Origin of the sequence: Streptomyces sp. NPDC088254 (assembly GCF_044740925.1) — a bacterium.
Classification (GTDB): Bacteria; Actinomycetota; Actinomycetes; order Streptomycetales; family Streptomycetaceae; genus Streptomyces.
Map to the genome: position 1 here is coordinate 1,032,674 of NZ_JBIURQ010000001.1, position 228,196 is coordinate 1,260,869.

The following is a 228,196-nucleotide window of genomic DNA, read 5'->3' on the forward strand; positions in this document are numbered from 1 at the left end:
CCGGCAGGCCGGCTACGACGGCGTGGAGATCATGGGCTCCGAGGGCTACCTGATCAACGAGTTCATCGCCGCGCAGACCAACCGGCGCACCGACCGCTGGGGCGGCTCGTACGAGAACCGGATGCGATTCCCCGTCGAGATCGTCCGCCGGGTCCGCGAGGCGGTCGGCGAGGACTTCATCGTCGTCTACCGGCTGTCCATGCTGGACCTCGTCCCCGGCGGGTCCACCCTGGAGGAGGTCGTCACCCTCGCCAAGGCCGTCGAGGCCGCCGGCGCGACGATCATCAACACCGGCATCGGCTGGCACGAGGCCCGCATCCCCACCATCGCCACCTCCGTGCCCCGCGGCGCCTACACCTGGGTGACCAAGCGGCTCATGGGCGAGGTGACGGTCCCCCTCGTCACCACCAACCGCATCAACACCCCCGAACTCGCCGAGCAGTTGCTCGCCGAGGGCTGCGCGGACATGGTGTCGATGGCCCGCCCGATGCTCGCCGACCCCGACTTCGTCAACAAGGCCGCCGCCGGCACGCCCGAGGCCATCAACACCTGCATCGGCTGCAACCAGGCGTGCCTGGACCACACGTTCAGCGGCCGGATCACCTCCTGCCTGGTCAACCCGCGCGCCTGCCACGAGACGGAGCTGACCCTCGCCCCGACCCGCCTGCGCAAGCGTGTCGCGGTCGTGGGCGCGGGGCCGGCCGGCCTGGCGTGCGCGGTCTCCGCGGCCGAACGCGGCCACCAGGTCACGCTGTTCGACGCCGCGAGCGAGATCGGCGGCCAGCTCAACGTCGCCCGGAAGGTCCCCGGCAAGCAGGAGTTCGACGAGACCCTGCGCTACTTCCGCCACCAGCTCGACGCCCACGGGGTCGACGTACGCTTGAACACCCCCGTCGCCGCACGTGACCTGACCGACTATCAGGAAGTCGTCGTGGCCACCGGCGTCAGCCCCCGCATCCCCGACATCCCCGGCGTCGACCATCCCAGCGTCGTCGGATACCTGGACGTCCTGCGCGAGGGCGCGCCCGTCGGCGACCGCGTCGCCATCCTCGGCGCCGGCGGCATCGGCTTCGACGTCGCCGAGTTCCTCACCGACGGAGGCGACAAGGCGAGCGAGGACCCGGCGACGTACTTCCGGCACTGGGGCGTCGACACGGACTACGCCGCGCCCGGCGGCCTCGCCGCCCCCGAACGGCCCGCCCCCACACGCACCGTCCACCTCCTCCAGCGCAAGACCGGCAAGGTCGGCGCCGGCCTGGGCAAGACCACCGGCTGGATCCACCGCACCGAACTCAAGCACCGCGGCGTCACCATGGTCCCCGGCGTCCGCTACGACCGCATCGACGACGCCGGGCTCCACATCACCGTCGGCGAGGAGTCCACCGTCCTCGACGTCGACACCATCGTGCTGTGCACCGGCCAGGACCCGCGCCGCGACCTGTACGAGGAGCTGCTCGCCGCGGGCGTGAACGCGCATCTCGTCGGCGGCGCGGACGTGGCCGCGGAACTCGACGCCAAACGCGCGATCAAGCAGGGCACCGAGCTGGCGGCGGCGCTGTAGGCGGCCCGCCGCCTCCCTAGGATGACCTCCATGTCACTCCCGCACGCGATCCTCACCGCCCTGCTCGAGAAGCCGTCGTCGGGGCTGGATCTGACCCGCCGGTTCGACAAGTCGATCGGCTACTTCTGGTCGGCGACGCACCAGCAGATCTACCGTGAGCTGGGGAGACTGGAGTCCGAGGGCCACATCCGCGCCCTCCCGGCGCGGCAGCCGGCCCGCGGGCAGCGCAAGAGCTACGAGGTCCTGCCCGCGGGCCGCGCCGAACTCGCCCGGTGGACCGCCGCCGCGCAGGACCCCAAGCCGCACCGCGACGCCCTGCTGCTGCGCCTGCGCGCCGCCGCCGTCGTCGGAACCGCCGGCCTCGAAGCCGACCTGCGACGCCATCTCGACCTGCACCGGCGGCAGTTGGCCGAGTACGAGGAGATCGAGCAGCGCGACTTCCCGCCCGGACGCGACAGCGCGCAGGCCAGGCTTCAGCACCTGGTCCTGCGCGCGGGCATCGAACTGGAGACCTTCTGGACCCGGTGGCTCGCCCAGGCCGTGGAACAACTCCCGCAGCTGCCGGAGCCGGAGGAGGGCGGAGCGTAGAGCCGCGTGAGCGGCGTGATCAGTAGCGGTACGGCTTCGAGCGGCTGCGCAGGAACCAGGCCGCGCCGATGACCCCGGAGCCCGCCAGCGCGCCGCCGAGCACCAGGGTCACCGGGCCGAAGTCGCGGACGGTGCCGCCCACGCCGCCCATGACGCCCCGCGACGGGGCGGCGGTGCTGGAGATCGTCGGCGTGGACGCGGTCGACACGATCACGGACTGGGTGCCCGCGGTCGAGCCGCTCGCGCACACCACGGTGACCGTGTACGTGCCCGGCACGACACCGGACCAGGCGGCGGACTGGCTGACGCTGGTGCCCGACAGCGCCACCTGGCGCCCTTGGGCGAAGCTCGACTGGCCGCCGGACAGCAGCGCCGCCGTGCCCCAGCTGCCGTTGATCTGGGCGCACGAGCTGGTCACCACGGACACCGTGGAACCGGTCGTGCTGACGGAGATGCCCGAGACCCGCGCAGCGGCGGGCGGGGCGGTCACGGCGAGCGGGAGCGCGGCGGCGGCCGCCACGGTCAGTCCGCCCTGCACGAGGAAACGGGAGATGCGCATCGGATGTCCTCCGGCGGCGGCACGGTTGGCGGTACATCCCTTGCGCCGCCGAGGGTCGGGTACGCCCGTGCTGCCTCAGGGGCAGCCAACGTGCCCCGGGCCGGGCGCGCATCCCGGCGGCCCCCGGCCAGGTGACAGGGCCCCGCGGAATCGTCCGGACGGCTCACCCGGGATGCGCGCCGCCGAAGTTCGGGGTGCTCGTTCCTGCCGTGCGGGCGGGTGCCCCGGACGGCCGCACGCAGGTGGCCGCCGGGCACGGCCGACACCACATTAGGTCGGGTGTTCGCACTGTCCCCCGAACGAAGGTCCCCATCGTGCGCCTCCCCACCCTGACGCTGGCCGCCGCCGGCCTCGCCCTGCTGGCCCCGGCCGCCGCCCTCGCCGCCCCCGCCCGACCGGCCTCCGCCCTCCCGCTGGGCCCGGCCGAGCGCTACGAGGGCACCGTGTCCGCCGCCGACCTGCTCGCCCGGGTACGCGACTGCGCCCCCGTCTCCCACGGGAACTACCGCAGCGACGCCGGGGCCGCCGCCACCATCCCGGTCTGCGGCGCCGACGGCGTCGTCTTCTGGAAGGCCGACATGGACATCGACTGCGACGGACGCGCCGGCACCCGCTGCAACAGCGCCAACGACCCGTCGTTCACCTCCGCCACGGCCTTCCAGCAGTCCGACGGCCGCTATCTGAGCGCCGAGAACCTGCCGTACGTCGTCGTGCCCGCCCCGAGCGCCGTCTGGGACTACCGCGCGCACGGCGTGTCCGGCGCTTCCGTCGTGGCCGTCGTCCACCAGGGCCGCGTGCAGTACGCGGTCGTCGGCGACGTCGGCCCCAGCGGCGTCATCGGCGAGGCGTCGTACGCCACCGCCCAGGCCCTCGGCGTCAACCCCGACCCGCGCACCGGCGGCGTGGCCTCCGGCGTGACGTACATCGTCTTCAAGAACTCCCGGGCCACCCCCATCGAAAGCCGCGCGTCCGCCGTCGCGACCGGCGAGCGACTGGCACGCGCGTTCGTCGGGACGGACGCGGAGTGAGGGACGGGGGAGCGGACGTGTGACGCGGCCGCTCCCCTCACCCTCATGCCTTGCGGTAGGTGTACGCGTCCACGGCCGCCGCCTCCACCGCGTCGAGGCCGGCTCCCGTGGCCGCCGTGACGACCGCGGCCACCGCGCCCTCCACGAACGGCGCGTCCACCAGGCGCGTCCCGTCGGGCAGTTCACCGCCCTCGGCGAGCAGCGCCTTCACCGTCAGCACGGCGCTGCCGAGGTCGGTGAGCACGGCGACCCCGGCCCCGCGGTCCACGGAGGCCGCCGCGGCCGAGATCAGCTCCGCGCTCGTGCCCAGCCCGCCGGCCTCGGTGCCGCCCGCCGGGGCGACCGGCACACCGCTCGCGCCCCCGGCCAGGCCGCGCGCCAACTCGGCCACCGATGCGGCCACTTCCGCGCTGTGCGACACCAGCACGATCCCGACCGGCTTGCCGCCGCCCACGGCCGCACGCCCGTCAGCCGCCTCGCCGCCCCTCAAGTCCCCCACCCCACTCACTCCCCGCCGGCTTCCGCGAGGCCCGCGATGAGCAGCGCCGCCGAGGTGGCCCCCGGGTCCTGGTGCCCGATGCTGCGCTCGCCCAGATAGCTGGCCCTGCCCTTGCGGGCCTGGAGGGGCGTCGTCGCCTCCGCACCCCGCTCGGCCGCGGTACGGGCGGCCTCGAAGCCCTCACCGAGCGCCTCCAGAGCGGGCACCAGCGCGTCGATCATCGTCTTGTCGCCGGGCGCGGCCCCGCCGAGCTGCATCACCGCGTCCACGCCCTCCCGCAGCGCCTGCGCGAGCTGCTCCTCGCTCACCTCCGCCACGTCGCCCAGCGCCTTGCCCGTCCGCCGCAGCAGCGTGCCGTAGAGCGGGCCCGAGGCCCCGCCGACGGTGGAGATCAGCTGCCGGCCCGCCAGCACGAGGACGGCGCCGGGAGTCGCGGGCGCCTCCTTCTCCAGCGCGGCGGCCACGGCGGTGAACCCCCGCAGGAGGTTGCTGCCGTGGTCGGCGTCCCCGATGGGCGAGTCGAGAGCCGTGAGCCGGTCCGCCTCACGTGCGACGGACGCGGCCGTCACCGCCATCCAGCGGCGGAAGAAATCGGCGTCGAGCACGGGAACTCCTTGCCTCGTAGGTACGTCAGAAGGCCATGCGCCCCGGTGCGCGCGCACGCCTCACGTGCGTATGCCCGCCGGTCACATGCCCCACCGCAACCCGGGCGTCTTCACCGGCGCGTCCCACAGCCGCAGCAGCTCCTCGTCGATCCGGCACAGGGTGACGGACGCGCCGGCCATGTCGAGGGACGTGACGTAGTTACCGACGAGCGTGCGGGCGACGGACACCCCGCGCTCGCCCAGCACCCGCTGCACCTCGGCGTTGAAGCCGTACAACTCCAGCAGCGGCGTCGCCCCCATGCCGTTGACCAGCACGAGGACCGGGTCGCGCGGCGGCATGTCCTCCAGGATCGCGTGGACGGCGAAGTCGGCGATCTCCCCGGAGGTCATCATCGGGCGCCGCTCCCGCCCCGGCTCGCCGTGAATGCCGATGCCCAGCTCCAGCTCACCCTCGGGCAGGTCGAAGGTGGGGCTGCCCTTGGCGGGCGTCGTGCACGCGCTGAGCGCCACGCCGAAGCTGCGGGAGTTCTCGTTCACCTGCCGGGCGATCGACTCCACCCGCTCCAGCGGCTGCCCCTCCTCGGCCGCGGCGCCCGCGATCTTCTCCACGAACAGCGTCGCGCCCGTGCCGCGCCGCCCCGCCGTGTAGAGGCTGTCAGTCACGGCGACGTCGTCGTCGACGAGCACTTTCGCGACCTGGATGCCCTCGTCCTCGGCGAGTTCGGCCGCCATGTCGAAGTTGAGCACGTCACCGGTGTAGTTCTTCACGACGAACAACACTCCGGCACCGCTGTCCACCGCGGCCGCAGCCCGTGCCATCTGGTCGGGCACCGGAGAGGTGAAGACCTCCCCGGGACAGGCCGCCGAGAGCATCCCGGGACCGACGAAACCCCCGTGCAACGGCTCGTGCCCCGAGCCGCCGCCCGACACCAGCGCCACCTTCCCGGACACGGGCGCGTCCCCCCGCACCACCACCCGGTTCTCCACATCGACGGCCAGCTCGGGATGAGCGGCGGCCATACCACGCAGCGCGTCCGCCACCACGCTTTCCGGGACGTTGATCAGCATCCTCATGGGTATCTCCTCGCGAGCTTGTCTTCAGGGCTCAGGCCCTGTGTCTTCGCAGGTCACCGGCGGTGAGAACAGTTGTCGATGTCGGCGCTTCGCAGCGGTCCGAGGCGGGTCGCGGCGGGTGTGACGCTGACTCGTTGCTGACTTCAGTGACGGGACGTCAGGCGCTGACGGGCACCCGGAGGACGGTCGTCCGCCCCGTCTACTGGCAGTATCGACCTTGCGGCACGGAAGGTCACCTGCAACGGCGAGGTTTCGCGGCGTAGCGGTCCTTCAACGGACTGTGATGGCCCCGGCCGCTCTTGCCCGCCACGCTGTTGGATACCTGCCGCAGTTGGATACCTGCCGCAGCAGCGCGGCCGCCTTGGCCGAGCCGGTGCCCGCCGACCGGCCGGCCTCACCGATGCCCCGCGTCCGAACACCTCGGCGCGCAACGTCAGTCGCCGTTCTCAGGGACAATCGTTCAGGCCCAGCGGTAACCGTCGACCGGGCCGCCCCACACGCCGGCAGGCCCGTCGAAGTCGATCAGGAGCGAGGAGCGGTCCGAGGACACTTCGGAGCGAGTTCGGGGTGCTCGCCTGCGCGGGCCGGCGGCGACTGAATTTCTTGGAACCTCGTACGCCGTCGAGCCCAGGTGACACCCTCTCGTGGAGAGGCCGGCGAGGCTCCCGGCCCTCACGCGGATGCGGGGGCCGGGAGCGGGTGCGGGAGGACGGTCGACGTCACGCACAGCGGCTGGGTGCCCTTGATGTAGCCGCTCCCGCCGCCCATGTACGACGGGACGTCGCTGTTCATCCTGGACGCCATCCACGCCCGCGACGGCGGGTCGAAGCCGGAGTCCGCGCTGGCCGGGCTCGGACGGGACGTCTTCGCGTCGGTAGCCGACCTGTGTGTAAGACTCTCCGGTCCCACACCCCTCCGTCCCGCGAACCGCACGCGACGGTGGCAGCACCAGGCTTACGAGCGGAATGCTGCCGAGGACGCGGCGTCGGATGGTGCTGCCGGGCCGTACCAGTGCTGTAGCGCCTGGTGGAGCCCGTCGGCGTGGCCGTGACCCGCAGTGCCGAGCCAGGCAGTGTGCCCGTCCGGCCGCAGAAGGACGGCGTGGAGTTCGGGATGGTCGGGGCATGCCGCGGTGACGAGGTCCACTCGGTCTGCCCATCCTGCGGCCGACTCGAGGATGGCGCTTCCTCCGGTCAGGTCGAGCAGCAGGCCGCGTCCCGAGGCGAGCAGCTCGGCCAGGCGAGTACAGCCGTCTCCCGTGGTCAGGGCGAGGTCGGGCGTCAGGCGGCCGAGCCAGGGGTGGTTGGCATCGGGACCCATCTGGTAACGGGTGTCCAGTCCAGTGATGGTCTCGGCGAAGGCGCGGTTTCCCGCAGGGTGGCCGGCGACCCGGGTCAGCAGGTCGGTGAGCGGTCCGAGCCGCTCGTCGGCCTCGCCGAGCAGCACCTGGGCCTGTGTGTTGGCCAGCACATGCGCACCGGCGGTGTGGCGTTCGGTGTGATAGCTGCCGAGCAGGTGCGCCGGTGCGGTGCCGCGGACGGTGGCGGCTAGTTTCCAGCCGAGGTTGAACGCGTCGTCCAGGGCGACATTGACGCCGATCGCCCCGGCCGGGGGGTGGATGTGCGCGGCGTCCCCGGCCAGGATGACCCTGCCCCGGACGTACTCGGCCGCCTGCCGGGCGGCGTTGCCGAACCGGGTCAGCCAGCGTGCGGCACGCAGCTCGATGTGGCGGCCGAGCGCGTCGTCCACAGCACTTTGGAGCAGGTTCAGGGTGACCGGAGTGTCCTTGTCCGCGGGGGGTTGCCGGTCGGAGGTGATGATCCTGACGTAGCCAGGGCGGGGTATGACGAATACAGCCCCGCCGGGGCCGGTGGTCACGCCGAACGGCAACGCCTCGGGGTCGGCGAGCTCGACGTCGCCGAGCAGGGAGAAACGGGTCGCCTCGGTGCCGGGGAAGTCGATGCCGGCCTGTTTACGGACGGTGCTGCGGCCGCCGTCGCAACCGACCAGGTACGCGGCCCGGACGCGATACTCACCGGCGCCGGTGGTGACAGCGGCTGTGACAGACTCGGAATCCTGTTCCAAGGCGAGCAGTTCGTGTCCGCGGCGGATGTCAGCTCCCCGGTCGAGAGCGTGCTCCTCTAGGATTTCCTCGACCCTGGTCTGCGGGATGCCCAGCGAGTACGGATGGGCGGTATGCGTGCCCGCGAGGGTGAGCGTCACCGGCAGGCCGGAGAACGCGGCGTAGGGCACTTGCCAGCCCTCGCCGACAAGCCTCTCAGCGAGACCGCGCCGTGCCAGCAGGTCCAGGGCGCGGGCGTTGAGGTTGAAGCCTCGGCAGAAGCCCGGCCGCTGCTCGTGGCGTTCGACAACGACGGTGTCGACGCCGGCGAGCCGCAGCTCGCCGGCGAGCAACAACCCGGCCGGACCGGCTCCCACGATCAACACGTCGGTCATCGCGTGCCTCCTTTCCCGTCTGAGGGGGCGGACCAGGTCCATCCCTGTTCAGTTCGCTCGGCCTCGGGCCAGAACAGACTGCCGTCGCGGATCTCGGCGATGGTTCGCCGCGTCCAGGCCAACTCGGCCTCCCAGGAGTGCAACGCGCACTCGACCTCGATCATGAACAACCGGGGCACCTTGCCCGAGCCGACCGTGTCGGTCAGCACCCTGTTCGTCTCATCGATCCGCTGGGCCAGATGCCCCACCCGTTCGGCAAGTGCCTCTGCCGCCCTGTCCGGACCGAGTGCGCCGAGGTAGGACACCGCGGCCATGAACTTCGGGTATTCCGCGACGGGCACGCGGAGGAGTTCGTCGATCCAGCGAACGAACTCGCTTTGGCCCAACTCGGTTGTCGCGTAGACGGTTCGCTCCGGCCGCCTGCCATCGCGCGCTGTCTCCACCGGCTGGATCCAGCCATGCCGAACCAACGCCTCGACCGTGTCGTACAGAGACCCAGAGTTGACCTTGAAACTGCTGTCCTTGTGCCGCTCCCGCAGGGTGGACGCCATCTCATACGGGTGCATCGGCTGTTCCTGCAACAGGCCCAGCACGGCCAACGCCAGGGTGTTGGAGATCTTCCGCTGCGCCATCTGCATCACCGACCTCTAATAGTCGGATCCGACTATACGAGATCGGCTGATGAAGGCAAGCCCCCGACTTCAGGCGCGGTTGTACGGCTGTACGGCGAACACGGGTCTCTCGCAAGCGATTTGCCGGCACCCGGATGCGCTACCGGCGGGGCTGGGCGCTGCGGGACTGTTCTTTCCGGCTTCCGGCTGGCAGGGTCTGCGGGTTGGTCGGCCCCAATGGGGCGGGCAAGACCACGCTGCTGAACATCGCGGCCCATGTCGTGAAGGCGACACAGGGCTCGCTCAGTCTGTTCGGCGAGGCGTCGGGGTCGATGGAGTCCGCCGCAGCCGTAACCGCCCGGCGACGTCGCGGCCAGCCCGTACACCCCTCCCGAAGGCGCGAAAAGACACCAACTCACGTACCGCCCTCTGGCGGGGGCAGCCTCGCTGAAGTCACGTCGTGGTTGTCGTCGTCGCTCTGGTCGGCGGCGCCGTTCAGTGCGTGCGCGGCGGGGGTGAAGGTGCAGGCCGGCGAGGCGGGATGTGGACGCCGACGCGGCCACCCGGTCCGCGGCGCGGGGGCGGGGGCCGGCAGACCTGAGGCGGAGTCGGTACTGCTGACGCCTGGTCAGCACGCACCTGCCTGCGCGACAGCTGTGCGCAGCGACTCGGCCATCGATCGGCCGGCCACCCGCAGCGGTTCCGGATCACGAGCAGCCCGACTGAGCATGAATGCCCCCTCAAGCATCATGATCATCGACAAGGCGAGCGATCGCGGTCCTCCGTGGGGTGCTGCCCGCGCCCCTGCGGTACGCCGACCGGCGGATGCGGTCGTGACCCCTGGCACCGAGCACTTCGGCTTCGGCTACCTCGACCGCTTCGTAATCCGCTACGTGCCCGCCAGGGCCGGAGCCTAACGGCGCGCGATGCGGGCCAGCCAGGGTGTCAGGTTGGGGTCCACGATCAGCTCTCTGTACGTCTCGTCGCCGGGCAGCGGCACGATGAGCCACTGGCCGGGCGGAAACAGCCGCCCCTTCGTGGTGGCGAGTCCGCCGTAGACGGACCTGAGGAACGCGGGGACAGAGTCGCGGGGGACGTCATGGAATTCCACACCGTCGACAGCGATCTTCGCGTCTTCCTCGGGAAAGAGCCGGACGCTCACCGCCGGCGATCCCGTCAGCTCCACGAACGCCTCGTGCGGCAATGAGCCGTCGGGATCGAACGCCGTGAACAGCTCGGCCGACGTACGGCGCGACGTCCGGTCCGCTCCGATGTCGTCGGTGACCGACATGCTCAGCTCCAACTCCGCCGCGATGTCACGGATCGCCACGACAGCGGCCTCGGTGGTCGGCAGGTGCGTTTGCTCCATGACCCGATCATGCCCGACGAGAAAGGAAGAGGTATGGACCGCGGTAGCAGCCGTGGTCCCGTACCCTCAGTCCGCGAAGATCCCCTTCGGGCGTTGACCGGACCCGGAGCCCGGGGCCCGGCCCGGGATATCGATGCCGTGATCGCCGGGGCACACCCGTGCCCGTGGCCCGGTCGCGGTGCGGGGGCGCACCGGGCCACGGCGGAACGGCATCAGTAGCCGTAAACCATCTTGTAGGCGACCTCGGGAAGGAACTGCCCGGCCGAGGTACCCGCTCCCACGCCGCAGTTGCCGTCGGACTCGCCCGGCACCTTGATCCACAAGAGCATCTCTGCGCCTCCGCCCAGCTGGGTGGGGGTGCCGATGCGACGACCTGAGGGGTTGCACCACTCGCCGTTGGACCCGTTCCCGTTGCGGCTGGTGTCCACGACGAACGGCTTGGTGTAGCCGTAGCGGGAACTCAGTTCACGGTTGACGGAGTTGCCGTAGGCGGTGTTCTCGGCCGTGGTGACGTAGTTGGAGATGTTGAGCGAGAAGCCGTGGGCCTGGCGGAGTCCGGCTTCGTGGAGGCGCCTGGCCATGGTCGCCGCGTCGGCCCAGCGCGGGTTGCCGGCGTCCATGTAGACCCAGGTGTTGGGGGCGTGGCGGCTGAACTGGGCGAGGGCGCCGGTGAGCATGCCCTTGCGTTCGTCGATCTGCGACTGTGTCATGCACCCGTAGTCGCCCAGGGAGTCCGGCTCGAGGATGACGACGGCCGGTCGGTTGGCGATCCCGGCGGCGAACTGAGCGATCCAGTCGGCGTAGGCGGACGGCGAGGCGGCTCCGCCTGCGGAGTGCCCGCCGCAGTAGTCGCGGTTGTAGACGTTGTAGGCGACCAGGACCGGCAGTTTGTCGACGCGGTCCGCCGCTCCCGCGTAAGCCCCTGTGGCGGCGCCGATCGTTCCGCTCCATGAGCCGAACCAGCGAGCCGTCGGGGTGTTGGCTATGGAGGCGTTGATCGCGGCGGCTCGGCCGTCACCGGCGTGGGCGGCCACCCACCTCTTCGCGCTGGAATCGGGGTCCGCATAGAACCCGTTGGTCATGGTGGTCGGGTCGGCCGCATGTGCCGACGGTGCGGCGGCGAGTGCCAGCGGCACAGCGGAGAGAGTCGCGGCCAAGGCGCGGAGTCTGCGGCGCATGACTGAACCTCGATTTCGTGGTGGGGGTGTATCGAGAGCGGTGATGCGGCCAGATCTGGGAGCGCTCCCATTGGAAGCGGTCCCAACAGCACTGGAACTTGTCGGGGGTGTGTTCCGTATGGTGTGACTGGGCATTTGAGCTGTCAAGAGTCGGTGCACGCACCGCACTTCACTTCCATATCGCGAGGGGGTTCTGGGCTCGACCACCGGAAGCGCTCCCACCCGGTGCTCCGGGCGGCGGGCGGCAGCGCCGTGCCGCTGGGTGAGACGTTCCCCGCCCGGTCATGGGGGAGAGAGGCGTGTCATGAGGGAGAGGGTCGTAGTCCATGGCAGGAGAAGCGCCGCGTCGGCAGCCGACGCTCGACGAGGTGGCCGCACGTGCCGGCGTCTCCCGCTCCGTGGCCTCCCGCGTCCTCAACAAGGCCCCGCATGTCAGCCCTTCCAAACGTGAGGCGGTCGAACGGGCTGTCAGGCAACTCGGCTACGTGGCCCATCCGATCGCCCGGGCTCTGGCCATGCGTCAGACAGGTGCTGCCGCCCTCGTCGTCTCGGGAGAGGATCCGTCGATCTTTGCGGATCCGTTCTTCGCCCAGGTGATCGTGGGGGCCGCACAGGCGCTGGAGGAGGCCGACCTGCATCTGATGCTGTGCCTGGCCGCTTCCGAGCGGGGCCGGAAGCGGGTGGAGGAGCTCTTGCGGTCGAGGGGCGCCGACGGGGTCATGCTGATGGCGCTGCGCGAAGGCGATCCGCTGGCCGCTGCGGCCGAGGAGGCGGAGGTGCCCGTCGTGTTCGGAGGGCGTCCCGTGGATTCGGTTCCCCGGTGGTACGTGGACGTCGACAACGTCGGCGGCGCGCGGGCGGCGACCGAGTACCTGGTCTCGCTCGGCCGGACTCGCGTGGCCGCGATCTGCGGGCGCCTGGACACCGACACCGGACGCGCCCGGCACCGCGGCTACCGGGACGCCTTGCTGTCGGCCGGCCTCGATCCACTGCCGCCCCAGGAGGGGGACTTCACCGAGCCCAGTGGAGCTGCTGCCATGGACGGCCTGCTGGCCGACGCCCCCGACCTGGACGCGGTGTTCGCTGCCAACGACAACATGGCGGCGGGTGCGCTGCGCAGGCTGCGTGCGGCCGGTCGGGCGGTCCCCGCTGATGTCGCAGTGGTGGGCTTCGACGACCTGACGGTCGCCCAGGTCGCCGATCCGCCCCTCACCACTGTCCACCAGCCCGTCACAGCTCTCGGCCGGGAGATGGCGCGCATGCTCGTCACGGTCATCAACGGGCACGACCCCACCCCGTTGATCCTGCCCACACGCCTGGTCACCCGCTCGAGCGCCTGACGGGCACGAAAGCGAAGGGGGCGGCGGACGGCGGCTTACTTCTGGCCGTCGGAGAGACGTCGCCGTGAACACGAGGCCGGCATCGCCGTGGCGGCCCCTCGACCGAGCGGCACCCGCCCCGCAACGGCGCTGACCGCGTCGTCCACCGCAGCCTGAGGCAGACACAGGACAAGGGTGTCCGCCCCGGCCGACAGGGACATTCCCAGCGTCGTCCCGGGCCCGGCGACCGAGCACGGCGTCATGCGGACGGAGCGGACGCGGCGGACGAATCCGAGCGGTCGGCAGTCGCGGTCGCCGGACCGACGGGGCCGGCGGACTCGAACAGCAATCGCCTGCCGCTGCAACTGCGGCGAGCACAATGCGGCTTGCCGGTTGATGTGGCGCTCCGGCATCAGGGGACGACCTGAGCGAGTGCGCCCGTCACGGCGGCGGCGAGGGCGAGCACCGCGGCGAAGGCGGAGGCGGCCCGCATGAGGGCGGCGGGGTACGAGGCGCCGTCCAGGCGGGCGAGTTTGGCCGCGGCAGCGGCGGCCATCAGCGCGAACACGACGACCAGCGCTGCGGTGAGCAGCACGACGGCGGGACTGGACACGGCAATCTCCTGCGGGCAGTCGGATGTCGACGTGACCGAGGGTCGTGAAAACAGTGTTCACCGCGGTGCGGGCGGGCGAAGATGAACACCGGCGAACACGACAAGCCGGAGCGGACAGGTGCACGACGATCAGATGGAACCCGAGGCCGCGCTCACCGAGCTGCGCAGGCGGCTGACCGACGGGCTGGCACGGGCCCGGCTGACCAAGACGCAGCTCTCCGTTCGAGCCGGGCGCGGCCGCACGACCGTGCAACAGGCCTTGCGGGCCGACGGACCTGTTCCGTCGGCCGAGACGGTCGCGGCGCTGTCACATGTCCTGAATGTGCCGGTCGCGCCCTTGCTGGAGCTGCGACGGATCGCCGCCGGAGAATCCGGTACCGCCGGCGGGAAGGATCAGGGCCCCGGCAGGCCGATCGGTGAGTGGGACCCTCACGACCTGGAGCTCCACCCTGCGGGGTCGACGGCCGGGGACCCGTCCGCCGGGCTGACGGCGGTGCTGCCCGGCTACGTCGCGCGGGCACACGATCAGATCCTCGGTCGAGCGGTGCTGGACGCGGCGCAGGGCCGCAGCCGGATGGTGGTCCTGGTCGGGTCGTCGTCGACCGGTAAGACGCGAGCCTGCTGGGAGGCGGTGCAGCCGCTCGCGGCACCGGGCTGGCGGTTGTGGCACCCCTTCGACCCCACCCGGGCGGACGCCGCATTGGACGGCCTCGAGCGCGTACGGCCCCGCACGGTGGTATGGCTCAACGAGGCCCAGCACTACCTCGGTGACCCCCGCGTGGGGGAGAAGATCGCGGCCGCCGTCCACACCCTCCTCACGCAACCCGGGCGGGGCCCGGTCCTCGTCCTGGGCACCCTCTGGCCGGAATACGCGGACCTGTACGCCGCGCTGCCCTCACCGCGGTCGCCGGATCCGCACAGCCGGGTGCGGGAACTGCTCGCCGGACGGACCGTCACCGTCCCGGAGACCTTCGACCAGGAGGCGCTGCACACAGCCGCCGCACTCGCGGTCAGTGGCGACCGGCTGCTGCACGCCGCCCTGACGAGGGCTCGCGGCCACGGGAGAGTGACGCAGGATCTCGCCGGAGCCCCCGAACTCCGGCGCCGCTACGACCAGGGCACGCCGGCCGCGAGAGCCGTGCTGGAAGCCGCGATGGACGCACGCCGTCTCGGCGTGGGACCACACCTTCCTCTCGCTTTCCTGATCGACGCCGCGATCGACTATCTCAGCGACCGGGACTACGACGATCTCACCGAGGACTGGGCGGAAGCAGCCCTTGCCGACCTCGCCCGTCCCGTCCACGGCAGGCAGGCGCCGCTGCGCCGGATGAGAACCCGTCCGCAACACAGCCTGCCGGGCAGTCCCCGGCCCGGACCGGCTGCGGGCCGGGCAACAGAAGGGATGATCTTCCCCGTACCCCCGACCCCGCCTGGCCCACCGTCAGGACCGGTGTTCCGGCTCGCCGACTATCTGGAACAGCACGGTCGCAACACGCGGGGGGACCTGTGTCCTCCGCCCTCGTTCTGGGATGCCTCGCTCACTCACCTCACCCATGACGACCTCTACACCATCGCCTTCGCTGCACGGGTCCACCAACCTGCCTTGGCCGACCCTCTCCTCCGGCGCGCCGCCTTGGCCGGGCACGCCGGTGCGCTGTCCGAACTGACGATGCAGCGCTTGGGCCCCCGACGGCTGGGCGTCATCAACGGAGAAGGGGCTCGTCACACGTCGGGATCGGCCGCCTTCCTCGGCCGACGAGGCGATGGGCCACGCGCTCTCCCCGTCGAGGCGCTGACCACCCTTGCGATGCTGTACGAAGACGCCGGCGACATGGATTCAGCCGAGGCTCTGCGCAAGAAGACGGAGGACCCCGCCGCCGTCCGAGCAATGGACCAGCACCTCTGGGGCGCCTTGGCCGCCGAGCTCCAAGCCATGCGTGACAGGACGGCACAGTCCGTCTTGAACAACATCCGGTGACACGACCGCCGACGCTACGACCGACCGGCCCGCCGGCAGCCGCGCCTGACACCGTACGGTGTGGCCGCCGTCGTCACTCGGTGAACGCGGCGGCGTGGTCGACGGCCCATCGGGCGAACGTGCGCGGCGCCGTCCCGAGGAGGTCGGCCACCGCACTGGTGAAGGGCCCCGGCCGGAAGCCGGCCCGGGCGGCGCGATCTCTTCCGTCGGTCAGTCTTCTTTGCCGTCGTCCTCGAAGGTGAAGTACACGCGCAAGACGTACTGGAACTGCTCATCAGCGGGGGCGATCTCCCAGGCGGTGTCACTCACCCGGACGTCGTGCGCCGCGATCCACTCAGCGGCTTCCTCGAAGGGCTCCGCCATGCGCGAACCGAAGAAGAACTTCCTGCCCACCGGGTGCACTTGTGAATCCGCGTCAGAGTCGTCGAAATCGTCGGGCACCATCAGGTGGAGATCGGGTTCACTTCTCATGCGCACACCCTCCAGCGTTCAGCCGCCAGTTCACGGCTCTTGCGGTGGAAGACCCCGCGGGCTGCTTCAAAGTTGCTTCCATGTGCCTGACGGCGGAGAGGGAGGGAGGGCGTCAACCGCCCTATCATCGAACCCCTTTGGCGCCGGTGACGGCGTAGGCGGTCGTGCCGAGGAGCAGGAGGACCAGCGCAGTCCAGGTCCCCGCCGCCGTGTCCGGTGGCAGGAGCATCCAGGTGGCCACCTGCATGGGCACGCCGGTCGCCGGAGGGGCGAAGAGCGAGAACGAGAGCCAGGCGAACGGCAACGACCAGGCGTACCGGCCGCCCAGGACGACGGTGCCCATCGCTGTCAGCCCCGTCAAGCCCGCGCAGTCGCGGACCACGAGTTCGGCAGGAATCGCGTCGCGGCTGAGGGCCAGCGCCACGGTCAGCGCCGTGCCGACGAACGTGCCGGCCAGGAGCACATGCGCCGCTCGACGGGGCATCCACCGGATCGCCGCCGTCCGGTCCAGCGAGGGGTCCTGCCCGCTCAGCCCGACGGAAACAGCCATCACGCCCGCGCCGAGAACGAGCGGAAGCATCCGTGGATCGCCGGAACTACCCTCCGTCCCCTGGGCGATGGCCCGGACGAGCACCGTGCTGATCAACACCGCCGTGAGCGAGCTGGGCACGTGACGGGAGCGTGCGTACAACGTCAGCCATCTCATCGGGACGCACCGCCGCCCAGCGTGACGAATGGATCTCCCTTGCACGCGACCGCGTCGAGGTACATCGCGGCGATGCGTGAACGCTGCTCGGCGCGCGGGAGCCGCCTGAACTCCCCGTACACCTCGCGGACTTCCTCCTGCCGCCCGCGCGAGAGGTAGGCCATGTCCTTGCCGACCGGCTCGGGCTCGCCGAGAACCCAGCTCGCGGCGACGCTCTGCGCCGAGACGTCACTGCTGCTGATCGTGTCCGCGTACGAGGAGCACTTCGGTACGAGACTCCCGGCGATGAGAGCCCTGGTGAGGTCCGTGCCCTCGGCGCCGGCGACGGCGTGATCCTCGAAGTCGAACAGAGCGATCCCGCTCGACCGGCGCGTCCCGGAGCCGTTCGGCCACACCGCAGTCTCCTCGCGAATCGATCTCGGCGCTCGCTCTCCCAGGGCGGCGCTCATCAAACGCAGCGCCTCCCGTCCGGGACCCGCTACATCGTTCAGCTGTGCCCGGTGCGTGTTGGTCACGCACACCGGGCCATCGCACACCAGCCGCGCCGCGGCCTCGTCGACGACGTACACCTGACGTGGGTCGCGGGGGAGAACGAGGAAGGCGATCACCGCGCCCGCGAGCACCGGCGTCAGCGCGACGAGCCGGCCGCGCCGGCCTGCTGCGGCGATCAGCGCGAAGCCGGTCGCGGACACGCCCGTCAGCCAGATCGTCTGACCGACGTGCACGGACACGGAGAGAGTGAGAAGCACATCGCGCGCCTCCTGCAGAGCCGGCGACAACAGCGAGAACACGCTCGGTTCCCACCTCGTGATCCCCGTCGTCGCGTCGGCCTTGACCGTCGACAACTGCGCCAGCACCCCGAAGACCAGCATGCTCACCGCCACGGCGGGAGGGGTGAGCAGGTACGGCAGCGTGCGCCCCACTCCCATGCCCAGCACCGCCCCCGAGACGACGGTCAGTGCCCCGACCAGCGATATGGGCAGCCACCCGAGGTGCGTATAGCGGGTGTTGGACAGGACTTGCACTCCGCCGACGAGAACGACCGTCGCATAGGCGAAGACCAGTGGCATCGCCATCGCGCCCGACAGCACGGCAGCGCGGTGGGAAGCGGGCCGGGGCGTGCTGGTGATCAGTTCCGATGCTTTGGAGCGACGCTCACGCAAGCCCTGAAGCGCCCCGAGCCCGCCGGCCAGCGGCCAGATGAAATAGAGCGGGCCGCGGGCCGTCAGGGCCATGGACGTCCACTGGTCGGTCCACCCGGCGACGGTCAGGCCGTCGCCGCCCGACGTGAGGCACAAGAAGGCCAGCGCCGCCGTGAGGACCACGGCTGCGGCCCACGGGGCGAGGGAGCGCTTCAGCTCGATGCGCAGGATGCGCGTGTTCACCAGGAACCTCCTTGGCCGTCAGGCCCCTGGAGCAGCGCCGAATAGCCGCGCTCCAGCGGACTGTCGCCGACGTGCTCGGGTCCGCCCGCGGCGGCCAGCTCGTCCGGGGTCCCCTTGAAGACCAGCCGCCCCTCGGCGATGAGCACCACGTCGGTGCAGGCGGCGGCCACGTCCTCCACCAGATGCGTCGAGACGACCACGCAGGTGTCCGTGCCCAGCCGCTGCAGCAGTTCACGGAAGCGCAGTCGCTGCGCCGGGTCCAGGCCGACCGTCGGCTCGTCGAGCAGCAGGATCGCCGGGTCGTTCACGATGGCCTGAGCGATCCCGACGCGACGCACCATGCCGCCCGAAAGCGCCTTCATCTTCTCGTCGGCGCGATCGGCCAGACCCACTCGCTCGACGGCGCGCTGCACCGCCGCGGGGATCTCCCCCTTGGGAACCTCCTTCAGCCAGGCCATGTACTCGACGAACTCGCGCACGGTGAAACGCTTGTAGAACCCGAATTCCTGCGGCAGGTAGCCGATGCGGCGGCGCAGCGCGCGGTGCTCGCCCAGACCGCCGACGGACTCGCCGAGCAGTTCCAGCGCGCCCCCGGCGGGGGGCAGCACGGTCGCCAGCGCCCGGATGAGGGTGGTCTTGCCCGCCCCGTTGGGCCCCAGCAGTCCGTGTACGCCGGTTCCCAGCGACAGGTCGAGCCCGTCGACGGCCATCCGTCTCCTGCCGACCCTGACCCTCAGCCCGACGGCCCGGACCTGCCAGGCGTAGGACGTCGGTGCGATGTCGGCCGCGTCGAGAGCGGGCATCGGCACTTCCCTTCTCATGGTCACTGGTGGGCTCCCAGCACGGAGTAGGCGCCTTTGCGGGCGATCACGACGCCGACGCCGAGCGTGAGAATCAGCCCCCACACGGGCAGACCACCCGTCTGCAGGGCGAAGGTCATACGATGCGTGGCCAGGGTCGGCGCCACGATCACCGCGACCCACGCGGCTGCCAGGACCACCACCGCACGGGTCACGCCCATGACACCGCCGAGCGCCAGTGCCATCGCGGTGAAGGCCAGGCAGGGCAGCAGCCACTGGGCGACGGTCACCCCTGTCGCCCACCCGCAGGCGAACAGGGCGGGCACGACCAGGGTGAGCACGGCGGCGGTCCGCCGCAGCAGCAGCGGGAGTCCGGCCCTGGGCGCCGAGGCCGTCAGCTCGTACGCCGGGTCGATGCCGCGCGACCACGACGCCGCCACGCCGAGCACGGGCAGGACAGGGGCGAGCATCAGCACCAACGACACGTGGCGGGGGTCGTCCCCCAGCCCCGTGCGGCTGTCGGCCAGGTCGAGCAGCAGCGCCAGCAGGGTCATGCTCACGGCCATGGCCAGCCACGGTGCCATCGTGGGGGTCAGCCACCTGGACCACCGTGCCGACCAGCGCCGGCGCCGCGGCATCGGGGCGGTCGCGGCGACGCGGGGCGCGAGCTCGGACCACACGCCCGCCACCAGTGCCGCGACGGCGGGCGCGGCGGCCGACAGCCGGTCCCGGCAGGTGGGACACACTTCCAGATGGGCCTCAAGGGCCCACACCCGGTCGACGGCAAGGCCGGTTTCACCGCGCGCGTAAGCGTCGATGAGCTCGTCCTCCGCGTGTTCCACGTTCATGTCAGGGCCCTCCGCATCGCGATCCGTGCCCGGCGGGCACGGGTCTTCACCGTGCCCTCGGGCACGCCGAGCAGAACCGATGTCTCCCGGACGGACAGCCCGTCGAGCACCATGGCCTGCAGAACCAGCCTGAGTTCGGGTGCCAGGCGGCGCAGCGCGTCACCGACGTCGCCGTCGACGGATGCCGCGAAAGCCTCCTCCTCTGCGGCAGGCGCCACGGGGGGCGCGGCCGCGGCGGGTGGCGGCTGCGCGTGATGGGCCCTGCGCCGGAACGCGTCGACGAGACGGCGCGCCGCGATCGTCCACAACCAGCCGACGGCACTGCCTCCGACCGCCGTTCCGGCGAAGGCGCCCGCCGCACGCCACACCGCGAGGTACGTCTCCTGCATCACCTCGGCGACGATCTGTTCGTCGGCGCAGCGCCGCCGCAGACGCACTGCCAGCCAGGGTGCGGTGCGCCGGTACAGCTCGTCGAACGCGGCACGGTCACCCCTGGCCACCAACCGGACGAGACCTTCCTCGTCCGGTTCGCCCGGTGCCTTCCTCATCGGTCTCACACCCCCCTAGACGCCGGGGGAGGACGACGGGTTTTGAAACCAGCGTGATCCGCGTCACGCCGCCATCGCCGTTCGCGGCGACTCGAACTCACCGCGCTGACGGCCGACTTACCCACACCTGTGCCGACCCGCTCGGAGCAGGACGGCAACGGCCTGCGCCAAGTCCTGCTGCTCGGAGCAGGCTTGGCAATCGATCGCATCTTGTCAGCGCCGTCAGACGGTGTGCCGGGCTCGGTGTCCGCGGGGTGACCGGCGGGGCGTGAACACCCGTCACTGCTGGTCGTACACCAGGAGGCCGTCGTCACGCAGCCGCGCACCGACCGTCGGCCGGTGTTCGGTCAGCCGTACGTCATGGGACAGGTGTAACAAAAGCCCCCGAGCGGCCAGTTGTTCCTGGGTGGCGGTGCTGTGCCCGAAAGTGAGCAGCCGTTCGCGGCTCAGGTCTGCGCGGTTCATGCGTCGGCCGGGTTTCGGCTGCGGTGCGGAGCGCCGCTGCGTCGTCGATCGCCTGAAGGGCTCGGCGTGCCCTGAGGGGGGCGACGATCCGGTCGTCGCTGCGCCCCTCCCGGGTGGGCCGTTCGAACCTCCCACGTCTCCGGGTAAGTTTGCGCACGCTGTCCAGGACCTGTCGGCGTCAGCGAGACATGGTGCCGCAATCCATCGCGGTCGCCCCCGATGCGACCCCACAGCCAGACGGGATGCGGCCGTCCCGGCAGCCCGGTCGCCGCCGCCAGTTCGCGCACGCCGACGGCGGCTGTGGCCGATTGGTGCCGGGGGGCGTGGCCCACGCCCAGGGCCCGAGCGAAGCCCGCCGGGGCGGCGACCTGGGGCACGCCCAGAAGCGCACCGGCCCAGCCGAGGCCACGTACGAGCGGATCGTGTCGCAGGCGGGAGGCAGAGGGGGTGTCTGTCTTCGTGAGTGTTCCTCACGTGCGGTGAGGTGAACGGAAGGTGCGCCGCTCCCGCAATTCCGGAGGCAGCCGAACGCCATATGCCCGGCATTGCGGGAGGTGCGGGCGGAGAGGGCGGCCTGTTCGGCCCCGACCGAAACCGGGGCCGGCCGCTCATCCCGGGTCGTCGCCCGCCCGGGTGCTGGGGCGGCTGACGGCCCTGGTCTTCTCGCTACTTGTGGCCGTTGCCGTGGCCGTTGGGATGCAGCACCACCTTCGTCCAGCCCTCGTCACGGGCGTCGAAGTGCTCGTAGGCGGTGGGGGCCTCGTCCAGGCCGAGCTCGTGGGAGACGACGAAACTCGGCGTCGCCTTCCCGCCGGCGATCAGGTCCCGCAGCGCCCGGTTGTACCTCTTCACCGGCGCCTGGCCGGTCCCCATGTGCTGGCCCTTGAACCACATCATGCCGAAGTCGATCGGCACCTTGCCCTGTGCCTCCAGCTCGCCCTGGGCCTCTTCGCCGCCGGGGTCCTGGGGCAGGAACACGCCCACCACGCCGATGTCGCCGGTGAACCTGACCGAGTCGATCAGGCCGTTGAGCGTGAGGCTGGCGTCCTCGTGTCCCTGGGGGTCGTGTGCCTGGTAGCCGACGCACTCACACCCGTTGTCGGCGCCGAGACCGAGGGTGGCTTCCTTGACGACCTCCGCCGGGTTCTGCTCGGCGGTGTTGATCGGGATGGCCCCGATCTCCTCCGCCTTGCGCAGCCGGTCGGGCTGGTAGTCGGCCACCCAGATGCGGCCGGCGCCCTTGAGCACGGCGGAATAGGCCGCCATCAGCCCGACAGGGCCGGCCCCGAAGATGATCGTCTGGTCGCCCGGTTTGACGTGGGCCATCTCGGTGGCGTGATAGCCGGTGGGGAAGATGTCGGCGAGCATCACGTAGTCGGTCTGCCGCTCGGCGGCGTCCTCGCCCAGCCGCAGCGCGTTGAAGTCGCCGTAGGGCACACGCAGCAGCTCCGCCTGGCCGCCCTGGTAGGGGCCCATGTCGGCGAATCCGTAGGCGGCTCCGGCGAGGGCCGGTTCCGGCTGCATGGTCAGGCAGTAGTTGGTCAGCCCCCGCTCACACTGCTTGCAGAACCCGCAGGCGATGTTGAAGGGCAGAACCACGTACTCGCCGACCTGGACCTTGCGTACGGCCGAGCCGACCTCCACGACCTGGCCCATGTTCTCGTGCCCCAGCGTGCGGCCGGACTCGAACGAGGTGCGGCCCTCGTACATGTGCAGGTCCGAACCGCAGATGTTGGTGGTGGTGATCTTGACGATGATGTCGCAGGGGTGTTCGATCTTCGCGTCCGGTACGTCCTTCACCGTGACCGTTCGCGGTCCTTCGTATACCGCTGCTTTCATGATGACTTCCCTCGGTGCCACGGCATGACCGCGGCACGGCGATGATGAGACGGCGCAAAGGGCCTGACGCTCGGAAGTGCTACGACGGGCTCCGTGGCTCCCGCCTCTGCGGGCCGTCCGCCCGGAGCGGGTGGAACGGTGGTTCGGGCCGTCGGCCCGCCAGGCGGGAGCTCCGGCGCCCCGACGGCATGCGGTGCGGGTCCCCGTCGGCCTCCGACCCAAACAACCCTTCACCGAACTACCAGCCGATTTTTCGTACCGGACGGCTGCCGATCAAGGACGCATCTCCGAGTTTGGTCACCGGCTAGTCATCGTCACGGAGAGGACGGTCTCGACGGGCTCTCCTTCCGCCATCATCCATAACATCTTCCGTAATGCTTCGTTCTTACAACTTTCCCCCCGGTAAAGGCAGTTCACCCGGGGGACCGTCGGCCCCCCGGGGCCGTCGGCCGGGGGCCGCTCGGCCGGGTTACGGCCGGCGGGCCGTCACGGCCCGGCGGATGCCGTAGGCGACCGCGCCGAAGGCCAGTACCGCCGCGCCCGAGAGCACCGACGAGAGGGGCAGGGCGAAGGCCAGCACCAGACAGCCCGCCAGTCCGACGGCCGGGACCAGCCGGCGCCGCCGGTGCGGCCGGCCCCGGCCGTCGGGCTCGGTGAGCGTCCAGGCGGAGGCGTTGGCGATCGCGTAGTAGGCGAGCACCCCGAAGGAGGAGAAGCCGATCGCCCCACGCAGGTCCGTTGTCGCGGCCACCACCGCCACCACCGCGCCCACCAGCAGCTCGGCCCTGTGCGGCACGTTGAACCGCGGGTGAACCGCGGCCAGCGCGTGCGGCAGGTGACGGTCCCGGGCCATGGCCAGCGTGGTGCGCGAGACACCGAGGATCAGCGCCAGCAGCGACCCGAGCGCGGCCACGGCCGCGCCGACCCGCACCACCGGGACCAGCCATTCCGCACCCGCCGCCCGGACCGCGTCCGACAACGGCGCCGCGGACCGCGCCAGCCCCTGCGGGCCGAGCACCGACAGCACGGCGACGGCGACGACGGCGTACACGGCCAGGGCGATGCCGAGCGCGAGCGGAACGGCCCTGGGGATGGTGCGTTCCGGGTCGCGCACCTCCTCGCCCAGCGTCGCGATCCGCGCGTACCCGGCGAACGCGAAGAACAGCAGGCCCGCCGCCTGGAGCACCCCGCCGGGGGTGGCGTCCGAGCCGACCTCCAGCCGGGCCGCGTCCGCCGTGCCCGAGGTCAGGGCGGCGACGGCGACCGCCGCGAGCACCGCCAGCACCACGGCCACGATCACCCGGGTGAGCAGCGCGGACTTCTGCACCCCCCGGTAGTTCACCGCGGTCAGCGCCACCACCGCGGCGACCGCGACGGCGTGCGCCTGCCCCGGCCACATGTACGAGCCGACGGTGAGCGCCGTGGCCGCGCAGGAGGCGGTCTTGCCGACGACGAACGCCCACCCGGCGAGCCAGCCCCAGAAGGCGCCGAGGCGCTCGCGGCCGTACACGTACGTGCCGCCCGAGGCCGGGTAGCGGGCGGCGAGCCGGGCGGAGGAGGTGGCGTTGCAGTACGCCACCACGGCGGCCAGCGCGAGCCCGACGAGCAGCCCGGACCCGGCGGCCCGTGCGGCCGGCCCCAGGGCCGCGAAGATCCCTGCGCCGATCATCGCCCCCAGACCGACGATCACGGCGTCGGTCACCCCGAGCCCACGACGCAACTCGCCCGGAGCGCCTGCTGTGGCCGGCCGGCTCATGCCCCACCCCCTCGACGCACGCGACGGCCCGCGTGACGGACCCCGACAGGGGCAGACGTTACGCGAGCCGCTCCCGGCTCTCGGCATCACCCGTGCCCACAGCGGCCCCGGGCTTCACGCCCCGTCCGCCGGGATGTCCAGGCTCACCGAGTAGCCGCCGTCGGCTGTGGGGCCGTGGGCGAGGGTGCCGCCCAGGAGTTCGGCTCGCTGACGCAGACCGACCAGGCCCTGGCGGGAGCCGGGCAGGGGGATGGCCGGCCTGGTGGGAGCCGTGTTGGTGACGGTGACGCGGACGGCCCCGTTCCGGAGCCCGGCGTGGACCGTGGCCGTCGCTCCCGGGGCGTGCTTGCGGACGTTGGTCAGCGCCTCCTGCACCGTGCGGTACACCGCCCGCTGGACGGTCGGCGGGAGCCCTTCGGGCAGGTCGGCCCGCAGCTCGGTCTCGATGCCGCTGCCGCTCACCAGGCGCGGCAGGTCGGCCAGGGACGGCTGGGGAGTCAGCTCGGTCGGGCGGTTGCCGGCGGCGCGCAGCACCCCGACCATGTGCCGCAGCTCGTCGAGGGTCCGCACGCTCAGGCGCCGGATCGCACCCGCCGTTTCTCTGACCTCGGCGTCCCGGGCGCCCATCTGGAGCGCCCCCGCCTGCACCGCGATCAGGCTGACCTGGTGGGACACCACGTCGTGCATCTCGCGGGCGAGCTGGGCGCGTTCCGCCGCCAGCAACGACTGGGCGGTCAGCAGCCGTTCGTTCTCCCGGGCCTCGGACACCTCGGCGAGCCGCACGGTCAGCTCCCGCCGGGTCTGGACGAGCTGGCCGAGGAACACCAGAGCCGCCGCAGTGGCCAGGGTGTACCCCAGGCTGATGAGCAGAAAGCTGTCGGAGATGGGGACCGCTTTCAGGGACGGCGGCCAGTGCCAGGGCAGGATGTCGCTGATCGTGAACGCGACCGCGCAGCCGACCAGCACCGAACGCCGGCGCGTGTGCGAGGCGACCGTGTAGAGCGCGGCCAGCGTGGCGAACACCGCGTCGGTGACCAGGGAGGCGGGCACGGTCAGCGCGAACGTGAGCAGGGGCAGCCGGCGGCGCAGCGCGAGTGCCGCGGCGGCGAGCAGCCCGCAGGCCAGGGCCAGCCGCTCCGTCGGCTCGACGTTGACCCACACGTCCAGCAGGGCGGCCACGATCAGCGCCCCGTCCAGCAGCGCGGGGACGGCGACGGCACGCGAGGGCATCACCCGTCCCCCTCCCGCGGCAGCTTCAGCAGGCCCGCGCGTTCGGCGAGCAGCGCCGCCTGGACACGGCTGTCCACCCGCAGCTTGGTGAGGATGGCGCTGACATGGTCCTTCACGGTGCCGGCGCTGAGATGCATCCGCGCGCCGATGCGGCCGTTGGACAGCCCCTCGGCCACGAGGACCAGGACGGAGCGCTCCCGATCGGTCAGCCGCGCGACGGCGCGGGCGGCGGGCTCGCTCGTCTCGTGGTCCAGGAAGCCGTCCACGACGGTCCGCGTGACCTTGGGCGACAGGACGATCCCACCCTCGGCCAGGGTGCGGACCATGGGCGCCAGCTGTTCGGGATCGGTGTCCTTGAGCAGGAAGCCCGCGGCGCCCGAGCGCAGAGCCGTCGACACGTACTCGTCCATGCCGAACGTGGTGAGCATGGCGACCGCCGGCGGGTGCGGCAGCCCGCACAGGTCGGCGAGGACGGTCAGGCCGTCGATGTCGGGCATCCTGATGTCGAGGAGCACCACGTCGGGCTGCTTCTCCTCGGCCGTCCGGACCGCCAGACCGCCGGGCACCGCCGCCACGACGGCGATGTCGCCGGCCGCGTCGAGGATGTGCGTGAACCCGGTACGGATCAGGGCCTCGTCGTCGACCACCAGCACCCGGATCACCTGCGGCTCCCTTCCTCAGGGCTCGCACGGGGCCCGCCGGGTCACCGGGGCGGCCCCCGCCGGTGGGCAGGGAATGTCAGGAAACATGAGGGTTGTGATTCAAACGAGCGGAATGCACAGTCTAAGGAGATATGACTTGCGACGTCCCCTCACCCGCACCCCGTGTCGCGGTATCAGCGCCGCCGACCGCGGAGACGGGCCGTCCCACCCGGGGCGGGGAGACCAGGCGTTCCGACCGAGGCGGGGAGGGGGATCGTCGCACCCGCCCGGTCCGCACTCAGCCGTCGGCCCGGCGGCTGATCGGCGTCGATCTGGCCCGCGGGCTGGCGATGTTCGGGATGTACGCCGCCCATGTCGGCCCGGAGCCTTCGGAGGGCGGGCCGACGGGGTTTCTGATGGAGGCGGCGCGGGGCCGGTCGTCCGCCCTGTTCGCCGTCATCGCGGGCTTCTCCCTCGTGATCCTCACGGGCCGCCCGCAGCCGATGACCGGCCGCCCGGGCCGGCAGGCCGCGGGCCGGGTCGTCCTGCGGGCGCTCGTCCTGATCCTCATCGGCTTCGCCCTGGCTGCACTGGGCACCTCGGTCGACGTGATCCTCGCCTACTACGGGCTCACCTTCCTCCTCGTTCTCCCGCTCTGCAGGCTGCGGGCGGGGACGCTGGCCGCCGTCGCGGCCGCAGGCGCGCTCGTCCTGCCCCAGGCGCTGTACGTGATCCAGCAGGCGATCGACGAGGGGAGCTGGTCCGACACTGTCATCGGATGGGACCCGCTGGCGCGGATCACCGGCACGGACGGCCTGCTCGACCTGCTGTTCACCGGCGCGTACCCGGTCCTGACCTGGGCACCGTTCATGATCGCGGGCATGGCCGTCGCCCGTCTCGACCTCACGCGAACCGCCGTCCTCAGGGGCCTGGCGTCGACGGGCGTGGCACTCGCCGTGCTCGGCTACGGGGGCTCCTGGCTCGCCCTGCGTCTCGTGCCGCACGCCACCGCCGCGATCGCCGCGGCCTCGGACGGCGGCTCGGCGTCGACGGCCTGGTGGACCGACGCCGTGGGCGATCCCGTCGAACACACCCCGTCCTGGCTGCTGGTGGCGGCGCCGCACAGCCAGACGACAGCGTCCCTGGTCGGCAACACCGGCGTCGCCCTGGCAGTCCTCGCGCTGTGCCTCGTCCTCGCCGCCCGCATGCCACGCCTGACACGGCTGACGAGGCCGGTGTGCGCGGTCGGCGCGATGTCCCTGACCGCGTACGTGCTGCACATCGTCGCCATCCGCGTCCTCGGCGTCGACGACTCGGAGCTCCCCGCGACACCGGTGCTCCTGGGTTTCGTCGCCGCCGCCATGCTCCTGGCGTTGGCCTGGAGCCGCGTCTCCCCACGCGGCCCCCTCGAACACCTCCTCAACACCGTGACCAAGCTCGCCAGGCACATCAGGTGAACCGGCCCGCCCCCGACGAGGCCACGGACACACGGGCGAGCCGCGTACGGCCGCCTCCCCCCATCGGCGGCCGTCCGCCTCAGCGGAGGACGTCGAAGACGTTCTTCTGCAGACCGTTGGCGTAGGCCTCGTGCTCGACCAGCTTCAGCCGCTGGGCGTCCTTGTCGGTGGCGCTGAACAGCCGCTTGCCGGCGCCGAGCAGGAGCGGGAAGACGAGCAGGTGATAGCGGTCGATCAGGCCCGCGTCCGAGAGCGCCCGGTTCAGTGACGCACTGCCGTGCACGATGATCGGGCCGCCCTCGGTCTCCTTCAGCGCGGCGACCTCGTCGAGCGAGCGCAGGATCGTGGTCTCACCCCAGTTCGACACGAGGTCGTCCTCGGCGAGGGTGGTGGAGACGACGTACTTCGGCATGACCTTGTAGTCCGCGAAGTCCTCCATGTCGGGCCACACCGCGCTGAACGCCTCGTAGCTGACCCGGCCCATCATCATCGCCGCGGCCTCCTTCTGCTCCCGGCCCTTGATCTCGAAGGCCTCGGGAAGGAACTCGGTGTGCTTGAACGTCCACCCCGAGTTCCGGTAACCGGGCTCGCCGCCGGGGGCCTCCACGACGCCGTCGAGCGAGATGAAGGCGGTGCTGATCAGAGTTCGCATGGGTGTTCCTCGGGGTCTCGTGACCGGTTCCCGGTCGGCTCGGTGAGTGCGCGCCTCGCCCGCGTTCGCGGCCGCGGCGCCCCAGTCGTGAACTCTGACGGAGGAACACGCGAAAACTCATCGGCCGGCACGGCGATCTCGGTGAAGAAGTTCTCAGGGACGTTCTCAGGGACTCAGGGCGTTTCCAGGAGCCGCGGGGGCTCAGGCGGGCTGCCACAGTTCGATGCGGTTGCCCTCCGGGTCGGTGACCCAGCCGAAGCGGCCGACGCCCGCCATGTCCTGCGTCTCCTCCGCCACCTCCGCTCCCGCGGCGCGCAACTGCGCGAGCATCGCGTCCAGGTCACGGACGCGGAAGTTGAGCATGGTCTGCTGGGCACGCGACCCGAAGTAGTCGGTCCCGGATTCGAAGGCAGCGAACACCGTCGGCCCGGGGTCCTGGCGCCACAGACCGTTGTCGTCGGCGTCCAGTCCGAGGCACTCGCGGTACCAGGCGGTCAGGGCGGCGGGGTCGGCGGCCCGCAGGAAGTACCCACCGATTCCGAGCACACGTTCCATGGGGCCATGGTGTCAGAGCAGAGCCGGGCGGCGGGCCGCCGGGCGTCTCGACGCCGCCTCACGCCCCCAGCGGATTGACGCGGGTCGCCGCGAGCACGTACCAGGCGGTGGCGCCCGTGTGGCGGTACGGGTAGCAGCCGAACCCGAAACCGGTGTCGAGCGGACTGCTCGCCGAGACGACTCCGCAGCCCTCGGCGACCGTCCGGCCCTCAGGGTCTGGCCGCCCGCCCAGCGGCTCCTGGGCACTCTCCACGGAGGCCAGCAGCCGCCGGGCGCGGGCCTCGTCCCCTCGGGCGCACCGGGTGCGCAGAGCCAGCGCCAGGTGCGGCTTCCCTTCGAACCACACGCCCTCGCGGTCGGGCCTGGGGTGCCCGCTCAGGAGCGCGGGCTCATCGTGCTGGCCTCCGGGGGCAGGTCAACGGCTTTGACAGGGGGGCGGGTTGAGCCGACCGGGGGAGTAACCGTGACACCGGGTGTGCTCGATGTGCGGGGTCGGGCGGTGCGGGGGAGTGTGGACACCGTGCGAGACGAGAGCGCGCGCGGGCGTGGCAGCGGCAGGCGGCCGCGCGGTGCGGGTGCGGGCGGCGCGGACCGCGAGGGCGAGGCCGAGGCCGAGGGTGCGGGCGGCGCGGACCGCGAGGGCGAGGCCGAGGCCGAGGGTGCGGGCGGCGAGCTGGAGTCCGAGCTGGACGCGCTCTACACCACGCCGCCGTCCCGCTTCGTCGCGCGTCGCGAGGAGCTGGCCCTGGCGGCCAGGTCGGCCGGTCGCACCGAGGACGCCCGGCGCGTCCGGGCCGCCCGCCGCCCCTCGCTGGCGGCCTGGGCGGCGAACCTGCTGCTGCGCTCCGAGTCCGAGGAGAGCGGGCGGTTCCTGGAGCTGGGCCGGGCGTTGCGGGAGGCGTACGGCACGCTGGACGGGGCCGGGATCAAGGAGCTGTCCGTCCAGCGCCGCCTGGTCGTCGCCGCGCTGACCCGGCAGGCGGCGCGACTCGCCCTGGAAGCGGGGGAGCGGCTGTCGGGCACGGTGCAACGGGAGATCGAGTCGACCCTGAACGCCGTGCTCGCCGATCCGCAGGCCGCCGAGCAGTGGGCCACGGGCCGGCTGGAGAGCGCGCTCACGCCGCCCTCGGAGTTCACCCCCGGTCCCTCCGCCTCAGCCGGAGCACGGCCCCGGCCCGCCCGCTCGACGGCGCCGCCCGCCGCCGAGCGGGCACGGGCGAAGGACGAGCTGGCCGAGCGCCGGCGTGAGAAGCAGCGGTTGCTCACGCAGGCCCGGAAGGCGGCCCAGGCAGCCGAACGGCGACTGCGCGAAGAGCGCCGCCGGCGAGCCGACGCCGACGCCGAACTGGAGCGGGCGCACGACCGCCACGACGAGGCCCGCCGGCAGGTCTCCGCCGTCGAGGAGCACCTGCGCCAGGCGCGCGAGGAACTCCGCCGGGCGGACCGGGAGTGCCAGGAGGCCGAACAGCGGAGCCACGAGGCCGAGGAGGCGCTCGAGCGTGCCGAGAGTGAGGCCCGACACAAGGCCGAGGAGGTCGACCGCCTGTCGACCCGCTGACCGACGGACGCCGGTTGCGGACGGCCCCCCGACCCCGCCCCGAGTCACCGAAGTCGGACTGCCGACTGACGTCGGTGCGCCGGGGCGGGTGCCGTCACCCCGCGACACGCAGGCGAGCTGACCGCCGCTCCGGTGACACCCGCCCCGGTCGACCGCCCACGGCGGCCGGCCTCGTCCCCCGTCGGCCGTGTCGGCTACTGCTGCGAGCCGGCCCGGCGTCGTACGAGGAAGACCGCGGCCGCTGCCGCCACGAGGAGTGCGGCGATGATGCCTGTCCAGGCGCCCGCCGACAGTCCGCCGTCGTCGTCCTTCTCGGCCGCCGCCTGCGGGGACGCGTCTTCGGCGGATGGCGAAGGCGACGCGGAGGGGCTCGCCGGCGCGGCCGAGGTCTCCGGCGCGCCGGGGGAGGGGGCGGCCGACTGCGCACCGGGCGCCGCCGCCTTCAGCTTCAGTACGGGGGCCTGGTTGCCGTGCCCGTGCCCCTCGCCCTCCGACTCGCCCAGCTCGATCCAGCGGTCCACCTTCCCGTCGCCGTACGTCTGGAGCGTCTTGAACACCAGCTCCTTGGCGTCCGGCAACTGGCGTACGACGACGGAGTGTTCGGCATCCTCGCCGATCTTCACGGCGGGGCCCTTCACGACGTAGCCGTCGTTGGTCGCGGTGAACGTCCAGCCCTTGGGGCCCTCGCCGTACACCACGTCGGTGGGGGCGATGCCCTTGGGCAGGATGATCCGCAGTTGTGTGATGCCGGCCGAGGCGGACTCCGACTCGGCCACGAAGGTGAGTTCGACGTTCTGGGCCAGCGCCTGAGCGGTCTTCGACGTCACCTCCACATGGGCGGCGGCCGGAACGGCGGTGAGCAGGACGGCGGTTGTCGCGGCGGCGGTGGCGACGGCGAGGCGCCGCGCGGTGTGCGACAGGGTGTTGCGGGACATGGGTGTCTCCAGGCACGGGTGACGGGGTGGGCCAGGGAAGGCGGACGGCGTGACCGAACGGCCGTCCCGGCGGGGCCAGTTGGCGAGAGCCGTCCCCGTGGGCGGAGGACCCCGCCGTACCACCGCGTGTGTGAGCACCGGTAGGGCCGACGGCCATCGGTCGTCGCGCGCCGGTACGACCGTCGGCGTTCCGTGTTCCGTCCCGGCCCGCCCCCTGGCAGCGGTCGCGAGGCCGGCGGCGGTGTGCAGATGCGCCCGTACGGCGTCGAGCGCCGCCGTGAGCCCCCGGGCCGGCGTCCAGCACGCCGTGTCCGCCCGGTGCAGCAGAAAGGCGACCAGCGCGGCGACCAGCGTGTGGGCCGCCGTCATGGCCAGGGAGTCGTGCACGCGCGCGTGCCAGGCGGCGGGGAGGTGTCCGCCATGCGCATGGCCGCCCATGGCCGAGTCGGCGCCCTGGGGCGCGGGGACGTCGTGCGGCGTCAGCCTCAGCCACAGGTGCAGCCCGGACTGCGCGGCCACGCTGGCGGCGACGACCGTGACGAGCCGCCGCGGGCGACGCACGCCGACCAGGCCCAGCGCGAACAGTGCGACGGCCGCGATCGAGCCCCGCGTCCACGGCACCCGCTCCTCGGCGAGCAGACGGTGGGCGCTCGCGCCCAGTGCCGTGCCGACGGCGGCGAACACCGCCGCCCGCGGGACGGCCAGGGGCGCCTGGCGCCCCGCTGCGCGGGAGGTGGTGACGAGTCGGTGCATGGCCCGATCATCATGAGCCATCACCCGCCCGATCGGCGGCCGGTGGGGGAAAGGGACCGATACGTCCCTCACCGGCACCGCCGCTTACCCGAGCCACGCTCATTAGGTAGACTGACCTACCTATTATCGGAGCGAACCGCGACGTAAGAACTGTGACCACCGCTACGGAGGAACCGTGACCCGCGAGACCGGAACCGCCGCGCCCCGCCCCGGCCGGCGGCGGGGCAGCGCGCGGGAGCGGCTGCTCGCCGCCGCCGCGCGCCGCTTCTACGCCGACGGTGTGTCGGCCACCGGGATCGACGCCATCACCGCCGAAGCGGGCGTGGCGAAGATGAGCCTTTACAACAACTTCTCCTCCAAGGCCGACCTGGTGCTCGCCTACCTCGACGCCCGGCACGAGGAGTGGCTGGCCCTCTACCGGCGCCGGCTGGAGGAGACCACGGACGCCCGGGGCGGCGTCCTGGCGGTCTTCGACGCGTACGCCGACCACGCGGCGTCCGCCTACGAGCGCGGCTTCCGGGGATGCGGACTGCTGAACGCGGCCGCCGAACTGCCCGCGGGCGACGCGGGGCGCGCGGTGGTGCGCCGGCACAAGGAGGAGGTCGAGGCGCTGCTCGCCGGACACCTGGCGCACGTGCTGCCCGGGCGTCCCGAGGAGGCGCGTGCGGCGGCGGAGCATCTGGCGTTCCTGCTGGAGGGCGCCATGGCCCGCGCCGGTCTGGAGGGTGCCGGAACGCGTCTGGAGCACGCCCGCACGATGGCGGCCGACCTGCTGGACCGGCTGTGAGGGGGCCTTCCGGACGGGCCTCCGCCTCGGTGGGCATCGGCTCGCTGTGCGTCCTGGCGGCGTCGGTGCTGTGGGGCACCACGGGCACCGCCGCGACCTTCGCCCCGGACGTGGGCCCGCTCGCGATCGGGGCCGTCGCCATGGGCCTCGGCGGACTGCTCCAGGCCCTCGTCGCCGCTCCTCGCATCCGCCGGGAAGCGCCCGCGCTGAGGGCGCGGCGCGCCGTCGTACTGCTCGGGGCGGGCGCGGTGGGGGCCTACCCGCTGGCGTTCTACAGCTCCATGCACCTGGCCGGGGTCGCCGCCGGAACGGTGGTGTCCATCGGCTCGGCCCCGCTCGCCTCGGCCGTCATCGAGCGGGCCGTGGACGGACGGCGGCTGACGCGCCGCTGGACGGCCGGCGCGGCCCTCGGCCTGACCGGGACGGTGCTGCTGTGCGCGGCCGAGGCGTCCCGGACGCATTCCGCCACCGGAAGCCGCTCCGTCGGGCCGACCGTGCTCGGGGTCGGGCTCGGCCTGCTGGCCGGCTTCACCTACGCCCTGTACTCGTGGGCGGCGCACCGCCTGATCAGCGGTGGGGTCACCTCCGGCGCGGCCATGGGCGCCGTCTTCGGCCTCGGCGGACTGCTGCTCCTGCCCGTGCTGCTGGCCACCGGGGCCCCGCTGCTCGACTCCCCGCAAGCCGCCTCGGTCGGCCTCTACATGGCCCTGGTGCCCATGTTCGTCGGCTACGTCCTGTTCGGCTGGGGCCTGGCCCACGTCCCGGCGAGCACCGCGACCACGCTCTCCCTGCTGGAGCCCGCCGTCGCCGCCGTCCTCGCGGTCCTGGTCGTCGGCGAACGTCTGCCCCCGCTGGGCTGGCTCGGCGTAGCCCTGGTCGTCGCCTGCCTCGCCGTCCTCACCGCCCCGTCCCGCGCCGCACGCACGCCCGCGGAACCGGAGAACCCGCCGGGCGCACCCGCCCCGGAGCCCGGGCGGGCCGCCCCGAGCCGCCCCACCGGCGCGACAGCCCACCGCTCGGCTCAGTAGGCTCCAGGCATGCGGATCTCCGTTTCCTCGGACATGGACGAACCCGTGGCCCGCGCCCTGGTCGCGGAGCTGCGCGGACGCGGGCACGACGTCGTGACGCACGGAGCGCTGCGCCCCGGCGCGGACCCCCAGTGGGCGGTGTGCTCGGAGGCGGCGGCACGGGACGTGGCCGACGGGGTGTCGGAGCAGGCGGTGGTGTGCTGCTGGACCGGCACCGGCGCGTCCATCGCCGCTAACAAGGTGCCCGGCGTGCGGGCTGCCCTGTGCACCGACGCCTACACGGCCGACGGCGCCCGCCGCTGGAACGACGCCAACGTCCTCGCCCTCGGACTGCGCCTCACCTCGGAGCCGCTCCTCAAGGAGATCCTCGACGCCTGGTTCGGCGGCGACGCCAGCGAGGACGTCGAGGACCTGCGCAACATCACCCACATCGCCCGCCTGGACGCCGGACGCGGGTAGGACCGGAGCCCCCCTTGCGTCGTTGCAGGGGCGGGCGGTCCGGAGGCGGGCCCGATCGGCTCCGTCGCAGGGGGTCGTTCGGCCCTGGCGGGTACCCGGCGGCCGGGAGAGGGTGGGGAGGTGCGCACCGGCATGCACCTCCCGCCGACCCCGCTCCGGAAGGGAACCCTAGATGTCCGTCGACACGCAGCAGGCGTCCACCCGGCTCACCGACGACGAGCTGAGGACACTGGACGCCCACTGGCGCGCCGCGAACTACCTGTCCGTCGGCCAGATCTACCTCATGGCCAACCCCCTGCTCACCGAGCCGCTGCGCCCCGAACACGTCAAACCCCGGCTGCTCGGCCACTGGGGCACCTCACCCGGCCTCAACCTCGTCCACACCCACCTCAACCGCGTCATCCGCGCCCGTGACCTGGACGCGCTGTGCGTCTGGGGCCCGGGGCACGGCGGGCCCGCCGTGGTCGCCAACTCCTGGCTGGAGGGCTCGTACACCGAGATCTACCCCGACGTCACCCGGGACGCGGCCGGCATGGCCCGCCTGTTCAAGCAGTTCTCGTTCCCCGGCGGTGTCCCGAGCCACGTCGCCCCCGAGACGCCCGGCTCGATCCACGAGGGCGGCGAACTGGGTTACTCGCTCTCCCACGCCTACGGCGCCGCCTACGACAACCCCGGCCTGCTCGTGGCCTGCGTGATCGGCGACGGAGAGGCCGAGACCGGCCCGCTGGCCGCGTCCTGGCACTCCAACAAGTTCCTCGACCCCGTCCACGACGGCGCCGTCCTGCCGATCCTCCACCTCAACGGCTACAAGATCGCCAATCCGACGGTCCTCGCCCGCCTCCCCGAGTCCGAACTCGACGAGCTGCTGCGCGGCTACGGCCACGACCCGGTCCACGTCACCGGCGACGACCCGGCCGCCGTCCACCGCGCGATGGCCCAGGCCTTCGACACCGTGCTCGACCGCATCGCCGCGATCCAGCGCGCCGCCCGCGAGGACGGGGCCGTCGAACGTCCCCGCTGGCCCGTGATCGTCCTGCGCACCCCGAAGGGATGGACCGGCCCGGCACAGGTCGACGGCCTCCCGGTGGAGGGCACCTGGCGCTCCCACCAGGTGCCGCTGGCCGCCGTCCGCGACGACCCCGGTCATCTGCGGCAACTGGAGACATGGCTGCGCTCCTACCGCCCGGAGGAACTCTTCGACGAGCGCGGCGCGCCGCGGCCCGACGTGCTGGCCTGCGTCCCCGAGGGGACCCGCCGCCTCGGCGCCACTCCGCACGCCAACGGCGGCCTGCTGCTGCGCGAACTCCCTGTGCCGGACCTGGAGCAGTATGCCGTCCCCGTCGACAAGCCCGGCGCGACCCAGCACGAACCCACCGCCGTCCTGGGCGAGTTGCTCGAAGAGGTGATGCGATCCACGGCCGACCGGCGTGACTTCCGCCTGGTCGGGCCCGACGAGACCGCGTCCAACCGCCTCCAGGCCGTCTACGGCGCCAGCGGCAAGGCGTGGCAGGCGGGGATCCTCGAGGTCGACGAACACCTCGACCGGCACGGCCGGGTGATGGAAATCCTCTCCGAACACACCTGCCAGGGATGGCTGGAGGGATACCTCCTCACCGGACGGCACGGACTGTTCTCCTGCTACGAGGCGTTCGTGCACATCGTCGACTCCATGGTCAACCAGCACATCAAGTGGCTGCGGGTCACCCGCCGGCTGCCCTGGCGCGCACCCATCGCCTCCCTCAACTACCTGCTCACCTCGCACGTCTGGCGCCAGGACCACAACGGCTTCTCCCACCAGGACCCCGGCTTCGTCGACCACGTCCTCAACAAGAGCCCGGAAGCCGTTCGGGTCTACCTGCCGCCGGACGCCAACACCCTGCTGTCCGTGGCCGACCACGTCCTGCGCAGCCGTGACTACGTCAACGTCGTCGTGGCCGGAAAGCAGCCCTGCTTCGACTGGCTGAGCCTGGAGCAGGCCCGTGTCCACTGCGCGCGCGGCGCCGGGATCTGGGACTGGGCCGGCACGGAGACCGGCACGCGCGAACCGGACGTCGTCCTCGCCTGCGCCGGCGACGTCCCGACCCAGGAGGTGCTGGCCGCCGCCCAACTGCTGCGCCGGCACCTGCCGGAGCTCGCCGTGCGGGTCGTCAACGTCGTCGACATCTCCCGGCTGATGCCCAGCAGTGAACACCCGCACGGCATGAACGACTTCGAGTTCGACGGACTGTTCACCGCCGACAAGCCGATCGTCTTCGCCTACCACGGCTACCCCTTGCTGATCCACCGCCTCGCCTACCGCCGCAACGGACACGCCAACCTGCATGTCCGCGGGTACAAGGAGTTCGGCACGACGACCACGCCGTTCGACATGGTCGTGCGCAACGACCTCGACCGCTACCGGCTCGTCATGGACGTCATCGACCGCGTGCCCGGGCTCGCCGTGCGCGCGGCGGGCGTACGCCAGCGGATGGAGGACGCGCGACTGCGTCACCACGACTGGATCCGCGTCCACGGCACCGACCTGCCCGAGGTCGCCGACTGGTCCTGGGACGGCTGACCCGTCGGCCGGGGCCGGCTGGGGCAGGGCGCACGGGTGGGGGCGGGCGGCGCAGGGTGAGGGGCAGGGCGCCGGCCCGTGTGCGCCCTGTTCCGTCTTCCCCGCGGGCGCTTACAGTGTTCGGCCGGCCCCCGACGAGGATCCGGCGGGGCCCGAGCCTCACCACCGTCGTGGCCACCGGCCGCCGGGGGCGAGGACCACCCGCGCGACAGGCACCATCCCGTGACGCCGTTCGGCCGCAGTCGGGTGCCCGCGGTCCGAACACGCGTCGTGAGCCATTGGAGGCCGCTCGTGTCCCGACCGTGCATCGCCCTGATCGCTGATCCGACATCGCCCGAAGGCTGCCGGGAGTACCTCGCCCGGGCGGTGGAACTGCTCACCGGCGCACCGCCCGTCCGGGTCGACTCCCGGCACTTCGCGACCGGCGGGGCCGGCCGCCACATCCGCGACGGAGACCTGTTACGGCTCCGAGTGCCGCACGAGGGAGTCGACTTCACGCCCGACATCGTCGTGCTCTATGAGATACCGCCGCACCGCCGCCGCGCCTACGCCCCCTTCCAGGACCTGCTGCGACGCCACGGTGTGCCGACCCTCGCCGCAGGCCCGGACGCCTGGCGCGCCGCGACCGAGAAGAACCTCACCGTCGAGCGCTTCCAGCGCGACGGCGTCGCCCAGATGGAGACCCTCGTCCTGTCCCGCCCGTCGCCCAGGGAGACGGCCGCCGCGTTCGAACGGCTCGACCGCGACGCCTGGGCCCGCCCGGTCGTCGGCACCGGCGGCAACGACACCTTCCATGTCACCACCCCCGCCGTCCTCGCCCGGGCCAGGGCCTTCTACGCCGAGCGGGGCACCGACTGGATGCTCTCCCGGGACGCCGGCAACATCACCGCCGACGGCATGCGCCACCAGTTCCGCGTCTTCGTCCTCGAAGGCCGCGTCGTGCACGCCCGCGAGCACCTCCAGCCCGACCCCGACACCCCGTGCAACACCTGCCGGGGAGCCACCGCCGTGCACATCGCCCCGCCGGACCTGCCGCCCCGCCTCGCCGACCTCGCCGTCGCCGCGACGCGGTCGGTCGGGCTGCCGTTCGCCGGGGTCGACCTCGCCGTCGAGAACGGCGGCGTGGTCTTCGAGGTGAACGTCCAACCCGCCTTCGTCGACGGTGACATCGAGGTCGACGCCGTGGCCGTGCCGTACATCCGGGCGCACTTGGAGGTCTACGCGGCGGCCCGGGGCGCCGGCCGGGCGGCCCGGCTGTCCCGCCCGGCCGGGACGGTCCTCGGCGCCCGTCCCGGAGGGTTCACAGCCTGAGCGTGAACCACGTCGTCTTGCCCTCGTCGGTCGGACGCACACCCCAGTCCTCGGCGAGGGCCCGGACCAGGATCAGACCGCGCCCGCACTCCTCGTGCTCCGCCGCCTGGCGCGGCTGCGGCAGCTGCGGGCTGCGGTCGCCGACCTCGATCGTGAGGTCGGTGGCGGTGCGGTGCAGCCGCAGACTGATCGGGCCTTCGGCGTGCAGCACGGCGTTGGTCAGCGTCTCCGACAGCAGCAGAAGCGCGTCGTCGGCGTGCTCGGCGCAGTTCCACGAGGTCAGCGCCTTGTGCAGAAAGGCTCGCCCCTCCGGCACGGAGGCCGCGACGGCGGGGAGTTCGGTCGTGACCGCCGCCAGCGGCGCGGCCGGCAGCTGCGCCAGCAGCAGGGTGACGTCGTCGTTGTGGCTGTCGGGGTCGGGCAGCAGGCCGGCCAGCACCTGGTCCGCCGCGGCCTCCAGGCAGGGCTTGCCGAGGAGTAAATCCTCCAGCAGCAGGCTGAGTTCGCCGATGCGCAGCTCGATGTCACTGCCCGGCGTCTCGATCAGGCCGTCGGTGTACAGCACCAGGGTGGCGCCCGGAGGTATCTCCGAACTGGACTGCTCGTACAGCACGTCGCCCACGCCGAGGGGCGCATTGACCGGACAGGACAGGGGCCGGATCCCGTCGTCCGCGCGTGCGACCAGGACCGGCAGATGGCCCGCCGAGCAGACGGTCACGGTGCCGGCGTCCGGCGCGATCACCAGGTAGCAGCAGGTGACCAGCTGGTCGGGTACGTCGAGGTCGGCCACACAGGTGTCCAGCGCCCGCATCAACTGCCGCGGCTGCATACCGGTCTTCGCCAACGCGTGTGCCGCCGAACGCAGTTGGCCCATCACGGCGGCGGCCTCCAGACCGCGACCCATCACGTCGCCTATCAGCACCCCCACCCGGTCGCCGCCCAGCGGGATCAGGTCGAACCAGTCGCCGCCCACGCCGGCGCCCTGGGTCGCGGGCCGGTAGCGGCTGGCTGTGGCCAGGCCCGGCAGCGCGGGCGGGGTGCCCATCAGGGAGCGCTGAAGGGTCAGCGCGATGTGCCGCTGCTGCTCGTACAGGGCGGTGAGCTCGGCCTCCGCGCGCTTGCGGTCGCTGATGTCCCGCACGATCGCGCACGCCCCGACCACCGTGCCGTGCGTGTCGCGCGTCGGCCACAGCGTCACGTCCACGTCGAGCAGCGCCTCGGTGCGGGTGACCCGCAGGGCCTCGAAGTGCTCCACCTTGCGGCCCCTCCGCAGGTGCTTGAGCAGTGCTCTGACCTCGCCGCGCAGGTCCGGCGGCGCCAGCAGCGACACGTTCAGGCCGATGACCTCCTCGGCGGTGTAGCCGTACAGGCGCTGCGCGGCGGCGTTCCAGTACGTGATGCGGCCGTCGAGGGTGTGGGCCAGGATCGCGTCCTGGGAGGACTCCACCAGCGCGGCCAGTTCGTTGATGCGGGCCTCGGCCGCTTTGCGGTCGCTGACGTCCCGAACCGCCGCCGACACCAGCAGGCCGTCCGTCGTCTCCAGCGGGCTCAGACTGATCTCGACGGGGAACTCGGTGCCGTCCTTGCGCAGTCCGTGCAGTTCCAGACCGGCGCCCATGGGGCGGACCTGGCGGTTGGCCGCGTATCCGTCACGGTGCTCGGTGTGGTTGTCGCGGAAGCGGTGCGGCATCAGCAACTCGACCGGACGGCCCAGGAGTTCCTCGCGTCCGTAGCCGAAAAGCGCCTCCGTCTGGGCGTTGACGAGCCTGATGGCGCCCGTGTCGTCGACGATGACCATCGCGTCGGGCGCGGCCTCCAGAAGCCCCCGGAACCGCTCCTCGGCCCCGGCCTCACGCACCGGGACGTGGCAGTCGCACCGTTGTCGTGCCGCCGGTGCCGCCTGCATCAAGTCGGCCATGATCCACCTCACCTTGCGCGACGATGAGGGTCATCACAGCGCTTTTCCGCCACCGCCGTCAGGTGATGTCGTTTACTGACCGCTCACGCCCGAAGCTGGCCACAGGCGTCCCGTGTGCGTCACAGGTGCGCCGCGTGGTCGGGGACGTAGGTCTGCAGATCGCGCGGGGTGCGCCGGTATCCCGTGGACGGCGGCCGCTCCGGAAGCTCCGGCACGGGCGGCAGCTCCTTGCGGTACGGCACCGAGTCCAGAAGGTGGGCGATCATGTTCAGCCGGGCCCGCCGCTTGTCGTCGCTCTCCACGATGTACCAGGGCGCCTCGGCGATGTCGGTGTGCACCATCATCTCGTCCTTGGCCCGGGAGTACTCCTCCCAGCGGGTGATCGACTCCAGGTCCATCGGCGAGAGCTTCCAGCGCCGCAGCGGGTCCTCCAGGCGGCGGCGGAACCGGTCCTGCTGCTCGGTGTCGCTGACCGAGAACCAGTACTTGCGCAGCAGGACGCCGTCCTCGACCAGCATCCGCTCGAAGATCGGGCACTGGCGCAGGAACAACCGGTGCTCCTCGTGGGTGCAGAACCCCATCACGCGCTCGACCCCCGCCCGGTTGTACCAGGACCGGTCGAACAGCGCGATCTCGCCACCGGCCGGAAGCTGCTCGGCGTACCGCTGGAAGTACCACTGGGTGCGCTCGCGTTCGGTCGGCTTCGGCAGCGCGACGATCCGGGCGACACGGGGGTTGAGGTGCTCGGCGATCCTCTTGATCGTGCCGCCCTTGCCGGCCGCGTCCCGCCCCTCGAACACGACGACCAGCCGCACCCCCTCGGCCCGCACCCACTCCTGCAGTTTGACCAACTCGGTCTGCAGCCGCAGCAGTTCCTCCTCGTACGCCTTCTTCGGCACCCTCGCCGACCGCGCCTCGCCCATGCCGCCCGTCCCCTCGCCGCCCGCGGAACGCCTACGGCTCTCACGGTACGCGGGGGGTCGGACAGGGGCGCGGCGCGCGCCCGCCGAGTCGCGAAGGGCCGCGGCGGCAGGCGTCGTAGGGTGGGGCGGATGGGTATGGCTGACGATGCTCCGGGACACGTGGCCGCCCGGTTCACGGGCGGGGTCGCCGTCCGGGAACGCGCGGTGGCCGGGAACCTCGTGGAAGTGGTCCTCGAGGACGGGCGGACCGTGCTGGTCAAGAGCGCGGGGGACCCACGCGCGGTGCGGGCCGAGGCCGCGGGGCTGCGGTGGCTGGCCGACGCCGGCGCGGTCCGGGTGCCGGCCGTGCACGGCCATGACGGGCGCCGGCTGGTGATCGACCGGGTCCTGGGCGGCCGCCCGTCCCCCGAGGCCGCCCGCCGGTTCGGGCAGGCGCTGGCCGCCCTGCACACCGCGGGCGCTCCCGCCTTCGGCGCTCCGCCGCCCGGCGGGCCGGAGGACGCCTTCATCGGCCTCGCACCCCTGCGCAACGTGACGGGCGCGGACTGGCCGGCCTGGTACGCCGAGCATCGCGTGCTGCCGTACCTGCGCCGGGCGGTCGACGACGGCACCGTGCTCCCCGCCGAGGCGGCCGCCGTCGAGCGCCTGTGCGCGCGGCTGCCCGAGCTGGCCGGCCCCGCCGAGCCGCCCGCGCGCCTCCACGGCGACCTGTGGAACGGCAACGTGCTGTGGGGCGATGACGGGAACGTCTGGCTGATCGACCCCGCCGCGCACGGCGGACATCGCGAGACCGACCTCGCGATGCTCGACCTGTTCGGCTGCCCGCACCTGGAGCGGGTGCTCGACGGCTACCGGGAGACGGCCCCGCTCGCCGACGGATGGCGTGAACGCGTCGGGCTCCACCAGCTCTTCCCGCTGCTCGTCCACGCGGTGCTCTTCGGCCGTCCGTACGCGGAGCAGGCGGCGGAGGTCGCGAAGCGGGCGCTGTGAGGGGCGGGCGACACGTCCCAGCCTCCGCGCGGGCCGCCCGCCCGCCGGCTCAGTGGCCGCCCAGACCGCCGCCGCCGAACGAGCCGCTGCTGCCCTTGCTCCAGCGCGGCCGGGACTTGGCATCGCTCGGCCGGGTCTGCAGATTGGTCAGCTCGTACGGGGTGAGCGCGCGACCACCCTTGGGGACCCGCGGTACGTCGTCCGGCTCCCGGTTCTCGCGGATCTCGTGCACCGCCCCCTCCGGCGGAAGGTGCGGCTGCTCATCGGGACGCGGCCGGGGAGGTTCGCGCCGCTTGACGCGTGCCCCCAGCCAGAAACTGCCGGCCAGCAGGGCCACGAGGACGATGGCCACCAGGAACATCGCCAGGCTGAGCAGACCGCTCGACGCGGCCAGCTGCGAGGTTGCGGTAGACATATCAGGCGAATACCCCCGCAATCGGACATGAACCCCCTGGCCGGGCTGCGGACGCCGAGTGATGGTTTGGCCCGGCCTGTCCCGGCAACCCGCGTGGTGTGACTACCACAGCATCCCAACAGGAACTCTTCCGGTTCCTGGAGGACCGCTTCGCTTGCGCCCAGGCCTGCACCGAATGTGCCCGCTCCTGTGCGCTGCGCGCGAGCCTCGTGGATCCGGACGGAACGGAACAGCAGGAACTCCTGCGACGCAAGGGCATCATGTGCGCGGAGGTCTGCGACGCGACCTGCCGCGTGCTGTCCGAGGACAACCGGATGGACGAGGCGGGCATCCGCGTCCAGCTGGAGTGGTGCCGGACCGTCTGCCTGGAGACCGCCCACGTCTTCGACAAGCAGCCGGGCGCGGAGGACGGCGCGGCCGCCTGCCGCGCCTGCGCCAAGGCCTGCACGGACTTCCTCGCCACACTGAACTGAGCGCACCTCGAGCGCGACCCCGTGAGTGCGGCCCCGCAGTGACCGCGCCCCTCCTGAGCTTCCCTGAGCTCACTCGGCAGCCCCCTGCGCCCCCGGTGCGGTGCACCCCGCGCCGCCCATTCCCAATTTCTGGAACACGTTCTACGGTGTGCGCCGTCAGGACACCGGCCTTGGGAAGCCAGGAGGCGCCGTGCACCTCGACCACACCCCCGAGCAGCTCCGGCTGCGCACCGAACTGCGCGCTTACTTCGCCGAGTTGGTGCCCCACAACGCCTACGCCCGGCACTCCGACCCGGTCGGCGCCAAACGCTTCTACCGCGCCGTCATCCGCCGCCTCGGCGCCGACGGCTGGCTCGGCGTCGGCTGGCCGAAGGAGTACGGGGGCCGCGGCCTGACCCCCATCGAGCAGTTCGTCTTCTTCGACGAGGCCGCCCAGGCCGGCGTACCGCTGCCCCTGATGGCGCTCAACACCGTCGGCCCGACGATCATGCGGTACGGCACGCAAGAGCAGAAGGCGTACTTCCTGCCGAAGATCCTCTCCGGCGAGATCGACTTCGCCATCGGCTACAGCGAGCCCGGCGCGGGCACCGACCTGGCGTCCCTCAAGACCCGCGCGGTGCGCGAGGGCGAGGAGTACGTCGTCAACGGCCAGAAGATCTGGACCACCAACGGCGACACCGCCGACTGGGTGTGGCTCGCCGTGCGCACCGACCCCGACGCCCCGCCGCACAAGGGCATCACCATGCTCCTCGTGCCGACCACCGACCCCGGCTACTCCTGCACCCTCATCCACACCCTCGCCGGACACGACACCACCGCCAGCTACTACGAGAACGTCCGCGTCCCCGTCACCCACCGCGTCGGCGCCGAGAACCAGGGCTGGCGGCTGATCACCAACCAGCTCAACCACGAACGCGTCACCCTCGCCGCCCACGGCACCATGGCGATCCGCGCGCTGCACGACGTGCAGCGCTGGGCGACGGAGACCAAGCTCGCCGACGGCCGCCGCGTCGTCGACCTGCCCTGGGTGCGGCGCCGGCTCGCCCAGACCCACGTCAGACTCGACGCGCTCAAGCTGCTCAACTGGCAGATGGTGGGGGCGCTGCAGAACGGCACGCTCACCCCGCAGGACGCCTCGGCCGTCAAGGTCTACGGCTCCGAGGCGCGGCGGGACGCCTACGCCTGGCTGATGGAGATCGTCGCAGCCCCGGGCGCCCTCCAGGAAGGCTCGGCGGGAGCCGTCCTGCACGGGGAACTGGAACGCGGCTACCGCTCCGCCGTCATCTTCACCTTCGGCGGCGGAAACAACGAGATCCAGCGGGAGATCATCTCGTGGATCGGCCTCGGGATGCCGCGCGTGAGGCGTTGACCGGCGTGTGACCACAGTCTGCAGTTGTCACGTACCGGGGACAGTCGACACCAAGATCACCGTAGGGTCATCCTGCTGTCGCAGACCGAGACGGCTGCCGGCACCGCTCAGGGACCGGGTCATTGGGCACCAAGCTCCTCGAGGTCCGCTTTCGTGTCAGCTCGCAGGCACGAGGTCAGGTCTGATCCGAGGAGCGGCCCGGAAAGCGGTCCGGCACTATGAGCGAGCAGGTTTCCCCTGGCGCGATGGTCACCGCCCGATCGGCGAGCACCACGCGGATCGGGGATTCCTCGGAGTCTGGCACGCTGATCTCCAGCTGCCCGCTCCGGCGGCGTATGCCCACGCCCCAGTGACCGCGATAGTGCACCGTGAATCCGTACTCCGAGACGGTCGGCAGAGGCACCGGATCCAGCCACAGGGCGTCCTCACGCGTCTCCAGCCCTGACAGACCGCGCTGGACCAGGTCGAGGGTCCCGGCCATGGCCCCGAGATGGATGCCTTCGCCTGTCGTGCCGCCCTGGATGTCCGCTACATCCGCCTCCAGTGCCTCGTGGACGTACTCCCATGCGTCGGCGCGTCTGGCCCGGGCGAGGACGAAGCCGTGGACGAGTTCGCTGAGGGTGGAGCCGTGGCTGGTGCGCTGAAGGTAGTAGTCCACGGTTCTGCGCCAGGTGTCGTCGTCCAGGTCGTACCCGAGACGCCGGAAAAGCCCTCCGAGTTCGGCGGGTGAGAACAGGTGACCCAGCATCAGGACGTCCGCCTGCTTGGACGCCTTGTAACGGTTGGCCGTGTCGCCCTCTGCTTCCAGAATCCGGTCCAGCCGGCGGATGGTGCCGTAGCGCGCGCGGTAGGCCTCCCAGTCCAGTTCGGCGAGGTCGTCGTAACCCTCGAACTGGCTGATGACTCCCCGATGGAACGGCACCCGCAGCCGGCGGGAGACCTCCTCCCACTCCTGCAACTCGCCGACGTCGAGCCGGAGCCGGTCGAGCAGTTCCTCGCGGCGCCAGGCGGGCAGGCCTCGCAGGAGTTGCAGGGTGCGGGTGAGGACCCAGGCCGCAGTGACGTTGGTGTAGGCGTTGTCGTCCAGCCCCGGCAAGGCGGCACCCGGATAGCCGTCGTGGTACTCGTCGGGGCCGACGACACCGCGGATTCGGTAGCGGCCGGTCTCGGGGTCGAAGGCGGCGAGGTCCGCCCAGAAGCGGGAGATCTGCAGCAGCATCTCAGCACCCCTGGTGTGGAGGTACTCCGTGTCGCCGGTGGCCTCGCAGTACTGCCAGACGTTGTAGGCGATCGCGGAACCCACGTGGTGCTGGAGGCGGGAGCGGTCGGGCAGCCAGCGGCCCGAAGCAGGGTTGAGGTGCCATTCCTGGGACTCCTCGCGGCCGTCGCTGCCGCTCTGCCATGGGTACATCGCGCCGGATCGGCCTGTCGCAGCAGCCGCTCTGCAGGCCCGCGGGAGGCGACGATAGCGGTAGTCCAACAGGGACCGGGAGACTTCCGGGAAGTGCAGGTTGAGGTACGGGAGTGCAAAGAGCTCGTCCCAGAACACATGGCCCCGGTACGCCTCGCCGTGCAGGCCCCGGGCGGGCACTCCCACGTCCAGGTCTGCGGTGTGAGGTGACAGCGTCTGCAGGACGTGGAAGAGATGGAAGCGCAGGATGCGGCCGGCTTCCCCCGGCACTTGGATGTCGGCGCACCGCCACAGCCGTTCCCATGCTGCGGCGTGGGAGGCCAGGAGGGCCGGGAAGTCCGCAGCTTCGGTCACCCGGTCGACCGCTTCTCCGAGCGGGTCGCCGATCGCAGTGTCCCGCGACGTGTGGAGCGCCACGGTCTTGTCCACGGTGACGGGTCGGCCCGGTGAGGACGGGACCACCAGACGGTGGACCGCGCGCCGGCGGGCCGGACGGAGCCCCGACGAGGCCGACGGCCCGTCGGTGGTGACCGTCGTCCGGGAGGCCAAGGCGACGGAGACGTCCGACGTGCGAGTCCGGCAGGTCAGCCAGACCGTGTGGGGCTCGTGGGCGCCGGTGCGCACATGGGTCACATGGTGGCGGTCGAGGGCGCGGTAGCGGTGCACGTTGCCGTTGATCACCTCGCCGTCGATCGAGCTTTCGATCTCGATCTCGCCCGACCAGTTCTCCGCCGTGATGACCGTGCGCAGCGCGGCCAGGTGGGGATCGCCCATGTGCACCAGGCGGGTCTGCTCGACGCTGAGCACATCCCTTTCGTTCAACCGGTGGCGGAAGGTCCGCGTGAGCGTCCCGCGGCGTAGATCCAGGGTGTGCCTGTGATCCAGGAGGGTGTGGGTGCTGGAAGAGATCCACGGGCCCCACTCTCCCTCAGCGCGGCGCAGACGCAATCGCAGAAGCAGCCAGTTGGGGAGGTTGACCAGATCTTCGTTCACCACACGCCGTCCCGCCACGGTCGACTCCAGGCGGTTGTAGCAGCCGGCCACATAGGTCGCCGGGTAGTGCACCAGGTCGGCCCGGCGTTCGGGCAGCGCGCCCCGAGTGGCGAAGTAGCCGTTGCCGAGGGTGCAGAGGGATTCGCGCAATCGCTCGGCGGCGGGACTGTACCCCGTCCACTCCCACGTCCACTCCGGCATCCGCCGCCCCTTCTCGCCTCCGGAAGTCCTGGAAGCCCAAGTACGTGCGGCGAGCCTCAGACCGGTTGCGGCACGACGGCGACCGGACAGTCCGAGTGGTGCAGGAGGGTGTGGGCGACCCTCCCGAGCTGCAGACCGAAGTGTCCGTGTCGTCGCTGGGCGCCGACGACGATCAGGTCGGCCTCGGCCGACGCCTTCAGGAGAACCTTGTGGGCGGGGCCTTCGATCGGCTGACGTCGGACATCGACCTGTGGGTGCTCCCGCATGGCTTCGCGCAGCGCGTCGTCGAGGCCGGTGGACGCCCGCTCCTCGCGCAGCCGGGCGGCGTCGTCGGCGATCAGCATGTGGTCCACGGGTTCCTGCGATGGGTTGCGCCAGGCCCGTACGGCCGTCAGGGCGCAGCCGCGTACCTCGGCCTCGCGGACGGCGAACCGTACCGCCGCCGCGCTGCCGGTCGCGTCACCGACCCCCACGACGACGCGGCCCGAGGCTCCCCGGCGGTTCGGATCCGCGCCGCGGACCACGACGACCGGACAGACGGCACGAGCCGCGACCGCGAGGCTCACGGAACCCAGGAGCATCCCGGTGATCCCGCCTCGTCCGCGTGAGCCCGTGACCAGAGCGAACGCCTCGGGGCCCGCCCGCAGCAGCGCTGATACGGCGTCCTCGGCCCTTACCTCGCCCGAGACCTTCGCCTCGGGGTTGCGGCGTCGGGCCCTTTCCACGCAGGACGCGACGATGTGCTCGGCCATGACCTCCTCGGCCGGTCGGTTGGTGCTGAAGGACGGCTGGGCTCCCTCGTATTTCTCCCACAGGGAGGCGTGGACGATGTGAAGGGGCAACCCGTGCCGTGCAGCCTCGTCGACTGCCCAGTCGACCGCCGTCAGACTGGAGTCCGATCCGTCGGCGCCCACGACCAGTGGCAGGTCCATCGCCGTCACCGCCTTTACCGTCCGGCTGCCGAGAGCCCTGTGAACAGCGTCGCACTGCCTGCTCGGCACCGCGACACGCCACCGGACGGACTCGTCGGGCACCGGCCGGTTTCCGGTGGAGGCATTCAGCGTGATGCCGGAGGCCAGTGGCCGAGCCGACCCGCAGCTCGCATGATCGCCGCCCTCTCGTCAGAATGGTGCTGTATCCACCTGCCACGCGGGCCACACCGCCGCACCGGGCGGCTGCCCCGTCTCCGCGAGGTGGGCGCACGTTCCCGGGAGGCGACATGCACCATCGAACGGTCGAGGAGCTCATGAGCCGGGACGTCGTCCGGGCGCGGCGTGACACGCCGTTCAAGGAGCTGGTCAGACTCCTGCAGGAGAACGACGTCACCGCCGTGCCCGTGGTGGACGAGCTGGACCGGCCGCTGGGTGTGGTGTCCGAGGCGGATCTGCTCCGCAAGAGCGCCGACCAGGCCGATCCGTCCGGCAGGACACCGGTCCCGCACCTGGAGGCCTGGGAACGGGCCAAGGCCGAGGGCTCTCGTGCCGAGGAACTGATGTCCGCTCCCGCGGTGTGCGCACGTCCGGAGTGGACCGTGGTCGAGGCCGCCCGCCTCATGGAGGCCCAGAACGTCAAACGACTGCCTGTGGTGGATGAGACGGATCGGCTTCTGGGCATCGTCAGCCGCGGTGATCTGCTGCGGGTCTTCCTACGCCGTGACGAGGCCATCCGCGAGGAGATCACCGGCGACCTGCTGCGCAGCACCATGCGACTCGATCCTCGGGACGTGAGCGCGCAGGTGCGCGACGGACGGGTGACGCTCGCCGGCACCGTCGAGTACAGGAGTCTGCTTCCTGTCATCGAGCAGTTGTGCCGCGGCGTCGACGGCGTGGTGTCGGTGTCCGGGAATCTCTCCTACCGGAGGGACGACTCGCGGGATGCGTCCAGCAACAGCTGAGCGGGGGGTCACCCGGGCCGTCCAGCAGCCCGAGGGGTGCCGGGAGGACGCTGCCATGCCTTGAACGTCGCGATCGGCAGTGTTCAGCAGTTGGTGGGCGAGGTCGTGGACGGCCCTTCCTGCCGCCGGTTCGTCGCCGACTGCCCACGCGTTCGTGTCCACCGGGTTGTCCCTCGGAACCGGCGACCGGCCCTGGAAGCCGGCTCGGTCCCGTTCCCTTCGTGGGGGCGGTCACATCTGGGGGACGACGGCGACGGGGCATGGTGCGTGATGCAGCAGTGCGTGATTGACCAGGCCGAGCTGCAGGCCCGGATGCCCAAGTCGTCGACGGGCGCCCACGACCAGCAGGTCCGCCGTCGACGCGGCTTCCAGCAGCGCCGGGCGCGCCGGTTTCTCGATCAGTCTCCGGCTCACCGCCGCGTCCCGACACCTCTCGGCGGAGTGGCGCAGGGCGTCGTCGAGGACCTGCGCCGGCGGGCGCCGGTGGGCTTCCAGGAACCACGACGGGGCCTGCGGGGTCGTACAAGCACCGGACGGTGCACTCCAGGCATGCACCACCACGAGCCGGCAGCCTCGCACCTCCGCCTCGCGCACGGCGAAGTCGACGGCCGTACCGCTGCCCTCCCCGTCCTCGACGCCCACGACCACGTTGCCGAAACGGGCAGCGCGATGCTCCAGGGAGCCGCGAACCACGATGACCGGACAGTCGGCGCGTGCCGACACAGCGAGGCTGACCGAGCCCAAGAGCATGCCCGCCAGGTCACCGAGTCCCCGGGACCCCAGGACCAGCGCGAACGCATTACGGCCCTTCCCGACCAGCGCTGAAGCCGCGTCCTCGTGCGAGACCTCGCTGGACAACCGGACCGCTGGAGCGCACACCTGGGCGCGTGCGGAGGCGGCGCCGATCACATGGGACGCTTCCTGCTCACCGACCGCCGCGTGCAGCAGATGGAGTGGGACCCCGTGCCGGGCCGCCTCGGCGGCGGCCCAGTCGACCGCTTCCAGGCTCGCCTCGGATCCGTCGACGCCGACCACCAAAGGAATCGTCACCGCGCCTGGCTCCTCTCATGCCGGATTCCACGGCTCCGGCCCATCCGCCGCGGCCCCGCGTGCGCGGCGGTGCGGCCCAGGGGATCCTTTGAATGGGAGATACGCCTCGTGTGAATGGGAGATACGCCTCGTGCCCGGTCATGCGAGTGACGTGCGGACCGCGTATCCGGTCGGGCTCGTCCGCCGCCCCCTCCAGCTTCTTACGAGACGGAGGCCGTCGCCATGCCACCAGTCGTCACCGTAGACCTCAACGTATGTCCTGGAGACTGCCCGCAGCCCAGGAGACGGGGACGAGACGGCTCATGGCTGCTTCCCCGTCGTCGCCGTCCTTCATGACCGGGCCCGGCCTCCGCGCGTCTCGGGCCGACGCGTCCGCACTCCGGTCGGCCGCCAGGCACGACAATGAGCCGCTCTCGCGCGCCGGGGTGTGCGAGACTCACACCGCGACTCTGCTCTTCCTCGGCGACCGGGCCTACAAGCTCAAGAAGCCGGTCGACCTGGGGTTCCTGGACTACACCACGGTCGCGGCACGCCGAGCCGCGTGCGAGCGCGAGATCACCCTCAACCGCCGGTTCGCCCCCGACGTCTACGTGGGTCTGGGTGAGTTCCGCAGCCCCGACACGGAGGTGCCTGAACCGGTCGTGGTGATGCGCCGCATGCCGGAGGACCGCCGCCTCTCCCATCTCGTACGGGCAGGTGTGGCCGTGGACGACGTACTTCGGACCGTCGCCCGGCACCTGGCGGCGTGGCACGCGACCGCGCCTCGTGGCCGCGACGTGAACGAACAGGGCACGCGAGACGCGCTCTCGGAGCGCTGGGAGGCGAGCTTCAGGCAGCTGCACGCACTGGCTGCGGAGGGAGGCGTACCAGACTGCCTGCCGGACATCGAGCGGCTGGTGCGCCGCTATCTCGCCGGCCGCAAGCGGCTGTTCGACAGCCGTATCGAGCAGGGACGGGTGGTCGACGGTCATGGCGACCTGCTCGCCGAGGACGTGTTCTGCCTCGATGACGGCCCCCGGGTCCTGGACTGCCTGGAGTTCGACGATCACCTTCGCTACGTGGACGGCCTGGACGACGCAGCCTTCCTCGCCATGGATCTGGAACAGCTCGGCGCTCCGGGGGCCGCGGCGTACTTCCTCGCCCGGTACGGCGAGTACTCAGGGGACCCCGCGCCTTCTTCCCTGTGGCACCACTACGTCGCCTACCGAGCCTTCGTCCGTGCCAAAGTCTCGGTGATCCAGGCCCGCCAGGGAGCACCCGGCGCGGACGCGGCATCGCGGCGCCTTGCCGCCACGGCACTGCGCCACCTGCGCACCTCCGCCGTCGGGCTCACCCTCGTCGGGGGACTTCCGGGCAGTGGGAAGTCCACACTCTCCGGAGCCCTCGCCGACCGGCTGGGGATCACCCTGCTCAGCAGCGACCGCATCCGCAAGGAGCTGGCCGGCATCCCGGCCGAGCAGCCCGCGGCTGCCGATTACGGCGAGGGGCTGTACACACCCGAGTGGACGGCGAGGACCTATGCCGCCCTGCTCGAGCGCGCGGTTCTGCTGCTGTCCTCCGGCGAGTCCGTCGTCCTCGACGCCACCTGGTCCGACGCCATCCAGCGTGAGGCAGCGGTGCGGGTGGCCGAGTGCACCAGCGCCGACCTGGTGGCTCTGCACTGTCATGTGCCGGGTGATGTGTCGGCGGCCCGCCTGATCACGCGCGCCCCCGGGGCCTCCGACGCAGGCCCCGAGATCGCCGACGCCATTGCCGCGAAGGAACCGCCATGGCCCGAAGCCGTCCCGGTCGACACCAGTGGCGCACTGGAATCCGCCGTCTCTCGGGCGCTGACGGCCGTACGCCCATGGGGAACCGATCAGGCCCCGGTCTTCCGCCGTCCGTACATGGAGCCGGACTGAAGCGCACGCGATCGGTGACGAGCCAGGCGTCCAGCCGGCCCTCAGGCCACTCCACCCCGCCACCGCCGTCGCACGCGTCACGACGGCGGTGGCCGCGGACGACCAGCGGACCGGCCGGCGCAAAGCGTGGCGGCACGGGCCCCCTCGCGCGGCACCTGGCGGAGCACCGGGGTGTGGACCTGACGACTCTCCACAGCACCGGGGCAGGTGGACGGATCACCCGTGCCGACGTGGAGCACGCCGTGCCGCCCACGCCGCAGCACCCCGGATCCGACGCTCGCCCGGGATCGCGGTTGTCGGCCCGTCTGAGGCCAAGGGGACCAACGGCCCACGCGGACGGGCCCGTATGGCTCTGTCGGCGTGGTGCCGAACCGGTAAGGCTGCCGTCGTGGGCCCGAGGGGACGGCAGAGACCAACGTGCTGTCCGTCGTGCTGAAGGAGGTCGGTCATGAGTGCTGACAGCGATGCGAACGCCGTCCCGGCCCTTGCGTCCGAGGGGCTCGTGATGGGCAAGGACGGCTTGGCCGCGCTCGTCGACGTCCTGGTCCGGCGCGGCTTCACCGTGATCGGCCCCACGGCCCGGGACGGCGCCATCGTGCTGGCGGAGTTGCGGTCGGCCGACGAGTTGCCGTACGGGTGGGGCGTGGAACTGGAGGCCGGGCGGTACCGGCTGCGGGAGCGGTCGGACGGCGCGGCCTTCGCGAACGCGGCGGGGCCCCAGTCGTGGAAGTCCTTCCTGCATCCGGCGCGGGTAAGGGAGTGGAGCGCCGACCGAGTGGAGGGGGAGCTGGTCCTCACGGCCGACCGAGCCGCGCCTCCTCGCTATGCCTTCCTCGGTGTGCGCTCCTGCGATCTGCGGGCCATCGCCATCCAGGACCGAGTGCTGACCGGCGGGGCATACCGCGATCCCCACTACGAGGGTCGGCGCTCCGGGGCGCTGCTGATCGTCGTCGAGTGCACGGAGCCCGGCGCCACGTGCTTCTGCGTCTCCATGGGCACCGGACCTGCTGCGGGCCCCGGCTATGACCTGGTGGTGACCGAGGTGATCGATGCGGACGGGCACCGGTTCTGGGTCCGCAGCGGCAGCGAGGAAGGAGCGGAGATCCTGGCCGAGCTGCCCGCTCGTCCGGCCGACCCCGAAACCCGGGAGATGGCCCGCGCCGGCGTAACAGCCGCCGCGGATCGAATGGGGCGGACCATGCCCGAGGCCGACCTGCGGGAGCTGATGGCCGGAACGCTCGACGCGCCCCGCTGGGACGACGTCGCCAGCCGGTGCCTGACCTGCGGCAACTGCACCATGGTGTGCCCCACCTGCTTCTGCACCACCACCGAGGACGTCACAGACCTCACCGGTGATCACGCGGAGCGGTGGCGGCTGTGGGACTCCTGCTTCGACCTGGACTTCTCCCACCTGCACGGCGGCCCGGTCCGAGCCTCCGCGCGCAGCCGCTACCGGCAGTGGATGACCCACAAACTCGGCACCTGGTACGACCAGTTCGGCTCGTCCGGCTGCGTCGGCTGCGGACGCTGCATCGTGTGGTGCCCGGTCGGCATCGACATCACCGAGGAGGCGGCCGCCCTGCACGACTGGACCCAGTCCGGCGTAACGGCAGCGGAGCCGAAGGAAGGATGACCACCGTGCCGCCTCCGCTGCCGTACCGCGTCGCCGATGCCTGGGCCGAGACCGCCGACACCCGGTCGATCGAGCTGGTACCGGCCGGGGAAGAACTCGCACCCTTCTCCCCGGGGCAGTTCGCGATGATCTACGCCTTCGGGGTCGGTGACGTGCCCATCTCGGCCAGCGCCCTGCGCGGCCGCCACGGGGGTCTTGTGCACACCGTGCGCGCGGTGGGCGCTGTCTCGACCGCGCTGTACCGGCTGCGCCCTGGCGACAGCGTCGGACTCAGCGGGCCGTACGGCACCGGTTGGGACCTCGAAGCGGCAGCCGGCCACGACGTCCTGGTGGTCGCCGGCGGCATCGGGTTGGCTCCGCTGCGGCCGGCCGTGCACACGGTCCTGGACCGGTCGGCCGAGTACGGTCGGCTCGCCGTCCTGGTGGGCGCTCGCACCCCTGCCGACCTCGTCTTCCAGGACGAGATCGAGAGCTGGCGCGGTCCGGCCCTGGTGGAGGTGACCGTCGACCGCCCAGGGCCGGGCTGGCAGGGCGCGGTGGGCGTGGTCACCACGCTCCTGGACCGTCTCGACCTGCGTCCCGAACGGACCTGCGCCCTGGTGTGCGGACCCGAGGTGATGATGCGGCACACCGCACGCGACCTCGTGACACGGGGTCTGGTCCCGCATCGGGTCCAGGTGTCCTTGGAACGCAACATGCACTGCGCTACCGGCCACTGCGGCCACTGCCAGCTCGGCCCGCTCCTTCTGTGCCGCGACGGGCCGGTCGTCGGCTACGACCGTGTGGCAGGCCTGCTCCTCGTGAGGGAGTTGTGACATGGTCACCGAACTCGGCCCGATCATTCGGACACGGCCGACGCTCGCCGTGTGGAAGTTCGCATCCTGCGACGGCTGTCAGCTGACCCTCCTCGACTGTGAGGACGAGCTTCTCGGCCTCACCGAGGCCGTACGGATCGACCACTTCCTGGAGATGACCCCGGCCGAGGGCGCCGAACGGGAGCGTGCAGGGTTGCAGGGCCGGGGGCCGTACGACCTGTCCCTGGTCGAAGGCTCGATCACCACCGCCGACGACGCCGAGCGGATCCAGCACGTCCGCCGCATTTCCCGGTATCTGGTGACCATCGGAGCCTGCGCCACCGCGGGCGGCATCCAGGCACTGCGCAACTTCGCCGAGGTCGACGACTTCCTCGCCGCCGTCTACGCCCAGCCGGAGTACATCGCCACCCTGGAGACTTCCACGCCGGTCTCGGCCCACGTTCCGGTCGACTTCGAACTGCGCGGCTGCCCCATCGACCGCCGTCAGCTCTTGGAAGTCCTCAACGCCTACTTGGCCGGACGCAAGCCCCAGATCTCCCACCACAGTGTCTGCTTCGAGTGCAAGAGGCGCGGCACCACCTGCATCACCGTGGCCCACGGCACCCCCTGCCTGGGTCCCGTCACTCACGCGGGGTGCGGCGCCATCTGCCCCGCCTACGGACGCGGCTGCTACGGCTGCTTCGGACCGTCGAGCAAGCCCAACCTGCGCTCCATGATCGAGCAGCTGCGTCGCGACGGGATGAGCGAGCGGGACATCCAGCGTGTCTTCCGCACCTTCAACGCCGCGTCGCCGGAGTATGCCCCCGTACCCGACCTCGCGGCCGAGAAGCAGCAGAGTCCTCCGGCCTGACGGACCTCGCAGGAAAGGCGCGCATGAACCATCGCGGAACCCGCGTCCTACGACTCGACGCGCTGGCCAGGGTGGAAGGCGAGGCTGCCCTCCACCTGTGCGTCGAGGGTGACACGGTCACCGAGACGCGGCTGCGGATCTACGAACCGCCGCGCTTCTTCGAGGCCTTCCTGATCGGTCGGGGCCACACCGAGCCTCCTGACATCACCGCCCGCATCTGCGGCATCTGCCCGGTCGCCTACCAGATGAGCGCCTGCCGGGCGATCGAAGAGGCCTGCGGCGTCATTGTGGACGGCCCTCTCGCAGACCTGCGCCGCCTGCTGTACTGCGGCGAATGGATCGAGAGCCATACCCTGCACATCTACCTGCTGCACGCCCCGGACTTCCTCGGGCGTGCGGACGTCGTGGAACTCGCCCGCGACCAGCGAGCCGCCGTCGAGCGAGGCCTGCGCATCAAACAGACCGGCAACGCGATCCTCGAACAGCTCGGCGGCCGACCCATCCACCCCGTGAACGTTCGGATCGGCGGTTTCTACCGGACGCCGGCCCCGGACGAACTCCGCCCGCTGGCGGAACGGCTGCGGCAAGCCCGGCAGGACGCGCTGGAAACCGTGAGCTGGGTGGCGGCGTTCGACTTTCCCGACGCCGTGTGCGACCACGACCTGCTCGCATTGCGCGACCCCGGCCGCTATGCCATCGACACCGGAACACCGGCTGTCATGGCCGCCGACGGCAACGGCGGGTCGCCGAACGAGTTCCCCCTGCCCGGGTTCGAACAGCACGTCCGGGAAGCCCAGGTGCCCCACTCCACCGCCCTGACGGCCACTCTCGACGGCCGTCGCCACCTCACCGGCCCGTTGGCCCGCTACGCGATCAACGGCCGATGGCTGCACCCGGTGGCCGCCGAGGCGGCGCGGGACGCGGGCCTGGGCGACCCGATGACCGGCGCCCTCTGCGACAACCCCTTCCGAAGCATCGTCGTACGCGCCGTCGAGGTGGTGCAGGCCATCGAGGAGGCGCTGCGGATCATCGGCGGATACGAAAGACCTCCGCGGCCGGCCGTCGAGGTACCGCCTCGCCACGGCGTGGGCTCCGGGGCCACCGAGGCGCCCAGGGGTTTGCTGTACCACCGCTACGCCCTCACCGAGGACGGCACGCTCACAGAGGCCCGCATCGTCCCGCCCACGGCACAGAACCAGACAGCCATCGAGGAGGACGTGCGCAGCGCTGTGCAGGCGCGGCTGGAAGCGGCCGGGCCCGCCGCTGACGACGAAGAGCTCACCCATCTGTGCGAACGGGTCATCCGCAACCACGACCCCTGCATCTCCTGCGCCGCCCACTTCCTCGACGTGACCGTGGAACGCCGATGAACGGCCGGGTCGTGGTGATCGGTGTGGGCAATCCGCTGCGCGGGGACGACGGGGTCGGTCCGGCAACGGTGGAAGCTTTGCGCGGTCGTGTCCCGGATGGCACCGTCCTCACAGTCAGCGACGGCGAACCCGCACACATGCTCGACCTGTGGCGCGGCGCGGACACGGTGCTCGTGGTGGAAGCCCTCCGGACACGGCCGGCCCGGCCGGGGGAACTGCACACCCTGAGCGCGGCGGACGCGGCCAACCGGACAGCAGCCACGGCGAGCACCCATGCGCTCGGCCTCGGAGACTGCCTGGCCCTGGCAGAGGCACTCGGGCAGCTGCCGCAGAGGCTTGTGGTGCACGCCATGGAGGTGGCGGACGTCCGACTCGGCGCGCCCCTGAGTGAAGCCGTGCGGTCGGCGCTCCCCGAACTGATCGACCGGGTCGCCGCCTCCGTTCGGCAGGCGCACGGACCGAACCACGAGGAGTAGGGGGCCGATGGTCCTCCAGTACGAGCCGAAGCGCCCTCGCGTCTGTCCACACAGAGTGCGACGGTGAAGTTCAGCCCCCCGTGCCGCACGCTTTCGGCGGCCCCATGAAAGGCGGTGGGGACGATGACACTCCCTCTGGTGGTGGGCGTGGACGGATCGGACTCATCCCTGCTGGCGGTCGACTGGGCCGTGGACGAAGCCGTCCGTCATGGTGTTCCGCTCAGGCTGGTGTACGCCTCCTTGTGGGCGCGCTACGAGGCGGGCCTCCCCTCGGGGGACCCGAGGCGGCCCTCCGAGCAGGTGCTGGCCGAGCACATCGTTGCCTCGGCGGCCGATCGGGCCGAACGGCGCAACCCGGATGTGAAGGTGACCACCGACATCGTTCCGGACGACGCGTCGGCCGCTCTCGTGCACGCGGGTGACGAGGCGTTCGCGCTGGTGACGGGTTCGCGTGGCCGCGGTGAGCTCAAGGGCCTGCTGCTGGGGTCGGTCGGTCTCGGCGTGTCCGCCCGAGCGCACTGTCCGGTGGTCGTGGTCCGGGGTGATCGCGCGGGCCTGGAAGGTGCGCATGAGCGGATCCTGCTCGGTCTTGGCGAATCGGACACGACTACGGAGGCTGTGCGTTTCGCCTTCCGCGAGGCTGAGGTGCGCGGATGTGTCCTCGACGTGGTGCGGGCCTGGCGCAGGCCTGCCTACGACAGGCACGGGGACCGGTTGCGGCCCGGCGTACCGGCGGACACGTACGAGGAGAGCGCCACCGCCGTGATCGCCGCTCTTCTCAAGGCGGCGAGCGCCGAGCATCCGCATGTCCGGACGCGCCCGTCGGTCGTTGAAGGACCGGCCGGCAAGATACTCGTCGACCGGTCGGCGGCCGCGGACCTCGTGATCGTCGGGGCCCACCGTAGGACGGGCCGCTTCGGATTCCAGCTCGGCCGCCTGAGCCATGCGCTGCTGCACCACGCTCAGTGTCCGGTCGCGGTCGTGCCGCAGAGGCGGTGAGTCTCCGGGAGCTGCCGAGAAGGGGCGCGGGGTTATAGGCGGATGACGACGAGAGCGATGTCGTCGGAGACGCCGCCTGCGACGTTGAGCCGGGTCAGCAGTGCGTCGGCCAGCAGGTCAGGGGGGAGGGCTCGGTCTTGGGCCAGGGCTGTGGTCAGGCGTTCCAGACCGACGTCGATGTCCTCGTCGCGGCGTTCTATGAGGCCGTCGGTGTACAGCACGAGGGTGTCTTCCGGCATGTAAGGGAGGCCGGCCTGGGGGCGGGGGACATGGTGCTCGCGCGTGCCGAGTGGCGGGTCGGTGGCCTGGTCCAGCAGGTCGCAGGTTCCGTCGGTGTGGAGCAGGATCGGCGGTGGGTGCCCGGCGTTGCTGTAGATGATCAGTCTGCTGCGGGTGTCGATGAGTATCTTGACCGCGGTGGCGGCCATGGCGCCGTCCACGGCGCGGGCGTAGAGGCCGAGGACTTCCAGGGCTTGAGCGGGGCTGGGGATGGCGCGGATGACGGCGCTCAGGGCGCTGCGGAGCATGCCCATGATGGCCGCCGCGTGCAGGCCGTGGCCGACGACGTCTCCGACCGCCACGGCGTAGCGGTCGGGCGGAAGGTCGACGATGTCGTACCAGTCGCCGCACACGTTGAGTGACGCGGTCGCGGGCAGGTAGCGCACGGCGATGTTGGTGTGCCGGTCCAGGTCGGGGACGGAGAGCATGGCTTCCTGCAGGGTGATGGCGACCTGCTGTTCGCGGGCGTGGGCCTGGCGCAGCTCCAGGTTCAGCCGGTGCAGCTCGCGGGCCCGTGCGTGCAGTTCGGCTGCCACGCTCTCGGTTCGTTCGGGCGGGCCCTCGCTGAGCCGATGTGCCCTGGGTGAGTCGACGAAGGCCGTGACGTCCATTACCTGTTGGATGATCCACTTCACGGTGCCGTCAGGTCCGCGAAGGGGGGTGTGGATCACGGACCACCATCGCTCCTCGACCCCGTCCCGCTGGTCGGGGGCGGGAACGTCGTACCGCTGGAGCACCGCGGTTTCCGGCTTCCCGGTGTGCACAAGCCGGTGCAGTGAGGCTTTCAGGCGTCGTGCCGCGTCGTCGCGGAAGCCGGGACTTTCCGGCAGGGCGTCGAAGAAGTACTTCCCGATCAACTCGTCTTTGGTCCGGCCTGCAGTCCGCAGGCATGCCGGGTTGACGTAGCGGATCACCAAGTCCGCATCCAGTACCAGGTACGGGCTTGGTGTGGAGTCGAAGAATGCCGTGAAATCGATGTCCGCTGTCATCATGCGCTCTCCGTGGCCGAGCGCGACTGCCTGGACCTCCAATCTACGGGCGATCCAGTGCTCGGGCTCGTTCGTTCGCGTTCACTCACCCGACCCCGCGACCCCCGCCCGGGTCCCAGAAGCTGCTGCCCCGCAGCTGGAGTCATGCCCAGGCTTGCCGACGCCTCCGGCGGAGACTCCCTCTGCATGGTGAGGTGCGGCATCTTGACGCGGGCGTGAATCCGGCCGGGTGCCCTGCGTCTGCTGGTGCCGAAGGACCGCTCGGGGATGCCGCCGGAGCGCCGCAATGTCCAGGTGCCCGCCCGCAGCGCGGAGTGCCGCTTCACCGCTCGTCCGTGCCTGCCCGCTCCGGCCCTGGTTGATCAGTGCTGGGGGTGCGGGCCGTGGAACAGCGGGCGCCGCTGTGTGGCAGTGCCGCCCGGAGCGAGGCGACCGACTTCGACGCGCATCCTGATGGCCTGGAACACCTCGACCACACCCAGGACCACGGCCATGACGCCCACCGCCAGGGTGAGTGCGGCGATGGAGGTGAACGGGGAGACGATCAGCACGATGCCCGCCAGAGTGCTGATGATCCCGTAGAACAGCTGCCAGCCGCGTGCCGGCGTGTCCTTCGCGGAGGCAGCCGCAGCCGTCACCATGATGCCGCGCAGCAGCCAGCTGAAGCCGATCCACAGGGCGAGCAGAAAGATCGACTGCAGAGTGCCCCGGAAGCAGATCAGCCCCAGCAGGACGGAGAGCGCACCCGTGAGGAAGTGCAGCACCCGAAGATGCCGGGGGACGTGCGTGCCGAATGCGGCGGCCAGCTGGAACACGCCGGTGGCCAGCAGGTAGACGCCGAAGAGTACGCCGACGACCCGCAGCGTCTCCTCCGGCCAGGCGAAGACCACGACGCCCAGGGCGATCGTGACCAGGCCCGTGGTGAGCAGGATCTGCCAGCCCATGTTCGCCAACGCGCCCAGGTCTTCGGTCAAGGGGGCGCCTTGTGGCTCGGTGCCGCGCGGAGGGCCAGTGCCTGAGGAATCAGAGGGATACGTCATGCCGCTGCCTCCTCCTGGAAGAGCACGGTCGGCAGGTACACCTCCATCGTCACCCACCCGGCCCTGTTTCACCTGGCGGCGGCCTTCCAAGTCGTCCGTCATGCCGCCGGCTGCTCATCTGTGGCGGTCTGGCGGTGGGTCACGCAGCGTGGAGAGCAGGGGCGGACCGGCCCCGTGGGAAAGGACACCGGAGGAGAGGTGGGAAGTATGGACACGGATGTCTCGGAGCCACGGGTGGTGGTCGGCGTCGACGGGTCGCAGTCTTCGTACGACGCCTTGCGCTGGGCCGTGCGCTACGCAAGCCGGATCGGTGGCACCGTGGAGGCAGTCGCGGTGTGGGAGCTGCCGGGCCTGTACGGCTGGTCGGGGCCCGCCGTGGACGTGGACGTCGACGAGGACGAGACCCGGCAGAAGATGACCCGGGAGCTGACCGACGTGCTCGGCGCGGAGGCCGCGGGCTCGGTGCGGACCCATGTGGTGCACGGCAACGCGGCCGATGTCCTGTTGCGTGCCGCCGAAGGAGCCGAGGTCCTGGTGGTGGGCAGCCGGGGCAGAGGCGGGTTCGCGCGTGCCCTGCTCGGCTCTGTCAGCCAGCATGTGTCTCAGCATGCGAGCTGTCCGGTCGTGATCGTACGTTCCCAGGAGCAGTGACCAGAGGGCCCCGGAGGCCGGGTGGGGCCGGCTCACTGGAATGCCGCGTGAATCTCCTGCTCCGTGGCCTCGTGTGACACGAGGCCACAGAGCTCGTCGTCGGAGAGCAATGTCACCTCAGGGTCCGGGACCGTGGGCCGGCCGTCGCGTACGACGGTGGCGACCACGGTTCCGGCGGGCAGCGCGATCTCACCCGGCTTGTGCCCCGCTGCCCGGGACTCCTCGGTGATCGCGGTCTCGATGACCTCGACGCCCGTCTTGCTCAGCCGCAGAAGCGCCACCGTGTCCGTGGCACCGCCGCCCTCAGCGAGAGCGGCCGCCCCCTGCCGTCCCGGGTCAGGGCTCATCCGCTGCTCCGGTCTGCCGACGAACCGGCCTGCGTTCAGGACCGGGCGGCGGCGGAGCCGCCCGGGAGCGGACATCGCCCTCGCCTCCTCCCTGCGCGGGGAAATGCCGCCGCAGATTCCATGGAAGTCTTCGGCACGGCCGGCCTGCCAGGGGCCGTTGGTCCCCGTGGCGGGCCTGCCGGCCCTTCGCTTGCGGGGGGCCCGGTCAGTGTGTGTGCGCTGAGAGGGGGACGGAGCGGGAAACCGCCGTGTCCGAAGGTGCGACTCGTTCCTTCAGGCGCAGTCGGGCTTCGATGTCGACGCGCACCGAAGCGGTGAGCCGCGCCAGAGCCTCGGACCATACCGGTAGCACCGGTTCGGGGTCTTCGATCCGGAGTGCCGGCCCAGGCAGAGCCGCGAGGTCCTCGCGGAATCGCTTGCGGGCGTCCTGCCAGTGGTCGGGCGACCAGGTTCGCCGCCCACCGCGCATGAACGTCCGCAACAGTGGCCGAGCGGAGTCGGGAGGCTCTTCCCCGGCCAGGGCGATCACGTCGGGCTGCCCGGGCCGGCGGAAGACCTGCTTGCGGCCCGGGGCCGTGACCTTTGCCGAGGACAGTTTCATCACGGGGTGGGCGTCGTACTCGACGAGCTTGTATGCGGCGTCCAGGTAGGGGGCGTCCGCGGCCACACCCACCTTCGTGCCCACCGCGTACACATCGATCGGCGCGCCGGCACGCACCAGACGGTCCACGCCGTACTCGTCGAGCCCGCCGCTGGCCACGATCCGCACGTCCGCCAGTCCCGCGGCGTCCAGGACGGCGCGTGATCGGCGCGAGAGTTCGTCGAGGTCACCGCTGTCCAGGCGTATGGCGCAGCCAGGTCCGCGTCGGAGTTCGGCCAGGACGCGGGCGGCGATGCGTACGCCCTTCTCGGTGTCGTAGGTGTCGACGAGGAAGGTGACGGGGCCGGGGTGGGCGTGCGCGAACGCACGGAACGCCTCCTCTTCGCCGGAGAACGCCTCGATGTAGGAATGAGCCATCGTGCCCGAGGCCGGGATGCCGAGGGCCACTGCCGCAGCCACGTTGCTCGTACCCGCGAACCCGGCCAGGGCGCCCAGCCGGGCCGCCTGCAGGCCGGCCCATGGGCCGTGCGTGCGGCGCAGGGAGAAGTCCACGACCGGCCGTCCCGCCGCGGCCACGGCACAGCGCGCTGCTTTCGAGGCGACCACCGTCTGGTGGCACAGCTGATTCAGCAGGTACGTCTCGACGAGCTGAGCCTGGGGGAGCGGGGCGGTCACCTCCAGCAGCGGCTCACCGGCGAACACCACATGGCCCTCGGGCACGGCGCGCACTTCGCCCTCGAAGGAGAGCCCGAGAAGTGGTTCGAGGTCCTGGACAGGACGCTGCAGTGCCTCAGCGAACTCCTCGATGTCTTCCCGCTCCACGCGGAAGTGGCCCAGGAAGTCCAAGGCGGACTCCAAGCCCGCGGCGACCAGGAAGCCCCGGCCGGATGGAAGGTCGCGAACGAAGAGGCTGAAGCTGGCCGGGGCCCGCATGTCCTCCCGGAGGTAGGACATGGCCATGGTCACTTCGTAGAGGTCGGTGGTGGTGACGTCGGACATGGTGATCGCCGCCGGGTGTCTTGGTTCCCAGGTTTCCAGTGTGACCCCGACCGCTCAGGACGGAAGGGACCGCAGGTCCCGAGACGTGGGCTGTTCGGCCTCAGCCCTTCGGGCCCGCCATCCGCACGGGCCCGCGCGAGAAACACTCAGGTGCCGCCATGGTGGGCGGCCCAGCGGCGCCGCACCGCTTCTTCGTGTTCCGCCTCCTCCAACGCCAGCTCCGATACGGCCAGTTCGTCCTGCAGTCGAGGTATCCAGTGCCGGCGCAGGGCACGGACCCGCTGCCGTGTCCGTACGGCCTCGGCGGCCAGAAGCTCGGCGGCTGCCTGGTGCGCCGCGAGTTCCGCCGCGGCCCGGGCCGCGCCACGGTAGGCCGTCTCGGCCTGCGCGAGGGCGGTGTTGGACGGGGTCTGTTCCCACAGGGAGCGGGCGGGCTCAGTCCAGCTGACCGCTGCCGGGTGGCGCACGCCCATCAGCGCGCCCCACAGGACGTCGACGCGCGCCCGCTCCGCCGGCGCTGCCTCGGCCAGCGCGCGTTCGCCGCCGAGCAGCACGCCTCGCACCAGCCACGTCTCCGCCTCGGCCAGCCCCTGCCGCCACGCCCGGCCCGCGTCCTCGGCGGCTTGCCGTGCCGTGTGCTCCCGGTCCAGCAGGAGCCGGAGTTTGCGTTCCAGGAGGTCCGCTCCACGAATCGCCGTGGCGAGACTGCGGCGCAGCCGCAGGCGCCCGGCGCGTCCGGCCGGGACTCGGCGTGCCTGCGGACTCATCGGGCCTCCTGGCCCTGCGGCGGAGCGTGGGCGTCGAGCAGGCCGGCCGGAAGCATGCCGAGCTGGCTGCGCGGCAGGGTCAGCAGCACCTCCCAGGCCCTGCCCAGGGAATCGTCCAGCGACCGGTTCTCGTCGGCGCCTTGCGCGAGGAACCGGTGCCGGAAGGCGTCCTCCAGGTCCAGGTGGCGCAGATCGGTCGGGCTGAGCGCCGAGCGTCCGATCAGGTCGGCGAGCTCTCGCACCTGCCGGGACCGGGCCAGCGCAGCGATCAACTGCGCCGCGACGACGGGATGGTCCGCGCGGGTCCGTCCAGTTCCCGTTCCCTTGCGCATCAGCCGCGACAGCGAGGCCAGCGGATCGACAGGCGGATACGCACCTGTCGTATGCGCCTCGGTGGACAGCACGATCTGGCCTTCCGTGATGTAGCCGGTGAGGTCCGGGACGGGGTGGGTGATGTCGCCCGCGGGCATGGTGAGAACAGGAAGGATCGTCACCGACCCCGGCCGACCGCGGATGCGGCCACAGCGTTCGTAGAGGGATGCGAGGTCGCTGTAGAGGTAACCGGGGTAGGCCCGGCGGGCCGGAATCTCGCCACGCGCGGCGGATACCTCGCGCAGTGCCTCCGCGTAGGCCGTCATGTCCGTCATGACCACCAGGACGTGACGGCCCTCGGTGAACGCGAGGTGCTCGGCGACGGTCAGGGCGAGTCGAGGGGTGAGCAGCCGTTCGATCACCGGGTCGTCGGCGGTGTTGAGGAGCAGGACCAGTTCCCTCGCCGCCGACCGGGCCGCCAGTCCTTCGCGGACGAACCCGGTGTCGGCGTGGGTGAGCCCCATGCCGGCGAACACGACGGCGAACGGCTCATCTCCGCACGCCGCCTGCGCGGCGATCTGCACGGCCAGCTCCAGATGCGGCAGCCCGGCCGCCGAGAACACCGGCAGTTTCTGGCCCCGCACCAGCGTGGTGAGCACGTCCACGGCGGTCACACCGGTGAGCACCGCCTCGTTCGGCGGTTGCCGGCGTACCGGGTTGATCGGCGCGCCGCCGACCTGCGCGTACGACCCGCCCAGCACCGGTGGCCCGCCGTCGGCCGGTTCGCCCCGGCCGTCGCACACCCGTCCCAGCCATTCGCTCCCCACCGGGATCCGCAGCGGTGTGCCCGAGAAGGCGACGCGGGTGCCCGTGCGGTTCATGCCGGCCGTGTCCTCCAGGACCTGCACCACCGCGATGTCGCGGTCCACTTCCAGGACCAGGCCGTGCCGTCGTTCACCGGAATCGAGAACGATCGTGGCGAACTCGTCCCACCCGACCCCGCCGACTCCCTCGACGAAGAGGAGCGGACCGCGCAGATCCCGCACCCCCGTGTACTCGATGCTCACGGCACCGGTCATGTCGCCTCCTCGAGCCGGGCCAGCACGGTGTCGCGGGCCGCGCTCACCGCAGCGGTCTCGGCCGGCCCCGCCGTCTCGCGCGCTCGCAGCAGCGGGGTGAAGTCGACTGCCTCGACGGCATCTGCGGGAACGCCGGTATCCACCAGTTCCAGGCAGCGGTCGATGACCGTCAGTACGGCCTCCACCAGGGCCGCCGTCTTCTCGGGTGCGCTGTAGGCGTCGGCCGGGGACAGCGCGTTCTGCTGGATCGCGGCCTCGCGCAGCAGCCGTCCGGCGAGCACACTGATCCGTTCCCGGGGCGGGAGCGCGGTGATGCCGACCAGTTCGACCAGGTCGGCCAGCCGGTCCGCCTCCGCCAGCTGCCGCGCCACACGTCCACGCCGCCCGGCCCGCTCGGCGTCACCGGCGTGCGCATGGGCGGTGGCCAGTGTGGCGGCGTCCCGGGAGAAGGACTCCGACCAGGACACGGCCGGGTAGTGGCGTGCGTATGCGAGATCTCGGTCCAGGCTCCACAGGCAGCGTACGAAACGCTCGGTGTGTGCGGTGACGGGCTCGGTGCGGTCACCGCCCGGCGGAGACACCGCGCCGATCACCGTGACCGAGCCGGTCGCGCCGCCGAGGGTGCGCACGGTGGCGGCCCGCTCGTAGAAAGCGGCCAGTTGCGAGGCCAGCCCCGCCGGATAGCCTTCCTCGGCGGGAAGTTCGCCCATACGGGAAGCGAACTCGCGCAGCGCCTCGGCCCATCGGGAGGTCGAGTCGGCGATCAGGACGACGTCGAGGCCCATGTCGCGGAAGTACTCGGCGACCGTCGCGCCTGTGTGCACGCCGGCCTCGCGGGCCATCATCGGCATGTTGGAGGTGTTCGCGATCGTCACGGTCCGTTCGGCCAGACGGCCTCCGGTACGCGGATCGGTCAGCTCCTCCAGCTCCTCGATGACGTCAGCCATCTCGTTGCCGCGCTCGCCGCAGCCGACGTAGACGATGACGTCGGCGTCGCACCACTTGGCGATCTGCTGCAGCAGCATGGTCTTGCCGGTGCCGAATCCGCCTGGCACGGCGACGCTGCTGCCACGTGCCACCGGGAAGAGCAGGTCGACCGCTCGCTGCCCGGTGTTCAGGGGCACGTCCGCCGACAACCGCCGTGTGACCGGTCGTGGTCTGCGCACCGGCCAGGACTGCGCCATCCGCACTTCCTGGCCGCCCACCACGGCGAGCACGTCGGTCGAGCGGTGATCGTCCGCCGCCGCGATCCAAGTCACCTCACCCGACAGGTCCGGGGGCACCAGGAGCCGCAGCGGCACGCCCGCGCCGATCTCCCCGAGGACGTCACCGGCCGCAACCGACGCTCCCTCAGTCACTCGCGGTGTGAACGACCAGGTGCGCCGGTCCGGTTCACCGGTCGTCGGCCCGCTCGCTGTGAGAAGGTCGCCGATGGCGACCAGCGGGCGCAGCAGCCCGTCGAACACGCCGCCGAGCAGATCCGGTGCCAGCCGCACCGACAGGGGGCGGCCCTGAGGTTCCGCGGGGTGTCCGGTGGCAAGTCCGCCGGTGTATTCGTAGGCCTCGATGGTGGCCGTGTCGCCGTGGATGGCGACCACCTCGCCCGGCAGCCGGACGGCACCCAGCACGACCAGGTCGTGCATGGCCACCGTAGGCGGGCAGGTGATCTCCACGAGGGGGCCGGCGACACGGAGGATCCGTGGGCATTCCGCATCGCTCGGAGGAGTGCCGGGCGTGATCTGCGGAAGCGTGCGCCTGTCCGACGAGTCCGACGAAGGGTTGCCGGAGGGGGTCATGCCGTGCTCCCACAAAGTCTCGGCCCGGACACCCAGCCGGTCCAGGGCCCGGTCGGCAAGGGCATCCGCCGACAGGTCGACCCGGCGGCCGGGCGCCTCGGCCGTCACCCCGCCCCCCGAGGCTGCCGTGACCCTTGCCTGCGGGCCCAACAACCTTCGTGCCTCCTCCGCGCAGCGCGACCGCAGAGACGCGTCCTCCGTGAATCCCCTTCGCACACCTGCGCAGATCGCAGCCCTGAGAGCCGCGTAGACCTCGGTTCGGGCCGCCAGTTCTGCCGCCCAGGCGTCCTGGACCGCCCGCACCCGTTCCCGGGCCGCCTCGGCGGCGCCGTCGGCTCTGCCGAGGTCCTGGGCCCGCGCGAGCACCGCCTCGGCCGTGGCGCGGGCTGAGCGCAGGGTTTCCTCTGCGTCTGACTGAGCGCGGTCCCGTAGGGTGTCGGCGGAGACCCGTGCCGCGCGCAGCAATTCGGCGCGGACGGGGCTCAGCGCGTCCGCAGGCACGGTCATCCGGGCATCACCACCGTCAGCGGCCGGGACGGGGCCGGCGCCGTCACCGCGCCGCCCAGCGCTTCGGCGGCCTCGGCCGTGAGGATCACCAGGCCCACCGTGCGGGGCAGTGTCCGCCAGGCCCGGCGGACGGCGTCCGGATCCTCGGCGACGAGTACGTCGACCCCCGCCAGCGCCAGACCGGAGACACTGGTCCGTGTGCCGATGGCGGCCACGGTAGCCATCGTCACGCCTTTCCGATCAGCAGGATCGCGACCACCAGCCCGTACACCGCGATGCCCTCCGCCAGACCGACGATCACCATCGCCCGGCCGAACATCTCCGGTCGCTCGCTCAGCGCGGCCAGCGCCGCGGCACCCGTGTAGGCGACGGCTATCGCGGCTCCTATCGACGCGCCGGCTACCGCGACGGCCGCCCCGATCAAGGCGGATCCGTTGACCCCACCGGACCCGGCGGCCTGCGCCGAGGCCTGTGCCGGACCCGCCAGCGCGGTGGCGAGGACGACGACGGCGCCGCCCAGGAGGGCGAGGTTCGTGGCGAGCAGCCAGCGCAAGGCGTGTCTGGTCCGGCGCCGCCGCAGCAGCCGGACGGCGCTGAGCACCGCGACCAGGACCGGCAGGACGATCAGCCAGGTGAGCATGGGATCACCTTCGTAGCAGGATCGGCAGGCTCCTCCGCCGGGGGAACGTGCCAGGGACGGAACGGTCGGCCCTCCGTCTCGAAGAGCCGGGAGAAGAGTTCGTAGAACTCCAGCCGCAGCGCCTGCACACCGGCCACCAGGGCTTCCAGGCCGAAGGTCACGGCCGTGCCGACGACGAACAGGAGGGCGGCGCCCACGACTCCTGCGGCGCCACGGCCGGCCAGGCCGGTGGTACCGCGCCACACCAGGTCGGCGAGTGCGGCATGGGTCAGGCCGAATGCGGCCAGTCGGGCGAAGGAGAGCGTGTTGGCGCCGGTCCGCACGACGACGTCGAACAGCCGCACCACCGTCTCGGCGAGCCCCGCACCGCCGCCCGAAGTGGCCCGGAACAGACCGAACGCCACCAGCGCCAGCCCGGTCGCGGCAAGAGCGGCTCCGGCGACTGCTGGAGCCTGCCGGTGCAGGACCGGGCCCGCTGCGGCCAGAGCGAGGCCCAGGTAGAACAGCAGCCCGGCACAGCCTGACGCCGCGTACAGCGCTGAGCCCCAGCCGCCCTCACGCACCCGGTTCACCGCCCCGGCGGCGTGTGCGAGGGCCAGCAGAACAGCACCGAAGACCACGGCGGCGGCCAGCAGACGGGCAGGACTCTCCAGCGGGCTCAGCCACACCACCGGCAGCAGACCCGTCGGCCCGAAGAACTCGCCGTAGGCAGCCCCCGCCACCATGGAAGCGGCGCCCGCGCCCGTGAGGAACAGCCACAACCGGCCCAACCCGGCCAACCGGCGCGGCCGCCCGAGGCGCAGCATGACGCCACCGAGTACCAGCAGCGCCCCGTGCCCCACGTCGCCGAACATGACCCCGAACATCGCGATGTAGGCGAGGCCCGCCGGCCACGAAGGATCGACGTCCGCGTAGGCGGGGGTCCCGTACGTCGTCACCAGCGGGGTGAAGGAGGCGGCCCGGCCCGGCCGCAGCAAGGTCGGCGGATCGATTCCGCACGGGGACGGCAGCGGAAGCAGCGCGCCTCCCGCAGCGGCCAGGCGTCCGGCGACGCGGGGTACCTCGGCGGCCGGGCACCACCCGGCCAGCGCGGCCACGTCTCCCTGCCGTACCGCGCCTTCCTCGCGCTCCTCCAATTGGGCCTCGCCCGCCAGCAGCGCGACGTTTTCACGAAGTTCCAGCAGGTCGAGGTCGGGCGGGGCGGCGGCCAGGACTGCTGTCGCGGGGCTGTCCGGCCCGGCTGTCGCGCCCCGTCCCCGCAACCGCTGCAGTCGAACGGCCGCCGCCCCGAGAGCCGCTTCCTCGGCGCGGTCCAGTTCCACGCAGCCCTCTTCGGCGATCCGCACCAGAGCGTCCCGCAGGGCCGCCTGCGGCACGACCACCGCCACGCGGCGCATCCGGACCGGCGTCACCGCCTCAGACCAGGGCATCGAACACCTCCCCGGGCCGTCCCCCGCGCGCCGCCGACTCCAGCGCCGCCCGCGCCCGCCACGCGTCCACGGACAGCAGCGCCACCGCACCGACGACCACCCGTGGCCCGTACCGGCCCTCGCGTACCAGCGCCGCACCGTCACCTTGCACCGTCCGCCACCAACGGACCTCCGCCCGCCACAGCTCACCCGGCTCGTCGATGTCCTTCAGGACCCAACCCGCGGACGACGGCAGGCGCTCGCGGAACTCCTGGTACGTGGAGGCGGACGTCGACCGTGTCCCGAGCAGCCGCGCCGCGTCGCGCAGTACGGGCTCCGGAAGAGAGCGGTGATGTACGAACAGTTCCCGAGCTGCCAGCAGGACAGCGCGTCCCTGGGCCCAGCGGCGCGCGGGCTGCACGGCGACAGCGGTGCGGCGCACAGCGGCCATCCGCATGCCGGTGACGAGGGCCCATGGCGTGTCGCCTCCCGGATCGCCCCAAGGCGAGGCCGTGAGCGAGGCCCGTATTTCGGCGGGTGTCCCGGCGTGTTCCAGCCTTCGCCAGGCGGTTTCCAGAGCCCCGAGCCTATAGGGCTCCCGAGTCTGCGCGCGGCGGCCGTCCGGGGCGGGCAGCCGGGAGGCCACGTTGGCGATCTCGAACCCGGCGGCGAGCGGAACCAGCAGGCGGGTGCCGTCCCGGGGCAGCCAGCCGGCCAGTACCCGCAGGTGCCACAGCAGGGTCGCGGACACCGCCCGCTGGGCCTGGCGCAAGTCCGTCGCCGTTCGCGTGTATCTCGCATAGGGCGTGGTCGCCAGGCGTTGCAGGGCGTCTCCGAGCGTCGGACCACGCGCGATCTCCCGGACCCCCGCGGTGCCCGGATACCGGCCGACGAGGGCCTTCGCACGCACCGCTCCGGCGACCCACCCGGCACTCATGGCTCTTCCCGCTCCCCGCCTGTCAGGCGCAGGGCATCGGCCACAGCAAGATCCACCAAGCGGGGCATGCGCTCCAAGGCCCGCTCGCGGATCGCCGAGGCAGTTTCGTCTCCGGCGGCGCGGAGGGCGTCCGCCTCTTGCCGCGCCTTCCGCAGGAGGGGTTCCGCAGCCTGCCGGCGAACCTCGGGAGCGCGCTCCCGTGCGGCCTCCACCATGCGTGCCGCCTCTCGCGCGGCTTTCTGCCGCAGCGCCTCGGCCTCCTGCTCAGCAGCCGCCCGGATCTGCGCCGCCTCCTGCTGAACGTCTGTCAGCCGGGCGAGGGCGGGCTCCAGTTCCGCGGCGCGTTCCGCCGTACGGTCGGCGGGCACGCCGGTGGCGGACGCTCCCGGCGTACCCGCCGGACGGAACCGTTCCAGGAAGTCCCGCAAGCTCATCGGCGGCCTCCTGCCGGTCGGCTGCTCCTTCAGTCTCACCGTTGCCGTTCCGGACCGCACAGGATAGGGCCGTCATGCCGTTCCACCAGGGCCGTTCGGCTCTTGGCACGGGCAGCGAGGGCGCGAGACTGGGACGGAGGCAACCCGACGGAGTCAGGAGGCTGCCGTGAACGAGCATGAGAACTTCTCCGCGGAGGGCGAAGCCCGGCGGGATGTGCCCGCTCGCCCCTCGAACCCCGGCGAAACAGCGCGGCAGGACACGCTGCTCCGCTACCTGGGTTCCGTGGCCGCTGCCGCGTCCAAGCATGCAGGTACACAAGCGCAGGCCCCGACGGCTCTGCCGAGCTCCAAGGCCCGCCCCGCACCTCCGTCCGCCCCGCTCACACCGCATTCCGTATCCGCTCCCGAATCGGGACTGCCCCTGGTCCGGGACGTGATGGACGTGCCCGCCGCCTCCCTGCGCGAAGACCTGCCGTACCGAGACATCGCCCGCTCGCTGGCTCGCGAGCACGCGGGCGCGCTCCCGGTCGTGGACGCCGACGATCATGTGGTCGGCGTCGTTTCGGAGTCCGACCTGCTGGCCAAGGTCGCCTTCGAGGCATCCGGTCACCGGCCCGGCCCCATCGGCAGGCTGCGTGAGCGCCGGATTCTCGGCAAGGCCCGTGGCGACCGGGCCGCCGATCTGATGACAACCCCCGCGATCACGGTGCTGCCCGGCACGACCGTTGCCGAGGCGGCCTGGCTCGCCGCCCTGTCCCGGCTGAAGCGGATGCCCGTCACCGACCGTGATGGCCGTCTGGTGGGCGTTGTGCGCCGTGATGCGCTGCTGCAATCGCTCATCAGGGATGACGCCGGTATCCGGGCGGAGGTCGAGGCAGCGATCGCAGGATGTTGCCCACCGGGTGACCGGGACAACGTGGAGGTGGCCGTGCACGACGGCATTGTGGAGCTGACCGGGCGGATGCCCGCGGCGACACTGGCCCGGCTGGTGGCGGAGGTCGAGGAGATATCCGACGTCGTCGAGGTGAAGAACCTGCTCACCGCCGCCTGACCCCGGCCGATCTCAGCGGGAAGAACGGTCCTTGACTCCGTGAGAGTCGCGCGGGTCGGATTCGTGCTGGTCCAAGTGGGAGGCGAGGACCGCTGCCTGGACGCGGCGCTGCACGCCCAGTTTGGCCAGCAGCCGTGCGGCCATGGCGACCTCGATTCCACCGATGATGGCACACTTCCGAAATGTCCTGGACGTCGATCATTACCCGACGGTGCAGGTTGCGCCAGTTCCGGCCGGCCCCGGTTACCTGACTGTCGCCTACGGCTACTGCGTCCGGCTGTCTTGAGCGAGGTCGAACGTCACGTCCACCACCCCTTCGACCGACCTGACCAGGCGCGCGGCCACAGGGACGAGGGCGGTGTCGCGGACCCGCCCGGTGAGCGTCACGACCCCGTCGTGTACCTCCACCCGCACGGTCGACGACGGCGGCGGGAAGAGGTACGAGGCGATCTCGCGCCGCACCTCTTCTGCGATCTCCTCGTCGTCGCGCAGGAAGACCTTGAGCAGGTCGGCCCGGCTCACGACACCCGCCAGCAGCCCGACCTCGTCCACCACGGGCAGCCTTTTGACCCTCTCGCGCGCCATGATGCGCGCGGCATCGGCGAGCGTGGTGGCAGCCGGGACCGTGACGGCGGGGGAGGACATCAAGTCCCCTGCGGTGAGGGCGGCGGCCTTGGCCACGTCGACGGACTGGCGCAGTTCGAGACAGCCCGCATCGGGGTCGTCCCGGAGTTCCTCCTTGGGCAGCAGGTCGGCTTCGGAGACCACGCCGACCACCCGGCCCTCGCCCTCGATCACGGGCAGGGCGCTGATCTGCCAGTCCTGCATCAGCTGCACGATCTCCTTGAAGGGGGCCCGGCGGCCGACGGCGGCGACCGTTCGGGTCATGACATCGCTGACAATGTGCGGGGTGCCGTGCATGATGACTCCACAGGGGCCTCGATGGGATGTCCGGCTCCTTCCAGGGTGTGCCGGGAGGCCGAAGGCGGGCCAGGGGCCGTCCCGCCCCCATGAGGACCGTCCGAAGGGCGCATGACAGAGGGCCGATCGGCCCCCGAACGGGCCGTGTGGACACTGATGCAGCCGGCGCCGCGGTGCCACGCTGACAGCGGAACCCTCGCATCCGGAGGTGGACCATGTCCCGCACCGTCACCGTAGGCCTCGACGACTCGCCCGAAAGCCGCGCGGCCTGCCCGGTGGCCGTGGTCCCGGAACACGTCTTGCCCGCCACGCGGTAGTGCTGTCGCGGTCGACCTGCGCTGCGCCAGGCGGACGTCGTCCGTCCTCCCGGGCATGGGCTACCACGAGCGTTCTTCCGTCCTTGGGAGTGCTGTAGGGCCGAATGGGGCCCGAGATGGCCCCCTGGCCCTCTGGCGGCGGAGTGTGGCCGGGCCGAAGCTGGGAGTGACACGACGTGAACGTGTGGGCTGGGAGGCATGGTGGCTGGTCTGGTCGTAGTGGGAGTGGACGGATCGGCGTCGAGTCTTGCCGCAGTCGAGGCAGCGGCTCGTGAGGCGCAATCGCGTGGCGCCGGGCTTCGGGTGGTGCACGCGTTCTTGTGGCCGGCGATGCATGTGCCGTTGGGTCCCTCGCCGATGGGCCCGCCGGAGGGCGGGATCCGGAACATGGTCGAGCGTCTGGTGACCGAGGCCGTCGATCGTGCGCGGGAGACGGCGCACGAGGTGGACCTCAGTCACACGGTGATCACCGGTGAGCCGCTCACGGTCCTGGAGGCGCAGTCGCGCACGGCCGAGCTGGTCGTGGTGGGTTCCCGGGGCATGGGCGGATTCGTCGGGCTCCTGGTTGGATCGACGGCGGTGCATCTGGCGGCGCACGGCCGGTGCCCGGTACTGGTAGTGCGCGATCAGCGGACTGAAGACGGTCCGGTCGTGCTGGGTGTGGACGGTTCAGACCTGGGCGAGCGAGCGGTGGAGTTCGCCTTCGCCGAGGCGGCACTGCGCAAGGCGCCCCTGATGGCGCTCCATGCCTGGACGACGTGGAACGCGACCATGCCGCCGCCGCAGGATGCGTCCGAGCCGTACGCGAACCCGCCGGGCGCGCTGTCCGGGGAGGAGGAGCGACTGCTGTCCGAGGCGCTGGCCGGCCACCAGGAGCGGTATCCGGATGTCGTGGTGGAGCGCAGGGTTGTACACGGCCGGACGCGGGAGGCGCTGATCGCGGCGAGCCGGTCAGCGCAACTGGTGGTGGTAGGTGCGCGTGGGCGTGGCGGGTTCGCCGGCTTGTTGTTGGGGTCGGTCAGCCAGGCCCTGCTGCATCACGCGCACTGCCCGGTCGCTGTCGTGCGGGGAGCGGACGCGGATCACTGACGGCCGCCGACATACCCCTGGGGCTGCGGGTCGCATCGGCAGAGGGTGGCGTCGTGAAGGATGTGATGTCCCGCAGGCCCGCAGGCCCGCAGGCCCGCAGGCCCGCAGGCCCGCAGGCCCGCAGGCCCGCAGGCCCGCAGGCCCGCAGGCCCGCAGGCCCGCAGGCGCGTCAGCGCCCTCCACGTGCTGGAATACGGGGGACGCGTCGTCCTCGCCGAGGCCGATCTGCCGGCCTGCGGGCGTCACCCATCGGCGGTGAGTCGACAGTCCACGCCCACGATCCCTTCCACACCCTGGACGAGGCGTGCGGCCAGTGGAATCCGTGCGGCGTCCCCGACGCGTCCTGTCAGCGTCGCGACGCCGTCGCTGACGATGATGTGCACGGGCTCGACCGGGGCCGGGAAGAGAACGTCGACGATGTCGCGGCGGATTTCATCCGCCAGGTCGTTGTCGGCTCGCAGGAAGACCTTCAGTAGATCCCCGCGACTGACCACGCCTTCGAGGATGCCCTCGGCATTCACCACAGGTAGCCGTTTGACATGCCGCAAGGCCATGATCCGGGCCGCCTCTGCGAGCGTGGCGTCACCGTGGACGGTGACGGCCGGGGTGCTCATCAGCTCCTCGGCGGACACCGCCCCGGCCTTGGCCAGGTCGGTCAGGCGGCGCAGCTGGGTGAACCGGTCCGGGTCGCTGTCCCGGAACTCCTCCTTCGGCAGCAGGTCGGCCTCGGAGACCACCCCGATCACCCGCCCGTCGCCCTCCAGCACGGGAAGGGCACTGACCTTCCCGTGCTCCATGCGTTCGACGATGTCCCTGAACACGGCCTTGGGGCCCACCGCGACGACGGCATGCGTCATCACGTCACTCACCCGGTGCGGGCTGCTCTCCATGCTTTCCTCTCAATGCCGTTCGACAGGACGGAGCGCGCGCGGTCACAAAAGGGCACCGCTGCCGTAGGGGGCATACAGGTCGAGCAGCCGTACCCGGGTGGCCTGCAGCCGCTGGGCGACCGCACATCCCACCCACACCGCGATGGCCCGTCCGAACGCGGGATCCGCAGCGCACATGACACGCACCTCCTCGGCGTCGAACTCCCAGGCCCGCACCGGTGTCATCGCCTCGGCGCCCAGGTGCCAAAGGTACGGAGGGAAGTGCCAGGACCAGCCGACCAGTTCGCCGCGCCCGAGCGACTCGACGACGGCGGGTCTGCGGCCGGGCACATGCAGATCGAGGGCGACAGTTCCGGTGCGGACGATCCAGAAGCGGTCGGCGGGCCGGCCCTCCTCGAACAGGCGCAGCCCGGCCTCGAAGGAGACGTCGTGGGCGAGGCGCATCAGCCGTTCGCGGTGCACGGGCTCGAGCGCCGTGCTCGAAGTGGTTGTGGAGGTCATCGCACCGGCTCCCTTCATGGGCTGTCGATCCCAGCGTGCGTGACCTCGGGGTCTGGCACAACGGGTCGCTCGGACCCAGCGGTGGGCCCTTCGGCTCATGCCGCACAGCTCGGATGCGGCAGACCGGTGGACGTGGCTGGTGGTCGCCGCCTGTGCCACGGCCCAGCAAGAAGTGCAGCAGCATCAGTACGGAGTACGAGTGTGACCGCGTCGTCTTGACGTCTTCGCGTTCCGGTGTCAGCGACCGGATCCACCACGACACCAGCCCGACCGGGCGCAATCCAGCAGGATCGGCGTACCCGAAGGCACCAGGCGCTGGGCGAACAGAGCTGACAGCTCTGCCAGCCCTGCAGGATCTCATTGGACCAGCGAGAAGTAGCTCTCCTCTTCCTGCGTGAAATGCAGGCGGAGGACGCTGTGCAGCCCGTACAGGCAGGCGCGCAGGTCGTCGAGTTGGCCGGCGGACAGGCCGCCTTCGGCGCGGGCCAGCTGCAGGTGGGTGGCGATACGGCGGGAGAGGCGTTCGATCTCGGAGTGGGCCCGGCTCATGGTGGCCGTGGCCTCCGGGCCGCCGAGGGCGGGGGCGAGGGCGGGGTAGAGCTCGTGTTCCTCGGCGTACTCGTGAGGCAGCAACCGATCGGCGAGCAGCCGGTGCGCCTCCTCGACGGCCGCCAGAGCCTGCGGGCCGGGGCCGTCGGAGAGGCGGTCGGCTGCGCTGTGCACCGCCTCGAGCACATCCTGAAGGTCGTTGTGTTCCGAGGCGAAGCGTTGGATCAGCGCCTCGGCGGCGGGGGCCAGCGCCGGCTGCGTGGCCTGGTCCGTGCGCAGCGCGCGCAGTGCGTTCAGGATGACCGCCACGTCGATGGCCTCCTGGAGGAGGGCGCCGCCGGCGGGTGGCAGCAGGCCGACTGCGGCTGCGGCCATCGCGACCAGGGACATCGCCATCCCGCCCAGGGCACTCTGCACGGCGATCCGCCGGGCCCGTACGGCGATGAACAGGGCGTCGGCGAGCCGGTCCACGCGGTCGGTGGTCAGTACGATGTCAGCGGCCTCCGAGGAAGCGGTGGCGCCGCGGGCGCCCATCGCCACACCGATGTCCGCGGCGGCCAGCGCGGGGGCGTCGTTCACACCGTCGCCCACCATGACGGTGACCGCGCGTTCGCGTTCGGCCTGTACGACGGCGACCTTGCCGGCCGGGTCGAGCCCGGCGCGGACGTCGTCCAGACCGAGGACGGCACCCACCTCGGCTGCCGGCTCCGCGCGGTCGCCCGTCAGCATCAGCAGCCGCTCGATTCCCGCGCCGCGCAGGTGGCGCAGGGCGCGCGGGGCGTCGAGGCGGAGCGGATCCCGGAGCAGCACCGCACCTGTCGGACATCCGTCGACGGTCAGCCAGGCGACGGCTGCGCCGTCGAGAAGCGCCCGGTTGTCCACCGCCCTCGCCCAGGACGGGCGGGTGCCGGGCGCGTCGATGCGGCCGACGGAAACCCGGTGCCCGTCCACGGCGCCCGAAGCACCCCGGCCGGGCTTTTCCGTGACATCGGACGGCGCCGACAGGACCAGCTTCCGCTCCTGCGCGGCGCCGACGATCGCCTCGGCCAGGACATGCGGGGAGTACTGGTCCAGCGACGCGGCCAGCCGCAGTACCTCCGCAGGCTGCCACCCAGGCGCGGCGACCACGTCCAGGACGCGAGGGCGGCCACGGGTGAGCGTGCCGGTCTTGTCGAGCAGCAGGGTGCGAGCCCGGCCCAGGTTCTCCAGGGCACCGCCGTCCCGCATGACGACTCCCAGGCGTGAGGCGCGGGAGATCCCGGAGACGATGGCCACCGGTGCGGCCAGTAGCAGCGGACACGGCGTGGCGACCACCAGCACCGCTACCGCTCGTACGGCGGAGCCACTGAGCAGCCAGGCCAGTCCCGCCACCGCGAGGGTGAGGGGAAGGAACCACGCCGCGTAGCGGTCGGCCAGCCGGACCACGGGCGCCGACTCGGCCCCGGCCTGCTTGGCCAGTCGCACGATTCCGGCGTAGGTGCTTTTCTGCTCGGTTGCCGTGGCCCGCAGCTCGAAGGCGCCGCCGGCATTGACCGCCCCACTACGGACCGTGTCACCAGCCGCCCGTTCGACGTGCAGGGACTCGCCGGTGAGCACGGATTCGTCGAGGCTGGCCACGGAATCCGCCACCTGCCCGTCGACCGGGACAACCTCGCCAGGACCCACGACGAGCAGGTCACCCACGGCGACGTCGGCCAGCGGAACCGTGGCGACGCCGGCCGCTGTCCGGAGGCGTGCCGAGCGAGGCGCGTGCTCCAGCAGCGCACGCAGATCGTGCGAGGCCCGCCGCTGGGCTGCCGCTTCCAGGGTCCGCCCGGTGGCCAGCATCAGCGCGATCAGCGCACCGGCCAGGTATTCATGGACGGCGAGGGTGCCGCCAAGAGCGAGAACCGCGATCAGGTCGACACCCGCACGGCCGTGACGAAGTGCGGCGAGCATCCAGCCCACCGCTGGCAGGACCGCCGCCAAGGTACCCAGACCCCACAGGAGGTCGGCGAGACTCTCGTCACCGGCGAGCCAGGCAGCACCCCCTGCGGTCAAGGCCGCCGCCGTGAAGCCCAGGAAGGCGGGCTCCAGCCGTGCCGAGGCAACGGCCACGGTCGCAGAGCGCAGCCGTGTGATGAAGACGGATCGGTTCATGGCCACCTCTGTCCGTCCGACATTGCTGCCGTAGGCCTTGTCTCCGTCCATTACATCCTGGCGCGCCGGCCGTGCGGCAGGGGACGAACGGCCCTGCCGCCAGGGCCGTACCAACCCTGCTCGTGCCATTGCGGTCGTCCGCTGCGATCCGCCCTGCGCACACCCGAACGCGATGAGGGCCCATCGGTCCCTCGCTTTGGCCCCACCGGCTCATGACGTGTGTCGGCGACCCGAGGGAACGTAAGGAGCGGGTACTTCGAAACCAGCATGCATGGCACTGATCGGGACGAGACAGCGTGCGCACCCTGATGAACGGGGTGCCGTACGCGATCGGTGAGGACGAGACTCACCGTTGACAGCCATGTTCAGGCAGGTACTGATCGCGGAGTGGTGCCTCATGTGCAGGGCGGTGCCGTGGGTGCTGAAGGCGCCGTGAGCTGGAGCCGTCGGCATGTACCACTGTGCCGAGAAGGCTCGGTGGCCGGCGCGGCGCGATGCCGCCGCCGGTTGACAGAAGAACAGGTCAGCGGCGACAAGAGGTGACAGCCAATGGTGCTCACACCGGCGCTCCCACCGTGTGGCGTGGCGGCGGGCTCCGTCTCGTACCAAGCTGGACATGACGCCGGCGACCTCTTGGAGGCCGAGTCATGAGTGCACAGAACGCGCCGCACGCGTCCGGTCCGCCGCCACCGCGCCCGCAGCGCGTGCCGAAGAGGGCGAATCCCCTGCGGCGTACGTCCGACAGGTTCGAGTCCTGGTTCCGGGGCCTGGTGACGCTGCTCCTCGTCCTCGGCCTGCCGGCGGCCGCGATCAGCGCGGGGCTGGCGGCGTACGAGGCCTCGATGCGCACCGTGCGGATCCAGTCGGCGGAGCGGCAGGAGGTCACCGCCCGGGTTACGGCCGACGTCAAGGGCGACGCCGCCGACGGGAAACGGCAGGCGCGGGTCCGCTGGACGTCCGCCGACGGCGTGGTGCGGACGGGAACGACCCTCGTGGAGTCGGGGACGTCCAAGGGCGCCACCCTGCGGGTGTGGGTGGACCGCGACGGCAGCCTCACCGGAGCGCCGATGAACGAGCTCAACGCGGCGACCACCGGCTGGTTCGTGGGCGCCATGGCGGCGGGCGGCGTGGCCGCCGTGTACCTCGTGGCGAAGTCCGGCATGCGCCGGCTGCTGGACCGCCGGAGGTACGCCCAGTGGGACGCCGAGTGGAACACGGTGGAACCCCAGTGGTCCGCGCGTTTCCGCCGGTGACGGACCCGCTGACGGATGCGGCACCGCTTCCGCGACTTCAATGAGAGGGGCGACGGTCATGCGAGCTCACCTCGGCGACCGTCTCGTCATCGACAGCCCGGCGACCGGAGCCATAGGGCGCGACGGCGAGATCGTCGGACTCCGTCACGAGGACGGAACACCTCCCTACGACGTGCGCTGGTCGGACACCGACGAGGTGACCCTCGTGTTCCCCGGGCCCGACGCCCACGTCCGGCACACCGAGCACGGGGCCGCCGGCGGTTCCTCCCCGCCGGGCGCGGGCGGTACCGCAGCCGCCCGGCCGGCCGTGGCCCCGCACCCCGCCGACATCGGCCGGCGTCTGGCCGCCGAGCGCCGCAGGCGGGGACTCAGCCGGGAGGAGACGGCCCGCCGCGCCCGTATCTCGTCCGCCTACCTGGCTTACCTGGAGGAACAGCCGGCCGACCCGAGCGCGGCGACCCTCCTCGCGCTGGCTGCCGCGCTGGGCACCACCGCCACGGCCCTGCGCGGGGCCGACGTCGAACTGCCGCCCGGACAGGGGCAGGCGCTGCCGCACCCGCAGCTGCGCGACCTCGGTCCGCAGGAGTGCCGTCGCCTGCTGTTCACGCACGGAGTGGGGCGGGTCGCGGTGTCGGCGCCCGACGGACACCCCGCGGTCGTCCCGGTCAACTACGACGTCCTGGGCGACGACATCGTCTTCCGCACCGCGCCCGACTCCGTGGCCGCGGCGGCCGTCGGCACGGAGGTCGCCTTCGAGGTCGACCACGTGGACGAGGTCATGAGCGAAGGCTGGAGCGTGCTCGCCGTGGGCCCGGCCGACGCCGTCACCGAGCCCGAGGCCGTGCGTGGGCTCGCCCGGCACGCCCGCTCCACGCCCTGGGCGGGCGGTGAACGCGACTTGTGGGTGTCGATCCGTCCCACTCGCCTCACGGGCCGGCGCATCACCTCAGCCGATCGACAGCCGCGCAGGCCGGAGTGAAGCCTGCGGCCGCCACTCCCGGCGTCTCGGGCGGCCCTCGGGGCCGCGGCTCGGCGAGCACGGGAGGGAGCGGTCATGAACTCCGTGGCCGGCCGCCGCAGTTCGGGAGGGGCCGACAGGCGGGTGCCCGGGGGCCGGGGCCCGAGCGGAACTCCTCAGGACGGGACAAGCTGGATGTAGGGGGCATACCGTAACGGACCGCAAAGGATGAGGAAGATCATGAAAGGCTTCGTCTTCCACGGCCCCGGGCAGTCCGCCTGGGAGGACGTCCCGGACCCGGCCGTCAAGGAACCCACCGACGCGATCGTGCGGGTCGACGCCGTCACCGTCTGCGGCACGGATCTGCACATCCTCAAGGGCGACGTCCCCGAGGTGCGCCCGGGCACGGTCCTGGGCCACGAGGCCGTCGGCGAGATCATGGAGGTCGGCGGCGATGTGCGGACCGTGCGTCCGGGTGACCGGGTACTGGTGTCCTGCATCAGCTCCTGCGGTCGCTGCCGCTTCTGCCGGGAGGGCGTGTACGGCCAGTGCCGGGGCGGCGGGGGCTGGATCCTCGGCCACCTCGTCGACGGCACCCAGGCCGAGTACGTCCGCGTCCCCTTCGCCGACCTGTCCGTGCACGCACTGCCGGCGGCCGTGGAGAGCAAGGACGCGGTCCTGCTCGCGGACATCTTCCCGACGGCGTACGAGGTCGGCGTCCGCAACGGCCGCGTGGGCCCGGGCGACACCGTCGCCGTCGTCGGCGCCGGACCCATCGGCCTGGCGGCGATCGTCACGGCCCGTCTCCTCGCCCCCGAGCGGATCGTCGCCGTCGACCTCGCCGCGTCCCGGCTGGAGGCCGCCCGGCGGCTGGGCGCCGACGCCGTGGCCGACGCCGGCGAGGACCCGGAGCAGCTGATCGCCGACCTCACCGACGGGCTCGGCGCGGACGTGGTCATCGAGGCGGTCGGGGCGCCGGAGAGCTTCGAACTGTGCACGCGCATGGTCCGGCCCGGCGGCCACGTGGCCAACATCGGCGTCCACGGCCGGCCCGCGACGCTGCACCTGGAAGACCTGTGGATCAAGAACGTGACCATCACCACCGGGCTGGTGGACACGCACTCCACCCCGACCCTGCTGCGGATGGCCGCCGCCGGCCGGCTGCCCACCGGGCACCTGGTCACCCACGCCTTCCCGATGGAGTACATGGAGGAGGCGTACGACGTCTTCTCCCGGGCCGCCGACACCGGCGCCCTCAAGGTGGTGCTCGGCGGCCCACCGCACGACGAACTCGCCGTCGTCGCGGCCTGAGCCGGAGAGCGCGTCAACCGGTGCGCCGGCGAGGCGGTCGGCCCGGGGGCGAGGAGCCGTCGGCCTCGGCGGCGTCCGCCAGGGCTTCCGCCGCCGCCCGCGCCGCCTGGGCGGTGTCGTCGGCCGCCTGCGCGGCCATGTCGACCCGCGGGGGTTCGTCGAGGGTGGCCGGCGACGGCGGAAGGACTTCGCTGAACGCCTTCGACACACCGTGCAGCGCGGAAGTGATCTCGCTCGGGATGACCCAGAAGTTGTTGCCCGAGCCCTGCGCCAACTGGGGCAGGGCCTGGAGGTACTGGTAGGCGAGGAGCTTGGGGTCGGGGTCGTTGCGGTGGACGGCCTGGAAGACCTCGTCGATCGCCCGCGACTGGCCCTCCGCCTGGAGGATCGCGGCCGTCCTGTTCCCCTCCGCGCGCAGGACGGCTGCCTGCTTGTCGCCCTCGGCGGTGAGGATCTGCGATTGACGCTGCCCCTCCGCGCCCAGGATGGCGGCCCGCTTGTCCCGCTCGGCCCGCATCTGCTTCTGCATCGCCTCCTTGATGGACTGGGGAGGGTCGATGGCCTTGATCTCCACCCGGTTGACCCGCAGTCCCCACTTGCCGGTGGCCTCGTCGAGCACCCCACGCAACTGGCTGTTGATGGTGTCGCGGGAGGTCAGGGTCTTCTCCAGATCCATGGAGCCCACCACGTTGCGCAGGGTGGTGACGGTCAACTGCTCGACCGCCTGGAGGAAGTTGGCGATCTCGTAGAAGGCGGCGCGGGGATCGGTCACCTGGAAGTACAGGACGGTGTCGATCTCGACGACCAGGTTGTCCTCGGTGATCACCGGCTGCGGCCGGAAGGAGACCACCTGTTCGCGCAGGTCGATCAGCGCGTGCACTCGGTCGATGTAGGGGATGACGAGGTTCAGGCCGGGCGTGAGGGTCCGGTGGTAGCGGCCGAGCCGTTCGACGTTGCGGGCGCGCGCCTGAGGCACGATCCGCACCGCGCGGACGACGGTGAAGATCGCGAACAGCGCGACGAGCAGAGCGGCTATGAGAGACGCAGACATGGCTTCAGTCCCGGGGGTAGACGAACGCTGTCGTACCGCTGATCTCCATGACGTCGACGGTGGTCCCGGGCGCGATGACCAGAGTGTCGTCGTAGGAGCGAGCCGACCACTCCTCGCCGTCGATACGGATCCTGCCGCCCGTGCCCGTCACCTCCGACACCGCGAGGGCGGTCTTGCCGATCAGGGCGTCGATGCCGAAGCGCGGTCCCTGCGGCGGGAGCAGGTGGCGCAGCGCGACAGGGCGGACGAAGAGCAGGCTGACGGCGGCGACGAGGGCGTAGGCGACGAGTTGGAGCGCCGGCGGGAGGCCCGCCGCGGCCAGACCGGCGGTGACCAGCGCGGCAGCGCTCAGCATCCCGAGCGCGGCGGTGAGGGTGAAGATCTCCGCCACTGCCAGGACGGCCGCGATGATCAGCCATATCAGCCACGGATCCATGACGTGTCCGCTCTCACCAGGGTGCGGTGTGAGGAGGATGCGCCTGCGGCACGTGATACCGCAGGTTTTGTTCATATTTTATAGCTTTCGCCACGGTCGACGGACCGTGCCCCCTACCGGTGCGCGAGCCGCTGACCCTGTCGTCGACCGCAGGGCCTCGCCATACTGCCCCTATGACGGCCGACCCGGGGTTGTTCACCCCCGCGAGCGTGACGTGGCAGCTGCACGCCGACCCCATGATGTGGGTCGCCGGGATCCGCGCGCTCTACCTCCAGGCCCTGCACCCCCGTGCAGTGCGCGGGGTCATGGAGAACTCCGACTTCCGCGAGGACGCCTGGGGCCGGCTCATGCGCACCGCGAACTTCGTCGGCACCACCACCTACGGCACCACCGAGGCCGCCGAGAAGGCCGGTGCCCGCGTCCGCATGATCCACCGCATGCTCTCCGCGACCGACCCGGACACCGGCGAGCGGTACGGCGTCGACGCACCCGAGCTGCTGCTGTGGGTGCACTGCGCCGAGATCGACTCCTATCTGCACGTCCTGCGCCGCTCCGGCTACCCCCTCACCGACGCGGCCGCCGACCGCTACCTGGCCGAACACCGGGTGAGCGCCCGCCTGGTGGGCCTCGACCCCGACGCGGTGCCCGCCGACCGGGCGGACATGGCGGCCTATTTCGAGAAGGTGCGCCCCGAACTCGCCGCCGGCGCCGACGCCCGCGCGGTCGACGACTTCCTGCTCCGCCCGCCGGTGCACCCGCTGCTCGTCCCGGCCCGCGCCCTGCTGTGGCGGCACGTGGCGCGTCTGGCCTACGACTCCCTTCCGCCGTACGCCCACGAGCTGTACGGCAGAAGCGCCCCGCACCCGGCCGCCGTCACCCGGCGGCTGCGCGCGACCGGCGCTCTCCTGCGCGCCGTACCGGCACGCGTGCGATGGCAGTTGCCGCCCAAGCACGTCCTGCGCGCCATGGCCCGCCTCGGCCCCGACGCCCGCCCCGCACCGGGCAGAGCCGGGTGACCGGCCCAGCCGTCACCTCCAGCCCGACTCCGTGTACAACCGCCCGCCTCGGATGCCGTCGAGTGCCGCCCGGGTGTAGTCGACCAGCGGTTCCGGCAGCGCGTCGAGGGGCCACCAGTCCCAGCTGACGCACTTGTCGGGCTCCAGCACCCGGGGCTCACCCTCCCATTTCCTTGCCCGGAAGACGAGTTGGAGGCGCGGCCGGGTGCCCGGCGTGTGCTGGAGATGGACCATGTGCGCGAACTCGACGTCCTCCGGAGCGATCACCAGTCCGGCTTCCTCCCGGGCCTCCCGGATCAGACAGGACACCGCCGACTCCCGCTCGCAGTGTCCGGCCAGGAAGTGGTGCTCCAGGGGCGCGAAGGCGGAGTCGGGGTGGCGCAGGCCCAGCAGGACCTCGCCGTCGCGCTCCAGAAGGAGGTGCACGCCGACGATGTTCGCCACCGCACCCGCGCCGTGCGTGCGCTGCGGCGGGACCGGCGCGCCGTCGGCCCGGTGCCGGGCGAGCACCTTCGCCGCCCACGGCGCCATCGTCAGCCGGGCGGTCGTCGCGAGGTCGAAGAAGGCGAACATGATCCCCTCGGTCACCGCCAGCCGCGACGGGTCGCCATCCCAACTGCCCAGGAAGACCCGGGTGTTCTCGATGACGGTGAAGGGCGTCAAGCCGTCGGCGACGATCCCCGCCTCCTCCATGAGCTCTCGTGCGACGCCCTCCCGCGGTGTCTCGTCCCCCTCCAGTGCGCCGCCCGGCAGCGACCAGACACCGGGGTCGAAGATCGGCTTGTGCGCGTCGCGCAGATGGAGCAGGTACTGCCCGCGCCGGTTCACCAGGAGTGCCGCGGTATGAGTGGGCTCGGTGTCCATGCTGTCCCCTTTCGTTCGCGCGTGCGCGCCTCGCACGGGCCGGGCAGCTCCTTGAGAAGTCGCGGGCCTCGGACGGCACTTGAGGTCATGGTGATCGTATGCGAGCGGAGACGAGCGCCGGCGGCAGATGAACCGGCAGCTACGGCTCCGTCGATCAAGCAGCAGCAGGTCGACCGGCTCGGTCACCAGCCGGGCGAGTTCGATGCGCCGCCGCTGCCCGCAGGACAGGTCCTGCACCCGATGCCGGAGGTCATCCGGGCTGAACAGCCCGAGGGAGAGCAGTGCCTGGGTGTGTTCGTCGACGTCGCCGACCCGTCCGCTGCTGAACGTCAAGGTCGGGCATCTGCGGCGCGACCCGCGTGTGGCGCTCCATGTGCAGGGTGGCGACGTGTGGTCGTTCGCCGTCGCCGAAGGCGAGGCCGAGGTCTCCGAGATCACGACGGTTCCCGGCGATGCGGTCGGTCGGGAACTGCTCGCGATGATCCCGCAGGCTGCGAAGCCGGAGAACGAGGACGCGTTTTTGGAGCAGTTGGTCGCCGAGCGCCGAGTGGTCATCCGGTTGAAGGTGGACAGGCTGTACGGAACGGCACTCGACATCAGCGGCTGGGACGAAGCGGGCGTGCACCCCTGGCCGTCCTTGATCGCCTCGTGTTACCAAGAACCATGCCTGCTCACGAGGGACCCGATCACGCTCCGCGTCACGACCGCCGTGCCTACGACGCCGTCATCGTCGGCGGCGGGCACAACGGGCTGGTCGCCGCCGCCTATCTGGCGCGGGCCGGGCGGTCCGTGCTGGTGCTGGAACGGCTCGGGCGCACCGGCGGCGCCGCCGTCTCCACCCGCCCGTTCGCCGGGGTGGACGCCCGGCTGTCGCGCTACTCCTACCTGGTCAGCCTGCTGCCGCGGAAGATCGTCCGCGACCTCGGCCTGGACTTCCGCGTCCAGAGCCGCACGATCTCCTCGTACACGCCCGTGGAACGGGGCGGGCGGCCGACCGGGCTGCTCGTGGGCGGCGGCGAGGAGCGCACCCGGGAGGCGTTCGCCCGCCTGACCGGCGGCGAGCGGGAGTTCGCGGCCTGGCAGCGCTTCTACGGCATGACCGCGCGCGTCGCCGAACGGGTCTTCCCGACGCTCACCGAACCGCTGCCCACCCGGGAGGAGCTGCGCCGGCGCGTCGACGACGAGGAGGCCTGGCGGGTGCTCTTCGAGGAGCCGGTCGGCACGGCGATCGAGGAGCGCTTCTCGGACGACCTGGTGCGGGGCGTCGTCCTGACCGACGCGCTGATCGGCACCTTCGCCGACGCCCACGACCCCTCCCTCAAGCAGAACCGCTGCTTCCTCTACCACGTGATCGGCGGCGGCACCGGCGCCTGGGACGTGCCCGTCGGCGGCATGGGCGCCCTCACCGACGCCCTCGCGAACGCCGCCCGGAACGCGGGCGCCGTCATCGCCACCGGCCACGAGGCCGTGAGGATCACCGCCGACGGCCGCAGCGCCGAGGTCGCCTACCGCAGCGCCGACGGCGAGGGCGTCGTCGCCGCCCGGCACGTCCTGGTCAACGCCTCCCCACAGGTGCTCGCGGCCCTCACCGGCGACGAGCCGCCCGCCCCCGCCGAGGGCGCCCAGCTCAAGGTGAACATGCTGCTCAAGCGGCTGCCCCGGCTGCGGGACACCGCCGTTGACCCGCGTGAGGCCTTCGCCGGCACCTTCCACATCGCCGAGGGCTACGAGCAGCTCGCCGCCGCCCACGCCCAGGCCGCCGCCGGTTCGCTGCCGGCCGCGCCGCCGTCCGAGATCTACTGCCACTCCCTGACCGACCCCGGCATCCTCGGCCCCGACCTGGTCGCGCGGGGCTACCAGACGCTGACGCTGTTCGGACTGCACACCCCGGCCCGCCTCTTCGCCCGGGACAACGACGCCGTCCGCGAGGAACTGCTCAGGGCCACCCTCGCCCAGCTCGACGCCCACCTCGCCGAACCGCTCGCCGACTGCGTGGCCACCGACGCCGAGGGCCGCCCCTGCATCGAGGCGAAGACCCCGCTGGACCTCGAACACGACCTCGGTCTGCCCGGCGGCAACATCTTCCACCGGGAACTCTCCTGGCCCTACGCCCAGGAGGGCGCCGGCCGCTGGGGCGTGGCGACCCGGCACGCCAACGTCCTGCTGTGCGGCGCGGGCGCGGTGCGCGGGGGAGGGGTGAGCGGGGTCCCTGGGCACAACGCGGCGATGGCCGTGCTGGAGGGGGGACCGGACCAGGGAGGGGACTGACGCATCGCAGGGGCCGGGGCGGCGGACCGGTCCGAACAGAAATCTGACGGAGCATCAGAAAAGCTCTTCCGTCGTCCGGGCGGCTGCGGCATCCTGCGCCCATGCAGACGGAGCTGAGCAACCAACTCGGAGTCGAGCACGCCGTCTTCGGCTTCACGCCGTTCCCCGCCGTTGCCGCGGCCATCAGCCGCGCGGGCGGTTTCGGCGTGCTCGGCGCGGTCCGCTACACCGCCCCCGACGACCTCAAACGCGACCTCGACTGGATCGAGGCGCACGTCGGCGGCCGCCCTTACGGCCTGGACGTCGTCATGCCGGCGAAGAAGGTCGAAGGCGTCACCGAGGCCGACGTCGAGGCGATGATCCCCGATGGGCACCGGCAGTTCGTGCGGGAGACCCTCGCCAAGTACGGGGTGCCCGAACTGCCCGAGGGCGAGGCGTCCGGGTGGCGCATCACCGGCTGGATGGAGCAGGTCGCCCGCAGCCAGCTCGACGTGGCCTTCGACTACCCGATCCGGCTGCTGGCCAACGCCCTCGGCTCCCCGCCCGCCGACGTCGTGGCCCGCGCGCACGAACGGGACGTGCTGGTCGCCGCGCTCGCCGGCAGCGCCCGGCACGCGGAGAAACACAGGGACGCCGGGATCGACGTCGTCGTCGCCCAGGGCTACGAAGCCGGCGGCCACACCGGCGAGATCGCGTCCATGGTGCTCACCCCCGAGGTCGTCGACGCCGTCGCCCCGCTGCCCGTGCTCGCCGCCGGAGGCATCGGCAGCGGCCGGCAGATCGCCGCCGCCCTCGCCCTCGGCGCGCAGGGCGTCTGGCTCGGCTCGCTCTGGCTCACCACCGCCGAGGCCGACCTGCACTCGCCCGCGCTCACCCGCAAGCTCCTCGCGGCCGGCTCCGGCGACACCGTCCGCTCCCGCGCTCTGACCGGCAAGCCCGCGCGTCAGCTCCGCACCGACTGGACCGACGCCTGGGACGCCACGGACGGACCCGGCACCCTCCCGATGCCCCTCCAGGGACTGCTGGTCGCCGACGCCGTCTCGCGCATCCAGAAGTACGAGGTCGACCCCCTGCTCGGCACGCCGGTCGGCCAGATCGTCGGGCGGATGAACGAGGTCCGCAGCGTGCGGGCCGTCTTCGACGACCTCACCCGCGGTTTCGAGCAGGCCGTCGACCGCGTGAACCGCATCGCCGGAGGGAGCGGCCAGTGACGAACACACCGAACACGCCGAACACAACGACCACGCCGAAGGCACCGGGTACGCCGAGCGCGCCCCCCGCCGGCTTCTGGGCGCAGGCCGCCGCCGACCCCGACCGCGTCGTCCTGATCGCGCCGGACGGCGAGGAACGGACCGCCGGGCAGCTGCACTCCGACGCCAACCGCCTCGTGCACGGTCTGCGCGCGGCCGGCCTCGAACGCGGCGACGCCTTCGCCGTCGTCCTGCCCAACTCGACGGAGTTCCTCACCGCCTACCTCGCGGCCACCCAGGCCGGGTTCTACCTCGTCCCCGTCAACCACCATCTGGTCGGCCCCGAGATCGCCTGGATCGTCTCCGACTCCGGCGCCAAGGTCCTTCTGACCCACGAGCGTCACGGTGAGCAGGCCGCCCGCGCCGCCGACGAGGCCGGCCTGCCCGCCGGCCACCGGTACGCCGTAGGCGAGGTCGACGGCTTCCGCCCGTACGCCGAACTCCTCGCCGGGCAACCGGAGTCGGCGCCCGCCGACCGCACGCTCGGCTGGGTGATGAACTACACCTCGGGCACGACCGGCCGCCCGCGCGGCATCCGCCGTCCGCTGCCCGGCAAGCCCCCCGAGGAGGCGTACCTCGGCGGCTTCCTCGGCATCTTCGGCGTCCGGCCCTTCGACGACAACGTGCACCTCGTCTGCTCGCCGCTGTACCACACGGCGGTCCTCCAGTTCGCGGGCGCGTCCCTGCACATCGGCCACCGTCTCGTCGTCATGGACAAGTGGACCCCCGAGGAGATGCTCCGCCTCATCGACGCCCACCGCTGCACCCACACGCACATGGTCCCCACCCAGTTCCACCGCCTCCTGGCACTCCCGGAGGAGGTGCGCGCGCGGTACGACGTCTCGTCCATGCGGCACGCCATCCACGGCGCCGCGCCCTGCCCGGACCATGTGAAGCGGGCGATGATCGACTGGTGGGGCGACTGCGTGGAGGAGTACTACGCGGCCAGCGAGGGCGGCGGCGCCTTCGCCACCGCGGAGGACTGGCTGAAGAAGCCGGGCACGGTCGGCAAGGCCTGGCCCATCAGCGAACTCGCGATCTTCGACGACGACGGCGAGCGGCTGCCGCCCGGCCGGCTCGGCACCGTGTACATGAAGATGACCACGGGCGGCTTCAGCTACCACAAGGACGAGGACAAGACCCGCAAGAACCGCATCGGCGACTTCTTCACCGTCGGCGACCTCGGCTGCCTCGACGAGGACGGCTACCTCTTCCTCCGCGACCGCAAGATCGACCTGATCATCTCGGGCGGCGTCAACATCTACCCCGCCGAGATCGAGTCCGCCCTCCTCGCCCATCCCGCCGTCGCCGACGCGGCCGCCTTCGGCATCCCGCACGACGACTGGGGCGAGGAGGTCAAGGCGGTCGTCGAACCGGCCCCCGGGCACGAACCCGGCCCGGCCCTAGCCGCCGCCCTGCTCGCCCACTGCGCCGAACGCCTCGCCGGCTACAAGCGCCCCAAGACGGTCGACTTCATCACCGAGATGCCCCGCGACCCCAACGGGAAGCTCTACAAGCGCCGCCTGCGCGAGCCGTACTGGGAGGGCCGTGACAAGGCCGTCTGAGACACCCCCGGCCGTCACGGGGCGGTACGACGCGGGGTGATCCCTCCGGGCCGGGGGCGGGCGCCGTGCTCCGCCCGCCCCCGGCCCGGGGTCAGCGGCGTTCTCCCGCCCACACCACCTTCAGCGCCGGCGAGCGCAGGATGTCCCGCTCGCAGAACCGGGACGTCACCCACTTCTGCGCCGAGAACAGCCGGGTCTGGTCGGCGTGATGCCGCGAGGTGGGGTTCGACGACTGGGAGTACGTCAGCAGCGTCCGGGCCACCGGGCAGCGGCTGCCGTCCCAGCCGACGGCCTGGATGTAGCTGGAGCCGGTCGACACCTCGGTGTAGCCGCCGCCGGCCGGATTCCACACCGCCTCGACCTTGTTCCACACGCCGAGCCCCTCGGTGCCGCCCGGCACAGGGACGCGCTGTCCGCCGCGTACGACGAACTGGTGGTCGCCGAGCGGGGCGTCGAGCGGGATGCGCGCCGCGCGCAGTTCGGCGACCGCGTCCGCGAGAGCCGAAGTGAAGGCGGGCGAGCCGGTGTTCAGCGTGTTGGGGGTGCGGACCGGGTCGGCAGCCGAGAACGGGACCTTCCACTGCTGGGCCGCCGGGAACTTCCGCCAGAAGCGGTCGAAGAGCAGCGCGCCCCGGCTGGCGGGGTCGGTGGTGCGGTCCCAGGCGGCCAGCACCGCGCACGCCTCGCCCACGTCGACCGTCCTGCCGTCGCTGCCGGTCGCCGTGCCGCCCGGCAGCGACGCGCACGCCTTCGCAGCGTCGGCCGCGGCCAGATCGCCGGCCGGCGCCCGGTCGGCGTACTGCTGCCGCTGCAGGTCCGCCACGGTGAGACCGCCGCGCCGGGCCAGCGCCGCGGCGTCCTCGATGGCGCCCCTGGTACGCAGCGAGCGGACGGTGCCCGTCGTGCCGAAGACGCGTTCGTGGCCCGTGAGCGGCCGGTCCGCGTTGGCGAGCCAGGCGCTGTCGTTGGAGTTCTCCGCGTACGGGGCGTCGGTCAGCGTGGGCAGCTTCGCCGGTCCGAAGACGCCCGGCTCGACCGCGTCGGCGTCACGGCCGAGCGCGCAGTCGCCGCGCGAGCCGTCGAGGACCGCCACCCCGGACGCCGGATAGGTCGCCCTGCCGAGCGGGGTGGAGCAGCGCTGGGCCAGCTCGTCGGTGATACGGGGCAGCACCTGGGACTGGGTGAACAGGGTGTGGCCGCCGGAGTCGGCGGCGACGGTGTTCACCCACGGCAGGCCCTGGGTGCGGCGCAGCGAGGCCAGCACGTCGGCCGTGCCGCGGGCCGTGCTGAAGCCGAGGGCGGTGTCGGAGGCGCGCAGGTTGGTGGCGTTGGGGTCGTTGAGCGCGTAGGCGGTGGTGGTGCTCCAGGGCAGCGGCAGCGCGGGCCCGAGACCGGTGACGACCGGGCCGTACCGCGTCCACCACTGCGTGCGGGTCACCGGCGGCCCGTCCTGCACGGGGACGGTCACGGTCCGCCGCGTCATGCGCTCGGACGAGCCGTCGACCAGGTACGCCGTCGGGTCGGCCGGATCCAGCGTCAGCTGGTGCAGGTTGAGGGGGACGCCGGTGGCCACGGTGTGGCTCCAGGCGACGCGGTCGTTGTGCCCGATGGACACGGTCGGCGTGCCGAGCAGCGAGGCGCCCGCGACGTTCAGCCGGCCCGGGATGGTCTGCTGGGACTGCCAGAAGCGGCGGCCGCCCCGCCAGGGGTAGTGCGGGTTGCCGAGCAGCAGGCCGCGGCCGTTCGCCGTGGTCGCGCCGCTGAAGGCGACCGCGTTGGAGCCCATGTCGGCGGTGTCGGCGGCGAAGAGCTCGGCGGCGGCGCGGCCGGCGGCTCCGGCGTCGGGCACCGCGGCGGACGGGGCGGTGCCGGGGGCGGTGGGCGGCTGGGCTGCGGTGATGCCGTCGACCGTGCGGCCCTGACCGCCGAGGACGGCGAGCGCGTAGCCGCGCGCGGCCACGTCGAGCGTGGTGATCGGACGCACCCACGCGGCGCCCTTGCACGCCGGGTCGGTGACCCGGTTCTGCCGCAGCCAGGCGTTGTACCCGGCGGCGAAGCCCCGCATCAGGTCCTTGGCGGCACGGCTCGGGCCGGCGGGGGCGGGCCGGGCGAGCAGGCGCTCCACCGTGCCCGCCTCCCGCACCCCGCGGAAGTACAGGTCGCTGGAGAGGTTCCGGGCGGCCGAGGAGAGCGAGGAGTCGGGCGCCGCGTCGGCGCCGAAGTACCGTGACCGTTCCCCGCGCACGGTCACGAAACCGTCGGCGAGCACGCATATCTGGTCGGCGGCCTGCGCCCACCCGGTGCCGAAGCCGAGGCTCGCGTGGTCGCGCGCGAGGATGTGCGGGATGCCGTACTCGGTGTAGCGGATGACGGCGGACAGACCGCCCGAGGAGTGGCGTTCCGGCCGGTCCGGCGCGGCCTTCCGCTCGGCCGCCGACGCCGGCAGGGCCGCGGTGGCGGTGAGCAGTGCGACGGCGGCGACGGCGAGCCGTCCGGCTCGGGAGCGGGTGAACGGTCTCGCGCGGGCGCGGGGCGATCGCTTCGCACGCGTGTGAGCCGGACGCTTCGTACGGATACGCATGGTGCCTCCCAACAGCGTTGAGGGAAAGGGCGGTTGAGCGTACCAACGGGTATGTCCGGTGTCAGTGCGTCCTGCCGGGCCACGACCGGGTCCGGCCGGACGCCGGCCGCGCCGCGACTTGACCCGTCCCGGCCGCCGTCCGAGGATCTTGTGCCATGACCCCCGGACACGGCAGTACCGTCGACGGCGTGCTGCGGCGCAGCGCCCGCCGTACCCCGGCACGCGTCGCGGTCGAGTACCGCGACCGCACCTGGACCTACGAGGAACTCGACGATGCGGTCTCCCGCGCGGCGAGCGTCCTGCTCGGCCGGGGCCTCGCCCCCGGCGACCGGGTGGCGGCCTACGGCCACAACTCCGACGCCTACCTCGTCGGCTTCCTGGCCTGCGCCCGCGCCGGGCTGGTGCACGTCCCCGTCAACCAGAACCTCACCGGCGACGACCTCGCCTACATCCTCGGCCAGTCGGGCAGCTCCCTGGTCCTCGCCGACCCCGACCTCGCCGGCCGGCTCCCCGACGGCGTCCCCACCCTGCCCCTGCGCGACGCCGACGGCTCGCTGCTCGCCCGGCTCGCCGAGGCCGCCCCGTACGACGGCCCCGAACCGCGCACCGAGGACCTGGTCCAGCTGCTGTACACCTCCGGCACGACGGCCCTGCCCAAGGGCGCGATGATGACCCACCGCGCCCTGGTGCACGAGTACCTCAGCGCGATCACCGCCCTCGACCTGAGCGCCGGCGACCGCCCCGCGCACGCGCTGCCGCTCTACCACTCGGCGCAGATGCACGTGTTCCTGCTGCCCTACCTCGCCACCGGCGCGACGAACGTCATCCTCGACGCGCCGGACGGCGACACGCTCCTCGACCTCGTCGAAGCCGGCCGCGTCGACAGCCTCTTCGCCCCGCCCACCGTGTGGATCGCCCTCACCAACCGCCCCGACTTCGCCGACCGCGACCTCGGCGGGCTGCGCAAGGCCTACTACGGGGCGTCGATCATGCCCGTGCCCGTGCTGGAGCGGCTGCGTGAGCGCCTGCCCGAGCTCGCCCTCTACAACTGCTTCGGCCAGAGCGAGATCGGCCCGCTCGCCACCGTGCTGGCCCCCGAGGAGCACAAGGGCCGCCTGGACTCGTGCGGACGGACCGTGCTCTTCGTCGACGCGCGCGTGGTCGACGACAAGGGCGATGACGTCCCCGACGGCGAGCCCGGCGAGATCGTCTACCGCTCCCCGCAGCTCTGCGAGGGCTACTGGGACAAGCCCGAGGAGACCTCGGCGGCCTTCCGTGACGGCTGGTTCCACTCCGGGGACCTCGCCGTGCGCGACGCCCACGGCTACTTCACGATCGTCGACCGGGTGAAGGACGTCATCAACTCCGGTGGCGTGCTGGTCGCTTCACGACAGGTCGAGGACGCGCTGTACACGCACGAGGCGGTCGCCGAGGCCGCGGTGATCGGGCTGCCCGACGAGAAGTGGATCGAGGCGGTCACCGCGGTCGTGGTCGCGCGCGGCGAGGTCACCGAGGACGAACTGGTCGCCCACGCCAAGGAGCAGCTGCCCGCCTTCAAGGCGCCCAAGCGGGTGCTGTTCGTGGACGAACTCCCGCGCAACGCCAGCGGCAAGATCCTCAAGCGTGAACTCCGTGAACGGTTCGCCCGGTGACGGGTGAGACCGTTCCGACCGGCGTGCCGCACAACCGCGTTGCGCGCGGACCGCGCGTGCGGTGAAGATCGGCGCATGCCGACCTTCACCGCGTCCGACGGAACCGAACTCGCCTACCACGTCCGTGGCGAGGGCGAGCCGCTCGTCGTCCTGCCCGGCGGCCCCATGCAGGCTTCGCAGTACCTGGGGGACCTGGGCGGACTCACCGCACACCGCCGGCTGATCCTGCTCGACCTGCGCGGCACCGGCGACTCCGCCGTCCCGGCGGACCCGGCGACCTACCGCTGCGACCGGCAGACCGACGACGTGGAGGCGCTCCGCGTCCGGCTGGGGCTGGACCGGATGGACGTGCTCGGCCACTCCGCGGGCGGCAACCTCGCCCTGCTGTACGCGGCCCGGCACCCCCGGCGGGTGGCCCGGCTGGCGCTCGTCACTGTCGTCCCCTGGGCCCTGGGCCGGCCGGCCACGCCCGAGGAACGGCTGGCGGCGGCGCTGCTGCGCAAGGACGAGCCGTGGTTCGCGGCCGTCTTCCCGGCGTTCCGGGCCTGGCTCGCGGGCGAGGAGGTGACCGACGAGGAGTTCGCGGAGTTCGGCGGCTTCTTCTACGGCCGCTGGGACGACACCGCCCGCGCCCACGCGGCCGGCATGGAGGCGCGGGCCAACGTCGAGGCGGAGGAGCGCTTCCACGGGCCCGGCGCCTACGACCCGCCCGCACTGCGCGCCGCCCTCGCCGAGGTGACCGCCCCCGCACTCGTCCTCGCCGGCGGCGCCGACGGCGGGCCGTGCCCCGCAGCCGCCCGCCTCCTCGCCGACGCCCTGCCGAACGCCGAACTCGCCGTCCAGCCCGGTGCCGGCCACTACCCGTGGCTGGACGACTCGCGATGGTTCACCCGTCGTACGGCCGCCTTCCTGAACGCCCCCTAAGCGCCCACCGCGCCGGCGGGCCGGCCGCAGCCCCGCGTCCGTCGGCGCTCAGTGGTCCGACGCCGCTGCCACGTCACGGGCCCAGCGGTAGTCCGCCTTGCCGCTGGGGGAGCGGCGGATGGCCTCCGTGATGACCAACTGGCGGGGGATCTTGTAGCCGGCGAGACGGGTGCGGCAGTGGGTCTGGATGTCCTCCAGTGAGGGCGACCGCGCGCCTCCGCGCAGCTGCACCACGGCCGCCACGTGGTTGCCCCACGTCGGGTCGGGGACGCCGGCGACCAGGGCGTCGTACACGTCCGGGTGGGCTTTGAGCGCCTGCTCGACCTCCTCCGGGTACACCTTCTCGCCGCCGGTGTTGATGCACTGCGAGCCACGGCCGAGGACGACGACCACGCCGTCCGCGTCGACGGTGGCCATGTCGCCGAGGAGCACCCAGCGCTCCCCGTCCTTCTCGAAGAACGTCTCGGCCGATTTGACCGGGTCGTTGTAGTAGCCCAGCGGGACGTGCCCGCGCTGCGCGACCCGGCCCACCTCACCGGCCGCGACCGGCTCGTGTGTCACCGGATCGACCACCTGCGTACGGGAGTTGACGCGGACGCGAAAACCCCGCTCGGGACCGGAGTCGTCCGTCGCCGTGCCGTTGAAACCGGACTCCGAGGAGCCGAAGTTGTTCAGCAGCATCGCGTTCGGCATCAGCGCCCGGAACTGGCGGCGGACCGTGTCCGACATGATCGCCCCGGACGAGGAGACGTTGAAGACCGACGAGCAGTCCACGCCCTTCATCGGCCCCTCCAGCGCGTCGATCAGCGGCCTGAGCATCGCGTCGCCGACCAGGGAGATGCTGGTGACCTTCTCCTTCTCGATCGTCCGCAGCACCTCCTCGGGTGCGAACTTGCGGTGGATGACGACGCGTTGACCGAAGTTGAAGCCGATGAACGCGGTCAGTGTGGACGTGCCGTGCATCAGCGGGGGAGTGGGGAAGAAGGTGATCCCCGACCCGCCCGCCGCCACCCGCTCGGCGAGCTCCTGCGGCTTCCTGACCGGCTCACCGGTCGGCGCGCCGCCGCCCAACCCCGCGAAGAACAAGTCCTCCTGACGCCACATCACACCCTTCGGGAGCCCGGTCGTGCCCCCGGTGTAGATGATGAACTGGTCGTCCCCGGAGCGCTCCGGGAACCCCCGCTCGGCGGAGCCGCCCGCCTCGGCCTCCGCGAACGGCACGGCGGCGAGCCCGCCCACCGCCTCGCCCACCCGGATCAGATGACGCAGCGCCGGGGTCTGCGGCAGCGCCCCCGCCACCCGGGGGGCGAACTCCGCGTCGAAGACGAGGGCGACCAGGTCCGCGTCCCGGTAGAGATAGACCAACTCCTCCTCGACGTACCGGTAGTTGACGTTGACCGGCACGATCCGCGCCTTCAGGCAGCCGAGCACCGTCTGCAGGTACTCGACGCCGTTGTAGAGGTGCAGCCCGAGGTGTTCGCCGGGGCGTATCCCGCTGTCGAGGAGATGGTGACCGATGCGGTTGGCCGCCGCGTCCAGCTCGGCGTACGTCAGCCGGCGCTCCGCGCCCGTGCCCGGATGGTCCACGTAGACGAGCGCCTCACGCTCCGGCACCACGTCGGCCACCGACTCGAACAGGTCGGCAAGGTTGTACTCCACCGCTCCTCCTGACCTCGCTGCCCCTCGTTCGCCGGTCATCAGAGCAAAGGGCGCGGCAAGTGGGAAGGGCCCGCGCCAATAAATCTGACTGTGTGTCAGAAAACCCTTGAAGTGCCTCACGGCCTCCTGCAACCTGTTCTCGTTCTGTCAGAGGGGAGATGGGTGATGGGCGGTACGGAACACCTCACCGTGCGGCGCGAGGGCGCCACACTCGTGCTCACGCTCAACCGGCCCGAAGCGAAGAACGCGCTCTCGATCGCGCTGCTCGTCGGCCTGTACGACGGCTGGCTGGAGGCCGACGCGGACGACACGATCCGCTCGATCGTCCTCACCGGCGCCGGCGGCTCGTTCTGCGCCGGGATGGACCTCAAGGCCCTCGCCGGCAAGGGCATGGAAGGGGAACGGTACCGCGACCGGCTCAAGGCCGACCCGGACCTGCACTGGAAGGCGATGCTGCGCCACCACCGCCCCCGCAAGCCCGTGATCGCCGCCGTGGAGGGCCACTGCGTGGCGGGCGGCACCGAGATGCTCCAGGGCACCGACATCCGCGTCGCGGGGGAGTCGGCGACCTTCGGCCTCTTCGAGGTCAGGCGCGGCCTGTTCCCGATCGGCGGCTCCACCGTCCGCCTCCAGCGCCAGATCCCACGCACCCACGCCCTGGAGATGCTGCTCACCGGACGCCCGTACAGCGCCCGCGAGGCAGCGGACATCGGACTCGTCGGCCACGTCGTCCCCGACGGCACGGCCCTCACCAAGGCCCTGGAGATCGCCGAACAGATCAACGCCTGCGGCCCGCTCGCCGTCGAGGCCGTCAAGGCGTCGGTGTACGACACCGCCGAGATGAGCGAGACGGACGGCCTCGCCGCCGAACTCGCCCGCGGCTGGCCCGTCTTCGACACGGCGGACGCCAGGGAAGGCGCCCGCGCCTTCGCCGAGAAGCGACCGCCCGTCTACCAGCGCGCCTGAGGAGTCCCCGTGCCCGAAGTGCTCAAAGCGCCCCTAGTCGTCGAGTTCCCCTTCACCCGCTCCCTCGGCCCCGTCCAGAGCGCCTTCCTGACCGGCCTGCGCGAACGCGTCGTCCTCGGAGTGCGCACCACCGACGGCCGCACCCTCGTCCCACCCGTCGAGTACGACCCCGTCACCGCCGAGGAGATCGGCGACCTCGTGGAAGTAGCCCCCACCGGCACGGTCACCACCTGGGCCTGGAACCACGAGCCCCGCCGAGGCCAGCCCCTCGGCACCCCCTTCGCCTGGGCCCTCGTCCGCCTCGACGGCGCCGACACCGCCCTGCTGCACGCCCTGGACGCCCCGGGGCCCGACGCCGTCCACACCGGCATGCGCGTACGGATCCGCTGGGCCGAGGACCGCACCGGCGCCATCACCGACATCGCCTGCTTCGAGCCGTACGACGGCGAAGCGGCCGAACCCGACGGCCACACGGGCGAGTTCGACGACCGGGTCACCGGCGTCGTCGCCCACGCCCGCCTCGACTACACCTACTCCCCGGGCCGCGCCCAGAGCGCCTACATCGCCGCGCTCTCCGAGCGCCGCACCGTCGGGGAACGCTGCCCCTCCTGCCGCAAGGTGTACGTACCGCCCCGCGGCGCCTGCCCCACCTGCGGCGTCCCCACCGCCGAACAGGTCGAGGTCGGCCCCCGCGGCACCGTCACCACCTTCTGCATCGTCAACATCAAAGCTGCGCACACAGCGAATCTGGACATCGAAGTCCCCTACGTCTACGCCCACATCGCCCTCGACGGCGCCGGCCTCGCCCTGCACGGACGCATCGGCGGCATCCCCTACGACCAGGTGCGCATGGGCCTGCGCGTCGAACCCGTGTGGACGGACGGTGCCCGCTACCCCGACCACTACCGGCCCACCGGCGAACCCGACGCGGACTACGACGCCTACAAGGAGCTGCTATGACCCCCTCGGACGCGGCCGTCCCCGAGGAAGCGCCCGGCGTCCGCGACATCGCCGTCGTCGCCTTCGCCCAGACCGACGTCCTGCGCACCACCGACGAGCTGTCCGAAGTCGAGATGCTCATGCCGGTCCTGCACGAGGTCCTGGACCGCACCGGCCTGAAGACCGCCGACATCGGCTTCACCTGCTCCGGCTCCAGCGACTACCTCGCCGGCCGCGCCTTCTCCTTCACCCTCGCCCTCGACGGCGTCGGAGCCTGGCCCCCGATCTCCGAGTCCCACGTCGAGATGGACGGCGCGTGGGCCCTGTACGAGGCCTGGACCAAGCTGCTCACCGGCGACGCGGACACCGCCCTCGTCTACTCCTACGGCAAGTCCTCGCCCGGCTCGCTGCGCGACGTCCTCACCCGCCAGCTCGACCCGTACTACGTCGCTCCCCTGTGGCCCGACTCCGTCGCCCTCGCCGCCCTCCAGGCCCAGGCCCTGATCGACGCCGGCGACGCCGACGAACCGGCCCTCGCCGAGATCGGCGCCCGCAACCGGCGCGCCGCCACCCTCAACCGCCACGCGCAGTCCAGGGGTTCGGCCCCCCACGGCGACTACGTCGTACGGCCCCTGCGCACCGGCGACTGCCCGCCCGTCGGCGACGGCGCCGCCGCCGTGATCCTCGCGGCCGGCGACCGGGCCCGCGAACTGTGCTCCCGGCCCGCCTGGATCCGCGGCGTCGACCACCGCACCGAGGCCCACTCCCTGGGCGTGCGCGACCTCACCGACTCGCCCTCGGCCCGCCTCGCCGCCGAACGCGCCGGCGCCTTCGAACGCCCCGTCGACACAGCCGAGTTGCACGCGCCGTTCACCTCCCAGGAGATCGTCCTGCGCAAGGCGCTGCGCCTCGACGACAGCGTCCGCGTCAACCTCTCCGGCGGCGCCCTGGCCGCCAACCCGATGATGGCCGCCGGACTCGTCCGCATCGGCGAGGCCGCCGCCCGCATCCACCGCGGCGAGTCCGACCGCGCCCTCGCCCACGCCACCTCCGGCCCGTGCCTGCAGCAGAACCTGGTCGCCGTACTCGAAGGGGATCCGCGATGAGCAAGGAACCCGTGGCCGTCGTCGGCATCGGACAGACCAAGCACGTCGCCGCCCGACGGGACGTCTCCATCGCCGGGCTGGTCCGCGAGGCCGCCCGACGCGCCCTCGACGACGCCGAGTTGACCTGGGCCGACATCGACGCCGTCGTCATCGGCAAGGCGCCCGACTTCTTCGAGGGCGTCATGATGCCGGAGCTGTACCTCGCCGACGCCCTCGGCGCCGTCGGCAAACCCATGCTGCGCGTCCACACGGCCGGCTCGGTCGGAGGATCCACCGCGCTGGTCGCCGCGAACCTCGTCGCCGCCCGCGTCCACACCACCGTGCTGACCCTGGCCTTCGAGAAGCAGTCCGAGTCCAACGCCATGTGGGGGCTGTCCCTGCCGATCCCCTTCCAGCAGCCCCTCCTCGCCGGCGCCGGCGGTTTCTTCGCCCCCCACGTGCGCGCGTACATGCGGCGCAGCGGCGCGCCCGACAGCATCGGCTCCCTCGTCGCCTACAAGGACCGCCGCAACGCCCTCAAGAACCCCTGGGCCCACCTCCACGAACACGACATCACCCTGGAGAAGGTCCAGGCATCCCCCATGCTGTGGGACCCGATCCGCTACTCCGAGACCTGCCCCTCCTCCGACGGCGCCTGCGCCATGGTCCTCACCGACCGCGCCGGGGCCGCCCGTTCGCCACGGCCGCCCGCATGGATGCTCGGCGGCGCGATGCGCAGTGAACCGACGCTCTTCGCCGGCAAGGACTTCGTCTCCCCGCGGGCGGGCCGCGACTGCGCCGCCGACGTCTACCGCCAGGCCGGCGTCAGCGACCCGCGCCGTGACATCGACGCCGCGGAGATCTACGTACCGTTCTCCTGGTACGAGCCCATGTGGCTGGAGAACCTCGGCTTCGCCGACGAGGGCGAGGGCTGGAAGCTCACCGAGGCCGGCGTGACCGAGCTCGACGGCGACCTGCCCGTCAACATGTCGGGCGGCGTGCTCTCCACCAACCCCATCGGCGCCTCCGGCATGATCCGCTTCGCCGAGGCGGCGCTCCAGGTGCGCGGCCAGGCGGGCGAGCACCAGGTGGACGGGGCGAGGAAGGTCCTCGGCCACGCCTACGGCGGCGGCTCGCAGTTCTTCTCCATGTGGCTCGTGGGGGCGCGGCCGCCCGTGTCCTGAAAGGTCCCCCGCAGGTGCTCTGTCGGGGTCGGTGACCGGTCGCTAGGCTGGCCGCGGACGACGAACCGGGAGGAGCACGGACGTGGCCGAGAGCACCATCCAACAGCAGCCGTTCGCGAGCTGGGACAAGCCGGAGCTGGACCTCAGCAGGGCCGAGTGGCAGTCCAGCAGCCGGGGCCGGGGGGATGTCCAGATCGCCTTCGTCGAGGGGTTCGTCGCGATGCGCAACAGCGGCCGCCCCGAGAGCCCGTCCCTGATCTTCACCCCCGCCGAGTGGGGCGCGTTCGTGTCGGGGGCCCGGGAAGGGGAGTTCGACCTCACCTGAGCGAGCCCGGCGGCCCCGCCGAGCCGTGTCGAAAGCCGCCCCCCCGGACCCGCCGCGACGGGCCGAACCGGCGGTGTTCCGCCGTCAATTCCGGACACGCGACCCACGCGACCCCGCCCGCGCCGCACGCTGAGCCAGGCTGGCCCAGCAGGACGAAGGTCGTATCCCGGAGGTGAGGGCCATGAGCACCCTGCCGGTCGTCGCGGCGGTCGACGGCTCCGACGACAGCTGGCGCGCCCTGGACTGGGCCGCCGAGGCCGCACGCCGGCGCGGGGCACCGCTGCGCGTGGCGCACGTGCGCCAGTACGCCGTCTGGACCCCGCCCGGCGGCCCGGTCGTCATGCCCCCGCCGCCGGACGGCGACCCGGTGCTCGCCGACGCCCGCGCCCGCCTGGAGGGCCGGCCCGGCCCGACGGGAACCGAGTACGTCGGCCTGGACGGGGCGCCGGGCGCGCTCCTGCCCGGACTGGGCGCCGAGGCGGAACTGCTGGTGCTCGGCTCCCGGGGGCGGGGCGGCTTCGCGCGCCTGCTGCTCGGCTCCAACGGCATGAGCGCCGCCCGTGACGCCGAGTGCCCGGTGGTGATCGTCCCCCGGCCGGACCGCGATGTCGAAGGGCCGGAACAGGAGCCCGGGCCCCGCGTGGTCGTCGGCCTCCACGTGGACAGCCCCGACGACGCCGCGCTCGACTTCGCCTTCACCGAGGCCGCCCTGCGCGAGGCCCGCCTCCAGGTGGTCGCCGCCTACCCGTGGCCCGTCCAGACCTGGGCCGCCCCCGGCGAACTCCAGGCGCCGCCCGTGGACCAGGACGTCGTCGAACGTGAGACCCGCACCCTCGCCGAGGGCTTCCTCGCCGCCCACCGCGACCGCCACCCCGGGGTCCGGGTGGAGCCGTGGCCGGTCCCCGGCGACGCGGCCGCCCACCTCGTCGCCGCCTCCAAGGACGCCGCCCTGGTCGTCGTGGGCCGACACCGCCGGCGCCTCCTGGCCCCGGCCCGCATGCTCGGCTCGGTCACCCACGCGGTCCTGCTGCACGCGGCGAGCCCGGTCGCGGTCGTGCCGCCCGTCCCCGCGGAGGAACGAAACACGCCCTAATGGCACACCCGGGGCCTATCATTAGGCGCATGCCGCCCGCCGACACCCGCCTCGCCCTGGACCTCGCGCTCACCGTCCGGCACGACGGCCACGGCGGGATCGCCGACGACCTCGCCGACCCCGAAGGCCTCGCCGCCTGGATCCGCGGCCACGCCGACGACCTGCCGGACACCGCAGGGCACCTCCCCGACGCCGGCGACCTCGCCGCCGTCCGTGACGTGCGCGCCGCCGTCCGCGCCCTCTTCGCCCACGCCGTGCGCCCCGGCGAGCCGAGCCCCGCGGACGCCGCCCGGCTGCTGCCCGTGCCCGAGGCCCTCGACCGCCTCAACACGGCCGCCGCCCGCACTCCCACCGTGCCCGTCCTGCGCTGGACGCCGGACGCCGGCCCGGTGAGCGACCGCCGCCCGGCACCCGGCGCCGGCGACCTCGCCGCCGCCCTCGCCCAGGCCGCCATCGCCTTCCTGACCGGCCCCGACCGGCACCGCCTGCGCGCCTGCCACGCCCCCCGCTGCGTGCGCTACTTCCTCAAGGACCACCCCCGCCAGGAGTGGTGCAAACCGTCCTGCGGCAACAGGGCGAGAGTCGCCCGCCACCACGAACGCCACAAGCAGCCGGCGACCTGACGGCCGACGCCCGCTTCCAACCGGATCGCGCGCCGCTCCTACCGCGCCACCGCCGGACGGCACCCCGTACCATTGCGGCATGTCGTTCCTCCGCCGCCGCAGCGCCACTCCCGCCGGGCCCGACTTCGACGTCCTGGCCATGGATCCGGGCGACTGGCCCGGCAACCTGGGCGCCGGCCTGCTGCCCGCCCCCGACGGCACCTGCCAGGGCGTCTTCCTGCGCTACGACCTCTTCGGCGGCCGTGGCCCCGCGATGATCATCGGCAACCTCCCCGAGGGCTCCCCGGCCCGGGACGTCGAGGAGGGCGAGGTGCCCTTCGAGGTGGCCCAGCTGCTGCTCGCCCTGGAGAACGACGAGGAGGTGACCGTCGTGGGCACCGAGGACATGCCGGTGATGCAGGGCGACAACCTCCTGATCGTGCGCCGCCTCAAGCTCTCCGAGAGCCGCATCTCCTGCGTGCAGTTCGACCGCAGCGACAACGTCCTCGTCACCATCGCCGCCTGGGACCGCCCCATCACGGACGACCTGTACGCGCTGCTCAAGCCGCTCCCGGCGGAGCTCTTCCAGCAGGGCTGAGCACCCGCCCCGCTGTCCATCACGGGCCGGGCGCTCACGCCGGACGGCTACGAGGCGGACGCCGTCACGTCCGCCGCGCGGACGAACGCCACCCGGTGCCCGAACTGGATCTCGTAGTACTCGTCCTTGCCGACCACCACCTTGTGCGTGTCGGTGGCGAAGCCGACCGCGTAGTAGTACTCGCCCGGCACCTTGTCACCGACCACGTACTGCTGGCCCTTCGGCAGCCGGTACGGCAGCGGCGACACCGCCTGGACCGGCACCCCCGCCGGATAGGCCGACGCCTCCGGGTAGGCCCGCCCGTAGACCGGCACACTGTCCAGCCCCGCCTTCGGCGTCACCACCACGCCCTTCGCGGGCACCGCCGTCGGCTGCGCCGGCGGGTTGCGGAACCAGGCCTTCTGCCCCAGGTACCAGATCGCCGTCCAGTCGCCCCACCGTTCGGCGACCGCGTACTGCTGACCGGTGGAGACCCGCGAGGAGATGTCGTTCACCCCGGTGCCCGGCACGGTGCCCAGGCCCGCGTCCTGGATCAGCGGGGACTTCTCGTCGTGGTCGGAGTGCAGCCGCACCTCGCTGGAGCCGTGCGCCGCGCACGGCTCGCCCTTGGTGACGCAGCCCGTGAAGACCGGCCGGTTGGCCGCGTAGTCCGGACGGATCGTCACCAGGGCGCTGTTCCGGCGGGCCGTGGCCTTCACCGGACGGCCCAGCAGCTCGAAGTAGTGCGCCCAGTCCCAGTACGGCCCCGGGTCGGTGTGCATCCCCGGCACCGCCGCCGACGTCGGACCGGGCACGTTGGAATGGCCCAGGATGTGCTGCCGGTCCAGCGGAATGCCGTACTTCCCCGCCAGGTACGTCACCAGACGGGCCGACGCGCGGTACATCGCCTCCGTGTACCAGGAGTCCGGGTTGGCGAGGAACCCCTCGTGCTCCAGGCCGATCGACTTGGCGTTGACGTACCAGTTGCCCGCGTGCCACGCCACGTCCTTCGCCTTCACATGCTGGGCGATATGGCCGTCGGTGGAGCGCAGCGAGTACTGCCAGGACACGTACGTCGGGTCCTGGACCAGGTTGATGACTCCTTCCCAGCCGCCCTCGGTGTCATGGACGACGATGTACTTGATCGACTGGGAGTTCGGGCGGTCGCCCAGGTCGTGGTTGCCGTAGTCGTCGTCGCCGAACTGCTGGTACGGCGCCGGGATCCACTCGCAGGACACGCCCGCCGGACACTCGGTGCCCTCCGTGGCGGCCGCCCGCAGACCGGTCTGCCTCAGCTGCCCCTTCTTGGGCGCCATACGCGGCTGCGGCGACAGGGCGACCCGCTGCCCGGCGTCGGTGGTGCGCTCCTCGCCGGTGCGGAGCACGTCGAACACGTCGTCGGCGTACGCGGCGGCCGTCGCGCTGTCCTCGGCGCCGGAGAAGCCGGCCACCGCGCCGTACCAGTCCGCCGGGTCGGCGCTCAGCGGCGCTCCCAGGTCGCGCTGGGCGAAGGCGAGGAGGGCGGCGCCGCCGGTGATGTTGGCCGCCGGGTCGGAGCGCAGCCGCTCCAGGCTCATGCCGGTGAGCTCGGCGGCCTTGACGAGCGTGCGCAGCCGGGCCGGGAGGTCGACGGCGTCGACGTGGGCCGGGCGCGGTCGCAGCGCCGGGCGGGCGTCGTCGCCGCGTGAGTCCTCCCTGCCCTCGCTGTGGTGCGGGGCCTCGGCGAGGGCGGTGCGGGCGTCGGTGAGGTGCATCGGCCCGTAGCCTCCGGTGACGCTGGGCGCGCCGCTGTGCGCGTCCCAGCGGGACTGGAGGTAGGAGACGGCGAGCAGCACGCTCTGCGGCACCCGGTACTTCTCGGCCGCGGCGGCGAACGCCTGCTGCAGCGTGTCCGGGGAGGCCGTGGCGGGGGAGGCCCGGTCGGGGGCCGGACCGGCGCCCAGCAGGGGCATCAGCAGGGCCGCCGAGGCGACGGCGCCGGCGGCTCTTCGGGCGCGTCGGTGTCCGGCGGGGGTGTGGGGGGCGGGGACGGATCCTCGCAATGCGGCCTCCTGGGACGGGCGAGCGGGGCGGGGCGTGCGGGGCCGAACGTGCGTCAGTCGTACCGGCTTGCCGACGGTCCGTCAATCATGCCCAAAGGAGGACGATTTCCCTTGTCAAGGGGGTTCGGGGCGTTTCGCGCCGACAGATGTGAAGGGGCCGGGAGGCAGCGGACGCGCACAGAGGCCCGCGGTGCGCCGCCGCTCTGGCGCACCGCGGGCCTTCTGGTCCGCCGGGATCGGTGAGGGATCCTCAGCGAGTGCCGACCGCCGCCCGGACGGCCCGCCGGGCCAGCTGGCAGTCGTCGTGCAGCCGTCGCAGCAGCAGCCGCTGCTCCTCCCCGGAGGGCACGGCGCCCGGGTGGGCCGCCCCCGGGGTGATCGGGGCCGCGTCGTGCAGGGAACGCTGCACGGCCGTCTCGTAGGTGCGGATCTCGCGGGTCAGCACCAGCATCAGGTTCACCAGGAACGCGTCCCGTGAGGCCGGGCCCGCGGACTGCGCGATCTGGCTGATCTGACGGCGCGCCACCGGCGCGTCGCCGAGGACCGCCCACAGCGTGGCCAGGTCGTAGCCCGGCAGGTACCAGCCCGCGTGCTCCCAGTCGACCAGCACTGGACCGGCCGGTGACAGGAGCATGTTCGACAGGAGGGCGTCGCCGTGGCAGAACTGGCCCATGCCCTGCCGGCCGGCGCTCGCCGCGATGCCGTGCAGGAGCTTCTGGAGGTCACCCAGATCCCGGTCGGTGAGCAGCCCCAGCTCGTGGTAGCGGGAGATCCGGGCCGCGTAATCCAGCGGCGCGTCGAACGTGCCTGCCGGGGGCCGCCAGGCGTTGAGGCGGCAGATCGCGCCGAGCGCCGCTCTGATGTCGGCCCTCGGCGGGGCCTCCACCGGATGCCGTTGGAGCGCCGCCACCCGGCCGGGCATCCGCTCGACGACCAGGGTGCAGTTGTCCGGATCCGCCGCGATCAGTCTCGGCGCCCGCACTGGGGGGCGGTGCCGGACGAACGTGCGGTATGCCACTATTTCGTGCCGGATCCGCTCGGACCACACCGGGGAGTGGTCCAGTAAACACTTGGCGACGGCCGTGCTCCGTCCCGTCGTGCCGACCAGGAGCACGGAGCGGCCGCTGCGGCGCAGCACCTGCACCGGCGCGAACTCCGGGCAGATCCGGTGCACCGACGCGATCGCCGTGCGCAGTTGGGCGCCCTGGGGGCCGGACAGGTCCAGTCGCCCGCTGAGCGGCTGCGTGCCGAGCACTCCGGGGCGCCGGCCGCGGCCCGCGCCGAGCACGGGGGGCGTGGGCCGGGCGGGATCGAGGTACGGGCCGCCGCCCGGACGGATGCGCGGCGACCGGGGCGGTGCGGACACGGAGGACGATGCTGTGTACATGGGCGAGACAGATCCCTTCGTGTGCCGGACGTGACGGCGCTGCCCCGACCGGCCCCTGCGGGTGCACCCTGGGGAATGTCCCTCGGCGACCGGGTCGGGGTGGCGCGTTCCTACCTGACACCCGTCGCCCAGTGGCACACCATCTGGCGCACCCTGGCGAAACCCTGGCGAATAGTCGCCCGGCAACTTTTGCGGGCTACTGTCAACTCAGCCGAGAACCTGGGGGCTTGACGTGAGCGGACAACCAAACACCCGCCTGGCGGACCTGTTCGGCCTGGCCGGCTGGTCCAAGGGGGAACTCGCGAGGCTGGTCAACCGGCAGGCGGCGGCCATGGGCCACCCCCAGCTGGCGACGGACACCTCCCGGGTGCGGCGGTGGATCGACATGGGAGAGATCCCGCGCGATCCGGTGCCGCGGGTGCTGGCGGCCCTGTTCACCGAGCGTCTCGGCCGTGTCGTGACCATTGAGGACCTCGGTCTGGTACGGCACGGGCGTGCGGGGAAACGGCGGGGCGGCGGGAGTGAGGAACATCCCGACGGCGTGCCGTGGGCGCCCGAACGGACCGCCGCGGTCCTCACCGAATTCACGGGAATGGACCTCATGCTCAACCGACGCGGCTTGGTGGGCGCGGGTGCCGTGCTCGCCGCGGGATCAGCACTCAGCAGCGCCATGTACGACTGGCTGCACACCGACCCCATCCTCTCCGCCGACGCTCCTGTCGTCGGCCGTTCCTTCGTCCGGGCCGAACCGGCCGGCTACGACCGCTACGAGGCCGCTCCCGTGGGGGCGGCCGAGGTCGACGAACTGGAATCCTCCGTGGAGGTGTTCCGGGCCTGGGACGCCGCCCGTGGCGGCGGACTCCAGCGCAAGGCCGTGGTGGGCCAGCTCAACGAGGTGGGCGGCATGCTCGCCTACCGCCACCCGCCCCATCTCCAGCGGCGCCTGTGGGGCGTCGCCGCCAACCTGGCCGTCCTCGCGGGCTGGATGTCGCACGACGTCGGCCTGGAGCCCACGGCGCAGAAGTACTTCGTCATCGCCGCCCACGCCGCGCGTGAGGGAGGCGACCGGCCCCGGGCCGGCGAGGCGCTGTCCCGGGCGGCCCGACAGATGGTCCACCTGGGCCGTCCCGATGACGCCCTGGACCTGATGAAGCTCGCCCAGTCCGGCTCCGGCGACCAGGTACTGCCGCGCACTCGGGCGATGTTCCACACCATCGAGGCCTGGGCGCAGGCGTCGATGGGCAAGAGCCAGGCCGTGCGCCGCACCCTCGGCCAGGCGGAGGACCTGTTCGTCTCCGACAAGAGCGATGTGCCGCCGCCCAGTTGGATGCAGTTGTTCAACGAGGCGGATCTGTACGGCATGCAGGCCCTGGCCTATCGCACGCTGGCGGAGTTCGAGCCGGGCGCCGCCGTCCACGCCCAGCACTACGCGGACAAGGCGCTGGCGCTGCGGGTCGACGCCCAGGAGCGGTCGAAGATCTTCGACTTCCTCTCAATGGCCTCGGCGTGCTTCATCGCCGACGACCCCGAACAGGCGGACCGGTTCGCGCGCCTCGCGCTGGTGTCGATGGGGCAGAACTCCTCACGCCGCACCTGGGACCGGCTGCGCCAGATGTACCGGCTCACGGCCGAGTACTCCGGTTCCCCGAGGATCGGCGAGCTGCGGGAGGAGATCCGCCAGGCACTGCCGAAGACCAAGGCGAAGGGGGGCAGCGGCGACAGCGCCTGGCTGTGAGCCGGCCGGTGAAGCGGCGGGGAAGACGGCCGCTCAGGGAGTGCCGGTGTGGTCGGGAGCGGTCACCCGGGCGACGAGCAGACAGGCGTCGTCCTCTGGTCCGCTCTCGCCGCACTCCTGGACGACCAGCCGCACGCAGTCCTGTGCGGTGTGCGTGCCGTGCAGCCGGGGGGCGAGGCAGAGGAGGCGGTCCTCCACGTCGGCCGGTGTGCCGCCCCCGGACATCAGTCCGTCGGTGTGCAGCAGGACCAGGTCGCCTTCTTGGAGTGTCTCCTCGGCCTGAGCGTAGGCGGCGCCCGGGGTGGCGCCGAGCGGGACGCCGTCCGCTCCGGCCAGCCGGCGCCCCTTCCCCGCGCGGAACAGCAGCGGGGCGGGGTGCCCGGCCCGCGCCCACAACAGGGTGCGGCGGTCGGGGAGATAGCGGCAGCACAGGGCGCTGCCCAGGGCCGGCTGGGCGTCGCCTTCGAGTAACTTGTCGAGCCAGGTGAGAAGTTGGGCGGGGTGGGTGCCCGCCATGGCCATGCCGCGCAGGGCGCCCAGCAGCATCGCCATGGTGGAGGCGACGGCCGGGTTCTGCCCGGTGAGACCGCCCACGCTCAACAGCGTCTCGTGGTGGGGGAGTTCGAGGGCGTCGTACCAGTCCCCACCGAGCGGTGAACCCGCGCGGGCGGGGAGGCGGAGGGCGGAGAGGTCGAGACCGCGGGGGCCGGAGTGAGGCAGGCGCAGCGCGCCCTGTGCGGGCGGCAGTTCGGCTTGCCGGAGTTCGGTCGCCCATCGGCGCTCGGCGCGGGCCGCCTGACGGTGCAGGCGCAGTGAGTCGCGGCTCTCGCTCACCTCTCGCCTGCCGCGCCGCAGGACGCTGACGTCGCGGAGCACGGCCCACATCGCGCAGGTGCCGCCGTCGGCGTCGACCACGGGCTCGCCCATCATGTGCAGGGCGCGGGTCTCGCCGTCCGGCCGGACGATCCGGAATTCCCCGTCGATGGGGCGGCCGTCGACGAGGCAGGCGGTGACCATCGCCGTCAGGGCGCGGCGGTCCTCCTCCAGGACCAGTGAGGGGAGTTCGTCGAGGGTGAGCGGAGGCGCGGCCGGGTCACGGCCGAGGAGGCGGTACAGCTCCGCCGACCAGAGGGCGTCGTCGGTGAGCAGGTTCCACTCGGCGCTGCCGACCGGGCCGATCAGGGGGTCACGCCGGCCGGCGGGCGCGGGCGTGGCTCCGCCGGTGGGGGAGGGGCCGTCCCGTAGCTGGGCCAAGTGTGCGTGCAGGTCTCCGAGTTGCCGTAACGCGAGGTCGTAGAGCGCGCGCTGCCATCGGCCCTGCGGGTCGGACCCGGCGCCCTGCGCGTCCCGTCGTACGGCGTCCACCTCGCCCGTGAGCCGTCGCGTCTGCGTGATCAGAGCGTCGACCCTGCCACGCCCTGGCGGCTGGGCGGCGGGGCGGTCCGCGGAGAGGGGGGACGGCATGACGCACTCCGATGGGGGACGGGACGGCCGGGGCGAGAGGGGCCGTTACGACTCTGGCACAGCCCGCCACGCGGTGTAAGGGATTTGGCAACACCCGATCCGGTGATGCGGCTGGCATATGCCAGGGTCTTCATGTCCAGGTCATGGGGTGCGAACGGTGTACTCGGGAGGCAGGTTAAGTCGTAGTCCGCGTACGTGACTTGGTGGATCTGGATAGGTGTGCGACGGGTGGTGCGCAGGTGTTCGACGACCATGTGTGCGCGGGTGCGCCGCAGGACGGCGGCCTGCCGGCGATCCCGGCCCTGCGGAGCACCCGTGCGTGACGCAGGTCACATCAATTCGCCGTCCATTCCGCGTAATGCGGAGGCCCGTTGCGAAGTCCTACAAGCACCACGCCGAAACGGCCGACCTCTCTCACCGCTGCGGAGACCGACCATGGACCTAGCTCACGTCACCGTCCGACAGTCCGCCCGAGCCCGGCTCTTCACGGAGGAGGAGCGGGAGGTGTCCGTCGCCGCGACCCTGCGCTACACCTCCGCCGACCCGCTCGCCGTGCACCTGGACTTCCCACCCGAGGCCGCGCTCCAGGGCGAGCCGGTCACCTGGACCTTCGGGCGCGCACTGCTGGAGGAGGGGCTGAACGGCCCGGCCGGCGGCGGTGACGTGCACATCTGGCCGTGCGGACCGGAGCGCACCGTTGTGGAGTTCCACTCGCCGATGGGGCTCGCCCTGCTCCAGTTCGACACCGCCGCCCTGCGCCGCTTCCTGCTCCGCAGCCACGCTGTCGTCGCCCCGGGCAGCGAGGACCTCACGAGTGCGGTCGACCGCGGGCTCGAAGCCCTGCTGGGCAAGTTCTGAGCCCGCACGCCGGCCTGTGCGGACCCGGCTCAGGCGTAGAGCGCCGGGCGCGGGGCGAGGCCGACCGTGACGCGCGCGCCCGTCTCCAGGGCGCGGACCCCGGCCTCGGCCACCGCGGAGGCCGCGTAGCCGTCCCAGGCCGTCGGGCCGGTGACCCGGCCCCGCCGGGTGGCGTCGACCCATGCCTGCACCTCGCGGTCGTAGGCCTCGGCGAACCGGACCAGGTAGTCCTGGGGCACCGGCGTGGCCGCCGAGCCGCCCGCCGTCACCAGCGGCCCCCGGTCGTCGCCGACGCGCACGCTGCCCGACTCGCACACGGCCTCGCAGCGCACCTGGTAACCGAAACCGCAGTTGACGAAGACCTCCACGTCGACCAGGACGCCGCCGTCGGTCTCGAAGAGCGCGAACTGCGGATCCCACAGCCCCTGCGCCGCGCCCGCCGACGGGCGGGGCCGCAGCACCGTGACGGCGGTCAGCTCCTGGCCCAGCAGCCAGCGGGCCGCGTCGATCTCGTGCGAGACCGAACTGTCGATCAGCATCGCGCTGGTGAACCCGGGAGGGGAGGAGACGTTGCGGTGCACGCAGTGCAGCATGAGCGGCCGGCCGAGCCCGCCGTCGTCCAGCACGGCCTTGAGCCGCCGGTACTCGGCGTCGTAGCGCCGCATGAACCCGACCTGCGCCAGCCGGCGACCCAGCCGTGCCTCCGCCTCCACCACCCGCAGCGCGCCCGCGGACTCCGGCACCATGGGCTTCTCGCACAGCACGGGCAGACCGCGGGCGAAGGCCGCGAGGAGCGCCTCTTCGTGCGCGGGTCCGGGCGAGGCGATCAGGACGGCCTCGACGCCGGGCGCGTCGAGCGCCGCCTCCGCCTCCGCCTCCGTGTGCACGACGCCCCCCTCGACGCCCGCGACGGCCTCCCGCGCACGGGCCTCATCGGGATCGGCCACGGCGGCGACCCTGGCACCGCTCACCACTCGGTCGAGGCGGCGTATATGGTCGGCTCCCATGTGTCCGGCGCCCAGTACGGCCACGCCCAGCAGCTCGCCCATGTACGTCCGTCCTCCCGGCCCACGGCGGTGATCACGCCGTAGGGTACGCGGCGGGCGGAGAACTACGCGGGCGGGCGGACAGCCGGGGGCGGCCCGGAGTGCTCGGGACCTTCAGTAGCGCAGCACCCCCGCGACGCGGTCCGCGTCGCCCAGCGTGCCGTCCGGGAGGAAGCGCACGTCGGCGCCCGTCTCCAGGCACTGCTCGACGATCTCGTCCACGATGTCCTCGCGGGCGTCCAGGTCGCCGCTCTCGGCCGGGATGAGATGGTCGCCGTCCTCGCGCACGGTGATCCGGTAGTTCTCCTCGACGGCCAGCAGCCGGATCCGGCCCTCGCGCGCGTTCCGCCACAGCTCGTCCACGCCGGCCGCGAAGGTCTTGTGACTCCGCGCCGAGTCCAGCTCGCGCTTCACCGCGGCGGCCTCCCGCCGGGCCTGCGCGTCGAGCACCGGACGCACGGCCTGCCACACGGCGTCGGGAGAGGCGTGGGCCAGCCCGCCGTGCGCGATGTGCACCGCGTCGCGGGCGGCCCCGCCGAACTCGTCCAGCAGGGACAGCGCGGCCGGCTCGCCGGTGACGTACACCGGCCGCGGGTTCTCGCGCAGCAGCCGGCCGAGGGCGGTGCCGGCGTCGCGCAGGAAGTGCCGGGTGGCCTCGTCGCGGAAGGCGCCGGGCACGTCGCCGACGCGTTCCCTGCGCTCGGCGGCGAAGTTCTGCGGGCGTCTGGCCAGCGGGAACCCGCCCCGGCGCTCCTCGACGACCCGGTCGACGCCGCCGTTCCACAGCGTGACGCGGTCGGCCGAGACCGACAGGACCCAGAACGGCCGCCCGGCGGCCTGAGCGGAGACGAGATTGCGGGTGAGGAAGGTGTCAGCCAGGACGACGCGCTCCGGCACGGGCCTGGCCAGCGACCACACCTGGTGCTCGCCCGGCGCCGCGAAGATCACCAGACCGTCCTCGGTGTGCGACAGGTCCACCTCCGCCAGCGCGCGGTCGAGCTGGCCGCCGACGTCGGCGCGGCGTTCCCGGGTGACCGACGGGTCGGCTTCCAGCTGCTTCTTCGCCTCGGACACGACATTGCGCAGCCGCACGCGGTCCTCGGCGTTCAGGGGCTCGCGGCGGTGCGTCGGGGTCAGCACGGACACCGCGGGATAGGGCCGGGGGCGGCGCAGTTCGGAGAGGGTCGCCTGGCTGAGTGCGTGCTCCATACCAGAACGATAGGTCCGATTCGCGCCCGGGGCATCGCGGCTGCCGGCGACGAGCGCGCGGAGTTCCGCGGGCGCCGGGAAGATGCGTCAAGGGTCCAGCTTTCCGCGCGGCTCCGGCTCATGGCCGTTCGTGCACATGTGCGGCAACTGTGTTTGGATACACAGGGTTTACACGCGTTCGACATACCGCACGTGACGGCTTGTTAAGGTGTTACTCGCCAGTAGCAAGCCTGGCGGGGGGAGGACAACGGTCCGGCGACGGGGGCGGATCGAGGTCACGCGTGTGAGCGGGGTGCGACGTCCGCATCCCGCACTCCGGCCTACTCGCCACACATTCAGACAGGTGAGATTCGTCAACATGGTTCGTTCCCTGGTCGATCTGCTGACCACGCACGCCACGCACCAGCCCGACCGGACCGCCTACCGCTACCTCCTCACCGGCGACCCGGACGGAGAGGTCCAGGAGATCTCCTACGCCCGCCTCGCCACCCGCTCCCTGGCCGTCGCCGCCTGGCTCCAGGACCGCGGACTCGCCGGCTCCCGCGCGATGCTGCTCTACCCGCCGGGCCTGGACTTCATCAGCGGATATCTCGGCTGCCTCGCCGCCGGGGTGGTCGCCGTACCGGGCGTGCCCCCGCTGGGCCGCTCCCGCAACCACCGGGCCCTCACCCGGACCAAGCGCCTGATCGCCGACGCCGACGCCAAGGTCATCCTCGGCGGCCGCGAGGTCGTCGACGCGCTCGCCGCGATGACCGGGGACCTCCCCGAACTCGACGGCATCACCCGTGCGGCCACCGAGGACATACCCGATGAGGCGGCCGCGTCCTGGCGCGCCCCCGACCTCACCGCCGACTCCGTCGCCTTCCTCCAGTACACCTCCGGCTCGACCTCCGCTCCCCGCGGTGTCGTGATCACCCACGGCAACCTGCTCGACAACGAGCGGGTCATCGCCGAACGCATGGGCCACACCCCGGACGTGATCGAGGAGTACGGTCACGAACTGTTCGTCAGCTGGCTGCCGGTCTACCACGACATGGGCCTCATCGGCCCGGTCCTCAACGCCGTGTACCTCGGCGTCACCGCCACCCTCTTCTCCCCGCTGCACTTCCTCCAGCGCCCCGACCGCTGGCTCAGGGCCGTCAGCCGCTACCGCCCGCACACCAGCGGCGCACCCAACTTCGCCTACGAACTGTGCCTTCGGCACGCCACCCCCGAACTCGTCGACGAACTCGACCTCCGTTCCTGGAAGGTGGCCTTCAACGGCGCCGAACCGGTCCGGGCGGCCACCGTGCGCAGGTTCGCCGAGACCTTCGCCCCGGCGGGTTTCCGCCGCGAGGCCTTCTACCCGTGCTACGGCCTGGCCGAGGCCACCGTCATGGTCACCGGCGGCACGGTCGCGGCGCGCCCCGTCCTGCTGGAGCCGGCCGACGGCGACACGGACGGCTCCGCCGTCGGCTGCGGCCGGCCCGGCCCGGGCCTCACCGTCGTCGTCGCCGACCCCGACGGACCGCGGGAACTGCCCGAGGGCGAGGTCGGCGAGATCTGGGTGCGGGGCGCCAGCGTCGCCAAGGGCTACTGGCGCAACGCCCTCGCCACCCGCGAGCACTTCCGCGCGACCCTCCCTGGCCACGAGGGCCGCTTCCTGCGCACCGGCGACCTCGGTTTCCTGCGCGACGGCGAACTCTTCGTCACCGGCCGCAGGAAGGACCTGATGGTCATCGACGGCCGCAACCACTACCCGCAGGACCTGGAACTCTCCGCCGAGATGTCCCACCCCGCCCTGCGGCCCGGCTGCACCGCCGCCTTCTCCGTGGACAGCGGCGTCGGCGGTGAACTCCCCGTGCTCGTCGCCGAGGTGGACCCCGACGCGGCCGGCGAGGCCGAGAAGATCGTCGACCAGGTCCGGGGCGCCATCGGGGAAGCCCACGGTCTGTCCGTGCACGACGTCGTCCTGGTCCACCCCGGCACGATCCCCAAGACCTCCAGCGGCAAGATTCAGCGCCGGGCCACCCGCACGGCCTACCTGGACGGCGCGCTCTCCGTGATCGGAGCACCCGCCGCCGGATGACGACGGCCGCCGCCGGACGGCTCGCCCCTGCCGGCGGCGCCCGACCGGCCTTCGCGGTCCGCCCCTTGCCCCGGCCCGCGCGCCCTTCACGGTGTGCGCCTCCCGCCGCGCACCCCTTTCCCGAGTTTCCCGAGGACTTGCTTCCCGATGCCTGTGAACCCGTCCCAGCCCGAGACCCCCGAGCCGCTTCCGACGAGCGCCGGGGGCGCGACGCCGGCCGTGGACGTGTCGACCGCCGAGGGCGTGCGCGCCTGGCTGACGGCCGCCGTGGCCGAGGCCGCCGGTCTCGACCCGGCGGGCGTCGGCGCACACCGCCCGATCGCCGAACTCGGTCTGGGATCGAGACAGTTGGTGGCGCTGGGCGCGGACCTCGCCGAGCGGACCGGCCGCACCCTTGACCCGTCCCTCGTCTTCAACCACCCCACGATCGCGGAACTCTCCGACGCCCTCTTCGAGGAGCTGCCCGCACGGCCCGCCGCCTCGGACGCGAAGAGTGCTGAGAACGCGACCGCGCAGCCGTCGCCCGCCGCGACGGACGACGACATCGCCATCGTCTCCATGGCCTGCCGGTTCCCCGGCGGAGCCGACGACCCCGAGGCGCTTTGGCGGCTCCTCGACACCGCCCAGGACGTCATCTCCGAAGCCCCCACCGGCCGTTGGGACACCCGGAACCTCCTCGACCCCGACCCGGAGGCCACCGGCAAGGCCTACACCCTGCGCGGCGGCTATCTCGACGGCATCGACCGCTTCGACGCCCCCTTCTTCGGCGTCTCCCCGCGCGAGGCCGCCGCGATGGACCCGCAGCAGCGCCTCCTGCTCCAGACCGCCTGGGAGACCCTGGAACGCGCCGGCATCGTCCCCGGCACCCTCGAGGGAAGCTCCACAGGGGTCTACATCGGCCTCTACGACAGCGGATACCTCTCCGCGGCCTCTCTCGGACAGCTCGACGGGCACGTCGGCACCGGGTCCGCCGCGAGCGTGGCCTCCGGACGCATCGCCTACACGCTCGGCCTCCAGGGGCCCGCGGTCACCGTGGACACCGCCTGCTCCTCCTCCCTGGTCGCCCTGCATCTCGCGGCGCGGGCCCTCGCGGCGGGGGAGTGCGACCTCGCCCTGGCGGGCGGCGCGACCCTGCTGGTGACCCCCCGCGCGCACGTCGAGTTCAGCCGGATGCGCGGACTGTCGCCGTCCGGCCGGTGCAGTCCTTTCTCCGCCGACGCGGACGGCGTGGTGTGGGCCGAGGGCTGCGGGCTGGTGCTGCTCAAGCGGCTCGCCGACGCGCGCCGGGACGGCGACCGGGTCCTCGCCGTCGTCAAGGGCACCGCCCTCAACCAGGACGGCCGCAGCCAGGGGCTCAGCGCCCCCAACGGGCCCGCCCAGGAACGGGTGCTGCGGGCCGCGCTGGACGCCGCCGGACTGCGCCCGCAGGACATCGACCACGTCGAGGCCCACGGCACCGGCACCCGGCTCGGCGACCCGATCGAGGGCGGTGCGCTCGCCGCCGTCTTCGGGCCCGGCCGCCCCGCCGACCGGCCCCTCGGCGTCGGCTCGCTCAAGTCCAACCTCGGGCACACCCAGGCCGCGGCGGGCATCGCCGGGGTCATCAAGACGGTGCTCGCCCTCAGCCACGAGCGCATGCCCGCGTCCCTGCACGCGGACACGCCCACCGAGCACATCGCCTGGGAGGGCAGCGGGCTGCGCCTGACCACCGACGCCGTGCCGTGGCCGCGCAGCGCGGACTGGGTGCGGCGGGCCGGCGTGAGCGCCTTCGGGATCAGCGGGACCAATGCCCACGTGGTGCTGGAGGAGGCGCCCCTGGACGAGCGGCCCGCGCGAGCGGAGTCCCCCGACTCCCCGACAACACTCCTCTTCCCGCTGTCCGCCCGCAGCCTCCCCGCCCTGCACGGCCAGGCCCGCAGGCTGGCCGACGCCCTGCGCGAGCACCCCGGTACGCCCCTGACCGCCGTCGCCGCGACCCTCGCCCACCACCGCACCCACTTCGAGCACCGCGCCGTCCTCCAGGCGGACGGCCACCGCGAACTCCTCGCGTCCCTCGACGAGTTCGCCCACGGCCGGCCCGACCCGGAGCGCATCGCGGGCCCGCGCCGCACCCTCCCGCCCGGCAAGGTGGCCTTCGTCTTCCCCGGCCAGGGCTCCCAGTGGACCGGCATGGCCCGCGACCTGCTCACCCGCGACCCCGTGTTCGCCGACGAACTCGACCGCTGCGACGGCGCGTTGCGGCCCTTCACCGAGTGGTCCGTCACCGCCGTCCTGCGCGGCGACACCGGCGCACCGTCCCTGGACCGCGTGGACGTCGTCCAGCCGGTCCTGTTCGCCGTGATGGTGTCCCTCGCCGCCGTGTGGCGGGCCCGGGGCGTCAGACCGAACGCGGTCGTCGGACACAGCCAGGGCGAGGTCGCCGCCGCCTGCGTCGCCGGGGCCCTCAGCCTCAACGACGCGGCCGCCGTGGTCGCCCTGCGCTCACAGGCCCTGACCGCCCTGTCCGGCGCCGGCGCCATGGCCGTCGTCGCCCTGCCGCACAGCGAGATCGAGGCCAAGCTCGCGGACCTCGACGGCCGGGTGTCCGTCGCCGCCGTCAACAGCGGCCGCTCCACCGTGATCGCGGGCGAGGTGGCTCCGCTCGAAGCACTCCTCGACGAACTCGACCGTGCGCAGGTGTTCGTCCGCCGCCTCGACGTCGACTACGCCTCCCACAGCGCCCAGGTCGAAGCGGTCCGCCCCGGCATCCTCGACGAACTCGACGGCGTGACCGCCCTCCCGACGTCCGTCGCCTGGTACTCCACGGTCACCGGCGAACCGGTCGCCGACGAACTGGAAGCGGACTACTGGTACGCCAACCTGCGCGAACCCGTCCGCTTCGCGCCCACCGTCGCACGCATGGCCGCCGACGGCTACCGCTGCTTCGTCGAACTGAGCCCGCACCCCTCCCTGTCGACGGCTGTGCGCACCGTCGGCGAGGAGACCGGCCACGACCTGCTCGCCGTCGGCTCACTGCGCCGCGACGCCGACGGGCCCGCCTGCCTGAACCGGGCCGCGGCCGAACTCCACGTCCACGGCCGGGACATCGCCTGGCGCCGCGTCCTGCCCGAGGCGTGCCCCGCCCGGCTGCCCACCTACGCCTGGGACACCGAACGGCACTGGACCGAACCCGAGGGCGCCACCGGCCCCGCCGGGCTCCTCGACCGCGCCGAGCACCCGCTGCTCGGCATCCGGCTCCGGTCCGCGGACGAGACCCGCTGGACCTTCCGCGGCGAGTGGTCCCCGGGCACCGCCGACTGGCTGCCCGACCACACCGTCTTCGGCCGCACCGTCGTCTCCGGCACGACCCTGCTCGAACTGTGCCGCGCCGCCCTCGCCGAGGCCCGCCCCGACGGCCCCGGCGACGTCACCGGCCTGCTCCTCCTCGCCCCCCTCGTCCTGCCCGCGACCGGCACCGTCGAGGTGTCCGTGGAGGTCACCGCCGAGGGCCCCGCGCCCGAGGTCACCGTGCACAGCCGCCCCCGCGGCCAGGAGGCCGCCGGCTGGACCCTGCACGCCACCGCGTCCGGCGCCGACCCGGCCCCCGAGACGCGGGACCGGCCCCCGGCCTGGCCCGAGGACGCGGCGCAGGCCTGGACCCCGGACGCGTACGAACGCCTCACCGGCGTCGGACTCGGCTACGGGCCCGCCTTCCGCGGTGTACGGGAGGCGACGCCGGCCGGGGACGGACGCCTGCTCGCCCGGCTCTCCCTGCCCTCCGCCGCCCGCGACGTGAGCGACCCCTACCCCGTCCACCCGGCGCTGCTGGACGCCGCCCTCCACGTCGCCGCCGCACTCGACGCCCGCGACGACCGGGTGCTGCTGCCCGTCGCCGTGGGCCGCTGCTCCCTGCCGCCCGGCGGAGCCGCCGAGCTGACCGCGGCCGTCCGCCGCACCGGCGCTTCGGACACCGACCTCACCCTCGACGTCACCCTGTGGGACGCCGACGGCTTCCCCGCCGGCCGGCTGGAGGACGTACGCCTGCGCGCGGTGACCCCGGCGGACCTCAGCGCCGGCTCGGAGAACGCGCGGCACCTCTACGAGGTGGCGTGGACGGCCGTCGAGCCCGCGAGGCCCGGCCCGGCGGACGCCGCCTGGGCCGCCGCCGGCGAACCCGGCGCCGTACGGGCGCTGGAGGCAGCCGGGCTGCGGGTCGGCGACACCGCCGCGGACATCGCCGTACGGTTCTGGCCTTCCGCAGAGGACGGTACGCAACCTGCAGCCGCCGCACACGAGTCGGCGGCCACCGCCCTGGCCGAGATCCAGGCGCTCCTCGCCCTCCCGCCCGGGCAGGCGCCCGCCCGGACGGTGTGGGTGACGCACGGGGCGGTCGCGACCGGCGAGTCGGACCCCGTGCCCGGCCTCGCCCAGTCGGTGCTGTGGGGACTGGCGCGCAGCGCCCGGGCCGAACACCCCGACCTCGGACTGACGTTGCTCGACCTGGACCCGGACGCCGACGCGGTGGCGGCACTCCGAGCCGCCACGGCTCTGCCGGAGGAGCCGGAACTCGCGGCCCGGGGATCGGAGTTGCTGGCGCCTCGGCTGGTCCGTGCGCGCGCCGCGGACGGGGGCGCCCTGCCCGTCGACGGCACGGTTCTCATCACCGGCGGCCTCGGCGCCGTCGGCCGGCACATCGCCCTTCTTCTGGCCGAACACGGCGTGTCACAGTTGCTCTTGACGTCACGTCAGGGGCAGTCGGATCCGCGTGCCGTTTCGGCCGTCGCCGAACTCGCCGCCCTGGGCGCGACGGCGGACGTGGTCGCCTGCGACGTGGCCGACGCCGACGCGCTGGCCGCCGTCCTCGCCGGCGTCGGGACCTCGCTGCGCGGAGTGGTCCACTGCGCCGGCGTCCTCGACGACGGAGTGATCGCCGAGCTGACCCCCGAGCGGCTCGCACGGGTGCTGCGGCCGAAGGCCGACGGCGCCGCATATCTGCACCGGCTCACTGCCGGGCTCCCGTTGGAGATGTTCCTGCTGGTGTCCTCCGCCGCGGGCGTCCTCGGCGCCGCCGGCCAGGCCAACTACGCCGCCGCCAACGTCTTCCTCGACCAGCTCGCCCACCACCGGCGCGCCCAAGGGCTGCCCGGCACCTCCGTCTCCTTCGGAGGCTGGGCCGGTGAGGGACTCGCCGCCGAACACGCGGACCTGGACCGCATGGCCCGCCTCGGACACCGCGCCCTCACCCCCGACCAGGGCCGCGACCTGGTCGAACTCTCCCTGCGGCGCGGCGCGCCGCATCTGGTCGCCTGCGCCTTCGACCTGCCTCGGCTGCGCGACACGGTCGCCGACGGCGGCGGGGCCGCACTGTGGCGCTCGCTGCTGCCCGCGCCCCGCGCCACCGGCCGCGACGCCCGCCTCGCCGACCGGCTGGCCGCGCTGCCCGAGCCCGAGCGCGCCGACCGCGTCCTCGCCCTGGTCCGCGAGGAGGCTTCCCGCGCCCTCGGCCTGCGCTCGGCGCAGGCCGTGCCGCCCGACCGGCCGCTGCGCGACCTCGGCATGGACTCCGTGACGGCGGTCGAACTGCGCAACCGCATCGGCGCCCGCCTGGCCGTCAAGCTCCCCGCCACCCTGCTGTTCGACCACCCCACGCCGGACCGCCTGGCCCGTCACCTGATCGACGACGCCCTCGACGGCAGGCGCCGCGAGCCGGCCGGCGCACGAGCCGCCACGACGACACCGGCCCCGGCCGCCGCGCCGCCGGCCGACGAGCCGATCGCCGTCGTGGCGATGGCCTGCCGGCTCCCCGGAGGCGTCGACGACCCGGACGGCCTGTGGCGGCTCGTGGCGGAGGGCCGGGACGCCGTCGGCCCCTTCCCGGCCGACCGCTGGGACGTGGAGTCCCTCTACGACGCCGACCCCGACGCCCCCGGCAAGTCCTACGCCCGCGACGGCGGCTTCCTGGACGACATCGGGTCCTTCGACGCCGGCTTCTTCGGCATCACCCCGAAGGAGGCCGCCGCCATGGACCCCCAGCAGCGGCTGCTCCTGGAGATCACATGGGAGGCCCTGGAGCGCGCCGGGCTCGTGCCCGCCGCCCTCGCCGGCAGCACCACCGGCGTGTACGTCGGCATGTTCGGCAGCGACTACCTGGCCGGCACCCGCCTCGACCAGCTCGACGGGTACGTCGGCACCGGCTCCGCGCTCAGTGTGGCCTCCGGCCGGCTCGCCTACGCGCTCGGCCTGCACGGGCCCGCCCTCACCGTCGACACCGCCTGCTCGTCCTCCCTGGTCGCCACCCACCTCGCCGCCCAGGCCCTCAGGGCGGGGGAGTGCGACCTCGCGCTCGCGGGCGGCGTCACCCTGATGGTGACACCGCAGACGTTCGTGGAGTTCAGCCGGCTGCGCGGACTGTCCCCGACCGGGCGGTGCCGGTCCTTCTCCGACGACGCCGACGGAGCGATCTGGGCCGAAGGCGCCGGCATGCTCGTCCTGAAGCGGTTGAGCGACGTGCGGCGCGACGGCGACGAGGTGCTCGCGGTGCTGCGCGGCACGGCCGTCAACCAGGACGGCCGCAGCCAGGGCCTGTCCGCGCCGAACGGTCCCGCACAGGAGCAGGTGATCCGCCGCGCCCTGGAACTGTCCGGGCTCACGCCCGCCGACATCGACCTCGTCGAGGCGCACGGCACCGGCACCACCCTCGGCGACCCCATCGAGGCCAACGCCCTCTCCCAGGTCTTCCGCGCCGGCCGGCCCGCGGACCGCCCGCTCCACCTGGGCTCCCTGAAGTCCAACATCGGCCACACCCAGGCCGCTTCGGGCGTCGCCGGTCTGATCAAGGTGGTGCAGGCACTGCGCCGCCACACCCTTCCGGCCACCCTCCACGCCGACACCCCGAGCCGCCACGTCGACTGGGACGACAGCGGACTGCGGCTCCTCCACGAGGCCCGGCCCTGGCCGGCGACGGCGGAGCGGGTCCGGAGGGCCGGTGTGAGCGCCTTCGGCATCAGCGGGACCAACGCCCATGTGATCGTGGAGGAGGCGCCTTCCGTCGAGGCCCGCAGTTCGGCCGGCACCGCCCCCGACGCCGACGCCGACGCCGGACTCGAACCCCGCTCGCCGAAAAGGCTGTTCGTGCTGTCCGGGCGAGGTGAGGCAGCGGTGCGCGCGCAGGCCGCGCGGATCGCCGCATACCTCACCGAGGACACCCCGCTGCCCGACCTCGCCCACACCCTCGCCCGGCACCGCAGCCACTTCGAGCGGCGCGCGGCCGTCGTCGCCGGCGACCGGGACGAACTGCGCACCGCACTGGACGCGTTGGCGTCCGGGCGGGCCCCGCTGGCCGCGCCCCGTGAGGAAGGCTCCGGAAAGGTCGCGTTCGTCTTCCCCGGCCACGGCGGCCAGTGGGCGGGCATGGGACTGGAGTCGTACGCCCAGTCGCAGGCGTTCCGGGAGGAGCTGGACCGGATCGACGCGGCCGTGCAGCGGCACGTCGGCTGGTCGGTGCTCAACGTGCTGCGCGCACCCGAGGAGTTCTCCCCGCTGGAGCGCACCGAGTACCTCCAGCCGACGCTGTTCGCGGTCAACGCGGCGCTGGCCGCCGCCTGGCGCGCGCTCGGCGTCACCCCGGACGCCGTGGTCGGCCACAGCCTCGGCGAGATATCCGCCGCCTACCACGCCGGCGCCCTCACCCTCGACGAGGCCGTGACCGTGGTGTCGGGGCGTGCCCAGGCCGTCGTCCCCCACGTCGGACACGGCGGCATGCTCGCGGTGGACCTGCCCCACCATGAAGTGGAGGAACTCCTCGCCCCGTACGCGGGACGGCTGTTCGTCGGCGCAGTCAACAGCGCCCGCTCCACCGCCGTCTCCGGAGAGGCCGACGCGCTGTCCGAACTGGAGCGGCTGCTAGCCGAGCGGGACGTCACCGTCCGCCGGCTGTCGACCCCGTTCGCCTCGCACAGCCCGCTCATGGAACCGCTGCGCGACGAACTCCTCGACCGCTTCTCCGCCGTCCGGGGCGCCCCCGCGGACACCCCGCTGTACTCGGCGGTCCTGGCCGAACCCGTGCCCGGCGACAGCCTCGACGCCGCCTACTGGTACGGCAACCTCCGTCAGCCGGTCCGCTTCGCGGACACCGTGCGGCGCATGCTGGACGACGGCTACCGCCGCTTCGTCGAACTCGGCCCCCACCCGTCCCTCACCGCCTCCGTCGAGGCCGTCGCCGCGGAAGCCGGCGTCGACGCGGTCGCCGTGGGCTCGCTGCGCCGGCGGCAGGACGGCCACGCGGTCCTGCTGCGCCGGGTCGGCGAGCTCTACACCGCCGGACACATCCCCCACTGGCCGGCGCTGTTCCCGCGCGGCCGCCGACTCGACGTGCCCACCTACGCGTTCACCCGCGAACGCCACTGGATCGCCCCCGCCCCGGCGACCCCGTCCGGCGGCTCCCCGCTGCTCGGCACGCACATCGAGGCCGGCGACGAACCGGGACGGCACTTCTTCCAGACCGAACTCGCCCCGCGCGACAGCCGCTTCGCCTACCTCACGGACCACAAGGTCGGCGGCGAGGTCTGGCTTCCCGCCGCCGCCTTCCTCGACATGGCCGTGGAAGCGGCCGCGTCGGTGGGCGACGGCGACGAAGTGCGCCTGGCCGACGTGCGGTTCGTGCGACCGCTGCGCCTCGACGAGGGCACTCCCGTGCGGTTGCAGCTCGTCCTCCGGCCACAAGAGGAGGACGGAGTACGGGAGTTCACGATCTCTTCGGCCGGCGTCGGCGGGCTGTGCTGGGAGACCCACGTCACCGGCCGGATCGTCGCGGACACGGACGCCGGCACCGAAGCCGTGCCCGTGCCGCGCCTCGACGAGACGCGTGCCGCATGCCCGGAGAGCGTCCGACTCGACGACATGTACGCCCGGTTGGGCTCCCTCGGCATCGACTACGGGAGCGCCTTCCGCAACCTGGAATCGGCTCACCGCGGTCCTGCCGCCGCCGTCGGCCGCCTCGCCGAGCGGCCCGCGGCCGGTCATCTCCTCCATCCCGCCGTCCTGGACTCCGCCTTCCACACCGCCGCCCTGCCGGCGGACGCGCCGGACGGGCGCGCGTTCGTCCCGGCCGGCTTCGGCCGCGTCCGCGCCGCCGGACGCCGTGGCACACCCGTCTGGGCGAGCTGCGAACTGCGGTCGGTGACCGGCGACACCGCCACCGTCGACCTGCGGCTGTGGGACGCCGACGAACAACTCCTGTTGGAGATCACCGACTTCCGCCTCACCGCCCTTTCTCCGCTGGACGGCGCCCTCTTCGAGACCCGCTGGCAGTCCCGCCCGGCCGCCCAGGCCGCGCCCGCCGAGGGCGGCTGGCTGCTGCTGGTCGACGGGACGGGAGCCGAGGCGGCAGGAGCCGGTGCGACCGGCAACGGCGGGACGGCGACCGAGGGGATCGTGACCAGCGGGAATGCGGACGGTGGGATCCTGACCGGCAGGACCGTGACAGACGGGACCGCCGTCGCCGAGGATCTCGCCGCCCGCCTGGCCGCGTCCTCCGTGCCGTACGTCCTCGCGCGCAGAGGCGCCGAGTTCGGCGTCGAGGGCCCCGGGCGGTACGTCCTCGACCCCGCCGACCCGGCCCACCTCGCCCGTCTGCTCGACGAGGCCTTCCCCGAGGCCCCGCCGGCGCACGTCGTCCAGCTCGCCGCGCTCGACGCCCCGGCCGTCGCCGACGGGCCGAGCGCCGAGGAAGCGGCCCGGCGGTGCTGCCTGAGCACACTGCACCTCGTGCGCGCGCTCACCGACCACCCGCGGGGCCGCGTCCCGCGCCTGTTCGTCGTGGTCCGCGGCAGCCAGGCCGCCGGGGACAGCGAACAGGTCACCCACCCGCAGCAGGCCCTCGCCTGGGGTTTCGGCCTCGCGGTCGCGCAGGAGCACCCCGAGCTGTCGACCACCCTCGTCGACCTGCCACCGGCCGGCGGTGCCGACTCCCTGTGGACCCAGCTGCGGCACGCCGACGACGAACGCCTGGTCGCGCTGCGGGAGTCGGGCCGGTTCGTGCCCCGCCTGGCCCGCACCCGCCCCGACAGCGACGGCGGGCCCGGCCTCACCCTCGACGGCGTCCATCTGATCACGGGCGGCCTGGGCGGCCTCGGCCGCGTCGTCGCCGAACGGATGGTCCGGCGAGGTGTCCGCCGCCTCGCCCTGATGAGCCGCGGTGCCCCCGCCCCGAAGGCCCGGGACTGGATCCGGGGCCTGGAAGAGCGCGGCGTCACCGTGCACCTCGCCCGCGCCGACGTGGCAGACCGCGCGCAACTGACGGCAGCCCTGGACGCCGTACGACGAGAAACCGGACCCGTCGTGGGCATCGTGCACGCGGCCGGCGTCCTCGACGACGCGACGCTCGCGAACCTGACCGACGAGCGGGTCCTGCGCGTCCTGGCACCGAAGGTGCTGGGCACCGCGCTGCTCACCCAACTCGTGCCAGATGCAAGGAAATTGATCCTGTTCGCGTCGGCGGCCGGGCTGCTCGGCTCACCCGGCCAGAGCCCCTACTCGGCGGCGAACGCGTTCCTCGACGCCTGGTCCCACCATCTCGCGCGCACCGGACGGCGGGCGCTCAGCCTCGACTGGGGCGCCTGGTCCGGCGTCGGCATGGCCGCCGAGTCCGACGTCCGAGCCGCCGCGACGGGGCGCTCCGGACTGATCGCCTTCTCCCCGCAGGAGGGCGGCGAGCTGTTCGACCGCGTACTGGACACCTCCCGCCGCCAACTCGCTCCCATGACACTGGACTTCACCCTCCTCGAACTGGACCCGGACGCCGTGCGCACCCGACCGGTCCTCGCCGGGCTGGTCACCGCCCCCACCGCGAGCGGTGACGCGGACGGCCTGGTGCGCAAGGTGTTCGCCGCGACGACCGACACCGACCGCCTCACCTGGGTGGAGGCATACGTCCGCGCCCGCGTCGGCGAGGTATCCGGCGGCCTGGTCGACACCTCCGCGACCACCGCGCTCAAGGAACTCGGCCTGGACTCCCTGATGTTGCTGCGGCTGCGCAACGCCTTCGCCCGTGAACTCGGCGTGGAACTGCCCACGGCGGAGCTGTTCGCCGCCTCCGACGTCCGGAGCCTCGCGCGAACACTGGCCGCCGCTCTGCCCGACCGGGCGGCCGACCCGGCCGCCGCCGGCCCGAGCACCGCCGCCGGTGCGGGGGCCCACCCGGGCGACGGCCAGGAGGAGGGCGCACCGGAGAGCGAGACCCACCCCGCCACCCGTGACGTCGTACGCCTGCTGCGCAGCGCCGGACCCGGCATGCCGCAGGCCGCCCACGCGGTCGGTCTCGCCGTACACCTCACCACGCCCACCGACCGCGAGACGCTCACCGGCATCCTCACCCGCCTCGCCGCCCGCCATGCCGCCCTGCGCACAGCCGTCGTGACCGGCGCCGAGGGGCGGGAGCTGAGAGTCGTCCGGGAGCCGGAACAGCCGTTGCTGCGCTGGACGGCCGTGTCCTCGCAGGTCGAACCGGCGGACCGGCTGCGGGAGTTGCTGGAGCCGCCGTTCGACCTCGCCACCGCGCCCCTGTGGCGGTTCGAGCTGCTGGACGCCGGGGCCCGGGGCCAGACGCTCGTCTTCGGTGCGCACCACGCCGTCAGCGATCTCCAGTCCCTGCTGCTGGTGACGAGCGAGATCGACGCCGAACTGGCCGGCGTCCCGCTCAGCGGCGACCCCGTCAACCGGGACGTCCACCTCCTGATCTCCGCCCAAGGGGACGGCGAGGGCGCCGTGAGCGAGGACTGGCGCGAGGCCTTCGAGGGCGTCGAACGGCTCGACCTGACGCTCTCCGCGCCCCGCCCGGACCGGCGCTCCTACCGCGCCGGAAGCGTCACCCTTGCGCTGCCTGACGGCCTCATGGACCGGGTGTCGAAGGCCGCGAGCCGCCTCACCGTCACACCCGCCGCCTTCTGCCTCGGCACGCTCACCGTGCTGCTGGCGCGCGAGCGGCAGAGGGAGCGGTTCGCGCTCGCCGTGCCGGTGGACACCCGCGTCCACGCTGACGCCTTCGACGCGGTGGGCTTCTTCGGCGTGCCGGTGCCCTTCCCGGCCGAGGCGCGGTCGGCGGAGCCGGTGGCGGACGTGCTGCGCCGCACCGACGGCCGGCTGCAACGGCTGCTGGCCAAGGGCGCCATGTTCTCGGACGTCCTCGCCACCCTGGCCCGCCAGGGCCTCCACCGGGCGAACGCTCCGCTGGTGGAGGTCTACTTCAACTTCGTCCGCCACGGTGGCCGCCTGAGGAACCTCGACGTGCTGCCGGCCGGGACGGGCTACTCCGACCTCGACCTGATGGTCACCCTCACCCCGGACGCCGACCGGCTCCGGCTCGACCACAACCTCGACATCATCGACGCGCGCGCCGCGAAGGGGCTGGGGGACCGGTTCCTGCGGCTGCTCGGGGAGGCGGCGGACGACGCGTCGGGATCGGTGGGCCCGCCGCCCGCCGGGGCGCAAGCCACGCCGGAGCGGGCCGCGGCCGTGTCCTCGCTCGCCGAGCGGCCCCGCTCCCTCGCCCTCGCCGCCACCTTCGCCCTCGGCCACCTCCCGCCGATGTGCGAGGCGGCCCTCGCGAGCGGCGGGGCGCCCGTCGGCCTCACGGTCGCCGAAGCGCCGTACCACCAGGTGCTCGCCGCCCTGCGCGACCCCTCGGGCGTCTTCGCCGATCCGGCGACGGCGGCGGGCGCCGTACTCCTGCGGGCCCGGGACCTGGAACGGTTCGGCCCGGTGGACGACTCCCTCCTCGCCGAACTGCGCGCCCAGTACCCGGCAGCGCTGCGCGCCCTGGCCGAACGCACCCGCAGGCCGTTGATCGTCGGCTTCCCGCCCTCGGCCGGCGTCGACGACCGCCTCGCACGCTGGGAGCGCGCGATCGCGGAGGAACTCACAGGTCTACCGGGCATCGCGGTGCTCGGACCCGACGACTGGACCCGCCACCACACCGTCGACGACCGCTTCGACGAGCGCACCGAGCGCCTGGCCCACCTGCCCTTCACTCCACATTTCCAAGCGGCGGTGGCCCTGACCCTCGCCGAGACGGTCCGGGCGGTGCTGCGGCCCGCGCCGAAAGTGATCGCCGTCGACGGCGACCAGACGCTGTGGAGCGGGGTCGCAGGGGAGATCGGGCCCGAGGCCGTCGGCCTGTCCGGGCCGCGCGCCCTGTTCGCCCGCCGTCTGCTCGCCTGGCGCGAGGCGGGCGCGCTGCTCGCGCTCGTCAGCAACAACGACGAGGAGACCGTCCGCGCCGTCCTCGACCGGCCCGACAGCCTGCTCGAGCCCGGCCACTTCAGTGTGCTCTCCGCCGCCTGGGGCCCCAAGCCGACCCGTCTGACGGAGGCTGCGCGCTCCCTCGGCCTCGGCGTGGACAGCTTCCTGTTCCTGGACGACAACCCGGCAGAGATCGGCAAGATGCGCGCGGCGCTGCCCGAGGTGCTGTCGGTGACCGTCCCGCCCGAGGACCGACTGGAGAGCTTCGTGCGCCGGTTGTGGCCGCTCGTGCCGGCCGCGGCCACGGCCGAGGACGCGCTGCGGGCCCGTTTCTACGACCAGGAACGCCAACGGGACGCCGTCCGGGAACAGGCCGGCTTCGCCGACTTCCTGGACGGGCTGGAACTCGAGGTCGACGTGCGCCCCCTGGGCGAGGACGACGTACGGCGGGCCGACCAACTCGTGCACCGCACCAACCAGTTCACCCTGCGCGCCCGGTCGGCCGACGGCGGCGACCTCGAACGATGGCGGCAGCGCGGCGAGGTGTGGACGGCCGCCGCGCGGGACCGTTTCGGCGACTACGGACAGATCGGACTGCTCGCCGTGCGCGCCGAGGGCGACCGACTCGACGTGCTGGCCTGGCTGATGAGCTGCCGTGCCCTCGGACGGGGCGTGGAGGAAAGGCTGTTGGGCTGGCTCGCCGACTGCGCCGACGAACTGGGCTGCGCCAAGGTCCGGTTGACGGCGGAACGCACTCCGCGCAACGCGCCCGCCCGCCGGATCGTGGCCGCCCTCGGGGGCGGCCGGCCGGACGACGAACGGCTGGAGGCCGTGGTCGCCCCGGAACACCTGCGGGCGTTCCGTTCCTGGGAACAGTGAGGACCCCGCGCCGCCGCTCCGGATGCGGCGCGGAAGAGGAAGGACCGTGCACACCGTGAAGGGCTTCGATGCGTGACATGAACGAGGACGCGGCGACGAACGCCGGGCAGCGGGCGACCGCCGAGGCCATCGAGCGGGGCGGGAGCGGGCTCGGCGTCACCGAACTGCTGGCCTTGGTCATGCCGGCGACCCGGGAACCGGCGGGGGAGGAGGGGCAGTTGACCCCGGAGACCCCGGAGACCCGGGAGACGCCGGAGACGCCGGAGACGCCGGAGGCCCGGGAGGCCCGGGAGGCCCGGGAGGCCCGGGAGACGCCGGAGACGCCGGAGACCCGGGAGACCCAGGAGAGCCCGGAGAGCCCGGAGAGCCCGGAGAGCCCGGAGGCCCCGGCCACCCCCGCCCTCGCCCCGGCCACCCCCGCCCCGGACGTCCACGCCCTCGCCGACGCCATCGCCGCAGCGGCCGGCCGCTATCTGCCCGAGGGCCGCCTCGCCCCCGACGCCGACTTCTTCGACGCGGGCGGCAGTTCCGTGCACGCCGTCGAACTCGCGGCGGATCTGGAGCGCGACCTCGGCGTGGAACTGGACCTCGACGACGTGTTCGCCGACGCCCGCCCCCTCAGCCTGGCCCGGCGCTGGCTGCGGACGAACCCCGGCCATGAACCGCACCCGGCCGTCGCCCCACCACGCCCGCCGGCCCCGGCCCCGCAAGCCGCCCCGCAGACCGCCCCGGCCTCCGCCCCGCAGACCGCCCCGGTCCCGGCCGGACAAGCCGCCCCCACCGTCGCCCCGCAAGCCACCTCGGCCTTCGCCGCGCAGACCACCCCCGCCTCCACCACGCGGCCCGCTTCCGCCCCCGCTACGTCCCCCCGCCCGACACCCCCCGCCCCCCACTCCGGCCGAACCTCCGCCCGCCCCGAGGACCTCGACCAGATCCTGGCCGATCTCGCCCTCGCCGACCGTCTCCCCTTCGTCCGCTCGCCCGAGCCTCTGCCGCCCCGCCGGATCCTGCTCACCGGGGCGACCGGCTTTCTCGGCGGCCACCTGCTGCTGGACCTGCTCCGGCACAGCGACGCGCACGTGTACTGCCTGGTCCGGGGCGCCGACGAGGAGGCGGCGACCGCGCGCCTGGCCGAGCAGTTGCGCGGCTACCTGCTGCCGTGGAACGGGGAGGTCCGCCGCCGGGTCACCGTCCTGCCCGGTGACATCCGCCGCCCCCGCCTCGGCCTGTCCGAGGAACTGTGGGACACCCTCGCCCACGAACTGGACGCCGTCGTCGGCGTCGCGGCGGCCGTCGACTTCCTGCGCGGCTACCAGTCGCTGCGGACGAGCAACGTCCTGGGCGCCCTCACCCTGGCCGGACTCGCCACCGCCGGACGCCCGAAGCCGCTGCACCACATCTCCTCGATCGCCGTCTTCAACGAGGTCGGCATCACCTCCATGGGCGAGGACGACCCCCTCGCCCACGTCGACGACCTCGTGGCGGGCTACGACCAGTCCAAGTGGGCCGCAGAGGTCGCTCTGCGCCGCGCCCGCGACCACGGACTGGTCGTCTCCGCCCTGCGCCCCGGCGGCATCGGCGGCCACACCCGGACCGGCGCCCACAACCCGCTGGACCTCAGCAGCGGCCTGATCTCGGCGTTCGGCCGCTTCCGCACCGTACCGGCGTTCCGCAACCTCAACGTGGCCCCCGTGGACTGGGTGAGCCGGGTCGCCGCGGCCGTCGTCTGCGAACCCGACGCCTGGGGCTTCGACTACAACCTCACCGGCGTGCCCAACACCCTCGACGACGTCGTCCGGGACATGGCCTTCGGCGGCATGCACGTGCGCGTGCACGGCTGGGACGAGTGGCGCGGTGACACCCTGGCCCGCCTGGAGGCCGAGCCGGTCCCCGAACTGAACTTCCTCAGCCGGGTGTTGCAGAGCCCCACCGCCCTCAAGCTGTGCGAGGCCACGCTCACCGGCCCGGCCGCGAGCGCCGAACGCACCGACGCCCTCGTCGAGGCCCTCGGCCTGCCGCCCGCCGCCCGCTACGACGCCCGCGCCCAGCTGAAGACGTTCGAGAAGCTCGCCGACGACGGCCTCGCCCGGCTCCCGGACAAGAACGACCAGCCCTACCTGTGGTTCTCGGAGACCACCGAGGGCAGCGTGCGTGCCAGCACGGCCGCGGACGGCACGCTCTCGCCCTGTTCGATGTCCCTCACCCTCTCCATCGCGAGCATGCACCAACTCGTCAAGGAGCGCCGCGTGGACGTCACCGGCGAGGTCGTCTGCCCCGCCGTCCACCCCGCACCGCTCACCGTCGAGCACGGAGACGTCTGGGTCCGCCCCGAGGAGGGCATCCCGCAGCAGCACGGCATGCGGCACCGACTCCTGCGCTACCGGCTGCGGTTGCGTGACGCCGACGGCCGAGTGTGGTGGCTGGAGGGACACAAGCACGCCCGGGCCCGCCGCGACGTCTGGCGCCAGACCCGTGCCCTCACCGTCGAGCTGGGCCGCGAGGGCGAACCGGCCACGCTCACCGGCGAGGTCGTCGTCCCCGCCGACTCCTACGTCCGCGACCAGATCGACGGCATCCAGGTCGCCCCCCACCTCACCGCACGGGAGAAACGCGCCGCCAAGCTGACCTGGCTCGCCTGGTTCGGCCTGGAGATGGGCCGCGGCCTGCTCGGGCCGTTCGCCCGCGCCGCCGCCGACCTGCTCGACCTGCGCCGCACCCCGAACACCACGGAGCACCACCGATGATCTTCAGAACGCCCCCGGCCACCCGCCGCCCCTTGCGCAGGGTCAGGACGGCCCCCGCCCTGCGCCCCCTGCGCCACCGCCTCGACCCGGCCCGCGTCGAGGAGATCCCGTTCCACGCGCCGGACGGCGTCCGCCTCGGCCTCACCCGCATCGGCGACGGCCGCGCCGGCGACACCGACCGGCCCGCCGTGCTCCTGCTGCACGGACACACCGCGTCGTCCGACATGTTCCTGCTCCCCGAGACCCGCAACCTCGTCGACGCCCTCCTCGACGACGGCTACGAACCGTGGCTGCTGGACTGGCGCGGCAGCTGCCGCCTGCCCTACAACGAGACCGGTCAGCGCTACACCTACGACGACGTGGCCCTGTACGACATCCCCGCGGCCGTCGACCACATCCGCGGGCGCATCGGCGAGCGCCCCCTGTTCGCGGTCGCCCACTGCATCGGCTCCCTGACCCTGTCGCTCTCCCTCACCGCAGGCCTCGTCCCCGGCCTCGCCGGCGTGGTCTCCCAGGGCGTCTTCCTCACCCCGAAGCTGGCGGGCCGCACCTCCCTGTGCATGACGATCGCCGGGGAGCTGCTGAAGACGCGGATCGACCACATCCCCGTCGACTTCCGCAAGGTCGGCCTCCGCTCCCGCTACACCCCCCTGTTCGCGCTGGCCGCCCGCAAGGCGGACTGCCCCGACCCCACCTGCCAGATACTGCACCACTCGGCCTGGGGCACCGGCGCCTCCCTCTTCGTCCACGAGAACCTCGCCGACGCCACCCACGACCGGCTCGCCGACCTGCTCGGTCCGGCCCCGCTGTGGATCCTGCCCCATCTGCGCCGTATCGAGCTCGCGCGCACCGTGGTCCGCTGGCACGACACCGACCACCGCTACCGGGCCCTGCCGCCCAACGCGCTCGACGCGGCCGCCCGCATCGACACGCCCGTGCTGCTGCTCGCCGGCAGCGACAACGGCCTCTGGCTCGACTCCCAGCGGCTGTGTCACGACGTCCTCGCCCGTCGGCAGCCCCAGCTCGACGTGCGATACACCGAGATCCCCGGCTACGGCCACCTCGACACGTTCATCGGCCGGGGCGCCGCCCTCGATGTCTTCGGCCACATCCTCGACTTCCTCGGCGAACGCCGGTGACGCGGACCCCGGCGGCCGGTTACGGTACGCGTCAGTAACCAGAGGGCACCGCACCGCAGGAGGGCACCATGCCGCAGCTCGAAGTCGCCGGCGCAGCACTGACGTACGACGACGAGGGCCCGCGCGACGGCGACACGGCTCCCCTGGTCTTCGTGCACGGCTGGACGGCGAACCGGCACCGCTGGGACCACCAGGTGGCGCACTTCTCCGAGCGGCGCCGGGTGATCCGGCTCGACCTGCGCGGGCACGGCGAGAGCAGCGGGGCGGGCGTGAAGACCGTCGACGAGCTGGCCGAGGACGTCCTCGCCCTCCTCGACCACCTCGGGGTCGAGCGGTTCGTCCTCGTCGGCCACTCGATGGGCGGGATGATCTCGCAGACGATCGCCCTCGCCCACCCGGAGCGGGTCGAGCGGATGGTGCTGGTGAACTCCATCGGCCGGATGGTCTACAGCAGAGGCAGAGGCCTGCTCATGGCCGTCTCCACCCTCGTGCCGTTCAAGCTGTTCGTCGCCGCCAACATCCAGCGCGCCTTCGCGCCCGGCTACCCCCGCGAGGAGATCCGCTCGTACGTGAAGTCCTCCGCGGACACCCCGCGCGAGGTGGTCATGACGCTGTACGGCGCGATGCGGGCCTTCGACCTCCTGGACCGGGCGGGGGAGATCCGCACCCCGACCCTGATGATCCACGGCTACCACGACGTCCAGCTGCCGCTGCGGCAGATGCTGCGCATGGCCAAGGCCTACCCGGACGCCACGGTCCGCGTCCTCGACGCCGGCCACGAACTGCCCGTGGAGAAGCCCGCCGAGCTGACCGCCGCGATCGACGCGTTCGTGACCGCCGCCCGCTGAGGCGCCCGGCTCAGGCGGCGGCTCACAGGACGATCTCGGACGCCTCGCTCCGCGTCTGCGCCGGAACTCCCGGCGCGGCGCCGTCCGGCGCGGGGGGAGCCTCGGGCCCCCGCGCCGCGGCGTCCCGCGCGTCCCACAGCCGGATCGTGCGGACGTAGCCGTACACGACCGAGGCCGTCGCCAGGAGGAGGAGCGGTCCGAACACCCACGGGTGGTCGGCCATCTCCTGCGGCAGCCACCGATAGGACGCCAGCAGCGCGACGAACACGGTCGCCCCGTGCGCGACGAACCGGATACCCGACCGGTCCCAGCCGCGGTCGAAGGTGCGCAGCCCCACCTCGACGGTGAGTGCGAACACCACGCCGGCGATCAGGTCCGCGCCGTAGTGGTAGCCGAACCCCAGCGTCGCCCCGAGCGTGGCGGCGAGCCAGAAGACGCCCGCGAAACGCAGGGCGCGCGGCCCCCTGCGGGAGTGGAGGAAGATCGTGGTGGCCCACGCGGTGTGCAGGCTGGGCATGCAGTTGCGGGGGGTGACGTCGTCGTACGGCATCGGCCGGGGGACGCCGAGCTGCGGCGGTGTGTCCGGCCAGATGTCCGCCCACGCCCAGTGCCCGCCGCCGGTGCCGAAGGCGCCCGTGCCGTAGGCGAAGACCGGCCCGACGACCGGGAAGACCATGTAGACGGCCGGCCCGAGCAGCCCGATCACCAGGAAGGTGCGGACCAGGTGGTGGCGGGGGAAGCGGCGCTCGGCCGCCACGCGGCGCAGCTGGTACAGCGCGACGACGACCGCGGCCACCGCGAGCTGGGCGTAGACCCAGTCGAGCAGATGGGGGCCCACCGGGGCGGTGGCCCTGACGAGCCGGCCGGCCAGCCACGACGGGTTGCCCAGCGCGTGATCGGCGGTGACCACGTACTGGTCGAGCACCGTCGGGCGGGTCTTCGACGTGATGAGCAGCCAGGTGTCGCCGGTCTTGCGGCCCGCCACCAGCAGCAGCCCCAGCCCCACGCCCTTCAGCAGCAGCACGCGTTCGGGACCGGCACGGCGCGTGACGGCCACGACCGCGCACCCAAGGATCACCCACAGCGCGCCGTTGCCGAAGGGGTTCCCGGAGGTGACCTCGATGCCGAGCGCCCACCGCGTCAGCGCGAAGACGACGTCGATGCCGACGGCGGCGCCGAACGCGATGAGCCGCTGCCGCCAGGTGAGGACCGCCATCGTCAACGCCATGCCGGCGTACAGCAGGAATCCCGACTTGGGCGCGAGCACCACTTCCTGCGCCTGTGTGGAGATCGGTCCCGGCAGACCGTAGTGACGCGCGGCGATCTCCAGCGCGACGAGGAACGCGACGGCCACCGCGCCGGCCGTGGCCCACAGCATCGTCCTCGGTCGCCGCGCGGCGGACCCGATGCCGTCCTTCATGTGCGAGAACACCCGCGCTGCTGTGCTTTTCAATGTGCGTGAGGCCGATGTGTGAGTCATTGACAGGTTCGAACATGCTAACGGAGCTGATTGATCGGTCAGGCGGAAGCAGCCGGATTCGCCGCGGCCGTCGCATGGGCCCTTCAGTCGTCCTCCTCTTCCTCCCCGCAGGAGCTGCCGTTCGGCGGCAGGGTGCCGAAGAGCAGGAAGTCGTCGATCTTGCGATGCACGCACTTCGACGAGCCGTAGCCGGTGTGACCGTCGCTGCGGTTGTCCAGCACCACGGCGGACGGGCCGAGCCGCTTCGCCGTCTCCACCGTCCAGCGGTACGGCGTCGCAGGGTCCCCGCGCGTGCCGACCAGCAGCATCTTCGCCGTGTCGAGGTCCTTGACGTCGTCGCGGATGTAGTCCGTCCCCTTGGGGCGGCCGTAGCACAGCAGGACCTGAGTGAGGCGGTACTGCCCGAAGATCGGCGACGCCTGCTCGTAGGCGGCACGCAGACGCTTCAGGTCGGCGGTGACCTGCTGAGCACTGGGCCGGTCGGGATCGTCGGCGCAGTTGACCGCCATCAGCGCCGCCGGGAGGTTGTCGAGGGGCACGTCCTCGGGGTCCACGAGCCCGCCGTCCGGGTCGTCGTCCCCCGAACGGGTCCTGCCCGGCTCGCCCTTGACCGGCAGGGCCAGGCCGCCCGTCGCGAACGCCATCACACCGCTGGTGTCGCCGCTCTCGACGAGCTGCGCCAGCGCCCGCTCCAGCGACGGCCACAGTTTGCTGCTGTAGAGCCCCTGACCCATGGCGCCGACGAGATCCTGCCCGGTGAAGGGCTCACCGAAGTCCGTGGGCACCGGGTCCTTGTCCAGTGAGCGCACCAGCTGTTCGACCAGCTCCCGGCCCTTGCGCGGATCCTGGCCGAACGGGCAGGCGATGTCCTTCGCGCACCAGTCGACGAAGTCATCCAGCGCCGTCTGCTGCCCCCGCGCGCCGGCGATGCCCTGCTCGGCGAGCGGCTCGGTCAGCGTGTCCACGCCGTCCAGGACCAGCCGGCCCACCCGGTGCGGGAACTGGGCGGCGTAGACCGCGCCGAGCCGGGTGCCGTAGGAGAAGCCCAGGTAGTTGAGCTTGTCGTCGCCGAGCGCCTGCCTCATGACGTCCAGGTCGCGGGCCGCGTCGACCGTGCCTATGTGCGGCAGCACCGGCCCCGAGTGCTCGGCGCACATGGCGGCCGCCCGCTTCAGCAGGTCCAGCATCGCGCGCGGGTCGTGCAAGTCGGCCTGTTCGTCGTCCAGGGCGGTGAACGCGTTGCTCTCTCCGTCGCCGCAACTGACCGGGGAGGACCGGCCGACGCCACGCGGATCGAAGGTCACCACGTCGTAGCGGTCGGTGAGCTCCATGAACTCCTTGCCGCCGACGGCGAGCTGGGGAACGCCCGGGCCGCCGGGCCCCCCGAAGTTCAGCAGCACCGAGCCGCGGCGGTCGCCCGTCGCCCGGTACCGGGCGAGCGCCAGGTCCAGGCTGCCCGCCTTGGGGTGGGCGTAGTCCAGGGGGACGGTCACCTTGCCGCACTGCAGGTCGTCGGGCCATTGTTCGATCCCGCACCGCCCCCAGGCGACCTTCTGCGCGTAGAACCGGGCCGTCCCCGGGGCCGGGTCCGCGTCCGCAGCGGCGACGGCCGCCGGCAGCCCCGCGCCCAGCAGGGCCAGCGCGGCGGCCGCGGCGAGCGCGCCGCGGCGCCGTGCGGTCCCCCTCGACAGCTTGGCCAGCATAAGTGCCTCCAGGGACGCCCCACAGCGGACCGGGACGGCGTCGTCGCCCACGATAGGCGGGCCACGGAACACCCGCCTCCGGAGCGGCCCGAGGAGCACGGCGTGCCTTCCCGCAGGCCCCCGCACCCCCCCGCCCGATCTTCATTTCTTCACCCTTGCTATTACTCCGACGGCGGTGCCGTCCGATGGGGTGAAAGAACGCGGGGCCATAACGCGAGAGGTTTCGTCGGCGTTCTACCCGGTGCGGGCGAGTGCCCGCGACCATGTCTGGAAGGCAGGGACCCATGAAACGGGTTACCCGAAACGGTGTGATCGCCGTCGCCGCCGCCTCGGGCGCGATGGCCATGACACTGCCCGCGTTCGCCGACTCCGGGGCGGACGCCCTGGCGGCAGGCTCGCCCGGAGTCGTCTCCGGCAACAACGTCCAGGTGCCGGTGCACATCCCGCTGAACCTGTGCGGGAACACCGTGAGCGTGGTGGGAGCACTGAACCCCGCCTTCGGCAACACCTGCGTCAACAAGGGCTCGCGCCCGGAGACGGCCGAAGGCGCGGCGCAGAACAGCGGCGGCTCGGCGGCGTCGAGTGTCACGAAGGGCTCGCCGGGAGCCGTCTCCGGCAACGGCATTCAGCTGCCGGTCGACCTCCCGGTCAACGCCAGCGGCAACAGCGTCAACCCCGGCGGCGTGCTGAACCCGACGTTCGGCAACACCTCCGTCAACACCACGGACGAGGAGCAGCCGCCCCGGGCCGAGCCCAAGCCCGAGCCGCCGGTCCGGCACACCCCGCCGGCCGCGTCCCAGCCCGGCCCGACGAAGGCCGTCCCGCCGGCGCGGGCTCCCCAGGCGCCGCAGCCGAAGCCGCACGAACTCGCACCCCGGACCGAGGCCTCCCTCGCCGAGACCGGCGCGGGAACCACCGGGGCCGCCCTCGCGGGCAGTGCGGCCCTCGTCCTGGGCGGGGCGGTGCTGTATCGCCGCTACCGGCCGGCAGCGGGGCGCTGACCCGCACGGGACACCGCCTGCGGCGGGGCGGTGCGGCGAGGCGCGGAACACTCCACGCCCGCCCCCGCCCCGCCGGCTGGCGCCGCGTGACCAGGGGGCAGGGCATCTCGGCGAGGACGGCAGGGAGAAGATCGTCCACGACACAGTGTCCGCCCGCCTGGAAGGAACCGACGAGATCATGCACGTCATAGCGGCCCGCTGCCCGACGGGGGCATCCCGATGACCGGCGCCGAGAACGGCACCGGCCCCGCAGCGGAACCGGACCCCGGGACGCCGGCCGAGGAGCCCGTGCTGCTGCGCATCCGCGGCCGCGCCGCCCACCTCGTCCTCAACCGCCCGAAGGCCCTCAACGCCCTCAGCCACACCATGGTGCGCCGCATCGACGAGGCCCTCACCGCCTGGGAGCACGACCCGGCCGTCGAGACCGTCGTCATCACCGGCGCGGGCGAGCGCGGCCTGTGCGCCGGCGGGGACATCCGCAGCATCCACGCCGACGCCCGCGACGGCGACGGCAGCGCCTCGGCCGCCTTCTGGCGCGACGAGTACCGCCTCAACGCCCGCATCGCCCGCTACCCCAAGCCGTACGTCGCCGTCATGGACGGGATCGTCATGGGCGGCGGCGTCGGCGTCTCCGCGCACGGCAGCGTCCGCGTCGTCACCGAGCGGTCCCGCGTCGCCATGCCCGAGACCGGCATCGGCTTCGTCCCCGACGTCGGCGGCACCCACCTGCTCGCCCACGCCCCCGGCGAACTCGGCACCCACCTCGCCCTGACCGGCGCGCAGATCGGCGCCTCCGACGCGCTGCTGTGCTCACTCGCCGACCACTTCGTGCTGTCCGGCGCGATCCCCGGCCTCCTCGACGACCTGGCCGACCTGCCCGTCCCCGAGGCCCTGGCCCGGCACGCCGAGAACCCGCCGCCGGGGGAGCTGGCCGGGCGGCGGGAGTGGATCGATTCCTGCTACGCCACCGACTCGGTCGAGGAGATCGTACGAAGGCTGCTCGCGCACGGCGATCCGGCCGCCGAGGAGACCGCGCGGATTCTGCTGACCAGGTCGCCCACCGCGCTCAAGGTCACTCTGGCGGCCCTGCGCCGCGCCCGGCGGCTCGGCGGGCTGGAGCGGGTCCTGGACCAGGAGTACCGCGTGTCCTGCGCGGCCCTGAGCACGCACGACCTGGTCGAGGGCATCCGTGCTCAGGTCGTCGACAAGGACCGCACCCCCCGCTGGTCCCCGGCCGGCCTCGCCGACGTCACCGACGCCGACGTGGAGCGCTTCTTCACCCCGCTCGGCGAGCACGAACTCGGCCTCTCGGGACCCGGCACGGCCGCCCCCTGGTGAAACGGCCCTACGGGGAGCCGCGCTGGGCTGATCGCGTCGGGTGCCCCGGCCACGCGGGGCCGGGGCTCGGGCAGGGCGGCGTGGGGGGGGCGTCACGGGCGGATGTCGTCGCAGGCGATCGGCAGGTGGCGCGGTCCGCGCAGCACCGCGTTCCTCCGGTAGGGCGGCGGATCCTCCAGCAGGCGCGGGTTCACCAGCCGGCGCGCCAGCTCGGCCAGGGCGAACTGGGCCTCCAGCCGGGCCAGCGGCGCGCCGAAGCAGCTGTGGATCCCGCTGCCCAGGCCCAGATGCTGCACGTCCCGGCGGTCCGGGTCGAAGCGGTCCGGGTCGTCGAAGCGCCGCGGGTCGCGGTTGCCGGAGGCCAGCACCAGCCACAGGGAGGCGCCCTTGGGGATGGTGACGCCGTGCAGCTCGATGTCGGCGACGGTCGTGCGCTGCGGCACCAGCTGCACCGGCGGTTCGTACCGCAGCAGCTCCTCCACGATCGGCACGGCCAGCCGCGGATCCGCCCGCAGCCGCTCCAGCACGTCGGGGTGGCGCAGCAGGGTCAGCATCCCGTTGGTGACCAGGTTGACGGTCGTCTCGTGGCCCGCGATCAGCAGCAGCGCCGCCGTGCTGAGCAGCTCCATCGTGGTCATCGCGCCGTCCTCGCCCTTGGCCGTGGCCAACGCGGACAGCATGTCGTCGCCGGGGTTCTTGCGGCGCTCCTCGATCAGCCCGGCCAGGTACATGCCGAGCTGCATACGGGCCTCGTGCGACTCCTTGCCCCGCTGGCTCGGATCGGCGTCCGGGTCGGGGTCCAGGCTCGCCGCGATCGTCTCCGCCCAGGAGTGGAAGCGCGCCTCGTCCTCGCGCGGGATCCCGAGCAGCCGGCAGATCACCGTCACCGGGAACGGATACGAGAACTGGTCGACCAGGTCGATCCGCCCCGGCTCCTTGATGCCGTCGATGAGGCCGGAGACGATGTCGCGCAGCTCGCCCCGCATCCCGTCGACCCGGTGGGGGGAGTGCGGCGGGCCGAAGGGCCGGTTGGTCATCCGGCGCAGCCGGTCGTGCTCCGGCGGGTCCAGCCGCAGGAAGCTCGGCGGCAGCGCGCCCTCGTCCTCGGACGACTCGGCCAGCGGATCGCGGGTCGTCGAGGCCAGGTTGCGGGCGTCGGAGCTGATCCGCGGATCGTGCAGCAGACTGCGGATCTCGTAGTAGGTGCTGACGACGTACGGCCCGTCCTCCTCGTGCAGGACCGGCGTCTTGCGCAGTTCCTCGTAGATGGGATACGGGTCGGCGCGGTTGGCGTAGTCCAGGATCTGGTGCAGCAGGGATTGCGTCATGGCGGGTCCTCGGGGCCGTGCGGTCAGTGCGCGGGCTGGAACGTGAGCCGGCGGTCGGCCGGCGAGTAGCCGCTGAGGGTCACCGTGGGCCCGTGGGTGGGGACCGACGGGTCGGGGAAGTCCGCGTCCACCGGCCGCTGTCCGTCCGCGCGGCGGTCCACGGTGGGGAACGGCAGCGGGAACGGCGCCGTGGTCTCGATCAGCTTCTCGTAGAACGACAGCCACCGGGCGTGGTCGAAGGAGACAGCGCCGATGACGCGCCCCTGGTAGCCGTAGACGCCGACGAACCGGCGCTCGGCGAGCGAACCCTGCGACACGACGATGTCCGTGCCCAGCGTCGGCACGCCGACCGACTTGATGTTCACGCCGAACTGCGTGGACCAGAACGCCGGCATCCACAGGTGCGGGACGCGGTCGGCGCTCGCGCTGAGCATGTTGTGCGCCGCCGTCTCGGCCTGCGCCACGGCGTTGCCCCAGTGCTCCAGGGACAGGAACTGGTAGCCGAACAGGGCGTGCGGGGAGCGGGCGACGTCCCCGGCGACGAAGACGTCGTCGGTGACGATGCCGCGGAAGTCGAAGGCACGGCAGCCCGCGTCGCAGGCGATGCCGCGCGGTCCTGCGCCGAGCCCCGACCCCGCCAGCCACTCGGTGTTGCGGGTGGCGCCCAGCGAGACCACCACCACGTCGGCCTCGATGACGGAGCCGTCGGACAGGTGCGCGGCGCGCACCCGTCCCGAGGCGTCGCCCTCCAGCGCGGTCACCATGACCCCGCACCGCAGGTCCACGCCGTGCTCGCGCTGCAGTTCGGCGGCGACCGCCCCGACCACCCCGCCCAGCGCACCGACCAGGGGCGCCGCGCCGCGCTCGGCGACGGTGACGGCGAGCCCGCGCTCCCGGCACGCGGAGGCGATCTCCGAGCCGGTGAACCCGGCGCCGATGACGAGGACCCGCCGGGGTCCCTCGGCGAGCCGCCGGGCCAGCGCCGCGCCGTCGTCGCGGGTCCGCAGCACGAACACGCCGTCGAGTTCGGCCTCGGCCGGGTTCGGCCAAGGACGCGCACGCACCCCGGTGGCGATGAGCAGCCGGTCGTAGGGCACCTCCTCGCCGTCGGCCAGCCGCACCCGCCGGGCCGCCAGGTCCAGGCCGGTCGCCGCCGAGCCGAGCTGCCAGGTCGCGTCCAGCGCCCGGCGCCTGGGCAGCGCCGTGCGCTCGGCGGCGGCCTTGCCCAGCAGCACCTGCTTGGACAGCGGCGGCCGGTCGTACGGTTCGTAGGGCTCGTCGCCGACCATGGTCAGCGACCCGGCGAAGCCCTTCTCCCGCAAAGTCTCTGCAGCCCGCAGCCCAGCCAGCGAGGCGCCGACGACGACGATCCGGCCCTCACGCCGGAGCTGTTCCAGGGATCCGTCACCGTTCACCGGACACCGCCCCGGCCGGGGCGGTGTCCACCGAGTCGACGAGGATGGCCTGTACGGGGCAGGCGGCGGCCGCCTGGGCCAGTTTCTCGCGCTGCGCCTCGTCGGCCTCGGGGTCGTAGAGCAGACCCTCGTCGCCGTGCATGGCGAAGACGTCGGGGGCGAGGAACGCGCACTGCGCGTACCCCTGACAGCGATTCAGGTCGACGACTAGCCTCACCAAGGGATCGGTCCTCTCCAGTGGCCGCGGACCCCCCGCTCGACCATCCTCCGCGCCCGCCGGGGATGCGGCGACGAGAAGCCGCCCGTCGGGGTGACGGGCGCGGACGGCGGGGCGCCTTGGCGGCGCGGTCGCGTGAGCGGGGGCAGGGGCGAGCGGGCAGGGTGAGCGGGTGAGGGTGAGCGGGCGCGCGGCTCAGACCGTCTCGGGGGATTTCGCGGGCGCGGGGCGCCGCCCCCGCAGCACGGACACGCTGATGACCAGCGCCCAGGCCGGGAACACCAGCTCCGACCAGGGCACGTTCGCCCCCACCACGAGCAGCGTCAGCCCCGCGAGATAGCCGACGAGGATCAGCGGGCGGGGGAAGACGCCGAGGCGGCGGCCGATGGCGGAGGTCGTGAAGATGAACACCGCCGCCATCCGCATCGCGTACGTGGTGAGCAGGGCGTAGGCGAAGTGGCGGCCGAACGCCGACGGCTGCTGGCTCTCGTCCAGCACCGTCGCCGCCGCGGCGGCGCTGGCGAACAGCGTGGCGACGAAGACCAGCCCGCTGCCCATGAACACCGTGGCCACGAACCGGTCCTCGCCCTCGCCCGCCTGCTCGCGCAGCGCCCCCATGAACCACAGGAAGGCGATCCCGGCGAACGGCACCAGCGCCAGCGCCGACCGCACGGCGCCGCGCTGCCCCTCGCTGACGGCGACCTCGTCCCCGCCGGCCCCGCCCGGCAGGGCGGTCCGCATCAGAACGATCGCCGCCGCCATGAGGACCGCGAAGACGATCCCGGCGATCCCGGCGGCCCGGGGCGTCCCCAGGCGCTCCTGCTTGTGCGCCATCGCTGCTCGCTTCCTGTCCGCTGCCGTCCGTACAGCTCCTGCCTAAAGCCAGCAGCATCACGGGCCGTCCCGCCACCGGGAGCGCCGCGCTCAGGGGCGGCTCAGCGGCTGCGGATGGCGCTCGTGGTGAAGAAGCCGGTGGCGGCGGCCGTGATCAGGGCGCAGACGGCGAACAGGACGGTGCGTCGCATGGGGGAGACCTTTCGGCGGTGACGACGGATGGGTCCTGCTCAACGCCGGCCGGGCCCCAGACGCTTCGCCGGCGGGCCGACGCCACTCGGACAGACGCGACCGTGCGGGGGGCCGCCGGCCCCGAACACGGTGTCCGGCGCCGGGCGAGGGGGCGGCGACCTCGCCATCGTCCGCGACCTCGACCGCGCCCGCCTCCTGGTGAACTTCCGCGCCGAGGAGGTGAAGCAAGCCGTCAGCGACGTGCTCGGCCAGGCGCTGCCCCAACTCGACGGGGACGTGGTGGACGGGTTCCTGAACGACTTCACGACATCAGATCTGCGCAACGCTGACCTGGGTGACGTTGAGTTCGACGGGGAGCGAGCGAGAACGGGTAGCCCAGTGTGCCGCCGGCTTCGGTCGTGAACCGATGTCGGGCCGTCAGCCCGATGGGGGAACTCAGGTGGCCCGCGCGGAAATTCTGGCTCAATACTCCCTACAGAAGACATCGCCATGTCCCGCGCCTCATCTCTCTTTCTGAGGATGCATCACCTTGCGGCGCAGGAATGGGCGTCTCGGTATTGATTCGACGGCGGATCCCTTTTCGGAATGCAGCCGTCGTCCGCCACGACAGGAAAGGCATCACATGTCACGCTTGGCGCATTCGGCGCTGCATCGGGTCCGTCCGGGCAGAGCCGCGATCGCTGCCCTCACCGCCCTGCTCGGCGCCTGCGTCCTGCAGCCGACGTCAGCGACCGCCATGGCGGAGAACCCTGCATCGCAGGCGGCGGTCGGGGCGGGTACCCGGGCCGACAGCAGCGCCCCGTCCGGCGTGTCCGTCCTCTCCGACAAGTGGACGAGGCCCTGGGCCATCTCCTTCCTGCCCGACGGGAAGAGGGCGCTGGTGACCGAGCGCCGCAGCGCCACGGTGTGGGTCCAGAACAGCGACGGGTCCAAGAAGAAGGTGGGCGCGGTGCCGAACACCGTGGTCCCCTCTCCTGCCCGCAGGATCGGAAGCGGCGGACTGCTGGGCGTGGCCCCCTCGCCGACCTGGAACGGCACCACGGACAAGGACGTCTTCTTCGTCCATACGGCCGCCGCCGACATCCGGGTCGTGAAGATGCACTTCGACGGCACCTCCCTCAGCCACTACACCGTCGTGCTGGGCGGGATCACCCGAGGCGGGGACCACAACGGCGGTAAGATCGCCTTCGGCCCCGACGGCTATCTGTACGTCAGCGTCGGCGACGCCCTCCGGGGGAATCTCGCGCAGGACCGGAACTCGCTCAACGGGAAGATCCTGCGCATCACCAAGAGCGGCGCGGCAGCGCCCGGGAACCCGTTCGGCAACCGCGTCTACAGTCTTGGCCACCGCAATCCCCAAGGCCTCGCCTGGGACGCGCGGGGCAGGCTGTGGGAAACCGAGATCGGCGAGTCCACGTGGGACGAGCTCAACCTGATCAGTCCGGGCGCGAACTACGGCTGGCCCAGCTGCGAGGGGTCCTGCGCCAAAGCGGGCATGACCAACCCCAAGAAGGTCTGGCACCCGGACCAAGGAGGCGTGCCCGCCCAGATCGCGATCAAGCGCGACGTCATCTACGTCTCCACGCTCCTCGGCCAGCGGCTGTGGGCGTTGCCGATCGACAGCACCGGCAAGAACGTCGGAACGGCGAAGTCGTACTACAACGGCGCCTACGGCCGGCTGCGTGCCATCGCCAAGGTCCCCGGCCGCGACGAGCTGTGGGTCGGCACGACCGACCGCGGAGACGACAGGGACCGCATCCTCAAGATCATCGTCAAGTGACCTCCCCCTCCACCGACTCCTCACGCAGGAGTGAACTCACCACCCCCGAAAGGAAGGTACGCACATGACGGACACCATGGAGCAGCCCGAGCAGGCGGCCGCGACCATCACGGAGCAGGCCGACACGACCCCCTGGCAGACGCCCGGGTACACGGTCGTCGACACCGCCCTGGAAGTCACCGCCTACTCCCTCTCCACGCGCTAGTCTGCCGCCATGCTGCTGCAGGTGCTCGGCACCGCGGCCGGCGGCGGCGTCCCGCAGTGGAACTGTGCGTGCCCCGGGTGTTCCGGGGCACGCGCGCATCCCGAGCGGCGCCGCCGTCACGCGTCGCTCGCCATCCGCACGGACGAGGACCGCTGGTACCTCGTCAACGCCACCCCCGACGTCGGCGACCAGATCGAAGCCCACCGGGCGCTCCACCCCGGGCCCGGCCCCCGGCAGACACCGATCGTCGGTGTCGTCCTCACCGACGCCGAGCTCGACCACACCCTGGGCGTCGCTCGGCTGCGTGAGGCCCAGGGTGTGGAGATCCTCGCCACCGCCCCGGTCCGCCAGGCCCTGAACGACCGCCTGCGTCTCGGCGACGTACTGAGTCCCTACACTGCTCTGACGTGGCGCGAACTGCCGCGTCACGGCATTCAGCCGCTGAGCGGCGACGCCCTCGGCCCGTCCGGCCGAGGGGTGCGGATCAGCGCCGTCCCCGTGTCCGCCAAGCGCCCCCGCTACGCCGCCGACGCCCCCGAGGACGACGCCTGGGTGGTGGCCCTGCGCCTGTACGATCCGGCCACCGGCAAGACGGCCGTCTACGCCCCGGCCGTGGCCGCCTGGTCCGAGGCGCTGCACCGCGTCGCCTCCGAGGCCGACTGCGTCATCGTCGACGGCACCTTCTGGGACGACGAAGAGCCGCGCCGCACCGGTGTCTCCTCCCGCACCGCCACCGGCATGGGGCATCTGCCCATCGACGGACCCGGCGGCACCGCCGGCATCCTGAGCACACTGTCCGCCCGCTGCCTCTACACGCACCTCAACAACACCAACCCCCTTGTCGATCCCACTGCGGCGCAGCACAAGCGGCTCGCGGCACTGGGCATCGAGGTGGCCGACGACGAGATGGTGATCGAGCTGTGACCACGGCACTCGCCGCCCCGACGGAGCCCTGGAGCCCCGCCGAGTTCGAAGCCCGCCTGCGTACGGTGGGGCAGGAGCGCTACCACGACCGCCACCCCTTCAACGTGCGCATGCACGAGGGCGACCTCAGCCCGGCAGAGATCCGCCGCTGGATCGTCAACCGCTTCCACTACCAGCGCCACATCCCCGTCAAGGACGCGCTGATCACCGCGAAGCTGGACTCGTCGCGGCTGCGGCGCATGTGGCTGCGGCGGATCGAGGATCACGACGGCCGTCGGGAAGGCGAGGGGGGAATCGAGCGCTGGCTGCGGCTGGGCGAGGCAGCCGGCCTGGACCGCGCGACCTTGCAGACGGGTGAGGCCGTACTGCCGGGCGTGCGGCTGGCGGTGGAGGGCTACGTCAACTTCTGCCGCCTGCGCCCGCCGCTGGAGGCGGTCGCGGCATCGCTCACCGAGCTGACGGCTCCCGACCTGATGCGCTTGCGCATCGACGCCTTCGAGGGCCACTACACCTGGATCGAGCCGTCCGGACTCGACTACTTCCGCACCCGGGTCGACCAGGGGCGGCGCGACAGCGACGAGGCCCTCGCCCTCGTCCTGGAGTGGGCCCGTACCCGCGAAGAGCAACAGCGGGCCGTGGCCGCCCTGACCTTCAAGTGCGACGTGCTGTGGGCCCTGCTCGACGCCGTGCAGCAGGCCGGGCAGCACTCGGACGACCAGCCGTCCGGCCGGCGAGGGCAGATGTGATGCCGGAGCCCGAGAGCCCGTGGCGTCCGGCCCTCGCCCCCGCGCTGATGCTGCGGCACGACAACGTGCGGGGCACGGACCTGCTGCTCCTGCCGGAACGCGTCGTCGTCCTCGAGGGAAACGCCGGCCAGGTCCTCGGCCTGTGCGACGGCACGCGCACCGTCCGCGGAATCGTCGGAGCACTGGCCGAGCGCTACCCGGGCGCCCCGGTGGCCGCCGAGATCCCCTCTTTCCTCGACCGCCTGCACCAGGAGGGTTGGCTCACGTGACCGTTCCCCAGGCTTCCACGGACCCCGTACGTCCGCCACGCCCCTGGGCTCTGCTCGCCGAACTCACCCACGCGTGCCCGCTTCACTGCCCGTACTGCTCCAACCCGCTGGAACTGAAGCGCCGTTCGGGCGAACTGAGCACCGAGGAGTGGACGGACCTGATGCGCCAAGCCGGGGCGCTGGGGGTCGTACAGGCTCATCTCTCCGGCGGCGAACCGCTGTTGCGCCCCGATCTTGAGCAGATCGTCGCTGCTGCCTCGTCCGCCGAGATCTACACCCAGCTGGTCACGAGCGGCACCGCTCTGGACGAGGCCCGGCTGGGTGCGTTGTGCGCGGCGGGGCTCCGTAGTGTTCAGCTCTCCGTGCAGCACGCGGACGCTCAGGCGAACGACCGGATCGCCGGACGCCCCTCCTCCTTCACGGCCAAGGAGCGGGCCGCGGCACTCGTTCGCGGGTCCGGGCTTCCCCTCGGTCTCAATGTGGTGCTGCACCGTGACAACCTCGACGCCGTCGATGCACTCATCGAGTTGGGCGTGGCCTGGGGCGTGGACCGCATCGAGCTGGCCAACGCCCAGTTCTACGGCTGGGGCCTGCTCAACCGTGCCGCGCTGCTGCCCGCACAGGACCAGTTGGTCCGGGCCCGGGAGACCGTCGAACGCCGGCGGGAGCAGCTCGCCGGCCGTCTCGACCTGGTCTGGGTCGTCCCCGACTACTTCGACGGCGTCGCGAAGCCGTGCATGGGCGGGTGGGGGGCGGTCTCGCTCACCGTCGCACCCGACGGCGCCGTCCTGCCCTGCCCGGCCGCCGCGTCCTTGCCGGACCTCGACGCGCCCAACGTCCGGGACCGTTCGCTCGCCTGGATCTGGGACCACTCCGCGACCTTCAACCGCTTCCGCGGCACCGACTGGATGAAGGGCCCGTGCGGCGGCTGTCCGCGCCGGGATGAGGACTTCGGCGGCTGTCGCTGCCAGGCGTACGCCCTCACCGGTGACGCCGCCCGCACGGACCCGGCGTGCGGGCTGTCCCCCGACCACCACCTCGTTCGCACGCTTGTCGACCAGGGCCCGGCCCAGGACCCGCCCCCTTACGTCTACCGCCGCCCCGGAGTGGTGCCGCAAGCCCACTGAGGGCCACCGAGCCCTCGACCACCCGCCCCGCATCGCGCACGCCCTCGGTTCCCGCACCCTGCCGGCCGGGGTGCGGTCGCCGTACCGGATGTGTCAGCCGTCGCGCAGGGCCTTGTCGATGTCGCCCAGCGTCCTGGTCAGCCGTCCGTGGTCGGCCCCGGACTCCTACCTCTGTCCCCAGGGGAAAAGTAACCGACGGGTAGCTTTTGGGTAGTCAGATGATCCGGCCGGACACGACGGCCTACCGGACGTCGCTGGCGTACCTCCGAGGCGCGAGCCGCCCGCGCCGGCGGAGCTTCCTACGGCTGCGGCGTTCCGACGAGGCAGACGGAATCCCTACAGGCAACCGTCATCCAGTGAGAATCTGGCGGCCTCCTGGCCGGGATAACGGCTTCGGGGAACAGCTGGACAGCCATCAGCGGTAGCGGTAGTTCCGTTTATCGGGGTGCCGGGAGAACGGGTCTGCCTACTTGTAGGCGGCGACGGCGGCGAAGTAGATGCCGAGGCTGGTGGCTGCGGCGCCTGCGCCAGCAAGGATCGCCTGGGGAATGCCTGTCCCCGAGCGGTGGGCCAGCAGGCCCGTGGTCAATGCGATGTTGAGGGCGGTGGACAGGGCGAGCAGCAGGGACAGGATCTGCAGTGGGCTCATCGCGGGAACTCCCCCGTGGGTCGTGACAGCCCGGGCGGGCCGTGCGGGACGAGTCCGACGCTGACTGTCCACAGGGCCGTCCCACAGGAGTCCGATGACGACTGGACACGCCGGCCGGAAGTGCCCTGGTGGGCGCTAGGGTTCAGGTCACAACAGGCGATGTGTCCACCGGGGTGTCCAGGGGCGCCGTGGACACCCGCGCACGGACCAGCGGGGGATGCAAGGCATCGTGGTGACGGGACCAGTGGCACAAGAGCCGGAATACACCGCGTTGATCGACGAGCTGGTCCAGTTCCGTGACGGCCTGCTGGAAGGCGGGCCATCGGACCGCACCTTGTCCGAGGCCGCGCAGGTCCGCCCAACGACGATCGGGAACTGGCTGCGCAGAGGCCAGCTTCCCCAGGAGATTGATCAGCTGCTGCGGTTGGTGCGGGCCGTGCGGGGCTGGGCGGAAAATGCCGGGCTGACCAGCAGACCGGAGGTGGCCGCTCTGCTGGACGAGGAGCTGTGGAAGCGCGCCCATGAGGCCGAGGCCCGCCGGCGCGCGGACGGAACGCGGAGCGTGGTGCTGGCCGCCCAGGGCCGGGAGGTTTTGGCGCGGATGCGGCCAGGCGACCCGCTGACGGACGTGACCGACCCGTTCCGCCTGGAAGTGCACCGCGCGATCGGCACTGAGGTTGCTGGTCTTCCCAACCTTCCGGCGTATGTGGAGCGCAAGCATGACCGTGACCTGGCCGAGGTGGTGGCACAGGCCGCCGCCGGAACCAGTCAGATCGCAGTGCTGGTGGGCGGGTCCTCCACTGGCAAGACCCGCGCCTGCTGAGAAGTCCTTCGCCTGCTGCGCGAACGGTCCGAGCCATGGCGGTTATGGCACCCCATCGACCCCACCCGTCCCGACGCGGCCCTGACCGAACTGAGCAGCCTTGCTCCGCACACGGTGGTGTGGCTGAACGAGGCCCAGGAATACCTGGCACACGATCAGCTCGGCGAGCAGGTCGCCGCGGGCCTGCGGACCCTGCTGCACGACCCGCGGCGAACTCCGGTGCTAGTGCTGGCCACCTTGTGGCCCGAGCACTGGGAGACTCTGACCACCCGTGCCGATCCGGACCTGCACGGCCAGGCCAGGGAACTGCTGGACGGACACAAGATTAAAGTCCCGGATAAGTTCACCGACGCCGACGTTGCCGCACTGACCGACACCGCTGGCCGTGATCCCCGGCTCGGCGAGGCCGCCGCACACGCCCGCGATGGCCATATCACCCAGTACCTGGCCGGGGGACTGCTCCTGCTGGACCGCTACGAGGATGCTCCGCCCGCCGCTCGGGCGCTGATTCATGCCGCGATGGATGCCCGCCGACTCGGCGCCGGACCCCGTATCCCCCTGGCATGGCTGGCCCAGGCCGCCCCCGGCTACCTCACCGATAACGAGTGGGACGAGACCGGAGACGACTGGCTTGAGCAGACCCTGGGCTACGTCACAACACCGCGGAACGGCATCCCCGGCATTCTCACCTCCGTCAAAACGGGTGTCGACCGCAATCAGCGCAACCGCCCCACCATCCGGCCCGGTGCCGGGCCGGCTCGCCCTCGGCCCGGACAACAGGAGCCGGCGTACCGGCTGGCCGACTACCTCGACCAGCACGGCCGCCACCACCGCGCCGACGCGATCCCGCCCGTCGACTTCTGGACCGCAGCCGCCCACCATGCCCACCCCGACGACCTGGGCCCACTCGGCAACGCCGCCTGGAGACGCGGCCTGTACCGGGACGCCGCACAGTTCCACAAACTCGCCACCACCCACGGCCATGGCCACGCCGCAGAAGCCCTCGTCCGGCACCTAAGAAGACTGCACCGCGCCGACTTCCGCCCCGCCCAATGGGCCGCCGCGCACGTCGCCCTGGACTACCCGGGCGCAGTGGCCTGGCTGCTGTACGTGCTGCGGAGGGTGGGGGCTCAGGAGCAGGTGGACGCCCTGGCCGCACGGGCCGCTGCCCATGCCGCCCTCGATGACCCGGCCGCGGTGGCGCGGCTGCTGGACAGACTGCGGGAGGTGGAGGCCCGGGAACAGGTGGACGCGCTGCTGGCCCGCGATCCCGCTGCCCATGCCGCCCTCGACGACCCGGCCGCGGTGGCGCGGCTGCTGGACATGCTGCGGGAGATGGGGGCGCGGGAGCAGGTGGACGCCCTGGCCGCACGGGCCGCCCCCCATGCCGCCCTCGACGACCCGGCCGCGGTGGCTGGACTGCTTGACATGCTGCGGAGGGTGGGGACGCAGGAGCAGGTGGACGCCCTGGCCGCACGGGCCGCCACTCATGCCGCCCTCGACGACCCGGCCGCGGTGGCGCGGTTGCTAAAGGCGCTGCGGAAGGTCAGGGGCCGGGAGCAGGTGGACACCCTAGCCGCACGCCTTCCTGCCGCGGGGCAATTTCACCAGTTCATCGAGATCAGTGACCACCGCGAACGGTTCCGCTTCGGGCGAGAGCCTGACGGGAGCGCAGCCCATTCTTGGACTTGGGACGACTTGGAGTGATCCGGGAGCTTGGTACGAGATGGTTGCGCGAGACGGCGAGTCAACGCAGCCAGGCACGAGTTCGGTACTTACCTATGCACGCTGGGTGATTCTCACAAATGAACAGTTGCGAGAGTTCTGCGAGAGCCCCCGAACCGATCACGTTTCCGCAGGTCGCGATTCGCAGAAGTCCTCTCGAAACCAAAGGGTTGTGCGAGACCCTTCTGCGGTGGATCTGACGCCCGATCAAGCCGCACTGCGGTAGAACGAAACGACTGTCCGAAGTGTGAAGCTCCCGCCGGAAGTCCGTGCCGCACCCGCGGCGGGAGATGCGCGACGAAGTGCCACACCGCCCGCTTCATCCTCGTGCCCGCACTCCGCGAGGAACTCGACATCCTCGTGCCCGAAGACCGCAAGCCCGGGACGGCCGTGGAAGCCGGGCCCGCCCGTCGAAGCTGCCCCGGCGGCGCCGGCCGCCAAGCCGATCCGGATCGGCTACGCCCGCTGCTCGACCGCCCAGCAGGAGCTGCAGAACCAGCTCGACGCACTTGAACCGCTCTGCAAGCGCATCTTCGACGAGAAGATCTCCACGCGGGTGAAGACGCGGCCGAAGCTGGAGGCGGCGCTGAAGCTGGCGCACGACATCAAGGAGGCTGCCCCCGACCAGGAGGTCATCCTCACTGTCCACGAACTCAAGCGCCTCGCCCGCAACGCCGCCGAACTGATGACGCTGTCCGGCCAGCTCCAGGCGGCCGGCGTGCAGCTCGAACTCCTCACCGGCCCGCTCAGCGGCATCTACGACCCCAACGGCATGGGCGCGATGTTCTTCGCCGTCCTGGCCGCCGCCGCCCAGGACATCGTGGCGGCGCTGCTGGGGCAGTTCCCGGGACCCGGGACCACCAGCCAGAGGATCACTGACAGCTACTTTTCCCCTGGGGACAGAGGTAGGAGTCCGGGGCCTAATCGGCCGAGGCGACCCCTGCGGGGCGCCGATCCCGGAGAAACCCGCTCCGAAGTCACTGATGGACTGAAGGGCGTGGAGCGCCGGCACCGCTCCACGCGCACCGCGTTGTGCGTGCGCCTTGCCTGCGCGGCCCGCCCGGCGCACCCTGTGGGTATGGGTGCTCAAGAAGGCCCCACGCTCATCACCTCCGTCCAGCGCGCGTTCCGTCTGCTGGAGGCGGTGGGCGCGCACGAGAACGGCGCTCCGGCGAAGCAGCTGGCCCGGGAGACCGCCCTGCCGCTGGCCACCGCCTACCACCTGCTGCGCACGCTCGTCCACGACGGTTACGTGCGCAAGCTCGACGACGGCGTGTTCGTCCTCGGCGACAAGCTGCGGGCGCTGCACACGGACGGCCGCGGTCAGGCCCTGCTCAGCCGGGTCCGGCCGACGCTCGCCGCGCTGCGCGACGAACTGTCCGCGCCCGCCTACCTCACCTTCTACGAGGACGGGGAGATCCGGGTTGCGGAGATCGTCGACGGGCCGCGTACGCCCCGGGTCGACCTGTGGGTGGGGTTCGAGGACGCCGGACACGCCACCGCGCTGGGCAAGTCCGTGCTGCGGGAGATGGAGGCCGACGCCCGCGAGGACTACCTCTCCCGGCACCACCTCGCCGATCTCACCCCGCGGACCATCACCAGTCGCCTGGAACTCCTCCGGCGGCTCGACGTCGCCCCTCTCGCGCCGGCCGTGACAGACCTGGAGGAGTACGCGCTCGGCACGGTGTGCGTCGCCGTGCCCGTCTACAGCGGGGAGGTCATCGGCTCGCTCGGCGTCTCGCTGCCGGCCGACCGGCTCTCGCGGTTCGACGAGGTGCGCCGCCGGCTGATCCCCACGGCGAGCCGGGTGACCAGGAGCCTCTCGCTCACTATCTGAAAAGCCTCTCCTTGTGGCGACGGGGCCGCACCCTTTTTGCTGGACACAACGGATGAAAAGCGTTAAACCGGACACGCCTGGCGTGTCAGGTTAGACAGGCTGAGGCCCATCCGGGATGCGCACCCCCGTACACCCGCACACAGGTGAGGACCACCGACACAACATGAGTCACGCGCGAGACCACGGTGACGCCCACGGCCCGATACAGCGGCTCCCGAGGACCACGCTGCGGCTGCTGAGGACCATGCTGCGGTTCCCGATGGCCCTGCCCCGACGGCCCCTGCTGCCGCTCCTGCCCGTGCTCGTCGTCGCCGCCGTCGTGCTCGTCGACCTCGTCGGCGGAGCCGGCCTGATCTGGCTGCCCCTCCTCGCGGCCGGACCGGCGCTGGCCGCCACCACCAGCGGGCCGCGCGGAGTCCTCTGCGTCGGACTTCTCGCCGCCGCGCTGAGCACGATGCTCGGCATCCGCGACGCCGTGCACGGCCGTGAACTCCTCGCCATCCTGTCGGCCGTCGTGGCCGTCACCCTGGCCAGCGCCCTGACCGGCGCGCTGCGCCGGCGCCGGGAGCGGGTCCTCGCCGATGTCCGCTCCGTCGCCGAGGCCGCCCAGCACGCGCTGCTCAAACCCGTCCCGGAGACCGTCGGCCCGTTCCGGGCGGCCGTGCGCTACAGCGCCGCGGCGGCGGAGGCCCGCATCGGCGGCGACCTCTACGCACTGGTGCCCACGCCGCACGGGGTCCGGCTGATCGTCGGCGACGTGCGCGGCAAGGGACTCCCGGCGGTGGGGACCGCCGCGCTCGTGCTCGGCGTCTTCCGCGAGGCCGCGTACGACGAGCCCGGCCTCCTCGCCGTGGTCGACCGGATCGAGCGGAGCCTCGCGCGCAACCTGGGCGGCGACGACTTCGTCACCGCCGTGGTCGCCGGCTACCCGCGTTCCGGACGGCTGGAAGTGGTCAACTGCGGACACGCCCCGCCGCTGCTGGTGCGCCGGACCGGCGACGTCGTCCCGCTGGAGCCCGCCCGGCCGACCCCGCCGCTGGGACTGCGGGCCCTGTCGGGCGAGGCGCCGGTGCTGCAGGAGCTGCCCTTCGCCGACGGGGAGCAACTGCTGCTCTACACCGACGGCGTCACCGAGGCCCGCGACCACAACCGGGAGTTCTACCCGCTCGCCGAAGGCCTGGAACGCCATGTCGGCGACGAGCCGGCGCGCACGCTCAGCGCGCTCCACGACGAACTGCTGGCCCATGTGGGCGGCCGTCTGCACGACGACGCCGCGCTGCTTCTGCTGAGCAAGCCGCCGCTCGCCCGCGGGGCCGTCCGGGACTCCTGCGACGCGGCGCCCGTGGCGTCCTGACGCGGCTCCTGAAGCCGCAGCCCCCGCTCGCGTCCGTCACACCGCCACGAGATCCGCCCACCGGGTGACCCCGTCGCGGTGGACACGTACGCCGTGCCGGGTCGCCAGGGCGTGCACGATGTGCTCGCCCCGCCCGTGCTCGTCCGGGTCGACGTCCGCGCGCGTCTCGCCCGCGGCGGGCGCCGGCCCCGCGTCGGTCACCTCCACCCGCAGGGTGCTGAGCCCGCCGCTGCGCTGCAGCGACAGCCGCAGCTCCGCCGGGGGCAGTGCGTGGACGAACGCGTTGGTCAGCAGTTCCGACACGACCAGCAGGGAGTCCTCGGCCAGAGACGCGGAGACGTCCCACTCGGCAAGCACCGCCCCGGCCCGCCGACGCACGGTCGTCACGGCACCGGTCACGGGAGGAAGCCGCCACACCTGGGCGACGTCCTCCCGGACCATCCTGTTCAGCTCCAGCGGCATCTGCTTGTCCTCCGATGAGCGGTGAGCGACCGGGCGCCGGCCGTGGCGCGCATGCCCGGCCACGGTGCACGTTACGAAGCGGACGAAGCGGTAGTCAATGAACGAAGGTCGGCATTGCCGAACGCACCGGCCGACCCGGTGCCGAAACGGCCCTCTTCCCCGTACGGCGGGCCGCCCTCGGCGGTACTAGGCTCGCTACATGGCCGGCCCAGTCCAGTCCATCGAACGGGCGGCGGCGATCCTGCGTCTGCTCGCCGGCGGGTCGCGCCGGCTGGGGCTGGGCGAGGTGGCGGCCTCGCTCGGGCTGGCGAAGGGCACCGCGCACGGCATACTGCGCACGCTCCAGCACGTCGACTTCGTCGAGCAGGACGCCGCGACCGGGAAGTACCAGCTCGGCGCCGCGCTCCTGCACCTGGGCACCAGCTACCTGGACGTCAACGAACTGCGCTCGCGCTCCATCAACTGGGCCGACGCCCTGGCCGCCCGCAGCGGCGAGGCGGTCCGCCTGGGCACTCCGCTGGAGGGCCAGGTCCTCGTCGTCCACCATGTCTTCCGGCCGGACGACACCCTCCAGACCCTGGACGTGGGCTCGCTGCTGCCCCTGCACGCCTCCTCCCTCGGCAAGGTGCTGCTCGCCTTCGGCACCGCATCCCTGCAGACGGCCGTGGAGGCCGGGCTGGAGGCGTACACCCGGCACACCCTGGTCACCCGCGAACAGCTCACCCGGGCGCTCGCCGACATCCGCGAAGTGGGCTGGGCCGCCGAGGTCCAGGAGCTGAGCATGGGCGAGGCCGGCCTCGCCGCGCCGATCAGAGGGCACGGCGGCCTCGTCGTGGGGGCCATCGGACTGTCCGGCCCCGTCGAGCGGATCTGCGACGCCCAGGGCCACCCCCGGCCGAGCCTGATCACCCTCCTGCGCGAGGCGGCGCGCGCCATCTCCAGAGACCTGGGCGCGACACGCTGGTGACCCCGCCGCCCGCCCGAGCACATCGGCACATCGGTACACGGGAAGGCAGACCCGATCATGGTTGCACGGTACGTAATGTCCATCGATCAGGGCACCAACTCCACCCGATGCATCCTGTTCGACCATCACGGCCGGCTGGTGACGGTCGCCCAGCGGGAGCACCAGCAGTACTTCCCGAGACCCGGATGGGTCGAGCACGACGCCGTCGAGATCTGGCGCAACCTCCAGCGTGTCGTGCCCGAGGCGCTCTCCGACGGAGGGATCGGCCCGGAGGAGGTCGCCGCCGTCGGCATCGCCAACCAGCGCGAGACGACCGTGCTGTGGGACCGGCGCACCGGCGCCCCGCTGGGCAGGGCCATCGTCTGGCAGGACACCCGTACCGGGCCGCTCGTCGAAGAACTCGGACGCCGGCCCGGCGACGAGTTCTTCCTCCAGCGCTGTGCCCTGCCGCCCTCCACGTACTTCTCGGCGCTTCGGATCCGCTGGCTCTTCGACCACGTCCCCGGCCTGGAGAAGCGGGCCGAGGACGGCGAGGTGCTGTTCGGCACGATGGAGACCTGGCTGATCTGGAACCTCACCGGGGGAGCGGACGGCGGACTGCACATCACCGACGCCACCAACGCCGGCCGCACCATGCTGATGAACATCCGCACGCTGACCTGGGACGAGGACCTCCTGTCCTTCTTCGGCGTGCCCCGCCCGATGCTGCCCGAGATCCGCTCCTCCGCCGAGAGCTACGGCGTGGCCCGCTCGGTCCTGCCCGGCATCCGCATCACGGCCGCCCTCGGCGACCAGCAGGCCGCCCTGTTCGGCCAGACCTGCTTCTCACCGGGCGAGGCGAAGTGCACGTACGGCACGGGCGGCTTCCTGCTCCTCAACACCGGCACCGAGGTCGTGCCCTCCCGGCACGGACTGCTGACCACCGTCGCGTACAAGATCGGGGACCAGCCGCAGGTCTACGCCCTGGAGGGCTCCATCGCCGTCACCGGCGCGCTCGTGCAGTGGTTCCGCGACCGCCTCGGACTGATCAACAGCGCACCGGAGATCGAGACCCTGGCCCGCTCGGTCGAGGACAACGGCGGCTGCTACATCGTCCCCGCCTTCTCCGGCCTGTTCGCCCCCCACTGGCGCAGCGACGCGCGCGGCGTCGTCGTCGGCCTGACCTCGTACATCACCAAGGGGCACTTGGCCCGGGCCGTGCTGGAGGCCACCGGCTGGCAGACCCGGGAGGTCGTCGACGCCATGAACGCCGACTTCCCCGTGGCGTTGCGGCAGCTCAAGGTGGACGGCGGCATGACGGCCGACAACCTCCTCATGCAGTTCGTGGCAGACGTGCTCGACGTCCCCGTGGTGCGGCCCATGGTCGCCGAGACGGTCTCGCTCGGCGCCGCCTACGCCGCAGGGCTCGCCGCCGGGTACTGGACGGACCTGGAGGTGCTGCGCCGCAACTGGCACCGCGCCGCCCAATGGCTGCCGGACATGGACCCCGGCCGACGGGAGGCGGAGTACGCCAACTGGCGGCGGGCCGTCGAGCGCGCGGTGGGCTGGATCCAGCCCACGGAGCACCCGCCCGGCCCCCAGACGTGACGAGATCCGCCACCTGCGTGATGCGCGACATACCGGCACATATAGCCATACGTGTTTTTCGACATACTCACTCATCACCCGTTTTGGGTAACTTGGGCTTCCTTGCCCGGTTGACGGCGTGCCGTGTCACCGGGTGCACCACCCGCCGATCGCCCCTCCTGGAGATTCATGCGCGCCCGAACCCCCGCCGTGCCGTCCCTCGCTCTGACGGGCGGTGCGCTGACCGTCGGCGTCGGGGCCCTGTACCTGACCGGCTCGCTGCTCACCGGCGGCCAGATCGAACCGGGCACGACCGTGCGCGGCGTCGACATCGGCGGCCTCAGCCGCACGGAGGCCGTAGCCAAGCTGGACCGGTACCTGACGGCCCTCGGCTCCCAGGAACTCACCGTCAAGGTCGGGGACCGCACCGCCGTCCTCGACCCGAAGCGGGCCGGGCTCTCCTTCGACGCCGAGAAGACCGTCGACCAGGCGGAAAGCACCGGCTCCGGCCCCCTCGACGCCGTCAGCGGCCTCTTCCGCAAGGGCGGCGCCGTCGAGCCCGTCGTACGCCTCGACGAGCCGCGTGCCCGCGCCGCGCTCGGCAACCTCGCGAAGGACCTCGACCAGAAGGTCCGCGACGGCGCCGTCTCCTTCGCCGGCGGCACGGTACGGCAGACCGCCCCGCGCGACGGCTACGCCCTGGACGTCGACGCCGCCGTGCCCGCCCTGCGCGCCTCCTTCCTGCGCGGCCGCCCGCACACCGTCACCGCCCTGCCCGTCCACGAAACCCGGCCCAAGGTCACCGCGGCCGAGGTACGGCGGGCGGTGCGCGACTTCGCGCGGCCGGCGATGTCCGCGCCCATCACCCTCGTCGCCGACGGCAGACGCTTCACCGTCCGCCCCACCGTCCTGGGCGAGCACCTCAGCATGCGGCCGGACGCCGCCGGCACCCTGCGACCGGAGCTGGACGTCGCGGGGCTGCGCGCCGCCCCCGCGGTGTCCCGCCCCCTGGCCCGCATCACCACCACCCCCCGCAACGCCGTACTGCGCCTCGACGGCGACCGGGTCGCCGTCGCCCGCGACGCCCGGACCGGCGTCCGCGTCACCGACAAGGCGCTCGGCAAGGCCGTACTGCCGCTGCTCACCGGGTCGGGGCCCGCCGCCCGCACCGGGGACGTCGCCGTACGCCGCACCCAGCCCGAGCTGACCCGCGAGAACGCCCCCCGGCTCGGCCTGACGGAGAAGATGTCCTCCTTCACCGTCCACTTCGAACGCGCCCCGTACCGCACCAAGAACATCGGCCGGGCCGCACAGCTCATCAACGGCTCCCTCGTCATGCCCGGCAAGACCTGGAGCTTCAACCGCACCGTCGGGGAGCGCACCGAGGCCAACGGCTTCGTCGAGGGCATCATGATCTTCGACAACCAGTTCGCCAAGGCACCCGGCGGCGGCGTCTCCTCCGTCGCCACGACCGTCTACAACGCGCTGTTCTTCGCCGGGGTCAAGCCCCTGGAGCACGGCGCCCACTCCTTCTACATCGAGCGCTACCCGGAGGGCCGCGAGGCGACGGTCGCCTGGGGCTCCCTCGACCTCAGGTTCGCCAACGACTCCGGCCACGCCGTCTACATCCAGGCGAAGGCCACCGACACCTCCATCACCGTCTCCTTCCTCGGCACCAGGAAGTACGACGAGATCAAGTCGGTCAAGGGACCGAGGACCGATGTGGTGCAGCCCGAGCACAAGGTGAGCACCGACAAGGAGTGCGTGCCGCAGACCCCGCTGGAGGGCTTCGACGTCACCGTCGACCGGGTCTTCTACCGGGACGGCAAGGTGGTGAAGCGGGAGCCCTTCCGCACCCACTACAACCCCCGCGACGAGATCACCTGTGAGCCCGAGCCCAGCGCCAGCCCCACGCCCACGGCCGACGCGCGATAACCGGGGCCTGATGTCAGGGTGGTGGTCCAGGACCTGCGAAAGGGGCACCGCCGTGATCACCACCGACCCCGCTCCCGGCTCACCCTGCTGGCTCGACCTCGGCGCTCCCGACGTCCGTGCCGCGGCCGCCTTCTACGGCGCGGTGCTCGGCTGGGAGTACCAGCCCATGGGCGACGGGGGCGAGGCGGGCGACGGCGAGTCCCCCGAAGGCGGAGTGCTCAAGAAGGACGGCAAGACCGTCGCCGGCCTCGGCACGCTCACCGAGGAGGGCGCACGCTCGGCGTGGATGCTCTACTTCGCGGTCGCCGACGCCGACGCCACGACCGAGGCCGTGCGGCGGGCCGGCGGCAGCGTCCGGGTGACTCCCCGGGACCTCGGCGAGTGGGGCCGGATGGCGCAGTACAGCGACCCGCTCGGCGGCCAGTTCGCCGCCTGGCAGCCGGGCGCCGACACCGGCTTCGAACTGGCCGACGCGCCAGGCTCGTTGTCCTGGACCGAGCTGTGCACCACCGACGCCCGGGCCGCCAAGGAGTTCTACGGCGCCGTCTTCGGATGGAGCTACAGCGACATGAACCTCCCGGGCGGCGGCGGCCCCTACCACCTCATCACCCCCGCCGGCCTCGCCGAGGACCGCATGCAGGGCGGCGTGATCGAGATCGGCGAGGAGGACCTCTCGCTGACGGGTGGACGACCGTACTGGCACCCGGTCTTCGCCGTCACCGACTGCGACGCGGCGGTCGCCGAGGTCACCCGCAACGGCGGCAGCGTGCGGATGGGCCCGCAGGACGCGGAGGGCGTCGGCCGGATCGCCGTCTGCCTCGACCCCTCGAACGCCGAGTTCGTGCTGCTCACCCCGTCCGAGAACTGAGCCCGCCCGCGCTGGGGCCCGTGCCCCGCGGCAACCTCTGGACTTGCTCAAGAAGGGCTTCAGGGGACCCTGCCGCGGGGCAAAGTCCCAGCAGTCGGCGTGAACCGGACGTCCGGCAGCCAGGGGGGAGAACGAACATGGTGACGGTGCTTGTCGTCGTGGGTGTGGTGCTGGTCGTGGCGGGAGTGATCACCTGGAGCGTACGGGCGACGGCGCGGGCCCTGTGGCGCGACGGGGAGGGGCTCGCCCGACGCCTGTCCGTGGACGCCGCGGCCCAGCGCGCCCGCAACGCTCACCATGCCCGTCGGCGCCGGTCGACGGCCGGCCCGGGGAGCGCGGCTCCGCTCGCGGGCGCCGACGACACGTCGTCCTGGTACGCGGCCACAGCGTCCTGCGACGACTCGGCGAACGGTTCCTCCTGCGGCGGCGGCTCGTCGTCCTGCGGGAACAACTCCTCTTCTTGTGAAGGTAGTTCGGGTTCTTCCTCCTGCGGCAGTTCGTCGTCGTGCGGGAGCTCGTCCTCGTGCGGCAGTTCGTCGTCCTGCGGCAGCAGTTCCTGCTGACGCCCGGGGGCTGCCGGCCCGTCACGCCGGCCGCTTGACCCCGCCCGCCGTGCCGCCCCCGCCGGTGGCGACGCCGCCCCGCGGTTCGGGTGCGGGGAACGGCGGCCGGCCGGGCTCGCAGGACGCTCCCGGCGGCGGGAGGACGCCCTCGACGAGATAGCGGCTCACGTGGTCCTGGACGCACTCACTGGGATTGAGCAGCGCGGTGTGCCCGTAGCCCCGGTGGGTGAGGAGCCGGGCGTCCGCCAGTTCCTCGGCCATCGCCCGCGCGTCCTCGTACGGGGTGGACGGGTCGTAGACCGTGCCGATCACCAGCACGGGCGGCGTCGGCTTGTTCCACGGGCCGAGATACCGGTCGGCGCCCTTCACCGGCCAGGTGGCGCACGGTTCCGCGGCCCACGTCCAGTAGCGCGCGGCGTCACCGTGGCGTGCGGCGGCGGTCTCCTCCGCCGCGTGAAAGACGCCGGGGTCACGCGGATTGGGGCTGTCGCCGCAGAACACGGCGGCTCCCTGCTCGTCGCCCGTGTACGGGACCGGGACCGGAGCGGGCGCGGCGGCAGAGGACGTTCGAGGCGCCCGCCCCAGCCACAACTGCTGCAGCCGGGCGGCCAGTTCCGTCCACCCGGGATGGACGCGGTACAGACTGTTCACCGTGTCCGCCACAGTCCGGGCGTAGGTCCACGCCCCCACCGGACGCTCCCTCAGCCGCCGCGTCAGCTCCGCGAACTTGTCCCGGGTGGCCCGCGGGCCGCCGGCCGAGAACGCGCAGCGCGCGACCGTCGTGGACCCGCACAGGGACAGGAACCGCTCCAGGGTCGCGGCCGCCGTACGGTCCGAGCCCATGCGCAGGAAGGTGGGGAGCCGGTCCTGCCCGGGCCGGTCGCCCTTCCACGCCGACGGCGCGATATTGCTGTCGAACACCAGGGCGCGCACGGTGTCCGGGAAGAGGTCGGCGTAGGTGGCGCCGAGGATCGTGCCGTAGGAGATACCGAGGTAGGTGAGGCGCGGCTCGCCCACCGCGCGGCGGAGCCAGTCGAGGTCGCGCGCGGTGTCGGCCGTCGAGACATGACGCAGCAGCTCCGGGTCACGCCGCTCGCAGGCCCGGCCCAACTCCCGGTAGGCGGCGATCCATTGGGCGCGCTCCCGCTCGCCCACCGGGAAGCCGGCCGGGCGGCTCGCGATCCACGCCTCGGACTCCTCAGGGCTCGCGAAGCAGTCGACCGCCGTGCTGTTGCCCACCCCTCGCGGGTCCCAGCTGACGATGTCGAACCGCTCGCGGACCTCACGCGGGAAGGTCGTGTAGTTCTGCGGCATCTGGACCGTCCCCGGCCCGCCGGGGCCACCGGGGTTGAAGAACAGCGTGCCGACGCGCCGCCCGGGGTCTGTCGCCTTCCGCTTCACCACGGCCAGCCGGATCGTCCGCCCGCCGGGGTCCGTCCAGTCCAGGGGCACGGTCGCCGTGGCGCAGTCGTACCGCCCGTCCTTCGGGCACGGCTTCCACTCCAACGAGGGGTCTCTGCCCGCGGCGGAGAGAGGGGACGCGCTCAATGCCGTCGAGCAGACCAGCGCCACGGCGACGACCGCGGCCCACCTCCGTCGACGGCCGTCTATCGGACCGGTGCCACGCATGCCACGTCCTTTCACGGCCGGTCGCGCCGACGCCGCCGGCCGGCCACGGCTGGAAGCCCGCACCGCCCGGACGCGACCCATCGGCACGCATCCCTGACCACCTGACCGCACCCACCCACAGCCCGCGAGCCGACCGCACCCGAACGGGCACCACTCCCGCCGACGGGCGGCGGCCCCGCGAACCGGGTCAGCCGGTGGCCGGCGCGACGTGGAACTCGTTGCCGCCCGCGTCGAGGAACTCGCCGAGTTCGCCGTCGCGCCGGGTGACCTCCGGGCGCAGCCTGTTGCGTCCCGTCTTCGGCGCCGCGGGCGGACCCATCACCAGCGCGACCGGGTCGGTCGGCTCCCGGCGCAGCCGCACGCCCCAGGCCTCGTGTTCGACCTCGTGCCAGTCGGACTCGGCCCGCCAGAAGGCCGTCTGCGCGTCGCGGTCCTCCTCGGCCACGTCGAGGCAGACCGCCACGAGGCCGGAGCCGACGAGCACGCCGGGGTGACCGGGACGGAGCACACAGAACTCGTGCCCTCCGGGTCGGCCAGAACGTCCCACGGGACGTCCCCTTGACCGATGTCGACCCGCGTCGCACCGAGCGTGAGCAGCCGTGCCACCTCGGCCTCCCAGTCGGGCCCACCGGCCAGATCGAGGTGAAGCCGGTTCCATGTCGCCTTCCCGGCCGCCACCCCCGCCGCGGCCGCCGCGCGCTCCGCCTCGGCGATCATCCCGCCGTCCGGATCCACGCCGACGACCTCGCCGAACCGGTGCGCCAGGCGCAGGGCGAGCGTCGGCCCGCACCCCACGTCCACAAGACGACCCCGCCCGTCCAGTCCCAGCGCCTCGGTCAGGACGTCCACCAGACCGGGGGCGTACGGCAGCCGCCCCCGCGCGTAGTGGACCGCCGAACCCGAGAACAGCGTCTCGTCCCACTCCCACCCGTCCACCACGCCCATCACTCCGTCGCTATGGGTGCAGCTTCTCGCCCTTCGCCAGCATCTCCACGTACTTCTCGATCCGGCGTGCCCGGGTCTCGGCCCTCTTGGCGTCCTGGATCCGGTACAGGATCGCGTAGCGGTTCTGGCGGTCCAGTGTCTCGAAGAACTGGGCCGCGGCCGGGTCGGCGGCCAGGGCGGCCCTGAGGTCGTCCGGCACGGTGGCGGTCTTCGCGCCTTCGTAGGCCGCCTCCCAGCGGCCGTCCGCCTTGGCGCGGTCGACCTGCGCCTGCCCCGGCGGCCGCATCCGACCCTGCTCGATCAGGGCTTCAGCCTTGTCCCGGTTGATCCTGGACCACTTGCTGCGTGGCGTGCGCGGGGTGAACCGCTGGAGCCACCACTCGTCGTCGAACTTGGCCTTCCGGCCGTCGATCCAGCCGTAGCAGAGCGCCTCGTCGAGCGCCTGGGCGTAGTCCAGCGCGACGATTCCGGCGCCCTTCTTGCGCAGCTTGAGCCAGATGCCGGGCGAGACGGCATGGTTCTCGCCGAGCCAGGCCCGGAACGCCTCGGCGGATTCGAACGCGACGGTCTCCAAGTCCTGAGTCACCCCAGCAGCGAACCACACCCAGTCGGCCGTCATGAGGCTTTAGGACAGTCGGAGATCCGGGAAATCCGCTCGACCGGCTCACCTCGTGGACGAGATCCTCGGGGCATGGAGTTCCTCTGCTACCACCGAGACCGCCCCGGCTCCCTGCCGCTGCGCGACGAACTGCTGGAAGCGCACTGGTCCTACATGGACCGGTACGCGAAGGAGATGATCGCCCGGGGCCCGACCCTCGCCGACGACGGTGACACGCCCACCGGAAGTGTGCACATCGTCGATCTGCCCGATGCCGCCGCCGCCCGCGCGTTCGCCTTCGACGAACCCAACTACCAGGCCGGTGTCTACCGTGATGTGCTGCTGCGGCGGTGGCGCAACCTGCTGGGGCGCACCATGTGGGACTTTCCCGGGGGGCGCAGCGGTGGCGATCGGTTTCTGGTGCTCGGCCTCGGCGCGGGCGAGGCTGTCGACCTCGCCGTGCCGGTCGGGCAGGACGAGCTGATCGCGTACGGGCCGCTGCTGTCCGACGACGGCGCCGCCTGGCTGGGCACGGCCGCGTTGGTCCGGGCGCCGGACCCGGGCAGGGCCCGCGCCGTCCTGACCCCGGACCGGTACGCCGACGTCGAGGTGCACCACTGGCAGTTCGGCGGACGCCCGTCCTAGGGCACGACAAATCCCCGCCGTCCGCCCGCAGAGCAGGCGGGTATTTGTCAGACACGCCCTACTAGCCGAGCCTCAGCGGTACTGACGGACCGGCCGGGGTGCGGCGACTTGCGGGTCTGTGTGGTGCGGGCGCATGTTGTGGTTGATCGGCCCAGGTCAACAGCGAGCAGGACCGCCCGCCCCGCAGCCGCTGAACCGCAAGGAGGCACTCCCATGGGAGGAACAGTCGCGCACGGCGCGAGACGAGAGGCGGTGCGACCGTGAGCCGGATCCTGGTGACCGGTTCCGCGGACGGCCTGGGCCGTGCCGCAGCCGACGCGCTGCTGTCCGAAGGCCACGAGGTGGTCGTGCACGCCCGCAACGAGCGGCGCGCGGCGGACCTCGCCGAACTGGCCGACCGCGGGGCGCACCTCGTCGTCGGCGACTTCGCGGACCGGGACGCCGTACGCGGCGTCGCCGCCGAACTGGCCGACGCCGAACCCCTCGACGCGGTCGTCCACAACGCCGGCGTGTGGAGCGGCCCGGCGGTCATGCCGGTCAACATCGTCGCCCCCTACCTGCTCACGGCCCTGCTGCCCGGCCCGCGCCGGCTGGTGTACCTGAGCAGCGGCTCGCACTTCGGCGGGCGCCCCTCGCTCACCGGAGTCGACTGGCGGGGCGTGAGCGCGGGATCGTACGCCGACAGCAAGCTGTTCGTCACGACGCTCGCCGCGGCGGTCGCCCGTCTGCGGCCCGCGGTGCTGAGCAACGCCGTCGACCCGGGCTGGGTCCCCACCAAGATGGGCGGGCCCGGCGCACCGGACGACCTGGAGCTCGGCCACCGCACGCAGGTGTGGCTCGCCGCCGGCGACGCTCCCGAGGCCCTGACGAGCGGCGGGTACTGGTACCACCGCGAGCGGCAGGAGCCGCACCGGGCGGTCCACGACGAGGCGTTCCAGGACCGCCTCCTGTACGCCCTGGCCGAGGAGACCGGCACGGAGCTCTGAGCGGCCCTCGCACGACGGACGTCCGGCGCGCGGCCCTTCGGGCGAATCACGCGCCCGGCCGGCGACGCCCCGGGCGGCCGGTGGTACGTGCATGAGGATGTCCTCACACTCCGATCCGCCCGTGCCGCCGACCGGGCGCACAGGCGGTGGCACCGGCGGATCGGGCGTCGCCCAGCCCCGGGTGCCGGGCCTGCTGCGCCTCGCCGCCGCCTACGCCTGGCGCCTCATCGCCGTCGGCGTCGTCGTGCAGGCGGTCTTCTCCGTGCTGGGGCAGTTCCACCGCATCACCGTCGCCGTCTTCCTCGGACTCGTCGTCACCGCCGTCCTGCGCCCCGTGGCCGACCTCCTCGCCCGCCTCCTGCCCCGCCCGCTCGCCGTCGCCGTCGCGCTCGTCGCCGGCACCGCCCTCGTCCTCGGCGTGCTGGCCCTCGTCGGTGAAACGGTCGCGGGACAACGGGCCGGGCTGGAGGAGGAGTTCGTCTCCGGTATCGACCGGATCGAACACCGGCTGGAGCGGCCGCCGTTCCGGCTCGCCCCGGGCGCGCTCGACGACGTCCAGTCCCGCCTCGGCAAACTGCTGTCGAGCCACCGCTCCACCGTCATCAGCACGGCGCTCAGCGGGGCGAGCCGGCTCCTCGAAGTGCTGACGGTGCTGGCCCTCGCCGTCTTCTGCGCGGTCTTCTTCACCCACTCCGGCGACCGGCAGTGGCGCTGGTTCTGCGCCCAGCTCCCCTCCGCCGGCCGCGAGCGGGTCTCGGTCGCGGGCGGAGCCGCGTGGCGGACCTTCACCGGCTACACCCACGGCATCCTGCTGGTGGCCGCCACCAACGCGGTGCTGGTGGGCATCGCCCTGGCCGCGCTGCGCGTGCCGCTCGCCGTGCCGCTGGCGCTGCTGGAGTTCTTCGCCGCCTTCATCCCGCTGATCGGCTCCCCGATCGCGCTCGCGGTCGCCGCCGTGGTCGCGCTGGCGTCCAAGGGCGTGCTGACCGCCGTGCTGGTCGTCGTGCTCATCGTGGTGATCGGGCAGATCGAGGGGCATGTGCTGCACCCCGTGGTGATGAGCTGGGCGGTCCGGCTGCACCCGGTGGTGGTGGCGTTGTCGGTCGTGGGCGGAGCGGTGGCGGCGGGCGTGGTCGGCGCGGTCGTCGCCGTCCCGCTGGTCGCCGTGGCATGGTCCGTCCTGCAGGCACTGCGGGAGCTCCGGGCGGATCCGTAGACCCGCAGACCCGGTCCGCCTCGGCCTACCTCACCGCCGTGAGCGTCGCATAGACCACGACGTTGCCCTGGTAGCCGGTGGTCGCCGCGTAGCCGCCGCCGCAGGTGATGACCCGCAGTTCGGGGCGGCCGGAGCTGCCGTAGACCTTGTCGCTGGGGAACCTGCGCTTGTCGTACACCTCCACCGCGTCGACGGTGAAGACGGCCGTACGCCGGTCCGCCCGGTCGACCTCGACGGTGTTGCCCTTGGACAGCGCGCCGAGCGCGTAGAAGACGCCGCGTCTTCCTCCGGGCAGGTCCACGTGCCCCGCGGTGACGGCGGTCCCGGCGGAACCGGGCGCGGTCCCGTCGGCGTACCAGCCGGCGAGGTCGGGGCGGTCGCCCGGCGGGGGGCGCAGCGCTCCGGACGCGTCGAGGCCCAGCTCCGACAGCGGGGCGTCCACGCCGATGGAGGGGATTCGCAGGCGGAGCGGCGCCGCGCGGGGCAACGGCCGGACTCCGGAACGCGCGGCGGGCGAACCGCCGCCCGACGCGGAGCCCGGCGACCCTGCCGGGCCGGGGGACCCTGCCGGGCCGGGGGACCCTGCCGGGCCGTGTGACCCCGCCACGCCGTGAGACCCCGGCGGGCCGGCCGGCCCCGGCGATCCCGGTGACGTCGGAGGTCCGGTCGTCCCCGCCGGGCCCGCCGGGGCCGGGAAGGCCTGACCCGGCGACGGCTGCGGCGGCGGATCACCCGCGTGCAGCGCGCCCGTGACCAGCAGGACACCGCTCAGGAGCGTCCAGGTCAGCAGCTTGGCCGAAGGGGTGTACGTCGGCGGGGTGGGGTGGGAGTCATGCCCGGGTGCCATCGCGGAGGGGCCTCTTGCTTGCGGCGGGCGGGAATCGGGAGGGGGAGCGGGCTTCGTTCCCGCACGGGCCCCGGCGCCGAGCCGGTGCCGGGGCCCGTGCTGCGGTGCCCCTACGGTCAGATCCGGCCCGCGTTGGAGCGGCGACGCGCCCTCACCGTCCACCCGGCGGCAGCGGCGGCGACCAGCGCCCCGCCCAGGGCGAGCTGACCGGTCGACCCCTGCGCGTCCCCGAACCCCGCCTCCACCGCGCCGTCGGGCCGGCGGGCCGAGAGGTCGTAGGTGTCCGTGATCTTGACCCGCGGGGGGCACTTGATGGTGACGGTGTCACTGTCGGAAGACGTGCCCTCGGGCACCGTGAACTCCCCGGTGAGCACACCCTTGCTCTCGCCCTCGAACATGTGGAACGACCCCGCCACCTCCGACTCGCCCTTGCCGTAGGTCACGTCCTCGCCGCAGGCCTTGGTGCTGACCGTGACCGTGGAGCCGGACGAGCCGCTGCGCGAGCGGATGTCGAGCCCCGAGTCGTCGGCGGCGGCGACGGGCATCTGCAGAGCCAGGGCACCGACGACCAGGCCGATACCAACGCCAAAGTGTGTCTTACGCAAGGGAACCCTCCAGTGAAGCAGCGTCCGGCCTGTCTGGCGGCGCCTCTGTTGTACGCCACTGACGAGGCAACAGACCCCCCGTCGACTCCGCAACATGACGCATCACCGGGCTCGTCACCCGCCCAGACCCACGAGCCTCCCGCGCACGGCCGTTCGCGCAGCTCAACGAAACGACGCCCGCCGCGACGGACGCTCCGTCAGAAGTCGGCGAACAGCCTAACGACGCCCACCGGAAGGTGACCGCGCCCGCTCGGCGACGGGACGTCAGGAGACCGGCCGGGCGTTCCGGTGGCGGCGCCGGAGTCCTGGGTCCAAAGTCTGATCGGCAGCTACTTGCTTCTACTGTTAACGTGCAGCTGCATAACATTCGCAACAAGTCGAAAGGCATTGCACATGCCGCTTTACACGCTTCCGGAGCTTCCGTACGACTACGCGGCGCTCGCCCCCGTGATCAGCCCGGAGATCATCGAGCTGCACCACGACAAGCACCACGCGGCGTACGTGAAGGGCGCGAACGACACCCTGGAGCAGCTCGCCGAGGCGCGGGACAAGGAATCGTGGGGGTCGATCAACGGCCTGGAGAAGAACCTGGCCTTTCACCTCTCCGGGCACATCCTGCACTCGATCTACTGGCACAACATGACCGGCGACGGCGGCGGCGAGCCGCTGGACAAGGACGGCGTGGGCGAACTGGCGGACGCCATCGCCGAGTCCTTCGGCTCGTTCGCGGGCTTCAAGGCGCAGCTGACCAAGGCGTCGGCGACCACGCAGGGCTCAGGATGGGGTGTCCTGGCCTACGAGCCGCTCAGCGGGCGCCTGATCGTCGAGCAGGTCTACGACCACCAGGGCAACGTCGGTCAGGGCTCCACCCCGATCCTGGTCTTCGACGCCTGGGAGCATGCCTTCTACCTCCAGTACAGGAACCAGAAGGTCGACTTCATCGAGGCCATGTGGGCCGTCGTCAACTGGCAGGACGTGGCCCGCCGTTACGCCGCCGCGAAGGAGAGGGGCGACACCCTGCTGCTCGCGCCGTGACGGCGTAACCCCCCGGTGCGTCCCGCTCGGGGACGTCATGGCGAAAGGCTCCCGGGACACATCGTCCCGGGAGCCCTTCGCGCGACCCCCGGTCAGCTCACGCGGGCCGCGACGGCTCGCGCACACACGAGGGACTCGGTGTGGGTGGTGTCCACTTCCAGGTCGTAGCGCACGCCCACATGCACCGCCTCGGCCTGCTGCGCCGCCATCCCCTCGGGACGGTCACCCCGTGCGACCTCACGCCCCGCGGCGACCGTGCTCTCGCAGCGCACGCCGACCCACAGCACGTCCAGGCCGTCCAGCGCCTCCTCCCACCGCCGCTGGGACGCCGCCTGGCCGAGGAACACGTCGTCGACGATGATCCTCGCGCCGGCCCGGGCCATCGCCGCGACGCCCTGCGCCCAGGCCGTGTCCAGCGCCCGGAACTCCGCCCCGACGCTCACCCCGCCGTCGGCCTCGAACACGATCCCCTCGTCCGACGCCCGCATCCGCGCCGGCAGCGCGTCCACGAACGTGTCACACCCCAATGCCAGCCAGGGCTCGGCCAACACGGCCTGCAGGCACCGCACGATGCCCGACTTCCCTGAACTGGAACCCCCGTTGACCACGATCACCTGAGTCACCGCACCACCCTGACCGCCCCCTCGCCACGACTCACGGCAGCGGCCGCCTCACAGCCACCCGTTGCGTTTGAAGCCCCGGTGGATGACGTAGCAGGCCACGGCGATGACGGTCAGGGCCAGAGGGTAGCCGAAGCGCCAGTGGAGTTCCGGCATGTGGTCGAAGTTCATGCCGTAGACGCCGCACACCATGGTGGGGACGGCGATGATCGCGGCCCAGGCGGTGATCTTGCGCATGTCCTCGTTCTGGGCCACGGTCACCTGCGCCAGATGGGCCTGGAGGATGGAGTCCAGCAGGGCGTCGTAGGCGGTGATCTGCTCGGTGACGCGGGTGAGATGGTCGGCGACGTCCCGGAAGTACGCCTGTATCTCCTTGTCGACGCATGAGCGCGGCTCGGTGGCGAGCCGGTCGAGAGGGCGCGCGAGGGGAACCACGGCACGCCTCAACTCCAGCAACTCCCGCTTGAGTTGGTAGATGCGGCCGGCGTCGGCGTTGCGCGGGCTGTGCGGGGAGAAGACGTCCGTCTCGACCTGGTCGATGTCGCTCTGCACCGAGTCGGCGACCGAGACGTAGTCGTCGACGACATGGTCGGCGAGGGCGTGCAGCACCGCGGAGGGGCCCTTGGCCAACTGCTCGGGCTGCGCCTCGAGATCCTCGCGCACGGGCCCCAGCGAGCCGTGTCGGCCATGGCGGACGGTGACCACGAAGTCGGGCCCGGTGAACACCATCAGCTCACCGGTGTCGACGACCTCGCTGGTCGCGGTCAGCTCGGCATGCTCGACGTACGTGACGGTCTTGAACACGGCGAACAGCACCTCCCCGTACTGCTCGACCTTGGGCCGCTGATGCGCGTGGACAGCGTCCTCGACGGCCAGCGGGTGCAGCCCGAACAGCTCCGCCACCCCCGCGAACTCCTCCGCCCCGGGCTCGTGCAGCCCCAGCCACACGAACCCGCCCCGGTGCTTGCGGGCCTGCCGTACGGCCTCCTCCACCGAGTCCGTGCCCGGCCGCCGCACCCCGTCGCGGTAGACGACGCAGTTGACGACCGTCGAGCCGAGCGGGGAGCGGGCCGGATGGCTGAGATCCACGCGCCGACGACGGCTGCGCCGCGCCAGGTCCGCGACTTTGCGCAGGTTGCCGACCATGGACATGCGGATCCTCCCTCACCGGACCGACGGATTCGGACAGTGTGCCAGGCCGGCGGGGCGCGAGTCGTTCAGCCGGCCCCGAGACCGTGGACGGTGACCAGTTCGGTGAGCCCGGAGATGGTCAGCACCGGCGCCAGCAGCGGCGTGGCGACCAGCTCGACGCGGTCGGTGTGCCGGAACAGCACGCTCAGGCCCGCGCTGTCGAGATACCCGACGGCGGTGAGGTCGACGACGACGACGGGTCCGTCGACGGAGGCGATGGCCTTGTCCAGCTCCCCGGCGTTGCTCATGTCGATCTCGCCGACGACCGTCAGCACGGCGGCGCCGTCGGGCCGCCGGCCGGGGATCAGGGTGAGCGAAGTGGTCATCAGGCAATCCTCGTATGCATGTTCACGGTGGTGCCGCCGGTGCTCGAGGTGATGGTGACCTGCTGCATGAGAGCGCGCATCAGGGCCACTCCGCGGCCGCGGTGAGTGTTGAGTTCGGGCTGGGGCGTCTTCCACCGGCCGGTGTCGGCGACGGTCAGACACAGGTCGTCGACGAGGGCCTCGGCACGCAGGCGGACCGGGTCGCCCGGAGCGTGCCGGTGCCCGTGCTCGATGGCGTTGGCGCACGCCTCTCCGGCGGCCACCAGGATGTTCTGCACGGTGTCCGGCGGCAGCTCGCACCGGTCGAGCCAGCTGCGCAACGCCTTGCGAACCGGCGCCAGTTGCGTCGACTCCGCCGGGAAGGCCATCTCCAGCGGCGCCGGATGCCGGTAGAGCAGCAGGGCCACGTCGTCGTCGTAGCCGCCGCTCGGCGCGAGCCGCGCCATGACCTCGGTGGCGAGTTCGTCGACCGCCACGTCACGGCCCGCCTGGACGGCCTCACCGGCCTGGTCGATGCCCGCGGTCAGCGGGCGGCGCCGGCGCTCCACCAGACCGTCGGTGTAGAGCAGCAGGGTGGCACGGCCCGGCACCGTGCACGCCCCCTCCGGCCGCGCCCGGCCGGGCCGCACGCCCAGCGGCACCGAACGGCCCTCGTCCAACAGGCGTGTCACGCCGTCGGGTTGGGCGAGGATGCCCGGCGGGTGCCCGGCGCTGGAGTAGGTGAGGTGACCCGACTCCGGGTCGAGGACGCCGCAGAACACGGTGGTGCACATCGCGCCGGGCAGGCCGGCGGCGAAGTGGTCCAGCGCCATCAGGGTCTGGGCCGGACCCGCCTCCTGGAGCAGCAGGGCACGGCACGCGCTGCGCAACTGCCCCATCACGGTGGCCGCTTCGAGGCCGCGCCCGACGCAGTCGCCCACCACGATGCCGATCCGCCCGTCCGGGAGCCGCACGGTGTCGTACCAGTCACCACCCACCTCCAGAGGGCGGGTGGCGGGCTCGTAGCGGACGGCGAACCCCTCGGGCAGATGGGACGGGCCGAGGATGGAGCGCTGCAGCGCGAGAGCCGTCTCCCGCTGCTGGTCGATCTGGTGGGCGCGGGCGAGACCCTGGGCGAGCTGGCCCGCGAGCAGGGACAGCAGCAGCTGGTCCTCGTCGCTGAAGGGGCGGTGCTGCCCGAAGTCGAGCCACAGCACCATCGAACCCTCGGGGTGGCCGATGGCCACGGCGGCGCCGGCGCCGTCGTCGACGGGCGTGAGGAGGGGCTGTCCGAGCCAGCCGGTGAGCTTGTCCCGGCGCTCGGCGGGCAGGTCCTCCCAGCTCAGCCCGGCCTCGGTGGCCGTCACGGAGGGCGGTCCGTCGGGCGTGGAGACGACGGCCAGCACCGTCTCGGCGTGCCACAGCTGCCTCAGTTCGGCCAGCGCCCCCGACAGCGTGTCCGCCAGGTTCGTCGCCTGCGTCATCCGCAGGCCCAGTGCGGCCTGCGCGCTCTTGCGCTGGATCGCGTAGTGCTCGGCGGTGACGTCACGGAAGGTTCCGACGACGACCCGGCGACCGGTGTCCGGATCGGCCGCCCGGCTGAACATCGCGTTCGCCCACAGCCGGCGCCCGTCGCGGTGGACGACGGGAACGGTGCAGGAGCCCTTCCGGTCGCCGAGCAGCCGCCCGAAGGCGTCGGCGACCTGGCGGTGCGCCTCGGGGTCGGTGTCCGGGTCGGGCCACCAGGGGTGCATCGGCCGGTAGGGCAGGCCCTCGGGGCCGAAGCCGAGGATGTCGGTGAAGGCGGTGTTGATCTCGATGACGGCGCCGTCCTCGTCGCAGACGAAGAACGCCTCCTGGAGGGAGTCGACCAGCGCGGTGCGCCAGCGGGCCTGGTGGTTGCGCAGCCGGGCCAGCTCGACGTTGGCCCGCACCCGGGCCAGCAGTTCGGCCGCGGCGAACGGCTTGACGAGATAGTCGTCGGCGCCCGCGTGGAGCCCCTCGATGGACGCCTCCTGCCCGGCGCGCGCCGACAGCAGCAGCACCGGCACCGACGCGGTGCGCGGATCGGTGCGCAGCGCCCCCACCAGCCCGAGACCGTCGAGGCAGGGCATCATGACATCGCTGACGACCAGATCGGGCGCGTCGCCGCGGACGGCCTCCAGAGCCGCCAGACCGTCGTTCACCGCGTCCACCCGGTAGCCCGCGCCGTGCAGCAGCCGGGTGAGGTACTCCCGCATGTCGGCGTTGTCGTCGGCGACCAGCACCCGCGCCGGGACGGCGGGACCGCCGGCGACGCCCGGAACGCCGGCCGAGGCCTGCTCGGCGTCCGTGTCACCGGACCCGCCCGGCAGCCAGCGCAGCGCCTCCTGGAGATACGGGTCGGCGGCAGATCCGACGCCGGTGTCCTGGGCGGGCACCAGGGCGTCGGCGGGCAGATGGTCCGCGCCGAACGGCAGCCGGACGGTGAAGCAGGTGCCCTCGTCCTCGACGCTGTCGGCGGTGATGGCCCCGCCGTGCAGCCCGACCAGCTCCTTCACCAGGGCCAGCCCGATACCGCTGCCCTCGTTGGAGCGGGCGCGGGCGTTCTCGATGCGGTGGAACCGCTCGAACAGCCGGGGCGCCTCCGAGGCGGGCACCCCGATGCCGGTGTCGGCGACCGCGACGACCGCGCACCCCTCCTCGGCGCCCACCGTGACACGGATCGACCCCTCGAAGGTGAACTTCAGCGCGTTGCTGAGGAGGTTGAGGACCACCTTCTCCCACATGCCACGGTCGATGAACACCTCCTCGGGCAGCGGACGGCAGTCGATGTGGAAACCCAGGCCCGCCTTGTCGACGGCCGAGCGGAAGACACTCGCCAACTCGGCGGTGACCGCGGCCAGATCCACCGGCTCGTAGCGGGCCTGCGTCCGGCCGGCCTCGATGCGGGAGAAGTCCAGCAGGGAGTTCACCAGCTTGCCCAGCCGCAGCCCGTTGCGGTGGATGACCTCCAGCTCCTCGCGCACCTGGCCGTCGGCGTCCGCCAGGCGGGTGCGCAGTTCCTCCAGCGGCCCCATGATCAGCGTGAGCGGGGTGCGGAACTCATGGCTGATGTTGGAGAAGAAGGCGGTCTTGGCCCGGTCCAGCTCCGCGAGCTCCTCGGCCCGCCGCTGCTGCGCCTCGTAGCTGCGGGCGCTGGCGATGCCCCCGGCGAGATGTCCGGCGACCAGGTCGACCCAGCCGCGGTAGCCGTCCTCCAGGACCCGGTACCGGTTCAGCCCTGCCACCAGGAACCCGTAGGGCGCGCTGCCCTGTTGCAGTAGCGGAACCACCAGCGCCTGCGTCGGCGGCTCGGGCCACGCCCCGGACGGCAGCTCCGCGAACGCCGCGCCGTCCAGCGGCACGAGGGCCGACTCGCCGCGCGTCAGCGGCTCGACGGGCCACGGGCGGTCGGCGGCGTCGGCCATGTCGCCCGCGTCGTCGCCGGCCGCCGGGATCGACGCGGGCGCGGCCCGGTGCCCGGCGGGCAACCCGCTGACGCTCGCCAGCCGGGCCGAGCCGTCCGGCTGGAACAGATAGGTCAGCGTGAACGGCAGGTCGTACGGATTGCGGCTCAACTGCCGGCCGGCGAAGGCCAGCACCTCCTGCTCGGTGCGCACCACGCTGGGGTCGGAGCCCAGGTCGCGCAGGGTCGCCATCCGCCGCTCACCGATGACGCGCTCGGTGTCCTCGCTGACCACGCACAGCATGCCGACGACCGTGCCGTCGTCGTCGCGCAACGGGCTGTAGGAGAAGGTGTGGTACGTCTCCTCCGGGTAGCCGGATCGCTCCAGGAACAGCAGCAGCCCCTCGTCCCAGGTCGCCTCTCCCGTCGCGATCACGGTGTCGATCCGCGGGCCGATGTCGTCCCAGATCTCCGCCCACACCTCCCGCGCCGGCCGGCCCAGCGCCCACGGGTACTTGCGGCCCAGCGTGTCGCGCCGGTAGGCGGAGTTGCAGAAGAACGTCAGCTCCGGGCCCCACGCCATCCACATCGAGAACCGGGACGGCAGCAGGATGTTCACCGCCGTGCGCAGACTCTGCGGCCACATGGCCGGCGGGCCCAGCGGGGTCGCCTGCCAGTCCACCCGGGCCAGATCGCGGCCGACCCCCGCCTCGGCGGCGAACAGGCCGATCCCCGCCGTGGACACGTCGGCCTCGACGGCCGCCCCAGACGGCTCATGCCCGGCGTCCTGCGAACGCGCCACTGACACCCCTTCGCTCGGCCGCCGACCTCACGGACACGCCGTGCGCCTCGCGGCAGCCCCGCGGAACCGGCCCGCCCGCGCTGACAGCTTCGTAGGATAAGCCAGTCGTAGCCGGGCACCAGGCCACGGGTGGTATCAAGACCGGAGAACCGAAAAGAGCGGCGGGGGCGGAAGAAGATGACGACGAGACCCGCGCAGGCGTCCCCGCAGGAAGCGGCCGACGAGAAGGCCCGCATGGCCGCCGTCCGCCGCTACCGGATACTCGACACGCCCCCGGACGGCACCTTCGACCGGATCGCCGCCCTCGCCGCCCGCATCTTCGACGCGCCGATGGCCACCGTGGCGATCGTGGACGCCGACCGGGTCTGGTTCAAGGCCGCCCACGGTCTGAGCGGCCTCACCGAGATCAGCCGCGACCCGGGGCTGAGCGCCTCCGCTTTCCTGCACGGCGAGCCCTGTGTGATCACCGACGCCCGCGCCCTCGCCGACTCCCTCCTCCACGGCGGCCTCGGCATCCGCTTCTACGCGGCGGCCCCCATCACCACCGCCGACGGCGAACACCTCGGCACGGTCAACGTCCTCGACACCCGGCCCCGCCGGCCCACCGACGCCCAGCTCGACGCCCTGCGGGACCTCGCCGACCTCGTCATCGACGAACTGGAGCTGAGGCTGGCGGCCATCCGCACGGTCGCCGCCGAACGCGAGCGGCGCACCGAGGCGGAACGACTCGCCCGCACCCTCCAGCGCACCCTGCTGCCGCCCACGCTGCCCGACGTCCCCGGGCTGCACGCGGCGGCCGCCTACCACACCGCCTCCCCTCAGGAGGTGGGCGGCGACTTCTACGACCTCTTCCCCCTGGACGACGGCCGGTGGGCGTTCTTCCTCGGCGACGTGTGCGGCAAGGGAGCGGACGCCGCCGCCCTGACCTCGCTGACCCGCTACACGCTGCGCGCCGCCGCGATCTACGACCCCGACCCGTGCGCCGCCCTCGCCAACCTCGACACCGTCCTCAAGGGCGAACAGCAGGGCAGCCGTCCCCGCTACTGCACCGCCGTGTTCGGGGTGCTCCAGCGGCTGCCCGACGGCTCCTTCACCGTCACCCTCGCCGGCGGCGGCCACCCCTCGGCCCTCGCGGTCCGGGCGGACGGGACCGTGGAGGCGATCTCCACCGCCGGCGGCCAGCTCATCGGCATGCTGCCCGATCCCCGCTTCGTGCGGACCACCACCCGGCTGCACCCGGGAGACAGCCTCCTGCTGTACACCGACGGCCTCACCGAGGCGCGCACCGCAGACGGCGCCATGCTCGGCGAGGAGGGACTCGTCCGCCATCTCACGTCCGCGGCCGCCCACACCGGCGACCGCCCGGCCGACGGCCTGCTCGGCTCCGTCGAGGCGCTGCTGCACCGCCTCGGCGACGGCGTCAGCGACGACACCGCCCTGCTCGCCCTGTCCGTACCCGCTCACCCCGACACCCGCATCCAGGAGAACCGGTGACCGAATCCGACCTTCCGCTGACCGTCACCTCGCGGCACGACGACCCGGGGCCCTTCATCCTCCAGGTGAGCGGCGAACTCGACCACCACACCGCCCCGCTGCTCACCCGGGCCGTCAAGGACGCGCCGTTCGACGCCAGCGGCGTGGTCATCGACCTGTCCGGGCTGACCTACTGCGACTCCACCGGCATCACCGTCCTCGTCACCGCCTACCACCGCTCGGAGGCCACCGGCTCCCCGCTCAGCCTCGCCGGCGCCAACCCCGACCAGATGCGCGTCTTCCGCGTCGTCGGCCTCGACCAGGTCTTCACCTTCCACGCCACCGTCGAGGAGGCCGCGGCCTCGCTGAGTCGCTGACGGCAGCCGCCCGGCCGCCGTACCGGCATGTCGCCGCACTGGCTAGAGTGGGACCGCGCGTAACCGGCTCGGCCCACCGCGAACAACGGTGAGAGCGGCTTGAGTTCGACATCGCCGACAGCGTCGGCAGGGGAGGGGCTGAGGGCCGAGGTGATCACGTACGAGGGCAAGGAACGCCGGGTCCAGGACATGGACCACGGTGATCACCTGTGTCTGGCGTTCGCCGACGACGGCGAACAGCGGCGCGTGACGACGGCCTTCCTGTCCGAGGGGCTGCGACGGGGCGAGCGGGTCATGTACTTCGCCGACCGGACCCGCCCCGAGGACGTCCTCGGCTGGCTGTCCGCCTCCGGCACCGACCCGCGCCCCGCCCTGGACGCGGGCCGGCTCGTCGTGACCACCGCGGACGACAGTTATCTGTCGGCGGGCCCGTTCGATCCCGACGGCATGGTGGCCGCACTCCGCGAGGAGGTCGCTGACTCGCTGGCCGCAGGCTGCACCGGTTTCCGGGTGAGCGGTGAGATGGGCTGGGCCCTGCGCGACGTCCCCGGGGCCGGCCGGCTCCACGAGTACGAGACCAAGGTCAACCAGGTCTTCTCCGGGCACCGGGCCTCCGCCGTCTGCCAGTACGACGCCCGGCGCTTCCCCGCCGACCGGCTGGACGTCTTCCAGCGCTGCCACGCCGCGGTCGTCGAGTGCGAGCCGCTGCACAGCGACAGCACCCTGCGGCTGATCCCCACCTTTCAGCAGGGGCGGCGCGCCCTGCGCGTCGTGGGCAGCGTCGACCACCGCAACACCCACAACCTCGCGGCCGCCCTGGACGCCACGCTGGCCTGGCCGGGAGACGTCCGCGTCGACATGCGGGAACTGGAGTTCATCGACCTCGCCGGGGTGCGCGCCCTGGCCCGCGCCGCCGCCCGGCTGGAAGACGGCCGGCGGCTGAACGTCGTGGAACTCGCGCCCCTGCTGTGCCAGGTGATCAACGTGGTCGGCTTCGAGGAGGCCACCCCGGCCCTGGTCGTCGCCGCCCGGGAGGCCGCAGAATGACCGCCGCCCTCACCGACAGCGCGCTGCCCTCCCCGGGCGGCGAACTCACCCATCAAGGGCTGTTCTACGCGGGTGGCGAGGAGTTCCTCGCCACCACCGTCCCCTTCTGCCGCGAGGGACTCACGCGGGACGACGCCATACTCGCGGTCACCACGCCGGTCAACATCGACCTGCTGCGCCGGGCGCTGGGCAAGGCGTCGCAGCGGATCGAGTTCGCCGACGCCGCCGACTGGTACCGGACGCCCGGCAGCACCCTCGGCGCCTACCACCGATGGGTCGACCGGCGCACGGCCGGCGCGCCGGACCGGCATGTACGCCTCATCGGCGAGCCGGTCTGGCACGGCAAGGACGCCCTGGAGACCGCCGAGTGGACGCGCTACGAGTCCGCGGTCAACGTCGCCTTCGCCGGCTGCGCGGCCTCGATCATCTGCCCCTACGACACCCGCGCCCTGCCCGACGGCGTCCTCGCCGACGCCCGGCGCACACACCCCGAGGTCGCGGTGGACGGCGCCGGCCGCCCCAGTGAGCGCTACGCGGAGCCGACGGCGGGCGACACCTGGCGCCGGCCGCTCGCGCCCCTCGTCGCCGAGGGAGAGGAAGCGGTCATGCGCTTCGGAGCCGACCTGTCACCGGTGCGCACGGCGGTCGCCGAGGCCGCGACCGCCCTGGGGCTCTCCGGTGAGCGCGCGCAACGCCTGGTGTTCGCGGTCAACGAGGTCGCCACCAACGCCGTCCAGCACGGCTCGGGCGACGGGCGTGTGATCGTCCGCCGCGCGGGCGGGCGCGTGGTCTGCGACGTCACCAGCACCGGCCGCAACAAGGCCGACTGGTACCTCGGCTACCTCCCGCCCGACCCGCATCAGCGGTCCGGCCACGGCATGTGGGTGGTACGGCAGCTGTGCGACCTCCTCGAGGTCCACACCGACCACGACAGCACGACGGTACGCCTCCACATGAGCCTCACCTGAGGACCGTCAGCCGGGCGAGCAGCGCGGCGAAGGCGCCGTGCGGCGCCGCCGCTGCGACCGCCTCGGCGTCGGCGGCCGTGTCCACGTCCCGCAGGCGCGGCATGTCCCTCACCCGCAGCCCGGCCGCCGCCAGCCGGCCGCGCTGCACCGCTCCGGTGGCGGCGGTCGACATGGGAACCCCGCGCAGCAGGTCCGGATCGGGGTCCGCGAGCCCGAGCGCCCAGAAGCCGCCGTCCTCGGCGGGCCCGAAACACGCGTCGCAGTCGGCGAAGTCCTCGGCGAGCAGGTCCGGCGTCACCTGCGGGGTGTCCATCCCGATCAGCAGGGCCGGGCCGTCGCATCCCGCGAACGCGGCCGCGAGACGCTCGTCCAGGCCGCCCGCGCACTGGGGCACGACCTCGAAGCCGGGCGGCAGCCAGGGCCCCGGAGTCCCGTCCAGGACGAGGACCCGCCGGGTCGCCGGAGCGGCCGCCACCGCCGCGAGGGTGTCGGTGAGCGCCGCCTCGGCGAGAGCCGCTGCTTCCTCGGGACTGAACGGCGGGGTGAGGCGGGTCTTCACCCGCCCCGGCAGTGGCTCCTTGGCGATGACGAGCAGAGTGGTCATCGAGGGCTTCCTTCCTGTACGGCGTGGGCGGGCGCTGCCGGTTCGGCGAGCACCCGGCTCATGTCGCGGACGGCCTGCCAGGTGCCGCGCCAGGTGCCGGTCACCTTGGAAACCCCGGTCCGGGGCAGATACGGCACGTCGCGCTCGGCGATCCGCCAGCCCTCGTCGGCGGCCCGCACCACCATCTGGAGCGGGTAGCCGCTGCGCCGGTCGGTGAGCCCGAGTTCCAGCAGCGCTTCGCGGCGGGCGGCCCGCAGCGGACCGAGGTCGTGCAGGCGCAGGCCGGTGCGCCGGCGCAGCAGCCGCGCCAGCACCAGGTTGCCCACGCGTGCGTGGACCGGCCAGGCACCCCGGGCCCGCGGCCGCCGGCGCCCGAGCACCAGGTCGGCGTCGCCGGACCGTACCGCCTCGACGAAGGGCAGGAGGGACGTCGGGTCGAGCGAGGCGTCGCAGTCGCAGAAGCAGACGATGTCGGCGGTGGCCGAGACGAGGCCCGCGTGGCAGGCCGCGCCGAAGCCGCGACGCGGTTCGTCGACGACGGTCGCGCCGAGGCCGCGGGCGATGTCCGCGGAGCCGTCGGTGGAGCCGTTGTCCACGACGACGGCCCGCCACCCGGGCGGGATCCGGGACAGCACCCAGGGCAGGGCCTCCGCCTCGTTCAGGCAGGGCAGGACGACGTCGACGAGCGGTGCTCGGGAAGGGTTGGTCACGTCACTCACCCTACGGAGACAAAGGGCGCGAATCGCATGTCCGCTCCTTACGAAACGCGGACGTCGCCCGCCGACAGGACGCTCACTCCCCGCGCAGCGGCGCCGCCGCGAACTCCCGCATGCCCTCCTCGAACCCGACCACGGGCTTCCAGCCCAGCTCGGCGCCCAGGCGCGTCGAGTCCGCGGTGATGTGCCGGACGTCGCCCAGCCGGAACTGACCGGTCACCACCGGGGCCGGCCCGCCGTACGCCGAGGCCAGCGCCGACGCCATCTCTCCGACGGTGTGCGGCTCACCGCTGCCGGTGTTGAACACCGTGAGCACGCCGTCGGCCGGACCGGCCGTGAGCGCCGCCACGTTGGCCCGCGCCACATCCTCGACATGGACGAAGTCCCGCCGCTGGCGGCCGTCCTCGAACACCCGCGGGGCCTCACCCCGCGCCAGCGCGGAACGGAAGAAGGAGGCCACGCCGGCGTAGGGCGTGTCCCGGGGCATCCTCGGCCCGTAGACGTTGTGGTAGCGCAGCGACACCGCCGATCCGCCCGTGCAGCGGGCCCACGCGGCGGCCAGATGCTCCTGCGCGAGCTTGGTCGTCGCGTACACGTTCCGGGGGTCGGCCGGCGCGTCCTCCCCGACCAGCCCGGGCGAGAGCTCCGCCCCGCACACCGGGCACACGGGCTCGAAGCGCCCCCGCGTCAGGTCGGCCGCCGTACGCGGCCCCGGCCGGACCACCCCATGGTCCGCGCAGGTGTACCGTCCCTCCCCGTACACCACCATCGAACCGGCGAGCACCAGCCGCCGCACCCCCGCCCGGGCCATGGACGACAACAGCACGGCGGTGCCGAGGTCGTTGTGGGAGACGTAGTCCGCCGCGTCGGCGACGCCGTCGCCCAGGCCCACCATCGCCGCCTGGTGGCACACGGCGTCGACGCCGGCCAGCGCCGCCGAGACCGCCGTGGCGTCCCGCACGTCACGGCCCGTCCCCTCCCGCAGGTCGAACACCACGGGTTCGTGCCCGCCCGCCCGCAGTGCCTCCACGACATGGGACCCGATGAAACCGGCGCCGCCGGTGACCAGTACTCGCATGGACCGCAGGCTAGGCGCGCCGCCCCGTCGGCCGGCAGGGCCACGCCCACCGCGTCATTCTTCCGTAAGAGGTCGCGGGCCTCCGCCGTACGGGGCACCGTCCCTCGCCGCGCCTCACCATCCCGTCAGGCACAGGTGGTTGAGCAGCAGCGCCAGCACCGCCTGCGCGGCGAGCCAGGCGCGTGGGCGGGGCAGGAACACGCACGCCGCCGCGAGCCACTGGGCGAACGGCAGCCAGATGCGCTCGGTCTCCGCCTTGCTCATCCCGGACACGTCGGCCGCCAGGAGCGCGACGAGCGCGGCGGCGATCAGGAGGGCGAGGCGGACGTCGGCACGGTCCCCGGGTGCGTCCGGCCCGGTCAGGACACTCGCGCGCAGGCGTCCGCGCCCCGCGAGGAGCGTCGCGCCGGTCCGCCGCAGGCCCGCCACGGTCGCGGGGCCCACGATCAGCACCGTGCAGGCGAGGTTGGCCCACACCCAGTAGCCATAGGGGCGGACCCCGGCGGCCCCCTCGTAGTAGCGCTCGACCAGCAGACGGTACGCCGCCCACCAGTCGAAGCCCGCGAGGGTGAACGCGAGCGGCACGACCGCCGCTCCCGTCAAGGCGTACGGCAGCGGCCTCCCGCGCCGTGCGCCGAGCAGCACGACCGCGCCGGCGATCACCACGAAGAGGGTGAGGCCGTAGGAGAGATAGCAGGTGAGGCCGAAGAGGAGTCCGGCGGCGAAACCGGTGAGCCGCGGCCTGCGCCCGGTCACGGCGAGCGCCAGGCACGCGAGGCACCAGGCGGCCACCGCCGCGAAGTAGCCGTCGGCCGACGTCCCCATCCACACCGCCGCGGGCATCATCGCGAGGAACGGGGCGGCCCTGCGCGCCCGCTCTTCCCCGGCCAGTGCGCGCACCGCCACCAGCACGGCGACGCACGCCGTGGCGCCGACGGTGATGCACCAGGCTCCCGCCCAGCCCCCGCCACCCAGACCGACGCGGTCGAGCAGGACGAACGTGAGCGTGGCCCCCGGCGGGTGACCTGCCACGTGCGCGGGCCAGTTGTCGGGCGAGTGGAGCAGGATGTGGCGGTCGAAGTCCCGCAGCGCGGCCGGGATGTCATGGAAGCGGTCGATGACCTGAAGGTATTCGTGACGGGTGGTCAGCCGCCGGGCGACGCCCCGCTCCCAGCCGTCGACCAGGGCCAGTGACCAGGTCCAGGCCAGGGCGGCGCCCCAGGCCGTCCACAGCAGGGCCCGCCAAGGCAGACGAGCGGCGAGCGGCGGACCGTACGCGACGACCGCCGCGGCCGTCGCCAGGGCGGCCGGGGTGCCCGGGCCGGCATGCGGCCCCCATCGCCCGTACAGCGGGGCGTTGCCGACGAGCAGGGTGCCATGGGTGTCCTGGAGGTACCGGCCGACCACGACGGCCGTGCCGACGAGGACGGCGGCCGCCGCCACGGCGGCGAGGTCACGCTGAGAAGTGCGGTTCACACCGGAACGCTAGGGCCGGAAGACGGCGCAACGGTCCCTCGGGACGGCGACGTCAGCGTTTCGTCATGAGTCGCACACCCCCGCACCGCCCCTTCCGCGCCTACGGTCGGTGCATGGCACGGTTCCCCTCCTCTCCCGGCTTCTGGCGCAGCCCCGTGCGCGGCCCCCGGTTCACCTCGGTGCTCGGCCTGGTGCTGCTCGCGGGCATCATCGTGCTGTTCCTCACCGGGCTGCTGTCGTACGCCGCCTACAACCCCGATCTGTCGCCGGTGAACGACAAGACCCCCGGCAAGGGCCTCCTCGGCTTCTATCTCTTCCCTTGGCCGACCGACCCGCCCTGGCTGTACCGGCTCACCCAGGGCGTCCACGTCACCCTCGGCGTCACCCTCGTCCCCGTCCTGCTCGCCAAGCTCTGGTCGGTGGTGCCCAAGCTGTTCGCGCTGCCGCCGGTCCGCTCGCTCGCCCACGCCCTGGAGCGGGTCTCGCTGCTCCTGCTGGTCGGCGGCGCGCTGTTCGAGTTCGTGACCGGCTTGCTCGACGTACAGCTGGACTACGTCTTCCCCGGCTCGTTCTACCCGCTGCACTTCTACGGCGCCTGGGTGTTCTTCGCCGCGTTCCTCGCGCACGTGGCGCTCCGGGCGCCGGCCGCCCTGCGCAACGTGCGGCGCATGCGGGAGGGGGAGGGGGCCCAGGAGGAGGCGGGTGGGGAGCCGGACTTCCCGCTGGTCACCCCGCGGCCCGCCGACGCGACGGTGTCGCGGCGCGGGGCGCTGTGGCTGGTCGGCGGCGGCTCGCTCCTGCTGTTCGCGACCACCGTGGGGCAGAACACGGACGGTTTCCTGCGCCGTACGGCCCTGCTCGCGCCGCACGGCGGCGCCGATCCGGGCAGCGGCCCCGGGGGCTTCCAGATCAACAAGACGGCCGCGTCGCGGGGCATCACCGCGCGGGAGACGAGCGCTCAGGTGTGGCGGCTGGCCGTCACCGGGCCCGCCGGGACCGTCCGGCTCAGCCGAGCCGACCTGCTGGCCCTCCCGCTGCACAGCGCGGCGCTGCCCATCGCCTGCGTCGAGGGCTGGTCGACCTCCGACCAGTGGTGGCGGGGCGTGCGCCTGCGGGACCTCGCCGTCCTGGCCGGGTGCGACGAGGACACGGCGTCCGACGTCCTGGTGGAGTCCCTCCAACGGCACGGAGCCTTCCGTACGGCCGCCCTGCGGGCAAACCAGGTGCGCGACCCCCGCTCCCTGCTCGCCCTCGACGTCAACGGCGAGCCGCTGACCCCCGACCACGGCTACCCGGCACGGATCATCGTGCCCGCCGCGCCCGGCGTGCTGAACACCAAGTGGGTGGCCGAGTTGACCTTTGCGGACCTGTGACGAACGGAAGCGAGCCCGGTGACGACATGAAGAAGGGCCCTGTCATGAGAAGACCTCCGCTCGGAAGCCCGTTGCACATCCTGCTCCTGGTCTGCTCCTTCGCACTCGCCGGATACGCGGGCGTGCGCCTGCTGTCCGGAGACTGGCTCGGCATCGCACTGTGGTTCGTGGGCGCGGCGGTGCTGCACGACCTCGTCCTGCTGCCGCTGTACGCGTCCGCGGACAGGGCCCTCACCGGCGCCCTCGGCGCGGCCGGCCACCGGGAGCGGACGATGTACATCCGGGTGCCGGCCGTCCTGTCCGGCCTTCTGCTGCTGGTGTGGTTCCCGTTGATCAGCGGCCGGACGGTGCAGCGCTACGAGTCCTCCACCGGCCTGCCGGCCGACGGCTTCCTCACCCGCTGGCTGCTGATCACCGCCGTCCTGTTCGGCGGGTCGGCGCTGCTGCTTCTGGTGAGACTGCGCGGTGCGGCGAAGCGGCGGCCGCCCACCGTGCGCTGAAGCGGCCTCACCGGCGGGCGCCCGCGGCCGGTGCCCGGATGGAGGTGCGTCGCAACCGGGCGGCGCCCCCGCCCCGGGAGACGCTGACACCGACACTCCTACCTGTTCGCTCTCCCCCCGGAGTCATCCGTGACAGCATCGCTCGCCCCGTCCACCGAGGACGGCTACCGCTTCGACGACCTGCGCGCGCTCTTCGTCAACTGCACGCTGAAGCCGTCCCCCCGACTCAGCCACACGCAAGGGCTCATCGACATGAGCCGGTCCCTCATGGAAGCGCGCGGGGTGACCACGGAACTCGTCCGCGCGGCCGACCACGACATCGCGACGGGCGTCTACCCCGACATGACCCAGCATGGCATCGCCACCGACGCCTGGCCGGCCCTGTACGAGCAGGTGATGGCCGCGGACATCCTGGTGATCGCCGGGCCCATCTGGCTCGGCGACAACAGCTCGGTCACCAAACGCGTCATCGAACGCCTCTACAGCTGCTCCAGCCTGCTCAACTCCCGCGGCCAGTACGCCTACTACGGGCGCGTCGGCGGCTGTCTGATCACCGGCAACGAGGACGGCGTCAAGCACTGCGCCATGAACGTGCTCTACAGCCTCCAGCACCTCGGCTACACCATCCCCCCGCAGGCCGACGCGGGCTGGATCGGCGCGGCCGGACCCGGCCCCTCGTACCTGGACCCCGGTTCGGGCGGCCCGGAGAACGACTTCACCAACCGCAACACCGCGTTCATGACCTGGAACCTGATGCACCTGGCGGCCCTGCTCAAACGCGCCGGGGGAATCCCGGCCCACGGCAACCAGCGCACGGAGTGGGACGCCGGCTGCCGGCCGGGCGCGGACAACCCCGAACACCGCTGAGCGAAGCAGGCGTCCGGGGACGCCACGACCGTCGCGCCGGGGCGGCGGAAAGCCGGGCGAAGCGGCCCCCGAGCAGGTGGGGGCCGTGCGCCGCCCAGTAGAGTGCGCCCCTGTTGCCCCCGAACCACGAGGTACGCGCAGTGAACCCCGCACGACCAGGACCGCCGCCCGCCGTCGCCGCCGTCACGGTCGTCGGAATCGGCGCCGACGGATGGGCGGGGCTCCCCGACGCCTCGCGCGCCGCGCTCGACGAGGCCGAGGTGCTCATCGGCGGCCCGCGCCAGCTCGACCTGCTGCCCGAACGGTGCGCCGGACAGCGCGTCGCCTGGCCCACGCCCCTGCGCCCGGCCGTCCCCGCACTCCTCGCCGCGCACGCGGGCCGCCGCATCGCCGTCCTCGCCAGCGGGGACCCCATGTTCTACGGCATCGGACGCGCCCTCGCCGAGGAGACGGACGGCGACGCCCTGCGCGTCCTGCCGCACCCCTCCTCCGTCTCCCACGCCGCCGCCCGCCTCGGCTGGCCCCTGGAGGACGTCGAAGTCGTCACGCTCGTCGGCCGCCCCGCCGGCCGCCTCGCCGCCGCCCTGCACGACGGCCGGCGTCTCCTCGTCCTCAGCGCGGACGCCCGAACCCCCGGCCAGGTCGCCGCCCTGCTGCGGGAGCGCGGCTTCGGACCGAGCCGCGTCCGCGTCCTGGAGCAACTCGGCGGCCCGCGCGAGCACATCGGCGGCGGGACCACCGCCGACGAGTGGGAGGAGCCGCGGCCGCCCGGCGACCCCCTCAACATCGTCGCCGTCGAATGCCGCCGCGCCCCCGGCGCCCTGCGGCTCGGCGCCGTCCCCGGGCTCCCCGACGAGGCGTACGAACACGACGGGCAGCTCACCAAGCGGCACGTCCGCGCCGCGACGCTCGCCGCCCTCGCCCCCGCACCCGGCGAACTGCTGTGGGACGTCGGCGGCGGCTCCGGCTCCATCGCCGTCGAATGGATGCGCACCCACCCCTCGTGCCGCGCGATCACCGTCGAACGCGACCCCGTGCGCGCCGCCCGCATCACCCGCAACGCCGACCGGCTGGGCGTGCCCGGGCTGCGCGTCGTCACCGGCGCCGCGCCCGCCGCCCTCGTCGAACTCCCGCCGCCCGACGCCGTGTTCATCGGCGGCGGACTCACCGCCCCCGGCCTCCTCGACGCATGCTGGCAGGCGCTGCCCGACGGCGGGCGGCTCGTCGCCAACACCGTGACGCTGGAGTCGGAGGCCCTGCTCGCCGACGCCTGCCGGCGGCACGGCGGGGAGCTGGTGAAACTGGCCGTGGCGCACGCCGTGCCCGTCGGCGGCTTCACCGGGTGGCGGCAGGCGATGCCGGTGACCCAGTGGGCCGTGCACAAGACCCCCGACCCGTCCTCAGGAGCAGACAGATGACCGTGTACTTCATCGGCGCCGGCCCCGGCGCCGCCGACCTGATCACGGTGCGCGGCGCCCGCGTGCTCGCCGCGAGTCCGGTCTGCCTGTACGCGGGGAGCCTCGTCCCGCGCGAGCTGCTCGCCGAATGCCCGCCCGGCGCACGGCTGGTGGACACCGCGCGACTCGACCTGGACCAGATCGTCGCCGAACTGGTCCGTGCGCACGAGGAGGGCCACGACGTGGCCCGGCTGCACTCCGGGGACCCCTCGGTGTTCAGCGCGGTCGCCGAGCAGATGCGGCGGCTCGACGCGGCCGGGGTGCCGTACGAGGTCGTCCCGGGCGTGCCCGCGTTCGCAGCGGCGGCGGCCGCCCTCAAGCGGGAACTGACCGTGCCGACCGTCGGCCAGACCGTCATCCTCACCCGCATCGCCCAGCAGGCCACCGCCATGCCCGAGGGGGAGGACCTCGCCACCCTCGGCCGCAGCGGCGCGCTCATCGTGCTGCACCTGGCCGCCCGCTACGTCGACCGCGTGGTCGGCGAACTCCTCCCGCACTACGGCGCCGACTGCCCGGCCGCCGTCGTCGCCCACGCCTCCCGCCCCGAGGAGCTCGTCATCCGCGGCACGCTCGACGAGATCGCCGGCAAGGTGAAGGAGGCCGGCGTCCTGCGTACGGCCGTCATCATGGTCGGCCGCACCCTCGCCGCCGAACACTTCCGCGACAGCCACCTGTACTCCCCGGACCGGGACCGCCACACATGCTGAGCGACGGGAGCGACACGGGCGGCACGCACGAGGAGGTCGTTCCGATCCTGCGCGTACAGGACGCGGCGGCCGCCGTCGACTGGTACGCGCGGCTGGGCTTCCGGCAGCAGTGGGAGCACCGGTTCGAGCCCGGCCTGCCCGTGTTCACCGAGGTCGCCCGCGGACGCGTCCGGCTGTACCTGTCGGAGCACGAGGGCGACGCCCGGCCCGACACCCTGCTGTACCTGCGGGTCGGCGATCTCGACGCGGTGGCCGCGGAGTTCGGCGTACGGGCCGAGGAGACGCCGTGGGGGCGCGAGCTGCGCCTGACGGACCCGGACGGCAACCGCCTGCGCGTCGGCCCGGTCGTCGCCGGTGACTGACCCGGCCGCCGCCGGGAGCGGTCAGGCGACCGTGCTGCGGCCGACCACCGTCCCCGCCCGGTCGATGCAGACGACGTCCACCGCGACGGGCGCGCCCCGCAGCACGGCCAGCGCCTGGTCGCGGGCCGCCGTCGCCACCAGGTCCCCCAGCGGCACCCCGGCCGCCAGGCACAGCTGGAGCGCGGCGAGCCCCGTGTTGGCGTCGGCCACCTCCGCCGCCAGTGCCTCGTCCGCGCCGCCGCGCCGGGCCAGTTCGGCCAGGAAGCCCTTGTCCACCTGGGAGCGGGCCGAGTGCAGGTCGAGATGGCCCGCGGCCAGCTTGGAGAGCTTGGCGAAGCCGCCGCACACCGTGAGACGGTCGACGGGGTGCCGGCGGACGTACTTCAGCACCGCCCCCGCGAAGTCGCCCATGTCGAGCAGGGCGTCCTCGGGCAGGCCGTACTCCGCGACGACCGTCCGCTCCGACGTCGACCCGGTGCACCCCGCGACATGCGTGCGCCCCGCCGCCCGCGCCACGTCCACGCCCCGCCGAATGGAGTCGATCCACGCCGAGCACGAGTACGGGACGACGATGCCGGTCGTGCCCAGGATGGACAGGCCGCCCAGGATGCCGAGCCGGGGGTTCCACGTGGAGCGGGCGATCTCCTCGCCGTGGTCCACGGAGACCGTGATCTCCACGTCCGACGTGCCGCCGTACCGGGCCGCGACCTCGGCGACGTGGTCGCACATCATCCGGCGCGGCACCGGGTTCACGGCGGGCTCGCCGACCGGCAGCGGCAGACCGGGCCGGGTGACCGTCCCGACCCCCGGGCCGGCCCGGAAGACGACCCCGGAACCGGCGGGCAGCCGCCTGACCGTGGCCCGCACCAGCGCGCCGTGCGTGACGTCCGGATCGTCGCCCGCGTCCTTCACGATCCCCGCCATCGCGTACGCCTCCGTCAGCTCCTCGGCCGCCAGCGCGAAGGACGGCGTCTGCCCCTTGGGCAGCGTGATCGTCACCGGGTCGGGGAACTCGCCGGTCAGCAGCGCGGTGTACGCGGCCGTCGTGGCCGCCGTCGCGCAGGCGCCGGTGGTCCAGCCGGGCCGCAGACCCGTGTGCTTCAGCTGCGCGGTACGACCGCCCTTCGCCTCGCCGACGCCCTGCGCCCCGGCCTCGCCGGTGCTCTGTGACTCGCTCATGAACGGACCTGGACTTCCATGCACGTACTGATCCTCGGCGGCACCACGGAGGCCCGCCGCCTAGCCGAACTGCTGCACGGCCCTCCCGGGTTGCGGCTGACCAGCTCCCTCGCGGGGCGGGTCGCCAGTCCCCGGCTGCCGCCGGGCGAGGTCCGCGTCGGCGGCTTCGGCGGGACCGAGGGCCTGACCGCGTGGCTGCGCGACAACGCCGTCGACGCGCTCATCGACGCCACCCATCCTTTCGCCGGGACCATCAGTTTCCACGCGGCGCGAGCCGCCGCCACCGCCCATGTTCCCCTGCTCGCGCTGCGCCGCCCCGGCTGGGTCCCCGTGGAGGGCGACCGCTGGCACGAGGCCTCCTCGCTGGAGGAGGCGGCGGAGCTGCTGCCCGGGCTGGGGGAGCGGGTCTTCCTGACCACCGGGCGCATGGGCCTCGCCGCCTTCGCCGACCTCGCCGACCTGTGGTTCCTCGTCCGTTCCGTCGACGCGCCCGAGCCGCCGCACCCGCCCCGTATGGAGGTGCTGCTCGACCGGGGGCCGTTCACCCTGGACGGCGAACGCGAGCTGTTGCGCCGTTACCGGGTCGACGTGCTGGTGACGAAGGACAGCGGGGGAGCGGCCACCGCGCCGAAGCTGACGGCGGCGAGGGAGGCGGGAGTTCCGGTGGTGGTGGTCCGACGCCCGAAGTTCCCCGGGGGCGTCCAGGTGGCGACAACTCCGGAGCAGGCGGCTCGCTGGATAACCGACCGCCTCGGCCGGTCCCCCGGCCCCCGGCTGTCCTGACCGTCCGCGCGCCCCGGGACATCCGGCCCCGGCCGTCCCGACGTCCGGCCGCCGCCGAGCGCCTGCCGGGCGGCACGGGCCGGTTGCATCCGGTGCCGACGAAGAAACGGGTGACACCGAACGGGAGCGGCTGGCACTGACCGGAACCAGCCGAAACCGACGGGAAACGGCTGGCGCCGACGGGAACGGCCGGCCCCAGCCGGAGGCTCCGGCGCCGGCGGGATCCGGGTGACACAGGCCGGGAGCGGCTGGTGCCCACTGCGGAAGCGGCTGGCGCCGACCGGTGGCATCCGGCACCGGTGCGATACGACCGGCACCCGGCTGACGCCGACCGGAGGTATCCGGCGCCGGCGGGATACGGCTGGGAGCGGCTGGTGCCGACCGGGAGCGGCCGGCGGCCGGCCGGACAAGTATCCGCGCCGGCGGGGTGCGGCCGGCGCCGGCCGGAAGCGGCCCGCGCCGACAAGAAGGGGCTGGCGCCGACCCGGAGCAGCCGGCGCCGGCCGTGAGCAACCGGTACTGACCGCGCGCGGTCGGCGCCGTACGCCTCATGCCTCCGGGTACCGGCGAGGCGTCCAGACGATCTGCTCGCCGTCGCCGCGCCGCACGGCTCGCGTCTGGGAGGAGCCGACCAGCAGGATCGTCCGCATGTCGACCTCGGCCGGATCCAGGTCGGCGAGCGGCACGATCCGCACGCTCTCCCCGGAGCCGCCCACGTCCCGCGCGACCACGACCGGGGTGTCCGGGTCGCGATGCTCCAACAGCAACTCGCGGGCCTTGGCCACCTGCCAAGTGCGGCTCTGTGAGCCCGGGTTGTAGAGGGCGAGCACCAGATCCGCCGAGGCCGCCGCGCGCAGCCGTTCGGCGATGACCTCCCACGGCTTGAGCCGGTCGGAGAGCGAGATCGTGGCGTAGTCGTGCCCGAGCGGCGCACCCGCGCGGGCGGCGGCCGCGTTGGCGGCGGTCACGCCCGGCAGCACGCGCACCGCGACATCCTCGTACTCCTTCTGCGAGGCGACCTCCAGGACGGCCGTCGCCATGGCGAACACCCCCGGATCGCCCCCGGAGACGACGGCGACCCGCCGGCCCCGCCGGGCCAGGTCGAGCGCGAACTCGGCCCGCTCCGACTCGACCCGGTTGTCCGAGCCGTGCCGCACCTGCCCGGCCCGTACCGGCACCCGGTCCAGGTACGTGGTGTAGCCGACGAGGTCGTCGGCGGCGGCGAGCGCGCCCCGCGTCTCGGGCGTCAGCCACCGCGGTCCGGCCGGCCCGGTCCCGACGACGACCACCTCACCGCGCTCACGCGCCGCGGGCCGCTCCGCGTCGACCTGGCTCGGCAGCACGGCCACCGAGAAGTACGGCACCGACTCCTCGTCCACGTCGGCGAGTTCACCGACCCGCTCCCCGGCCATGGTGGCCCGCTCCACGTACCGGGCCTCGCCCAGCCGGCCGGAACTCTCCATCGCCCGGCGGACCTTGGGGAAGGTGCGGCCCAGCTTCATCACCACCGCCACGTCCGTCGCGGCGAGCCGCGCGGCCAGCTCCTCCTCGGGGAGCGTGCCCGGCAGGACGGTCAGCACCTCCTCGCCCTCGACGAGCGGCGCGCCCAGCCGGGCGGCGGCGGCCGACACCGAGGTGACCCCGGGGATCACCTCGGTGTCGAAGCGGTCGGCGAGCCGCTTGTGCATGTGCATGTAGGAGCCGTAGAAGAGCGGGTCGCCCTCGGCGAGGACCGCGACGGTCCGCCCCGCCTCCAGGTGCGCGGCGAGCCGGGCCGACGCCTCGGCGTAGAAGTCGTCGATGGCGCCCTGGTAGCCGCCCGGGTGGTCGGTGGTCTCGGTGGTGACCGGGTAGACCAGCCGCTCCTCGATGTGGTCGGCGCGGATGTGCCGCGCCGCGATCGAGCGGGCGATGGACCGGCCGTGCCGGGCGCTGTGATAGGCGATCACATCGGCTTCGGCGATGACCTCGACGGCCCGGACGGTCATCAGGGACGGGTCGCCGGGGCCCAGCCCGACGCCGTACAGCTTGCCGCTCACTCTTCCTCGCTCGCGATCGCGTTGAGCGCGGCGGCGGCGAGGGCGCTGCCGCCCCGGCGCCCGCGCACCACCAGGTACTCCAGGCCGGACGGGTGCGCGGCCAGCGCGTCCTTGGACTCGACGGCGCCGACGAACCCGACGGGCACGCCGATGACGGCGGCGGGCCGGGGCGCGCCCTCGTCGATCATCTCCAGCAGCCGGAACAGCGCGGTGGGCGCGTTGCCGACGGCGACCACCGAGCCCTCCAGCCGGTCCCGCCACAGTTCCATCGCTGCGGCGGTGCGGGTGGTGCCGAGCTCTGCGGCGAGCCCCGGCACGGACGGGTCGGACAGGGTGCACAGCACGTCGTTGCCGGCGGGCAGCCGCTTGCGGGTCACTCCGCTGGCCACCATCTGCACGTCGGTGAAGATGGGCGCGCCCGAGCGCAGGGCCTCACGGGCGCGGGCCACGACGGTGGGCGTGCAGTCCAGGTCCCGTACGAGGTCGACCATGCCGCAGGCGTGGATCATCCGGACCGCGACCTGGCTGACGTCGGCGGGCAGACCCTCGAGGTCGGCCTCCGCCCGGATGGTGGCGAAGGACCGGCGGTAGATGGCCGCGCCGTCCTTCTCGTACTCGTACTTCGTCACGGTGTTCTTCTCACTGCTCTCGGTCGTCGTGCGGCTCATGCGGTGATCGCTGCCAGGGCGGTGGCGAGTCGGGAGGGATGGTCCAGGGTGGTGGTGCGGGGCTCCTGCCCGGTCACGGCGGTGGAGAGCAGATAGCCGCCCTCGGGTGCGGCGACCACGTCGATCCGGTCGCCCCGGGGATGTCCGCAGCGTCGTTCGCATCCTGACCAGTACAGGGGGAGGCCGCCCGGGGCGAGCGCCGCGCGGGCCTCGGTCGCGTCGGCCTGCACGTCGGCCCGGGACCTGCCGCATCCGGGCCGACCGATGCAGGCCCCGACGCGCATCCAGGGCGAGCCGGGATCCGTGACGAGGCCGGCGGCCGCGAGATGAGCGAGGGAGGCGTCGACGTCCGCGCGCGGTGTGGGAAGAACCACACCGCGCCAAGGCGTGAGGCGCAGCTCGCCGACGGCGACATCGGTCAGCTCCCGCCACTGACGGGCCGCGAGGCGACCGAAGGGGACGTGTACGGACAGCGCGGCGCCGACGGCTCCGGGAGGCGGCCCGCCGGTACGGGCGGCGTCCCGGGGGCACCGCTCGTGGCCGATGCCCTCGCCCGCGAGCCGGCGGCCGACCAGATCGATGAACGAGCCGTCCGAGCAGGGGAGTTCGTCCACCCGCCAGACGCCGGTCCCCGTCGCCCGCACGGTCTCCAGGAACGTCTCGGCTGCCGCCAGCGCGGCACGCGGCGCGTCCTCGGCGGACACCAGCAGCGCCTCGCCGGCCGACCCCGGGGCGAGTTCCGCGCGGCCGTTCGCCGTCGCCCGGAGCGTGACGTCCGCGGCGAGCCCGGCCACATCCCCGCGCCCGTCGTCGAGCGCGAACAGGAAACGCCCCGACAGCGCCCGCGCCGGATCGCTCGCGCACAGCGCCGCGTCCAACGCCGTCAGCCACGGCCGTACGTCGAGCCGGCCGCGTCCGTCGAGACCGGACAGCGGCGAGGCGACGATGTTGCGGACCCGTTCGTGACCGGGCGAAGGGAGCAGCCCGGCGGTGTCCAGCAGTGCGGCCAACTCCCCGCGGCAGTCGGTGCCGAGGCCCCGCAGCTGCACGTTCCCCCGCGAGGTCAGATGCAGTTCGCCGTCGCCCAGCCTGGCCGACGCCTCGGCGAGCGTCCGCGCCTGCCGTACGGTCAGAACGCCGCCGGGGACACGGATCCGGGCCAGCGCGCCGTCGTCGGCCGTGTGCAGCCGCAGCGAACCCGGGCAGGCGTCACCGCGTTCGCGTGAGGCCGGCGGGGCCTGGGGCGATGAACGAAGGTCAGCCGTGGACATGGCGGCGAGCATACCCACCATCAGGCACGATGCACCCGGGGCCCTCTTGCCCCGCCCCCTACTATGCTCCTTGGCGGATCACCCGATCCGCTCACGCCAAGACGGCGACAGGGGAGGAAGCCCGGTGCGAATCCGGCGCGGTCCCGCCACTGTGAGCCCGGCCACGGACAGGCCGGGCGAGTCAGGAACTCCCGCCGTCCGACACCGCCCGGGGCGCGGACCCCGAGGAAGGCCAGACGACGCATGATCCTTCTGCTGTCGACGTCCGACACCGACCTGCTCAGCGCCCGTGCGGCCGACGGTCCGGTCCGCTACCGCTTCGCCAACCCCGCCCGGCTGCCCCTGGACGACCTGCCCGCCCTCCTCGACGGCGTCGACCTGGTCGTCGTACGCCTCCTCGGCGGGCTGCGCGCCTGGGAGGAGGGGCTCGACCTGCTCCTCGCCGACGGCCGCCCGGTCGTCGTCCTCAGCGGTGAACAGGCCCCCGACGCCCAGCTGATGGCCGCCTCCACCGTCCCCGTCGGCATCGCCGCCGAGGCCCACGCCTACCTCGCCCACGGCGGCCCCGCAAACCTGGAGCAGCTCGCCCGGTTCCTCTCCGACACGGTCCTGCTCACCGGCCACGGCTTCGACGCCCCCGCCGCCGCCCCCACCTGGGGCCCGCTGCCCAGGGAAGCAGGGGAGAGCGACGGCCCGACCGTCGCCGTGCTCTACTACCGCGCCCACCACATGAGCGGCAACACCGCCTTCGTCGGCGCCCTGTGCGACGCCGTCGAGGACGCCGGCGGCCGGCCGCTGCCCCTGTACGTCGCCTCCCTGCGGGCCCCCGAGCCCGAGCTGATCGAGGAACTGCGCGCCGCCGACGCCATCGTCACCACCGTCCTCGCCGCCGGCGGCACCAAGCCCGCCGAGGCCTCCGCGGGCGGCGACGACGAGTCCTGGGACGCGGGCGCGCTCACCGCGCTGGACGTCCCGATCCTCCAGGCCCTGTGCCTGACCGGCTCGCGCGCCGACTGGGAGGACAACGACGAGGGCGTCTCCCCGCTCGACGCGGCCAGCCAGATCGCCGTACCCGAGTTCGACGGCCGTCTGATCACCGTCCCGTTCTCCTTCAAGGAGATCGACGAGGACGGACTCCCGGCCTACGTCGCCGACCCCGAGCGTGCCGCCCGCGTCGCCGGGATCGCCGTACGCCACGCGCGACTTCGCCATATCGCCAACGCCGACAAGCGCCTCGCGCTCGTGCTGTCCGCCTACCCGACCAAGCACTCCCGGATCGGCAACGCCGTCGGCCTGGACACCCCCGCCAGCGCGGTGGCCCTGCTGCGCCGACTGCGCGAGGAGGGCTACGACTTCGGCGGCGCCGACATCCCGGGCCTCGCCTCCGGTGACGGCGACGAGCTGATCAGGGCGCTGATCGAGGCCGGCGGACACGACCAGGCCTGGCTCACCGAGGAGCAGCTCGCCCGCAACCCCGTCCGCATCCCGGCGGCCGACTACCGCCGCTGGTACGCCACGCTCCCCGAGGAGCTGCGGGCCTCGGTCGAGGAGCACTGGGGTCCGCCGCCGGGCGAGATGTTCGTCGACCGCAGCCGCAACCCGGAGGGCGACATCGTCCTCGCCGGCCTGCGCTACGGGAACCTGCTGATCCTCATCCAGCCCCCGCGCGGTTTCGGCGAGAACCCCATCGCCATCTACCACGACCCGGACCTGCCGCCGTCCCACCACTACCTGGCCGCCTACCGCTGGATCGCCGCACGCGCGGACGACGCCGGATTCGGCGCGGACGCCATGATCCACCTGGGCAAGCACGGCAACCTGGAGTGGCTGCCCGGCAAGAACGCCGGCCTGTCCGCCGCCTGCGGCCCCGACGCCGCCCTCGGCGACCTCCCCCTGATCTACCCGTTCCTCGTCAACGACCCCGGCGAGGGCACCCAGGCCAAGCGCCGCGTGCACGCCACCCTCGTCGACCACCTCGTCCCGCCGATGGCCCGCGCCGACTCCTACGGCGACATCGCGCGCCTGGAGCAGCTCCTCGACGAGTACGCCCAGATCTCCTCCATGGACCCGGCGAAGCTGCCGGCGATCCGCGCCCAGATCTGGACCCTCATCCAGGCCGCCAAGCTCGACCACGACCTCGGCATGGACGACCGCCCCGACGACGACGGCTTCGACGACTTCCTCCTGCACGTCGACGGCTGGCTCTGCGAGGTCAAGGACGCCCAGATCCGCGACGGCCTGCACGTCCTGGGGGCCCCGCCCGCCGGCGCCGACCGCGTCAACCTCGTCCTCGCCATCCTGCGCGCCCGCCAGATCTGGGGCGGCGCCAGCGCCCTGCCCGGTCTGCGCGAGGCCCTCGGCCTGGACGAGTCGGCCGCCACCCGCACCACCGCCGACCAGGCGGAGGAGCAGGCCCGCGCCCTGGTCCAGGCGATGGAGGACGCCCACTGGGACCCGGCCGCCGTCCCCGCCGAGCACGGCGAACAGGTCGCCGCCATCCTGGAGTTCGCCGCCCGCGAGGTCGTCCCGCGGCTGGCGGCCACGACCGGCGAACTCGACCACGCCGTCCACGCGCTGAACGGGGGCTTCGTCCCTGCGGGCCCCTCGGGCTCCCCGCTGCGCGGCCTGGTCAACGTCCTGCCGACCGGCCGCAATTTCTACTCCGTCGACCCCAAGGCCGTCCCCTCCCGGCTCGCCTGGGAGACGGGTCAGGCCCTCGCCGACTCGCTCCTGGAGCGCTACCGCACCGACAACGGCGACTGGCCCAGCTCCGTCGGCCTGTCGCTGTGGGGCACGAGCGCCATGCGCACCGCCGGCGACGACGTCGCCGAGGCCCTCGCCCTGCTCGGCGTCCGCCCCGTCTGGGACGACGCCTCCCGCCGTGTGACGGGCCTGGAAGCCGTCCCCGCCGAGGAGCTGGGCCGGCCCCGCATCGACGTCACCCTGCGCATCTCCGGCTTCTTCCGCGACGCCTTCCCGCACACCGTCGGACTGCTCGACGACGCGGTGCGCCTGGCGGCCTCGCTGGACGAACCGGCCGAGGCCAACCACGTGCGGGCCCACGTCCAGGCGGACCTGGCCGAGCACGGCGACGAGCGCCGCGCCACCACCCGTATCTTCGGCTCCCGACCGGGCACCTACGGCGCCGGCCTGCTCCAGCTCATCGACTCCCGCGACTGGCGCACCGACGCCGACCTCGCCGAGGTCTACACCGTCTGGGGCGGCTACGCCTACGGCCGTGAACTGGACGGCCGCCCGGCCCGCGAGGAGATGGAGACGGCGTACAAGCGGATCGCGGTGGCCGCGAAGAACACCGACACCCGCGAGCACGACATCGCCGACTCCGACGACTACTTCCAGTACCACGGCGGCATGGTGGCCACCGTCCGCGCCCTGCGCGGCACCGCCCCCGAGGCCTACATCGGCGACTCCACCCGGCCCGAGACGGTCCGCACCCGCACCCTCGTCGAGGAGACCTCGCGCGTCTTCCGCGCCCGTGTCGTCAACCCCAAGTGGATCGAGGCGATGCGTCGCCACGGCTACAAGGGCGCCTTCGAACTGGCCGCCACGGTGGACTACCTGTTCGGCTACGACGCCACGACGGGCGTGATCGCCGACTGGATGTACGACAAGCTCACCGAGACCTACGTCCTGGACCCCGCCAACCGCGAGTTCCTCCAGGAGGCCAACCCATGGGCGCTGCACGGCATCGCCGAGCGGCTGCTGGAGGCGGAGTCGCGGGGCATGTGGGAGAAGCCCGACCCGGCGGTGCTGGAGGCGCTGCGCCAGGTGTACCTGGAGACGGAGGGCGACCTGGAGGGCGACGACTGACCGTCGTCACCGCGCGCTGCCCCATGGGGACCGTGATCGCCGACCTGTCGCTGTCGTCAGCATTTAAGCTGATTCATGCCGGCGGGGGCGTTCGCCCATGAGGACGGGAACCTGTGGCAGACAGCAAGTGGGGCACCCGCGGTCTGCACGGCACGCGTGAAGCCGTGCAGGCCGTGGCCTTGCCATTCTCTGCGAGGAGACTGGCCGCCGTCCGCGCAGGGGCTCAGGGCGCGGCCCTCGTGGCGGCCGCCTTCGGCATGATGGGGCTGGTCGGCTGGACTATCGGCAGCGACGTGCTGAAGAGCGTGCTCCTCGCCGCCGACTCGTCCATGAAGCCCAACACCGCCGTGGCGCTGACGGCCCTGGGACTCTCCCTGGCCGTTGTCATCCGAAGACCCGGCGACCGCAGGACGACCGCCGCGGCCCGTGTCGCCGCGGTCCTGGTCGTGGTGATCTGCGTGCTCACCGCCGTGGAATACCTCACGGGGGCGAACGTGCGCATCGACGAACTCCTCTTCGAGGAGAGAGAGCCCGACGGAACCGCGGCGCCCGGGCGGATGGCGCCGAACACGCTCGTCGCCCTGCTCCTCGCGAGCGTGGCGGCGCTGTGCGCGAGCGCGCCCCGGCTGCCCGCCTGGACGAGTCAGATCCCGGGTCTGGTCGTGGCAGCCGCCGGAATGATGCGCCTCTACGGGTTCGCCTACCGCGTGCCCCAACTGGAGCGGTTCGGCGACTACGCGGGCATGGCCCTGCACACCGCCCTCGCCCTGGTACTGCTGGGCGTCGCGATCTTCCTGGCCCGGCCAGGCGAAGGACCGGCCGCGCTGCTGACCAACGCGGGGGCCACCGGCGCCCTGGGCCGCCGGCTGATCGTCACCACGATCGTCGCCCCGCTGCTGCTCGGCATGGCCACCCTGGCCGGGGAGGACGCCGGGCTGTACGGGGCCCGTATGGCGACCGCGCTGCTGGTCTGCGGCCATGTCGTCGTGTTCACCGTGGTCATCTTCGCGACCTTGGTCGTGGGCGCCCGCACCGAGGTGGCGCACGAGCGCGCCCAGTGGCAGGTGAGGCAGAACGAACTGCTGCAGGCGATCATGGACCACACCCCCGCCACGGTGTTCGTCAAGGACCTCGAAGGCCGCTACCTCGCCGTGAACACGACGTTCGAGGAGAGCACCCGCCTGCCCCGCCGGTACGTCCTGGGCCGCCGCGACCAGGACGTCTTCCCGTCCGAACTGGCGCACCGGGCCCGGGCCGCCGACCTCGACATGCTCGAAAGCGGATCCCCCGTGCAGCGCGAGGAACGCATCGTGCTGCCGGGCGGCCCGCGCGACGTCCTCACCAGCCTCTTCCCGCTGAGGCAACCGGACGGCACGCCCTACGCCGTGTGCGGAGTCGTCACCGACGTCACCGAACGCGTCGCCGCCCAGCACGAGGCGGAGCGCACCAACCGGCGCTTCCTCGCCCTCCTGGAGTCCGGCCCCGACGCCACGCTGATCACCAACGGCCAGGGCACCATCGTCATGGCCAACGCCCAGGCGGAAGAGATGTTCGGCCGCCTGCCGGTCGACCTCGTCGGAACCAGCGTCGACGAGCTCGTGCCCGGCCCGCACCGCGCACGGCACAACGCCCTGCTGCGCCGCTATCTCCGGGCGCGCCGCCCCCGGCCTGCGGTGCTCGGCACGGGCCTGTACGGACTGCACAGCGCCGGCCGTACCTTCCCCGTGGAGGTGAGCGTCAGCACCTTCCAGGCCGAACGGGAAGTGCTGGTGTTCCTCACCGTGCGGGACATCACAGAACGCAGGCAGATCGAGCGTGAACGCGCCGAACGCTACAAACAGCACCGGCGCATCGCCTACACGCTGCAGCACAGCCTCATGGGGGCGCCGCCCCGACTGCCCGGGCTGCCCAGCGCCCACCGGTACCTGGCGTCCGCGCAGGACCCCGGGGTCGGCGGCGACTGGTTCGACATCATCCCGCTGGACAAGACCCGCACGGGCGTCGTCATCGGCGACGTGATGGGCCGGGGACTGGAAGCGGCCGCCGTCATGGGGCAACTGCGCGCGGCGACCCACGCGCTGGCCCGTACGGGCATCCCGCCCGGACGGCTCATGAGCGGACTGGACGTCTTCGTCAGCGACCTGGCCGACCAGCTCGTCACCTGCCTCTACCTGGTGATCGACCACGACGCCCATCAGGTCACCCTGTGCTCGGCCGGACACCTGCCCGTCATCGCGCTGCGCCCCGAGAGCGCCGCCCGCCCGCTGGCGACACACGTGAACGTGCCGCTGGGTGTCAACCAGGTGCGCGGCGAGGGCGCGCCGTACCGCGTGACGACGCACCCGCTGCCCCCGGGCACCGCGCTCGCCCTCTACACCGACGGACTGGTCGAACGGCCCGGCACCGACCTCGACGCCCAGATCGACGTCCTCGCGCACACCCTGGGCAGCGTGCTGACCCGCCCGGCCGCGGACGCGGGAACGCTCGACCGGGCCGCGGCCCTGCTGGTCGACACCCTCATCCCGGACACCTCGGCGCACGACGACGACGTGACCCTGCTCCTCATCGGACTGCCGGAGTAGCACGAGTCCCCGCGAAGGCGTCCGTCCCGCCACCGGCTATGGCAGCGCCTGCTCCGTCCAGATCGTCTTGCCCTGCGGCGTGTAGCGCGTGCCCCAGCGCTGCGCGACCTGCGCCACCAGGAACAGCCCGCGCCCGCCCTCGTCGGTGTGGCCCGCCCGCCGCATGCGCGGGGAGGTGTTGCCGGCGTCGGACACCTCGACGGTGAGGACGCGGTCGTGGATCAGCCGGAGGGAGATGGGGCCGTGCGCGTGCCGCATCGCGTTGGTGATCAGCTCACTGACGATCAGCTCCGTCGTGAAGGCGAGATCGGCGAGCCCCCACCGGGTCAGCTGCGCCATGGCCCGGCGTCTGGCCTCCGCCACGGCCGACGGAGTGGACGGGACGTCCCAGGAGGCCACCCGGTCGGGGCTCAGGGTGCGCGTCCGCACCACGAGGAAGGCCACGTCGTCCCGGGGTCGGTCGGGCAGCAGGGTGCGCACCATGGTCTCGCAGATCTCCTCCAGCGGCCGGTCGGGATGCGCCAGCGCGAACGACAGCCGCTCCAACCCCGTGTCCACGTCGTGGTCGTGCGCCTCGATCAGCCCGTCGGTGAAGAAGGCGAGGACACTCCCCTCCTCCAATTCGATGTCGACCGACTCGAACGGCAGGCCCCCGAGGCCCAGCGGGGGACCGGCGGGGACGTCGAGGAACCCGACGGGCTCGCGCATGTGCGCGATCCCCGGGCTGGGATGCCCCGCGCGCGCCAGGCACAGCACGTGCACGATGGGGTCGTACACCGCGTACACGCACGTCGCGCCGACCACCACCGGCCCTTCGGCGCTCGCCTCGGCCTCCTCGGCCAGCCGCAGGACGAGGTCGTCGACGTGCGCCAGCAGTTCCTCGGGAGGCAGGTCCATGTCGGCGAGGGTCTGCACGGCCGCTCGCAACCTCCCCATGCTGGCCGCCGCGTGGATGCCGTGCCCCACGACGTCCCCCACCACCAGGGCGACCCGCGCCCCGGACAGCGGGATCACGTCGAACCAGTCCCCGCCCACGCCGGCCTCCGCGTCCGCCGGAAGATAGCGGCACGCCACCTCGACAGCCGTGTGATGGGGCAGCGCGGGGGGCAGCAGACTGGTCTGGAGCGCCAGCGCCGCGCTGTGCTCACGGGCGAACCGCCTGGCGTTGTCCACGCACACCGCCGCTCGGGCGGACAACTCCTCGACGAGGAGCAGATCGTCCTCGTCGAACGGATCGGGGTTCTCCCAGCGCAGCAGGGTCACCACCCCCGCGGTCACACCCCGCGCCCGCAGCGGCACCGCCATGTGGGAGTGCACGCCTATCCGTACGAACGGGGCCCGCCGCAGCGGATCGTCGCTCAGCCAGCGCGTCGAAGGCGTCACCGCCGCCGTGCGCACCGACCTGCCCGACGCCAGGCACCGGCTCTGCGGCGACCGCGCCGGATACCGGGTCGCGGCGCCGACGTCCACGACCACCTCCGGGTGATCGGCGCGGATCGACAGGTGGGCGGCGCGGAACAGGCCGGCCTGACCGCCCCGGTCACCGGGTGGCACGGGCTCCTGCCCGTCCCGGACGCCGTGGAGCAGGTCCACCGCCGCGAAGTCGGCGACCCGCGGCACCAGGATCTCCGCCAGTTCCGCGACGGTGCGCTCCAGGTCCAGGGTGCTCCCGATGTGTTCACTGGCCTCGTTCACCAGCAGCAGCCGCTGGCGTGCGCGGTCCTGGTCCTCGAAGTCGACCGCGCTCTGGCACACCCCGACGGTGGCGCCGGACCCGTCGCGCAGCGGCACGGACGACCGCAGTCTCAGGCGGGCCGGCAGGGGCGCGCGTGACCCGGGCGACGGCGTCACATGCTCGAACGACGACACGGTCTCACCCGCGGTCAGCGCCTGCCTGGCCTGCCGCTCCACAGCCGGCGCCAACTGCCCGCCGACGCCCGCAGGACGCGGCGCGAACCCCTGCTCCGACGGCTGGACGTCCTCCATGCCGGCCAGCAGGCCGTTCACCCAACGGCAGCGCAACTGCGTGTCGAGCACGGCCACCCCGATCGGGGAACCGTACAGGAGACCCTGTACCGCTGCCTGGCGCAGATCCCACTGACCCTGACTGGCGGCGGCGCACGCCGCGACGAGCCAGCCGTTCCGCCCGCCGTCGGCAGGCAGGGCGCGGGCCTGGAGCGCCAGTTCCACCCGGTGACCCTCGCGGTGACGCACCGAGACCTTCCCCGCCCAGTGGCCGTCCACCGGCCGTCCGAGCCGCCGGACGGCGACCGCGGCCTCGTCGTCGAGCAGGGACACCGCCGGACGGCGCAGCACGTCGGCCGCCGCATGACCGAGCAGGTCCTCGGCCGCCGCGCTCCAGTACTCGACGCACCCGTCCGCGTCCACGACCGCCAGCGCGACGGTCGACAGGCCGAGCGGATCGCCCCAGCCGCCGTCCGAGGGCACGCCCACAGCACCCATGTCCCGGTCCCATCCACAGACAGGCCCCTGTCCCCAGACTCTCACACCGACGCCGCACAGGACGGCCGGGAGCGGGCGGCCGGCCTCACGGAAGTGGCCCGCCCGCACAGGGTTTCAGGACCGCCCGGACTCCAGTCCCAGAACGAGGCGCAGGGTGTCGGTCAGCACCGCCGTGGGGACCGACGGGTCGGCCACCCGCTGCACGCCGAGCCCGATGCCGAGGCTCAGCAGCATCGTCGCCGCCCGGTCGGCGGGCACGGCAAGCCGGACGCCCGCCTCCTCGGCCAGCGCTTCGAGAAGCCCGGCCAGCACCTCGCGGATCATCGCCGCACGGGCCGTCATCTCCCCCCGCAGCTCGTCGTCGTGACGCGCCCTGGTGAGGAACTCGACCTCGAACGTCGTCCACGCCTCGTCGCCGATGTGCGCCTCGCCCCAGGCCGTGAACGCGGCGAGACGGCTCTCCACCGCCCCCTCGCCCATCACGGATTCGGTGAGCAGGGCCAGCTGCTCGGCGCGGATGTCGTCGAGGACGGCGAGGCAGAGGCGGTCCTTGTTGCGGAAGTTCGAATACACCGCGCCCTTGGAATAGCCGGCCGTCTCCGCGACGTCGCTGAGCGAGGTGGCCGCGTACCCCTGGCGCAGGAACAGCGTCCGCGCGGTCGCGACGAGCCGCTCGCGCGTGAGCTCCTGGCTCTCGACGCGGCTGAGGCGGGCCATGTCCTGTGTCCTTCTCCCCTTGGTCCGTCCTGCCCGGCTTCCCGGGAAGCCTCTCCGACTGGCTCACGAATCCTATCCCCGCGCGCTCTGTCCTCACGTTTCGAATACCGTTAGTATCCGGATCCCGTCGGTATCCCACCGATGCTTTCCCGGTGTCCGTCCGGTGGCGCACCGGTGCGCCACCGCATCCCGACCGAAGAACCGAAGAGCGGAGCGGCCAGTGATCGCGCACGGCACGCAGACCCCACCCTCCCGAGGCCTGGTACTGGGCTGCGGCGGCACCCTCGGCACCGCCTGGACCGTCGCCGCCCTGCACTCACTGCGGCAGGCCGCCGCTTGGGACCCCCGCGACGCCGACGTCCTGGTGGGCACCTCGGCCGGCGCGGAACTCGCGGCACTGCTGGGCGCGGGCGTCGGCGTCGACGAACTCCTCGCCGCACAGCTGGTGCCCCGGCAGGCGACGTTCGCCCCGTCGCGACGCCCGGCACGCCCTCTCGCCGCACCGGCCGAAAGCCCACGTGCAGCCAGTACGAGGACTTCCGGCCGGCGCGCCGGGAGCACGCACCGCAGTGACACAGCCGCTCCGCGGCGGGTGCTCCTCCACGGGCAGACGTCGCCCGCCGCGACACTGGCCACCGCCTCCGCCCGGCCCGAACTGGTACGGCACTTCGCACACCCGCCCCGCCGGACACCGCCACGGCCCGCACTCATGCTCGGAGCGCCCCGGCTCGCCGCACGCGCCCTCACCGGTGCCGTGCCCGCCCTGACCGGCCTGTCCGGACTGCTGCCCCGAGGACGCGGCGACGCCGCCTGGCTGGCCGCCCTCGCCGACCGCCTCGCGCCCGACGGCGCCTGGGTGAGCCACCCCGCGACCTGGCTGGCGGCGACCGACCTGGACACCGGCCGCCGCATCCTCTTCGGTCACCCCGACGCCCCGAAGGCCGCCCTGCGCGACGCGCTCCGCGCGTCCTGGGCCATCCCCGGCTGGTTCCCCCCGGTGCGCGTCGACGGCCGCCTCTACGCCGACGGCGGCATCAGCTCACCGACCTCCGCGGACCTGCTGGCGGACCGCGGACTCGACGAGGTGTACATCGTCGCGCCGATGAGCTCGGCCGCTCCGGGCCGCCGTACCGGACTGGGCCGGGCGGAAGCCGTGCTGCGCCGCGTCATGACCGGCGTGCTGAACGCCGAATGCGCCGCACTGCGAGCGGCCGGCACCCGCGTGATCCGCGTTGAACCCACCGCCGCCGACCTGGACACCATGGGCGGCAACTTCATGGACCCCCGGCGCCGCCCGGCGGTGCTGGAGACAGCGCTGCGCACGACACGAGCGACGGTCCGCGACGCCCTCACGGCGACGCCCGCACCGCGCACCTGAGTCACGCCACCCTCCCCGCCGCCCCGCGACAGGAGCCCTCGCCATGCCTCGACCCGACGACGCCCATGACACCCGGCCCGCCCCCCAACCCCTCGACGTGGAGGCGCTGATCATAGGCAGCGGCATCAGCGGCATCGGAGCCGCCGTCGCACTGCGCCGGGCGGGCGTACGCGATCTCGTGCTCCTGGAGAAGGCGGACCGGCTCGGCGGCACCTGGCGGGACAACACCTACCCGGGCTGTGCCTGCGACGTGCCGTCCGCCCTGTACTCCTACTCCTTCGCACCCAACCCCGAGTGGACGCGCGCCTTCGCCGGCCAGGCCGAGATCCGTGCCTACCTCACCCGCACCGCGTCCCGGTACGGCATCACGCCCCTCATCCACTTCGGCGCCGAGGTCACCCGGGCGCAGTGGCAGCCGGACGAAGCCCGTTGGCACGTCGACACCGGCCGGGGCCGGTACACCGCCCGCTTCCTCGTCTCAGCAGCGGGCCCCTGGCACGAGCCGCTCACCCCCGACATCCCCGGCCTCGCCGACTTCCCCGGCCCCGTGTTCCACTCCTCCCGCTGGCGCCACGACCACCCCCTCGACGGCGCGCGGGTGGCGGTCGTGGGCAGCGGGGCGTCAGCCGTGCAGTTCGTCCCGGCGATCCAACCGCAAGTGGGCCGACTGCACTTGTTCCAGCGCACCGCCCAATGGGTGCTGCCCAAGCCCGACCATCACGTCCCGCGCGTCGAACGCCGGCTCATGCGGCGCTTCCCCGCGGCCCAACGCGCCCTGCGCAACGCGGAGTACGCGGCGCTGGAAACCCTGGGCCTCGGATTCCGCCACCCCTTCCTCCTGCGCGCGGTGCAGAGGATCGGCAGCCTCCATCTGCGGGCCACGGTCAAGGACCCCGCACTGCGGCGGGCGTTGACCCCCGACTACACCCTGGGCTGCAAGCGCCTGCTGCTGTCGAACTCGTACTATCCGGCGCTGACCCGGCCCAACGTCACCGTGCACCCCACCGCGGTCGACAGCATCCGCGGCAACCGGGTCGTCGGCGCGGACGGCAGCACCGCCGAGGTGGACACCGTCATCCTCGGCACCGGCTTCCACATCCTCGACATGCCCATCGCCGCCCGCGTGTTCGACGCCGGCGGCGCCAGCCTCGACGACCACTGGAAGGGCAGCCCCGACGCCTATCTGGGCACCACCGTCAGCGGATTCCCCAACGCGTTCATTCTGCTGGGCCCGCACCTGGGCACCGGGCACTCCTCGGCGTTCATGGTGCTCGAAGCCCAACTCGCCTATGTGGCGGCGGCGGTGAGCCATTTCCGGTCGGCGGGCTGGGCCAGCATGGACGTACGCCCCGAAGTCCAGGCCGCCTTCCGCGCCGAGGTCCGGCAGGCCCTGGCCGCCACCGTCTACAACGCGGGCGGCTGCTCCAGCTACTACCTCGACGCCAACGGCGTGAACAGCTTCAGCTGGCCCTGGTCGACCGGTCGTATGCGCCGCCGCCTCGACCGGTTCGACGCGGAGGCCTACACGGCCACGTCTTAGGTGCCGTTCTCCAGGGTGTGCCGTATGACCCTGGAACCGAAAATGATCACTGTCGACTGTGCCGACCCGTGTGAACTCGCCGCCTGGTGGGCCGAAGTCCTGGACGCCAAGAGGGCTGACGCGGGCAGCCCGCACATGGGTGCCGGGCCCGATGCACCGCGGCACCTTCGCGACCTTCGCGCGAACGAACTCGAACCACCGAGTGCGCCGAGCGGCCCCCGTTCCCACGCGGGCTCGACACCGTGCACACCCGTCCGCCGCGCCCGCCTGTGGCCGACGACCGCTTCCGGGCACGCACGGGGACGCGGTGAAGCGGCGCCGCCGACCGTCGGGCGGCACAGTGGAGGGGGAGCATCCCGACGGGGAGTCCGGTGGCCCGTCCGTACGCGAAGGAGGTCGTCATGACGGCTCCGCGACCGCAGGGCGAGGCTCGGGCCGGCACAGGCGGCCGATACGGAGAGGACCTGTTCGAGCCGGGGCGCTCCGGCGAGGCCGAGCGGATCGACGCCGCCGCGCTGGTCTACGACCCCGTCACCGTCAGCCGCCTGCGGGCACTGGGCGCGGGTCCGGGCCTGCGCTGCCTGGAGGTCGGCGCCGGGACGGGAACAGTCGCCCGCTGGCTGGTGGAGGAGGCGGGCGTCGAGGAGGTGGTCGCCCTGGACAGGGACACCGGCGCCCTGGCCCACCTCGAAGGCCCCCGGCTGCGCACGCTCGCCGCCGATCTCACGGACGAGAGTCTGCGTCCGGGCGGCTTCGACCTGATCCACGCCCGGTTCGTCCTGATGCACCTGCCCGGACGGCGCCGGCTCATCTCGCGTCTCGCCGACTGGCTGAACCCGGGCGGCCGGCTGGTGCTCGGCGACGCGGTGGACGTGCCCGACGTACTGGACGGCTCCTCCGCCTACCGGCGCACGATGGACGCCATGTGGCGGGCGCTGAGGGAGACGATCGGCACCGACATCACCTCCGTGCCGGCGTACCCGCACTTCCTCAGGGAGGAGGGGCTGTGCGACGTCGCCGCGGAGCTGTACTGCCCGCCCCTGGTCGCGGGCGGCCCCGCGGCCCGCTTCTGGCGGGAGACCTGGAGCCGGATGCGGCCCGAACTGGAGAGGGCCGGCCCGGACCACGCCGGCGCCCTGGACGAGGCGCTGGCCTATCTGGCCGCACCGGAACTCGCCGAACTGGGCCCGGGCATGGCGATGGCGTGGGGTCGGCGGCCCTGATCCGGTCGCGTCAGCCGGTCAGGTCGTAGACGCTTTTCCCGATCAGCCACAGACCGAGCACGAGACTGCCCAGGACGACGGCCTGCTCCTCGCGGCTCCGCATCCAGGTGCGCAGGGCGAGGAGCCGGTGCTGCGCGGACGTCGGGGCGCACACCACGTAGGACTGGGCGGCGAGCAGGCTGGCCGTGGCGAGCACGCAGAAGGTGACGAGCACCAGCCAGGTCGAGGAGTGGGAGGTGTCCGCCTCCAGGACGGTCAGCGAGCCCGCCGCCACCAGCCCCCACGGCTGGAGGAGCACCGCCAGGCCGGCCGCCGCGGCGATCGAGTCGCGCCTCCGACGCGCGGCCCCGGGGGAGCGGGCCCGCTCCCGGCGCGACGAACCGGAACGGCGGGGGGAGCCGGTCCGGGCAGCGCCACGGCGGTGCCGGTACGCCCCGTACACGACCAGCCCCACGCCGATCGCGAGCTTCGCCGCCAGGGCCGCCGTGGACGGCGGCGACTTCGGCGGAGGCGGCCGGCCGCCGGTCAGCGACAGCACCGCGACGATCACCACGACGAAGCACGCCAGCCAGCCCAGGACGAAGGAGAACCCCTTCCACACCCCTCGTGGCGACGCCACGACCAGCACGAAGGCCATCAGCGGAAGCGGGTCTAGAGTGATGGCCAAGGCGATGAGCAGCAGGTCCAAGACCATGGCGGGATCCCGTCGTGCAGCGACGCGTCGAGCCTATGCACGGAGATCAAGCACCGCATCTCCGCCGTGCCGGCGTGCTGCGTGCCGACGTGCGCCGCCGTGTGCCGGCGGGCGAGTTGCCGCGTGCCGACGAAGGCCGCTTCCCGCACCCTGGTCACAGGAAGGAGCGAGCCGATGGAGACTTCCGGCACGCGCCGCCGAGCGCCCCGCGTGCTGAGTCCGTCCTGGTGGCGTCTGCGGACCGCGGAGCTGACCGCCCGGGCCGAGGCGTTCCACAGGCGTCTCGAGATCCGGCTGCCGGTGATCACGCGTCTGGTGGACCGGATGGCGGCGGTGAACATCCTCGACTCCGCGACCCGCCTCGCCGCCCAGTGCTTCCTCACCGCGGTGCCGCTGCTCTTCGTCCTCGGCGCGTACGCCCCGACGGCGGTGCAGGAACAGCTCGTGGCGTCGGTGAGCGACGCCTTCGGCCTGACCGGTGAGGCGAAGGCCCAGCTGGAGCACGCCTTCCAGCCCCCGGACGACGAACTGCAGCAGGCCACGGGCATCATCGGCACGCTGATGGTGCTGATCTCGGCGACCGCCGTCAGTCGTGCGATGCAGCGGCTGTGCAGACGGGCGTGGGCGATCCCCCGGTCCGAGGCGCGCGTCGCTCCCTGGCGCTGGCTCGCCTGGATCGTTCTCTGGGTCGGCTTCCTGCTGGCCCAGGGGCCGCTGCGCGACGGCTTCGGCCTCGGTATGTGGCTGGGCATCCCGCTCAGCCTCCTGACGCAGACGGCCCTGTGGTGGTGGACGCAGCACCTGCTCATGGGCGGGGTCGTCCCCTGGGCCCCCCTCCTGCCGGGAGCGGTGATCACGGCGGTGTCGGTCACGGCGCTGTCGCTGGCCGCGCGGATCTACATGCCCCGGGCGCTCAACCGGGCTCTCGCCGACTACGGTTCCGCCGGCTCGGTGTTCGTCCTGCTGTCCTGGCTGATCGTGGTGTGCGTCGCCATCACCGTCGGCATCACCACGGGCGCCGTCCTCAGCCGCGAGCCCTTCCTGGCCCACCGCCTGGCTCCCCGGAAGACCGCCGGCGAACACGCCCCGTAGGTCCCTGCGTCCAGGGCCGGCCGGCCCTGCTCCTACCGCGGTCGTCGTCCTACCGTGGAGAGGTGATCGTCCGGTCCAGGGATGAGCCCGGGAGAGGTCCAGGAAAGAGGAGCACGTGGAGATCGCCGCGTACGGAGCCCTCACGGACGAGGAGCCGCTGCTGCGGCAGGCGTTCGGCGACGCCCTCGCCCGTCGCCGTCGGCTGCGCTGCCTGAGGCTGTTCCTCAACCGGGACACCGTCCCGACCGCCGCCGGCCACCAGGTCGTGCTCAGCAGCGTCAACTGCACCCTGGACGCCGAGGTGCCGCGTTCGCTCGCCGAGGGCGGCACCCGGATGATCGCCCAGAGGGCCACCGGCCACAACAACATCGACCTGACCGCCGCCCGTGAACTCGGGCCGACGGTGGCCCGGGTGTCGTCGTACTCGCCCTACTCCGTCGCCGAGTCCGCCTGGGCACTCGCGCTCGCCGTGGACCGGCGCATCGTGCGGGCCGCCCACCGCACCCGAGAGTTCGACTTCCGGCTCGACGGCTTGATGGGCTGCGACCTGCACGGCAGGACCGTCGGCGTGGTGGGCACCGGGAAGATCGGCACCGAGTTCACCCGGATCGCCCACGGCTTCGGCATGCGGCTGCTGGGCTGGGACGTCGCCGAGAACCCCGACTGCGCGGCCCTCGGCATGCGGTACGTCGAGCGGGAGCAGCTGTTCGCCCAGGCGGACCTGGTCAGCCTGCACGTGCCACTGCTGCCGGACACCCGCCACCTGATCGACGCCAAGGCCCTGGAGGTGATGACCGACGAGCGGCTGGCGAGGCTGATGACCTTCAACAACGTCCTGATCACGTCCCACCAGGCGTACTTCACCCGCGACGCGGTGTCCCAGATCGCGGAGACGACCGCGGACAACGTCACGGCCTACCTGACGGGCCGGCCCAGCGACAACATGCTCGCCGGGCCGCCCCTCGGCTGAGGCCCGGCCCGTCCGGCGGCGGACAGGCCCTCGGGGTCACGCCGCAGAGCCGCCGTGACGGCGCCGCAGAAAGGAGGTGGTTTCCGTACCGGCCCACCGGCAACCCGGCCCGGGACCGTCGGCGCCCGTCCCCGACCACAGGGCGCCGACGGCGAACACCCCCTGGCCGCCGCCCTCGCCCTTCCCCCTCCGCGTCACCACAGAAGAGAGGACGCCATGGCCGAGCGACCACTCGCCGAGAAGACGATCAGCACGCTGGTGGCGGCTGCCACCACCGCTCCGTCCATGCACAACGCGCAGCCCTGGCGCTTTCGCTACCTCGCCGGTGAGCGGGTACTGCTGCTGCGCGGCGACCCCGAGCGGGCCATGATCCGCTCCGACCCCGGCGACCGGGCACTGCACATCGGCTGCGGGGCCGCCCTGTTCAACCTGCGCGTCGCCGCCGCGGACGCGTACCTCGCCGCCGATGCGACACTCCTGCCCGATCCCCAAGACCCGCGGCTCCTGGCCGCCGTCCATCTCGCCGACGCGCCCGAGGACACGCGGGACGAGGAACTGGCGCGGCTGTACCCGGCGATCCGGGAGCGGCACACCAGCCGCCACCCCTTCGCCGAGAAGGACATCCCCGACGACGTACGCACCGCTCTCCAGGACGCCGCCGAGAGCGAGGGCGCCACGCTGGTGTTCCCCGGCCAGTGGCACTCCGAGACCGTCCTCGGCCTGGTCCGTGACGCGGAGAGCCGCGACGCCCTGGATCCGGACGCCGCGGAGGACCTGGTCCGCTGGACCCGGCTCGGCGCGGACGCGGGCGCCGCCGTCGACGGCGTCCCCGAGTACGCCTTCGGCCCCCGCAAGTGGGACGGCAAGGCCCCCGTACGGAACTTCGCCGCCCAGCGCCCGGTCGCCGACCGTGGCACCACCACGTTCGAGCACACCCCGCACCTCGCCCTGCTGAGCACCCCCGGTGACGTGCCCGAGGACTGGCTGCGCGCCGGGCAGGCCCTGGAGCGCGTCCTGCTGACGGCCACCGGGGCGGACCTGGCCACCTCGCTGACCTCGCACGCCCTGGAGACCCCCGAACTGCGCCTGCTGACCCGCGACCCGCTCTCGGGCGCCGGTCAGGTGCAGATGGTCCTGCGTCTCGGCTACGGCCCCCGGGGCCCGGCCACGCCCCGCCGACCCGTCCGGGACGTACTGGAGTTCGCCTGAAGAGAGCGGAACGAACAGCTCCCCCGGTAAGATCCATTTGTTCTATCTCAATACGAACAACGGGCTCGGGGGAGTCAGATGCCGGTCATGCGCAGGAGTGTTCTCACAGCGGTACCGTTCGCCGTCGCCATCGCGGCCTACACGGTCACCTTCCTGGTCAGCCGCGACCGGCTGCCCCCGCGCATCGCCACCCACTTCGCGGCCGACGGCAGGGCGGACGACTTCATGAGCCGGACCGCCGCGCTCTGGTCCGGTGTCGGGATGCTCACCGGACTCGGCCTGCTGTTCACGGTCCTGACCGCCCTCTCCAGGAGGGACCCGGGAGCGAGGCTGACCGCCGCATCCGGGGCCGGCACGGCCGCCACGCTCGGCTACCCGCTGGTGCTCACCGTCCTGGCCAACAGGGACGTCCGGGACTCGGCCGAAGTGAGCCTTCCGATGTGGCACATCGCCGTCCTGCTGCTCGCCGGTGTGGCCGCCGGCGCGCTCGCCTGGCGGCTGGCGGGCCCCGGAGCGCGTCCCGAGCCCGCACCGCCGGGTCCCTCGATGACACTGGCCGAAGGCGAGGCCGTGGCCTGGAGCCGCACCGTCACCTCCCGAGCCCTGCTGCTCACGGCCGGCGCGCTCGTCGGCGGGGCGGTGCTCGCCACGGCCCTCGGTTCGTGGCGGGCGGGACTGCCGGCGCTCGCCCTCGGCCTGCTCTGCGCGCCGTTCGCCGGCGTCCGGGTCACCGTCGACCGACGCGGGCTCACGGTCGCCTCGACGGTCCTGCCCAGGCCCCGACTCGCCGTGCCGCTCCCTGACATCGTGAGCGCCGTCGGCGTCCAGGTCGACGCCATGGGCGACTTCGGCGGCTGGGGCTACCGGATACGGCCCGAGCGGCGGGGCGTGGTGCTGCGTTCGGGCGAGGCGCTCTCGGTCCGCACGGGGGCGGGACGGGACTACGTCGTCACCGTCGACGACTCCGCCACCGCGGCCGCGCTGCTCAACGGCCTGGTGGACCGGCGCACGGCAGGAGCGTGAACAGGCGTGCTCTTCCGCGTACTTCCCGGCTCTCCCGTCCCCCTGGGCGAGCAGATCGCCGCCTGTGTCCGCGGGGCGATCGCGCGAGGCGCCGCAGCCCCCGGCGAGCGGCTCCCGCCCGCCCGCGAGGTCGCCGAGTCGCTGGGCGTCAACGTGCACACGGTGCTGCGCGGCTACCGACGACTGCGCGACGAGGGCCTGATCGAACTGCGCCGCGGCAGGGGAGCGGTGATCGCCGCGGTGCCCGGCGTGGCCGACCAGGCCCGGCTCACCGTGGCGGTGCACGCCCTGATCGCCCAGGCACGCGAACTGGGCCTGAGCGACGAGGAGTTCCTGACTCTGGTTCACAACAGCCTGGCAGCCGGCGCACCCGACTCCGATGCCACCGGCACGCCCTGATCACACGTCGGCCCGGACCACCTTGCACACCCACCCCGGATCCGGGTTGGTGTGCGGCCGCCCGTCCACGATGACGGTGGGCACGGTCTCGTTCCCGTCGTTGATCGCCCGCACGACCGCCGCACCGTCCTGGTCACGCCAGATGTCCACCCAGTGCAGCCGTCGCGCCCCACGCCCCAACCGCATGCGCAGCCGCAGACAGTACGCGCACCCCGGCCGCCAGTAGACGACCGGCCGCCCGTCGAGAGCGCTGCGACGCTGCGCCTCCAGAGCCCCGACCGACCGCGGAAAGACCAGCGGTGAATGCACACCGGCGACCCCCAAGCACACCACCAGCACCACGAGGCCCACCCCGGGAACGCCCCGCAGCCCGGTTCCGGCAGCGGCGAACACCCCGCACACCACCCACACGAGGGCCAAACCCCACCTGCGCACCATGCCGAGCAGCCTACCCACGGCGACTCCTCCGACCCGGTGTCAGACCCGCCTGGCACCATGTGCCTCATGCCACCGAGCGTCAAAGGAGTCGACTCACTATGGCAGAGCTCAGAGTCACCTACGACGAGGCCGCCGACGCGGCCTACGTCTACCTCACCGATCCACAGGACCGCGTGACCTCCGTGCGGATGCACGCCTGCGATCCGGTGGACGTCGACGGGATGATCAACCTCGACTTCGACGAGCAGGGCCGCCTGATCGGCATCGAGGTCCTGGCCGCCGGCTCGAAACTGCCCGAGTATCTGCTCAGGTCGGCGCAGCACCCGGACACCGAAAGCGCCTGAAACGGCGGGCCCCATCGGCCGGCGCCGCTCCCCATCGGCGGAAGTGCAAAAGTCGCCGCTGCCACCGACCCGCCCACCGATCCGCGGCGCCTCGAAAGTCGCCACCGCCACCGATCCGAGGCAGTTTGAGAAAAGTTCCGCCGACCGTGTCGAGAATCCCCGCTCCGCTCCGTCCCCGCCGTGAACGCGACCACAATGGGGCGCATCAGCACCGAGGAGAAGCACCATGGCCAAGTACCTGCTGCTCAAGCACTACCGCGGCGCCCCGGCGGCGGTGAACGACGTCCCCATGGACCAGTGGAGCCCCCAGGAGATCTCGGACCACGTGCAGTACATGAACGACTTCGCCGCCCGGCTGGAGCGCACCGGGGAGTTCGTCGACGGGCAGGCCCTCGCCCCCGAGGGGACCTGGGTCCGCTACGACGGCGAGGGACGCCCGCCGGTCACCGACGGCCCGTTCGCCGAGACCAAGGACCTCATCGCCGGCTGGATGGTGATCGACGTCGACAGCCACGAGCGCGCCGTCGAGCTGGCCGGCGAACTGTCCGCCGCCCCTGGCGCGGGCGGCAAGCCCATCCACGAGTGGCTCGAGGTGCGCCCGTTCCTGGCCGCCCCGCCCACCATCACCGAGTGACCTGGCCGATGGACGAGGCCCTGCTCCGCAGCCTCACCCCGAGCGTCCTCGCCGCCCTCGTCCGCCGCGGAGCCGACTTCGCGGCGGCCGAGGACGCCGTACAGGAAGCCCTGGTCGAGGCGGTCCGCGTGTGGCCGGCCGACCCGCCGCGCGACGCGAAGGGCTGGCTGATCACCGTCGCCTGGCGCAAGTTCCTCGACGCAGCCCGTGCCGACGCCGCCCGCCGCAGGCGCGAGGACCTCGTGGACGAGGAGCCGGCTCCCGGCCCCGCGCCCGCGGCGGACGACACGCTCCAGCTGTACTTCCTGTGCGCCCACCCGTCGCTCACACCGTCCTCCGCCGTCGCCCTCACCCTGCGCGCCGTCGGGGGACTCACCACCCGCCAGATCGCGCGGGCCTACCTCGTGCCCGAAGCGACCATGGCCCAGCGGATCAGCCGGGCCAAACGCACCGTCTCCACCGTGCGCTTCGACCGTCCCGGCGATGTCGCCACCGTGCTGCGCGTCCTGTACCTGGTGTTCAACGAGGGCTACTCCGGGGACGTCGACCTGGCCGCCGAGGCGATCCGGCTCAACCGGCAGCTCGCGGCCGCGATCGACCACCCCGAGGTCGCGGGCCTGCTCGCGCTGATGCTGCTCCACCACGCCCGGCGCGCCGCCCGCACCGCCCCCGACGGCAGCCTGGTGCCCCTCGCCGAGCAGGACCGCGGCCGATGGGACACCGAGGCGATCGCCGAAGGAATCACCGTGCTGCAGAAGGCCCTCTCCCGCGACCGGCTGGGGGAGTACCAGGCCCAGGCGGCCGTCGCCGCCCTCCACGCCGACGCGCCCACCGCCGAGGAGACCGACTGGGTCCAGATCGTCGAGTGGTACGACGAACTCATCCGCCTCACCGACAGTCCCGTCGCCCGCCTCAACCGCGCCGTCGCCGTCGGCGAGGCGGACGGCCCGCGCGCCGGACTCGCGGCACTCGCCGAGCTGGACGCCGCGCTGCCCCGCCACACCGCGGTCGCCGCCTACCTCCACGAGCGCGACGGCGACCCGACGACCGCCGCGAGGCTGTACGCCGAGGCCGCCCGCAAGGCCCACGACCTCGCCGAACGCGACCACCTGACCCGCCAGGCAGCCCGCCTCAACTCCCACCCACGTCACTGAACGCGCCGCTCCGGGAAGCCCCGGGCCGCACGGGCCCCTGCCTGTGCCCGCGTCGGGGGACCGGCGCACCTGGTCGGCTGAAGCCACGGGGGAGTGGTGGCGCTGCTCTCCCGAAGGACGAGGTGCAGACGATGATGCCGGTCCGGCGCGCGGCCGAGGCCGACGTCTGAACCCCGGTCTTCTGACCGACGCCCCGTCAACCACTCCCTAGCAAGGCAGCGTTCACGCGATGTGTCCCCCCGGTATCCGCCCTGTGGAGGTATGGGGGAGAAGCGGGTGAGTTCCCCGGACCATCGCATGATCGCACTCCCCGCGCTGCGTACGGTTGTTGATGTTGATCTCATCGCTCGTCGCAGTTCAGGAGTTGCGCCATGGCCGAAGCCTTCCGTTCGCCCCTTTCCCGTCGCGGACTTCTGCGCACCGGAGCCGGAGCCGGTCTCGCCGCGATCGGACTGGGGTACGGCGCCCAGAGCGCGTCCGCGGCGGTCCCGGCGAGCGCCCGGTTCGATCTGTCGCAGCCGTCCTACGACCTGTTCCGCAGCAAGCAACTGCACAGCGTGCGGGTCCAGCAGAGCTTCGCCTTCGACTCCGTCAACAAGCGCCTGTTCGTGGCCGCCAAGCGCTCGGGGAGCGCGGAGGAGGACGGCGACCTGTGCATCAGCCAGCTGGACTTCGACGGCAACTACGTCTCGTACATGCACCTCAACGGCTTCGGCCACGGTGTCGCGTTCGGCGTCCGCCCGTCGGGCTCCTCCAGCTACCTGTGGATCGAGACGGAAGCCAACGGCAACGGCTACGGCACCAAGCTGGCCTATGTGAAGTACAGCGCCGGCACCACCCTGGACGCCTCCTCCACCAGCTTCGGCCGGTTCCAGCCGATCTCGGGCGCCAGCGAGTACACCTGCTCCATCGACCCCGTCTACAACCGCATGATCGTCCGCTACCACAAGGACGGCGGCAAGCACATCGCCGTCTACGACGTCGCCGACGCCGACCGCGGCGACTTCAGCAGTCCGCTGGTCAAGTTCACCCCGCCGGCGATCTCCGGTACGCCGCAGGGCTACACGCTCTACGGCTCGTACATGTACTTCCTCACCGGCACCGCCTACTCCGACACCAACAAGGACCCGGGCAACACCTACTTGACGAGCATCAACGTCAACACCGGTGCCATAGCCCAGGGTCCGACGCTGACCAAGGCGGGCTCCACGCTGAGCTACCGGGAGCCCGAGGGGCTCGCCATCTACCGCACCGACGCCGGTGAGTCGCGTCTGTTCCTCGGCTTCGCCACCGGCGAGGAGGGTGACCGCCGCTCCAGCATCTTCTACAAGAACGACCTGGTCTGACGACCGGCGGCGGGTACGACAGCCGGGCCCCGGCCACCCCTTGAGAGGGTGGCCGGGGCCCGGCTGTCGTAGGGCTCGGCTCAGCCGAAGGCCTTGACCGTGTTCCAGTTCACCGTCAGGACGACCTTCACCGGGGCGTTGGTGTTCGTCCGCGACGGGTTGTAGATCCGCGTGTACCCGTCGGAGGCGAGGCGGGCCCAGATGTCGGGGACACCGTCCTTGTTGACGTCGGGTATGCCGATGGCGGTGGGCACGTTGGCCTCCGTCCAGCTGGTGCCGTACGGCTCGTCCTTGCCGGTGAGCGAGTCGGACGCCAGCTTGAGCGAGTTGAGGTCGACGCTGCCGGCGACCGCGCCGGGCTTGCCCTGGCGGTCGTACATGTTGCCGTTGTCCAGGTTGCGCCACAGCAGGTCGGGCGTGTTGTCGCCGTTGATGTCGGCGACGTTGACGACCTCACGGCGGGCCCACGCGTCCGAGTTCATCTGCGTGGCCGTCTGGAACGTCGCGCCGGTGTAACCGGACAGCACCCACAGCGCGGGGCCGGCCCGCAGGACCAGGTCGGGCAGCCTGTCGCCGGTGATGTCGCCGACGGCCTTCATCTGCGTCCACGTCGAGGGCGCCGGGGCGTTCGAGGGGAGGCGGATCTCCATCCGGTCGGTGACGTCGAAGCTGCCGTAGCCGTCGCCCGGGTAGAGGCAGAAGTCACCGGCCGGGGAGACCGCGAACAGGTCCGTGGCCCCGTCACCGGGATAGGTGTCCTGGTAGTGGGCGATCAGGGCCGCCTTGCCGGTGGCCGGGTCGAACCAGTGCCCCTGCGGGTCGGGCTTCTTCGCGGCGTCGTAAGAAGCGGCGAGGCAGTTGTACAGGTCGCCGTTGTCACCGCCCACGCAGGTGCGCAGGTTGCCGTCGGCGTTGACGAGCAGCAGGTCGGGCACGCCGTCGCCCCCGGTGTCCATCGGGCCGTCGGCGTTGTCCCGCGGCGGCACGTAGAACGTGTAGTCCGTGCGCTTGCTGGGGTTGCCGAGGGAGTCGTACGCGTACACCTGGAGGGTGTTGGGGCCCGCGTGCGCCGGCTCGAAGGCGGACAGGGTGGCGGTGTTGTTCGTGGCGGGCACCTCCTCGGGGTCGTTGCCCTCGATGGACCAGCGGAACTTGGTCGCGCCCTCTGAGGTGAAGGTGACCGGTCCCTTCTGCCCGAAGACGACCTTCGCCCAGGTCTGGGCGTCGGGCGCGGCCTCGGGGAAGGTGTCGCTGTCCACGTCGGGCGGCGGCGGGCCGGAGCCGTCGACGGTGACGGTGCAGCGGTTGCCGCTGGTCGGATAGTAGGCGGACACCGCCGTGGGGTTGTTGCTGTCCTCGGCGCGCACGTCCCAGAAGTAGACGCCCTTGTCGACCAGGGTGCTCGCGGCGACGGTCAGACTGGCCGTGCCGCTCGACAGGTTGGTGACGAGGGTGCCCGCCGGGGCGGTCGCGCCGGACTTCCAGAAGCGGAAGCGCAGGCCCTTGAGGTTGCCGTCCGGGTCGGAGGACTTCGCCGACAGGACCAGGTTGGTCTTGCCGACGGTCGCCCCGGCCGCGGTCTGGTTGCAGGCGCCGCCGGGCTTGCTGGTGACGCTGCTCGGCGTGGCGGGCGGCCGGTTGTAGGCCACTTCCAGCGTCGCGCTGGTCGCCTGGAACTTGCGCCAGGTCTGGGTGTCGGACTCGCTGGTGGCGCGCATGCCGAGGGTGATGCTCGACCAGCCGCCGTTCGCCGCCTTCTGGGCGGCCGACTCGACGTTGAAGGCCTCGTACTCGTCCTTGCACTCGGAGGAGGACCAGCCGTGCGCGAACGACTTGCGCTGGATCTCCGAGGACCAGCTCGGCTGCTTGTTCCAGGTGGTGCCGGAGGAGATCGCGCCGGTCAGCCAGAGCTGGAACTCGCGCTTGGTGCACGACCAGGAGTGGTTGTTGAGCACCTTGAAGGTGGCGCTGGAGATGTCCGCGCCCTTCAGGCTGCTGCTGAACTTCATCCGCCAGAAGGAGCGGGCGGTGCCGTTGGTGTCGTTCTCACGGCCGACGCGCGCGTCGGAGGTGCCGGAGCTGAAGTTGGTGCCGTTCCAGAAGCTGCTGTTCGGGTACGGCTTGTAGGCCACGGTCCACGCCGCCCAGCCGGTGTTGAGCGGCGGGTCGACGAACACCGGGTACTTCACGTCGGGGTCGGTGAACAGGCCGCTCCGCGCGGCCTGGAGGTCCAGGCGGGCGGCGCCGGTGCCGTCGCCGGCGAGCCGGACAGGCACCGGGGCGCTGTGCGCGCCCGGTTCGATGCCGCTCAGGCCGGACAGCTTCAGCACGTCGGCGGGTGTGGCGACCGAGGTGCGCGGGGCGCCCCGGTCCTCGTCGAGCTCGGGGTCGCGGCCGCTGGAGTCCCAGGCGAACGGGGTCGGGATGGAACCGACCTCCTTGCCGGAGCGGTCCTGCACCACGACACGGGTGCTGCCCTTGTCCTCGCGGAACACGGCCGTCGTCGAGCGGAGCCCGTAGGCCACCGTGGCCAGCGCCTCACTCCGCGCGGCCTCCTCGCTCTTGACGACGAGCAGCTGGGCGAAGCCGCCCTCCTCACGCGCGACCAGCAACAGGTCCACCCCGGGGAGCACTTCGGAGTAGAGGGCGCGCGGGCCGTCGAGCACCGGCTCGGGCAGCGCGCCGGGCCAGGTGTAGGCGACGGTGTGCCCGTCGACGTCCACCTCGGCGAGCACGGTCTCCTGCGCCCGCGGGCCGTCGGTCAGCGGCAGCCGGGCGAAGGAGCGGTCGGCGCGGGCGGTGTCCTTGTCCGCGCTGCCGCTCGCGAAGCGGACCGGCCGGGCGGGGTTGACGGGCTGGACGCCCAGACCGCGGGCGGCGTTCTTCACCCGTCGCAGCCGGTTGTCGATCGGCGCCCAGACGCCGGCGGCGTTCTTCGCCCGCTGGGGGAGGGCGGTGATCCGGGTGCGCAGTTGTCCGTCCGGCTGCGCCCAGGTCTGGGAGTCGGCCGTGGTGGAGGTGTCGACGAGCACCGGTTTGCGGGTTCGCCGGGCCTCGGCCTGGGCGGCCGCCTGGTCGCGCGGGCCGGTGCCGGCCTGCCGGGCGTCGGTCGCCTTGCGGGCTTGTGGAGGTGACGGGTCGTCAGGGTGCCACCACGGCAGCAGCGCGGTGGTCAGGGCGGCCAGTACGAGGCCGAGGCTGAGAGCCAACCTGGTGCGCGTGCGCACGAAGGGGCTGAGAAAACGAGGCGGCGCGGACACGGCGACGGTCTACTCCCGTGTGAACCAGGCGGATGGAAACGAACGCGAACAACGCAAACGATGCAGACAGCACGTACGGCCCCGGTCGGCGCGGGGCAGGGGCGCGGACACGATCACACGATCTGCTCAACAGGTCCACATATGAAGATTTTAGGAACCTGTGACGATGCAATGGTGAGTGTTTTGGCGGTTGTTGATCGTGTCGCGACTTGCGGCATTTGCTCACCTGAAGTGCGGCCATAAGAGCGTGCTTCGGCCATCTGGTCTGTTTGGGCAAAGAGTTGATGATCAGTCACCACTTGTCCCGTGGGGCAGCTCACACCGACCTCCGGAACCCTCCCTGGAACGGCGTTGAACTGTGTGCGGGTCATGACAGAGGGTGCGATCGCCATCTGTCTTTCTTCTTGCATGCCTTGGTGGGGTCGACGCGTATGCGTGCTCAAAGTCCGCCGTCGTGGCTGGGGCGTTCGCGCCCGGTCAGAACGGAGTCACAACGACGGCGCCGCCGGCGAAGCCGTGCGGCGACCGTCCTAATGCTGTCCTCGGCCTTGTTGGTGAGCACCCTCAGCGCGCAGGCATGGGCGATACCCGGCCCCGGCATGACGCGCGAGCAGGTCAAGCTCCCCGATCTGCCGAAGAGCACCGCCCTCCCGGCCGACGAGGAGGCGGAGAAGAACCTCACCACCGCGCCCGAGGTCCCCGTCGACCCCTACGCGCCGACCGCGGTGACGCCCTGGGCGAAGGACACCGGTGTCGCCACCCTGAAGGCGGACACCACGCCCGGCACCACGGTCCCGGTCGACGACCTGCCGATCGCCGTCGGCGTGCCCGCGGGCGCCGACCCGGCCGCGCTCGCCGGTGAGTGGAAGGTCGACCTGGCCGCGCCCAGCACGTCCCAGGACGCCAACGTGTCCGGCCTGATCATGAAGGTCACGCCGCCTGCCACCGCCGACCCGACCGCGCAGGTCGCGCTCGCCGTCGACACCACCGGCTTCGCCGACCTCTACGGCCCGCAGGCCGCCGACCGCTTCGGCCTCGTCCTGCTGCCCAACTGCGTCATGGACGCGCCCGACAGCGGCGACTGCGCTCCCGACACCGGTACGACGACCATGTCGGGCAAGGACGAGCAGCAGCCCGAGCGGCTGCGCAGCTCGGTCCAGGTGGTCCCGGCGCAGAAGGCGCCCACCAAGACCACCGCCGCCAAGAAGGCCGCCACACGCAAGATCCTCACCGGCTCCGTCCCGGTCTCCGACCTGCTCGGCGGCAACCCGGGCGGCACGACGTCCGGCGCCTCCGCGCGCACGGCCTCCTTCCGAAGCGGCGACGTCCTGCCCGTCGTGGACGCCTCCGGCCCGCAGGTCGTCGGCGCCATGGACACCGGAGCCTCCGCCTCCGGCGACTTCACCGCCTCGCCGCTGCTGTCGTCGGGTTCCTGGTCGGCCGGCTCCTCCTCCGGCGCGTTCACCTACTCCTACGACGTGCAGGTGCCCGAGACCGCCGGTGGCCTCATGCCGAAGGTGTCCCTCGGCTACTCCTCGCAGTCCGTCGACGGCCGCACCTCCGCCTCCAACAACCAGGCCTCCTGGATCGGCGACGGCTGGGACTACAACCCGGGTTCCATCACCCGGACGTACGCCAACTGCCGCCAGGACTCAAAGAAGGAGGGCTCCAACAACAAGACGCACCGCACCGCGGACCTGTGCTGGGGCTCGAACAACGCCACCCTCTCGCTCGGCGGGATGACCACCGAACTGGTCTGGGACAAGGACAAGAACCAGGGCAAGGGCGAGTGGTTCACCGCCAACGGCGACGGCTCGAAGATCGAGCGGGTCCGCGACGACACGTCCGGCAACGGCGCCTACAAGGGCGAGTACTGGGTCGTCACCACCCGCGACGGCACCAAGTACCACTTCGGCAAGCACAAGCTGCCGGGCTGGGACAGCGGCCGGCCGGTCACCGACTCCGTGCTGACCGTGCCGGTGTACGGCAACCACGACGGCGAGGACTGCTACAAGGCCGGCGACTGGAAGGGCTCCGCCTGCACCCAGGCCTGGCGCTGGAACCTCGACTACGTCGAGGACGTCCACGGCAACGCCATGTCCCTGTGGTGGAAGAAGGACCGGAACTACTACGCCCGCAACTTCGACTTCAAGAAGCCCGTCCCCTACGACCGTGACGGCTGGCTCGACCACATCGACTACGGTCAGCGCGCGAACACCCTGTTCACCGCGACCGCCCCGGCCAGCGTGAAGTTCAAGGTCGAGGAGCGGTGCCTGCCCGAAGGCGGCCTGGCCTGCTCGGACGCCAACTTCGAGGACAAGGACCCGGGCAAGTACCGCATCTGGTACGACACCCCGGCCGACCTCAACTGCAAGGCCGTCACCTCCACATACACCAGGAAGTGCTGGAACGCCGGCCCGTCGTTCTGGAGCCGCAAGCGCCTGACGGAGATCACCACCGAGGCGCAGCGTCTCACCAGCACCACCGCCCGTCAGACGGTCGACAAGCACACCCTCAAGCAGAACTTCCCGGTTCTGAAGACCGGCCCCAACACCGCCCTGTGGCTGGAGTCCGTCCAGCGCACCGGCTACGACCGGGCGGGCAAGACCGCCACCGTCAACGCGGTGCGCTTCGAGTCCAACGCCGAGAACATGCCCAACCGGGTGATGCGCCCGAACGACCCGCGCCCCGGCTTCTCCCGGCTGCGCATCGGCCGCGTCATCAACGAGTACGGCGGCGAGACCGTCGTCACCTACAAGCCGGCCGAGGGCGACTGCGCCACCGGCACCGGCCTGCCGGACAAGAAGGACAAGGCCGGGCTGAAGGCCAACACCCGGCTGTGCTACCCGATGTTCTGGTCCCCGGATCCCGAGGCCGAGGACATCGACTGGTTCCACAAGTACGTCGTGGACACCATCGAGGAACTTCCCAACGTCGACGGCGCGTTCGCCACGAAGACGGAGTACCTGTACAAGAACCCCGGCTGGAAGCTCGCCGACGCGGAGTTCACGAAGAAGTCCACGCGGACCTACTCGCAGTTCGCCGGCGTCGAGCAGACCACGGTCATCACCGGCGCTGACAACGCCGACATCGGCTCCAAGCGGTCGAAGTCGGTGACCCGGTTCTTCCGCGGCATGGGCGACACCGTGTCGATGAAGGACATCACCGGCGCCGAGATCGCCAAGGACCGCGAGGCGTTCGCCGGCCGCATCGCCGAGGAACTCGACTACAACGAGCCGGGCGACGCCGACACCGACTGGGTCTCCCGCAGCGTCACCGTCCCCGCCGCCACCGAACTCGCCCACCGCGACCGCGACGACGGCCTGGACCCGCTGTACGCCTGGCGCGTCACCGAACCCACCGAGATCGCGTACACCAAGTCCTCCGGAACCAACACCGACGACCCCCGCACCGAGCGGACCGTCAAGACGAGCACCACGTACGAACCGGAGTACGGTCTGCCGACCCTGGTGGAATCCCTCGGCGACACCGGCAAGTCCGGCGACGAGTCCTGCACCAGGTCGGAGTACGTCCACCAGACCGCCAAGAACATCATCGGCCTCACCAAGCAGGTCCTGGTCTCCCCGACCACCTGCGCGGCCGCCGACTTCGGCGACCTGGCCACGCTCACCGGCGGCGCCCGTACCGCCTACGACGGCCAGACCTACGGAGCCGCGCTCGCCACCACCACCAAGGGCGAGGCCACCGAGTCCTGGTCGCTGAACGACGCCGGCACCGGCTGGCAGACCGGCGGCACCACCGAGTTCGACGACGTCGGCCGTGTCACCCGCATGACCGACATGGACTACAAGACCTCCGGGACCATCACCTACAAGCCCGCGATCGGTCAGGTCTTCACCGTCGTGGAGACCAACGCCCTCGGCCACGCCGAGACGCGCGAGGTCGAACCCGGCCGCGGCACGACCCTGAAGACCACCGACGCCAACAACCACGTCACCCAGGCCGAGTTCGACCCCCTGGGCCGGCTGGTGAAGGCCTGGGCGGCGGACCGCGCCCCCTCCGACTCGGCCGTGCCGGACTTCCGGGCCGTCTACACCATCCCCGAGTACAAGGAGGGCGAGGACCGCAAGCCCCCCTACGTCACCACCTACTCGCGCGGCTACGACGACCGCGTCGAGACCTCCGTCACCCTCTACGACGGACTCGGCCGCGAGCGGCAGACGCAGGAGCAGGCGGACGGCGGCGGCCATCTGATCACCGACACCCTGTACAACAGCTCAGGTGAGGTGTGGCAGACCAACAACGCCTACCTGACGTTCGAGGCCAAGCCCGGCGAGCTGTTCAGCCCGGTCAGCGACACCGAAGTCCCGAACATCACCCGCTACACCTACGACGGCTCCGGCCGCGTGCTGCAGGAGACCCCGGTCCTCAAGGTCACGGACCCGCTGACCGGCGAGTCGAAGTCGGAGCCGGTCCCGGCGCGGGCCACCCGCTACGAGTACGGCCTGGACTGGTCCAAGGTCGACAACCCGGAAGGCACCTCCGACTACCGCGTCTACACCGACGCCCTCGGCCGCACCAAGCGCGTGGACACGTTCAACGCCGCGGCACCCGGCGGCTTCACGTCGATGAAGTACGACTACGACACCCGCGGCCAGCTGGTGAAGGCGACCAACTCCGCCGACACCGCCCACCCGTGGACGTGGACGTACGACAAGCGCGGCCGCCAGGAGACCGCCACCGATCCCGACAGCGGCACCACCACCACCTGGTACGACAAGTACGACCGCGTACTGCACACCAGGAACGCCCGCGGCACCGAGGTCTGGAACAGCTACGACCTGCTGTCCCGGCCCACCGAACAGCACCTCAACACCGCTGACGGCCCGCTCCTGGCCGGCTTCACCTACGACCTGGCCCCCGGCGGCAAGGGCATGCCCCACACCGCCACCCGCTACACCGACGGCGAGGCCTACACCCAGCAGGTCAACGGCTACGACAAGGACTACCAGCCGACCTCGACCACGCTGACCCTGCCGCAGTCCCTCAAGGACACCTGGGGCCTGGACACGTCGTACACGTACTCCTACAAGTACAGCGACAACGGCGTCCTGGAGGAGTCGACGCTGCCGAAGGTCGGCAAGCTCGACGCCGAGAAGCTCGTCGTCCGCTACAACAAGGAGGGCAAGCCGCTCTCCATCTCCGGCAAGGACTGGTACGGCGCCGAGACGGTCTACGACCCCTACGGCCAGGTGCTGCGCTCCACGCTCGGCGCCCAGCCCTACCGGGTGTGGACGCAGAACACGTTCGACGAGTCCAGCGGCGAGCTCAAGCAGCAGTCCGTCTTCCGCGAGAAGCCCGGCGACACCTCCCTCGTCGGCAAGAACCCCAACAACCCGTGGCTGGTCTCGCAGCGCTCATACGCCTACGACCCGTCCGGCAACGTCACCTCCGTGCAGGAGGGCTCCCTCGGCATCGAGGAGCGGCAGTGCTTCACGTATGACCCGCTGGGACAGCTGAAGTCGGCCTGGACCGCCAAGGACCAGACCGCCTGCACCGGCCCGAAGAACAGCGACGGCACGCTCAACGTGGCCGCCGGCAAGGACAACTCCGGCTACTGGCAGGAGTACGAGTACGACCTGCTCGGCAACCGCAAGAAGCTGACCGAGAAGGACCTCACCGGCGACACCGCCAAGGACGCCACGACCACCTACGCCTACGGCAAGGCCGACGGCACCCAGCCGCACACGCTGACCAAGGTGTCGAAGACCTACACCACGCCGGCCGGCGCGCAGGTCAAGGCCGAGGCGGAGCGTCTGTACGAGCTCACCGGCGAGACCAAGACCGTCACCTCCGTCGAGAACGGCGACAAGCAGTCGCTGAGCTGGACGTACGACGGCAAGGTCGACCGCATCACCGGTCAGGGCACCGGCGGCAAGACCCCGTACGTGGGCCTCGCCGACAAGTGCCTGGACCTCAAGAGCGGTCTGGCCGCCGCCGGGCAGGCTCTCCAGCTGTACCCCTGCAACGCCTCCACGGCGCAGAACTGGCGTTTCAGCGCCACCCCGGGCGCCACGCAGACCGACCCCAACCGGGGCACGCTGAACGTCTACGACGACTGGTGCGTGCAGCCGGCCGCCAACACGGCCGGATCGGCGCTCCAGCTCCAGAAGTGCAACGGCTCCGCTGCCCAGGAGCTGAAGCGGACCGCCTCCGGTCAGCTGACCCACGTCGCCTCCGGCCTGTGCGTCGCGGTCAAGGACGCCAACTCGGCGAACTCGACCCCGCTCGCGCTGGCCGCCTGTGACGCCACCAAGGCCGAACAGCAGTGGTCGCCGCAGAACGACACCCGTCACATCTACGGCCCCGACGGCTCGCGTCTGCTGACCATCAAGGGCAAGCAGGCCACGCTGATGCTGGGCGAGGCCGAGGTCACCGTCCAGAAGGGCGGCGTCCTGGTCAACACCCAGCGCACCTACTCCGCCCCCGGCGGCGCGGTCATGCGTTACGCCTACGGCACCGGCGCGGAAAACCTG

At 72.6% G+C, this 228,196-nt stretch carries 188 protein-coding genes, 6 pseudogenes and 1 riboswitch (2 of these 195 cut by a window edge); of the genes and pseudogenes, 102 read left to right on the forward strand and 92 right to left on the reverse strand.

The window, feature by feature from the left end:
* Both ACIOC0_RS04455 and ACIOC0_RS04460 read left to right on the forward strand, forming a co-directional pair.
* Positions 1-1,561: the 3' portion of an FAD-dependent oxidoreductase gene (locus ACIOC0_RS04455; RefSeq protein ID WP_402152318.1), read on the forward strand. It extends 455 nt beyond the left edge of the window; only the last 1,561 of its 2,016 coding nucleotides appear in the window; its start codon lies off the left edge, out of view; it ends in the stop codon at positions 1,559-1,561.
* Between the two features lie 30 nt (positions 1,562-1,591).
* On the forward strand, positions 1,592-2,149 hold the full coding sequence (locus ACIOC0_RS04460; protein WP_402152321.1) for a PadR family transcriptional regulator: 558 nt from the start codon (positions 1,592-1,594) through the stop codon (positions 2,147-2,149).
* 19 nt (positions 2,150-2,168) lie between these two features.
* On the opposite strand, the gene ACIOC0_RS04465 is transcribed toward ACIOC0_RS04460, so the two are convergent.
* The gene (locus ACIOC0_RS04465) at positions 2,169-2,708 is read right to left on the reverse strand and encodes a hypothetical protein (RefSeq protein ID WP_402152324.1); all 540 of its coding nucleotides are present in this window, start codon (positions 2,706-2,708) and stop codon (positions 2,169-2,171) included.
* A gap of 314 nt (positions 2,709-3,022) precedes the next feature.
* On the opposite strand from ACIOC0_RS04465, the gene ACIOC0_RS04470 reads away from it, so the two are divergent.
* Complete coding sequence (locus tag ACIOC0_RS04470; protein WP_402152327.1) at positions 3,023-3,736, forward strand: glycoside hydrolase family 75 protein; 714 nt, start codon at positions 3,023-3,025, stop codon at positions 3,734-3,736.
* A gap of 43 nt (positions 3,737-3,779) precedes the next feature.
* On the opposite strand, the gene ACIOC0_RS04475 is transcribed toward ACIOC0_RS04470, so the two are convergent.
* The 5 genes from ACIOC0_RS04475 to ACIOC0_RS04495 form a co-directional block, all read right to left on the reverse strand.
* Entirely contained in the window at positions 3,780-4,190 is a 411-nt protein-coding gene (locus ACIOC0_RS04475) for a PTS fructose transporter subunit IIA (protein ID WP_356687767.1), read from the reverse strand.
* 50 nt (positions 4,191-4,240) lie between these two features.
* Positions 4,241-4,840: a dihydroxyacetone kinase subunit DhaL gene (dhaL, locus tag ACIOC0_RS04480; RefSeq protein ID WP_402152330.1), complete on the reverse strand. Its 600-nt coding sequence runs from the start codon at positions 4,838-4,840 to the stop codon at positions 4,241-4,243.
* An 81-nt stretch (positions 4,841-4,921) separates the two neighbouring features.
* On the reverse strand, positions 4,922-5,914 hold the full coding sequence (gene dhaK / locus ACIOC0_RS04485; RefSeq protein WP_402152333.1) for a dihydroxyacetone kinase subunit DhaK: 993 nt from the start codon (positions 5,912-5,914) through the stop codon (positions 4,922-4,924).
* Positions 5,915-6,868: 954 nt separating this feature from the next.
* Complete coding sequence (locus ACIOC0_RS04490) at positions 6,869-8,371, reverse strand: FAD-dependent monooxygenase (RefSeq protein WP_402152336.1); 1,503 nt, start codon at positions 8,369-8,371, stop codon at positions 6,869-6,871.
* Positions 8,368-9,009, reverse strand: a complete 642-nt coding sequence (locus tag ACIOC0_RS04495) for a PadR family transcriptional regulator (protein ID WP_402152338.1) — start codon at positions 9,007-9,009, stop codon at positions 8,368-8,370. The genes ACIOC0_RS04490 and ACIOC0_RS04495 overlap by 4 nt, the downstream gene beginning before the upstream one ends.
* A 128-nt stretch (positions 9,010-9,137) precedes the next feature.
* Between ACIOC0_RS04495 and ACIOC0_RS04500 the strand changes: the two are divergent.
* Positions 9,138-9,323, forward strand: a pseudogene (locus tag ACIOC0_RS04500) (ATP-binding cassette domain-containing protein); the annotation flags it as partial.
* Between the two features lie 287 nt (positions 9,324-9,610).
* On the opposite strand, the gene ACIOC0_RS04505 reads toward ACIOC0_RS04500, so the two are convergent.
* The 3 genes from ACIOC0_RS04505 to ACIOC0_RS04515 form a co-directional block, all read right to left on the reverse strand.
* Positions 9,611-9,829 carry a hypothetical protein gene (locus ACIOC0_RS04505; protein ID WP_402153207.1) on the reverse strand — a complete coding sequence of 73 codons (219 nt, stop codon included), beginning with the start codon at positions 9,827-9,829 and terminating at the stop codon, positions 9,611-9,613.
* A gap of 66 nt (positions 9,830-9,895) precedes the next feature.
* Entirely contained in the window at positions 9,896-10,351 is a 456-nt protein-coding gene (locus ACIOC0_RS04510; RefSeq protein ID WP_402152341.1) for a hypothetical protein, read from the reverse strand.
* A 212-nt stretch (positions 10,352-10,563) separates the two neighbouring features.
* A complete protein-coding gene (locus tag ACIOC0_RS04515; protein WP_402152344.1) occupies positions 10,564-11,529 on the reverse strand; it encodes a glycoside hydrolase family 6 protein in 966 nt (321 codons plus the stop codon).
* A 326-nt stretch (positions 11,530-11,855) separates the two neighbouring features.
* Here ACIOC0_RS04515 and ACIOC0_RS04520 point away from each other — a divergent pair, with 326 nt between their 5' ends.
* A complete protein-coding gene (locus ACIOC0_RS04520) occupies positions 11,856-12,869 on the forward strand; it encodes a LacI family DNA-binding transcriptional regulator (protein WP_402152347.1) in 1,014 nt (337 codons plus the stop codon).
* Positions 12,870-13,260: 391 nt separating this feature from the next.
* Here ACIOC0_RS04520 and ACIOC0_RS04525 read toward each other — a convergent pair whose 3' ends face one another.
* Positions 13,261-13,461 carry a hypothetical protein gene (locus ACIOC0_RS04525; protein ID WP_351089410.1) on the reverse strand — a complete coding sequence of 67 codons (201 nt, stop codon included), beginning with the start codon at positions 13,459-13,461 and terminating at the stop codon, positions 13,261-13,263.
* A 118-nt stretch (positions 13,462-13,579) separates the two neighbouring features.
* Between ACIOC0_RS04525 and ACIOC0_RS04530 the strand changes: the two genes are divergently transcribed.
* Complete coding sequence (locus ACIOC0_RS04530) at positions 13,580-15,439, forward strand: hypothetical protein (protein WP_402152349.1); 1,860 nt, start codon at positions 13,580-13,582, stop codon at positions 15,437-15,439.
* 210 nt (positions 15,440-15,649) lie between these two features.
* Here ACIOC0_RS04530 and ACIOC0_RS04535 read toward each other — a convergent pair whose 3' ends face one another.
* The 11 genes from ACIOC0_RS04535 to ACIOC0_RS04585 all read right to left on the reverse strand — a co-directional run bounded on the left by ACIOC0_RS04535 (position 15,650) and on the right by ACIOC0_RS04585 (position 26,149).
* The gene (locus tag ACIOC0_RS04535; protein WP_351089413.1) at positions 15,650-15,910 is read right to left on the reverse strand and encodes a hypothetical protein; all 261 of its coding nucleotides are present in this window, start codon (positions 15,908-15,910) and stop codon (positions 15,650-15,652) included.
* A 124-nt stretch (positions 15,911-16,034) separates the two neighbouring features.
* Positions 16,035-16,616 (reverse strand): hypothetical protein, encoded by a 582-nt coding sequence (locus ACIOC0_RS04540; RefSeq protein ID WP_402152352.1) that lies wholly within the window; start codon positions 16,614-16,616, stop codon positions 16,035-16,037.
* A complete protein-coding gene (locus ACIOC0_RS04545; protein ID WP_402152355.1) occupies positions 16,613-18,001 on the reverse strand; it encodes a hypothetical protein in 1,389 nt (462 codons plus the stop codon). The genes ACIOC0_RS04540 and ACIOC0_RS04545 overlap by 4 nt, the downstream gene beginning before the upstream one ends.
* Entirely contained in the window at positions 17,998-18,804 is an 807-nt protein-coding gene (locus ACIOC0_RS04550) for an ABC transporter ATP-binding protein (RefSeq protein WP_402152358.1), read from the reverse strand. The genes ACIOC0_RS04545 and ACIOC0_RS04550 overlap by 4 nt, the downstream gene beginning before the upstream one ends.
* Positions 18,805-18,824: 20 nt before the next feature.
* Entirely contained in the window at positions 18,825-19,649 is an 825-nt protein-coding gene (locus tag ACIOC0_RS04555; RefSeq protein WP_402152361.1) for a zf-HC2 domain-containing protein, read from the reverse strand.
* Complete coding sequence (locus ACIOC0_RS04560; RefSeq protein ID WP_352248418.1) at positions 19,646-20,197, reverse strand: RNA polymerase sigma factor; 552 nt, start codon at positions 20,195-20,197, stop codon at positions 19,646-19,648. Before ACIOC0_RS04560 ends, ACIOC0_RS04555 begins: the two co-directional genes overlap by 4 nt.
* Before the next feature lie 279 nt (positions 20,198-20,476).
* Positions 20,477-20,662, reverse strand: coding sequence for a hypothetical protein (locus ACIOC0_RS04565; RefSeq protein WP_402152364.1), 186 nt, complete (start codon positions 20,660-20,662; stop codon positions 20,477-20,479).
* Positions 20,663-21,328: 666 nt separating this feature from the next.
* Complete coding sequence (locus ACIOC0_RS04570; RefSeq protein ID WP_402152367.1) at positions 21,329-22,501, reverse strand: glutathione-independent formaldehyde dehydrogenase; 1,173 nt, start codon at positions 22,499-22,501, stop codon at positions 21,329-21,331.
* 469 nt (positions 22,502-22,970) lie between these two features.
* Positions 22,971-24,257 (reverse strand): APC family permease, encoded by a 1,287-nt coding sequence (locus ACIOC0_RS04575; protein WP_402152370.1) that lies wholly within the window; start codon positions 24,255-24,257, stop codon positions 22,971-22,973.
* A 114-nt stretch (positions 24,258-24,371) separates the two neighbouring features.
* Positions 24,372-25,487 carry a sensor histidine kinase gene (locus ACIOC0_RS04580; RefSeq protein WP_402152372.1) on the reverse strand — a complete coding sequence of 372 codons (1,116 nt, stop codon included), beginning with the start codon at positions 25,485-25,487 and terminating at the stop codon, positions 24,372-24,374.
* A complete protein-coding gene (locus tag ACIOC0_RS04585; RefSeq protein ID WP_402152375.1) occupies positions 25,487-26,149 on the reverse strand; it encodes a response regulator in 663 nt (220 codons plus the stop codon). The genes ACIOC0_RS04580 and ACIOC0_RS04585 overlap by 1 nt, the downstream gene beginning before the upstream one ends.
* 131 nt (positions 26,150-26,280) lie before the next feature.
* Here ACIOC0_RS04585 and ACIOC0_RS04590 point away from each other — a divergent pair, with 131 nt between their 5' ends.
* Positions 26,281-27,585: a DUF418 domain-containing protein gene (locus ACIOC0_RS04590; protein ID WP_402152378.1), complete on the forward strand. Its 1,305-nt coding sequence runs from the start codon at positions 26,281-26,283 to the stop codon at positions 27,583-27,585.
* 79 nt (positions 27,586-27,664) lie between these two features.
* On the opposite strand, the gene ACIOC0_RS04595 is transcribed toward ACIOC0_RS04590, so the two are convergent.
* The 3 genes and pseudogenes from ACIOC0_RS04595 to ACIOC0_RS04605 all read right to left on the reverse strand — a co-directional run.
* Positions 27,665-28,237, reverse strand: a complete 573-nt coding sequence (locus ACIOC0_RS04595; RefSeq protein WP_402152381.1) for a dihydrofolate reductase family protein — start codon at positions 28,235-28,237, stop codon at positions 27,665-27,667.
* Positions 28,238-28,438: 201 nt separating this feature from the next.
* Entirely contained in the window at positions 28,439-28,792 is a 354-nt protein-coding gene (locus ACIOC0_RS04600) for a VOC family protein (RefSeq protein WP_402152384.1), read from the reverse strand.
* A gap of 58 nt (positions 28,793-28,850) precedes the next feature.
* A pseudogene (locus ACIOC0_RS04605) lies at positions 28,851-29,162 on the reverse strand (Tat pathway signal sequence domain protein); the annotation flags it as partial.
* Positions 29,163-29,465: 303 nt separating this feature from the next.
* On the opposite strand from ACIOC0_RS04605, the gene ACIOC0_RS04610 reads away from it, so the two are divergent.
* Positions 29,466-30,350 (forward strand): hypothetical protein, encoded by an 885-nt coding sequence (locus ACIOC0_RS04610; protein WP_402153208.1) that lies wholly within the window; start codon positions 29,466-29,468, stop codon positions 30,348-30,350.
* A 194-nt stretch (positions 30,351-30,544) separates the two neighbouring features.
* Here ACIOC0_RS04610 and ACIOC0_RS04615 read toward each other — a convergent pair whose 3' ends face one another.
* Entirely contained in the window at positions 30,545-32,038 is a 1,494-nt protein-coding gene (locus ACIOC0_RS04615) for a DUF1775 domain-containing protein (protein WP_402152386.1), read from the reverse strand.
* Positions 32,039-32,213: 175 nt separating this feature from the next.
* Here ACIOC0_RS04615 and ACIOC0_RS04620 point away from each other — a divergent pair, with 175 nt between their 5' ends.
* The 5 genes from ACIOC0_RS04620 (at position 32,214) to ACIOC0_RS04640 (ending at position 38,180) form a co-directional block, all read left to right on the forward strand.
* Entirely contained in the window at positions 32,214-32,825 is a 612-nt protein-coding gene (locus ACIOC0_RS04620) for a TetR/AcrR family transcriptional regulator (RefSeq protein WP_402152389.1), read from the forward strand.
* Positions 32,822-33,853, forward strand: a complete 1,032-nt coding sequence (locus ACIOC0_RS04625; RefSeq protein ID WP_402152392.1) for a DMT family transporter — start codon at positions 32,822-32,824, stop codon at positions 33,851-33,853. The genes ACIOC0_RS04620 and ACIOC0_RS04625 overlap by 4 nt, the downstream gene beginning before the upstream one ends.
* 9 nt (positions 33,854-33,862) lie before the next feature.
* Positions 33,863-34,312: an RpiB/LacA/LacB family sugar-phosphate isomerase gene (locus tag ACIOC0_RS04630; protein ID WP_351089439.1), complete on the forward strand. Its 450-nt coding sequence runs from the start codon at positions 33,863-33,865 to the stop codon at positions 34,310-34,312.
* A 172-nt stretch (positions 34,313-34,484) separates the two neighbouring features.
* Positions 34,485-36,869: a phosphoketolase gene (locus ACIOC0_RS04635; protein ID WP_402152395.1), complete on the forward strand. Its 2,385-nt coding sequence runs from the start codon at positions 34,485-34,487 to the stop codon at positions 36,867-36,869.
* Between the two features lie 291 nt (positions 36,870-37,160).
* Complete coding sequence (locus ACIOC0_RS04640) at positions 37,161-38,180, forward strand: RimK family alpha-L-glutamate ligase (protein WP_402152398.1); 1,020 nt, start codon at positions 37,161-37,163, stop codon at positions 38,178-38,180.
* Here ACIOC0_RS04640 and ACIOC0_RS04645 read toward each other — a convergent pair.
* Together ACIOC0_RS04645 and ppk2 are read right to left on the reverse strand one after the other, a co-directional pair.
* Positions 38,170-40,098 carry a PAS domain S-box protein gene (locus ACIOC0_RS04645; protein WP_402152401.1) on the reverse strand — a complete coding sequence of 643 codons (1,929 nt, stop codon included), beginning with the start codon at positions 40,096-40,098 and terminating at the stop codon, positions 38,170-38,172. The genes ACIOC0_RS04640 and ACIOC0_RS04645 overlap by 11 nt on opposite strands.
* Positions 40,099-40,217: 119 nt before the next feature.
* Positions 40,218-41,021, reverse strand: a complete 804-nt coding sequence (ppk2, locus tag ACIOC0_RS04650) for a polyphosphate kinase 2 (protein ID WP_402152404.1) — start codon at positions 41,019-41,021, stop codon at positions 40,218-40,220.
* Between the two features lie 135 nt (positions 41,022-41,156).
* On the opposite strand from ppk2, the gene ACIOC0_RS04655 reads away from it, so the two are divergent.
* On the forward strand, positions 41,157-42,011 hold the full coding sequence (locus tag ACIOC0_RS04655) for a fructosamine kinase family protein (RefSeq protein ID WP_402152407.1): 855 nt from the start codon (positions 41,157-41,159) through the stop codon (positions 42,009-42,011).
* Positions 42,012-42,060: 49 nt separating this feature from the next.
* Here ACIOC0_RS04655 and ACIOC0_RS04660 read toward each other — a convergent pair whose 3' ends face one another.
* Positions 42,061-42,426 (reverse strand): DUF6479 family protein, encoded by a 366-nt coding sequence (locus ACIOC0_RS04660; RefSeq protein WP_402152410.1) that lies wholly within the window; start codon positions 42,424-42,426, stop codon positions 42,061-42,063.
* Between the two features lie 98 nt (positions 42,427-42,524).
* Here ACIOC0_RS04660 and ACIOC0_RS04665 point away from each other — a divergent pair, with 98 nt between their 5' ends.
* Together ACIOC0_RS04665 and ACIOC0_RS04670 are read left to right on the forward strand one after the other, a co-directional pair.
* Entirely contained in the window at positions 42,525-42,899 is a 375-nt protein-coding gene (locus tag ACIOC0_RS04665; RefSeq protein WP_351089453.1) for a ferredoxin, read from the forward strand.
* A gap of 190 nt (positions 42,900-43,089) precedes the next feature.
* Complete coding sequence (locus tag ACIOC0_RS04670; protein WP_402152413.1) at positions 43,090-44,268, forward strand: acyl-CoA dehydrogenase family protein; 1,179 nt, start codon at positions 43,090-43,092, stop codon at positions 44,266-44,268.
* Between the two features lie 175 nt (positions 44,269-44,443).
* Here ACIOC0_RS04670 and ACIOC0_RS04675 read toward each other — a convergent pair whose 3' ends face one another.
* Together ACIOC0_RS04675 and ACIOC0_RS04680 are read right to left on the reverse strand one after the other, a co-directional pair.
* Positions 44,444-46,873: a glycoside hydrolase family 65 protein gene (locus tag ACIOC0_RS04675; protein ID WP_402152416.1), complete on the reverse strand. Its 2,430-nt coding sequence runs from the start codon at positions 46,871-46,873 to the stop codon at positions 44,444-44,446.
* A 56-nt stretch (positions 46,874-46,929) separates the two neighbouring features.
* Positions 46,930-47,805 (reverse strand): universal stress protein, encoded by an 876-nt coding sequence (locus ACIOC0_RS04680; RefSeq protein ID WP_402153210.1) that lies wholly within the window; start codon positions 47,803-47,805, stop codon positions 46,930-46,932.
* Positions 47,806-48,092: 287 nt separating this feature from the next.
* Between ACIOC0_RS04680 and ACIOC0_RS04685 the strand changes: the two genes are divergently transcribed.
* Complete coding sequence (locus ACIOC0_RS04685) at positions 48,093-48,767, forward strand: CBS domain-containing protein (protein WP_402152419.1); 675 nt, start codon at positions 48,093-48,095, stop codon at positions 48,765-48,767.
* A 102-nt stretch (positions 48,768-48,869) separates the two neighbouring features.
* Here ACIOC0_RS04685 and ACIOC0_RS04690 read toward each other — a convergent pair.
* Positions 48,870-48,929: pseudogene (locus tag ACIOC0_RS04690) on the reverse strand (hypothetical protein); the annotation flags it as partial.
* A gap of 69 nt (positions 48,930-48,998) precedes the next feature.
* The gene (locus ACIOC0_RS04695) at positions 48,999-49,817 is read right to left on the reverse strand and encodes a universal stress protein (RefSeq protein WP_402152421.1); all 819 of its coding nucleotides are present in this window, start codon (positions 49,815-49,817) and stop codon (positions 48,999-49,001) included.
* A 425-nt stretch (positions 49,818-50,242) separates the two neighbouring features.
* Here ACIOC0_RS04695 and ACIOC0_RS04700 point away from each other — a divergent pair, with 425 nt between their 5' ends.
* The 8 genes from ACIOC0_RS04700 to ACIOC0_RS04735 all read left to right on the forward strand — a co-directional run bounded on the left by ACIOC0_RS04700 (position 50,243) and on the right by ACIOC0_RS04735 (position 57,861).
* Complete coding sequence (locus tag ACIOC0_RS04700; RefSeq protein WP_402152423.1) at positions 50,243-51,718, forward strand: AAA family ATPase; 1,476 nt, start codon at positions 50,243-50,245, stop codon at positions 51,716-51,718.
* The gene (locus ACIOC0_RS04705) at positions 51,664-52,170 is read left to right on the forward strand and encodes an E3 binding domain-containing protein (protein ID WP_402152425.1); all 507 of its coding nucleotides are present in this window, start codon (positions 51,664-51,666) and stop codon (positions 52,168-52,170) included. Before ACIOC0_RS04700 ends, ACIOC0_RS04705 begins: the two co-directional genes overlap by 55 nt.
* Positions 52,167-53,351: a 4Fe-4S dicluster domain-containing protein gene (locus ACIOC0_RS04710; RefSeq protein WP_402152427.1), complete on the forward strand. Its 1,185-nt coding sequence runs from the start codon at positions 52,167-52,169 to the stop codon at positions 53,349-53,351. The genes ACIOC0_RS04705 and ACIOC0_RS04710 overlap by 4 nt, the downstream gene beginning before the upstream one ends.
* Entirely contained in the window at positions 53,348-54,166 is an 819-nt protein-coding gene (locus tag ACIOC0_RS04715) for an FAD/NAD(P)-binding protein (protein ID WP_402152429.1), read from the forward strand. The genes ACIOC0_RS04710 and ACIOC0_RS04715 overlap by 4 nt, the downstream gene beginning before the upstream one ends.
* Position 54,167: 1 nt before the next feature.
* Positions 54,168-55,016 carry an oxidoreductase gene (locus ACIOC0_RS04720; RefSeq protein WP_402152431.1) on the forward strand — a complete coding sequence of 283 codons (849 nt, stop codon included), beginning with the start codon at positions 54,168-54,170 and terminating at the stop codon, positions 55,014-55,016.
* A gap of 23 nt (positions 55,017-55,039) precedes the next feature.
* Positions 55,040-56,386 carry a Ni/Fe hydrogenase subunit alpha gene (locus tag ACIOC0_RS04725; RefSeq protein ID WP_402152433.1) on the forward strand — a complete coding sequence of 449 codons (1,347 nt, stop codon included), beginning with the start codon at positions 55,040-55,042 and terminating at the stop codon, positions 56,384-56,386.
* Positions 56,383-56,862 carry a hydrogenase maturation protease gene (locus ACIOC0_RS04730; RefSeq protein ID WP_402152435.1) on the forward strand — a complete coding sequence of 160 codons (480 nt, stop codon included), beginning with the start codon at positions 56,383-56,385 and terminating at the stop codon, positions 56,860-56,862. Before ACIOC0_RS04725 ends, ACIOC0_RS04730 begins: the two co-directional genes overlap by 4 nt.
* Before the next feature lie 123 nt (positions 56,863-56,985).
* Positions 56,986-57,861: a universal stress protein gene (locus tag ACIOC0_RS04735; protein ID WP_402152437.1), complete on the forward strand. Its 876-nt coding sequence runs from the start codon at positions 56,986-56,988 to the stop codon at positions 57,859-57,861.
* Positions 57,862-57,893: 32 nt separating this feature from the next.
* Here ACIOC0_RS04735 and ACIOC0_RS04740 read toward each other — a convergent pair whose 3' ends face one another.
* Both ACIOC0_RS04740 and ACIOC0_RS04745 read right to left on the reverse strand, forming a co-directional pair.
* Positions 57,894-59,129: a PP2C family protein-serine/threonine phosphatase gene (locus ACIOC0_RS04740; protein ID WP_402153212.1), complete on the reverse strand. Its 1,236-nt coding sequence runs from the start codon at positions 59,127-59,129 to the stop codon at positions 57,894-57,896.
* A 362-nt stretch (positions 59,130-59,491) separates the two neighbouring features.
* Complete coding sequence (locus ACIOC0_RS04745; RefSeq protein ID WP_402152439.1) at positions 59,492-60,169, reverse strand: HdeD family acid-resistance protein; 678 nt, start codon at positions 60,167-60,169, stop codon at positions 59,492-59,494.
* Between the two features lie 207 nt (positions 60,170-60,376).
* Here ACIOC0_RS04745 and ACIOC0_RS04750 point away from each other — a divergent pair, with 207 nt between their 5' ends.
* Positions 60,377-60,820, forward strand: coding sequence for a universal stress protein (locus ACIOC0_RS04750; RefSeq protein ID WP_402152441.1), 444 nt, complete (start codon positions 60,377-60,379; stop codon positions 60,818-60,820).
* A 32-nt stretch (positions 60,821-60,852) separates the two neighbouring features.
* On the opposite strand, the gene ACIOC0_RS04755 is transcribed toward ACIOC0_RS04750, so the two are convergent.
* From ACIOC0_RS04755 to ACIOC0_RS04800, 10 genes are all read right to left on the reverse strand, one after another.
* Positions 60,853-61,242 carry a TrkA C-terminal domain-containing protein gene (locus ACIOC0_RS04755; protein ID WP_402152443.1) on the reverse strand — a complete coding sequence of 130 codons (390 nt, stop codon included), beginning with the start codon at positions 61,240-61,242 and terminating at the stop codon, positions 60,853-60,855.
* Between the two features lie 130 nt (positions 61,243-61,372).
* Positions 61,373-62,767, reverse strand: coding sequence for a nicotinate phosphoribosyltransferase (locus ACIOC0_RS04760; protein ID WP_402152444.1), 1,395 nt, complete (start codon positions 62,765-62,767; stop codon positions 61,373-61,375).
* Between the two features lie 146 nt (positions 62,768-62,913).
* Positions 62,914-63,534 carry a V-type ATP synthase subunit D gene (locus tag ACIOC0_RS04765; RefSeq protein WP_402152446.1) on the reverse strand — a complete coding sequence of 207 codons (621 nt, stop codon included), beginning with the start codon at positions 63,532-63,534 and terminating at the stop codon, positions 62,914-62,916.
* Positions 63,531-64,925 carry a V-type ATP synthase subunit B gene (locus ACIOC0_RS04770; RefSeq protein WP_402152448.1) on the reverse strand — a complete coding sequence of 465 codons (1,395 nt, stop codon included), beginning with the start codon at positions 64,923-64,925 and terminating at the stop codon, positions 63,531-63,533. Before ACIOC0_RS04770 ends, ACIOC0_RS04765 begins: the two co-directional genes overlap by 4 nt.
* The gene (locus ACIOC0_RS04775) at positions 64,922-67,228 is read right to left on the reverse strand and encodes a V-type ATP synthase subunit A (protein WP_402152450.1); all 2,307 of its coding nucleotides are present in this window, start codon (positions 67,226-67,228) and stop codon (positions 64,922-64,924) included. Before ACIOC0_RS04775 ends, ACIOC0_RS04770 begins: the two co-directional genes overlap by 4 nt.
* Positions 67,225-67,452 (reverse strand): V-type ATP synthase subunit F, encoded by a 228-nt coding sequence (locus tag ACIOC0_RS04780; protein ID WP_402152452.1) that lies wholly within the window; start codon positions 67,450-67,452, stop codon positions 67,225-67,227. The genes ACIOC0_RS04775 and ACIOC0_RS04780 overlap by 4 nt, the downstream gene beginning before the upstream one ends.
* A gap of 2 nt (positions 67,453-67,454) precedes the next feature.
* Positions 67,455-67,868, reverse strand: a complete 414-nt coding sequence (locus ACIOC0_RS04785; RefSeq protein ID WP_402152454.1) for an ATP synthase subunit C — start codon at positions 67,866-67,868, stop codon at positions 67,455-67,457.
* Positions 67,853-69,298, reverse strand: a complete 1,446-nt coding sequence (locus ACIOC0_RS04790) for a V-type ATPase 116kDa subunit family protein (RefSeq protein ID WP_402152456.1) — start codon at positions 69,296-69,298, stop codon at positions 67,853-67,855. The genes ACIOC0_RS04785 and ACIOC0_RS04790 overlap by 16 nt, the downstream gene beginning before the upstream one ends.
* On the reverse strand, positions 69,285-70,214 hold the full coding sequence (locus ACIOC0_RS04795) for a hypothetical protein (RefSeq protein ID WP_402152458.1): 930 nt from the start codon (positions 70,212-70,214) through the stop codon (positions 69,285-69,287). Before ACIOC0_RS04795 ends, ACIOC0_RS04790 begins: the two co-directional genes overlap by 14 nt.
* Positions 70,211-70,648: a hypothetical protein gene (locus ACIOC0_RS04800; protein WP_402152460.1), complete on the reverse strand. Its 438-nt coding sequence runs from the start codon at positions 70,646-70,648 to the stop codon at positions 70,211-70,213. Before ACIOC0_RS04800 ends, ACIOC0_RS04795 begins: the two co-directional genes overlap by 4 nt.
* A gap of 166 nt (positions 70,649-70,814) precedes the next feature.
* On the opposite strand from ACIOC0_RS04800, the gene ACIOC0_RS04805 reads away from it, so the two are divergent.
* Entirely contained in the window at positions 70,815-71,699 is an 885-nt protein-coding gene (locus ACIOC0_RS04805; protein ID WP_402152462.1) for a CBS domain-containing protein, read from the forward strand.
* 12 nt (positions 71,700-71,711) lie between these two features.
* Here the strand turns inward: ACIOC0_RS04805 and ACIOC0_RS04810 are convergent, their stop codons facing one another.
* Complete coding sequence (locus tag ACIOC0_RS04810) at positions 71,712-71,843, reverse strand: hypothetical protein (protein ID WP_402153268.1); 132 nt, start codon at positions 71,841-71,843, stop codon at positions 71,712-71,714.
* Between the two features lie 120 nt (positions 71,844-71,963).
* Positions 71,964-72,620 (reverse strand): CBS domain-containing protein, encoded by a 657-nt coding sequence (locus ACIOC0_RS04815; RefSeq protein ID WP_402152464.1) that lies wholly within the window; start codon positions 72,618-72,620, stop codon positions 71,964-71,966.
* A gap of 518 nt (positions 72,621-73,138) precedes the next feature.
* Between ACIOC0_RS04815 and ACIOC0_RS04820 the strand changes: the two genes are divergently transcribed.
* Complete coding sequence (locus ACIOC0_RS04820; protein WP_402153214.1) at positions 73,139-74,026, forward strand: universal stress protein; 888 nt, start codon at positions 73,139-73,141, stop codon at positions 74,024-74,026.
* Positions 74,027-74,268: 242 nt separating this feature from the next.
* Here ACIOC0_RS04820 and ACIOC0_RS04825 read toward each other — a convergent pair whose 3' ends face one another.
* The 3 genes from ACIOC0_RS04825 to ACIOC0_RS04835 all read right to left on the reverse strand — a co-directional run bounded on the left by ACIOC0_RS04825 (position 74,269) and on the right by ACIOC0_RS04835 (position 78,105).
* On the reverse strand, positions 74,269-74,916 hold the full coding sequence (locus tag ACIOC0_RS04825) for a CBS domain-containing protein (RefSeq protein WP_402152466.1): 648 nt from the start codon (positions 74,914-74,916) through the stop codon (positions 74,269-74,271).
* Positions 74,917-74,958: 42 nt separating this feature from the next.
* Entirely contained in the window at positions 74,959-75,417 is a 459-nt protein-coding gene (locus ACIOC0_RS04830) for a cyclic nucleotide-binding domain-containing protein (RefSeq protein WP_402152468.1), read from the reverse strand.
* 357 nt (positions 75,418-75,774) lie between these two features.
* Positions 75,775-78,105 (reverse strand): heavy metal translocating P-type ATPase, encoded by a 2,331-nt coding sequence (locus ACIOC0_RS04835; protein ID WP_402152470.1) that lies wholly within the window; start codon positions 78,103-78,105, stop codon positions 75,775-75,777.
* 647 nt (positions 78,106-78,752) lie between these two features.
* Here ACIOC0_RS04835 and ACIOC0_RS04840 point away from each other — a divergent pair.
* The 3 genes from ACIOC0_RS04840 (at position 78,753) to ACIOC0_RS04850 (ending at position 81,627) form a co-directional block, all read left to right on the forward strand.
* Positions 78,753-79,358: a hypothetical protein gene (locus ACIOC0_RS04840; protein WP_402152472.1), complete on the forward strand. Its 606-nt coding sequence runs from the start codon at positions 78,753-78,755 to the stop codon at positions 79,356-79,358.
* A 58-nt stretch (positions 79,359-79,416) separates the two neighbouring features.
* Entirely contained in the window at positions 79,417-80,337 is a 921-nt protein-coding gene (locus tag ACIOC0_RS04845) for a DUF1918 domain-containing protein (RefSeq protein ID WP_402152474.1), read from the forward strand.
* 219 nt (positions 80,338-80,556) lie between these two features.
* Entirely contained in the window at positions 80,557-81,627 is a 1,071-nt protein-coding gene (locus ACIOC0_RS04850; RefSeq protein ID WP_402152476.1) for a zinc-dependent alcohol dehydrogenase family protein, read from the forward strand.
* Positions 81,628-81,640: 13 nt separating this feature from the next.
* On the opposite strand, the gene ACIOC0_RS04855 is transcribed toward ACIOC0_RS04850, so the two are convergent.
* Both ACIOC0_RS04855 and ACIOC0_RS04860 read right to left on the reverse strand, forming a co-directional pair.
* Positions 81,641-82,678: an SPFH domain-containing protein gene (locus tag ACIOC0_RS04855; protein WP_402152478.1), complete on the reverse strand. Its 1,038-nt coding sequence runs from the start codon at positions 82,676-82,678 to the stop codon at positions 81,641-81,643.
* A 4-nt stretch (positions 82,679-82,682) separates the two neighbouring features.
* On the reverse strand, positions 82,683-83,114 hold the full coding sequence (locus tag ACIOC0_RS04860; protein ID WP_402152480.1) for an NfeD family protein: 432 nt from the start codon (positions 83,112-83,114) through the stop codon (positions 82,683-82,685).
* 173 nt (positions 83,115-83,287) lie between these two features.
* Between ACIOC0_RS04860 and ACIOC0_RS04865 the strand changes: the two genes are divergently transcribed.
* Positions 83,288-84,130 carry an oxygenase MpaB family protein gene (locus ACIOC0_RS04865; protein ID WP_402152481.1) on the forward strand — a complete coding sequence of 281 codons (843 nt, stop codon included), beginning with the start codon at positions 83,288-83,290 and terminating at the stop codon, positions 84,128-84,130.
* 12 nt (positions 84,131-84,142) lie between these two features.
* On the opposite strand, the gene ACIOC0_RS04870 is transcribed toward ACIOC0_RS04865, so the two are convergent.
* Together ACIOC0_RS04870 and ACIOC0_RS04875 are read right to left on the reverse strand one after the other, a co-directional pair.
* Positions 84,143-84,994, reverse strand: coding sequence for an NUDIX domain-containing protein (locus ACIOC0_RS04870; RefSeq protein WP_402153216.1), 852 nt, complete (start codon positions 84,992-84,994; stop codon positions 84,143-84,145).
* A 153-nt stretch (positions 84,995-85,147) separates the two neighbouring features.
* A pseudogene (locus tag ACIOC0_RS04875) lies at positions 85,148-85,321 on the reverse strand (ATP-binding cassette domain-containing protein); the annotation flags it as partial.
* Position 85,322: 1 nt separating this feature from the next.
* On the opposite strand from ACIOC0_RS04875, the pseudogene ACIOC0_RS04880 reads away from it, so the two are divergent.
* The 4 genes and pseudogenes from ACIOC0_RS04880 to ACIOC0_RS04895 all read left to right on the forward strand — a co-directional run.
* Positions 85,323-85,598: pseudogene (locus ACIOC0_RS04880) on the forward strand (PPOX class F420-dependent oxidoreductase); the annotation flags it as partial.
* A 59-nt stretch (positions 85,599-85,657) separates the two neighbouring features.
* On the forward strand, positions 85,658-87,262 hold the full coding sequence (locus ACIOC0_RS04885) for a phytoene desaturase family protein (RefSeq protein ID WP_402152483.1): 1,605 nt from the start codon (positions 85,658-85,660) through the stop codon (positions 87,260-87,262).
* A gap of 101 nt (positions 87,263-87,363) precedes the next feature.
* Positions 87,364-88,473 carry an NAD(P)H-dependent flavin oxidoreductase gene (locus ACIOC0_RS04890; protein ID WP_402152485.1) on the forward strand — a complete coding sequence of 370 codons (1,110 nt, stop codon included), beginning with the start codon at positions 87,364-87,366 and terminating at the stop codon, positions 88,471-88,473.
* Positions 88,470-90,077 (forward strand): acyl-CoA synthetase, encoded by a 1,608-nt coding sequence (locus ACIOC0_RS04895; protein ID WP_402152487.1) that lies wholly within the window; start codon positions 88,470-88,472, stop codon positions 90,075-90,077. Before ACIOC0_RS04890 ends, ACIOC0_RS04895 begins: the two co-directional genes overlap by 4 nt.
* A gap of 91 nt (positions 90,078-90,168) precedes the next feature.
* On the opposite strand, the gene ACIOC0_RS04900 is transcribed toward ACIOC0_RS04895, so the two are convergent.
* A complete protein-coding gene (locus tag ACIOC0_RS04900; RefSeq protein WP_402152489.1) occupies positions 90,169-92,658 on the reverse strand; it encodes a penicillin acylase family protein in 2,490 nt (829 codons plus the stop codon).
* Positions 92,659-92,813: 155 nt separating this feature from the next.
* On the opposite strand from ACIOC0_RS04900, the gene ACIOC0_RS04905 reads away from it, so the two are divergent.
* Both ACIOC0_RS04905 and ACIOC0_RS04910 read left to right on the forward strand, forming a co-directional pair.
* Entirely contained in the window at positions 92,814-94,310 is a 1,497-nt protein-coding gene (locus tag ACIOC0_RS04905) for an acyl-CoA synthetase (protein WP_402152491.1), read from the forward strand.
* 75 nt (positions 94,311-94,385) lie between these two features.
* Positions 94,386-95,234, forward strand: coding sequence for an alpha/beta fold hydrolase (locus ACIOC0_RS04910; protein ID WP_402152493.1), 849 nt, complete (start codon positions 94,386-94,388; stop codon positions 95,232-95,234).
* A 48-nt stretch (positions 95,235-95,282) separates the two neighbouring features.
* On the opposite strand, the gene ACIOC0_RS04915 is transcribed toward ACIOC0_RS04910, so the two are convergent.
* Positions 95,283-96,893, reverse strand: a complete 1,611-nt coding sequence (locus ACIOC0_RS04915; RefSeq protein ID WP_402152495.1) for an acyl-CoA synthetase — start codon at positions 96,891-96,893, stop codon at positions 95,283-95,285.
* Between the two features lie 165 nt (positions 96,894-97,058).
* On the opposite strand from ACIOC0_RS04915, the gene ACIOC0_RS04920 reads away from it, so the two are divergent.
* The 8 genes from ACIOC0_RS04920 (at position 97,059) to ACIOC0_RS04955 (ending at position 103,685) form a co-directional block, all read left to right on the forward strand.
* Positions 97,059-97,859, forward strand: coding sequence for a crotonase/enoyl-CoA hydratase family protein (locus ACIOC0_RS04920; protein WP_402152497.1), 801 nt, complete (start codon positions 97,059-97,061; stop codon positions 97,857-97,859).
* 9 nt (positions 97,860-97,868) lie between these two features.
* Complete coding sequence (locus ACIOC0_RS04925; RefSeq protein WP_402152499.1) at positions 97,869-98,819, forward strand: Zn-ribbon domain-containing OB-fold protein; 951 nt, start codon at positions 97,869-97,871, stop codon at positions 98,817-98,819.
* Positions 98,816-99,904 carry a thiolase domain-containing protein gene (locus ACIOC0_RS04930; protein ID WP_402152501.1) on the forward strand — a complete coding sequence of 363 codons (1,089 nt, stop codon included), beginning with the start codon at positions 98,816-98,818 and terminating at the stop codon, positions 99,902-99,904. The genes ACIOC0_RS04925 and ACIOC0_RS04930 overlap by 4 nt, the downstream gene beginning before the upstream one ends.
* Positions 99,901-101,067 (forward strand): thiolase domain-containing protein, encoded by a 1,167-nt coding sequence (locus ACIOC0_RS04935; protein ID WP_402152503.1) that lies wholly within the window; start codon positions 99,901-99,903, stop codon positions 101,065-101,067. Before ACIOC0_RS04930 ends, ACIOC0_RS04935 begins: the two co-directional genes overlap by 4 nt.
* Positions 101,068-101,149: 82 nt before the next feature.
* The gene (locus ACIOC0_RS04940; protein ID WP_352248499.1) at positions 101,150-101,392 is read left to right on the forward strand and encodes a DUF397 domain-containing protein; all 243 of its coding nucleotides are present in this window, start codon (positions 101,150-101,152) and stop codon (positions 101,390-101,392) included.
* A gap of 181 nt (positions 101,393-101,573) precedes the next feature.
* On the forward strand, positions 101,574-102,485 hold the full coding sequence (locus tag ACIOC0_RS04945) for a universal stress protein (protein WP_402152505.1): 912 nt from the start codon (positions 101,574-101,576) through the stop codon (positions 102,483-102,485).
* Between the two features lie 29 nt (positions 102,486-102,514).
* Entirely contained in the window at positions 102,515-103,108 is a 594-nt protein-coding gene (locus ACIOC0_RS04950) for a CGNR zinc finger domain-containing protein (protein WP_402152507.1), read from the forward strand.
* A 79-nt stretch (positions 103,109-103,187) separates the two neighbouring features.
* Positions 103,188-103,685, forward strand: coding sequence for a hypothetical protein (locus ACIOC0_RS04955; protein ID WP_351089562.1), 498 nt, complete (start codon positions 103,188-103,190; stop codon positions 103,683-103,685).
* A gap of 47 nt (positions 103,686-103,732) precedes the next feature.
* Here ACIOC0_RS04955 and ACIOC0_RS04960 read toward each other — a convergent pair whose 3' ends face one another.
* Both ACIOC0_RS04960 and ACIOC0_RS04965 read right to left on the reverse strand, forming a co-directional pair.
* Positions 103,733-105,706 carry an N-acetylmuramoyl-L-alanine amidase gene (locus ACIOC0_RS04960; protein WP_402152509.1) on the reverse strand — a complete coding sequence of 658 codons (1,974 nt, stop codon included), beginning with the start codon at positions 105,704-105,706 and terminating at the stop codon, positions 103,733-103,735.
* A 250-nt stretch (positions 105,707-105,956) separates the two neighbouring features.
* Complete coding sequence (locus tag ACIOC0_RS04965) at positions 105,957-107,093, reverse strand: aminoglycoside phosphotransferase family protein (RefSeq protein WP_402152511.1); 1,137 nt, start codon at positions 107,091-107,093, stop codon at positions 105,957-105,959.
* A gap of 232 nt (positions 107,094-107,325) precedes the next feature.
* Here ACIOC0_RS04965 and ACIOC0_RS04970 point away from each other — a divergent pair, with 232 nt between their 5' ends.
* Positions 107,326-108,828, forward strand: coding sequence for a hypothetical protein (locus ACIOC0_RS04970; protein WP_402152513.1), 1,503 nt, complete (start codon positions 107,326-107,328; stop codon positions 108,826-108,828).
* 33 nt (positions 108,829-108,861) lie between these two features.
* On the opposite strand, the gene ACIOC0_RS04975 is transcribed toward ACIOC0_RS04970, so the two are convergent.
* Complete coding sequence (locus ACIOC0_RS04975; protein ID WP_402152515.1) at positions 108,862-110,292, reverse strand: PP2C family protein-serine/threonine phosphatase; 1,431 nt, start codon at positions 110,290-110,292, stop codon at positions 108,862-108,864.
* Between the two features lie 435 nt (positions 110,293-110,727).
* Between ACIOC0_RS04975 and ACIOC0_RS04980 the strand changes: the two genes are divergently transcribed.
* Positions 110,728-111,150 (forward strand): SsgA family sporulation/cell division regulator, encoded by a 423-nt coding sequence (locus ACIOC0_RS04980; protein ID WP_402152517.1) that lies wholly within the window; start codon positions 110,728-110,730, stop codon positions 111,148-111,150.
* 29 nt (positions 111,151-111,179) lie between these two features.
* On the opposite strand, the gene ACIOC0_RS04985 is transcribed toward ACIOC0_RS04980, so the two are convergent.
* Both ACIOC0_RS04985 and ACIOC0_RS04990 read right to left on the reverse strand, forming a co-directional pair.
* Positions 111,180-112,199: a Gfo/Idh/MocA family protein gene (locus ACIOC0_RS04985; protein WP_402152519.1), complete on the reverse strand. Its 1,020-nt coding sequence runs from the start codon at positions 112,197-112,199 to the stop codon at positions 111,180-111,182.
* 111 nt (positions 112,200-112,310) lie between these two features.
* Positions 112,311-113,405, reverse strand: a complete 1,095-nt coding sequence (locus ACIOC0_RS04990) for a chemotaxis protein (RefSeq protein ID WP_402152521.1) — start codon at positions 113,403-113,405, stop codon at positions 112,311-112,313.
* A gap of 358 nt (positions 113,406-113,763) precedes the next feature.
* Here ACIOC0_RS04990 and ACIOC0_RS04995 point away from each other — a divergent pair, with 358 nt between their 5' ends.
* The 5 genes from ACIOC0_RS04995 (at position 113,764) to ACIOC0_RS05015 (ending at position 134,298) form a co-directional block, all read left to right on the forward strand.
* Positions 113,764-115,473: a fatty acyl-AMP ligase gene (locus tag ACIOC0_RS04995; protein WP_402152523.1), complete on the forward strand. Its 1,710-nt coding sequence runs from the start codon at positions 113,764-113,766 to the stop codon at positions 115,471-115,473.
* A gap of 147 nt (positions 115,474-115,620) precedes the next feature.
* Positions 115,621-129,567 carry an SDR family NAD(P)-dependent oxidoreductase gene (locus tag ACIOC0_RS05000; RefSeq protein WP_402152525.1) on the forward strand — a complete coding sequence of 4,649 codons (13,947 nt, stop codon included), beginning with the start codon at positions 115,621-115,623 and terminating at the stop codon, positions 129,565-129,567.
* Positions 129,568-129,644: 77 nt separating this feature from the next.
* Positions 129,645-132,311 carry a thioester reductase domain-containing protein gene (locus ACIOC0_RS05005; protein WP_402152527.1) on the forward strand — a complete coding sequence of 889 codons (2,667 nt, stop codon included), beginning with the start codon at positions 129,645-129,647 and terminating at the stop codon, positions 132,309-132,311.
* Positions 132,308-133,450: an alpha/beta hydrolase gene (locus ACIOC0_RS05010; protein WP_402152529.1), complete on the forward strand. Its 1,143-nt coding sequence runs from the start codon at positions 132,308-132,310 to the stop codon at positions 133,448-133,450. The genes ACIOC0_RS05005 and ACIOC0_RS05010 overlap by 4 nt, the downstream gene beginning before the upstream one ends.
* Before the next feature lie 68 nt (positions 133,451-133,518).
* Positions 133,519-134,298, forward strand: coding sequence for an alpha/beta fold hydrolase (locus tag ACIOC0_RS05015; protein ID WP_402152531.1), 780 nt, complete (start codon positions 133,519-133,521; stop codon positions 134,296-134,298).
* A 22-nt stretch (positions 134,299-134,320) separates the two neighbouring features.
* On the opposite strand, the gene ACIOC0_RS05020 is transcribed toward ACIOC0_RS05015, so the two are convergent.
* Positions 134,321-135,718: a phosphatase PAP2 family protein gene (locus ACIOC0_RS05020; protein WP_402152533.1), complete on the reverse strand. Its 1,398-nt coding sequence runs from the start codon at positions 135,716-135,718 to the stop codon at positions 134,321-134,323.
* Positions 135,719-135,861: 143 nt separating this feature from the next.
* Positions 135,862-137,481, reverse strand: coding sequence for an alpha/beta hydrolase (locus tag ACIOC0_RS05025; protein WP_402152535.1), 1,620 nt, complete (start codon positions 137,479-137,481; stop codon positions 135,862-135,864).
* 284 nt (positions 137,482-137,765) lie between these two features.
* On the opposite strand from ACIOC0_RS05025, the gene ACIOC0_RS05030 reads away from it, so the two are divergent.
* Both ACIOC0_RS05030 and ACIOC0_RS05035 read left to right on the forward strand, forming a co-directional pair.
* Positions 137,766-138,482, forward strand: a complete 717-nt coding sequence (locus ACIOC0_RS05030; RefSeq protein ID WP_402152537.1) for a chaplin family protein — start codon at positions 137,766-137,768, stop codon at positions 138,480-138,482.
* A 219-nt stretch (positions 138,483-138,701) separates the two neighbouring features.
* On the forward strand, positions 138,702-139,820 hold the full coding sequence (locus tag ACIOC0_RS05035) for an enoyl-CoA hydratase/isomerase family protein (RefSeq protein ID WP_402152539.1): 1,119 nt from the start codon (positions 138,702-138,704) through the stop codon (positions 139,818-139,820).
* Positions 139,821-139,912: 92 nt separating this feature from the next.
* Here ACIOC0_RS05035 and ACIOC0_RS05040 read toward each other — a convergent pair whose 3' ends face one another.
* The 4 genes from ACIOC0_RS05040 to ACIOC0_RS05055 all read right to left on the reverse strand — a co-directional run bounded on the left by ACIOC0_RS05040 (position 139,913) and on the right by ACIOC0_RS05055 (position 143,614).
* Positions 139,913-141,148: a cytochrome P450 gene (locus ACIOC0_RS05040; protein WP_402152541.1), complete on the reverse strand. Its 1,236-nt coding sequence runs from the start codon at positions 141,146-141,148 to the stop codon at positions 139,913-139,915.
* Positions 141,149-141,171: 23 nt separating this feature from the next.
* The gene (locus tag ACIOC0_RS05045; RefSeq protein ID WP_402152543.1) at positions 141,172-142,563 is read right to left on the reverse strand and encodes an NAD(P)/FAD-dependent oxidoreductase; all 1,392 of its coding nucleotides are present in this window, start codon (positions 142,561-142,563) and stop codon (positions 141,172-141,174) included.
* Positions 142,553-142,780 (reverse strand): ferredoxin, encoded by a 228-nt coding sequence (locus tag ACIOC0_RS05050; RefSeq protein ID WP_402152545.1) that lies wholly within the window; start codon positions 142,778-142,780, stop codon positions 142,553-142,555. The genes ACIOC0_RS05045 and ACIOC0_RS05050 overlap by 11 nt, the downstream gene beginning before the upstream one ends.
* 195 nt (positions 142,781-142,975) lie before the next feature.
* A complete protein-coding gene (locus ACIOC0_RS05055; RefSeq protein ID WP_402152547.1) occupies positions 142,976-143,614 on the reverse strand; it encodes a hypothetical protein in 639 nt (212 codons plus the stop codon).
* Between the two features lie 321 nt (positions 143,615-143,935).
* On the opposite strand from ACIOC0_RS05055, the gene ACIOC0_RS05060 reads away from it, so the two are divergent.
* The 7 genes from ACIOC0_RS05060 (at position 143,936) to pqqE (ending at position 148,857) form a co-directional block, all read left to right on the forward strand.
* On the forward strand, positions 143,936-144,208 hold the full coding sequence (locus ACIOC0_RS05060; protein ID WP_402152549.1) for a hypothetical protein: 273 nt from the start codon (positions 143,936-143,938) through the stop codon (positions 144,206-144,208).
* A 220-nt stretch (positions 144,209-144,428) separates the two neighbouring features.
* Positions 144,429-145,586: a PQQ-dependent sugar dehydrogenase gene (locus tag ACIOC0_RS05065; protein WP_402152551.1), complete on the forward strand. Its 1,158-nt coding sequence runs from the start codon at positions 144,429-144,431 to the stop codon at positions 145,584-145,586.
* A gap of 64 nt (positions 145,587-145,650) precedes the next feature.
* Complete coding sequence (gene pqqA / locus ACIOC0_RS05070; RefSeq protein WP_402152553.1) at positions 145,651-145,791, forward strand: pyrroloquinoline quinone precursor peptide PqqA; 141 nt, start codon at positions 145,651-145,653, stop codon at positions 145,789-145,791.
* Between the two features lie 9 nt (positions 145,792-145,800).
* Entirely contained in the window at positions 145,801-146,715 is a 915-nt protein-coding gene (pqqB, locus tag ACIOC0_RS05075; RefSeq protein WP_402152555.1) for a pyrroloquinoline quinone biosynthesis protein PqqB, read from the forward strand.
* Positions 146,712-147,461, forward strand: coding sequence for a pyrroloquinoline-quinone synthase PqqC (gene pqqC, locus ACIOC0_RS05080; protein WP_402152557.1), 750 nt, complete (start codon positions 146,712-146,714; stop codon positions 147,459-147,461). The genes pqqB and pqqC overlap by 4 nt, the downstream gene beginning before the upstream one ends.
* Positions 147,461-147,730 (forward strand): pyrroloquinoline quinone biosynthesis peptide chaperone PqqD, encoded by a 270-nt coding sequence (pqqD, locus tag ACIOC0_RS05085; RefSeq protein WP_351089604.1) that lies wholly within the window; start codon positions 147,461-147,463, stop codon positions 147,728-147,730. The genes pqqC and pqqD overlap by 1 nt, the downstream gene beginning before the upstream one ends.
* On the forward strand, positions 147,718-148,857 hold the full coding sequence (pqqE, locus tag ACIOC0_RS05090) for a pyrroloquinoline quinone biosynthesis protein PqqE (RefSeq protein WP_402152559.1): 1,140 nt from the start codon (positions 147,718-147,720) through the stop codon (positions 148,855-148,857). Before pqqD ends, pqqE begins: the two co-directional genes overlap by 13 nt.
* Before the next feature lie 466 nt (positions 148,858-149,323).
* Here the strand turns inward: pqqE and ACIOC0_RS05095 are convergent, their stop codons facing one another.
* Positions 149,324-149,506, reverse strand: a complete 183-nt coding sequence (locus tag ACIOC0_RS05095; protein ID WP_402152561.1) for a hypothetical protein — start codon at positions 149,504-149,506, stop codon at positions 149,324-149,326.
* Between the two features lie 217 nt (positions 149,507-149,723).
* On the opposite strand from ACIOC0_RS05095, the gene ACIOC0_RS05100 reads away from it, so the two are divergent.
* From ACIOC0_RS05100 to ACIOC0_RS05120, 5 genes and pseudogenes are all read left to right on the forward strand, one after another.
* Positions 149,724-150,329 carry a hypothetical protein gene (locus ACIOC0_RS05100; protein ID WP_402152563.1) on the forward strand — a complete coding sequence of 202 codons (606 nt, stop codon included), beginning with the start codon at positions 149,724-149,726 and terminating at the stop codon, positions 150,327-150,329.
* 117 nt (positions 150,330-150,446) lie between these two features.
* Entirely contained in the window at positions 150,447-152,036 is a 1,590-nt protein-coding gene (locus ACIOC0_RS05105) for a hypothetical protein (protein ID WP_402152565.1), read from the forward strand.
* 265 nt (positions 152,037-152,301) lie between these two features.
* Positions 152,302-152,856, forward strand: a pseudogene (locus ACIOC0_RS05110) (recombinase family protein); the annotation flags it as partial.
* 276 nt (positions 152,857-153,132) lie between these two features.
* Positions 153,133-153,891: an IclR family transcriptional regulator gene (locus ACIOC0_RS05115; protein ID WP_402153218.1), complete on the forward strand. Its 759-nt coding sequence runs from the start codon at positions 153,133-153,135 to the stop codon at positions 153,889-153,891.
* Between the two features lie 259 nt (positions 153,892-154,150).
* Positions 154,151-155,245, forward strand: a complete 1,095-nt coding sequence (locus tag ACIOC0_RS05120; RefSeq protein ID WP_402153220.1) for a PP2C family protein-serine/threonine phosphatase — start codon at positions 154,151-154,153, stop codon at positions 155,243-155,245.
* 36 nt (positions 155,246-155,281) lie between these two features.
* Here ACIOC0_RS05120 and ACIOC0_RS05125 read toward each other — a convergent pair whose 3' ends face one another.
* The gene (locus tag ACIOC0_RS05125; protein ID WP_402152567.1) at positions 155,282-155,707 is read right to left on the reverse strand and encodes an ATP-binding protein; all 426 of its coding nucleotides are present in this window, start codon (positions 155,705-155,707) and stop codon (positions 155,282-155,284) included.
* Between the two features lie 199 nt (positions 155,708-155,906).
* Between ACIOC0_RS05125 and ACIOC0_RS05130 the strand changes: the two genes are divergently transcribed.
* The 5 genes from ACIOC0_RS05130 to ACIOC0_RS05150 all read left to right on the forward strand — a co-directional run bounded on the left by ACIOC0_RS05130 (position 155,907) and on the right by ACIOC0_RS05150 (position 161,606).
* Entirely contained in the window at positions 155,907-156,674 is a 768-nt protein-coding gene (locus tag ACIOC0_RS05130; RefSeq protein ID WP_402152569.1) for an IclR family transcriptional regulator, read from the forward strand.
* A gap of 57 nt (positions 156,675-156,731) precedes the next feature.
* A complete protein-coding gene (glpK, locus tag ACIOC0_RS05135) occupies positions 156,732-158,261 on the forward strand; it encodes a glycerol kinase GlpK (protein WP_402152571.1) in 1,530 nt (509 codons plus the stop codon).
* 168 nt (positions 158,262-158,429) lie between these two features.
* Entirely contained in the window at positions 158,430-160,175 is a 1,746-nt protein-coding gene (locus ACIOC0_RS05140; RefSeq protein WP_402152573.1) for a VanW family protein, read from the forward strand.
* Positions 160,176-160,227: 52 nt separating this feature from the next.
* Positions 160,228-161,043, forward strand: coding sequence for a VOC family protein (locus ACIOC0_RS05145; RefSeq protein ID WP_402152575.1), 816 nt, complete (start codon positions 160,228-160,230; stop codon positions 161,041-161,043).
* A gap of 137 nt (positions 161,044-161,180) precedes the next feature.
* Entirely contained in the window at positions 161,181-161,606 is a 426-nt protein-coding gene (locus ACIOC0_RS05150) for a hypothetical protein (protein ID WP_402152577.1), read from the forward strand.
* A 21-nt stretch (positions 161,607-161,627) separates the two neighbouring features.
* On the opposite strand, the gene ACIOC0_RS05155 is transcribed toward ACIOC0_RS05150, so the two are convergent.
* The 4 genes from ACIOC0_RS05155 to ACIOC0_RS05170 all read right to left on the reverse strand — a co-directional run bounded on the left by ACIOC0_RS05155 (position 161,628) and on the right by ACIOC0_RS05170 (position 164,799).
* Positions 161,628-163,235, reverse strand: a complete 1,608-nt coding sequence (locus ACIOC0_RS05155; RefSeq protein WP_402152579.1) for an alpha/beta fold hydrolase — start codon at positions 163,233-163,235, stop codon at positions 161,628-161,630.
* Between the two features lie 187 nt (positions 163,236-163,422).
* On the reverse strand, positions 163,423-163,557 hold the full coding sequence (locus ACIOC0_RS05160; protein ID WP_402152581.1) for a hypothetical protein: 135 nt from the start codon (positions 163,555-163,557) through the stop codon (positions 163,423-163,425).
* Positions 163,554-164,180, reverse strand: coding sequence for a VOC family protein (locus tag ACIOC0_RS05165; protein ID WP_402152583.1), 627 nt, complete (start codon positions 164,178-164,180; stop codon positions 163,554-163,556). Before ACIOC0_RS05165 ends, ACIOC0_RS05160 begins: the two co-directional genes overlap by 4 nt.
* A gap of 10 nt (positions 164,181-164,190) precedes the next feature.
* The gene (locus tag ACIOC0_RS05170; RefSeq protein ID WP_402152585.1) at positions 164,191-164,799 is read right to left on the reverse strand and encodes a YdeI family protein; all 609 of its coding nucleotides are present in this window, start codon (positions 164,797-164,799) and stop codon (positions 164,191-164,193) included.
* A gap of 72 nt (positions 164,800-164,871) precedes the next feature.
* Between ACIOC0_RS05170 and ACIOC0_RS05175 the strand changes: the two genes are divergently transcribed.
* From ACIOC0_RS05175 to ACIOC0_RS05185, 3 genes are all read left to right on the forward strand, one after another.
* Positions 164,872-165,423, forward strand: a complete 552-nt coding sequence (locus ACIOC0_RS05175; RefSeq protein ID WP_402152587.1) for a YciI family protein — start codon at positions 164,872-164,874, stop codon at positions 165,421-165,423.
* 260 nt (positions 165,424-165,683) lie between these two features.
* Entirely contained in the window at positions 165,684-166,409 is a 726-nt protein-coding gene (locus ACIOC0_RS05180; protein WP_402152589.1) for an SDR family NAD(P)-dependent oxidoreductase, read from the forward strand.
* A gap of 91 nt (positions 166,410-166,500) precedes the next feature.
* Positions 166,501-167,625 carry an AI-2E family transporter gene (locus ACIOC0_RS05185; protein ID WP_402152591.1) on the forward strand — a complete coding sequence of 375 codons (1,125 nt, stop codon included), beginning with the start codon at positions 166,501-166,503 and terminating at the stop codon, positions 167,623-167,625.
* Between the two features lie 25 nt (positions 167,626-167,650).
* Here ACIOC0_RS05185 and ACIOC0_RS05190 read toward each other — a convergent pair whose 3' ends face one another.
* On the reverse strand, positions 167,651-168,472 hold the full coding sequence (locus tag ACIOC0_RS05190) for a class F sortase (protein ID WP_402152593.1): 822 nt from the start codon (positions 168,470-168,472) through the stop codon (positions 167,651-167,653).
* A gap of 116 nt (positions 168,473-168,588) precedes the next feature.
* A complete protein-coding gene (locus ACIOC0_RS05195; protein ID WP_402152595.1) occupies positions 168,589-169,077 on the reverse strand; it encodes a sortase in 489 nt (162 codons plus the stop codon).
* Between the two features lie 393 nt (positions 169,078-169,470).
* Between ACIOC0_RS05195 and ACIOC0_RS05200 the strand changes: the two genes are divergently transcribed.
* Entirely contained in the window at positions 169,471-170,112 is a 642-nt protein-coding gene (locus ACIOC0_RS05200) for a superoxide dismutase (RefSeq protein WP_402152597.1), read from the forward strand.
* Between the two features lie 92 nt (positions 170,113-170,204).
* On the opposite strand, the gene cpt is transcribed toward ACIOC0_RS05200, so the two are convergent.
* The 4 genes from cpt to ACIOC0_RS05220 form a co-directional block, all read right to left on the reverse strand.
* Positions 170,205-170,726: a chloramphenicol phosphotransferase CPT gene (gene cpt / locus ACIOC0_RS05205; protein WP_402153222.1), complete on the reverse strand. Its 522-nt coding sequence runs from the start codon at positions 170,724-170,726 to the stop codon at positions 170,205-170,207.
* A 57-nt stretch (positions 170,727-170,783) separates the two neighbouring features.
* A complete protein-coding gene (gene corA, locus ACIOC0_RS05210) occupies positions 170,784-171,884 on the reverse strand; it encodes a magnesium/cobalt transporter CorA (RefSeq protein WP_402152599.1) in 1,101 nt (366 codons plus the stop codon).
* 65 nt (positions 171,885-171,949) lie between these two features.
* A complete protein-coding gene (locus ACIOC0_RS05215; RefSeq protein ID WP_402152601.1) occupies positions 171,950-172,249 on the reverse strand; it encodes an STAS domain-containing protein in 300 nt (99 codons plus the stop codon).
* Positions 172,249-176,457: a SpoIIE family protein phosphatase gene (locus tag ACIOC0_RS05220; protein ID WP_402152603.1), complete on the reverse strand. Its 4,209-nt coding sequence runs from the start codon at positions 176,455-176,457 to the stop codon at positions 172,249-172,251. The genes ACIOC0_RS05215 and ACIOC0_RS05220 overlap by 1 nt, the downstream gene beginning before the upstream one ends.
* A gap of 177 nt (positions 176,458-176,634) precedes the next feature.
* On the opposite strand from ACIOC0_RS05220, the gene ACIOC0_RS05225 reads away from it, so the two are divergent.
* The 4 genes from ACIOC0_RS05225 to ACIOC0_RS05240 all read left to right on the forward strand — a co-directional run bounded on the left by ACIOC0_RS05225 (position 176,635) and on the right by ACIOC0_RS05240 (position 180,322).
* A complete protein-coding gene (locus ACIOC0_RS05225) occupies positions 176,635-177,951 on the forward strand; it encodes a PP2C family protein-serine/threonine phosphatase (protein WP_402152605.1) in 1,317 nt (438 codons plus the stop codon).
* Positions 177,948-178,307: an STAS domain-containing protein gene (locus ACIOC0_RS05230; protein WP_402152607.1), complete on the forward strand. Its 360-nt coding sequence runs from the start codon at positions 177,948-177,950 to the stop codon at positions 178,305-178,307. The genes ACIOC0_RS05225 and ACIOC0_RS05230 overlap by 4 nt, the downstream gene beginning before the upstream one ends.
* Before the next feature lie 99 nt (positions 178,308-178,406).
* Entirely contained in the window at positions 178,407-179,354 is a 948-nt protein-coding gene (locus ACIOC0_RS05235; RefSeq protein WP_402152609.1) for an MEDS domain-containing protein, read from the forward strand.
* Positions 179,351-180,322, forward strand: a complete 972-nt coding sequence (locus ACIOC0_RS05240) for an anti-sigma factor RsbA family regulatory protein (protein WP_402152611.1) — start codon at positions 179,351-179,353, stop codon at positions 180,320-180,322. Before ACIOC0_RS05235 ends, ACIOC0_RS05240 begins: the two co-directional genes overlap by 4 nt.
* On the opposite strand, the gene ACIOC0_RS05245 is transcribed toward ACIOC0_RS05240, so the two are convergent.
* The 4 genes from ACIOC0_RS05245 to ACIOC0_RS05260 all read right to left on the reverse strand — a co-directional run bounded on the left by ACIOC0_RS05245 (position 180,315) and on the right by ACIOC0_RS05260 (position 184,196).
* Positions 180,315-180,926 carry a DUF2064 domain-containing protein gene (locus tag ACIOC0_RS05245; RefSeq protein WP_402152613.1) on the reverse strand — a complete coding sequence of 204 codons (612 nt, stop codon included), beginning with the start codon at positions 180,924-180,926 and terminating at the stop codon, positions 180,315-180,317. The two genes, ACIOC0_RS05240 and ACIOC0_RS05245, sit on opposite strands and share 8 nt — an antisense overlap.
* Complete coding sequence (locus ACIOC0_RS05250) at positions 180,923-181,636, reverse strand: glycosyltransferase family 2 protein (protein ID WP_402152615.1); 714 nt, start codon at positions 181,634-181,636, stop codon at positions 180,923-180,925. The genes ACIOC0_RS05245 and ACIOC0_RS05250 overlap by 4 nt, the downstream gene beginning before the upstream one ends.
* An 82-nt stretch (positions 181,637-181,718) precedes the next feature.
* The gene (locus tag ACIOC0_RS05255) at positions 181,719-182,720 is read right to left on the reverse strand and encodes an NAD-dependent epimerase/dehydratase family protein (protein ID WP_402152617.1); all 1,002 of its coding nucleotides are present in this window, start codon (positions 182,718-182,720) and stop codon (positions 181,719-181,721) included.
* A gap of 114 nt (positions 182,721-182,834) precedes the next feature.
* A complete protein-coding gene (locus ACIOC0_RS05260; RefSeq protein WP_402152619.1) occupies positions 182,835-184,196 on the reverse strand; it encodes a hypothetical protein in 1,362 nt (453 codons plus the stop codon).
* Positions 184,197-184,309: 113 nt separating this feature from the next.
* On the opposite strand from ACIOC0_RS05260, the gene ACIOC0_RS05265 reads away from it, so the two are divergent.
* The 6 genes from ACIOC0_RS05265 to ACIOC0_RS05290 all read left to right on the forward strand — a co-directional run bounded on the left by ACIOC0_RS05265 (position 184,310) and on the right by ACIOC0_RS05290 (position 189,462).
* Positions 184,310-185,569, forward strand: coding sequence for a molybdopterin-dependent oxidoreductase (locus ACIOC0_RS05265; protein WP_402152621.1), 1,260 nt, complete (start codon positions 184,310-184,312; stop codon positions 185,567-185,569).
* A 44-nt stretch (positions 185,570-185,613) separates the two neighbouring features.
* Complete coding sequence (locus tag ACIOC0_RS05270; protein WP_402152623.1) at positions 185,614-186,069, forward strand: hypothetical protein; 456 nt, start codon at positions 185,614-185,616, stop codon at positions 186,067-186,069.
* A 129-nt stretch (positions 186,070-186,198) separates the two neighbouring features.
* The gene (locus ACIOC0_RS05275) at positions 186,199-186,936 is read left to right on the forward strand and encodes a flavodoxin family protein (protein WP_402152625.1); all 738 of its coding nucleotides are present in this window, start codon (positions 186,199-186,201) and stop codon (positions 186,934-186,936) included.
* 140 nt (positions 186,937-187,076) lie between these two features.
* Positions 187,077-188,354: a precorrin-6y C5,15-methyltransferase (decarboxylating) subunit CbiE gene (gene cbiE, locus ACIOC0_RS05280; RefSeq protein ID WP_402152627.1), complete on the forward strand. Its 1,278-nt coding sequence runs from the start codon at positions 187,077-187,079 to the stop codon at positions 188,352-188,354.
* Positions 188,351-189,100 (forward strand): precorrin-4 C(11)-methyltransferase, encoded by a 750-nt coding sequence (cobM, locus tag ACIOC0_RS05285; RefSeq protein WP_402152629.1) that lies wholly within the window; start codon positions 188,351-188,353, stop codon positions 189,098-189,100. Before cbiE ends, cobM begins: the two co-directional genes overlap by 4 nt.
* Entirely contained in the window at positions 189,094-189,462 is a 369-nt protein-coding gene (locus ACIOC0_RS05290) for a glyoxalase superfamily protein (RefSeq protein WP_402152631.1), read from the forward strand. The genes cobM and ACIOC0_RS05290 overlap by 7 nt, the downstream gene beginning before the upstream one ends.
* A 21-nt stretch (positions 189,463-189,483) precedes the next feature.
* Here ACIOC0_RS05290 and ACIOC0_RS05295 read toward each other — a convergent pair whose 3' ends face one another.
* Entirely contained in the window at positions 189,484-190,641 is a 1,158-nt protein-coding gene (locus ACIOC0_RS05295; protein ID WP_402152633.1) for a cobalt-precorrin-5B (C(1))-methyltransferase, read from the reverse strand.
* A gap of 18 nt (positions 190,642-190,659) precedes the next feature.
* Here ACIOC0_RS05295 and ACIOC0_RS05300 point away from each other — a divergent pair, with 18 nt between their 5' ends.
* Positions 190,660-191,424 carry a cobalt-precorrin-6A reductase gene (locus ACIOC0_RS05300; protein WP_402152635.1) on the forward strand — a complete coding sequence of 255 codons (765 nt, stop codon included), beginning with the start codon at positions 190,660-190,662 and terminating at the stop codon, positions 191,422-191,424.
* Between the two features lie 548 nt (positions 191,425-191,972).
* Here the strand turns inward: ACIOC0_RS05300 and ACIOC0_RS05305 are convergent.
* Genes ACIOC0_RS05305 through cobG form a run of 3 tightly spaced genes read right to left on the reverse strand, consistent with a single transcriptional unit; the run spans position 191,973 to position 195,414 of the window.
* A complete protein-coding gene (locus tag ACIOC0_RS05305; RefSeq protein WP_402152637.1) occupies positions 191,973-193,463 on the reverse strand; it encodes a precorrin-2 C(20)-methyltransferase in 1,491 nt (496 codons plus the stop codon).
* A complete protein-coding gene (locus ACIOC0_RS05310) occupies positions 193,460-194,131 on the reverse strand; it encodes a precorrin-8X methylmutase (RefSeq protein WP_351089666.1) in 672 nt (223 codons plus the stop codon). The genes ACIOC0_RS05305 and ACIOC0_RS05310 overlap by 4 nt, the downstream gene beginning before the upstream one ends.
* Positions 194,128-195,414, reverse strand: coding sequence for a precorrin-3B synthase (gene cobG / locus ACIOC0_RS05315; RefSeq protein WP_402153224.1), 1,287 nt, complete (start codon positions 195,412-195,414; stop codon positions 194,128-194,130). The genes ACIOC0_RS05310 and cobG overlap by 4 nt, the downstream gene beginning before the upstream one ends.
* A gap of 101 nt (positions 195,415-195,515) precedes the next feature.
* Positions 195,516-195,593, forward strand: a riboswitch (cobalamin riboswitch).
* A 52-nt stretch (positions 195,594-195,645) separates the two neighbouring features.
* On the opposite strand from cobG, the gene cobN reads away from it, so the two are divergent.
* Together cobN and ACIOC0_RS05325 are read left to right on the forward strand one after the other, a co-directional pair.
* Entirely contained in the window at positions 195,646-199,233 is a 3,588-nt protein-coding gene (gene cobN / locus ACIOC0_RS05320; protein WP_402152638.1) for a cobaltochelatase subunit CobN, read from the forward strand.
* Positions 199,234-199,346: 113 nt separating this feature from the next.
* Positions 199,347-201,815 carry a PP2C family protein-serine/threonine phosphatase gene (locus ACIOC0_RS05325; protein ID WP_402152640.1) on the forward strand — a complete coding sequence of 823 codons (2,469 nt, stop codon included), beginning with the start codon at positions 199,347-199,349 and terminating at the stop codon, positions 201,813-201,815.
* A 36-nt stretch (positions 201,816-201,851) separates the two neighbouring features.
* Here ACIOC0_RS05325 and ACIOC0_RS05330 read toward each other — a convergent pair whose 3' ends face one another.
* Positions 201,852-204,278, reverse strand: coding sequence for a SpoIIE family protein phosphatase (locus tag ACIOC0_RS05330; RefSeq protein ID WP_402152642.1), 2,427 nt, complete (start codon positions 204,276-204,278; stop codon positions 201,852-201,854).
* Between the two features lie 114 nt (positions 204,279-204,392).
* Entirely contained in the window at positions 204,393-204,995 is a 603-nt protein-coding gene (locus ACIOC0_RS05335) for a TetR/AcrR family transcriptional regulator (protein ID WP_402152644.1), read from the reverse strand.
* A gap of 220 nt (positions 204,996-205,215) precedes the next feature.
* On the opposite strand from ACIOC0_RS05335, the gene ACIOC0_RS05340 reads away from it, so the two are divergent.
* From ACIOC0_RS05340 to ACIOC0_RS05350, 3 genes are all read left to right on the forward strand, one after another.
* Entirely contained in the window at positions 205,216-206,373 is a 1,158-nt protein-coding gene (locus tag ACIOC0_RS05340) for a patatin-like phospholipase family protein (RefSeq protein WP_402152646.1), read from the forward strand.
* A gap of 43 nt (positions 206,374-206,416) precedes the next feature.
* Positions 206,417-207,913, forward strand: coding sequence for a flavin-containing monooxygenase (locus tag ACIOC0_RS05345; protein WP_402152648.1), 1,497 nt, complete (start codon positions 206,417-206,419; stop codon positions 207,911-207,913).
* A gap of 401 nt (positions 207,914-208,314) precedes the next feature.
* Entirely contained in the window at positions 208,315-209,136 is an 822-nt protein-coding gene (locus ACIOC0_RS05350; RefSeq protein ID WP_402152649.1) for a methyltransferase, read from the forward strand.
* A gap of 10 nt (positions 209,137-209,146) precedes the next feature.
* Here ACIOC0_RS05350 and ACIOC0_RS05355 read toward each other — a convergent pair whose 3' ends face one another.
* Positions 209,147-209,830 (reverse strand): GAP family protein, encoded by a 684-nt coding sequence (locus tag ACIOC0_RS05355; RefSeq protein ID WP_402152651.1) that lies wholly within the window; start codon positions 209,828-209,830, stop codon positions 209,147-209,149.
* Between the two features lie 174 nt (positions 209,831-210,004).
* On the opposite strand from ACIOC0_RS05355, the gene ACIOC0_RS05360 reads away from it, so the two are divergent.
* From ACIOC0_RS05360 to ACIOC0_RS05380, 5 genes are all read left to right on the forward strand, one after another.
* Positions 210,005-210,922 carry a YhjD/YihY/BrkB family envelope integrity protein gene (locus tag ACIOC0_RS05360; protein ID WP_402152653.1) on the forward strand — a complete coding sequence of 306 codons (918 nt, stop codon included), beginning with the start codon at positions 210,005-210,007 and terminating at the stop codon, positions 210,920-210,922.
* Positions 210,923-211,037: 115 nt separating this feature from the next.
* Complete coding sequence (locus ACIOC0_RS05365; protein WP_402152655.1) at positions 211,038-211,892, forward strand: NAD(P)-dependent oxidoreductase; 855 nt, start codon at positions 211,038-211,040, stop codon at positions 211,890-211,892.
* A gap of 216 nt (positions 211,893-212,108) precedes the next feature.
* Complete coding sequence (locus ACIOC0_RS05370) at positions 212,109-213,101, forward strand: Acg family FMN-binding oxidoreductase (RefSeq protein ID WP_402152656.1); 993 nt, start codon at positions 212,109-212,111, stop codon at positions 213,099-213,101.
* Between the two features lie 87 nt (positions 213,102-213,188).
* Entirely contained in the window at positions 213,189-214,124 is a 936-nt protein-coding gene (locus ACIOC0_RS05375; protein ID WP_402152658.1) for a DUF1648 domain-containing protein, read from the forward strand.
* A 6-nt stretch (positions 214,125-214,130) separates the two neighbouring features.
* Positions 214,131-214,523, forward strand: a complete 393-nt coding sequence (locus tag ACIOC0_RS05380; protein ID WP_402152660.1) for a GntR family transcriptional regulator — start codon at positions 214,131-214,133, stop codon at positions 214,521-214,523.
* Here the strand turns inward: ACIOC0_RS05380 and ACIOC0_RS05385 are convergent, their stop codons facing one another.
* On the reverse strand, positions 214,524-214,961 hold the full coding sequence (locus ACIOC0_RS05385) for a glutaredoxin domain-containing protein (protein ID WP_402153226.1): 438 nt from the start codon (positions 214,959-214,961) through the stop codon (positions 214,524-214,526).
* 98 nt (positions 214,962-215,059) lie between these two features.
* Here ACIOC0_RS05385 and ACIOC0_RS05390 point away from each other — a divergent pair, with 98 nt between their 5' ends.
* The 4 genes from ACIOC0_RS05390 (at position 215,060) to ACIOC0_RS05405 (ending at position 218,439) form a co-directional block, all read left to right on the forward strand.
* On the forward strand, positions 215,060-215,305 hold the full coding sequence (locus tag ACIOC0_RS05390) for a DUF2283 domain-containing protein (protein WP_402152662.1): 246 nt from the start codon (positions 215,060-215,062) through the stop codon (positions 215,303-215,305).
* 226 nt (positions 215,306-215,531) lie between these two features.
* The gene (locus tag ACIOC0_RS05395; RefSeq protein WP_351331965.1) at positions 215,532-215,939 is read left to right on the forward strand and encodes a YciI family protein; all 408 of its coding nucleotides are present in this window, start codon (positions 215,532-215,534) and stop codon (positions 215,937-215,939) included.
* A gap of 8 nt (positions 215,940-215,947) precedes the next feature.
* Positions 215,948-217,093 carry an RNA polymerase sigma factor gene (locus tag ACIOC0_RS05400; RefSeq protein ID WP_402153228.1) on the forward strand — a complete coding sequence of 382 codons (1,146 nt, stop codon included), beginning with the start codon at positions 215,948-215,950 and terminating at the stop codon, positions 217,091-217,093.
* A 371-nt stretch (positions 217,094-217,464) separates the two neighbouring features.
* Positions 217,465-218,439, forward strand: a complete 975-nt coding sequence (locus tag ACIOC0_RS05405; RefSeq protein WP_402152664.1) for a teichoic acid biosynthesis protein C — start codon at positions 217,465-217,467, stop codon at positions 218,437-218,439.
* An 80-nt stretch (positions 218,440-218,519) separates the two neighbouring features.
* On the opposite strand, the gene ACIOC0_RS05410 is transcribed toward ACIOC0_RS05405, so the two are convergent.
* Complete coding sequence (locus tag ACIOC0_RS05410) at positions 218,520-221,666, reverse strand: DNRLRE domain-containing protein (protein WP_402152666.1); 3,147 nt, start codon at positions 221,664-221,666, stop codon at positions 218,520-218,522.
* Positions 221,667-221,812: 146 nt separating this feature from the next.
* Positions 221,813-222,091, reverse strand: coding sequence for a hypothetical protein (locus ACIOC0_RS05415; protein WP_402152668.1), 279 nt, complete (start codon positions 222,089-222,091; stop codon positions 221,813-221,815).
* 141 nt (positions 222,092-222,232) lie between these two features.
* Between ACIOC0_RS05415 and ACIOC0_RS05420 the strand changes: the two genes are divergently transcribed.
* A protein-coding gene (locus tag ACIOC0_RS05420) for a ricin-type beta-trefoil lectin domain protein (RefSeq protein WP_402152670.1) crosses the window boundary here: on the forward strand, positions 222,233-228,196 show its 5' portion. 1,890 nt of this gene lie beyond the right edge of the window; the window shows 5,964 of its 7,854 coding nt (coding positions 1-5,964); it begins with the start codon at positions 222,233-222,235; its stop codon lies beyond the right edge, outside the window.

What these genes read in the sequence shown, in the direction of transcription:
- ACIOC0_RS04460 (WP_402152321.1), top strand. Translation starts at nt 1,592, where the DNA reads ATGTCACTCCCGCACGCGATCCTCACCGCCCTGCTCGAGAAGCCGTCG.
- ACIOC0_RS04465 (WP_402152324.1), bottom strand. Translation starts at nt 2,708, where the DNA reads ATGCGCATCTCCCGTTTCCTCGTGCAGGGCGGACTGACCGTGGCGGCC.
- dhaK (WP_402152333.1), bottom strand. Translation starts at nt 5,914, where the DNA reads ATGAGGATGCTGATCAACGTCCCGGAAAGCGTGGTGGCGGACGCGCTG.
- ACIOC0_RS04490 (WP_402152336.1), bottom strand. Translation starts at nt 8,371, where the DNA reads ATGACCGACGTGTTGATCGTGGGAGCCGGTCCGGCCGGGTTGTTGCTC.
- ACIOC0_RS04495 (WP_402152338.1), bottom strand. Translation starts at nt 9,009, where the DNA reads ATGCAGATGGCGCAGCGGAAGATCTCCAACACCCTGGCGTTGGCCGTG.
- ACIOC0_RS04510 (WP_402152341.1), bottom strand. Translation starts at nt 10,351, where the DNA reads ATGGAGCAAACGCACCTGCCGACCACCGAGGCCGCTGTCGTGGCGATC.
- ACIOC0_RS04515 (WP_402152344.1), bottom strand. Translation starts at nt 11,529, where the DNA reads ATGCGCCGCAGACTCCGCGCCTTGGCCGCGACTCTCTCCGCTGTGCCG.
- ACIOC0_RS04520 (WP_402152347.1), top strand. Translation starts at nt 11,856, where the DNA reads ATGGCAGGAGAAGCGCCGCGTCGGCAGCCGACGCTCGACGAGGTGGCC.
- ACIOC0_RS04535 (WP_351089413.1), bottom strand. Translation starts at nt 15,910, where the DNA reads ATGAGAAGTGAACCCGATCTCCACCTGATGGTGCCCGACGATTTCGAC.
- ACIOC0_RS04540 (WP_402152352.1), bottom strand. Translation starts at nt 16,616, where the DNA reads ATGAGATGGCTGACGTTGTACGCACGCTCCCGTCACGTGCCCAGCTCG.
- ACIOC0_RS04550 (WP_402152358.1), bottom strand. Translation starts at nt 18,804, where the DNA reads ATGCCCGCTCTCGACGCGGCCGACATCGCACCGACGTCCTACGCCTGG.
- ACIOC0_RS04555 (WP_402152361.1), bottom strand. Translation starts at nt 19,649, where the DNA reads ATGAACGTGGAACACGCGGAGGACGAGCTCATCGACGCTTACGCGCGC.
- ACIOC0_RS04560 (WP_352248418.1), bottom strand. Translation starts at nt 20,197, where the DNA reads ATGAGGAAGGCACCGGGCGAACCGGACGAGGAAGGTCTCGTCCGGTTG.
- ACIOC0_RS04565 (WP_402152364.1), bottom strand. Translation starts at nt 20,662, where the DNA reads ATGAACCGCGCAGACCTGAGCCGCGAACGGCTGCTCACTTTCGGGCAC.
- ACIOC0_RS04570 (WP_402152367.1), bottom strand. Translation starts at nt 22,501, where the DNA reads ATGAAAGCAGCGGTATACGAAGGACCGCGAACGGTCACGGTGAAGGAC.
- ACIOC0_RS04575 (WP_402152370.1), bottom strand. Translation starts at nt 24,257, where the DNA reads ATGAGCCGGCCGGCCACAGCAGGCGCTCCGGGCGAGTTGCGTCGTGGG.
- ACIOC0_RS04580 (WP_402152372.1), bottom strand. Translation starts at nt 25,487, where the DNA reads ATGCCCTCGCGTGCCGTCGCCGTCCCCGCGCTGCTGGACGGGGCGCTG.
- ACIOC0_RS04590 (WP_402152378.1), top strand. Translation starts at nt 26,281, where the DNA reads ATGACTTGCGACGTCCCCTCACCCGCACCCCGTGTCGCGGTATCAGCG.
- ACIOC0_RS04595 (WP_402152381.1), bottom strand. Translation starts at nt 28,237, where the DNA reads ATGCGAACTCTGATCAGCACCGCCTTCATCTCGCTCGACGGCGTCGTG.
- ACIOC0_RS04600 (WP_402152384.1), bottom strand. Translation starts at nt 28,792, where the DNA reads ATGGAACGTGTGCTCGGAATCGGTGGGTACTTCCTGCGGGCCGCCGAC.
- ACIOC0_RS04615 (WP_402152386.1), bottom strand. Translation starts at nt 32,038, where the DNA reads ATGCACCGACTCGTCACCACCTCCCGCGCAGCGGGGCGCCAGGCGCCC.
- ACIOC0_RS04630 (WP_351089439.1), top strand. Translation starts at nt 33,863, where the DNA reads ATGCGGATCTCCGTTTCCTCGGACATGGACGAACCCGTGGCCCGCGCC.
- ACIOC0_RS04635 (WP_402152395.1), top strand. Translation starts at nt 34,485, where the DNA reads ATGTCCGTCGACACGCAGCAGGCGTCCACCCGGCTCACCGACGACGAG.
- ACIOC0_RS04645 (WP_402152401.1), bottom strand. Translation starts at nt 40,098, where the DNA reads ATGGCCGACTTGATGCAGGCGGCACCGGCGGCACGACAACGGTGCGAC.
- ppk2 (WP_402152404.1), bottom strand. Translation starts at nt 41,021, where the DNA reads ATGGGCGAGGCGCGGTCGGCGAGGGTGCCGAAGAAGGCGTACGAGGAG.
- ACIOC0_RS04655 (WP_402152407.1), top strand. Translation starts at nt 41,157, where the DNA reads ATGGCTGACGATGCTCCGGGACACGTGGCCGCCCGGTTCACGGGCGGG.
- ACIOC0_RS04660 (WP_402152410.1), bottom strand. Translation starts at nt 42,426, where the DNA reads ATGTCTACCGCAACCTCGCAGCTGGCCGCGTCGAGCGGTCTGCTCAGC.
- ACIOC0_RS04675 (WP_402152416.1), bottom strand. Translation starts at nt 46,873, where the DNA reads ATGCCGGAGTGGACGTGGGAGTGGACGGGGTACAGTCCCGCCGCCGAG.
- ACIOC0_RS04680 (WP_402153210.1), bottom strand. Translation starts at nt 47,805, where the DNA reads ATGGACCTGCCACTGGTCGTGGGCGCCGACGGATCGGACTCCAGTCTG.
- ACIOC0_RS04685 (WP_402152419.1), top strand. Translation starts at nt 48,093, where the DNA reads ATGCACCATCGAACGGTCGAGGAGCTCATGAGCCGGGACGTCGTCCGG.
- ACIOC0_RS04705 (WP_402152425.1), top strand. Translation starts at nt 51,664, where the DNA reads ATGGGGAACCGATCAGGCCCCGGTCTTCCGCCGTCCGTACATGGAGCC.
- ACIOC0_RS04710 (WP_402152427.1), top strand. Translation starts at nt 52,167, where the DNA reads ATGAGTGCTGACAGCGATGCGAACGCCGTCCCGGCCCTTGCGTCCGAG.
- ACIOC0_RS04715 (WP_402152429.1), top strand. Translation starts at nt 53,348, where the DNA reads ATGACCACCGTGCCGCCTCCGCTGCCGTACCGCGTCGCCGATGCCTGG.
- ACIOC0_RS04720 (WP_402152431.1), top strand. Translation starts at nt 54,168, where the DNA reads ATGGTCACCGAACTCGGCCCGATCATTCGGACACGGCCGACGCTCGCC.
- ACIOC0_RS04725 (WP_402152433.1), top strand. Translation starts at nt 55,040, where the DNA reads ATGAACCATCGCGGAACCCGCGTCCTACGACTCGACGCGCTGGCCAGG.
- ACIOC0_RS04730 (WP_402152435.1), top strand. Translation starts at nt 56,383, where the DNA reads ATGAACGGCCGGGTCGTGGTGATCGGTGTGGGCAATCCGCTGCGCGGG.
- ACIOC0_RS04735 (WP_402152437.1), top strand. Translation starts at nt 56,986, where the DNA reads ATGACACTCCCTCTGGTGGTGGGCGTGGACGGATCGGACTCATCCCTG.
- ACIOC0_RS04740 (WP_402153212.1), bottom strand. Translation starts at nt 59,129, where the DNA reads ATGACAGCGGACATCGATTTCACGGCATTCTTCGACTCCACACCAAGC.
- ACIOC0_RS04745 (WP_402152439.1), bottom strand. Translation starts at nt 60,169, where the DNA reads ATGACGTATCCCTCTGATTCCTCAGGCACTGGCCCTCCGCGCGGCACC.
- ACIOC0_RS04750 (WP_402152441.1), top strand. Translation starts at nt 60,377, where the DNA reads ATGGACACGGATGTCTCGGAGCCACGGGTGGTGGTCGGCGTCGACGGG.
- ACIOC0_RS04755 (WP_402152443.1), bottom strand. Translation starts at nt 61,242, where the DNA reads ATGTCCGCTCCCGGGCGGCTCCGCCGCCGCCCGGTCCTGAACGCAGGC.
- ACIOC0_RS04760 (WP_402152444.1), bottom strand. Translation starts at nt 62,767, where the DNA reads ATGTCCGACGTCACCACCACCGACCTCTACGAAGTGACCATGGCCATG.
- ACIOC0_RS04765 (WP_402152446.1), bottom strand. Translation starts at nt 63,534, where the DNA reads ATGAGTCCGCAGGCACGCCGAGTCCCGGCCGGACGCGCCGGGCGCCTG.
- ACIOC0_RS04770 (WP_402152448.1), bottom strand. Translation starts at nt 64,925, where the DNA reads ATGACCGGTGCCGTGAGCATCGAGTACACGGGGGTGCGGGATCTGCGC.
- ACIOC0_RS04775 (WP_402152450.1), bottom strand. Translation starts at nt 67,228, where the DNA reads ATGACCGTGCCTGCGGACGCGCTGAGCCCCGTCCGCGCCGAATTGCTG.
- ACIOC0_RS04780 (WP_402152452.1), bottom strand. Translation starts at nt 67,452, where the DNA reads ATGGCTACCGTGGCCGCCATCGGCACACGGACCAGTGTCTCCGGTCTG.
- ACIOC0_RS04785 (WP_402152454.1), bottom strand. Translation starts at nt 67,868, where the DNA reads ATGCTCACCTGGCTGATCGTCCTGCCGGTCCTGGTCGCGGTGCTCAGC.
- ACIOC0_RS04790 (WP_402152456.1), bottom strand. Translation starts at nt 69,298, where the DNA reads ATGCCCTGGTCTGAGGCGGTGACGCCGGTCCGGATGCGCCGCGTGGCG.
- ACIOC0_RS04795 (WP_402152458.1), bottom strand. Translation starts at nt 70,214, where the DNA reads ATGAGTGCCGGGTGGGTCGCCGGAGCGGTGCGTGCGAAGGCCCTCGTC.
- ACIOC0_RS04800 (WP_402152460.1), bottom strand. Translation starts at nt 70,648, where the DNA reads ATGAGCTTGCGGGACTTCCTGGAACGGTTCCGTCCGGCGGGTACGCCG.
- ACIOC0_RS04810 (WP_402153268.1), bottom strand. Translation starts at nt 71,843, where the DNA reads ATGGCCGCACGGCTGCTGGCCAAACTGGGCGTGCAGCGCCGCGTCCAG.
- ACIOC0_RS04815 (WP_402152464.1), bottom strand. Translation starts at nt 72,620, where the DNA reads ATGCACGGCACCCCGCACATTGTCAGCGATGTCATGACCCGAACGGTC.
- ACIOC0_RS04825 (WP_402152466.1), bottom strand. Translation starts at nt 74,916, where the DNA reads ATGGAGAGCAGCCCGCACCGGGTGAGTGACGTGATGACGCATGCCGTC.
- ACIOC0_RS04830 (WP_402152468.1), bottom strand. Translation starts at nt 75,417, where the DNA reads ATGACCTCCACAACCACTTCGAGCACGGCGCTCGAGCCCGTGCACCGC.
- ACIOC0_RS04835 (WP_402152470.1), bottom strand. Translation starts at nt 78,105, where the DNA reads ATGAACCGATCCGTCTTCATCACACGGCTGCGCTCTGCGACCGTGGCC.
- ACIOC0_RS04840 (WP_402152472.1), top strand. Translation starts at nt 78,753, where the DNA reads ATGAGTGCACAGAACGCGCCGCACGCGTCCGGTCCGCCGCCACCGCGC.
- ACIOC0_RS04845 (WP_402152474.1), top strand. Translation starts at nt 79,417, where the DNA reads ATGCGAGCTCACCTCGGCGACCGTCTCGTCATCGACAGCCCGGCGACC.
- ACIOC0_RS04850 (WP_402152476.1), top strand. Translation starts at nt 80,557, where the DNA reads ATGAAAGGCTTCGTCTTCCACGGCCCCGGGCAGTCCGCCTGGGAGGAC.
- ACIOC0_RS04855 (WP_402152478.1), bottom strand. Translation starts at nt 82,678, where the DNA reads ATGTCTGCGTCTCTCATAGCCGCTCTGCTCGTCGCGCTGTTCGCGATC.
- ACIOC0_RS04860 (WP_402152480.1), bottom strand. Translation starts at nt 83,114, where the DNA reads ATGGATCCGTGGCTGATATGGCTGATCATCGCGGCCGTCCTGGCAGTG.
- ACIOC0_RS04865 (WP_402152481.1), top strand. Translation starts at nt 83,288, where the DNA reads ATGACGGCCGACCCGGGGTTGTTCACCCCCGCGAGCGTGACGTGGCAG.
- ACIOC0_RS04870 (WP_402153216.1), bottom strand. Translation starts at nt 84,994, where the DNA reads ATGGACACCGAGCCCACTCATACCGCGGCACTCCTGGTGAACCGGCGC.
- ACIOC0_RS04885 (WP_402152483.1), top strand. Translation starts at nt 85,658, where the DNA reads ATGCCTGCTCACGAGGGACCCGATCACGCTCCGCGTCACGACCGCCGT.
- ACIOC0_RS04890 (WP_402152485.1), top strand. Translation starts at nt 87,364, where the DNA reads ATGCAGACGGAGCTGAGCAACCAACTCGGAGTCGAGCACGCCGTCTTC.
- ACIOC0_RS04900 (WP_402152489.1), bottom strand. Translation starts at nt 92,658, where the DNA reads ATGCGTATCCGTACGAAGCGTCCGGCTCACACGCGTGCGAAGCGATCG.
- ACIOC0_RS04905 (WP_402152491.1), top strand. Translation starts at nt 92,814, where the DNA reads ATGACCCCCGGACACGGCAGTACCGTCGACGGCGTGCTGCGGCGCAGC.
- ACIOC0_RS04910 (WP_402152493.1), top strand. Translation starts at nt 94,386, where the DNA reads ATGCCGACCTTCACCGCGTCCGACGGAACCGAACTCGCCTACCACGTC.
- ACIOC0_RS04920 (WP_402152497.1), top strand. Translation starts at nt 97,059, where the DNA reads ATGGGCGGTACGGAACACCTCACCGTGCGGCGCGAGGGCGCCACACTC.
- ACIOC0_RS04930 (WP_402152501.1), top strand. Translation starts at nt 98,816, where the DNA reads ATGACCCCCTCGGACGCGGCCGTCCCCGAGGAAGCGCCCGGCGTCCGC.
- ACIOC0_RS04935 (WP_402152503.1), top strand. Translation starts at nt 99,901, where the DNA reads ATGAGCAAGGAACCCGTGGCCGTCGTCGGCATCGGACAGACCAAGCAC.
- ACIOC0_RS04945 (WP_402152505.1), top strand. Translation starts at nt 101,574, where the DNA reads ATGAGCACCCTGCCGGTCGTCGCGGCGGTCGACGGCTCCGACGACAGC.
- ACIOC0_RS04950 (WP_402152507.1), top strand. Translation starts at nt 102,515, where the DNA reads ATGCCGCCCGCCGACACCCGCCTCGCCCTGGACCTCGCGCTCACCGTC.
- ACIOC0_RS04955 (WP_351089562.1), top strand. Translation starts at nt 103,188, where the DNA reads ATGTCGTTCCTCCGCCGCCGCAGCGCCACTCCCGCCGGGCCCGACTTC.
- ACIOC0_RS04965 (WP_402152511.1), bottom strand. Translation starts at nt 107,093, where the DNA reads ATGTACACAGCATCGTCCTCCGTGTCCGCACCGCCCCGGTCGCCGCGC.
- ACIOC0_RS04975 (WP_402152515.1), bottom strand. Translation starts at nt 110,292, where the DNA reads ATGCCGTCCCCCCTCTCCGCGGACCGCCCCGCCGCCCAGCCGCCAGGG.
- ACIOC0_RS04980 (WP_402152517.1), top strand. Translation starts at nt 110,728, where the DNA reads ATGGACCTAGCTCACGTCACCGTCCGACAGTCCGCCCGAGCCCGGCTC.
- ACIOC0_RS04985 (WP_402152519.1), bottom strand. Translation starts at nt 112,199, where the DNA reads ATGGGCGAGCTGCTGGGCGTGGCCGTACTGGGCGCCGGACACATGGGA.
- ACIOC0_RS04990 (WP_402152521.1), bottom strand. Translation starts at nt 113,405, where the DNA reads ATGGAGCACGCACTCAGCCAGGCGACCCTCTCCGAACTGCGCCGCCCC.
- ACIOC0_RS04995 (WP_402152523.1), top strand. Translation starts at nt 113,764, where the DNA reads ATGGTTCGTTCCCTGGTCGATCTGCTGACCACGCACGCCACGCACCAG.
- ACIOC0_RS05000 (WP_402152525.1), top strand. Translation starts at nt 115,621, where the DNA reads ATGCCTGTGAACCCGTCCCAGCCCGAGACCCCCGAGCCGCTTCCGACG.
- ACIOC0_RS05005 (WP_402152527.1), top strand. Translation starts at nt 129,645, where the DNA reads ATGAACGAGGACGCGGCGACGAACGCCGGGCAGCGGGCGACCGCCGAG.
- ACIOC0_RS05010 (WP_402152529.1), top strand. Translation starts at nt 132,308, where the DNA reads ATGATCTTCAGAACGCCCCCGGCCACCCGCCGCCCCTTGCGCAGGGTC.
- ACIOC0_RS05015 (WP_402152531.1), top strand. Translation starts at nt 133,519, where the DNA reads ATGCCGCAGCTCGAAGTCGCCGGCGCAGCACTGACGTACGACGACGAG.
- ACIOC0_RS05020 (WP_402152533.1), bottom strand. Translation starts at nt 135,718, where the DNA reads ATGAAGGACGGCATCGGGTCCGCCGCGCGGCGACCGAGGACGATGCTG.
- ACIOC0_RS05025 (WP_402152535.1), bottom strand. Translation starts at nt 137,481, where the DNA reads ATGCTGGCCAAGCTGTCGAGGGGGACCGCACGGCGCCGCGGCGCGCTC.
- ACIOC0_RS05030 (WP_402152537.1), top strand. Translation starts at nt 137,766, where the DNA reads ATGAAACGGGTTACCCGAAACGGTGTGATCGCCGTCGCCGCCGCCTCG.
- ACIOC0_RS05035 (WP_402152539.1), top strand. Translation starts at nt 138,702, where the DNA reads ATGACCGGCGCCGAGAACGGCACCGGCCCCGCAGCGGAACCGGACCCC.
- ACIOC0_RS05040 (WP_402152541.1), bottom strand. Translation starts at nt 141,148, where the DNA reads ATGACGCAATCCCTGCTGCACCAGATCCTGGACTACGCCAACCGCGCC.
- ACIOC0_RS05055 (WP_402152547.1), bottom strand. Translation starts at nt 143,614, where the DNA reads ATGGCGCACAAGCAGGAGCGCCTGGGGACGCCCCGGGCCGCCGGGATC.
- ACIOC0_RS05065 (WP_402152551.1), top strand. Translation starts at nt 144,429, where the DNA reads ATGTCACGCTTGGCGCATTCGGCGCTGCATCGGGTCCGTCCGGGCAGA.
- pqqA (WP_402152553.1), top strand. Translation starts at nt 145,651, where the DNA reads ATGACGGACACCATGGAGCAGCCCGAGCAGGCGGCCGCGACCATCACG.
- pqqB (WP_402152555.1), top strand. Translation starts at nt 145,801, where the DNA reads ATGCTGCTGCAGGTGCTCGGCACCGCGGCCGGCGGCGGCGTCCCGCAG.
- pqqD (WP_351089604.1), top strand. Translation starts at nt 147,461, where the DNA reads ATGCCGGAGCCCGAGAGCCCGTGGCGTCCGGCCCTCGCCCCCGCGCTG.
- ACIOC0_RS05095 (WP_402152561.1), bottom strand. Translation starts at nt 149,506, where the DNA reads ATGAGCCCACTGCAGATCCTGTCCCTGCTGCTCGCCCTGTCCACCGCC.
- ACIOC0_RS05100 (WP_402152563.1), top strand. Translation starts at nt 149,724, where the DNA reads ATGCAAGGCATCGTGGTGACGGGACCAGTGGCACAAGAGCCGGAATAC.
- ACIOC0_RS05115 (WP_402153218.1), top strand. Translation starts at nt 153,133, where the DNA reads ATGGGTGCTCAAGAAGGCCCCACGCTCATCACCTCCGTCCAGCGCGCG.
- ACIOC0_RS05120 (WP_402153220.1), top strand. Translation starts at nt 154,151, where the DNA reads ATGGCCCTGCCCCGACGGCCCCTGCTGCCGCTCCTGCCCGTGCTCGTC.
- ACIOC0_RS05125 (WP_402152567.1), bottom strand. Translation starts at nt 155,707, where the DNA reads ATGCCGCTGGAGCTGAACAGGATGGTCCGGGAGGACGTCGCCCAGGTG.
- ACIOC0_RS05130 (WP_402152569.1), top strand. Translation starts at nt 155,907, where the DNA reads ATGGCCGGCCCAGTCCAGTCCATCGAACGGGCGGCGGCGATCCTGCGT.
- glpK (WP_402152571.1), top strand. Translation starts at nt 156,732, where the DNA reads ATGGTTGCACGGTACGTAATGTCCATCGATCAGGGCACCAACTCCACC.
- ACIOC0_RS05140 (WP_402152573.1), top strand. Translation starts at nt 158,430, where the DNA reads ATGCGCGCCCGAACCCCCGCCGTGCCGTCCCTCGCTCTGACGGGCGGT.
- ACIOC0_RS05150 (WP_402152577.1), top strand. Translation starts at nt 161,181, where the DNA reads ATGGTGACGGTGCTTGTCGTCGTGGGTGTGGTGCTGGTCGTGGCGGGA.
- ACIOC0_RS05155 (WP_402152579.1), bottom strand. Translation starts at nt 163,235, where the DNA reads ATGCGTGGCACCGGTCCGATAGACGGCCGTCGACGGAGGTGGGCCGCG.
- ACIOC0_RS05165 (WP_402152583.1), bottom strand. Translation starts at nt 164,180, where the DNA reads ATGGGCGTGGTGGACGGGTGGGAGTGGGACGAGACGCTGTTCTCGGGT.
- ACIOC0_RS05170 (WP_402152585.1), bottom strand. Translation starts at nt 164,799, where the DNA reads ATGACGGCCGACTGGGTGTGGTTCGCTGCTGGGGTGACTCAGGACTTG.
- ACIOC0_RS05175 (WP_402152587.1), top strand. Translation starts at nt 164,872, where the DNA reads ATGGAGTTCCTCTGCTACCACCGAGACCGCCCCGGCTCCCTGCCGCTG.
- ACIOC0_RS05185 (WP_402152591.1), top strand. Translation starts at nt 166,501, where the DNA reads ATGAGGATGTCCTCACACTCCGATCCGCCCGTGCCGCCGACCGGGCGC.
- ACIOC0_RS05190 (WP_402152593.1), bottom strand. Translation starts at nt 168,472, where the DNA reads ATGGCACCCGGGCATGACTCCCACCCCACCCCGCCGACGTACACCCCT.
- ACIOC0_RS05200 (WP_402152597.1), top strand. Translation starts at nt 169,471, where the DNA reads ATGCCGCTTTACACGCTTCCGGAGCTTCCGTACGACTACGCGGCGCTC.
- corA (WP_402152599.1), bottom strand. Translation starts at nt 171,884, where the DNA reads ATGTCCATGGTCGGCAACCTGCGCAAAGTCGCGGACCTGGCGCGGCGC.
- ACIOC0_RS05215 (WP_402152601.1), bottom strand. Translation starts at nt 172,249, where the DNA reads ATGACCACTTCGCTCACCCTGATCCCCGGCCGGCGGCCCGACGGCGCC.
- ACIOC0_RS05225 (WP_402152605.1), top strand. Translation starts at nt 176,635, where the DNA reads ATGACGACGAGACCCGCGCAGGCGTCCCCGCAGGAAGCGGCCGACGAG.
- ACIOC0_RS05240 (WP_402152611.1), top strand. Translation starts at nt 179,351, where the DNA reads ATGACCGCCGCCCTCACCGACAGCGCGCTGCCCTCCCCGGGCGGCGAA.
- ACIOC0_RS05245 (WP_402152613.1), bottom strand. Translation starts at nt 180,926, where the DNA reads ATGACCACTCTGCTCGTCATCGCCAAGGAGCCACTGCCGGGGCGGGTG.
- ACIOC0_RS05255 (WP_402152617.1), bottom strand. Translation starts at nt 182,720, where the DNA reads ATGCGAGTACTGGTCACCGGCGGCGCCGGTTTCATCGGGTCCCATGTC.
- ACIOC0_RS05265 (WP_402152621.1), top strand. Translation starts at nt 184,310, where the DNA reads ATGGCACGGTTCCCCTCCTCTCCCGGCTTCTGGCGCAGCCCCGTGCGC.
- ACIOC0_RS05270 (WP_402152623.1), top strand. Translation starts at nt 185,614, where the DNA reads ATGAGAAGACCTCCGCTCGGAAGCCCGTTGCACATCCTGCTCCTGGTC.
- cobM (WP_402152629.1), top strand. Translation starts at nt 188,351, where the DNA reads ATGACCGTGTACTTCATCGGCGCCGGCCCCGGCGCCGCCGACCTGATC.
- ACIOC0_RS05290 (WP_402152631.1), top strand. Translation starts at nt 189,094, where the DNA reads ATGCTGAGCGACGGGAGCGACACGGGCGGCACGCACGAGGAGGTCGTT.
- ACIOC0_RS05295 (WP_402152633.1), bottom strand. Translation starts at nt 190,641, where the DNA reads ATGAGCGAGTCACAGAGCACCGGCGAGGCCGGGGCGCAGGGCGTCGGC.
- ACIOC0_RS05300 (WP_402152635.1), top strand. Translation starts at nt 190,660, where the DNA reads ATGCACGTACTGATCCTCGGCGGCACCACGGAGGCCCGCCGCCTAGCC.
- ACIOC0_RS05310 (WP_351089666.1), bottom strand. Translation starts at nt 194,131, where the DNA reads ATGAGCCGCACGACGACCGAGAGCAGTGAGAAGAACACCGTGACGAAG.
- cobG (WP_402153224.1), bottom strand. Translation starts at nt 195,414, where the DNA reads ATGCTCGCCGCCATGTCCACGGCTGACCTTCGTTCATCGCCCCAGGCC.
- cobN (WP_402152638.1), top strand. Translation starts at nt 195,646, where the DNA reads ATGATCCTTCTGCTGTCGACGTCCGACACCGACCTGCTCAGCGCCCGT.
- ACIOC0_RS05330 (WP_402152642.1), bottom strand. Translation starts at nt 204,278, where the DNA reads ATGGGTGCTGTGGGCGTGCCCTCGGACGGCGGCTGGGGCGATCCGCTC.
- ACIOC0_RS05335 (WP_402152644.1), bottom strand. Translation starts at nt 204,995, where the DNA reads ATGGCCCGCCTCAGCCGCGTCGAGAGCCAGGAGCTCACGCGCGAGCGG.
- ACIOC0_RS05345 (WP_402152648.1), top strand. Translation starts at nt 206,417, where the DNA reads ATGCCTCGACCCGACGACGCCCATGACACCCGGCCCGCCCCCCAACCC.
- ACIOC0_RS05350 (WP_402152649.1), top strand. Translation starts at nt 208,315, where the DNA reads ATGACGGCTCCGCGACCGCAGGGCGAGGCTCGGGCCGGCACAGGCGGC.
- ACIOC0_RS05355 (WP_402152651.1), bottom strand. Translation starts at nt 209,830, where the DNA reads ATGGTCTTGGACCTGCTGCTCATCGCCTTGGCCATCACTCTAGACCCG.
- ACIOC0_RS05360 (WP_402152653.1), top strand. Translation starts at nt 210,005, where the DNA reads ATGGAGACTTCCGGCACGCGCCGCCGAGCGCCCCGCGTGCTGAGTCCG.
- ACIOC0_RS05370 (WP_402152656.1), top strand. Translation starts at nt 212,109, where the DNA reads ATGGCCGAGCGACCACTCGCCGAGAAGACGATCAGCACGCTGGTGGCG.
- ACIOC0_RS05375 (WP_402152658.1), top strand. Translation starts at nt 213,189, where the DNA reads ATGCGCAGGAGTGTTCTCACAGCGGTACCGTTCGCCGTCGCCATCGCG.
- ACIOC0_RS05385 (WP_402153226.1), bottom strand. Translation starts at nt 214,961, where the DNA reads ATGGTGCGCAGGTGGGGTTTGGCCCTCGTGTGGGTGGTGTGCGGGGTG.
- ACIOC0_RS05390 (WP_402152662.1), top strand. Translation starts at nt 215,060, where the DNA reads ATGGCAGAGCTCAGAGTCACCTACGACGAGGCCGCCGACGCGGCCTAC.
- ACIOC0_RS05395 (WP_351331965.1), top strand. Translation starts at nt 215,532, where the DNA reads ATGGCCAAGTACCTGCTGCTCAAGCACTACCGCGGCGCCCCGGCGGCG.
- ACIOC0_RS05400 (WP_402153228.1), top strand. Translation starts at nt 215,948, where the DNA reads ATGGACGAGGCCCTGCTCCGCAGCCTCACCCCGAGCGTCCTCGCCGCC.
- ACIOC0_RS05405 (WP_402152664.1), top strand. Translation starts at nt 217,465, where the DNA reads ATGGCCGAAGCCTTCCGTTCGCCCCTTTCCCGTCGCGGACTTCTGCGC.
- ACIOC0_RS05415 (WP_402152668.1), bottom strand. Translation starts at nt 222,091, where the DNA reads ATGGCGATCGCACCCTCTGTCATGACCCGCACACAGTTCAACGCCGTT.